The 230,686-nt window shown below is 63.7% G+C and carries 196 protein-coding genes, 1 tRNA gene, 1 pseudogene and 2 riboswitches (2 of these 200 running past the window's edge); of the genes and pseudogenes, 125 read left to right on the top strand and 73 right to left on the bottom strand.

Annotation, left to right across the window (positions count from 1 at the left end; all coding sequences use genetic code 11):
- The 10 genes from O0882_RS10705 to O0882_RS10660 form a co-directional block, all read right to left on the bottom strand.
- Positions 1 to 544, bottom strand: partial view of an RES family NAD+ phosphorylase gene (locus O0882_RS10705; protein ID WP_289947743.1) — the 5' portion only. 155 nt of this gene lie to the left of the window's left edge; the window shows 544 of its 699 coding nt (coding positions 1-544); the start codon lies at positions 542 to 544; the stop codon falls past the left edge of the window.
- Between the two features lie 2 nt (positions 545 to 546).
- A complete protein-coding gene (locus tag O0882_RS10700) occupies positions 547 to 984 on the bottom strand; it encodes an MbcA/ParS/Xre antitoxin family protein (protein WP_071076812.1) in 438 nt (145 codons plus the stop codon).
- A gap of 135 nt (positions 985 to 1,119) precedes the next feature.
- Positions 1,120 to 3,741, bottom strand: a complete 2,622-nt coding sequence (locus O0882_RS10695; RefSeq protein WP_289947740.1) for a S53 family peptidase — start codon at positions 3,739 to 3,741, stop codon at positions 1,120 to 1,122.
- Positions 3,742 to 3,824: 83 nt separating this feature from the next.
- A riboswitch (cyclic di-GMP riboswitch) is annotated at positions 3,825 to 3,911 on the bottom strand.
- A 266-nt stretch (positions 3,912 to 4,177) separates the two neighbouring features.
- A complete protein-coding gene (fos, locus tag O0882_RS10690; RefSeq protein WP_289947738.1) occupies positions 4,178 to 4,594 on the bottom strand; it encodes a fosfomycin resistance glutathione transferase in 417 nt (138 codons plus the stop codon).
- 231 nt (positions 4,595 to 4,825) lie between these two features.
- On the bottom strand, positions 4,826 to 6,526 hold the full coding sequence (gene recJ, locus O0882_RS10685; protein WP_289947736.1) for a single-stranded-DNA-specific exonuclease RecJ: 1,701 nt from the start codon (positions 6,524 to 6,526) through the stop codon (positions 4,826 to 4,828).
- A complete protein-coding gene (locus O0882_RS10680; protein WP_289947734.1) occupies positions 6,523 to 7,575 on the bottom strand; it encodes a hypothetical protein in 1,053 nt (350 codons plus the stop codon). Before O0882_RS10680 ends, recJ begins: the two co-directional genes overlap by 4 nt.
- 157 nt (positions 7,576 to 7,732) lie before the next feature.
- The gene (locus O0882_RS10675) at positions 7,733 to 8,827 is read right to left on the bottom strand and encodes a fimbrial protein (RefSeq protein WP_289947732.1); all 1,095 of its coding nucleotides are present in this window, start codon (positions 8,825 to 8,827) and stop codon (positions 7,733 to 7,735) included.
- Positions 8,824 to 11,451 (bottom strand): fimbria/pilus outer membrane usher protein, encoded by a 2,628-nt coding sequence (locus O0882_RS10670; protein WP_289947730.1) that lies wholly within the window; start codon positions 11,449 to 11,451, stop codon positions 8,824 to 8,826. Before O0882_RS10670 ends, O0882_RS10675 begins: the two co-directional genes overlap by 4 nt.
- 3 nt (positions 11,452 to 11,454) lie before the next feature.
- Positions 11,455 to 12,162, bottom strand: coding sequence for a fimbria/pilus periplasmic chaperone (locus O0882_RS10665; RefSeq protein ID WP_354670260.1), 708 nt, complete (start codon positions 12,160 to 12,162; stop codon positions 11,455 to 11,457).
- 166 nt (positions 12,163 to 12,328) lie between these two features.
- Complete coding sequence (locus O0882_RS10660; protein ID WP_289947727.1) at positions 12,329 to 12,877, bottom strand: fimbrial protein; 549 nt, start codon at positions 12,875 to 12,877, stop codon at positions 12,329 to 12,331.
- A 736-nt stretch (positions 12,878 to 13,613) separates the two neighbouring features.
- Here O0882_RS10660 and O0882_RS10655 point away from each other — a divergent pair.
- The 12 genes from O0882_RS10655 to O0882_RS10600 all read left to right on the top strand — a co-directional run bounded on the left by O0882_RS10655 (position 13,614) and on the right by O0882_RS10600 (position 29,429).
- A complete protein-coding gene (locus tag O0882_RS10655) occupies positions 13,614 to 17,126 on the top strand; it encodes an SdrD B-like domain-containing protein (protein ID WP_289947725.1) in 3,513 nt (1,170 codons plus the stop codon).
- Positions 17,127 to 17,192: 66 nt separating this feature from the next.
- Entirely contained in the window at positions 17,193 to 17,858 is a 666-nt protein-coding gene (locus O0882_RS10650; RefSeq protein ID WP_289947723.1) for a PEP-CTERM sorting domain-containing protein, read from the top strand.
- 196 nt (positions 17,859 to 18,054) lie between these two features.
- A complete protein-coding gene (locus O0882_RS10645) occupies positions 18,055 to 20,217 on the top strand; it encodes a type I secretion system permease/ATPase (RefSeq protein ID WP_289947719.1) in 2,163 nt (720 codons plus the stop codon).
- Positions 20,214 to 21,527 carry an HlyD family type I secretion periplasmic adaptor subunit gene (locus O0882_RS10640; RefSeq protein ID WP_289947718.1) on the top strand — a complete coding sequence of 438 codons (1,314 nt, stop codon included), beginning with the start codon at positions 20,214 to 20,216 and terminating at the stop codon, positions 21,525 to 21,527. Before O0882_RS10645 ends, O0882_RS10640 begins: the two co-directional genes overlap by 4 nt.
- A complete protein-coding gene (locus O0882_RS10635; protein WP_289947716.1) occupies positions 21,527 to 22,810 on the top strand; it encodes a TolC family protein in 1,284 nt (427 codons plus the stop codon). The genes O0882_RS10640 and O0882_RS10635 overlap by 1 nt, the downstream gene beginning before the upstream one ends.
- 103 nt (positions 22,811 to 22,913) lie before the next feature.
- Complete coding sequence (locus tag O0882_RS10630; protein ID WP_289947715.1) at positions 22,914 to 24,191, top strand: lipoprotein-releasing ABC transporter permease subunit; 1,278 nt, start codon at positions 22,914 to 22,916, stop codon at positions 24,189 to 24,191.
- Between the two features lie 117 nt (positions 24,192 to 24,308).
- Positions 24,309 to 25,568: a lipoprotein-releasing ABC transporter permease subunit gene (locus O0882_RS10625; protein WP_289947713.1), complete on the top strand. Its 1,260-nt coding sequence runs from the start codon at positions 24,309 to 24,311 to the stop codon at positions 25,566 to 25,568.
- A gap of 16 nt (positions 25,569 to 25,584) precedes the next feature.
- Complete coding sequence (lolD, locus tag O0882_RS10620) at positions 25,585 to 26,310, top strand: lipoprotein-releasing ABC transporter ATP-binding protein LolD (protein WP_035819561.1); 726 nt, start codon at positions 25,585 to 25,587, stop codon at positions 26,308 to 26,310.
- Positions 26,311 to 26,329: 19 nt separating this feature from the next.
- Positions 26,330 to 27,136, top strand: coding sequence for a TatD family hydrolase (locus O0882_RS10615; RefSeq protein ID WP_289947712.1), 807 nt, complete (start codon positions 26,330 to 26,332; stop codon positions 27,134 to 27,136).
- On the top strand, positions 27,133 to 28,374 hold the full coding sequence (locus tag O0882_RS10610) for a PQQ-dependent sugar dehydrogenase (RefSeq protein WP_289947711.1): 1,242 nt from the start codon (positions 27,133 to 27,135) through the stop codon (positions 28,372 to 28,374). The genes O0882_RS10615 and O0882_RS10610 overlap by 4 nt, the downstream gene beginning before the upstream one ends.
- Before the next feature lie 193 nt (positions 28,375 to 28,567).
- Positions 28,568 to 28,954, top strand: coding sequence for a Rap1a/Tai family immunity protein (locus tag O0882_RS10605; RefSeq protein ID WP_289947710.1), 387 nt, complete (start codon positions 28,568 to 28,570; stop codon positions 28,952 to 28,954).
- Position 28,955: 1 nt separating this feature from the next.
- On the top strand, positions 28,956 to 29,429 hold the full coding sequence (locus O0882_RS10600; protein WP_289947708.1) for a T6SS effector amidase Tae4 family protein: 474 nt from the start codon (positions 28,956 to 28,958) through the stop codon (positions 29,427 to 29,429).
- A gap of 3 nt (positions 29,430 to 29,432) precedes the next feature.
- On the opposite strand, the gene O0882_RS10595 is transcribed toward O0882_RS10600, so the two are convergent.
- A complete protein-coding gene (locus O0882_RS10595) occupies positions 29,433 to 31,421 on the bottom strand; it encodes a helicase-related protein (RefSeq protein ID WP_289947706.1) in 1,989 nt (662 codons plus the stop codon).
- An 87-nt stretch (positions 31,422 to 31,508) separates the two neighbouring features.
- Positions 31,509 to 32,342, bottom strand: coding sequence for a class I SAM-dependent methyltransferase (locus O0882_RS10590; RefSeq protein ID WP_289947705.1), 834 nt, complete (start codon positions 32,340 to 32,342; stop codon positions 31,509 to 31,511).
- Positions 32,343 to 32,557: 215 nt separating this feature from the next.
- Between O0882_RS10590 and O0882_RS10585 the strand changes: the two genes are divergently transcribed.
- Positions 32,558 to 34,981: a DNA internalization-related competence protein ComEC/Rec2 gene (locus O0882_RS10585; protein WP_289947702.1), complete on the top strand. Its 2,424-nt coding sequence runs from the start codon at positions 32,558 to 32,560 to the stop codon at positions 34,979 to 34,981.
- Positions 34,982 to 35,020: 39 nt separating this feature from the next.
- On the top strand, positions 35,021 to 35,785 hold the full coding sequence (locus tag O0882_RS10580) for a hypothetical protein (RefSeq protein WP_289947700.1): 765 nt from the start codon (positions 35,021 to 35,023) through the stop codon (positions 35,783 to 35,785).
- Between the two features lie 179 nt (positions 35,786 to 35,964).
- Here O0882_RS10580 and O0882_RS10575 read toward each other — a convergent pair whose 3' ends face one another.
- The gene (locus tag O0882_RS10575; protein ID WP_289947699.1) at positions 35,965 to 36,888 is read right to left on the bottom strand and encodes a LysR family transcriptional regulator; all 924 of its coding nucleotides are present in this window, start codon (positions 36,886 to 36,888) and stop codon (positions 35,965 to 35,967) included.
- Positions 36,889 to 37,110: 222 nt separating this feature from the next.
- Here O0882_RS10575 and O0882_RS10570 point away from each other — a divergent pair, with 222 nt between their 5' ends.
- The 7 genes from O0882_RS10570 (at position 37,111) to O0882_RS10540 (ending at position 41,508) form a co-directional block, all read left to right on the top strand.
- Positions 37,111 to 37,329 carry an antitoxin VbhA family protein gene (locus O0882_RS10570; protein WP_289947697.1) on the top strand — a complete coding sequence of 73 codons (219 nt, stop codon included), beginning with the start codon at positions 37,111 to 37,113 and terminating at the stop codon, positions 37,327 to 37,329.
- Positions 37,326 to 37,871 carry a Fic family protein gene (locus O0882_RS10565; RefSeq protein ID WP_289947695.1) on the top strand — a complete coding sequence of 182 codons (546 nt, stop codon included), beginning with the start codon at positions 37,326 to 37,328 and terminating at the stop codon, positions 37,869 to 37,871. Before O0882_RS10570 ends, O0882_RS10565 begins: the two co-directional genes overlap by 4 nt.
- A gap of 139 nt (positions 37,872 to 38,010) precedes the next feature.
- Positions 38,011 to 38,772 carry a TSUP family transporter gene (locus O0882_RS10560; protein WP_289947693.1) on the top strand — a complete coding sequence of 254 codons (762 nt, stop codon included), beginning with the start codon at positions 38,011 to 38,013 and terminating at the stop codon, positions 38,770 to 38,772.
- Between the two features lie 21 nt (positions 38,773 to 38,793).
- Entirely contained in the window at positions 38,794 to 39,489 is a 696-nt protein-coding gene (locus O0882_RS10555; RefSeq protein WP_289947692.1) for an HAD family phosphatase, read from the top strand.
- 58 nt (positions 39,490 to 39,547) lie between these two features.
- On the top strand, positions 39,548 to 40,348 hold the full coding sequence (locus tag O0882_RS10550; RefSeq protein ID WP_289947691.1) for an alpha/beta hydrolase: 801 nt from the start codon (positions 39,548 to 39,550) through the stop codon (positions 40,346 to 40,348).
- Positions 40,349 to 40,481: 133 nt separating this feature from the next.
- Positions 40,482 to 41,051, top strand: a complete 570-nt coding sequence (gene dcd / locus O0882_RS10545; protein WP_071076830.1) for a dCTP deaminase — start codon at positions 40,482 to 40,484, stop codon at positions 41,049 to 41,051.
- A 121-nt stretch (positions 41,052 to 41,172) separates the two neighbouring features.
- Positions 41,173 to 41,508 (top strand): FlxA-like family protein, encoded by a 336-nt coding sequence (locus O0882_RS10540; protein WP_289947688.1) that lies wholly within the window; start codon positions 41,173 to 41,175, stop codon positions 41,506 to 41,508.
- Between the two features lie 29 nt (positions 41,509 to 41,537).
- Here the strand turns inward: O0882_RS10540 and O0882_RS10535 are convergent, their stop codons facing one another.
- Positions 41,538 to 43,028 carry an ATP-binding protein gene (locus tag O0882_RS10535; protein ID WP_289947686.1) on the bottom strand — a complete coding sequence of 497 codons (1,491 nt, stop codon included), beginning with the start codon at positions 43,026 to 43,028 and terminating at the stop codon, positions 41,538 to 41,540.
- Positions 43,029 to 43,030: 2 nt separating this feature from the next.
- A complete protein-coding gene (locus O0882_RS10530; protein ID WP_289947684.1) occupies positions 43,031 to 43,720 on the bottom strand; it encodes a response regulator transcription factor in 690 nt (229 codons plus the stop codon).
- Positions 43,721 to 43,913: 193 nt separating this feature from the next.
- On the opposite strand from O0882_RS10530, the gene O0882_RS10525 reads away from it, so the two are divergent.
- The 12 genes and pseudogenes from O0882_RS10525 (at position 43,914) to O0882_RS10475 (ending at position 53,162) form a co-directional block, all read left to right on the top strand.
- A complete protein-coding gene (locus O0882_RS10525; RefSeq protein WP_289947683.1) occupies positions 43,914 to 44,402 on the top strand; it encodes a Spy/CpxP family protein refolding chaperone in 489 nt (162 codons plus the stop codon).
- Between the two features lie 30 nt (positions 44,403 to 44,432).
- Positions 44,433 to 44,603 carry a hypothetical protein gene (locus tag O0882_RS10520; protein ID WP_289947681.1) on the top strand — a complete coding sequence of 57 codons (171 nt, stop codon included), beginning with the start codon at positions 44,433 to 44,435 and terminating at the stop codon, positions 44,601 to 44,603.
- 79 nt (positions 44,604 to 44,682) lie between these two features.
- Positions 44,683 to 44,916: pseudogene (locus O0882_RS10515) on the top strand (intradiol ring-cleavage dioxygenase); the annotation flags it as partial.
- Positions 44,917 to 45,208: 292 nt separating this feature from the next.
- Complete coding sequence (locus tag O0882_RS10510) at positions 45,209 to 45,775, top strand: hypothetical protein (protein WP_289947679.1); 567 nt, start codon at positions 45,209 to 45,211, stop codon at positions 45,773 to 45,775.
- 75 nt (positions 45,776 to 45,850) lie between these two features.
- Positions 45,851 to 46,570: a hypothetical protein gene (locus O0882_RS10505; RefSeq protein ID WP_289947678.1), complete on the top strand. Its 720-nt coding sequence runs from the start codon at positions 45,851 to 45,853 to the stop codon at positions 46,568 to 46,570.
- On the top strand, positions 46,567 to 46,632 hold the full coding sequence (locus O0882_RS29080) for a GlyGly-CTERM sorting domain-containing protein (RefSeq protein WP_197678704.1): 66 nt from the start codon (positions 46,567 to 46,569) through the stop codon (positions 46,630 to 46,632). Before O0882_RS10505 ends, O0882_RS29080 begins: the two co-directional genes overlap by 4 nt.
- Positions 46,605 to 47,930 (top strand): hypothetical protein, encoded by a 1,326-nt coding sequence (locus tag O0882_RS10500; RefSeq protein ID WP_354670259.1) that lies wholly within the window; start codon positions 46,605 to 46,607, stop codon positions 47,928 to 47,930. Before O0882_RS29080 ends, O0882_RS10500 begins: the two co-directional genes overlap by 28 nt.
- A 10-nt stretch (positions 47,931 to 47,940) precedes the next feature.
- Positions 47,941 to 50,103, top strand: coding sequence for a hypothetical protein (locus O0882_RS10495; RefSeq protein ID WP_289947674.1), 2,163 nt, complete (start codon positions 47,941 to 47,943; stop codon positions 50,101 to 50,103).
- A gap of 20 nt (positions 50,104 to 50,123) precedes the next feature.
- The gene (locus O0882_RS10490) at positions 50,124 to 51,170 is read left to right on the top strand and encodes an aminotransferase class I/II-fold pyridoxal phosphate-dependent enzyme (protein ID WP_289947672.1); all 1,047 of its coding nucleotides are present in this window, start codon (positions 50,124 to 50,126) and stop codon (positions 51,168 to 51,170) included.
- Entirely contained in the window at positions 51,154 to 52,014 is an 861-nt protein-coding gene (locus O0882_RS10485) for a hypothetical protein (RefSeq protein ID WP_289947670.1), read from the top strand. The genes O0882_RS10490 and O0882_RS10485 overlap by 17 nt, the downstream gene beginning before the upstream one ends.
- 34 nt (positions 52,015 to 52,048) lie before the next feature.
- Positions 52,049 to 52,699, top strand: a complete 651-nt coding sequence (locus tag O0882_RS10480) for a hypothetical protein (protein ID WP_289947669.1) — start codon at positions 52,049 to 52,051, stop codon at positions 52,697 to 52,699.
- Between the two features lie 31 nt (positions 52,700 to 52,730).
- A complete protein-coding gene (locus tag O0882_RS10475; protein ID WP_289947667.1) occupies positions 52,731 to 53,162 on the top strand; it encodes an amidohydrolase family protein in 432 nt (143 codons plus the stop codon).
- Here O0882_RS10475 and O0882_RS10470 read toward each other — a convergent pair.
- The 4 genes from O0882_RS10470 to O0882_RS10455 all read right to left on the bottom strand — a co-directional run bounded on the left by O0882_RS10470 (position 53,122) and on the right by O0882_RS10455 (position 58,611).
- A complete protein-coding gene (locus tag O0882_RS10470; protein ID WP_289947664.1) occupies positions 53,122 to 54,510 on the bottom strand; it encodes a sigma 54-interacting transcriptional regulator in 1,389 nt (462 codons plus the stop codon). The genes O0882_RS10475 and O0882_RS10470 overlap by 41 nt on opposite strands.
- Before the next feature lie 294 nt (positions 54,511 to 54,804).
- A complete protein-coding gene (locus O0882_RS10465) occupies positions 54,805 to 57,063 on the bottom strand; it encodes an arginine/lysine/ornithine decarboxylase (RefSeq protein ID WP_099763488.1) in 2,259 nt (752 codons plus the stop codon).
- Between the two features lie 250 nt (positions 57,064 to 57,313).
- The gene (locus tag O0882_RS10460; RefSeq protein WP_289947662.1) at positions 57,314 to 57,799 is read right to left on the bottom strand and encodes a dihydrofolate reductase; all 486 of its coding nucleotides are present in this window, start codon (positions 57,797 to 57,799) and stop codon (positions 57,314 to 57,316) included.
- On the bottom strand, positions 57,796 to 58,611 hold the full coding sequence (locus O0882_RS10455) for an alpha/beta fold hydrolase (RefSeq protein WP_289947660.1): 816 nt from the start codon (positions 58,609 to 58,611) through the stop codon (positions 57,796 to 57,798). Before O0882_RS10455 ends, O0882_RS10460 begins: the two co-directional genes overlap by 4 nt.
- Before the next feature lie 176 nt (positions 58,612 to 58,787).
- Between O0882_RS10455 and O0882_RS10450 the strand changes: the two genes are divergently transcribed.
- From O0882_RS10450 to O0882_RS10435, 4 genes are all read left to right on the top strand, one after another.
- Complete coding sequence (locus O0882_RS10450; protein ID WP_289947659.1) at positions 58,788 to 59,363, top strand: TerD family protein; 576 nt, start codon at positions 58,788 to 58,790, stop codon at positions 59,361 to 59,363.
- A gap of 76 nt (positions 59,364 to 59,439) precedes the next feature.
- A complete protein-coding gene (locus O0882_RS10445) occupies positions 59,440 to 60,693 on the top strand; it encodes a TerD family protein (RefSeq protein WP_289947657.1) in 1,254 nt (417 codons plus the stop codon).
- Between the two features lie 9 nt (positions 60,694 to 60,702).
- A complete protein-coding gene (locus O0882_RS10440; RefSeq protein WP_289947656.1) occupies positions 60,703 to 62,043 on the top strand; it encodes a VWA domain-containing protein in 1,341 nt (446 codons plus the stop codon).
- Positions 62,044 to 62,229: 186 nt separating this feature from the next.
- Positions 62,230 to 64,500, top strand: coding sequence for a TonB-dependent receptor (locus O0882_RS10435; RefSeq protein WP_289947653.1), 2,271 nt, complete (start codon positions 62,230 to 62,232; stop codon positions 64,498 to 64,500).
- On the opposite strand, the gene O0882_RS10430 is transcribed toward O0882_RS10435, so the two are convergent.
- Entirely contained in the window at positions 64,497 to 65,540 is a 1,044-nt protein-coding gene (locus O0882_RS10430) for an SMI1/KNR4 family protein (protein WP_289947651.1), read from the bottom strand. The two genes, O0882_RS10435 and O0882_RS10430, sit on opposite strands and share 4 nt — an antisense overlap.
- Complete coding sequence (locus tag O0882_RS10425) at positions 65,540 to 66,514, bottom strand: thymidylate synthase (protein WP_289947649.1); 975 nt, start codon at positions 66,512 to 66,514, stop codon at positions 65,540 to 65,542. Before O0882_RS10425 ends, O0882_RS10430 begins: the two co-directional genes overlap by 1 nt.
- Before the next feature lie 175 nt (positions 66,515 to 66,689).
- Here O0882_RS10425 and O0882_RS10420 point away from each other — a divergent pair, with 175 nt between their 5' ends.
- Positions 66,690 to 69,464, top strand: coding sequence for an EAL domain-containing protein (locus O0882_RS10420; protein ID WP_289947646.1), 2,775 nt, complete (start codon positions 66,690 to 66,692; stop codon positions 69,462 to 69,464).
- A gap of 159 nt (positions 69,465 to 69,623) precedes the next feature.
- Positions 69,624 to 71,054 carry an OmpP1/FadL family transporter gene (locus tag O0882_RS10415; RefSeq protein ID WP_289947645.1) on the top strand — a complete coding sequence of 477 codons (1,431 nt, stop codon included), beginning with the start codon at positions 69,624 to 69,626 and terminating at the stop codon, positions 71,052 to 71,054.
- A 131-nt stretch (positions 71,055 to 71,185) separates the two neighbouring features.
- On the opposite strand, the gene O0882_RS10410 is transcribed toward O0882_RS10415, so the two are convergent.
- From O0882_RS10410 to wrbA, 9 genes are read right to left on the bottom strand one after another with little or no spacing between them, the layout of a single operon-like run.
- Positions 71,186 to 72,277, bottom strand: a complete 1,092-nt coding sequence (locus O0882_RS10410; protein WP_289947643.1) for a beta-eliminating lyase-related protein — start codon at positions 72,275 to 72,277, stop codon at positions 71,186 to 71,188.
- Positions 72,278 to 72,286: 9 nt separating this feature from the next.
- Positions 72,287 to 72,961, bottom strand: coding sequence for a leucine efflux protein LeuE (gene leuE / locus O0882_RS10405; RefSeq protein WP_289947641.1), 675 nt, complete (start codon positions 72,959 to 72,961; stop codon positions 72,287 to 72,289).
- 2 nt (positions 72,962 to 72,963) lie between these two features.
- Positions 72,964 to 74,826 (bottom strand): ABC transporter transmembrane domain-containing protein, encoded by a 1,863-nt coding sequence (locus O0882_RS10400; RefSeq protein ID WP_289947640.1) that lies wholly within the window; start codon positions 74,824 to 74,826, stop codon positions 72,964 to 72,966.
- Positions 74,827 to 74,865: 39 nt separating this feature from the next.
- Positions 74,866 to 75,942, bottom strand: coding sequence for a carotenoid 1,2-hydratase (locus O0882_RS10395; protein WP_289947639.1), 1,077 nt, complete (start codon positions 75,940 to 75,942; stop codon positions 74,866 to 74,868).
- Positions 75,942 to 78,539 carry an FtsX-like permease family protein gene (locus O0882_RS10390; RefSeq protein ID WP_289947637.1) on the bottom strand — a complete coding sequence of 866 codons (2,598 nt, stop codon included), beginning with the start codon at positions 78,537 to 78,539 and terminating at the stop codon, positions 75,942 to 75,944. The genes O0882_RS10395 and O0882_RS10390 overlap by 1 nt, the downstream gene beginning before the upstream one ends.
- On the bottom strand, positions 78,527 to 78,955 hold the full coding sequence (locus O0882_RS10385) for a DUF4124 domain-containing protein (RefSeq protein WP_289947635.1): 429 nt from the start codon (positions 78,953 to 78,955) through the stop codon (positions 78,527 to 78,529). The genes O0882_RS10390 and O0882_RS10385 overlap by 13 nt, the downstream gene beginning before the upstream one ends.
- Positions 78,952 to 80,382: an FAD-binding oxidoreductase gene (locus O0882_RS10380; protein WP_289947633.1), complete on the bottom strand. Its 1,431-nt coding sequence runs from the start codon at positions 80,380 to 80,382 to the stop codon at positions 78,952 to 78,954. Before O0882_RS10380 ends, O0882_RS10385 begins: the two co-directional genes overlap by 4 nt.
- Positions 80,379 to 80,792, bottom strand: a complete 414-nt coding sequence (locus O0882_RS10375) for a DUF2069 domain-containing protein (protein ID WP_289947631.1) — start codon at positions 80,790 to 80,792, stop codon at positions 80,379 to 80,381. Before O0882_RS10375 ends, O0882_RS10380 begins: the two co-directional genes overlap by 4 nt.
- Positions 80,789 to 81,397, bottom strand: coding sequence for an NAD(P)H:quinone oxidoreductase (gene wrbA, locus O0882_RS10370; protein ID WP_289947629.1), 609 nt, complete (start codon positions 81,395 to 81,397; stop codon positions 80,789 to 80,791). Before wrbA ends, O0882_RS10375 begins: the two co-directional genes overlap by 4 nt.
- A gap of 67 nt (positions 81,398 to 81,464) precedes the next feature.
- On the opposite strand from wrbA, the gene O0882_RS10365 reads away from it, so the two are divergent.
- The 3 genes from O0882_RS10365 (at position 81,465) to O0882_RS10355 (ending at position 87,003) form a co-directional block, all read left to right on the top strand.
- Entirely contained in the window at positions 81,465 to 82,841 is a 1,377-nt protein-coding gene (locus tag O0882_RS10365) for a YihY family inner membrane protein (protein WP_289947628.1), read from the top strand.
- A gap of 258 nt (positions 82,842 to 83,099) precedes the next feature.
- Positions 83,100 to 85,760, top strand: a complete 2,661-nt coding sequence (locus O0882_RS10360) for a DUF3857 domain-containing protein (RefSeq protein WP_289947626.1) — start codon at positions 83,100 to 83,102, stop codon at positions 85,758 to 85,760.
- Positions 85,761 to 85,785: 25 nt separating this feature from the next.
- Positions 85,786 to 87,003, top strand: a complete 1,218-nt coding sequence (locus tag O0882_RS10355; protein WP_289947624.1) for a hypothetical protein — start codon at positions 85,786 to 85,788, stop codon at positions 87,001 to 87,003.
- Between the two features lies 1 nt (position 87,004).
- Here O0882_RS10355 and O0882_RS10350 read toward each other — a convergent pair whose 3' ends face one another.
- The 4 genes from O0882_RS10350 to O0882_RS10335 are packed head-to-tail and all read right to left on the bottom strand — an operon-like array spanning position 87,005 to position 92,591.
- Positions 87,005 to 88,996, bottom strand: a complete 1,992-nt coding sequence (locus O0882_RS10350) for a WG repeat-containing protein (RefSeq protein WP_289947623.1) — start codon at positions 88,994 to 88,996, stop codon at positions 87,005 to 87,007.
- 29 nt (positions 88,997 to 89,025) lie between these two features.
- Positions 89,026 to 90,432: a PoNe immunity protein domain-containing protein gene (locus O0882_RS10345; protein WP_289947622.1), complete on the bottom strand. Its 1,407-nt coding sequence runs from the start codon at positions 90,430 to 90,432 to the stop codon at positions 89,026 to 89,028.
- 34 nt (positions 90,433 to 90,466) lie between these two features.
- A complete protein-coding gene (locus O0882_RS10340; RefSeq protein WP_289947620.1) occupies positions 90,467 to 91,279 on the bottom strand; it encodes an alpha/beta hydrolase in 813 nt (270 codons plus the stop codon).
- A gap of 1 nt (position 91,280) precedes the next feature.
- Entirely contained in the window at positions 91,281 to 92,591 is a 1,311-nt protein-coding gene (locus O0882_RS10335; RefSeq protein ID WP_289947619.1) for an O-acetylhomoserine aminocarboxypropyltransferase, read from the bottom strand.
- A 281-nt stretch (positions 92,592 to 92,872) separates the two neighbouring features.
- Between O0882_RS10335 and O0882_RS10330 the strand changes: the two genes are divergently transcribed.
- Complete coding sequence (locus O0882_RS10330) at positions 92,873 to 93,496, top strand: 2OG-Fe(II) oxygenase (protein WP_289947617.1); 624 nt, start codon at positions 92,873 to 92,875, stop codon at positions 93,494 to 93,496.
- Positions 93,497 to 93,671: 175 nt separating this feature from the next.
- Positions 93,672 to 94,118, top strand: a complete 447-nt coding sequence (locus O0882_RS10325) for a CBS domain-containing protein (RefSeq protein WP_010398828.1) — start codon at positions 93,672 to 93,674, stop codon at positions 94,116 to 94,118.
- 67 nt (positions 94,119 to 94,185) lie between these two features.
- Here the strand turns inward: O0882_RS10325 and O0882_RS10320 are convergent, their stop codons facing one another.
- Positions 94,186 to 96,447, bottom strand: coding sequence for an EAL domain-containing protein (locus tag O0882_RS10320; protein ID WP_289947616.1), 2,262 nt, complete (start codon positions 96,445 to 96,447; stop codon positions 94,186 to 94,188).
- Between the two features lie 428 nt (positions 96,448 to 96,875).
- On the opposite strand from O0882_RS10320, the gene aroC reads away from it, so the two are divergent.
- Complete coding sequence (aroC, locus tag O0882_RS10315; RefSeq protein ID WP_289947614.1) at positions 96,876 to 97,970, top strand: chorismate synthase; 1,095 nt, start codon at positions 96,876 to 96,878, stop codon at positions 97,968 to 97,970.
- Positions 97,971 to 98,045: 75 nt separating this feature from the next.
- On the opposite strand, the gene O0882_RS10310 is transcribed toward aroC, so the two are convergent.
- Together O0882_RS10310 and O0882_RS10305 are read right to left on the bottom strand one after the other, a co-directional pair.
- A complete protein-coding gene (locus O0882_RS10310; protein WP_289947613.1) occupies positions 98,046 to 99,542 on the bottom strand; it encodes an HDOD domain-containing protein in 1,497 nt (498 codons plus the stop codon).
- Positions 99,539 to 101,278 (bottom strand): EAL domain-containing protein, encoded by a 1,740-nt coding sequence (locus O0882_RS10305; protein WP_289947611.1) that lies wholly within the window; start codon positions 101,276 to 101,278, stop codon positions 99,539 to 99,541. The genes O0882_RS10310 and O0882_RS10305 overlap by 4 nt, the downstream gene beginning before the upstream one ends.
- Positions 101,279 to 101,674: 396 nt before the next feature.
- Between O0882_RS10305 and O0882_RS10300 the strand changes: the two genes are divergently transcribed.
- The 5 genes from O0882_RS10300 (at position 101,675) to O0882_RS10280 (ending at position 106,450) form a co-directional block, all read left to right on the top strand.
- Positions 101,675 to 103,357, top strand: a complete 1,683-nt coding sequence (locus O0882_RS10300) for an isovaleryl-CoA dehydrogenase (protein WP_289947609.1) — start codon at positions 101,675 to 101,677, stop codon at positions 103,355 to 103,357.
- 145 nt (positions 103,358 to 103,502) lie between these two features.
- Entirely contained in the window at positions 103,503 to 104,153 is a 651-nt protein-coding gene (gene upp / locus O0882_RS10295) for a uracil phosphoribosyltransferase (protein ID WP_219136729.1), read from the top strand.
- Positions 104,154 to 104,174: 21 nt separating this feature from the next.
- Positions 104,175 to 104,537: an Hpt domain-containing protein gene (locus O0882_RS10290; RefSeq protein ID WP_289947608.1), complete on the top strand. Its 363-nt coding sequence runs from the start codon at positions 104,175 to 104,177 to the stop codon at positions 104,535 to 104,537.
- A 298-nt stretch (positions 104,538 to 104,835) separates the two neighbouring features.
- Positions 104,836 to 105,039, top strand: coding sequence for a cold-shock protein (locus O0882_RS10285; RefSeq protein ID WP_010398811.1), 204 nt, complete (start codon positions 104,836 to 104,838; stop codon positions 105,037 to 105,039).
- A gap of 451 nt (positions 105,040 to 105,490) precedes the next feature.
- Positions 105,491 to 106,450 (top strand): IS110 family transposase, encoded by a 960-nt coding sequence (locus tag O0882_RS10280; protein ID WP_289947607.1) that lies wholly within the window; start codon positions 105,491 to 105,493, stop codon positions 106,448 to 106,450.
- A 56-nt stretch (positions 106,451 to 106,506) separates the two neighbouring features.
- On the opposite strand, the gene O0882_RS10275 is transcribed toward O0882_RS10280, so the two are convergent.
- Positions 106,507 to 107,418: a LysR family transcriptional regulator gene (locus O0882_RS10275; RefSeq protein WP_035819455.1), complete on the bottom strand. Its 912-nt coding sequence runs from the start codon at positions 107,416 to 107,418 to the stop codon at positions 106,507 to 106,509.
- Positions 107,419 to 107,634: 216 nt separating this feature from the next.
- Here O0882_RS10275 and aceB point away from each other — a divergent pair, with 216 nt between their 5' ends.
- Positions 107,635 to 109,233, top strand: a complete 1,599-nt coding sequence (gene aceB, locus O0882_RS10270; RefSeq protein ID WP_219136727.1) for a malate synthase A — start codon at positions 107,635 to 107,637, stop codon at positions 109,231 to 109,233.
- A gap of 79 nt (positions 109,234 to 109,312) precedes the next feature.
- Here aceB and gloB read toward each other — a convergent pair whose 3' ends face one another.
- On the bottom strand, positions 109,313 to 110,122 hold the full coding sequence (gloB, locus tag O0882_RS10265; RefSeq protein ID WP_289947605.1) for a hydroxyacylglutathione hydrolase: 810 nt from the start codon (positions 110,120 to 110,122) through the stop codon (positions 109,313 to 109,315).
- A 19-nt stretch (positions 110,123 to 110,141) separates the two neighbouring features.
- Between gloB and O0882_RS10260 the strand changes: the two genes are divergently transcribed.
- The 4 genes from O0882_RS10260 to O0882_RS10245 all read left to right on the top strand — a co-directional run bounded on the left by O0882_RS10260 (position 110,142) and on the right by O0882_RS10245 (position 112,424).
- A complete protein-coding gene (locus O0882_RS10260) occupies positions 110,142 to 110,918 on the top strand; it encodes a class I SAM-dependent methyltransferase (RefSeq protein ID WP_289947603.1) in 777 nt (258 codons plus the stop codon).
- Positions 110,911 to 111,348, top strand: a complete 438-nt coding sequence (rnhA, locus tag O0882_RS10255; protein ID WP_289947601.1) for a ribonuclease HI — start codon at positions 110,911 to 110,913, stop codon at positions 111,346 to 111,348. The genes O0882_RS10260 and rnhA overlap by 8 nt, the downstream gene beginning before the upstream one ends.
- A gap of 202 nt (positions 111,349 to 111,550) precedes the next feature.
- A complete protein-coding gene (gene dnaQ / locus O0882_RS10250; protein ID WP_071076882.1) occupies positions 111,551 to 112,267 on the top strand; it encodes a DNA polymerase III subunit epsilon in 717 nt (238 codons plus the stop codon).
- Between the two features lie 82 nt (positions 112,268 to 112,349).
- Positions 112,350 to 112,424, top strand: a tRNA-Val gene (locus O0882_RS10245).
- An 87-nt stretch (positions 112,425 to 112,511) separates the two neighbouring features.
- Here the strand turns inward: O0882_RS10245 and O0882_RS10240 are convergent.
- The 4 genes from O0882_RS10240 to O0882_RS10225 all read right to left on the bottom strand — a co-directional run bounded on the left by O0882_RS10240 (position 112,512) and on the right by O0882_RS10225 (position 115,233).
- Positions 112,512 to 113,081 (bottom strand): hypothetical protein, encoded by a 570-nt coding sequence (locus tag O0882_RS10240; RefSeq protein ID WP_289947599.1) that lies wholly within the window; start codon positions 113,079 to 113,081, stop codon positions 112,512 to 112,514.
- A complete protein-coding gene (locus O0882_RS10235) occupies positions 113,078 to 114,511 on the bottom strand; it encodes a DUF2235 domain-containing protein (RefSeq protein ID WP_289947597.1) in 1,434 nt (477 codons plus the stop codon). Before O0882_RS10235 ends, O0882_RS10240 begins: the two co-directional genes overlap by 4 nt.
- Before the next feature lie 85 nt (positions 114,512 to 114,596).
- Positions 114,597 to 114,929 carry a hypothetical protein gene (locus O0882_RS10230; protein ID WP_289947595.1) on the bottom strand — a complete coding sequence of 111 codons (333 nt, stop codon included), beginning with the start codon at positions 114,927 to 114,929 and terminating at the stop codon, positions 114,597 to 114,599.
- Positions 114,930 to 114,960: 31 nt separating this feature from the next.
- Positions 114,961 to 115,233 carry a pilus assembly protein gene (locus tag O0882_RS10225; RefSeq protein WP_289947592.1) on the bottom strand — a complete coding sequence of 91 codons (273 nt, stop codon included), beginning with the start codon at positions 115,231 to 115,233 and terminating at the stop codon, positions 114,961 to 114,963.
- A 534-nt stretch (positions 115,234 to 115,767) separates the two neighbouring features.
- Between O0882_RS10225 and O0882_RS10220 the strand changes: the two genes are divergently transcribed.
- Positions 115,768 to 117,999 carry an NADP-dependent isocitrate dehydrogenase gene (locus O0882_RS10220; RefSeq protein WP_289947591.1) on the top strand — a complete coding sequence of 744 codons (2,232 nt, stop codon included), beginning with the start codon at positions 115,768 to 115,770 and terminating at the stop codon, positions 117,997 to 117,999.
- Between the two features lie 91 nt (positions 118,000 to 118,090).
- On the opposite strand, the gene O0882_RS10215 is transcribed toward O0882_RS10220, so the two are convergent.
- The 6 genes from O0882_RS10215 to O0882_RS10190 all read right to left on the bottom strand — a co-directional run bounded on the left by O0882_RS10215 (position 118,091) and on the right by O0882_RS10190 (position 124,019).
- Positions 118,091 to 118,531 (bottom strand): DUF411 domain-containing protein, encoded by a 441-nt coding sequence (locus tag O0882_RS10215; protein ID WP_289947589.1) that lies wholly within the window; start codon positions 118,529 to 118,531, stop codon positions 118,091 to 118,093.
- Positions 118,532 to 118,599: 68 nt separating this feature from the next.
- On the bottom strand, positions 118,600 to 118,986 hold the full coding sequence (locus O0882_RS10210) for a hypothetical protein (protein ID WP_289947586.1): 387 nt from the start codon (positions 118,984 to 118,986) through the stop codon (positions 118,600 to 118,602).
- Between the two features lie 48 nt (positions 118,987 to 119,034).
- The gene (locus O0882_RS10205; protein ID WP_289947585.1) at positions 119,035 to 120,372 is read right to left on the bottom strand and encodes a diguanylate cyclase; all 1,338 of its coding nucleotides are present in this window, start codon (positions 120,370 to 120,372) and stop codon (positions 119,035 to 119,037) included.
- A gap of 137 nt (positions 120,373 to 120,509) precedes the next feature.
- Complete coding sequence (locus tag O0882_RS10200; RefSeq protein ID WP_289947583.1) at positions 120,510 to 121,628, bottom strand: sulfotransferase; 1,119 nt, start codon at positions 121,626 to 121,628, stop codon at positions 120,510 to 120,512.
- 33 nt (positions 121,629 to 121,661) lie between these two features.
- Entirely contained in the window at positions 121,662 to 122,288 is a 627-nt protein-coding gene (gene cysC / locus O0882_RS10195) for an adenylyl-sulfate kinase (RefSeq protein ID WP_289947581.1), read from the bottom strand.
- A 21-nt stretch (positions 122,289 to 122,309) separates the two neighbouring features.
- On the bottom strand, positions 122,310 to 124,019 hold the full coding sequence (locus O0882_RS10190; protein ID WP_289947580.1) for a methyl-accepting chemotaxis protein: 1,710 nt from the start codon (positions 124,017 to 124,019) through the stop codon (positions 122,310 to 122,312).
- A 423-nt stretch (positions 124,020 to 124,442) separates the two neighbouring features.
- On the opposite strand from O0882_RS10190, the gene O0882_RS10185 reads away from it, so the two are divergent.
- Positions 124,443 to 126,074: a hypothetical protein gene (locus O0882_RS10185; protein WP_289947578.1), complete on the top strand. Its 1,632-nt coding sequence runs from the start codon at positions 124,443 to 124,445 to the stop codon at positions 126,072 to 126,074.
- Between the two features lie 59 nt (positions 126,075 to 126,133).
- Here O0882_RS10185 and O0882_RS10180 read toward each other — a convergent pair whose 3' ends face one another.
- Entirely contained in the window at positions 126,134 to 127,498 is a 1,365-nt protein-coding gene (locus O0882_RS10180; protein WP_219136907.1) for an amino acid permease, read from the bottom strand.
- 190 nt (positions 127,499 to 127,688) lie between these two features.
- Here O0882_RS10180 and O0882_RS10175 point away from each other — a divergent pair, with 190 nt between their 5' ends.
- Positions 127,689 to 128,372 (top strand): YoaK family protein, encoded by a 684-nt coding sequence (locus tag O0882_RS10175; RefSeq protein ID WP_289947576.1) that lies wholly within the window; start codon positions 127,689 to 127,691, stop codon positions 128,370 to 128,372.
- A gap of 3 nt (positions 128,373 to 128,375) precedes the next feature.
- On the opposite strand, the gene O0882_RS10170 is transcribed toward O0882_RS10175, so the two are convergent.
- Positions 128,376 to 128,819: a thioesterase family protein gene (locus tag O0882_RS10170; RefSeq protein ID WP_289947574.1), complete on the bottom strand. Its 444-nt coding sequence runs from the start codon at positions 128,817 to 128,819 to the stop codon at positions 128,376 to 128,378.
- Positions 128,820 to 128,954: 135 nt separating this feature from the next.
- On the opposite strand from O0882_RS10170, the gene O0882_RS10165 reads away from it, so the two are divergent.
- Together O0882_RS10165 and O0882_RS10160 are read left to right on the top strand one after the other, a co-directional pair.
- Positions 128,955 to 129,677: a GntR family transcriptional regulator gene (locus O0882_RS10165; RefSeq protein WP_289947572.1), complete on the top strand. Its 723-nt coding sequence runs from the start codon at positions 128,955 to 128,957 to the stop codon at positions 129,675 to 129,677.
- Positions 129,674 to 130,411 carry an SDR family oxidoreductase gene (locus O0882_RS10160; protein WP_289947570.1) on the top strand — a complete coding sequence of 246 codons (738 nt, stop codon included), beginning with the start codon at positions 129,674 to 129,676 and terminating at the stop codon, positions 130,409 to 130,411. Before O0882_RS10165 ends, O0882_RS10160 begins: the two co-directional genes overlap by 4 nt.
- Positions 130,412 to 130,518: 107 nt before the next feature.
- Here O0882_RS10160 and O0882_RS10155 read toward each other — a convergent pair whose 3' ends face one another.
- Positions 130,519 to 131,001: a heme-degrading domain-containing protein gene (locus tag O0882_RS10155; RefSeq protein WP_289947568.1), complete on the bottom strand. Its 483-nt coding sequence runs from the start codon at positions 130,999 to 131,001 to the stop codon at positions 130,519 to 130,521.
- 93 nt (positions 131,002 to 131,094) lie between these two features.
- On the opposite strand from O0882_RS10155, the gene alkB reads away from it, so the two are divergent.
- The 5 genes from alkB (at position 131,095) to O0882_RS10130 (ending at position 134,267) form a co-directional block, all read left to right on the top strand.
- Positions 131,095 to 131,757, top strand: coding sequence for a DNA oxidative demethylase AlkB (alkB, locus tag O0882_RS10150; protein WP_289947566.1), 663 nt, complete (start codon positions 131,095 to 131,097; stop codon positions 131,755 to 131,757).
- An 85-nt stretch (positions 131,758 to 131,842) separates the two neighbouring features.
- On the top strand, positions 131,843 to 132,769 hold the full coding sequence (folE2, locus tag O0882_RS10145) for a GTP cyclohydrolase FolE2 (RefSeq protein WP_289947564.1): 927 nt from the start codon (positions 131,843 to 131,845) through the stop codon (positions 132,767 to 132,769).
- Between the two features lie 33 nt (positions 132,770 to 132,802).
- Positions 132,803 to 132,970: a hypothetical protein gene (locus O0882_RS10140; protein WP_289947562.1), complete on the top strand. Its 168-nt coding sequence runs from the start codon at positions 132,803 to 132,805 to the stop codon at positions 132,968 to 132,970.
- 86 nt (positions 132,971 to 133,056) lie between these two features.
- Complete coding sequence (blaOXA, locus tag O0882_RS10135) at positions 133,057 to 133,875, top strand: class D beta-lactamase (RefSeq protein WP_289947560.1); 819 nt, start codon at positions 133,057 to 133,059, stop codon at positions 133,873 to 133,875.
- Positions 133,872 to 134,267 carry a hypothetical protein gene (locus O0882_RS10130; RefSeq protein WP_289947559.1) on the top strand — a complete coding sequence of 132 codons (396 nt, stop codon included), beginning with the start codon at positions 133,872 to 133,874 and terminating at the stop codon, positions 134,265 to 134,267. The genes blaOXA and O0882_RS10130 overlap by 4 nt, the downstream gene beginning before the upstream one ends.
- On the opposite strand, the gene O0882_RS10125 is transcribed toward O0882_RS10130, so the two are convergent.
- The gene (locus tag O0882_RS10125) at positions 134,264 to 134,389 is read right to left on the bottom strand and encodes a hypothetical protein (RefSeq protein ID WP_279340928.1); all 126 of its coding nucleotides are present in this window, start codon (positions 134,387 to 134,389) and stop codon (positions 134,264 to 134,266) included. The genes O0882_RS10130 and O0882_RS10125 overlap by 4 nt on opposite strands.
- Positions 134,390 to 134,566: 177 nt before the next feature.
- On the opposite strand from O0882_RS10125, the gene O0882_RS10120 reads away from it, so the two are divergent.
- Together O0882_RS10120 and O0882_RS10115 are read left to right on the top strand one after the other, a co-directional pair.
- A complete protein-coding gene (locus tag O0882_RS10120) occupies positions 134,567 to 137,026 on the top strand; it encodes a PBP1A family penicillin-binding protein (protein ID WP_289947551.1) in 2,460 nt (819 codons plus the stop codon).
- A 53-nt stretch (positions 137,027 to 137,079) separates the two neighbouring features.
- Entirely contained in the window at positions 137,080 to 137,814 is a 735-nt protein-coding gene (locus tag O0882_RS10115) for a hypothetical protein (protein ID WP_289947549.1), read from the top strand.
- Positions 137,815 to 137,870: 56 nt separating this feature from the next.
- Here the strand turns inward: O0882_RS10115 and O0882_RS10110 are convergent, their stop codons facing one another.
- The 4 genes from O0882_RS10110 to O0882_RS10095 all read right to left on the bottom strand — a co-directional run bounded on the left by O0882_RS10110 (position 137,871) and on the right by O0882_RS10095 (position 140,228).
- Positions 137,871 to 138,602, bottom strand: coding sequence for a hypothetical protein (locus tag O0882_RS10110; protein WP_289947547.1), 732 nt, complete (start codon positions 138,600 to 138,602; stop codon positions 137,871 to 137,873).
- Positions 138,602 to 139,168: a hypothetical protein gene (locus tag O0882_RS10105; protein ID WP_289947544.1), complete on the bottom strand. Its 567-nt coding sequence runs from the start codon at positions 139,166 to 139,168 to the stop codon at positions 138,602 to 138,604. Before O0882_RS10105 ends, O0882_RS10110 begins: the two co-directional genes overlap by 1 nt.
- 78 nt (positions 139,169 to 139,246) lie before the next feature.
- Entirely contained in the window at positions 139,247 to 139,534 is a 288-nt protein-coding gene (locus O0882_RS10100; RefSeq protein ID WP_289947543.1) for a putative quinol monooxygenase, read from the bottom strand.
- 121 nt (positions 139,535 to 139,655) lie between these two features.
- Complete coding sequence (locus tag O0882_RS10095) at positions 139,656 to 140,228, bottom strand: NAD(P)H-dependent oxidoreductase (protein ID WP_289947542.1); 573 nt, start codon at positions 140,226 to 140,228, stop codon at positions 139,656 to 139,658.
- A gap of 162 nt (positions 140,229 to 140,390) precedes the next feature.
- Here O0882_RS10095 and O0882_RS10090 point away from each other — a divergent pair, with 162 nt between their 5' ends.
- Positions 140,391 to 140,810 (top strand): helix-turn-helix domain-containing protein, encoded by a 420-nt coding sequence (locus O0882_RS10090; RefSeq protein ID WP_289947764.1) that lies wholly within the window; start codon positions 140,391 to 140,393, stop codon positions 140,808 to 140,810.
- Here O0882_RS10090 and O0882_RS10085 read toward each other — a convergent pair.
- Complete coding sequence (locus O0882_RS10085) at positions 140,797 to 141,210, bottom strand: GNAT family N-acetyltransferase (protein WP_289947762.1); 414 nt, start codon at positions 141,208 to 141,210, stop codon at positions 140,797 to 140,799. The genes O0882_RS10090 and O0882_RS10085 overlap by 14 nt on opposite strands.
- Positions 141,131 to 142,051, bottom strand: a complete 921-nt coding sequence (locus O0882_RS10080) for a LysR family transcriptional regulator (RefSeq protein ID WP_289947541.1) — start codon at positions 142,049 to 142,051, stop codon at positions 141,131 to 141,133. Before O0882_RS10080 ends, O0882_RS10085 begins: the two co-directional genes overlap by 80 nt.
- 149 nt (positions 142,052 to 142,200) lie before the next feature.
- On the opposite strand from O0882_RS10080, the gene O0882_RS10075 reads away from it, so the two are divergent.
- The 6 genes from O0882_RS10075 to O0882_RS10050 all read left to right on the top strand — a co-directional run bounded on the left by O0882_RS10075 (position 142,201) and on the right by O0882_RS10050 (position 148,477).
- Positions 142,201 to 143,415 carry a 3-hydroxybenzoate 6-monooxygenase gene (locus O0882_RS10075; RefSeq protein WP_289947540.1) on the top strand — a complete coding sequence of 405 codons (1,215 nt, stop codon included), beginning with the start codon at positions 142,201 to 142,203 and terminating at the stop codon, positions 143,413 to 143,415.
- On the top strand, positions 143,412 to 144,464 hold the full coding sequence (gtdA, locus tag O0882_RS10070) for a gentisate 1,2-dioxygenase (RefSeq protein ID WP_289947539.1): 1,053 nt from the start codon (positions 143,412 to 143,414) through the stop codon (positions 144,462 to 144,464). Before O0882_RS10075 ends, gtdA begins: the two co-directional genes overlap by 4 nt.
- 99 nt (positions 144,465 to 144,563) lie before the next feature.
- Positions 144,564 to 145,271 (top strand): fumarylacetoacetate hydrolase family protein, encoded by a 708-nt coding sequence (locus O0882_RS10065; protein ID WP_289947537.1) that lies wholly within the window; start codon positions 144,564 to 144,566, stop codon positions 145,269 to 145,271.
- 66 nt (positions 145,272 to 145,337) lie between these two features.
- Positions 145,338 to 146,699 (top strand): aromatic acid/H+ symport family MFS transporter, encoded by a 1,362-nt coding sequence (locus tag O0882_RS10060; RefSeq protein WP_289947535.1) that lies wholly within the window; start codon positions 145,338 to 145,340, stop codon positions 146,697 to 146,699.
- Positions 146,696 to 147,340, top strand: coding sequence for a maleylacetoacetate isomerase (maiA, locus tag O0882_RS10055; RefSeq protein ID WP_289947533.1), 645 nt, complete (start codon positions 146,696 to 146,698; stop codon positions 147,338 to 147,340). Before O0882_RS10060 ends, maiA begins: the two co-directional genes overlap by 4 nt.
- 24 nt (positions 147,341 to 147,364) lie before the next feature.
- Complete coding sequence (locus O0882_RS10050; RefSeq protein ID WP_289947532.1) at positions 147,365 to 148,477, top strand: porin; 1,113 nt, start codon at positions 147,365 to 147,367, stop codon at positions 148,475 to 148,477.
- 14 nt (positions 148,478 to 148,491) lie between these two features.
- Here O0882_RS10050 and O0882_RS10045 read toward each other — a convergent pair whose 3' ends face one another.
- Positions 148,492 to 149,955 (bottom strand): efflux transporter outer membrane subunit, encoded by a 1,464-nt coding sequence (locus O0882_RS10045; protein WP_289947530.1) that lies wholly within the window; start codon positions 149,953 to 149,955, stop codon positions 148,492 to 148,494.
- 97 nt (positions 149,956 to 150,052) lie between these two features.
- Here O0882_RS10045 and O0882_RS10040 point away from each other — a divergent pair, with 97 nt between their 5' ends.
- The 3 genes from O0882_RS10040 to O0882_RS10030 all read left to right on the top strand — a co-directional run bounded on the left by O0882_RS10040 (position 150,053) and on the right by O0882_RS10030 (position 154,929).
- Complete coding sequence (locus tag O0882_RS10040) at positions 150,053 to 150,679, top strand: TetR/AcrR family transcriptional regulator (RefSeq protein ID WP_071077079.1); 627 nt, start codon at positions 150,053 to 150,055, stop codon at positions 150,677 to 150,679.
- An 84-nt stretch (positions 150,680 to 150,763) separates the two neighbouring features.
- Positions 150,764 to 151,873 (top strand): efflux RND transporter periplasmic adaptor subunit, encoded by a 1,110-nt coding sequence (locus tag O0882_RS10035; RefSeq protein ID WP_289947526.1) that lies wholly within the window; start codon positions 150,764 to 150,766, stop codon positions 151,871 to 151,873.
- Positions 151,870 to 154,929, top strand: a complete 3,060-nt coding sequence (locus O0882_RS10030) for an efflux RND transporter permease subunit (RefSeq protein ID WP_289947524.1) — start codon at positions 151,870 to 151,872, stop codon at positions 154,927 to 154,929. Before O0882_RS10035 ends, O0882_RS10030 begins: the two co-directional genes overlap by 4 nt.
- 149 nt (positions 154,930 to 155,078) lie before the next feature.
- Here the strand turns inward: O0882_RS10030 and O0882_RS10025 are convergent, their stop codons facing one another.
- On the bottom strand, positions 155,079 to 156,116 hold the full coding sequence (locus tag O0882_RS10025; protein WP_289947523.1) for an AraC family transcriptional regulator: 1,038 nt from the start codon (positions 156,114 to 156,116) through the stop codon (positions 155,079 to 155,081).
- A gap of 241 nt (positions 156,117 to 156,357) precedes the next feature.
- Here O0882_RS10025 and O0882_RS10020 point away from each other — a divergent pair, with 241 nt between their 5' ends.
- The 8 genes from O0882_RS10020 to O0882_RS09985 all read left to right on the top strand — a co-directional run bounded on the left by O0882_RS10020 (position 156,358) and on the right by O0882_RS09985 (position 166,932).
- Positions 156,358 to 158,352 (top strand): glycoside hydrolase family 3 N-terminal domain-containing protein, encoded by a 1,995-nt coding sequence (locus O0882_RS10020; RefSeq protein ID WP_289947522.1) that lies wholly within the window; start codon positions 156,358 to 156,360, stop codon positions 158,350 to 158,352.
- A gap of 124 nt (positions 158,353 to 158,476) precedes the next feature.
- Complete coding sequence (locus tag O0882_RS10015) at positions 158,477 to 160,294, top strand: DUF885 domain-containing protein (RefSeq protein ID WP_289947521.1); 1,818 nt, start codon at positions 158,477 to 158,479, stop codon at positions 160,292 to 160,294.
- A 72-nt stretch (positions 160,295 to 160,366) separates the two neighbouring features.
- Entirely contained in the window at positions 160,367 to 161,326 is a 960-nt protein-coding gene (locus O0882_RS10010) for a DMT family transporter (RefSeq protein WP_289947520.1), read from the top strand.
- An 85-nt stretch (positions 161,327 to 161,411) separates the two neighbouring features.
- Positions 161,412 to 161,867, top strand: coding sequence for a homoprotocatechuate degradation operon regulator HpaR (gene hpaR / locus O0882_RS10005; RefSeq protein WP_289947518.1), 456 nt, complete (start codon positions 161,412 to 161,414; stop codon positions 161,865 to 161,867).
- A 331-nt stretch (positions 161,868 to 162,198) separates the two neighbouring features.
- Positions 162,199 to 163,365, top strand: coding sequence for a porin (locus O0882_RS10000; protein WP_289947516.1), 1,167 nt, complete (start codon positions 162,199 to 162,201; stop codon positions 163,363 to 163,365).
- A 28-nt stretch (positions 163,366 to 163,393) separates the two neighbouring features.
- Positions 163,394 to 163,918 (top strand): sugar dehydrogenase complex small subunit, encoded by a 525-nt coding sequence (locus O0882_RS09995; RefSeq protein WP_289947513.1) that lies wholly within the window; start codon positions 163,394 to 163,396, stop codon positions 163,916 to 163,918.
- A 9-nt stretch (positions 163,919 to 163,927) separates the two neighbouring features.
- The gene (locus O0882_RS09990; RefSeq protein WP_289947512.1) at positions 163,928 to 165,535 is read left to right on the top strand and encodes a GMC family oxidoreductase; all 1,608 of its coding nucleotides are present in this window, start codon (positions 163,928 to 163,930) and stop codon (positions 165,533 to 165,535) included.
- The gene (locus O0882_RS09985; RefSeq protein ID WP_289947510.1) at positions 165,532 to 166,932 is read left to right on the top strand and encodes a c-type cytochrome; all 1,401 of its coding nucleotides are present in this window, start codon (positions 165,532 to 165,534) and stop codon (positions 166,930 to 166,932) included. The genes O0882_RS09990 and O0882_RS09985 overlap by 4 nt, the downstream gene beginning before the upstream one ends.
- Positions 166,933 to 166,981: 49 nt before the next feature.
- Here O0882_RS09985 and O0882_RS09980 read toward each other — a convergent pair whose 3' ends face one another.
- Entirely contained in the window at positions 166,982 to 167,749 is a 768-nt protein-coding gene (locus O0882_RS09980; protein ID WP_289947507.1) for an SDR family oxidoreductase, read from the bottom strand.
- A 123-nt stretch (positions 167,750 to 167,872) separates the two neighbouring features.
- Here O0882_RS09980 and O0882_RS09975 point away from each other — a divergent pair, with 123 nt between their 5' ends.
- Both O0882_RS09975 and O0882_RS09970 read left to right on the top strand, forming a co-directional pair.
- Positions 167,873 to 168,796 (top strand): LysR family transcriptional regulator, encoded by a 924-nt coding sequence (locus tag O0882_RS09975; RefSeq protein ID WP_289947504.1) that lies wholly within the window; start codon positions 167,873 to 167,875, stop codon positions 168,794 to 168,796.
- A 17-nt stretch (positions 168,797 to 168,813) separates the two neighbouring features.
- The gene (locus O0882_RS09970) at positions 168,814 to 169,566 is read left to right on the top strand and encodes a DUF4303 domain-containing protein (RefSeq protein ID WP_289947503.1); all 753 of its coding nucleotides are present in this window, start codon (positions 168,814 to 168,816) and stop codon (positions 169,564 to 169,566) included.
- A gap of 10 nt (positions 169,567 to 169,576) precedes the next feature.
- Here the strand turns inward: O0882_RS09970 and O0882_RS09965 are convergent, their stop codons facing one another.
- From O0882_RS09965 to O0882_RS09935, 7 genes are all read right to left on the bottom strand, one after another.
- The gene (locus O0882_RS09965; protein WP_289947502.1) at positions 169,577 to 170,698 is read right to left on the bottom strand and encodes a metallophosphoesterase; all 1,122 of its coding nucleotides are present in this window, start codon (positions 170,696 to 170,698) and stop codon (positions 169,577 to 169,579) included.
- A gap of 74 nt (positions 170,699 to 170,772) precedes the next feature.
- Positions 170,773 to 172,284, bottom strand: coding sequence for a response regulator (locus O0882_RS09960; RefSeq protein ID WP_289947500.1), 1,512 nt, complete (start codon positions 172,282 to 172,284; stop codon positions 170,773 to 170,775).
- On the bottom strand, positions 172,271 to 174,094 hold the full coding sequence (locus O0882_RS09955; protein ID WP_289947498.1) for an ATP-binding protein: 1,824 nt from the start codon (positions 174,092 to 174,094) through the stop codon (positions 172,271 to 172,273). Before O0882_RS09955 ends, O0882_RS09960 begins: the two co-directional genes overlap by 14 nt.
- Positions 174,091 to 175,176 carry an ATP-binding SpoIIE family protein phosphatase gene (locus O0882_RS09950; protein WP_289947494.1) on the bottom strand — a complete coding sequence of 362 codons (1,086 nt, stop codon included), beginning with the start codon at positions 175,174 to 175,176 and terminating at the stop codon, positions 174,091 to 174,093. Before O0882_RS09950 ends, O0882_RS09955 begins: the two co-directional genes overlap by 4 nt.
- Positions 175,173 to 175,619 (bottom strand): ATP-binding protein, encoded by a 447-nt coding sequence (locus O0882_RS09945; RefSeq protein WP_289947492.1) that lies wholly within the window; start codon positions 175,617 to 175,619, stop codon positions 175,173 to 175,175. Before O0882_RS09945 ends, O0882_RS09950 begins: the two co-directional genes overlap by 4 nt.
- A 10-nt stretch (positions 175,620 to 175,629) precedes the next feature.
- On the bottom strand, positions 175,630 to 175,992 hold the full coding sequence (locus O0882_RS09940; RefSeq protein ID WP_099667758.1) for an STAS domain-containing protein: 363 nt from the start codon (positions 175,990 to 175,992) through the stop codon (positions 175,630 to 175,632).
- 7 nt (positions 175,993 to 175,999) lie between these two features.
- Complete coding sequence (locus O0882_RS09935; protein WP_289947491.1) at positions 176,000 to 176,878, bottom strand: STAS domain-containing protein; 879 nt, start codon at positions 176,876 to 176,878, stop codon at positions 176,000 to 176,002.
- Between the two features lie 226 nt (positions 176,879 to 177,104).
- Here O0882_RS09935 and O0882_RS09930 point away from each other — a divergent pair, with 226 nt between their 5' ends.
- The 4 genes from O0882_RS09930 (at position 177,105) to O0882_RS09915 (ending at position 180,863) form a co-directional block, all read left to right on the top strand.
- Positions 177,105 to 177,518 (top strand): hemerythrin domain-containing protein, encoded by a 414-nt coding sequence (locus O0882_RS09930; RefSeq protein ID WP_289947490.1) that lies wholly within the window; start codon positions 177,105 to 177,107, stop codon positions 177,516 to 177,518.
- A gap of 47 nt (positions 177,519 to 177,565) precedes the next feature.
- Positions 177,566 to 178,747: an NO-inducible flavohemoprotein gene (gene hmpA / locus O0882_RS09925; RefSeq protein ID WP_289947489.1), complete on the top strand. Its 1,182-nt coding sequence runs from the start codon at positions 177,566 to 177,568 to the stop codon at positions 178,745 to 178,747.
- Between the two features lie 125 nt (positions 178,748 to 178,872).
- Positions 178,873 to 179,181, top strand: a complete 309-nt coding sequence (locus O0882_RS09920) for a DUF485 domain-containing protein (RefSeq protein WP_099763579.1) — start codon at positions 178,873 to 178,875, stop codon at positions 179,179 to 179,181.
- 14 nt (positions 179,182 to 179,195) lie between these two features.
- The gene (locus O0882_RS09915) at positions 179,196 to 180,863 is read left to right on the top strand and encodes a cation acetate symporter (RefSeq protein ID WP_289947761.1); all 1,668 of its coding nucleotides are present in this window, start codon (positions 179,196 to 179,198) and stop codon (positions 180,861 to 180,863) included.
- 66 nt (positions 180,864 to 180,929) lie between these two features.
- Here O0882_RS09915 and O0882_RS09910 read toward each other — a convergent pair whose 3' ends face one another.
- A complete protein-coding gene (locus tag O0882_RS09910) occupies positions 180,930 to 181,385 on the bottom strand; it encodes an Rrf2 family transcriptional regulator (RefSeq protein WP_070291511.1) in 456 nt (151 codons plus the stop codon).
- 356 nt (positions 181,386 to 181,741) lie between these two features.
- Here O0882_RS09910 and ppc point away from each other — a divergent pair, with 356 nt between their 5' ends.
- The 16 genes from ppc (at position 181,742) to O0882_RS09830 (ending at position 206,600) form a co-directional block, all read left to right on the top strand.
- Positions 181,742 to 184,495, top strand: coding sequence for a phosphoenolpyruvate carboxylase (gene ppc / locus O0882_RS09905; protein ID WP_289947486.1), 2,754 nt, complete (start codon positions 181,742 to 181,744; stop codon positions 184,493 to 184,495).
- A 99-nt stretch (positions 184,496 to 184,594) separates the two neighbouring features.
- Positions 184,595 to 185,605, top strand: a complete 1,011-nt coding sequence (gap, locus tag O0882_RS09900) for a type I glyceraldehyde-3-phosphate dehydrogenase (RefSeq protein WP_289947485.1) — start codon at positions 184,595 to 184,597, stop codon at positions 185,603 to 185,605.
- An 86-nt stretch (positions 185,606 to 185,691) separates the two neighbouring features.
- Entirely contained in the window at positions 185,692 to 187,152 is a 1,461-nt protein-coding gene (pyk, locus tag O0882_RS09895) for a pyruvate kinase (protein WP_282407629.1), read from the top strand.
- A gap of 183 nt (positions 187,153 to 187,335) precedes the next feature.
- Positions 187,336 to 187,512, top strand: a complete 177-nt coding sequence (locus O0882_RS09890) for a hypothetical protein (protein WP_289947482.1) — start codon at positions 187,336 to 187,338, stop codon at positions 187,510 to 187,512.
- A 359-nt stretch (positions 187,513 to 187,871) separates the two neighbouring features.
- Positions 187,872 to 188,183: a hypothetical protein gene (locus O0882_RS09885; RefSeq protein ID WP_289947480.1), complete on the top strand. Its 312-nt coding sequence runs from the start codon at positions 187,872 to 187,874 to the stop codon at positions 188,181 to 188,183.
- 200 nt (positions 188,184 to 188,383) lie between these two features.
- Positions 188,384 to 188,884 (top strand): sigma-70 family RNA polymerase sigma factor, encoded by a 501-nt coding sequence (locus O0882_RS09880; protein ID WP_289947759.1) that lies wholly within the window; start codon positions 188,384 to 188,386, stop codon positions 188,882 to 188,884.
- Entirely contained in the window at positions 188,881 to 189,849 is a 969-nt protein-coding gene (locus O0882_RS09875; protein ID WP_289947479.1) for a FecR family protein, read from the top strand. The genes O0882_RS09880 and O0882_RS09875 overlap by 4 nt, the downstream gene beginning before the upstream one ends.
- A gap of 221 nt (positions 189,850 to 190,070) precedes the next feature.
- Positions 190,071 to 192,533 (top strand): TonB-dependent receptor, encoded by a 2,463-nt coding sequence (locus O0882_RS09870; RefSeq protein WP_289947478.1) that lies wholly within the window; start codon positions 190,071 to 190,073, stop codon positions 192,531 to 192,533.
- A gap of 75 nt (positions 192,534 to 192,608) precedes the next feature.
- Positions 192,609 to 192,977, top strand: a complete 369-nt coding sequence (locus O0882_RS09865; protein ID WP_289947476.1) for a hypothetical protein — start codon at positions 192,609 to 192,611, stop codon at positions 192,975 to 192,977.
- Positions 192,974 to 193,630: a hypothetical protein gene (locus tag O0882_RS09860; protein WP_289947474.1), complete on the top strand. Its 657-nt coding sequence runs from the start codon at positions 192,974 to 192,976 to the stop codon at positions 193,628 to 193,630. Before O0882_RS09865 ends, O0882_RS09860 begins: the two co-directional genes overlap by 4 nt.
- A 356-nt stretch (positions 193,631 to 193,986) precedes the next feature.
- Positions 193,987 to 197,700 carry a PAS domain S-box protein gene (locus tag O0882_RS09855; RefSeq protein WP_289947473.1) on the top strand — a complete coding sequence of 1,238 codons (3,714 nt, stop codon included), beginning with the start codon at positions 193,987 to 193,989 and terminating at the stop codon, positions 197,698 to 197,700.
- Between the two features lie 13 nt (positions 197,701 to 197,713).
- The gene (locus tag O0882_RS09850) at positions 197,714 to 198,709 is read left to right on the top strand and encodes an HD domain-containing phosphohydrolase (protein WP_289947472.1); all 996 of its coding nucleotides are present in this window, start codon (positions 197,714 to 197,716) and stop codon (positions 198,707 to 198,709) included.
- Positions 198,710 to 199,110: 401 nt separating this feature from the next.
- Positions 199,111 to 201,501 (top strand): EcoAI/FtnUII family type I restriction enzme subunit R, encoded by a 2,391-nt coding sequence (hsdR, locus tag O0882_RS09845; RefSeq protein WP_289947470.1) that lies wholly within the window; start codon positions 199,111 to 199,113, stop codon positions 201,499 to 201,501.
- A 29-nt stretch (positions 201,502 to 201,530) separates the two neighbouring features.
- A complete protein-coding gene (locus O0882_RS09840) occupies positions 201,531 to 203,006 on the top strand; it encodes a class I SAM-dependent DNA methyltransferase (protein WP_289947467.1) in 1,476 nt (491 codons plus the stop codon).
- A complete protein-coding gene (locus tag O0882_RS09835) occupies positions 203,003 to 204,742 on the top strand; it encodes a restriction endonuclease subunit S (RefSeq protein ID WP_289947465.1) in 1,740 nt (579 codons plus the stop codon). The genes O0882_RS09840 and O0882_RS09835 overlap by 4 nt, the downstream gene beginning before the upstream one ends.
- Positions 204,743 to 204,761: 19 nt before the next feature.
- Positions 204,762 to 206,600: a hypothetical protein gene (locus tag O0882_RS09830; protein ID WP_289947464.1), complete on the top strand. Its 1,839-nt coding sequence runs from the start codon at positions 204,762 to 204,764 to the stop codon at positions 206,598 to 206,600.
- A 134-nt stretch (positions 206,601 to 206,734) separates the two neighbouring features.
- On the opposite strand, the gene O0882_RS09825 is transcribed toward O0882_RS09830, so the two are convergent.
- Positions 206,735 to 208,594 carry an alpha/beta fold hydrolase gene (locus tag O0882_RS09825; protein ID WP_289947462.1) on the bottom strand — a complete coding sequence of 620 codons (1,860 nt, stop codon included), beginning with the start codon at positions 208,592 to 208,594 and terminating at the stop codon, positions 206,735 to 206,737.
- A gap of 16 nt (positions 208,595 to 208,610) precedes the next feature.
- On the bottom strand, positions 208,611 to 209,387 hold the full coding sequence (locus tag O0882_RS09820) for a DUF481 domain-containing protein (RefSeq protein WP_289947460.1): 777 nt from the start codon (positions 209,385 to 209,387) through the stop codon (positions 208,611 to 208,613).
- A gap of 236 nt (positions 209,388 to 209,623) precedes the next feature.
- Here O0882_RS09820 and O0882_RS09815 point away from each other — a divergent pair, with 236 nt between their 5' ends.
- From O0882_RS09815 to hmgA, 12 genes are all read left to right on the top strand, one after another.
- Complete coding sequence (locus O0882_RS09815; protein ID WP_289947458.1) at positions 209,624 to 209,989, top strand: hypothetical protein; 366 nt, start codon at positions 209,624 to 209,626, stop codon at positions 209,987 to 209,989.
- Positions 209,990 to 210,092: 103 nt separating this feature from the next.
- Entirely contained in the window at positions 210,093 to 210,779 is a 687-nt protein-coding gene (locus O0882_RS09810; protein ID WP_071077124.1) for a winged helix-turn-helix domain-containing protein, read from the top strand.
- The gene (locus O0882_RS09805) at positions 210,769 to 212,124 is read left to right on the top strand and encodes a HAMP domain-containing sensor histidine kinase (protein ID WP_289947457.1); all 1,356 of its coding nucleotides are present in this window, start codon (positions 210,769 to 210,771) and stop codon (positions 212,122 to 212,124) included. The genes O0882_RS09810 and O0882_RS09805 overlap by 11 nt, the downstream gene beginning before the upstream one ends.
- A gap of 172 nt (positions 212,125 to 212,296) precedes the next feature.
- The gene (locus O0882_RS09800) at positions 212,297 to 213,199 is read left to right on the top strand and encodes a DUF535 family protein (protein ID WP_289947456.1); all 903 of its coding nucleotides are present in this window, start codon (positions 212,297 to 212,299) and stop codon (positions 213,197 to 213,199) included.
- Positions 213,200 to 213,311: 112 nt separating this feature from the next.
- Positions 213,312 to 214,286, top strand: coding sequence for a porphobilinogen synthase (hemB, locus tag O0882_RS09795; protein ID WP_100873238.1), 975 nt, complete (start codon positions 213,312 to 213,314; stop codon positions 214,284 to 214,286).
- 120 nt (positions 214,287 to 214,406) lie between these two features.
- A complete protein-coding gene (locus O0882_RS09790; RefSeq protein WP_289947453.1) occupies positions 214,407 to 215,750 on the top strand; it encodes an MBL fold metallo-hydrolase in 1,344 nt (447 codons plus the stop codon).
- A gap of 53 nt (positions 215,751 to 215,803) precedes the next feature.
- On the top strand, positions 215,804 to 216,313 hold the full coding sequence (gene msrA / locus O0882_RS09785; protein WP_289947452.1) for a peptide-methionine (S)-S-oxide reductase MsrA: 510 nt from the start codon (positions 215,804 to 215,806) through the stop codon (positions 216,311 to 216,313).
- Between the two features lie 18 nt (positions 216,314 to 216,331).
- Positions 216,332 to 217,147: a helix-turn-helix transcriptional regulator gene (locus O0882_RS09780; protein ID WP_289947451.1), complete on the top strand. Its 816-nt coding sequence runs from the start codon at positions 216,332 to 216,334 to the stop codon at positions 217,145 to 217,147.
- Positions 217,148 to 217,321: 174 nt separating this feature from the next.
- Positions 217,322 to 218,683: an MFS transporter gene (locus O0882_RS09775; protein ID WP_289947449.1), complete on the top strand. Its 1,362-nt coding sequence runs from the start codon at positions 217,322 to 217,324 to the stop codon at positions 218,681 to 218,683.
- Positions 218,680 to 220,350 (top strand): FAD-dependent oxidoreductase, encoded by a 1,671-nt coding sequence (locus O0882_RS09770; protein ID WP_289947447.1) that lies wholly within the window; start codon positions 218,680 to 218,682, stop codon positions 220,348 to 220,350. The genes O0882_RS09775 and O0882_RS09770 overlap by 4 nt, the downstream gene beginning before the upstream one ends.
- 143 nt (positions 220,351 to 220,493) lie before the next feature.
- The gene (locus O0882_RS09765; RefSeq protein WP_289947446.1) at positions 220,494 to 220,679 is read left to right on the top strand and encodes a hypothetical protein; all 186 of its coding nucleotides are present in this window, start codon (positions 220,494 to 220,496) and stop codon (positions 220,677 to 220,679) included.
- Positions 220,676 to 221,980, top strand: a complete 1,305-nt coding sequence (gene hmgA / locus O0882_RS09760; RefSeq protein ID WP_289947444.1) for a homogentisate 1,2-dioxygenase — start codon at positions 220,676 to 220,678, stop codon at positions 221,978 to 221,980. Before O0882_RS09765 ends, hmgA begins: the two co-directional genes overlap by 4 nt.
- An 11-nt stretch (positions 221,981 to 221,991) precedes the next feature.
- Here hmgA and O0882_RS09755 read toward each other — a convergent pair whose 3' ends face one another.
- A complete protein-coding gene (locus tag O0882_RS09755) occupies positions 221,992 to 223,329 on the bottom strand; it encodes an LLM class flavin-dependent oxidoreductase (RefSeq protein WP_289947439.1) in 1,338 nt (445 codons plus the stop codon).
- Positions 223,330 to 223,473: 144 nt separating this feature from the next.
- Here O0882_RS09755 and O0882_RS09750 point away from each other — a divergent pair, with 144 nt between their 5' ends.
- The 6 genes from O0882_RS09750 to O0882_RS09725 all read left to right on the top strand — a co-directional run.
- Entirely contained in the window at positions 223,474 to 224,673 is a 1,200-nt protein-coding gene (locus O0882_RS09750) for a sigma 54-interacting transcriptional regulator (protein WP_289947437.1), read from the top strand.
- A gap of 4 nt (positions 224,674 to 224,677) precedes the next feature.
- Positions 224,678 to 224,929 carry a hypothetical protein gene (locus O0882_RS09745; RefSeq protein WP_289947436.1) on the top strand — a complete coding sequence of 84 codons (252 nt, stop codon included), beginning with the start codon at positions 224,678 to 224,680 and terminating at the stop codon, positions 224,927 to 224,929.
- Positions 224,919 to 225,998 carry an LLM class flavin-dependent oxidoreductase gene (locus O0882_RS09740; RefSeq protein WP_289947433.1) on the top strand — a complete coding sequence of 360 codons (1,080 nt, stop codon included), beginning with the start codon at positions 224,919 to 224,921 and terminating at the stop codon, positions 225,996 to 225,998. The genes O0882_RS09745 and O0882_RS09740 overlap by 11 nt, the downstream gene beginning before the upstream one ends.
- Positions 225,999 to 226,032: 34 nt before the next feature.
- Positions 226,033 to 227,187, top strand: coding sequence for an LLM class flavin-dependent oxidoreductase (locus O0882_RS09735; RefSeq protein WP_289947431.1), 1,155 nt, complete (start codon positions 226,033 to 226,035; stop codon positions 227,185 to 227,187).
- Positions 227,188 to 227,407: 220 nt separating this feature from the next.
- On the top strand, positions 227,408 to 229,780 hold the full coding sequence (locus tag O0882_RS09730; RefSeq protein WP_289947430.1) for a TonB-dependent receptor: 2,373 nt from the start codon (positions 227,408 to 227,410) through the stop codon (positions 229,778 to 229,780).
- 74 nt (positions 229,781 to 229,854) lie between these two features.
- Positions 229,855 to 230,016: riboswitch (FMN riboswitch) on the top strand.
- A gap of 176 nt (positions 230,017 to 230,192) precedes the next feature.
- Positions 230,193 to 230,686 carry the 5' portion of a 6,7-dimethyl-8-ribityllumazine synthase gene (locus tag O0882_RS09725; protein ID WP_289947427.1) on the top strand. 10 nt of this gene lie beyond the right edge of the window, so only the first 494 of its 504 coding nucleotides appear in the window; the start codon lies at positions 230,193 to 230,195; the stop codon falls past the right edge of the window.

The following is a 230,686-nucleotide window of genomic DNA, read 5'->3' as shown; positions in this document are numbered from 1 at the left end:
CTTCGAGCAGGATGGCGGCCAGGTCTTGCGAGGCGATGTAGCTGGCCGGGTCCAGGCAAGCCTGGTAGCGCTGCTGGCCGCGCAGGTCGTGGAAGCTGGCGGAGAAATCGGCCAGCAGCGACTGGTAGCTGACGCTGTCGTCGAAATGGTCGATTTCCTGGTATTCCACGGTTTTATGGAAAATGATCTCGGCCAGCGCCGTCTGCATGTCGAAGGCGCAATACCAGGCGCCCCGCTCGCCATCGTTGAACCGTGCCCCTTCCGGGCGGGCATAGGTATAGGCGGCGTTGATGATGCGAAAGTTCGGCACGCCAAAAACCAGCTCGTCCACGCCAATTCCTGGCGCGCCGCCGTACTCGGCCACCAGGCGCGCATTGGTCGCGTTATCGAGCTCGAACAGCTCGCGCAGGTGCTCGTCGTCCTCGGCCAGCGGCGCCAGCACGGAGTCTTCCATGTCGGCGAAACGCGAGGGAATCAGGCGGCAAGTGTCGATCTGGCGCAGGGCGGCCAGCGGCGGCAGGTGGTCATGGGCGGTGGTGGGCAAGATTACAGCCCTCCGCGGCGCGCGTCGAGCAGCTTGCGCACCGTCTGCATGGCCAGCAAGCCGCCGGCCAGCATCTGCGACAGGGGCGTGCGGCCACCGAAGATAGGATTCTTGTTGGGCAGACTCACCCATTCGTCGGCCAGCTTGTCGCCGTACAGGATGTGCAAGGCCTTGTAGATGCCCAGCAAATAGGAAATGCGCGTGATGCGGTCCACTTCCAGCACGCGGTCCGGGTGCTTTTTCCACTCGTACCAGGCGCTGCTGGACAGGCCGCCCAGCAGTTCGCGCGCATCGTCGTCGCGCAGTTTCCAGGCGGCGGCCAGCTTGAAAAAACCTTTCAGGGCCGCCTGCGACAATCGCTCGCGCTCGGCTTTGGCATTCAGGTCGACGAGCACGGCCGGTTCGAAGCGGCTCTTGGGGTAGGCGTAGGCGAGATTCATGGCACTCCTTCAACAAAACTCTGTTTATGGACTATTTATACTCCTTTTAAGGATTCTTCGCAAGGTGCGCGCGCATGAAAAAGGGGCGCAGCAGGACAGGTGTCCCGCTGCGCCCCGTTGGCAAGCCGTGCTGGCTTATTTTGCCGTGACGGTGACCGGCACGTTCAGTTGCGCCGTCAAGCCGTTATTGTCCAGCGCCACGAGCTTCAGCGTATAGCTGCCGGTCACCGCTTGCGGCCAGTAGGCCGTGATGGTCAGGCCGCTCATGGAAAACTGCATGCCCAGCGGCGCGCCGTCGATCGAGATCCGCAGCGAGGTCGCCCCTGGCGCCGTCAGCACGATGCTGCCGCTCATGGCCTTGCCCGCCACGCCCGTCATGGCGGCGGCCGTGATGGTGGGACCGGCGGCGGCGATTTTCACCGTCGTCACGGCCTGGCCCGACAGGCCGGTCTTGCTGTCTTTGGCGATGACGGTCACGTTGTAGCTGCCCAGCACGGGGCTGGCCCAGCTGACGACGCCGGCGGCATTGACAGTCATGCCGGACGGCGCGCCCGACAGGCTGTAGGTGACGGCGTTGGGCGCCACCGTCGTGACGGTGAACGACAGTGCCACACCGGGCTTGCCAGTCACGCTGGCCGCCGTGACCACGGGCGGCAGCGGGGCGGCGATGGCCACCGTGTAGATGCCTTTGCCGCTCAAGCCGGTCTTGCTATCCTTGGCCGTGACGGTGACGGCATAGGTGCCCGCCAGCGGCGCGGCCCAGCTCACCAGGCCTGCGCTGCTGATGCTCATGCCGGCCGGCGCGCCGGCGAGCGTATAGCTGACGGGGTTCGGTGCGGTGACGCTGACAGTGAAGGCCAGCGCGGTGCCGACCTTGCCGGTGACGGCGCCGGCGACGACGACAGGCGCCGGTTGCGGCGCGATGACGATGTTGTACACGGCCTGGCCACTGAGGCCACTGACGGTGTCCTTGGCCACCATGGTCACGGCATACGTGCCGGCGATGGGGGCGGCCCAGCTGACGACGCCCGTGGCGGCGATACTCATGCCGGCCGGCGCGCCCAGCATGGTGTAGCTGAGGGCATTGGCCGCGCTGGCCGATACCGTAAACGAGAGTGGCGTGCCGACCATGCCGCTGATGCTGGCCCCCGTCACCACGGGCGCGACCGGGGCGATCTGCGTGCCGGACAGGCTGGCCAGCAGGTTTTTCACGTTGGGCGTGCCCAGGCCGCCCAGCGGGTCATAGCCGACCCTGGCCGTGCACACGCTGCAGGTGCCGTTACTGCCGCGCGTGATGTCGGCAAAGCTGCTGGCAAAGGTGCCGGGTACGGTGGCGATCTGGCCGTACAGTATGCTGTGCGGCAAGCCGAGCGCTGTCTTCGCTTGCAGCGCGCGGCTGGCGTTGGCGATGGCGACCAGGCCGGCCCACTGTGGCGTGGACAGGCTGGTGCCGCCGATGCTGAGCCAGCTGGCGGTGCTGCTGCCCTGTGCCATCACGGCCGTGTACTGGCCGGTGGCAGGGTCGGCATTGAAGGCCACGTCGGCCACATTGCGGCGCAGCAAGCCCGTCATGCCCGGTACGTTGCTGGCGCTCTGGTAAGAGGGCAGTGCCGTATAGGCGCTGATGCCGCCGCCCGTGCCGGACCAAGCCGCTTCGCTGCGCGTGCCCGTGCCGCTGTAGCTGAGCGTGGTGCCGCCCACGGCCAGCACGTTCGGTGACACGGACGGCCAGGACACGCCGCTGCCCGAGTCGCCCGTGGCTGCCAGGTAGCTCATGTTCTTGCCCGTGAAGGCGCTGTCGACGGAAGCCGTCCAGCTGCCCTCGGCGGCGCCAAAGCTCATCGACACGACACCAGGCCCCATCAGGTTGGCCAGGCGCACGGCGCCCAGCAGGCTGTTGATGGAAGCGTCGGGCGCCTCGATCAGCACGATGCGCGCCAGCGGCGCCGTGGCATGTGCCCACTGCACGTCGAGCGCGATTTCCATGGCCCAGCCCGAGTTATAGGCGGGCGCGGTGGTCGTCATGGTGCTCGATGGCGTGTTGTAGACGATGGACAATTCGCAGCCGCTGGCCGGCGCTGGCGGCAAGGGCAGGGTGGCATTCGTGGCGATGGCCTTGGTGGTGCAGCCGGGCAAGCCGAATTTCTGGTTGAAGATGGTCAGTTCGGCCGCCGCGTTCGGGTTGTGCATGGCGTCGACGATGTAGATCGTCTGCCCCGCGCCCAGTTGCGCCGCCTGGCTAGGCGTCAGCGCCGTGCCCGCTGCCGGCAGCGCGGGCAAGTCGTAGGCGGCACGGATTTGCGCGGGAGAGTAGGTTGCCACCACGCTGCTGCCGGCCATCGGCGCGACGGTGTCCGCCGCGCCGCCCGTTTGCAGCGGCGCGATGTCCTGCGCCGCCTGTTGCGCGGCGGCGATCTTTTGCGCCGTCAGGCGCCGCGTGGACATCTCCGTCATGGCGCCGGGTACCCGCTGCATGTGCGGGCGCCAGTGGGCCGAGCCGCTGCTGTTGGCGCTGTCGCGCCCGTCAGGCGCATCGAGCAGGGCGGGGGCGGCATGGAACATCGGCTGCGCCACCAGCGCACCGACGGCGGCGGGGATGACGGGCACTTCGACAGTGAATTGGGTTGCCGCCGTGGCAATGGCGGCGGGCGGCACCGATGTCTCTTGGCCCGGGCCGCAAGCGCCCAGCAGGATGGCGGCAGTGGCGCCCAGCAGCAGGTGCCCGTGACGGGGATGCAGGGGGGTGAATTTTTTCATGGCGAAACTCTCCGAGTTGGCGAGGGCCACATCTCGACAATGCATCCTGGCATGGTGCCGCGCGCTGGCGGTCCCGGCCCTGCATTGGCAGCCCCGCTGCCGTGGCGCTTGCGCGCGGTAGGCCGGTGGCTTTGCGTCCCCGCCTTTCGACGGGTTTGCCCTCAGAATTGATCATACATCGTTAAAACTTCCTGATGTGCTATCAATTCTAGTGAATTTGCCAAATAAGTGTTAACTATTTTCAATGAACATTTTCATTATTGCAATGAAATGTGGCGAATTTGCCTATTCTCGGGTGCAATATTGCCAGCTTGATTAAGCCTTATAGGCAAGGTTATCGGAGGGTTATCGATGCGTGACAGTGTTTTTTCACAGCAACGGTGCTTGTTCCTTCTATTGCATTAATGAATTTAATGAATTTATCGAATATGCTGTTTCAAGCATCCGCCTCGAAAACCATGCCAGGATATGGCGCTGCGCGGCAGGCCGCCAGCCGCTGCGCCAGGCTGCCCGCATGGGCTTCCAGTTGGTGGCCGTCCGGGTCGAGAAAATACAGGGAATCGCCGGCGCTGCGATTTTGCTGCCATTCCACTACCCCGGCCGTGCGCAGGCGGGCGGCAAAGGCGGCGAAGTCTTGCTGCGAGATGGAAAAGGCATAGTGTGTGTAGCTGCCGCCCTTGCCGTTGGCCGCTCCCGCATCCAGCGACAGGCACAGCCACAAATCCCCGGCCGACAGATAGGCGCCCCGGTCCCAATGCGCATGCAGGCGCAGGCCCAAGGTGTCGCGGTAAAAGACGACGCCGCGCGCCAGGTCGCGCACGGACAGGGTGAGGTGGTTTAGGCCGGTCAACATGGTGCTTGGCAACTTTTAGGCGGGGTAGGCCTGTGTCGGCCATCGCCATGATTTGATATGACTTTGTTCCACACAAGTTTGAGATACAGCAACAAGACCACAAACATCACGGCACCTGACCAAACCGTAGCGAGCGGCAGTGATTTGTGGCCGAGAAGCGCAACCGTGCCAGGGCACGGTGAGCATCGCCGGCCGCAAAGCGCGACGCGCAGTAGGTTTGGGCCGGTGCCATCAGATAGGTTCAGCATGCTCCACCATCAACTGTACTTTCGTCGTGCCATTGTATTCATTCGCATCGAGCCGGAAGGCGACCCGGCTGCGTTCGCCTAGGGAATCGGTATGGCCGAACCAGATGGCGTCGAAGCGCACGCCGTTCTTTTCCAGCAGCAGCTTCAAATGGCGCTCTTTTAAAATGCGCTGGCTGACGACGCGAAATTCGTCGCAGAAGACGGGCGGGGCGAAGCCCTGGCCCCACACTTGGCCATCCATCAGCTCGATGAAGGCCGTCGTGTAATACGCGTCTTCCAGCGGGCCGTCCGTTTCCACGACTCTTTCCAGCTGTTGCTGGCTGAGCCAGGCCTGGCCCACGGCTTCGAAGGCCTGGGAAAACGCCTCGAAGGCGTCGGCGCGGATGGTCAAGCCCGCCGCCATGGCGTGGCCGCCGAACTTGTCGATCAGGCTGGGCGCCCGTTTCGACACGAGGTCGAGCGCGTCGCGCAAATGAAAGCCGGGAATCGAGCGGCCCGAGCCCTTGATCCAGCCGTCCGCGCCGGGCGCGAACGTGATGGTCGGACGATAAAACTTTTCTTTCAGGCGCGAGGCGACGATGCCGATCACGCCCTGGTGCCAGGAGGCATCGAAGACGCTGATGGTGCTGCTGTTGGCCGGTTCGAAATCGTCGAGGTGCAGCAGGGCCGTATCCTGCATTTCCGCCTCGATTTCGCGCCGCTTCAGGTTGATGTCGTTCAATTGCTGGGCCAGCGCCCAGGCGCGGCCTTCGTCGTCCGTGATCAGGCATTCGATGCCCAGCGACATGTCCTGCAGGCGGCCGGCCGCATTCAGGCGCGGGCCCAGGGCAAAGCCCAGGTCGAACGGCGTGGCGCTGCGCGCTTCGCGGCCCGCCACGCGGAACAGGGCGGCCACGCCCGCGTGCATATTGCCCTTGCGCATGCGTTTGAGACCTTGCGCGACGAGGATGCGGTTGTTGCTATCGAGGCGCACCACGTCGGCCACCGTGCCCAGCGCCACCAGGTCGAGCAGGTTGTCGAGCTTGGGTTGCGTCTGCGCATCGAACACGCCGCGCCGGCGCAGTTCCGCGCGTAGGGCCAGCAGCACGTAGAACACGACGCCCACACCGGCCAGGTTCTTGCTGGGAAAACCGCAGGCGGGCTGGTTCGGGTTGACGATGACGGCCGCGTCGGGCAGGGTGTCGGCCGGCAAATGGTGGTCGGTGACGACCACCTGGATGCCGCGCCGGTTCGCTTCGGCCACGCCGTCGATGCTGGCGATGCCGTTGTCGACGGTGATGATGATGTCGGGCGACTTTTCGCGGGCCGTCAGTTCGACGATTTCCGGCGTCAGGCCGTAGCCGTATTCAAAACGGTTGGGCACGATGAAATCGACGTCGGCGCCCATGGCGCGCAAGCCGCGGATGGCCACGGCGCAGGCGGTGGCGCCGTCGCAATCGTAGTCGGCCACGATGACCATGCGTTTCTTGGCAGCAATGGCGTCGGCCAGGAAGACGCCGGCCGCGCCGATGTGCAGCAAGCCGGATGGCGGCATCAGGGCCGCCAGTTCACTCGACAGTTCTGCCGCGTCCGTCAAGCCGCGCGAAGCGTACAGGCGGGCCAGCACGGGGTGGATGCCGCCCTGGCGCAGCGATTCGGATTCGCGGTAAGGGCAGGGGCGGGTGGCGATGCGGGTACGGGTCATGATGCTTTCAACTTGTTCAGGGTAATCGCGCGCCAGAATTTGCGCTGCGCATGCTTGCTGGTGGTGACGTCGAGCCAGGCGTCGCGGTGGCTCAGCACCAGGCGCAACTGGCCCAGGCGGCCATCTTTGAGGGCCGCCAGCAGGGGGACGAACCAGTCCGCTTCCAGCGCTTGCAACTGTTGCAGCCACATGCCCCATTCCTGGGCCTGCGCCGCTTCGATCAGGCCGCCCAGCACGACGATCGCCTCCTGTTGGCTTGCCAGCACACTGTTTGGACTGGCATCGCGCCGTGCCGGTTCCGCCAGCGCGGCCAGCCAGCCCGGTGCGTCCCTGGTATGCAGGCTGGCGGCGCAGCGCGTAGCTTCAGCGTTGGCCAGGCTGGCGCCCCAGATCCAGAAGGAATTGATGGCTTTCAAGCCCCGTTCCTCGCGCGCCGCATTGACAGGGTGTTCATGCCACAGCATCTGCACTTCATTTTGCAGGCGGCGCGCGGCGCGCGCGTGCTCGCCTTCCGGCATCCAGACGGACAGGTCCTGTGTGGTGGCGGCGTCCGGCGAGGCGCATTGCAAGTCGCTCCAGGCATCGGCGCGCATGAACCAGGTGCCCGCATCGCCATACGCCAGCGGCTGGCCGATTTCGTCGAAATACGGGGCCGCAATGTCGAACAGGGCGCGCCCGTCATCCTCGCTCAGCTTGAGCTGGCGCAAGTCTTCCAGGCTGATATGGCTGCGGGCGATGGCCAGGTGGGCCGGATGCAGCAGGAAATAGCGGCCGCCCGGTTCCGGCGCGAGGCCGTAGCCGCGCATGGCCTGGGCGGCGAAGGCCGCCTGCGCCGCCTCGCCGTTGGGTGCGGGCGCCAGGGTCAGCGCATGCGCCAGCCACGCTTCGTGCGGCAGCAGGCGCTTGACGTTGTCAAAAGCTTCCAAATTGTAAGCGGAGGTGCGCGACAGCAGGGCCGCCAGCGCGGGTGCTTGCAAGACCTTGAGCAGGTCGGCAGCCAGTTCGGCATTGGGCAAGGCGAAGGGCAGGACGAGGGTAAGTTGATTCATCCCGAGATTGTAGGCGATTGTGGCACCGCGCGAGAAGGGCGCATGGGTTTTCGCCGTGGGCACCGTCCATTGCAGGCGCGGGAGGGTATGCCGGCATGCACATTGAAATTTTCATTAATGCAACAAAACTATCCGCACACAGCGGTGGTCATGAGGCTCACTGATAGCTCATCGTGAACTGCATTTGCCCCTTCACCGTGCCGGCCGCGACCGTTCCCGTCGAGATATATTGCACTTTCAATGGAATGGACATGGTGCTGGCCGACGCGCCGACCAGCCACTGGTTCGTATTGCCCGCGTCAGGCAAGGCCGGTCCATATTTCACGGGGCCGCCGCTGTTCGACACGCGCAGCTTCACGCTTTGCGCGGTGGAATCGGCCGTGAGGTTCAAGTTGCTGGTGGTGGTGTCGGAGCCATTCATGTCGGTCAAGGTGATGTAGACGTTCACGCCGGCCGGGCAGGACGCAAGATCGATGCTGAAGGCGGTGTCGCCCGCCGCCGTGCCTGCAGGGCTCAATGCGCTTGCTTTGACGGGTGGCAAGACCACGCTCGGTGGCGCGCTCAGCGTGCAAGTGGCGCCGTTCGCGACGATCGTCGTGCTACCCAGATAAATCTTCACATCGGTCGTCATGGTAGTCGAACCGCCACCCGTGCGATCATTGCTGCCCAAGGACGCCAGCTCAATCGTGGGAATCGAGCCGCCCACCGTCACCGGCGTGGCGGTCGTGATCAGTCTATACCTGAACCCGAAGGAGCCGCTCGCCAATGTGCTGGTATAGGTCAGGGCGGGATCGACGAAGGGGACATAATAATTAGTCCCGCCGCTGTAGCCCTGCGTGGAGATAAGCCCGTTGTAGTTGTCGGAACCAGGATAGCTCGTATCCCTCACTTCGATGCCGATCCCCGCGATGCCGGTATCCCATACCCACGTGGCGGGCACGGTGATTGCGGCCCGCGACGGGGTAATGCCCACGTTGTAGCCGTGTATGTTAGGGAGGTCGGGGTTTGTAGAAGGATTCGCCGGACACGTCCACGTTCCCGACGAAGTCTGCGTCGCACCGATCTGTGTGCCCACCGGCGCATTGCGCGGCACCGTCACCGTGCCGAAGGTGATCGTCGTGGCAGCGGGGGTGATCGTGCAATTCTTCGCCTGCGCCGGCGCGCTCAAGATCAGGCCGGTACAGCCGGCGGCCCACACGAGCAGCACGCCGGATAATTTCTTGATAAAGTGGCATGAAAGCAAGCTGTTCATTGTATTTTTCCTCCGCTGGACAGCCGTGCCATTGCCGGGCTTGCCATGATGCCCGTCGCACCGCACACGGCGTCGATATGCGCATACGCGCCCCTGTCTTCGCCCTTGGGCGGCAGGCGATACGCGAAGGCGCACTGGTCGTCGGCGGCCTCGCCCCATTTCGCCGTGAGCGTGCCCTCGTCGGCCACGCCGCGAACGAAGATGCGGCTGTTCTGACCGATCGCGCCCACGCCTTGCCCCTGCGCGTCATACACCGTCGCGCCGAAGGGCAGCGCTGCGCCGTCCGGCAAGCGGGCCGCGATCACCGCCGCCCGGCCGGCCACCGTGTCGAAGCGTATCACCACCACCGCATTCGCGCGCGGCGCCACCTGCTGGCTGGTGGACTTGAATTCGACGTCGAGCGGCATCCCGTTCGGATCGATGTCGACCGTGTTCAGGCTGTACGGCGATAAGTACGGAATCACCGCGTAGCCGAAGCGGTCGATGCGCACGCCGGACGCATTGGTGACGCGGGCGCCTTTCGCGTCTTTCGCCTCGACCACAGCTATCGTGTCACCCAGGCTGTTGGCCAGGGTCACGCCACCCGGGTGCGCGACGATGGCGCCCGTCACCCCCGCCGACATCTGCGAGTAAGCCGCGCCGCCGCTGGCGCTGGCGGCGAACGTCGCGTACGGGCTGCGATACTGGCCGTTCACGCCGGCCGTGCCTGAGCCTGGCGCACGATTCGCCGTGACGCCGTACGTGTAGGCGTTGTCCGCGCCGGCCGAGCCGTTCAGCATGGCCTGTGCGGAGGAGCCGTTTGTATTGTTGTGTGTGAGAAATGTCGACAAGCTTGGCGCGTGCTCGCCCGTGCCGAGCGCCATCGACACGCTGGCGAAGGCCTGGTTGTGCATTTGTCCCGTCAGGCCGTTGCGCTGGCGCGACAGCGACACGTTGTAGCTGAAGCTGGTGCCGAGCGCGCGCCGCGTATTGTTGTAGCCCAGTTGGAACTGCACGGTGGCGCCGCCCCGATTCCAGTAATCCTGCGTCGACGCCAGCACATAGGTATTACCCCAGTCGTTCACCAGGCCCTGGTTCAGGGTCAGCTGCAGCTGGTTGCGCCGGCGGTCGACGGCGCCCGGATCCCGCCCCGCGGCCGCTTCGCTGCGCGCCAGCATCGCGTCGCGCAAGGCCCAGAAGCCGCTCGACGAATAGCGATAGGCGGCCAGCGCGAAGTTGGTGCCGGTGGCGGGCAGCAGTTTGCTGTAGCTGAGCCGCACGCTCTGGCCCGTGGTGTTGTTCAGGCCGCGAATCTGCGCGCGCGCGCCCGTCACGTCGACGGCGACGGCGCCTGCAGGCGTGTTGAACGCCGTGCCCAGCAAGCCAGCCAGGTAGCCATCGGCAACGATCGTGCCCGCATAGGCGGTGAGGAAATTGTTGAAGCCGTGCTGCACCGTGCCCTGCACAAGATGGGGGCGCCCGTTCGACTGCGCGTCGCGCAACTGGCCGGCGGCGACATGGAAGCGCGTGGCGCCGGGGCGCAGCAATTGCGCCACCGACGCATATGGCACGGGGAAACTGTGCGCGCTGCCATCGGCTTCCGTCACCGTGACGAGCAGGTCGCCGCCATAGCCGGTGGCATACAGGTCGTTGATTTCAAAGGGGCCGGGCGCCACGGTGGCCTCGTACAGCTTGTTGCCGTTCTGCGTCACGCTTACGCGGGCATTGCTCACGGCCACGCCGCGTATCAGCGGCGCATAGCCGCGCAGCGAGCCGGGCAGCATGCGGTCGTCGCTGGCGAGCGCCATGCCGCGTACGCCGATGCTGTCGAACACGGCGCCGTCGGTGAAGGCATCGCCGAGCGTCAACTGGCTGCGCAGGGAGGGCAGTTCGTGCTGCAGGTAGGTGGCGATGTTCTGATAGGTGCGCTGCCCGCCCGTCTGCCACGTCAGCGCGGTATTTTGCCGCAGGTGCCAGCTGCCGAGATTGACCCCGCCGTTCAGGCCCAGGTATGTCTGCGTGCCCGCCGACCCGGCGCCGGCCACGTGAAAGGTATTCAGGCTGTAGCCGAGGGTGGCCGACGTGACGCCTTCGTCCCAGAATTCCGGACTCACGTAGCCTTGCGGCTTGCGCAGCAGGAAGGCTTGCGGAATGCCCAGGTCGAGCCGCAGCTCGGACAGCTCGAAGGCTTGCGTGGCGCCGTCGACCAGTCCGGCGAGATCCGGGCACGCGCCCGCCCGGGCTATCGCCAGTGTGGCGCGCGCCTGGGCGGACAGCTTCGCCACGTCGAGGCCCAGGCGCGCGATCACGGTTTTGTCCATGCATGGCACGGCACCTGCGGCACCGGCATGCGTGACGAAGCGCAGCGCATCGTGGCCGATCCAATTGCCGTTCAGGTAGAGGTCGACCGGGTATTCGCCGGGCTGCACCGGATTGCCGCGCGCGAAACGCGCCACGTCGACGCTTTGGCCTGGCGGCTTCATCAGGAAATCGCTGTTGAACTGCACCTCGGCCACTTCGGCCACTTCGGCGCAGGCGGGCGGGGCGACCCATGCAGCGAGCGCGCCCAGCAGGGCGGCATGGCTGCGCCTGCGCGCAAGCCACGTTCCGGCACGCGGCCGCGCAGACTGTTCCCGGGTACGCATGGCTTACTCGTTCGTGCCCTTGCGCAGGGTCTTGCCGCTCACGCCGGCGCCATAATCGTTGATGAAGGTGTAGTCGACCTGCGTGGGCATGGCGGCGCGCGGCGCGGCGTTGCCGAGGTCGAAGTCCGCGCTGGCGCCGGGGGCCAGCATGCCGCCCCTGTCATTGCTCCAGCTCGCCACGCCGTCCGCAGCGGTGATCTTGCTGAATGTCACGTGGTACGGCGTGGGGTTGCTGGCCGTCAGCACGTAGCGGCCATTGTCCTTGCGCTTGAATTGCCAGCGCACCAGGGCGGCCGCATCGTCGGCCTTGCCCGGCAGTCCCGAGGGACGGAAGAACAGCTTGATGCGCGTGCGGAATGCCAGTTGCAGGAAATTCGGACTGTCCGCGTTCGCGGCGGCGCCGGCGCGCGGCGGCACTTCAAGCACATTGAGCCAGAACAGGGATTCTTTGTCTTGCGGCAACGGCTCTTGCGTATAGATCAGGCGCAAGCTCTGTCCCTTCCTTGGATCGAGGCGGAACAGGGGCGGCAGCAGGGTGAACGGCACCTTCGATTCGTCCGGCAGGGCGTTCGGATTGCCCGTATCGAGCCACGCCTGCACCAGGGCCGGCGCATTGCCTTCATTGGCAAGCTTGATGGTGACTTCGCGGTCGCTGGCGAGATAGATCACGCGCGTCCCGCCAATTACGACAGACGCATGCGCGCCCGCCATCATGCATGACAAGGCGAAAATCGCGATCGTTCTGGATAATTTGTTGCGCACTGGCATTTTGCTATTTTGTAATTTTGATTACATGCTGAATTCGTATTTCGTTCTGTCACTCTGCCAACCGGTGCATTTTCGGGGCACCGCTTAACACCGCGTCAATTCCTGATCATTACTGGTAGGACATCGTGTACATGACGGACGTATTGACCGTGCCGACACCGGCCGCGCCGCCAGTCGCCACGTACTGGGCGAAGTAATTGAGGGTGGCCGCGTTGCTGGCGATCGCCACACTCTGCGAGTTCTGCGACGCCTCTGCCGCACCCAGCATGATCGCGGTGTCGGTGGCGTCGGAGTTGAGCAGGCCGATTTGTACTTTGGTCGCCGTACCCGCCGAATTTTTCAGTCGGCCCGTTGCCGTATCGATGGTCGTGCCCGCTTCGAAATAGGCCGAGACATTGCCCGTGGCCGACGTGCAGGCCGTCAGCACGATCTTGAACGGCGTGCGGCCCGCCGTGGCGCCGTCAACGGAGAGTGACGAGGCCGAGACCGGGGGCAGCGCGACGGTGAAGTCCTTGCCGGCGCCGCCGTTGATGGTGCAGGTCTGGGCCGTGACCTGGCCCGTGAACGTGATGGTGCCGTCGGCGGCGCGTGTGAGGGCCGGCATGGAGGTGGCAGCAACGATGAGCGTCGCCAAAGCGCCTGAGCGGGCAAATTTCATAGGTATCCTATTGAGAAGTGAAGTGTTGCATGAAAGGGCGTGTGCATGGCGGGCACGGTGATCGCTGTAGCTGGCTAAGCACGGAAAACGCTGACAGACCTGGCAATGGAGCCAGCGCCGTCGATAAGCAATTATATGGACGTAATTTGCACCGCGCATTTAACTAGTTGAAGTTGTTGTTGTAGCGCCTATATTTTTTGCCGTCAAAACTTAGTGACAATTAAGCTAGTTGATTGACGGAATAGTCATATTTCGCGAACCTGTGCAATTCCCCTCCGTAAAGCGCATGGCGCGTATCGAGCGCAACCGGACAAGGGCCAAATCTGAATCGCCGCTTCTTGGGTTGAAGTCGCTGCCGCGACGCATGCTGTTCCTCAATGATGAGGATCTCTGCCGCAGGGGGAAACTTTTTCCAGTGCACGAGGGTGTATAAAAAAGACAACGAAGTTGTGACAATACTTATACATTCACAAAAAATAAATTCTTTTTTGAAAACATTTGAAATATAATTAGATGCTGTAAAAACAACCACCGTTTCCGTCTGGTTGTGTCGTTTGGCTTTTGTGTCCCTCAAAACTGTATGCAAAATGCTGCCGGCTTCATTTTTTTAAACAAGTTTCTTTCTTGGAAGCCCACCCATGTATACATTCGCCGCTTTGCGCAGCCAGGTTGATCGCGCCCTGGTCTCTCACGTTTCCACTTCTGCCGCCACCGCTGCGCGTCGCCAGGAGGCCGCATGACTACCTATAATTTGTCGACCACGGTTCACGTGTGCGAAGACATCAACAAGAACTTTGATATCCGCGACTTGCTGGTACAGGCCGGCTACACGGCGCAAGGCGAGCTGAACATCAAGAACTTTACCGTCCTGTTGCCGGATGATACGGAATCGACCAGCAACACGCCTCTGTTCGGCATGCTCGACGCGGACACCGTGTATGTGCGTCCCGGCGACTGGGCAGCCAACTACAACGGCAATTTCTCGACCATCCAGGTGACGATCGACAAGGGCAATGGCGATATCGTCCAGCTGGAACTGCAAGTGATCATCGATCCCGTCAACGACGCGCCCGACGCGGCAGACAAGACCTTCAACCTGGTCGATGGCGCCAGCGTCGTGCTCAGCGAAAGCGATTTCGGCTTCCACGACGACGTCGAGCACGACGGCTTCAAGTCCATCGTCATCACCAATACCACCACTGCCGGTCAGGTCTTGCTCAATGGCGTGGCCGTCGCGGTCGGCACGGAAGTCTCGATCGATGACATCCGCGCGGGCCACCTGGTCTTCGTGCCGAGCCAAACCGTGGCCGGCAATTTCGACCTGGGCTTCAAGGTGCGCGATGACGGCGGCACCGCCGGTTGCAACGCGCAAGACCTGAGCCTGGTGCCGCATCACCTGACCTTCAACGTACCGATGGCCCATTTGGGCGACTTCGTCTGGGAAGACAAGAACGCCAACGGCGTGCAGGATGCGGGCGAGGCGGGCATCGCCAATGTCGTGGTGCAATTGAAAGACGGCGCGGGCGCCGTGGTGGCATCGACCACTACCGACGCCAATGGCGGCTACCACTTCGATGTCGATCCCGGCACGTATTCCGTCACCGTCGTCACGCCGAATGGCTACACGGCGACGGCGGCCAACCAGGGCGGCGACGCGGCCAAGGATAGCAATATCGATGCGGCCGGCAACATGGCGCCCGTCACCCTGGCGCCGGGCGCGACCAATTCGAGCCTGGACGCGGGCCTGTACCGCGCCGCCGAACTGGGCGACCGCGTGTGGTTCGATGCCAACAAGAATGGCGTGCAAGATGCGGGTGAAGCGGGCGTGGCTGGCGTGAAAGTGACTTTGCTCGATGCGTCCGGCAACGCCGTCGGCAGCCCGCTCGTCACGGATGCGAATGGCAACTACCTGTTCACGAATCTGAAGCCGGGCGCCTACAGCGTCCAGTTCGACAAGACCAGCCTGCCTGCCGGCTATGCCTTTACGGGCCAGGACCAGGGCGGCGATGACCTGCGCGATTCCGACGCTGGCGCCATCGACGGCAAGACGGCGCAAGTGCTGCTCGCTTCCGGCGACAGCAACCATAGCCTGGATGCGGGCATCGTGGCCTTGCCGGCCTCCTTGGGCGACCGCGTCTGGCATGATGCCAACTTGAACGGCGTGCAGGATGCGGGCGAAGCCGGCATCAGCGGCGTCACGGTGCAGCTGAAAAATGCGGCCGGCAGCGTGATCGGCTCGACCGTCACGGATGCCACCGGCTATTACAATTTCAGCGTCGATGCCGGCACGTATTCCGTCGCCGTCGTCGCGCCGCCAGGCTATTTGAGCACGGTCAAGGATGCGGGTGGCAACGATGCGCTCGACAGCGACATCAATGCCGCAGGCCAGAGCGCCCTGGTGACGGTTGCAGCCGGCCAGAACTACAAGGACCTCGATGCCGGCCTGTATAAAACAGCCAGCATTGGCGACCGCGTGTGGTTTGACGCCAACGGCAACGGCACGCAGGATGCGGGCGAAGCGGGCGTCGGCGGCGTGAAAGTCAATCTGTACAACGCCTCGGGTGCCGTGGTGGCCAGCGCCACCACGGATGCCAGCGGTCATTATCTGTTCAGCAACCTGGTGCCAGGCAATTACTACCTGGGCTTCGTGCCGCCGGCCGGCTACAATTTCACCAAGGCCGACGTGGGCGGCTACGCCACCGATTCGGATGTCAATCCGGCCACGGGTCTGACCACCACCATGATCGCGCTGAAATCGGGTGACGTCCAGCTCGATTGGGATGCGGGCCTGGTCAAATGCGCGCCTGTTACCGGCAGCATCGGCAATCGCGTGTGGGAAGACAATAACTACAATGGCGTGCAGGATGCGGGCGAACTGGGCGTGGCGGGGGTGAAAGTCAACCTGCTCAATGCCAGCAACCAGATCATTGCCACGACAACGACAAATGCCAGCGGCAATTATCTGTTCGATAATCTCGTCGCCGGCAGCTACAAGGTGGCAGTCGTGCGTCCATCGGGGTTCTATTACACCAAGGCCAACCTGGGCAGCGATACGACCGATTCCGACGTCGATACGAGCACGGGGCGCTCCGGCCTGATCAACCTGGCTGCCGGCCAGAACGACATGAGCTGGGATGCGGGCATCTACCGCAAAGCCAGCCTGGGCGACAAGGTGTGGCGCGACGCCGACCATGACGGCGTGCAGGATAGCAATGAGGCGGGTATCGCCAACATCAAGGTGCAACTGTTTTCGGGCAGTGGCGCGCTGTTGGCTACCACCTACACCAACTCCAACGGCAACTACAAGTTTGCCGACCTCGATCCGGGCAGCTACTCGCTCAAGTTCGATAAGTCGGGCGTGTATCACGCCGGCTACGCCATGGATAGCTGGCGCTGGGGCGTGAAGAACGTGGGCTCGAACGACAACATCGATTCCGACGTCAACAGCAATGGCTCGTATGCCAACGTGGTCTACACGGATATCCTGAAACTGGCCTCGGGCCAGAACGACATGAGCTGGGATGCCGCCATCACGCCTATCGTGATCGACCTGAACGGTGATGGCGTGCATACCATCGCCCGCGCCGATTTCCATGGCAGCTTCGACTTGCTGGGCACGGGCAGCGCCATCCAGTCGGGCTGGGTCTCGGCCCATGACGGCTTGCTGGCCATCGACAGCAATGGCAATGGCAAGATCGACAATATTTCCGAACTGTTTGGCGGCAACGAGAAGGGCACGGGCTTTGCCAAGCTGTCCAGCTATGACTCGAACGGCGACGGCGTGGTCGACGCGAAAGATGACAAGTTTGCCGAACTGCGCATCTGGCGCGACGCCAACAGCAATGGCGTGACGGACGACGGCGAACTGATGTCGTTGCATGACGCGGGCGTCGCCAGCCTGACGGTATCCTACACGGCACTGCCTTTCCTCGACGCCAACGACAACCTGCACCTGGAGCGCAGCAGCGCCACCCTGGCCAACGGCAAGACGGTCGACATGACGGACGTGTACTTCAACGTCGATGCCAAGGATGCGGCCAAGGCCGGCGTATCGCTGCCAAGCATGGCCGACCTGCTGCGCGACGACCATGCGCTCGACACGGCGCTGGGGCAGGATGCGAGCGTCGCCACGGTGGCTGCAGCCCCGGCTGCTCCCGCTGTCGAAGCCCAGGCCCAGTGCGAGATGGCGGAGGTCTTGCGCCGCGCCATGGCACACACCACTGCACAGCCCCAGGAAATGGCTGCCTGATGTCTCTTGCCGGGCCGTAATCCTGCCCGGCGCTCTCCACATTGAATAAATCATAGGGAATACACCATGAAACAATCCATGCACCTGATCGTCCGCGCCGCCATCACAGCCGCTGTTTTCACCCTCGCCAGCGGCAGCGCCCTGGCCGCCTCCAATCTGCAAGTGATCGACTCGCATAGCGTCAGTGTGTTTACGGCCAGCGGCGGTGCCTTCGGCGCCGGCAACGCCATCTCGCCTACCTTGTGGCAGGTCAAGTACGACAGCAATACCTTCCTGGCCTTTTGCCTCGATCCCCATGTTGGGCTGAGCAACGTCTCGAACAACTACAGCAGTGGCGTCTTTGCCGCCAGCGACGCCGTCAAGCGCCTGTACGAGGGCTATTACGCCTCGTCCATCGCGAATGTGTCGACCAATGCCAACAGTGCCGCCGCCTTCCAGGTGGCCCTGTGGGAATTGAACAATGACAACAGCAATGTGTTGACGGGTGAGCTGCGCTTCAGGAACCTGAGCAATGCAGTCGTCAGCGAAGCGAACGCCATGCTGGGCGTGGCGACAGGCGACGGCAGCATCAAGAACCTGTACAACTACACCAGCCTGAGCAGCGTCAACCCTGCTTCGCAAACCCTGCTGAGCGTGTCGCCGGTGCCGGAAGCGCAAACCTGGGCCATGCTGGTAGCGGGCCTGGGCTTGCTGGGCTTCATGGCGCGCCGCCGCAAAGCCGGTCAACTCTGAAGCAGTAGTCGCTAGCTTGAAGTAACTGCTGCTGCGGCGCGTCTGTCACGACGCGCCGCAGTTTTTATTTTTACAACACCTATCTGAATAGCCGATATTACTATGGCACAATGTTTTTGCAGGCCATCGCCGCGCGACCTTGACAATAGTTTCTCACTGTTCATTGCAACTGTCTGAGATCGGACTTGAGCTCATCATGACGCCACCTTCTGCCGCGCACGCCGCCGACGCTTCTCCCTCCATTTCCTCCGCCGACAGCATCGCCGAGGCGGTGGTGTTCCTGGCGCGCTTTTTCGGCACGGCCGTGCAGGCCGAACGCCTGCGCGCCAGCGTGCTCGCGCATGGCGACCCGGCCGCCGCCGACTTCCTCGACCAGGCGCTGGCGCATGGCAGCCTGGCCGGCACGCCGCTGCCTGTGGATCAGCCGCGCCGCCCCACGGAAATGCCGGCCCTGCTGTTGAATGGCGCGGGGCAGGCGCTGGTGGTGCTGACGATCGCCGACGGCAAGTATGAATGCCATGTGCCCGGCATCGAAGGCAGTTCCTGGCTGGACGCGGCCATGCTGGCGCAGGAAGTGCCCGCTGGACGCTGGGTGGCCGTGCGTCCGGTGATGTTCTTCGACCAGCGCAGCTTGCTCTACAGCATGCCGGTGGCGGGGCGCTGGTTCTGGGATGTCTTCAACCGCAACCGCTGGGTCTTTCGCTGGGCCTTGCTGGGCACTTTGGTGCTCAATATCATCAGCGCGCTGGTGCCGTTCTACGCGATGGCCGTGTATGACCGCGTGATCCCGAACAACGCCACCTCCAGCCTGTGGGTGCTGACGATCGCCGTGGTGGCGCTGACCGGTTTTGAACTGGCCATGCGATTGCTGCGCGGCGAACTGGTGGAAACGGCGTCGCGGCGCATGGATGTGGCCCTCTCGTCGAGCATCTTCGCCCAGTGCCTGCGCCTGCGCGCGGCCAGCCGCCCCGCCTCGGGCGGCACGCTGGCCAATACCGTGCGCGATTTCGAATCGGTGCGCGAATTCTTCGCCTCGACCACCCTGACCACCCTGGGTGACTTGCCCTTCCTGCTGCTGTTCCTGCTGGTCATTGCACTGGTGGGCGGCTGGCTGGTGCTGGTGCCGCTGGCGGCCATTCCCATCCTGCTGCTGGTCGCCTTCGCCTCGCGCGCGGCGCTGGCGCGCCATGTGGCCGCCTCGATGCAGGAAAGTGGCCAGCGCACGGCGCACCTGTTTGAAACCATGAATGGCCTCGACACCATCAAGGCGCTGGGCGCCGAGGCGTGGAGCCGCCGCAAATGGGAAAGCCTGACCGTGGCAATCGCCGCCAACAGCGTCGAGACGCGCGAAATCGTCAGCCGCGTCAATTACATCAACACGGCCGTGCTGGCCCTGTCCGGCACGGCCGTGGTGGCCGTCGGCGCCTTGCTGATGGGCGAACGCCTGCTGACGCTGGGCCAGATCATCGCCGTGAGCATGCTGACGGGCCGCGCGCTGGCGCCCGTGAGCCAGATCGCGGGCCTGATCATGCGCTGGGAGCAGACCAAGCTGTCCTATCACGCACTCAATAAAATCATGGAAGCGCCCACCGACGACGATGCGGCCAGCCTGCAGGCGCCGCCCCTGTCCGGACGCATCGAATTTCGCGACGTGGGGTTTGCGTATCCGCACTCGCCGCCGCTGCTCGATAAACTCAATCTGCATATCCGCGCCGGCGAAAGAGTGGGCGTGATCGGCAAGCTCGGTTCCGGCAAGAGCACCTTGCTGCGCTTGCTGCTCAACCAGTACGGTCCGCAAAGCGGCAGCGTGCTGTTCGACGACCTGGCCAGCACCCAGCTCGAACCCTTGAGCTTGCGCCGCCAGATCGGCTATGTGCCGCAGGACGTGACCCTGTTCCATGGCACGCTGCGCGAAAACATCGAATTGGGCCGCAGCCAGCCCGATGACGCCAGGCTGCTCGATGCCATCCGCCTGGCTTGCCTGGACGACATCATCACCCAGTTGCCCAACGGTGTGGCGACGGAAGTGGGCGAGCGGGGCGAGCGCCTGTCCGGCGGCCAGCGGCAAGCCGTGGCCATGGCGCGCGCGCTGCTGGTCAAGCCGCCCATCCTGCTGCTCGATGAACCGAGCAGCATGTTTGATCCGGCCACGGAACAACGCCTGATCGCGCGCCTGCGCACCTTGCAGGACACCACCATCGTGCTCGTCACGCACCGCATGGCCATGCTGGCGCTGGTGGACCGGCTGATCGTCTTCGACCGTGGCCGCATCGTGGCCGACGGCCCGCGCGACGAGGTGCTGCGCGTGCTGAACAGCCAGGCGGCCAAGCCTGCGGTGGAACAGGGAGTTACTGCATGAGCGCGCTGAACGCCCGCCCGCTGCCGGCGGCCCACCCGGACCCGGAACGCGAGCCGCGGCGCCTCGTCATCCGCATGCTGGCGCTGATCGCCGTGCTGGTGGTGCTGACGCTGGCCTGGGCCACGTTGGCCCAGCTCGACGTGTCCGTGAATGGCCGCGGCGCCATCACGCCGCCATCGCATTTGCAGGAAGTGCAAAGCCTGGAAGGCGGCATCGTGCGCGAGATGCTGGTGCAGCCTGGCCAGCAGGTGCATCGCGGCGATTTGCTGCTGCGCCTGGACACCGCCCAGTATGAAGCCAACCTGGGCGCCAGCGTGCAGAACCGCCTGGCCGCGCTGGCGGGCAGGGCGCGCCTGGACGCGCTGCTGACGGGCGGCACGCCCCGCTTCGAGCCGGCATGGCAGCAAGAAGCGCCGGAACTGATCGCCAAGGAAACGCAGTTGTGGCGCGACGGCCAGCGCGAGTTCGCTTCGGCCACGGCGGCCGCGCGCGAAGGCGTGACGCGCCGGCGCGGCGAACTGGCCGAGGCGCACGGCCGCATCGTCCAGCTCGAGACGGGTCTCAAGATCGGCATGGAAAGCCTGGCGATCGAGGAGCGGCTGTTCAAAGAGGGCGCCGGTTCGCGCGGCGATTATCTGAATGCGCAGCAGCGCGTGCAGCAGCAGCGCACGGAACTCGACGGCCTGCGCAGCTCCGTGCCGCGTTTGCTGGCTACCCTGGCCGAAGCGCAGGCGCAGGCCGGCGAAGTCGAAGCGCGCATGCGCGGCCAATGGGGCGCGCAGCGCAGCGAATACGAAACCAAGGCGGGTGCCCTGGCCAGCACGGTCAAGGGCCAGCAGGATCAAGTGAGCCGGCGCGACATCACGGCGCCCGTCGACGGCGTCGTCAACCGCGTGCTGGTGGCCACCGTCGGCGGCGTCGCGCAGCCCGGCAAGCCTATCCTGGAAATCGTGCCGGCCGACTCCGAGGTGCTCATCTCCGTACGTGTGAAACCGTCCGATATCGGCTTTATCCATGTGGGGCAGAGCGCCTCGGCCAATGTGCTGGCGTATGACGCCACCACCTATGGCCGCATGAAGGCGCAGGTGGTGCGCGTGGGTGCCGACGCCATCCCCGACGAGCGCAACGAGCCGTATTTCGAGGTGCAGCTCAGCACCGACCGCCGCCAGTTGACGGCGCATGGCAAGGTGCTGCCGGTCACGCCCGGCATGCCGGTCGACGTGGGCATCCTGACGGGACGCCGCTCGGTGATGCAATATGTGTTCAAGCCCGTGCTGCGCGGCTTGCAGTCTTCCCTGCAGGAGCGTTGATGCGTGTCTTATTATTCTGCATGGCATTCGCCTGCGCGAACGCGGCGGCGCAATCCGCGCCGCCGGCCACTTTCCAGGCGCAGTCCATGCGCGGCTTGCCGGCCCTGCTGGCGCGCGCCGTGCCGCGCGATCCGCAAGTAATCGCCGCGCAGGCGGCACTGGCCACCACCGAGGCGCGCTACAAACAGGCCCGTTCGCGCCTGTTTCCGAATGCGGCGCTGCAGGCCACGCGCGGGCGCAGCAACGACCTCGATGGCACGCTGGAGGTGCAACGGCGCACGCACCAGGTGGAGGCCAGCCTGCGCTGGAATGTGTACAACGGCGGCGCCGACGGCGCCGAAATGGATGCGGCCGGGCGCGAGGTGGCGGGCGCCGCCTTCGACGTGCAGCGGGCCAGGGCGGAAAGCGCGGAAAAGCTGGCCGAAGCCTACTTCGACATGCAGCGCCTGGAACGCGGCCTGCTGCAATCGCGGGAGCGGTTGCGCGACGTGACGCAACTGGTGCGGCAGGTGATGCGCCAGGCGGAACTGGGCAAGGCATCGGAAGTGGACCGCGAGCTGGCGCAAAGCTCGCAGCTCGATGCGGAACTGGTACACGACGGCTTGCTGACGGACCGTCTGGCCGCGCAGATCAAGCTTGAAGCGCTGGCTTTCGAGCCGGTGACGCAGTTTGCCGACTTCACGTTTGCGCCGCTGCCGGCGCAGGCATTGGAAAACGCCGACATGCAGCATGCGCAATTGCGCGCCGCGCGCGAACGCGCCGCCGCCGCCCAGCTGCGCGTGCGCAGCGTGGCGGCCACCCTGGCGCCGAAAGTGGACCTCGATGTCAGCCATCTGTTGAATAACAAGACCACGCCGCCGCCATCGACCATTCAGCAGCGCGGCTGGTCGGTGGGCGTGAGCTGGGAGTTTCCGCTGGGCGGCGGCAGCCTGGCGCAGCGCGACGAGAGCATCAGCCGCGCCCAGGCGGCCGACGCGGACGTGGTCCGCGCCGAGCAGGGCACGCGCGCCGACCTGGCCAGCATGCTGCCCCGTATCGCCAATGCGCAGCGCACCCTGGCCTTGCTGGAAGAGCAGGAAAAGAAGATGGCCTTTGTCGTGCGAGGCGGGACCATCCAGTACGAGGCGGGCCGGCGCAACCTGCAGCAAATCATCCAGACGCGCGACAGCTATTTCACGATACAGCAGCGGCGCATCGACCAGATGCACCGTTTGACCCTGGCGCAGATGCGTCAGTACGCCCTGTCCGGGCAGCTGTTGCAGGTGTTCGGCCTGGCGCAATAGGAAAATTGCTGCGGGGGTGCGGCGCTGCACACATAGTTTCATGCATAAAAAGCCCATTGTGTGGCACACTGCGCGCTCGCATATTACGTTGTCGCGGGAGCGCATGAGCATCATCAAACAATTTCCTTTTGAGTGGCAGGTCGGCGTGCGCTATACGCGCGCCGGGAAGCGCAGTGGCCGCAACAGCTTCATTTCCTTCATCTCCCTCATTTCCGTGGCCGGCATCGGCCTGGGCGTGGCCGCCCTGATCGTCGTGCTCTCCGTCATGAACGGCTTCCAGAAGGAAGTCACCGACCGTTTGATGTCGGTGCTGGCCCACGTCGAGGTGTTCGACACCAGCGGCTCCATGCCGAACTGGCAGGCGCAGGAGCGCGCCGCCTACGCCAACCCGCAAGTGAAAGCCGTGTCGCCGTTCGTGGAAACCCAGGGCATGCTGCTGAACGACGAAACCATGCGCCCGTCCGTCGTGCGCGGCGTGCTGCCGCAGCAGGAAGCGACTGTCTCCAGCGTGGCTTCCCAGATGAAGCAGGGCAGTTTCAAGGATCTCACGCCAGGCTCGTACAACATCGTGCTGGGCATCGACCTGGCCAAGGCGCTGGGCGTGCAGGTGGGGCAGAACGTGACCCTGATGCTGGAGCGCGAGCCAAGGGCGGGCGACCCGGCCACTGGCATCGTCATGCCGCGCATGCGGGCGCTGAAAGTCGCCGGCATCTTCGAGGCCGGTCACAATGAACTCGACGGCAGCCTGGCGTTTGTCAACATGCAGGATGCGCAGCAGCTGCTGCAGCTCGACGGCCCGTCCGGCCTGCGTCTGCGCCTGCACGACATGAACCAGGCGCCGCAGGTGGCGCGCGAACTCAAAGCCTCGATGCCGGGCCAGCTGTGGATGCGCGACTGGTCGCGCGCCAGCGCCAGCTGGTATGCGCTGGTGCAAAGCCAGAAGAACATGATGTTCATCATCCTCAGCATGATCATCGCCGTGGCCGCGTTCAACCTCGTCTCGACGCTGGTGATGTCGGTCACCGACAAGCAGGCCGACATCGCCATTTTGCGCACCCTGGGCGCCTCGCCGTTCTCCATCATGAAGATCTTCATGATCCAGGGCGCGCTGGTGGGCTTGCTGGGCAGTGCGCTGGGCGTGATCGGCGGCGTCGTGCTGGCGCTGAACGTGGGCGTCATCGTGCCCTTCATCGAAGGCATCTTCGGCCTGCACTTCATCTCCAAGGAAATCTACCAGATCAGCGCCGTGCCGTCCGACGTGCATTGGCTGGACGTGGCGCAGATCGGCCTGATCGCCTTTGGCCTGGCGCTGGTGGCGACCATCTACCCGAGCTGGCGCGCCGCCAGAGTCAAGCCGGCCGAGGCGCTGCGCTATGAATGAGAAAATTACCCCTAAGGCAGAACCTGGGGTCGGACCCTCAGGGTCCGACCCCGGCACTTCGCCGTTGGGTCAGCACGTTGGCATGTCGCTTACACAAGAATCAATCACATCACAAGCATGTTAAAAAATATTCCTTTCGAATGGCTGGTCGGCCTGCGCTACACGCGGGCCGGCAAGCGCAGTGGCCGCAACAGTTTTATCTCCTTCATTTCCCTCATTTCCATGGCCGGCATCGGCCTGGGCGTGGCGGCGCTGATCGTCGTGCTGTCCGTGATGAACGGCTTCCAGAAGGAAGTGACGGACCGCATGCTGTCCGTGCTGGCTCACGTGGAAGTGTTCGACAACAGCGGCAGCATGCCGGACTGGCGCGCCGAAGCGGCCCAGGCGTTCAAGAATCCGGCCGTCAAAGGCGCGGCGCCGTTTGTGGAAACGCAGGGCATGCTGCTGCGCGACGACGCGCTGCGTCCCGCCATCGTGCGCGGCGTGCTGCCCGAGGAAGAGCCGAACGTGTCCGATGTGGCCGGCCAGACGCGCATGGGCAGCTTCAAGGCGCTGCAGCCGGGCACCTTCAATATCGTGCTGGGCATCGAGCTGGCGCGCGCCTTGCGCGTCAACCTCGGTGAAAAAGTGACGTTGATGCTGGCGCAGGGCCAGGTCACGCCGGCCGGCGTGCTGCCGCGCATGCGCAGCTTCACCGTCAGCGGCATCTTCCAGGCAGGCCACAATGAATTCGACGCCGGCCTGGCCTTCATCAATATCGAAGACGGCCAACGCCTGCTGCGCCTCGACGGCCCGTCCGGCCTGCGTTTGCGCCTGGTCGACATGAACCAGGCGCCGCAAGTGGCAGCCGAATTGAAAAAATCCATGCCGGGCGACCTGTGGCTGCGCGACTGGTCCAAGCTGAACGCCAACTGGTTCGCCGCCGTGCAGACGGAAAAGCGCATGATGTTCATCATTTTGACCCTGATCATCGCCGTGGCCGCGTTCAACCTCGTGTCGACCCTGGTGATGACGGTGACGGACAAACAGGCCGATATCGCCATTTTGCGCACGCTGGGCGCCTCGCCCCGCTCCATCATGAAGATCTTCATGATCCAGGGCGCGCTGGTGGGCATCCTGGGCACCTTGCTGGGCGTGGGCGGCGGCGTACTGGTGGCGATGAATATCGACATCATCGTGCCCTTCATCGAGCATTTGCTGGGCGTGCAGTTCCTCTCCAAGGACATCTATTTCATCAGCACCGTGCCGTCCGACCTGCGCTGGCCCGACGTCAGCAAGATCGGCGTGCTGGCCGTGATCCTCGCCTTCCTGGCGACCCTGTACCCAAGCTGGTGGGCTGCCCGCGTCAAACCTGCGGAAGCCCTGCGCTATGAATAAACCACTGACGACTACCATGACCGATCTGAACAAACCTGCCTCCAACGGCGCTTCCGCCGATTCCGCCGTCCTGTCCTGTCGCGGCCTGGGCAAGACTTTTACGCAGGGCAGCTACAAGGTACAGGTGCTGGCCGGCATCGACATCGACGTCCACCGCGGCGAGCGGGTCGCCATCGTCGGCGCTTCCGGCTCCGGCAAGTCGACCCTGCTGCACCTGCTGGGCGGCCTCGATACGCCCACCAGCGGCAAGGTGACCCTGCTGGGCAAGGATTTCGCCACCCTCAGCGAAAAGGCGCGCGGCGACTTGCGCAATGCCTCGCTGGGCTTTGTCTACCAGTTCCACCACTTGTTGCCCGAGTTTTCCGCGCTCGACAACGTCGCCATGCCTTTGATGATACGGCGCATGAAGCGCGCGCCCGCCACCGAGCTGGCGCAGCAGATTCTCACGCGCGTGAACCTGGCCAAGCGCGTCACGCACACGCCGGGCGAATTGTCGGGCGGCGAGCGCCAGCGCGTGGCCCTGGCCCGTGCCCTCGTCACGCAGCCGGCCTGCGTGCTGGCCGATGAACCGACGGGCAACCTCGATCACGCCACGGCAGAACAGATTTTCGACCTGATGCTGGAATTGTCGCGCACCCTGGGCACGGCCTTCGTCATCGTCACGCACGATATCGAACTGGCCAAGCGCTGCGACCGCGTGCTGCGCCTGACGGACGAAGGGCTGCAGCCTTATCAATACTGAGCAATACTAGGAGTCCGCCATGTGGATCGACACGCACTGCCACCTCGACGCGCACGAATTCGGCGGCGAATCGCTGCAGGTGGCGGCGCGCGCGCAGCAGCAGGGTGTGGGCATGATCGTCATTCCCGCCGTCGAACGGGCCAATTTCAGCATCGTGCGCGACATGGCGGCAGCTGCGCCCAATGCCTGCTATGCGCTGGGCATCCACCCGATCTACGTGCCGCACGCCACCGACGACGATTTGATCGCCCTGCGCGAAGCCGTGGCGCAGGCCATGCATGACCCGCGTTTCGTCGCCATCGGCGAGATCGGCCTCGATTTCTTCATCCCCATGCTGTGCGAACCGGCCATGCGCGCCAGGCAGGAGCATTTTTTGCGCGAACAGCTGAAAATCGCCCGCGACTTTGATTTGCCCGTGCTGACCCACGTGCGCCGCTCGCAGGACATCGTGCTCAAGCACGCGCGCCAGATCCGTCCGAACGGTGGCATCGCGCATGCGTTCAATGGCAGCTTCCAGCAGGCGCAGGCTTATATCGACCTGGGTTTCAAGCTCGGTTTCGGCGGCGCCATGACGTTTACCCGCGCGCTGCAGATACGCCGCATGGCCACGGACTTGCCCCTGGACGCCATCGTGCTGGAGACGGATGCGCCCGACATTTCCCCCAGCTGGGTCCACCCGGGCCGCAACAGTCCCGAAGAATTGCCGCGCATCGGCGCCGTGCTGGCCGAATTGCGCGGCTTGGCATTGGCCGACGTGGCCGTTGCCACCAGCGTCAACGCGCGCGCCGTGCTGCCCCGATTACCCTTGATGGAAATACCCTCATGAACAAGAAGATCATCACCGGCGCGCTGGCGGCCTGCCTGTCCACCGTGTTGGCGCCCGCCATGGCGGCGCCAAACGCCCAGTGCGACGGCATGCCGCGTCTCGACGTCACTACGCCGGCCGGCTTTTGCGTGGCCGTGCTGGCCGACGGCCTGAAATTCCCCCGTGGCGTGCTGCCGCTGACGAATGGCGACATCCTCGTCACGGACATGGCGGGATGGGCGCCGAAGCAGGGTAAGTTGTGGCTGTTGCAGCGCAAGGCGGCCGGCGCCGGTTACGAGCGCAAGCTGCTGCTCGACAAGCTAGATCGCCCGAACGGCATCGTGCAGGGACCGGACGGCATGGTCTACGTGGGCGAGGTGGGACGCATTTTCCGCTTCGACTTGCGCGATCCATCGCGTGCCCTCACCGACATCATCGGCGGCACGGCGAAAACGCCGCGCCTGCCGGGCCTCGGTTTGCACCTGCTGACGAACATGCGTTTCAGCCCCAAGGGCGACCTGTATGTGAACGTGGGCTCGAGCACCGACCATTGCGAGAACGATGGCAAGGCGCCCGACCCGGCCAAGCCATGCGCCTCGGCGGAAGGTCCGGAAGCGCTGGGCGCCATCCGCGAATACAAGATGGACTGGCCAGCTGGCACGGTGACGGGCTGGCGCACGCATGCGCGCGGTTTGCGCAATTCGATGGCGCTGGCTTTTCATCCTGCGACGGGCGAATTATGGCAGGCGGAAAACGCGCGCGACGCCATCCAGGCCGCCATGCCGCAGCTGAAAAATGACGAGAACCTGCCGCACGAAGAACTGAACCTGATCAAGGCCGACCGGCATTACGGCTGGCCGTACTGCTACGACGACAACGTCGCCAGTCCGGAATATCCGAAGACGGCTTGCGCCGCCCAATACGTGGCGCCGCAGCGCCTGCTGCCCGGCCATGCCGCGCCGCTGGGCATGACGTTCTACACGGCCAGCCGCTTCCCCGAGCTGTACAAGAATAGCCTGATCATCGGCTACCACGGCTACCGCAGCAACGGCCACCGCCTGGTGGCGCTGCTGCCCGACAAGGCGGGGGCGCCGCTGGGCAAGTCCGTCGAGTTGATCAGCAACTGGGAGCGCAAGGGCAAGCAGGGCAGGGGCGCGCCCGTCGACGTGAAGCAGGGGCAGGATGGCGACATCTATATGGCCGATGACCATAATGGGCTGGTGCTCAAGCTGCATTACGCGGGGCCGGGCACGCCGTAACGTTCACCGGCCTCGCAGACGTAGGTCGGGTTAGGCCAAAGGCCGTAACCCGACACCCGTAGCGCCAACAATGTCGTCGGATTACGCGCGCCCTTCGGACGCGCTAATCCGACCTACGCTTGACCTCGCTCAGTGCGGGACAGCCGCATCGTTCTACAATCGGCCAGACCTTCCCCACTGACCATGGATGGCCATGCATGTCTCCTCCCTTCTCATTGTATTGAGCCTGGGCCTCCCCGGTGCACGCGGGCAGGGCGTGGCCTATCCTCCGGCGCCGCGCCTGAGTGCCGACCAGCTGATCGCGTATTACCAGGAAGGGCCGGCCAAGGGAGCGATGGCCGATGCTGTCTTCCTGCTCGATCAGCGCTACGCCAAAGGCTACCTGGCCGGCGTGGCCGATGCGGCGCAGGGCCGCCTGTGGTGTGATACGGGCCGCGTGAAGTCGCTGGAAATCGATGCGCAGGTCGTTGCTGACTTGAAGAAATTGCCTGCCAGAGCGCGTCAGGGTGACGCTTCCACCCTGATCGTCGCCATCCTGGCGCGGCGTTTCCCCTGTTCCACCCCACCACCAGGAGGCTGACGTGAAACCTGCATTCATCAAGCTGCGTGAGAATTATTCGAGCGTGGCCGCCGTCGACCAGGCGGCCCTGTTCGGCGAAATCGGCTGGGAAGACTTGATCGGCAAGGACAGCTTTGCCAACACCTGCGCCATCCGCGTCAGCCTGGCCCTGATCAAGGTCGGCGTCAAGGTCAAGGGCCGCATGGCCATCCGCAAGGGGCCGTTCAAGGGCGCGCTGATCGAACCGGGACAGGCCAAGCTGGCGCATATGCTGGCCAGCCCCTCGATGTTTGGCGCACCCGAGAAATTCAGCCGCGATGCGGCCATCGCCGGCATCGGCCAGCGCAAGGGCCTCGTCGCCTTCTTCCGCATTCCCGGTTACCTGGGTGGCGCGGGCGGGCATATCGACATCCTGCTGCCATCCATCGGCGTGAAGGTGTGCGGTTCCGAGTGCTACTGGGATTGCGCGGAAGTGTGGTTCTGGGAAATCCGTTGACCCCTATTTGAACTTTTTGCCCGCGCGTCCACGCGATGCCGCATTGTGCGCGCGCAGGATGGAGTCGACCCGTTCCGACGCGTCGCGCGACAGGTTCTGCGCCACGGCGATATCGGGGAAGAATTCGGGCAGGCGGTAGCTGAGCCAGGCATACGCCGAGTAGTAGCGGCAAGTGTCTTCCACTTGCTGCAGATTCTGCGTGCCGCCGCCATACGCGTGCTGGCGCAAGGTGCTGGTTTTTCCCTGCGACAGATTCTTCGACCAGTGCTCCCACGCCGTTTGCAAGGACGGCACCTTGCTCGATATCGGCACCAGCGACAGGGTGAACTTGTCGGCCACGGACAGGGGTAATGTGTCGAGCCAGATGGCACGATCTTGCTGGTCTTGCGTGATGCGCGGGAAGAAGAATCCGTCCGGCACGTCGATATTGTGGATGAAGCGGCGCAGTAGTTTTGACAGCGACAGCTCGCCCGTCACCGACGAAATGCGGTGCAAATGTTCGAGCGAGGGCGCCACGGCAAAGCCGCTGGTGTTCAGCGGGTGCAGCTTTTCCTTGAGCAGCGCGCGCATCACTTCATGCGTCTCGTTGTCGTAGCCGGCCACGAGGCCCTCTTCATGCACGCCATAGCGGCCCGCGCGCCCGGCGATCTGACGCGCCAGCGCGGCGGAAATCTCTTCCTCTTCGCGGCCATTGTATTTGACGCAGGTGGTCATGACGATGCGCGCGATCGGCATGTTCAGGCCCATCGCCAGCGCGTCCGTGCCGACGACGATATCGGCCGTGCCGTCGCGGAAGCGCTGCGCCTGCGCGCGCCGCACTTCGGGCGACAGGTTGCCGTACACAGTCGCCACGGACAGGCCCGTTTCCGTGATCATGTCGCGCCACATCAGCACTTCGCGCCGCGAAAAGGCGATGACGGCGTCGCCGCGGCGCAGGTTGCGCACCTTGCGCACGGCGGTCGGCTCCATCGACAGTGGCGCCATGCGCTTCAATACGTGCACTTCCAGCGGGCAGTCCAGGCGCTCGGCCAGCGCTTCGATGGCGCGCCGTGCTTCCGGCGCCCCCACCAGGTACACGGTGTGGGCGGGCGCGCCGCAGACGGCCGCCGTCCACGCGGCGCCCCGGTCCGGGTCGGCCAGCATCTGGATTTCATCGATGACAGCCACCTCGACGACGGTTTTCGTGTCCAGCATTTCCACCGTGCTGGCCACGTGCGTGGCGCCGTCGATGACCCTGCGCTCCTCGCCCGTGATCAGGCTCACGGCCAAGGGTTTTCCGTGCGGCGCGGCTTCCTGCAGGCGTTCGTAGTTTTCCAGGGCCAGCAAGCGCAATGGCGCCAGGTAGATGCCGCTCTTTGCTTTCACTAGCGCCTCCATGGCGCGGTGCGTCTTGCCGGAATTCGTCGGCCCCAATAGGGCGACGAAGCGGCGCGGCAGGCGGCGCGCCATCTCGAATGAGGCCGGATACTCGGCCAGGTTGATGCTCTGGCGCGTGCGCGCCGCGTGCTGTTCTTCCTGCTGGCGCTCGATGGCGTGATTGAAGCGCTGGCGGATGCGGTCAAAGACCATGCCTGCCGGCTCCGACGTCTGCATGTCGGCCAAGGTGTGCAGGAAGACCATCGGGTCCGTATCCACGTCCTCGCTCAGGCCCGCGATATCGGCGACGAAATCGATCACATGCTGGCGCAGCTCTTCGAAGACGGCCGCGCTGGCCCGTTCGCGCACCAGGGCCAGTTTGGCCTCGCGGTCCATCTTGCGCCACTTGGCGGGCCGCGCCAGCACGCCCTGTGCCGGCACCAGCGCATACGGCACCAGCAGATGGCCGGCCTTGACCGTGCCGGAAAAGCGCACGAAGACGCGGCCTTCCATCTTGACCAGGCGGATATGCTCGGCCAGTTCCCCCAGTTCCGCGACCAGGGTGGCGTCGCTATTGTCTTCGGTGCTGTCGGAAATGTCGATGGAAGTGTCGGGAGGAAGTGCGGAGGAAGTCATGTCGTGCCTGGGTGTTGAAGTAAGCGAGGCCGATTATACCGTCGATGGGGACGGGCGGTGGTGGCGCCAGCCTTGGCATTTGCATGTTCAGGCGGCACGCGCACGCACCAGGCGCAGGCCCCAGCCGGTAGCGATTGTCCCGTCACCGGCTTGCAGCGGCGTCACGGCATCCAGGAACGCGCTGCGCAGGCGCCGCCTGGCGTCATCGTCCAGACGGTCGATATCGTAGGTGTCCAGCAGTGCGGTCCACAGTGCGCCCGGCGTGGGCGCCCATGGCACGTCGATGTCGTCGAACTCGACGTCTGCGAAATCGGCATCGAGCAGTTCGCGCCAGCCCGCTTCAGACCCCGTGCGCCGGTCGCCGAAGCGCAGCGGTGGCAGCGCGTCGCTGGCGATGGGCTTGAACACGCGCATGAAAACGTCGTTGACTTCGCCCAACAGGAAGGTGCGGCCGACGATGGCTCCGAACTGGCCGCCTGGGCGCAGCACGCGGCGCATTTCCCGCATGACCTGTTCGATGTCGTCCATCAGCATCAGCGCCATGTGCGAGACGAGATAATCGACGCTGGCCGATGGCACGTCCAGCGCCTGGGCGCGGCCTTGCAGCAGTCGTACTGACGGGGGCAGGGCGGCGCGCGCCACGGCCAGTTCGGCCTCGCTCATGTCGATGCCGAGCAGTTGCAGCTGCGCCTGTTGCCGGGCGGCCAGCAATCCCAGCAGATGGCCATTGCCGCAACCAAGGTCGAGCACGCTCAACGGCCTATTGCCGATCGGTACGAGGTCGCTCAGTGCGGCATAGGACGAGGCATAGCTGGTGGACGCAGAGCGGGCTGGCAGGTGTGCAAACGCGGCGCTCGTCACGCCGACTTGCCGTTGATGAAAATCCTGCAAATAGGTTTCGGCCGCTGTCAGTGGGGGCATGCAATATCCGCAAAGTCGTGGCGCCCTGGCGCCGGGTGGTCATCTTAGCATGAGGAAAGTGTCGCCAGCGGTGGCGGCGCATTGCGTGCATGAGCGTGTTCTTCACGTTACCCTTGCGCCAGATCAGACGGCAAGGAGTGGAAAACGATCAGAGTATCTGAGTCCCTTTCCAGCGAGCGGATTTTTCCTTGATCCTGCCTTGATTCTGCCTTCTTATGCGCACCCTGATACTCGGCTTTGCCGCTGGCGCCGCCTGGCTGCAGACGCAGGCCAGCTTGCCGCTCCATGCCGGCGTGCTGCTGTGGTTGATCGCTGGCGCAGGGTTCACGGTTAGTCTGGCGCTGCGCCGCCACGCGCGCTGGCGCTGCGTTGGCACGCTTGCCGCTGGCGTGGGATTGGGCTTCTATTGGGCCGCCTGGCTGGCCCAAGCCGCCATGGCGCCGCAGCTGGCGCTGGCTGATGAAGGCCAGGACATCACCGTCACGGGGACCATCGCCAGCCTGCCGTACCGCTTCGAGCAGGGCGTGCGCTTCAATTTTGCGGTGGAAAAAGCGGTAGGGGCCAAGGTTCCTCCCTTGATCGCCCTGTCCTGGTACGCGGGTTTTCGCGATGAGGTGACGAACGAGGTGGGCGATGTGCAGCCGGGCGAACGCTGGCGCCTGACGGTGCGATTGCAGCGTCCGCACGGCAACGCGAATCCCATGGGTTTCGACTACGAGGCGTGGCTGCTGGAGCAGGGTGTGCGCGCCACGGGCTATGTGCGGCCGCAGCCGCGCGCCGATACGCCGAACGTGCGCCTGGCGGCCTTCGTGCCAGGCTTCGGCAATGTGGTGGAAGCCAGCCGTGCGGCGCTGCGCGCGCGTATCGTGCGCAGCCTGGAAGGTAAGCAATATGCGGGCGTGATCGTGGCGCTGGTGGTGGGCGATCAGCGCGCCATCCCGCAGTCGGACTGGCAAGTGTTCAACCGCACGGGCGTGAGTCATTTGATTTCGATTTCTGGCTTGCACATCACCATGATCGCTGGACTGTTCGCCTTGGGTGCAGGTGCGCTGTGGCGGCGCTCGTTTTTCACGGAGCGGCAACTGCCTTTGCTGCTGCCGGCGCAAAAAGTGGCGGCCTTGGCCGGCGCGCTGGCGGCATTTGCCTATGTGCTGCTGGCAGGCTTCGGCGTGCCCGCGCAGCGCACTTTATATATGTTGCTGGTGGTGGTGCTGGCCTTGTGGCTGGGGCGCATCACCAGCATCGGCCATATCCTGTGCCTGGCGCTGGGCGTGGTGGTGCTGCTCGACCCGTGGGCCGTGCTGTGGCCTGGTTTCTGGCTGTCGTTCGGTGCCGTCGCCACCATGCTGTACGCGACGGCGGGCCGCACCACGGCGCCCTTGCCGGAGAGCGCCGGCCGCTGGCGCCGTTTGCGCGCGGCCGTGGCGCTGGGCGCGCACACGCAGTATGTGGTGACGGTGGGGCTGGTACCGTTGACGATGCTGCTTTTCTCGCAAGTGTCGCTGGTCAGCCCTGTGGCCAATGCGCTGGCCATTCCCGTCATCAGCCTGCTCGTCACGCCCTTGTCCCTGGCCGGCAGCCTGCTGCCCGCGCCCTTGTGCGACTGGCTGTTGCTGCTGGCACACGCCATCGTGCAGATGCTGGCGCAGGTACTGGACTGGCTGGGGGCGCGCCGTTTTGCCGTGTGGACGGCGCCCGCGCCGCCAATGTGGAGTTTTTGCTGGGCATTGTTTGGCACGGCATGGCTGCTGGCGCCACGCGGATGGCCGCATCGCTGGGCGGGCATGCTGGGCTGGCTGCCGCTGCTGACGGCCTTGCCGTCCAGCCCGCCACCTGGCCAGATGTGGATCACGGCCTTTGACGTGGGACAAGGCATGGCCGTGCTGGTGGAAACCCATGGGCATCGTCTTTTGTACGACACGGGACCCGCCTACAGCCTCGACTCCGATGGCGCCAGCCGGGTCATCGTGCCTTACTTGCGCGCGCGTGGCATCGCCAGGCTCGACGGCGTGATCATTTCCCACAGCGACCTCGATCACGCGGGCGGCGCCGTGTCCTTGCTGGAAACTATAGACGTGGGCTGGCTGGCGTCGTCGCTGTTCGACGGCCACCCGGCCGTCGAGGCCCGGCGGCAAGCCCGGCGTCCGTATCTGCACTGCGTGGCGGGCCAGCGCTGGAGCTGGGAAAGCGTGCATTTCACCATGCTGCACCCATTGCCCGCCAGCCACGACGATATATCTCTGAAACCGAACGCCCGCAGCTGCACCGTGAAAATCACGGCGGGCAAGCATGCAATTTTGCTGGCCGGCGATATCGAGGCGGTGCAGGAAGCGCAATTGCTGGCGCGCTCGGCGGAGGGCGAACTGGCGGCCGACGTGCTGCTGGCGCCGCACCACGGCAGCGGAACGTCTTCCACGCCAGCGTTCTTGAACGCCGTCCATCCGGCCCTGGCGATTTTCCAGGTCGGACACAGGAATCGTTACAAACATCCGAAGGCGCAGGTGTATGCGCGCTATGGTGACATGGGGATTACGCGGCTGCGCACGGATGTGGAAGGCGCGGTGGTGCTGGAGTTTGGGGACGCTGTTGAGGTGACCCGGTATCGCGCCAGCCGGCCACGTTACTGGCATGGGCGATAAGGTAATACGGCTCACCGGATGCCGGACAGGAGATTTATTATGTGCGATGAATGTAATCCCTTCGAGCGCTTGGTGGCGAAAGCCGACGCTGCTTACCGGCGCCTGCGTTCGATTCGGTGGGATCAATGGTTACGTTATGTGGAGGACGTTTCGCCAGCGTTGGCGAAGGCGATGCGGCATACGGGTATTGGCATTGCGAGTGGCTTGTTTACAGGCTTGATCTTATTTGGGTTGCAATTTACGAGTGATCAGCCTGTCAATGCCATGGCCAAGTCGCTACAGTGCAAATTTATTGTGCATTACCAGGATATTCCAGGGCCCTTGTTCAATCTTGTCCTATTTCTGGTGGCATGCACGATGTTGTTGACTGCCGAGTGGGGGCATTTTTTTAGGCAGAAAGTGCTGGTGCCTGTCATACATGGCATTTCGCATACAGTGTCCATTACCACCGGAATGTTATTGTCGCTCGTCTTTTCGGAGGTGCTGACGAAGAGTTTTCTACCGAATATCAGGCCATGGTTAGGCAGCCTCCTTATTATTTTGGCAGTGTGGCTACTCGCAGTGACGATGAACGCAGTTATTTATTTGTGTCGCTACGGCATGGTGGGGCTATGGCGAAAGAAGAACTGCGCTGAAGAAGAGTGTCCTGCACCGCAAAAAAAGTATGAGGTCCTGCACTTTATTTTTCCACTGGTGGGAATTTTTCTCATCTTTTACCTGTGGGGAGATGTCAAGCGAAGCGCCGTACAGGTGGCGGATGGCGCCAAGGCCAGCGAGGTGGCGGCTTGTGAGGTTGCACATTAAGCACCCCCCCAATAAATTATTGTGATTTCTGACTTCCATAACCGGTGCTCTGCGGTGTTGCCCACGGCTAGCAGTGCTTGCACTGCGTCGAACGGCTGGGCATGCGCGAGGTGGCCGGTTTTGTTTTCGATGATGCTGACTTTGCTGTGTATAGCGATGTCATCGTCGCGACATAGGCGCTAACTTATGCGTTCATCGGGTATCTCCAGCCCCCGCTGCCGCACATATTCCAGAAACAGCCTTGCCCCCTTGGCCATCCTCGACGTGCCATACACGGCATGGATGCTGGGGTCCAGCTCCTTGGATGACGTCAGCCGGTACGCCGTGCAGACCCGGCACAAGGTGCCGGCAGCCACGGCGGGTTCCGCCAGCCAGCTGGCCAGGCGCACGATGCCGGCGCCTTCCAGGGCCGCCTGGAAAGTGGCGATGCCGGAAGTGAAGCGGAAGCGCGGTTGCACCTGGTAGCGCACGTTGCGTTCGGTGGAAACGAAATGCCAGTCGCGCAGGATGCGGGGGGCCGAGTGCATGATGATGTCGTGGCCGGCCAGCTCTTCCGGTTCGTCCGGCGCGCCCATGCGGTCGATGTAGCCGGGCGAGGCATACATGTAGCGGCGGTAATTCCACAGGGGATAGCCGATCAGCTCGCTCGACTGGGGGAAGGCGCCGCGGATGGCGAAGTCCAGCTTTTCCTGGATGGGGTCGATCGATTTGTCCGAGAAATGGATGTCCACCGAGACGTTCGGATAATCGCGCGAAAATTGCGCCACCACTTTTGGCAAGAAGCCCAAGGACAGGATTTCCGGCGCCGAGAGGCGCACCCAGCCTTGCGGCGAGTTGCTCAATTCCGCCAATTGGTCTTCCGCCTCGGCCTGCGTTTCCAGCAAGTGCTTGGCCGACGCGTAATACGTTTCGCCGGCCGTCGTCAGGGTGAATTGCTTTTGCGTGCGCAAGATCAGCTCGGCGCCGATGGCGTCTTCGAGGAACTGGATGGCGCGCGTGACGGCCGACGGCGAGCGTCCCAGCATGCGCGCAGCGTGGATGAAGCTGCGCTTTTCTACCACGGTGCAGAAGGCGCGGATCTCCCACATCAGTTTCATCGACATCGCGTGACTCCCGGCAAAAAAGGCCAGTAGACCGCAGTGTCAGGTATTTCGTCAAGTGCGATGCCACATGGCGTTTTTTGCAATGCGCACGAATGATCGCGTGGCGGTGCAGGGAGCGGCTATTCCCATGAGTAACTTCGGGCAGTGCCGCATGGCTGCCAAGTCAATCATTGCGTAGCATGCTAAAATCTGCTTTGATATATCGTTCTACGGGAGAAATTGATGGCCAAATTTACCCAGCAAGATCGTCAACGTTCCGTCAATCAAACACTGGCAAGTTGGGCAATTGAAGGCTTTGAGCCAGATCCGCAATACTTGGCGTTGCTTGACCGCTATATTCAAGGTGAACTTACGCTTGCCCAGGTGCGCGCAATGACCGATGCCCAATTCGTTGTCAGCGCGGATGACCAGGAAAAAACGCCAGTGCTGCATGCCGCGTGACTTTCAATGACCCCTATTGTTATCCTGGTACGGATATCCGTGACAAGGAACGATTGAGGCAGTTCGAATTTCGTAAAACTGCCGAGCGCTCCATGGAGCTTCAGGAAAGCCCAGTCGTTGGACGATTCGATTTGGCACACTTGCAAGCAATACATTCCTACCTTTTTCAAGATTTGTATGCCTGGGCCGGAAATATTCGGACCGTGGACATTTCCAAGGGTTCCACGTTTTTCGCGCATCACGCTGTGATCCAGAACTATGCAGACAAGCAGGTCTTTCCAGCCATCGCACGGGACAAGCTGATTGTCGGGCTCGATAAGCCGATATTCGTCAAGCGCCTCGCCTATCACTATGCCGAAATCAATGCCCTGCATCCGTTCAGAGAGGGCAACGGACGCAGCGCACGGCAATTCATCGAGCAACTGGCACGGCATGCGGGCTTCGATCTCGACTACACCAAAGTGGCTCAAAAAACCTGGATAGATGCAGCTGCTGTGAGTTTTCCGGCAACTTGGGGCCGATGGAAAACGTGTTCACAATGATAACCAGTCAGCAGTAGTCAGGCCTCCTGGCGCATTCCGTCAAGCGTTACGCCTGATTGCGGTTTCCGCAATATGAAGTTGCATCCGGAAAAATCCACGGCGCCTATACTGCCGCTGTCGCCCATTCTCATTGCCTATCATGCTGACCATTTCGCTGCTGTGTTTATTTGCCTTCTTTGCCGGCCTGATCGATGCCGCCGTGGGCGGGGGCGGGCTGATACAGCTGCCGGCCTTGTTCAACCTGATGCCGAACATGGCATCGACATCCTTGCTGGGCACGAATAAACTGGCGTCCGCCTGCGGCACCACGTTTGCCGCCCGCTCGTTTGTCGGCAAGGTCAACATTCCCTGGCTGCTGGTGCTGCCCGCCGTGGCCAGCGCCTTCGTCATGTCCTTCATCGGCGCCGCCGCCGTGTCGTATGTGCCGCAGCAGGTGGTGCGCCCCATGGTGCTGGTGTTGATCATCATCATGGCTATCTACACCTTCATCAAGAAAGATTTCGGCAGCACGCGCGAAGCGCGCCCCATCGGCCCGCGTGAACGCATCCTCGCCATCGTCATCGGCGGCGCCATCGGCTTTTATGACGGCCTGTTCGGGCCGGGCACGGGCAGCTTTTTGATTTTCCTGTTCATCCGCGTCTTCGGCTTCGATTTCATCCTCGCCTCGGCCTGCTCGAAACTGGTGAATATCGCCACCAACGTGGCCGCGCTGGCCTTTTTCATTCCCGCCGGCCACGTGGTGTACGCGGTGGCCGCACCGATGGCTGTGTGCAATATCCTGGGCGCCCTGACGGGTACCTGGATCGCCGTGCGCCGCGGCGCCGCCTTCGTGCGCATTCTCTTCCTCGTGCTGCTGGTGCTGCTGATCTTGAAATTGTCCTACGACATCTTCTTCAAGTAAGTTTTTGAGCCTAGCCTAGTCATGAAAACCATCCGGGGCGTGCTGTGGGACAACGATGGCGTGCTGGTCGACACCGAGCAGCTGTTTTACGAATGCAACCGCGATTTGCTCTTGCCCTACGGCATAGACCTGACGCCAAAGCAATTCTTTGACTGGTTCCTGGACAATAACTACGGCGCCTGGCATGTGCTGCTGGGGCAGGGCCACGCCATCGAGCTGGTCGAGCGCTTGCGCGCCGAGCGCACCGTGCTGTTTGCGCAACGCTTGCGCCAGGCGCACCGGCTGGCCATACCCGGCATAGCACCGGTGCTGGCGGCGCTGCGTCCGCACGTGGCCATGGGCGTGGTCACCAGTGCCTACGCACAGCATTTCCGGATCAGCCATGCGGTCACGGGCTTGTTGCGCCACTTCGACTTCGTGCTGACGCGTGAAATGTATGGCGAGAGCAAGCCGGCGCCCGACGGCTACCAGCTGGGCCTGCAGCGCCTGGGCCTGGCCGCCGCAGACTGCGTGGCGGTGGAAGACTCGCCGCGCGGCTTGCGCGCCGCCAGGGCCGCCGGGCTGGAATGCATCGTCGTGCGCAATCAGATGAACCGTCATCACGCGTTCGACGACGCCTTTTGCGTGGTGGATTCAAACGCCGAGCTGGGCGAGGTACTGGCTTCGTTCGTGCCCGGCATGGCCCAGGCGCGGGGGCAATTAGAGGCCTTCCTCTGATACGGCTTGCCGGCATGCCATTACAATTGTTTATCGCATTCACCGGCACAGCCCCACGATGACACTCCCGCAACTGCACTTTGCCCACGCCAACAGTTATCCTGCCGGCACCTACCGCAAGCTGTTCGGCTTGCTGGGCCAGCATTACAGCGTGCAGGCGCTCGACATGCACGCGCACGACCCGGATTATCCCGTCAGCACGGGCTGGCCCGAGCTGGTGCGCGAGTATATCGACGACCTCGAGCGCCGCTACAGCGCGCCCGTGATCCTCGTCGGCCATTCGCTGGGCGGCATGCTCAGCGTGATGGTGGCCAAGCAGCGGCCGGATCTCGTGCGCTGCGTGGTCTTGCTCGATTCGCCCGTGGTGGCGGGCTGGCGCGCCTTGCTGGTGCGCTTGGCGCGCAACACGGCGCTGGGCGAGCGGTTTTCTCCGTCGCGGTTTTCCGCCCGGCGGCGCAAGCTGTGGCCCGACGCGCAAGCCGCGTATGCACACTTTGCCGCCAAGGACATGTTCGCCATGTGGGCGCCGCAAGTGTTGCGCGACTACATAGACAGCGGCCTGGTCCCCCATCCGGACGGAGTGCAGCTGCGCTTTACGCGCGAAGTGGAAACGGATGTTTATCGCAGCTTGCCGCACCATATCGGCGGCCTCGTCAAGGATGGTTTGCCGGTGCCCATCGGCTTTATCGGCGGCACGGAATCGGTGGAATGCCGGCAGGCGGGCTTGAAGGCCACGCGCAAGCTGGTCGGCAAGTTTTTCCGCCAGGTGCCGGGTGGCCATCTGTTTCCCATGGAAAACCCTGAACTGACGGCGCAAGTCGTGCGCGAGATGATCACTTCCTTGCTGGCGAAACAGTAGCCTGAGACCAACGATTTTCATCTTGCAAGGGCCAACAGTGGCGGATTTTCGCGTAAAATCCTGCCATTCGGGCCGTGCCTGCAGCAGGCGTGCGGCCCCCGCCATTCCGATATTCTAGAAAGATACCCCTGCGATGACGATTAAAAGCGATAAATGGATACGCCGCATGGCCGAATCAACGGGCATGATCGAGCCGTTCGAACCGGGCCAGGTCAAGGAACGCGACGGCAACCGCATCGTTTCCTATGGCACCTCCAGCTATGGCTATGACATCCGCTGCGCCGACGAGTTCAAGTTGTTTACCAACATCAACACCACCATCGTCGACCCGAAGGATTTTGACGCGAATAACTTCGTCGATGTGTCTGGCAAGGGTTATTGCATCATCCCGCCGAATTCGTTCGCGCTGGCCCGTACGGTCGAGTATTTCCGCATTCCCCGCAACGTATTGACGATTTGCCTGGGCAAGAGCACCTATGCCCGTTGCGGCATCATCGTCAACGTCACCCCGTTCGAACCGGAATGGGAAGGTTTCGTGACCCTGGAGTTTTCCAACACGACACCGTTGCCGGCGAAAATCTACGCCAACGAAGGCGTGGCGCAAGTGTTGTTCTTCGAGTCCGATGAAGTGTGCGAAACATCGTACAAGGACCGTGGCGGCAAATACCAGGGCCAGGTGGGCGTGACCTTGCCGAAGACCTGATCGCCGGAAGGGCGGGGCGCCAGCCGCCTCTCCCTGTCTTTACCTGCCTTTACACCTGCCGCCCTACATCCGCGCCCCATGCTTGCCGTTAACCTTGGTATTGAAACACTGAGGAGGCATCATGGTAGCGGCAATCGGTTCAGGCGGCGCAGTCAGCGCGGCCAGTAGTGCCAGTTCGGGCAGCAGTTCGCAGATCGCGGCGCTGCAAAAGCAGATCACGGCGGCGCAAAAAGAATTGACGGAATCGCAGAAGGGCACGCAGACGGAGGCGTCGCAAAAGCTGCAGCAGCAGCTGGCACAGCAAATCCAGGCCTTGCAGGCGCAAATTGCGCAACTGCAAGCGGCCGCTGCGCAGGCGCAGCAAGCTCCCCAGACGGCCAGCAGCGCCGATACGGCGACGAGCCCGGGCAAGTCGGCCTCGTCGACCCTGGGCAGCATCATCGATACCCAGGCGTAAGCAAGTTTCGGGCAGTACTCGCTGCCAGCTCAGCCTGGCGTGTTGACGGGCAGCAGCATTTCCACGCACAGCCCGCCACCACTGCGCAAGCTGGCCCCGATGCGGCCCCCATGGGCGCTGATGACGTGCTGGGCGATGGCCAGGCCCAGGCCATGGCCGTCCGTGTTGTGCTGGGTATGGCTGGCGCGGAAGAACGGTTCAAAAATGCGGGCCAGGTCGGCGCTGGCCACGCCGGGGCCCCGGTCCAGCACCGCAATGCGCAGCAGATCCTGCTTGCCGTCATGCAAGCGCGACAAATTCACTTCCACCGTGCCGCCGTCGGGGCTGTGCTTGACGGCATTGCGCACCACGTTTTCCACGGCGCGCGCCAGCAGTTCCGGCCGGCCCGTGACAGCGGCGTCGGCAATGGCTGCGTCGCCCGCCAGGGCGATGCCCACCTGGCGCGCCTTCGCTTCGTAGCGGGCGTCTTCCATAATGTCGTGCAACAGCTCGGCGATGTCGATGTCTTCGCTGAGGGGAGAAGTGGCGCCCGCTTCCAGCCGCGACAGGGTCAGCAGTTCGCCGATCAGCTTATCCATGCGTTCGCTTTCGCGTTCGATGCGCTGCAGCGAGGCGTCTATCTTGTCCGGCTGCTGGTGCGCCAGGCCGATGGCCGCTTGCAAGCGCGCCAGCGGCGAGCGCAGTTCGTGCGAGACGTCATGCAGCAAGCGCGTCTGGCTTTCCATGAGATTGCGTAAACGGCCCGTCATGCGGTCGAAATCGCGGCCCAGGTCCGTCAATTCATCGCCGCGCTTGCCGCTGGCGTGAAAACGCGGTGCCAGGTCGCCGTGCGAGGCGGCCTCGAACGCTTGCCGCAGGTCGCGGATGGGACGCGCAAAATACCAGGCCAGCAAGAATGAGAACAGCAGGCTGGCGGCGATGGCGGCGGCCAGGGGAATGAAGGTGCGGTAGGGGCTGTCCATGCGGGAGCCCGGCGGCATGCCGCGGCCGAATTCGCCGCGTGGCGGCGGGGCGCCCGCTTCGTGGGGCCGTGGAGCGGGTCCCATGGCGCGCGGGCCGCTCATGGCGACGGCGTTGAGCGTGTCGCGCGCGGCGCCCGCCTCGGCATTGCGGAAGCGTTCGGACGAGGGCAGGAACAGCAGATAGCGCTGGCCGTCGCTGCCGGTGACTGTACGCACAACGGGATGGGGCTGGCTTTGCTCCAGCATGGCGCGCGCCTTGGCCAGCATGGCGGGATGCACCGTGCGACCCATCAGTTCTTGCCCTTTGGCATCGACGGCAAACACGCGCATGCGTTCGAGCTTGCCCAGGAATTGCCGCAAGGCCTGGCTGCCGCCCGCTTCCACGGTGGCGCTGGCGGCCTCGATGATCATTTGCGCGGGCGGGCTGGTATCGATGTCGAGGGCCCGCTCCTGCTGGGCCGCCCGGTTTTTCAGCCAGAAGGTGCCGCCGATGCCGATGGTGGCCGTCACTTGCGCCAGCATGATGCACAGAAAAAACTTCCAGAACAGACGGCCCACGCTTACTCCTTGATCAGCTGGTAGCCGAGACGGTAGACGGTCTGCAGGCAGGAGCGGCCGTCGGCCAGGCTGCCCAGCTTGCGGCGCAGGCTGCTCAAGTGCACGTCGATATTGCGGTCGAAGCGCGCCATGGGCCGGCCCAGGCCCAGTTCCGACAATTGATTCTTGCTCACGGGCTTGCCCGCATGGCGCACCAGCACTTCCAGCAGGTTGAATTCCGTGCTCGTCAGCTCCAGATGCGCGCCGGCCCAGGCAACGCGGCGCTGTTCCGGCCACATCGTCAGTTGCCCCACGGCCAGTGGCGCCAGGCCCGACGTGTCGTGCGGCGCCGCTTGCGAACGGCGCAGGATGGCGCGGATGCGCGCCGTCAGCTCGCGCGGCGTGCACGGTTTGGTGACGTAATCGTCGGCGCCCAGCTCCAGGCCGACGATGCGGTCGGTGTCATCGCCGCGCGCCGTCAGCATCAGGATGGGCAGGTTGCTGCCGGCGCGGATGCGGCGCAGGGTTTCCAGGCCATTCATGCGCGGCATCATGACGTCGAGGACGGCGATGGCGTACAGGCCCGTCAGCGCTTCGGCCGCGCCGCTTTCGCCGTCATGCACGGCGCGGGTGTCAAAACCTTCCTGCGTCAGGTATTCCTGGAACATGCCGACCAGTTCCACGTCGTCATCGATTAACAAAACCTTGCTCATGCCTGTGCTTTTTTCGGGTGAATATCGCCCGATGATAGCAGTCAACAGGGGCGGTTCAGCGCCGTTTTACCCGCTTTTACATACGTCTGCTTACATTTGCGCAGCTTCCTTTACACGCTTTTACGCCGCCCTAACGTTGCTTTACACGCCAGACGCCGACAATCAGGGCTGATCGCCACGAAAGGAAAGCCCGATGAAATACCTGAGTATCGCCGTATCCTTGTTGCTGCTGTCCGCCAGCAGCATGCCACTGCTGGCGCTGGCCCAGCAAGAATCTGCGGCGGACGGCCCGCTAGCGCGCGCCATGCCGGGGCCACCGCCCAGCCTGGGCCATGGTTCCGGACGCTTGCCGCCCTTCCTGCGCGGCATCGAGTTGAGCGAAGCGCAGCTGGACAAGGTCTTCGCCGCCACCTACGCCCAGGCGCCCCTGCTGCGCGAACAGAAAAAGATCGCTTTCAAGGCACATGCGCAACTGCGCGCCCTGGCCGGGTCCAGTGCCTACGACGATGCGAAGGCCAGCGCGCTGGCGAACACGGCGGCGCAAGCCATGGCGCAGATCAGCTTGCTGCATGCGCGGCTGGAGCAGCAATTGCTGGCCGTGCTGACGCCGGAACAGCGAAAGCAGGCGCAGCAGCGGCGTGACAGGCGCCAGGGCTTGCCCGGTTCCCAGCGCCCGCGGTAAGCGGCAGGCGCGAGCACAGGGAGAGGCAGCATGCGCATCCAAGCCCCGCGTCCGGAGCGCAGCTTGCAGGCGTTTTCGCGCCATGCGACACAGGCGCTGTACCTGTGCGCCAGCCTGAGTCCCGCCTTGGCGGGCTTGCCCCATTTGTTGGAGTATGTGTGGAATTACATGATCACGGTCTGGCATCCGGCCTCGAAATGATGCTGCAGGCGGCCGAGCGGCGGCAGGCGGGGCTGCCAGCACGGGTACGTCCGGCAGCGCCGTCACGCTAAATCTCGGTTTTACGACGATCTTTGCCGGCTGCTACGCGGGGCGCATGCCGCACGTGCATGTCGAGGTGTATCCCAGCCTGGACAAGGCGGCCAGCGGTGCGAACCGCCTCAAGACGTCGCAGTAAACCTTCCCGATGGCGACCTTGAACGAATCCTACGCGGCCAGCGTGCGCAAGCTGGCACAGATCAGCTATGCCACGCCGGGCCATGTCGTCACCCTGAGCATCGCCGTGATCGGTTAAGTGACTGTCATGAAACCCAGGCCACGCCGAACCACTAGGTCAGGCGAGCGCGTGCGCCTGGCGTGGTGCCGGGGGCATAGGCGACGTCATCATTCCTGCCAGTCCAGCCTGTTCGAAAGCTCCTCACGATAACGAAACCCGCTTCGCCGGAAACGATGGTTTTTACGCTATCGGCGAAACACCGTTCGCCGTGCCATGCCGTTCTTCCCCCGCGTCCTTTCCCCGCATGGCTGGCATGACCCTTGCGTCAGGGAGGCATGGGCCATACGCCTGTCTTTCACCGGAGCCTGCCATGACCAGCCGCCTGCTTGCCTATCGTCCCGAAATGGAGTTGCCTGACGCGCCGGCTATGCCGCCCCTGCAGCAGGAAGATGAGCTGGCCCTGGCGGCGCACTTGCTGGAATTGCAGGGGCCTGCCCAGTTCGATGCTTTCCTGATGCGCCAGCTGGGCGCCACTGTGGCGGGCCGGCAAGTGCGCGGCACGCCGCTGGAAGGGCCGCTGCGCAAGCTGCTGGGCAAGGTGGTGGCGCCCTTGCTGCCCCTGCATGGCGGTTCGCCGCAGGCGCTCAAGCGGCGCGCCGCGGGCATCTTCGGCATGGAATTGGAAGGATTGAGCCCGGAAGACAAGGAATTCGAACTGGCGCGCCAGGTCGTGCATCTGATCGATGCCGTCAATACGGAACTGGCGCAGGACGGCGGCATGGACGCGCGCGCCCCCGGGGCGCGGGTGGAAACTGCCCTGCTGCAGGTGGCGCGCAGCGTGGCGCCAGGCTTGCTCAGGCAGGCGGCGCAAACTCCGGGAGGGGACGCTGGCCGCTGGCGCCGCGAGGGCGGGCACATCGTCGTGCTCGATTGTTAGCCGGATGGCCAGGCTGTCCGGCAAGGTAATCCGAACTGAGGTGTCAACCGAGGTGTTAACTTTGAGGAGCTCATCATGCATGACATGGATCGTACGACCCTGGAATACGGGCAGGAGATGTCCGGCTTTGAAGCGGAACAGTTCGAGTTTGGCCAGGGCGAGTGGAGCGGCGAGGGCGGCGTGAACGCCATGTTTTCCGAGGCCGAGGAAATGGAACTGGCGAATGAATTGCTGTCGGTGAGCAATGAAGCCGAGCTGGAACAGTTTCTCGGCAATTTCCTGCGCAAGGCCGCGTCCGTGGCGGGCGGCATCATCAAGTCGCCCGTCGGGCAAGCCATCGGCGGCGTGCTCAAGGGTGTGGCGAAGAAGGCGATTCCCCTGGCCGGCGGCGCCATCGGCGGCTATTTCGGGGGCCCGCTGGGAGCCAAGATCGGCAGCGGCCTGGCTTCGGCGGCCGGTAGCGCGCTGGGGCTGGAAGGGGAAGCGTCATCGAATGAGGACCGCGAATTCGAGGGCGCCAAGCAATTCGTGCGCCTGGCCGCCGACACCGTCAACCGCGCCGCGCAAGCGCGCGGCAATGGCGACCCGCGCGCCATCGCCCAGGCGGCGGCCAGCGCGGCGGCGCGCCAGTTTGCCCCGGGCCTGCTGGGACGCGCGGCCAGCCAGGTCGCCACCCAGAACGGCAGCGGCGCGGGCGCCATGGCGCCTGCCGGCGCGCGTCCGGCATCGGGCATGCGCCCGGCCAGCGGGCGCTGGGCGCGCCAGGGCCATAAAATCGTCCTGTACGGCGTCTGACATCATGGCCATCGGCGCTTACGCTGCCTGGATGCTGGCGCAGGAGGCGCGCTCGCTGCTGACGCGGCTGGCGCGGCTGGAGCCGTTCGCGCTGATCGAGCCGACGGTGCTGGCGGCCGCCCTGATGCCCAGCGCCCAGTCGGCCATCGAAAGCCAGCTGGTGCAGGGCCGGCGCGCATTGCGGCGCATGGTGGCCCAGTTCCAGTGGTGGCTGCGGCGCGAACACGCCGACGGCGCCAGCATGGCCACGGCCGCCGAGGCGCAGCGCCGCTTTACCTTCCTGCGCCTGAAATTCAACGCCGCACTGACCCAGTTCGACCTGTTCAACGAAGTCATCACGCAGCGCAGCGAGCACAAGACGGGCGTGTGGCTGGCCGGCCTGGACATCGTTGCCGCCGACGCGCTGGCGCTGCCCGGCAATGTCTACCAGGCGCCGCCCGTGATCTGCTACCTGGATCGGGGGCCGGGCGCCGCCATCCGCCGCGCCCGCACGCGCCTGCCGGGCGGCGGCGACAATCCCGTGGCCATCATCCGCCTGCCGCGCGAACGCATGATCGGTAGCAGCATCGCCTCGTCCCTGGTGCATGAAGTGGGGCACCAGGGCGCGGCCCTGCTGGACCTGGTGGCGTCCTTGCGGCCCGTGCTGCAAGCGATGCAGCACGGCGGCAGCGGCCTGGTGCACGTATGGCAGTTGTGGGAACGGTGGATCTCCGAGATCGTGGCCGATTTCTGGTCGCTGGCGCGCGTCGGCGTGGCCGCCACCCTGGGCCTGATCGGCGTCGTCAGCCTGCCGCGCGTGTTTGTCTTCCGTCTCAATATCGACGATCCCCATCCGGTGCCATGGCTGCGGGTGCGCCTGAGCTGCGCCATGGGACGGGCCCTGTATCCGCATCCGCAGTGGGACCGGATCGAGCAGCTGTGGCTGTCGTACTACCCGCTGGCGGGCCTGCCCCTGGGGCAGCAGCGACTGCTGGAACAGTTGCAGGCCAGCATGGCGGCCCTGGTGGGCTTGCTGGTGCAGCACCGGCCGCCGGCCTTGCGCGGCAGTTCTCTGGTCGAAGCCATGGCCGTGCAGACGCGCCAGCCGGCCATGCTGGCGCGGCTGTTTCGCAGCTGGACGCTGGCGCCGGCGCAGATGTACGAGGCCACGCCCACCCTGGTGTTCGCCGTGCTGGGCCAGGCGCGCGCCAGCGGCACCTTGAGCCCGGAAGACGAAAGCGAGCTGCTGGGGCGTTTGCTGACCCACTGGGCCCTGCGCAGCACTCTGGACACGTCGGAGCTGTGCGCCGATGTCGTGCGGCATGGCCGCCAGTCCGGCAGGCCGTTGCCGCCCCTGGCATCGCGTTTGATTATCCATTGAGGAGAATGACATGAGCAGCAAGATGAGCAGCAACAGGAGTAGCAAAAGCGGGGCGGCGGGCCAGGCGGGTCCGCAACAGCACGGCGGCAGCATCGCGGTCACCGTGCACGAGCACGATAGCGGGATCATGGTCGTCAATGCCGCCATCAGCCTGTACCGGGGAGCCGAGGCCGATTGCCATAATTTCAATCCCGCCACCTGGGTAACCGATCCCGCCATGCTGGTGGGCGTGCGCTGGACGGATGGGCATGGCAGCACCGTGTTTGCCGACCTGGCGACGGGCAGCTACGTGGGCGTGTATGGCAATTTCCCCGCCACCGCGCCCCAGTGCGTGACGGTGCAGGCCGGTTGCAGCGCTGTGCTGTGCTTCAAGCCCCAGCTCAACCCGCAGGTGGCGCTGGTGTTTGAAACGGCCGATTGCCATCCCAGCGACTGCAATTTCGGCAGGGTGGGCGACCGCGCCGTCGCCACCGTCTCGTTTGACGGCGATCAAAGCGCCGACGGGCGCGACCAGGTGCAGGTGCTGGCCGCCTCGCCATGGGTGCCCATGCGCGGTGTCGTGAATACCTTTTCCACGCCCGTGCGGCGCGCCGGCATGCACCGTTTCATGGGCCAGATGATGCTGTCGCAGCGGCCCGAACTGCGCAACGCCTTGCCCGTGCCGGAGGGCCTCAGCCCGAACGCCATGCTGGCCGTGGATGCGGAATACGAGACGGAAGAGCGCCAGCCGCAGCCCATCTCCGGCAATGTGGGCGTGTCGCTGACGCGCACGGAAACGGAGCCGACGGAAGACTTGCCGCTGTGGACCTTGATACGCAACAGCACCGAAGCGATGTCGTTTACGAATTACCTGCATTTCATGGACAGCCTGTTTTGCGGCGACCTGGCCAATGTACGCGGCTTCGAACAGGAACGCTTCGTCAAGAAGGCCGACATGTTCCAGCAGCTCAAGCAGCGCCGCGCGCTGCCGTTTTCCGATGCCGATTCCTACCGCGTGCTGAAAGTGGCCACGGAAGCGTTCGTGATGGTCAATTGCGGCGTGCTGAACCAGCCGCTGGCCTTCAATCCGGCCGAGGACAATGCCTACCTGGACCGGCGCGACATTCCCCAGGGACGCGACCTGGAAACCGTGCTGCGCAACGATTACCTGGAAAACATCGATGGCTTCCAGACCTTGCCGTATTTGGCCGTGATCCGCCGCAAGCTGCCCGACATCCCCATCAGTATCCCGCGCGGCCAGGAGGGCGAGGTGGACCTGTGCTTTGGCATCATCCAGGAAAAGCTGGCGAACCCTTGCCTGCTGGAACTGATCTGGTCGTACTGGCATGAAGAGGGCATGCTGGTGCAGACCATGAATGCCATCACGCAGCGCTTCCAGAACTTGCGCGCGCCGGGCAGCGGCCTCGATCCCTTGTCGAACACGGAAATCGACATGCTGCGCCCGCTGAACAACTTGCTGTGGGGATACACCCAGGATGAGCAGCACCGGCTGACCGTGGTGCGCCGCAATTACGAGTACGACCACCACTACGGCGTGCGTCTCGATGGCAAGGCGGTCCAGCACTTCCGGCCGGCCGATAGCCGCTCGAAATTCCTCGAAGCGTTCCATCATTTGCTGCGCCTGCTCACCTCGTTCTACAAGCAGGACGACGACACCACGGTAAAAGCGGACGCCTTTCCCGTGCTGAATGCATTGAAAGAGATACACCTGATCCTGTCGCAGGGCGCGCACAACCAGTTCGGCGATTTGCCGTCGACGGCGCGCATCGAGATGCTGATGCAGCAATGGATGCTGGCACGGCCCGAGTTCCGCGAATTTTTGCCCACGCGCGTGATGGTGGCGTATCCGGAACCGTGGATGGACCGGGTCGATGCCATGAAGAAACTGCAGGGCTGGACGGATACGAGCGTGATGCATTTCCGTAACCTGGCCATCTTTGGCGAGCAACTGCTGCTGTCTGTGCGCTATGGCAACTGGAGTGATATCTATGAGCCCACGCAGGCCTTCAACTGGGCACGTTTCTGGCGCCCGCAAGTGCAGGGCTATATCCACGGCTACCGCGCCGCCACGGGGGTGGATTTGTCCGTCGACAGCAGCGACCCGGTGGTCGAAGCGACCATGCCCTCGGTGTTGCTGCGCCAGCGCCTGAGCCAGCAGCTGCGCAGCGTCTAGGGCGGGAGCGGGGCGCGTGCATGCTCGACTTTACCAGTGCCCTGTACCTGGGCATGCGCCATCCGGCGGCCTCGCTGGCGCCATGGAGCAGCCTGACTCTGGGGCAGCCAGCGGCGCTGCGCGAGCCACCGGGCGCACTGGCGCTGGCGACCAGCCTGGCCGCGCTGCAAGGCTGCGAAGCGGCTTGCGTGCTGCCGTCGACCCTGCATTTGTTCTGGGACCTGTTCGGCATGCTGGCTGCCGAGCGGCTGGTGATCCTCGTCGATGGCGGCAGTTACGCCATCGCGCGCTGGGGCGCCGAGCGGGCGCAGGCGCTGGGCTTGCCGCTGCGTTTGTTTCCCAGCGGCGAGATGGCGACGCTGCGGCGCCTGGTGGCGGCCTGGGGCAGGCAGGGACGGCGCCCGTTGATTCTGGCCGACGGCTATGTGCCGGGCAGTGAGCAGGTCTTGCCGTTGGCCGGCTATGCGGCCCTGGCGCGGCAGGGCGGCGGTTATCTGCTGCTGGACGACACGCAGGTGCTGGGCGTGATGGGTACACAGGGCGGCGGCTCGGCGCGGCTGCATGGCTTGCCGGGCGGCTACGACAAGGCGGGCGGCCATTTGATCGTCGGCGCTTCGCTGGCCAAGGGATTCGGTGTGCCGCTGGCCGTGCTGGCCGGCAGCGACGGCCTGCTGCGGCGCTTCGCGGCGCACAGCCAGACGCGCGTGCATGCCAGTCCGCCTTCGGCCGCCGTGCTGGCGGCGGCGCGGCGCGCGCTGACGCTCAATGCGCAGCATGGCGATGCCCTGCGCGCCAGGCTGGCGGACCGGGTGGCGCAATGGAGGGCGGGGATGGCGGCGGCCGGCATCGCTTGCCGGGGCGGCAGCTTCCCCGTGCAGCGCCTGCCAGGGTGCGCCCATTTGCAGCCAGCCTTGCACGCAGCGGGCGTGCTGGCGCTGGCGCAAGCGGGGGATGGTCCCGGGGCGCTGACTTTTATGCTGCGGGCCGACCAGACGTCCCGGCAATTGGAGCAGGCGATGGATTTGCTTGAACATCACATCAGGAGGCGATATGCACGACGCGTTTGAAGTGTTGCCCTTTGCGGGGCAGCCAGGAGTGGCCGGCGAACAGGAATGGCAGGGGGAATGGTCACAGGAATGGTCGCAGGAGTGGCAGGGAGAGGACGAGGCCGAATGGGAGGGCGAGCGCCCGCGTCCCGGTAGCGCTCGCGGCGGCATGCGCGGTGGCGGGCTGCGCGCGCGCCCACCGTTGCGCGGACAGCGCCGTTCCACGCCGCCGCGCTATCAGGGGCAGGGCCGCCGGCCGCCCCGTTTTGCTGCCCAGCCCTTGCCCTATTTGCCGCCGCGCTACGGGGGCTGGGGCGGCTACCCGGCCATCTATCCCACGCTGTATCCGGCGCCCTATCCCGTGGCCGACCCCGCGTTTGGCGACGGGCAGGAGCCGGATGCTGGCCAGGACCAGGGACAGGACCAGGGACCAGACCAGGGACAGGACGATGGCCAGATGCAGGGCGAAATCCCGCCGACCCTGGCCGGCACCATGGGCCGGGTGCCGGAAGCAGCAGCCTTGACCTACCAGGCGCTGGGCACGCTCGCCAATGCCCTGCGCGACCCGAATGGCCGTGGCCCGGGCCTGTATGTGATCGAATTCGATGCGGGCGGACGGCGCCGCGCCTACAGCGGCCAGACGGACGACCTGCACCGGCGTTTGCTGCAGCACCGCCTGTGCGGCCAGATGATGGGCGTCGACGTGAGCGGGCACCAGGTGTACGTGGCGCCCCTGTCCTCGGCGGCGCAGCGGCGCCGCATCGAGCAGCGCATCCACGACGACATGTTCGCCAACCAGCGCGGCGTGCTGACCAACCAGCGACGCGAACTGGAACTGGCCGTGCTCGGTGAAATGTGGAGCTGACGATAGCACCTTGATCATTGCGAAGGAGAGCATCATGCACCAACTCGAATGCGCATGCGCGCAATGCCGGCAACGGGCCGGCGCCGCGTTTGAAGTGCTGGAATTCGGCCACGACTGGCCCGGCAAGGACACGGCGCCGGCCGTCTTCGGCGAAGAGGAAGAATTGCAGCTGGCCATGGAATTGCTGGAAGTGGCCAGCGAGGAAGAACTCGAGCAGTTTCTCGGCAATGTCTTCAAGAGCGTGTGGAAGGGCGTCAAGAAGGTGGGATCGACCCTTGCCAAGGTGGCCAAGCCCTTGGGCGGCGCCTTGAAGGCCGTGGCCAAGACGGCCTTGCCCTTTGTCGGCGGCGCCCTCGGCTCGATGATCCCCATACCGGGCGTGGGCACGGCGCTCGGCTCGGCCCTGGGGCGCGCGGCCAGCAATGCGCTGGAGCTGGAAATGGCCGCCGAGGCGCCGGCCGACCGCGAGCTGGCGCTGGCGCGCCGCTTCGTGCGCATCGCGGGGCAGGCGGCGCGCCTGGCGGCCGACGGCGACGGCAGTGCGCGCGCCGTGGAAAGCGCGCTGACGCGGGCCTTGCACCAGCAATTGCCGCAGTTCCGCTCGCCTGCGCCGCAACAGGAAGAGGAAAGCGGGCGCTGGCGTCGGCGCGGCAACCGTATCGTCGTCATGGGCGACTGGCAATAGCGCGGCAAGATGATCATCGATTGTCACTGCCATGCGGGACCGGCTCGACGCGCGCATCAGCGGCGAACTGTGCGACGCGGCCCGCTTCTTTGGCCTGCCCGTGCTGTACGACCCGGCCGGCGAGGTGGCCGTGGCTGAACTGCTGGCGCAGCAATATCCCGACGTCAACTTCATCCTGCCCCACCTGGGCAGCTTCGGCGACGACTGGGCGGCGCAGCTGGCGTTGATCGACCACCTTGTTCGTCACGCGAACATTTACACGGACAGTTCCGGCGTGCGCCGTTTCGACTTGCTGCAGCAGGCCGTGCGCCGCGCGGGGCCGCACAAGGTCTTGTTCGGCTCGGATGATCCCTGGCTGCATCCGGGGCTGGAATTGCACAAGATTGAGTTGCTGGGCTTGCCGTCGCTGGATGCGTCGTTGATTATGGGGGGCAATTTTTTGCGGCTGGCGGGGCTGGCGTGAGGCTGCTTGCCGCGCAGGCGGCCGCCTTGCGGCGTATCTGCAGGGCGCGGTCAGTCACGCCCAGGCGGGCGGCGGCGCGCTGGTTGTTGCCGTGTTCCTCGGCCAGCACCAGGCGGATGGCCATGTCGGTGGCGCAGCGCGTGATATGCGACAGCTTGCAGCCCTGTGCCAGGGCGCGCCGCACGGCCACCTCGAAATGCGGGTCGGGCCAGAGCGGCGCCAGCAGCCGTTCTTCCGGGGGCAGGGCGCCGATGGTGATGGGGCCGGGGCCGCAATGGCGGTGCCAGATGCGCGTGACGGTCTGGCGCAGCTCGCGCACATTGCCCGGATAGTCGCGCAGCAGCAGGTATTCGCGCACGGCGGCGTCCAGCGGGGGCGGCGGCTGTTGCGCCAGCTCGGCGAGGAAATGCCGGGCCAGCGGCAGGATGTCGTCCTGGCGCTCGCGCAGGGGCGGGGTTTGGCAACGCCAGCCGGCGATGCGGTAATACAGGTCGGCGCGAAAGGCGCCGCGCGCCACTTCGTGCTCCAGTTCGCGGTTGGTGGCGCACACGAGTCTGAATTGTGTGGGTTGCCAGGTATTGCCGCCCACGCGCTTGTATTTGCGTTCCTGGATGGCGCGCAGCAGTTGGGCTTGCAGCGGTAGCGGCAGTTCGCCCACTTCGTCGAGGAACAGCACGCCGCCGTCCGCCAGGGCGAAAGCGCCGTCGCGCGCACCAGACGCGCCCGTAAACGCGCCCCGTTCATGGCCGAACAGTTCGCTGCCAGCCAGTTCCGGCGACAGGGTAGTGCAGTCGAGAATGGTGAAGTCGCCACGGCAGTTGCCGAGGCGGTGGACCAGTTGCGCCAACAAGTCCTTGCCCGTGCCCGTTTCGCCCGTGATCAGCACCGAGGCCTGGCTGAAGACGGCCATTTCCACTACCTGGTGCAGCAAGGCCGTCCAGGCCGCGCTGTCGCCTACCAGGTGCTGGCGCACGGCGTTTGATGCCAGCAGCTGCGCCACGGCTTGCCAGTGCTGCAGGCGCGCCAGCACCGGGCCCGCGTCAATGGCGCCGTCCGGCCACAGCAGCACATCGAGCGCGCCTGCCGCTATCAGGGCGCGCTGTTGGGCGCAGCTGGGGGGCTGGCTGCAGGCGGCAATGGCCAGCACGGAGGCGTGCCGGCACAGGGCCGGCAGCGCTTGCAGCAGCGCGCTATCGGCCTCGGCAAACAGCACGATGCCCGCGCCGTCCTCCTCTCCATCGTGCCGCCGGGCTATAGTTACCTGAGCCTGCTTCAAGGCCGTCATCAGCAAGGCACCACTGCCAGCCGCCGCCTGCTGCACGATTTCCAGCCACACCTTGAGCGTCATATGCCAGCCATCACGAGGGCACGAGTCGCCCATCTTAGAAGCCCGATACCCCAGCCGTTTGATCTGGCGCAAGCGTGCGCGGTAGTCATCAAATGAAAAACGCCACCTGAAAGGTGGCGCTAATGAATGACATTCAACAAACGTCAGAATTAACCGTTTTTAACGAACGTCACGACGGTTCATCCAATCGTAGCGAGCGGCAGTGATTTGTGGCCGAGAAGCGCAACCGTACTCTAGTACGGTGAGCATCGCCGGCCGCAAAGCGCGCCGCGCAGTAGATTGGATGAGCCGTCACTAATCGTCCAATTTGACACAATCAACAAAATAGCCACGCTTGCCATCGACTTCGCGTTTCACGAGACCATGCACATCCGTCTCGAAGCCGGGGAAGCGCTCGTTGAAGTCGCGCGCGAAGCGCAGGTAGTCGACGATGGTCTTGTTGAAGCGCTCGCCCGGGATCAAGAGCGGGATGCCCGGTGGATACGGCGTCAGCAGGATGGACGTGATGCGGCCTTCCAGTTCGTCGATGGCCACGCGCTCGATTTCGCGGTGCGCCATTTTGGCGAACGCGTCCGACGGCTTCATGGCGGGGATCATGTCCGACAGATACATTTCCGTCGTCAGACGCGCCACATCGTAAGCCTTGTAGAAATCGTGGATTTGCTGGCACAGGTCGCGCAAGCCCATTTTTTCGTAGCGCGGGTTGGCGGCCGCAAATTCCGGCAGGATGCGCCACATCGGCTGGTTCTTGTCGTAGTCGTCCTTGAACTGTTGCAAGGCCGTCAGCAAGGTATTCCAGCGGCCCTTGGTGATGCCGATGGTAAACATGATGAAGAACGAGTACAGGCCGCATTTTTCAATGATGACGCCGTGCTCGGCCAGGTATTTGGTGACGATGGACGCGGGTATGCCCGTCTCGCCGAACTGGCCGTCCAGCGACAGGCCCGGGTTGACGATGGTCGCCTTGATCGGGTCGAGCATGTTGAAGCCGGGAGCGAGGTCGCCGAAACCGTGCCAGTCATCCTCGGCGCGTATCATCCAGTCTTCCTGCTGGCCCATGCCTTCGTCGTTGAAGCTGTCCGGCCCCCACACCTGGAACCACCAGTCCTGGCCCCATTCCTGGTCGATTTTTTTCATGGCGCGGCGGAAATCGAGCGCTTCCATGATCGATTCTTCCACCAGGGCCGTGCCGCCCGGCGCTTCCATCATGGCCGCGGCCACGTCGCACGAGGCGATGATGGAATACTGCGGCGAGGTCGAGGTGTGCATCAGGTAAGCCTCGTTGAAGGCGTCCTGGTCCAGCTTGACCGTATCCGATTCGCGCACGAGGATTTGCGAGGCCTGCGACAGGCCGGCCAGCAATTTGTGCGTGGACTGGGTCGAGAAGATCATCGATTCCTTGGCGCGTGGACGGTCCTTGCCGATGGCGTGCATATTTTTGTAGAAATCGTGGAAGGTGGCGTGCGGCAGCCATGCTTCATCGAAGTGCAGGGTGTCGATCTTGCCGTCCAGCATTTCGCGCAGGGTTTCCACGTTGTAGATCACGCCATCGTAGGTCGATTGCGTGATGGTCAGAATGCGCGGCTTCTTGTTCTTCGCTTCACGCGCGAACGGATTCGCCTCGATCTTGCGGGCGATGCTTTCCGGCGTGAATTCATGCAGCGGGATGGGACCGATGATGCCCAGGTGATTGCGCGTCGGCATCAGGAACACGGGAATCGCGCCGCACATGATGATCGAATGCAAGATCGACTTGTGGCAATTGCGGTCGACGACGACGATGTCGCCCGGCGCCACGGTCGAGTGCCACACCATCTTGTTCGAGGTGGACGTACCATTGGTGACAAAATAGCAATGGTCGGCATTGAAGATGCGCGCCGCATTGCGTTCCGACGCGGCGACCGGACCCGTATGGTCGAGCAGTTGGCCCAGTTCTTCGACGGCGTTGCAGACGTCGGCGCGCAGCATGTTTTCACCGAAGAACTGGTGGAACATCTGGCCGATAGGCGACTTCAGGAACGCCACGCCGCCCGAGTGGCCGGGGCAGTGCCACGAGTAGGAACCGTCGTTGGCATAGTGCACCAGGGCGCGGAAGAACGGCGGCGACAGGCCGTCCAGGTAGGATTTCGCTTCGCGGATGATGTGGCGCGCGACGAATTCCGGCGTATCTTCGAACATGTGGATGAAACCATGCAGTTCGCGCAGGATATCGTTCGGAATGTGACGCGAGGTACGCGTTTCGCCATACAGATAAATCGGGATATCGGCGTTCTTGTAGCGGATTTCCTCGACAAAGGCGCGCAGCGATTTCAAGGCGTGGTCGGTTTCCTCGACGGAGCCGGCGCCGAACTCTTCATCGTCGATCGACAGCACGAAGGCCGATGCGCGCGATTGTTGTTGGGCAAATTGCGACAAATCGCCGTAGCTGGTCACGCCCAGCACTTCCATGCCTTCTTTTTCCATTGCGGCGGCAAGGGCGCGAATGCCCAGGCCGGACGTATTTTCAGAACGGAAATCCTCGTCAATGATGACGATGGGGAAACGAAATTTCATGCATGTCTCCAAAAAAGCAAGCCGCCCCTGACCTATGTGGAGGGGCGGACTAGGGCGCGACGGTCAGGCGGTCGTACAACCCGGCAGCCGCAGAAAAAAAATAAGAACGGGATTCTCGCAGAAATGCGGCGTCTGCGGGAAAAAAATATCGTAGCAAAGCGTCACCAGCATGCGCTAGCGTGACGCAACGGTGTGACAGGGGTATTACAGCAACATTCTGGCGATCTCTATCTCTATCTTTATCACCTTATCAGGCTTTGCGTTCCAGCGTGACAAAGGCGTATGGCAGGCCGGATTTCTCCGAGACATGCGCCTCGCGCGCGGTTTCTTGCCACACGGCATGGTCCACGGCGGGGAAAAAGGCGTCGCAGTCAAACGTGCGGCCGATTTCCGTGATGATCAAACGCTGAGTCAGCGGCAATGCCTGCTGGTAGATTTCGGCGCCGCCGATGACATAGCCTTCCGCGCCGTCCAGCAGGGCGATGGCCGCTTGCACCGACGACACCGCTTCCACGCCCTCGTGGCGCCAGTCCGGATTGCGCGTGATGACGATGTTGCGGCGGTTCGGCAGCGGACGGCCGATGGAGTCGAAGGTCTTGCGGCCCATGAGGATGGGGTGGCCCGTCGTCAAACGCTTGAAGTGCGCCAGGTCTTCCGGCAATTTCCACGGCAGGGTGTTGTCGATGCCGATGCCGCCTTGCTGGTCGGTGGCGACGATGATGGTCAAATGGCTCATGGGTTCGGTGAAAAAGGTTGGGGCATGGCCCGATGCCCGTCATTATCGTTGAAATTGCCGGCGGCCTCCAGATGCGCACGCATGGCGTCGGCCAGCGGCCCCGGTGCTTCCAAGGGAATCATGTGGCCGGTATTGTCTTTCAGTATGTGCAGTGTGGCTTGCGGCAGGCGGGCTGCCATGGCGCGCAGGTCGTCGGGATGGACGAGCTTGTCGTCTTCGGCACCCACGATCAGCACGGGGAAATCGAGTTCCGGCAAGCGCGCCATCAGGTCGGGGCGGGCGATGGTGGTGATGAATTGCGCCAGCAGCACGTCCTTGCCCAGGTCCAGTCCCATTTGCTGGATCAGGCCCGTGATGGACGCATCGTCCAGGTGCGATGGGTGCAGCAGTTCGCGCAGGCGCTGGCGCGTGATGCCCGTATAGGCATTGCGCTCAAGCATGGTGACGATGCGCTGGCGCGTTTCGATTTCCGCCGGCAGCAAACCTTGGGCCGAATTGGCGATCAAAGTGAGGGACTTCACGCGCTGCGGGTGCGCCAGCGCGTGTTCGAGCGCCAGGTAGGCGCCCAGCGAAAATCCCACCAGGTGGGCTTGCGGAGCGCTGTCGCTGGCAATCATCTGCTGCATCTGCGCGCGCGTGCGCGCCTGGTGCAGGGGCACGTGCTGCAAATGAAAGGCGTCACCCAGCGCAGGCGCCAGGCGCGACCACAGGCGTTCATCGCACAAGGTGCCGGGGATGCAGTCGAGCCGTATCGTTGTATTGTTCAAGGACAAGCCTGGTACAGGATGGTGAAAATTTTTGTCGAGCAGCATTATCCGTCATTTTGCGCATGCGGACAGCGGCGTGGTATTTTCCGTATGGCATTATTTTCAATAGTGCGCGGCTGGCAAGCAGGAACTTTATGGTAGGCTCATGGTTCATCAAGCCGGGGACCCGGCGACGTGACCTGAAACACCGAATGCAACCCCCACATTAAAGAGGAAACACCATGGCGATCAGTTTGCAAAAAGGCGGCAATGTCAACCTGAGCAAGGAAGCACCTGGCTTGAAGAAAATCGTGATTGGCCTGGGCTGGGACCCGCGCGCCACCGATGGCGCCGCATTCGACCTGGACGGCAGCGCCTTCCTGCTGAAAACGGATGGCAAGGCCCGTTCCGATGCCGATTTCATTTTTTATAACAACCTGAAGTCGGTTGACGGCTCCATCGTCCATGCGGGCGACAACACGACCGGTGGCGGCGATGGCGACGACGAGAAAATCGCCGTCGACCTGGCCAACGTGCCCGCCGACATCGACAAGATCGCCGTGGCCGTCACCATTCACGATGCGGAAGCTCGCAAGCAAAACTTCGGCATGGTGGGCAAGGCCTACATCCGCTGCCTGAACGGCGACAACGGCGCGGAAATCGCCCGCTATGACCTGTCGGAAGACGGCTCGACGGAAGCGGCCATGATCTTCGGCGAAATCTACCGCGCCGGCAGCGAATGGAAATTCAAGGCCATCGGCCAGGGCTTTAAAGGCGGCCTGGGCCCTCTGGCTCGCTCCTTTGGTATTAATGCATAAAAACCAGTTGTTTGCGTAAATGTACCGGGTGGCACCGCTGCCCGGTTCTGTCTTTCTTCTCTCTCTCCCTGACTCCATGGAAAACCTGATCAAGGGGCAGCGTCTGGCGCTGTCCGGCCTCGTCACGGGCAACGTCGTGCAACTGGGTTTGTCCAGCGCGGGCGTGGCGCTGGACTTTGCCTGTTTTGGCCTCGATGCCGCCGGTAAATTGTCCGATGACCGCTACATGACTTTCTTCAACCAGCCGCGCACGCCGTGCGGCGGCGTGGAAACCTCGGCGCCGTGCGGCGATGCGGCCGGCTTCAGTTACCAGCTGGAGCGCTTGCCTGCGTCCATCGAACGCCTGGTCGTCACGGCCGCCATCGATGGCGCGGCCAGCATGGCGCAGCTGGGCAGCGGCTACCTGCGCCTGCTCGACGGCGGGCGCGAACTGGCCCGCTACGCGTATGCGGGTACTGATTTTGCGCAAGAAAAAGCCGTCATGCTGGGCGAGTTTTACCGCAAGGACGGCGGCTGGCGCTTCATGGCCGTGGGCCAGGGTTTCAATGGCGGGCTCGATGCGCTGGTCGCCCATTTCGGCGGTGTAGTGGCGCAGGCGGTAGCGGAACCGGTGCCGCCATCAAAAATTTCCCTGTCGAAAATCTCGCTGACCAAGGCGGGCCAGACCCACAAGGTCTCGCTGGAAAAGGGGGCGGGCGCGCCGAGCAAACTCACCGTCAAGGCCACCTGGGTCGATAACGGCGATGGCGACGACGATAACGACGACCTCGACTTAAGAGTCGGGATTCTCTTGCCGAACGGCCAGATGCGCTTCATCCAGGCGCCGGACACAGCGGGCAGCTTTGACGTCATGCCGTATGTGCGCCACCTGGGCGACGTGGCCGGTGCGGCGGGCAAGGAGCCGGCCACGGAAACGGTGGAAGTCAATCCTGCGCTGGCGCAACATTACGGCGGCACGGTGGGCCTGGTCTTCAGCGTGTATTCGGCGCTGGCCAATGGCGCCGTCCCGGTGGCGTCCATGCGGCCGAAAATGGTCATGCAATACGGCCAGCAGATCGTCGAGTGCGACTTCGACTTCCGCCTGTCCAAGGCGGCCGAAGACGATACGGTCTACACCTATGTGATCGGCATGGCGCGCGTCACGCCCGACAGCATCATCCTGGAGCCGTCCGGCAAGACGTCGGAACCGGGCAGCGAAGCGACGCCGTGGCTGAGCTGGCAGGGCGAGAACCTGCAGCTGGCCTTCAACGGTCCCGTCGTCTTCAAGGGCGAGGACAAGGAAGATGAAGATGATTGCAATGCTGATAATCCACGCCGCTATATCGCCTAGGAGGCACTGATGGAAACCTTGTCCAAGGGACAGCGCTTGCCGCTGGCCAATCTCGTTCCCGATGGCGTGCTGCAGGTCGGCGTGGCCGCGCAGGGCCTGGCGCTCGACGTGGCCTGTTTCGGCCTCGATGCGGCGGCCAAATTGTCCGACGAGCGCTACATGACTTTTTTCAACCAGCCGCGCACGCCGTGCGGCGGCGTGGAAGCGCGCGCCGGCGGTGGCGGCGACATGGCCGAGTTTGCCTTGCAACTGGCGCGCTTGCCGGCTGGCATAGACCGCCTCGTCGTGACGGCCTCCATCGATGGCGGCGGTGTGATGTCGCAGCTGCAATCCGGCCATGTGCGCCTGCAGGCGGGCGGACGCGAGCTGGCCCGCTTCGCGTTTGCCGGTTCGGATTTCGCGCAAGAAAAAGCCGTCATGCTGGCAGAAATTTACCGCAAGGATGGCGGCTGGCGCTGCATGGCCGTGGGCCAGGGTTTCAATGGCGGCCTCGATGCGCTGGTGCGCCACTTCGGCGGCGAAGTCGACCAGGCCGCGCCTGCCGCAGCCACCCCTGCGGCGGCGTCGGCTGTCATGCAGGCGAAGATCAACCTGGAAAAGAGAGTCGAACGGGAAGCGCCGCAGCTGGTCAGCCTGGTCAAGCAGGCGGGCGTGTCGTTGCAAAAAGTGGGCCTATCCGAGCACCGCGCCAAGGTGTGTTTATGCCTGGATATTTCCGGTTCCATGGGACGGCTATATAAAGAGGGGCTGGTGCAGCGCTTTGCCGAGCGCATCCTGGCCCTGGGCTGCAAGTTCGACGACGATGGCGAAATCGACGTTTTTCTGTTCGGCAAGAACGTCCACCATCCGGCGCCGATGGCATTGAGTAATTGCAACACTTATGTGGGGCAGGCGATCACCCGTCACCCGTTGGAAGGCGACACGCGCTATGGCGCCGCCATGCAGGCGATCCGCGCGTTTTATTTCCCAGACAAGGCCGGCGGCGAGCGCACGCGGCCCGTCGCCGCCGAGTTGCCCGTCTACGTGATGTTCGTCACCGATGGCGGCACCAGCGACCAGGCGACAACGGAGAAGCAATTGCGCTGGGCCAGCAATGAACCCATCTTCTGGCAATTCATGGGCATCGGCAAGGGGCGCAAGTCGAAAAGCAAGTTTCTCGCCGCCTTTGCCGATTCCGACTTCCCCTTCCTGGAAAAACTCGACGAATTGCAGGGACGCCTGGTCGACAATGCCAATTACTTTTCCGTCAGCTCGCCAGACGAGCACAGCGATGCGGAACTGTACGATTTGCTGATGACGGAGTATCCGGGCTGGCTGAAACTGGCGCGGGGGCAGGGCTTGCTGAGGTAGCGCAAAGGTCATCGGATGAGGCTATGCGACCACAAGTGGAAGAGATTTGTAAATTGAAGTAAATAACAATGGTTCGCATTTGCTTTGCTCAAGGGAGTCGTGGCATGCTTTCGCTGTGCCCACACCTGTGCCCTCACGCTGCGGCGTAGCGCCTCATCCGTAGCGTCTCCTTTATTTTTGAGCCAAATGCATAAACTCTTTTTTCATTGCCTGGCGGGTAGCAGCCTGCTCGTCGCCAGCGCCGCTGTCCAGGCGCAAACCGTCACCGGCGATACCGTCGTCAAGCCCGCACCGGCCAAGGCGCCCGCCGTCGATGCTCCCCCTTCCGTCAGCGTGACGGCCGAACGTCCCACGGGCCGCATCGACCGGCAAGTCTACGACGTCAAGTCCGATGTGGGCAGCAGCAATGGCACGGCGGCCGATGCCTTGAACAATGTGCCATCCGTGGCCGTCGATCCCGACGGTTCCGTCTCCTTGCGCGGCAGCAGCAATGTGCAGATATTGATCGATGGCAAGCCGTCGGCCATGCTGCAGGGCGATGCGCGCGGCGCCACCCTGAACGCCATGGCGGCCGACGATATCGAATCGGTGGAAGTGATCAATAATCCCGGCGCCCAGTTCGGCAACGAGGCCGGCGGCGGCCCGATTCTGAACCTGGTGATGCGGCGCAACCGCAAGCCGGGCGGCTTTGCCACCGTCAACGCGAATGCCGGCATCGCCGGACGCTACAACAGCTCCGTCTCCGGCAGCTACAATGAAGGGCCGTGGGGCTACCAGGGCGGCATCAATGTGCGCCACGACGGCCGCAATTCCGTCGGCGAGGTCAGCCGTGAACGCCTGGAGCGTGGCACGGGTGCCTTTGCCCCCAGCAGCCAGAGCTCCACCAACAATGGCTTGAATGACTCGCTGGGCTTGCACGGCACCGTGAATTACAACCTGAACACAAATGACACCCTGGCCGCCAGCGTGTCGTATAACGGTCGTAGCAATGACCAGCGCTCGCTCGACCGCTACCTCAATGGCGACACCACGGGCAGCACCGTCGGCGACTATGTGCGCAGCACCGTGCGCAACGGCGACAGCCGCAACACCAGCTGGGGCGCGCGTTACGACCACAAGGGAGAATTGCCGGGCGAAACCCTGAAAATCGACTTGCGCGTGTCGTCTTCCACCAATGAAAGCGACAGCGATTACGCGAATACTTATGCGGTCGCACCCGACCATGCCTACAACAGCCGCGCGCGCCAGCACAGCGAGACGGGCAACCGCATCGTCGACTTCAGCGGCGACTACGAGCGTCCGCTGGCGGGCGGCACGGCCAAGCTCGGCTACAAGGTGGCCGACAACCAGAGCAGTTTCGACACCCTGTACACGGACATCAACCGGGCCAGCCTGGCGGAAACCGTCAACCCCATGCGCAGCAACCGTTTCGAGCTCGACGAGCGCACCATCGCGCTGTACGGCTCCTACCAGATGCGCCTGAGCGAGCGCTGGGGCGCGCTGGCCGGCTTGCGCGCCGAGTACACGGATTTGAACGTGCGCCAGATCACGGGCGGCGTCGAGGCGAGCAACAATTACGTCAACTACATTCCCAGCCTGTTTGCCACGTACAAAGTCAGCGACGAGAGCAATGTGCGCTTCAGCTATGCGCACCGCCTGCGCCGCCCGAGCGCGGGCGACCTGAACCCGTACGTGATCTACCGCGACGAGTTCAATGTGTCGGCCGGCAACCCGAAGCTGAAACCCACGCAGACGGACTCGTTCGAGATCGGCTATGAAACGAAGATCGCGGGCCTGGAAAGCAGCTTGCGCGCCTACCACCGGCGCGACACGGACGCCATCGTCGATTACCGCTACTTCATTAGCGATAACGTGCTCTTGACCACGCGCGAAAACGGCGCAGGCAGCCATTCGAGCGGCCTGGAGTTCAGCGTCAGCGGCAAGCTGACCCCATCCTTGACCCTGAATACGAGCGGCAACCTGGCGCGCAGCCAGCAGAGCAGTTCCGACGACCTGGGCAACCGCAGCACGCGCACCGCGAATGCCCTGAGCGGCCGCGCGCGCCTCAATTACCAGTTCGATGCGGCGAACCAGCTGCAGCTGGCCCTGCAAATGCAAGGCAAGATGCTGTCGGGGCAGGGTTACCGCTCGCCAAATAACACTTTGAATGTGAGCTGGCGCCATACGGTGACGCCGCAACTGAGCCTGGTCATGAACGTGACCGATGTGTTCAGCAGCAACAAGATGGAAACCGTCATCAACAGCGCTTCCCTGCGCGAGACGAGCACGCGGCGCTTCGATGGACGCATGATTTATGTGGGGCTGTCGTATCGCCTCGGCGGCGTGGGATCGGCGAAAGAGGGCGAACGCGAACCGCGCTTCGGTCCGCAGGGCGGACGCGGGTCGGGTGGCCCTGGCGGTCCCGGCCCGGGTGGGCCGGGAGGCGAAGCAGGCTAGGCCGCCAGCGCGATCTCGTGCAGGAAGTAGATGAAATCGTCCGTATGGAGCTCGAAGCGCCATCCGCCCGTGCCATGTTCGGCGCGGTACACGGGCAAGTCGCCGTCGATGCTTCTTTCTTCCAGGTCCACGCAGTACGGGTCGCCGCCCGCATCGGCAATCACCACCAGCTTCGGCGGCCAGGCCGCGATTTTGCGAAGGCTCACGGCATCGACGGAGTAGCCGTGCTGGGCCTTGACCAGATCGGCCGCGCCGTACAGGTGCAGGCCCTGGGGGAAGCGCTTGCCGTCGACATGCACGCGCAGCGGCGAATACCAGGCCAGGAAGCGGCGGTAGATCTCCGGCAAGACCCAGTGCGCGTCGATCTCGGCCATGTCCGCGGCACTGGCGACCGTCAGCCAGTTCGACGGTTGCGCCAGATCCTGTTCGCACTGGCGCCGCAGCGCCAGTTTTCGCTCCAGGAAGGCGGCAGCCATTTCCAGGCGCGACAGCGGCCGGGTCAGCGCCTCATGCGTGACGGGCGCCTTGTAGCCGGCACCGTCAGGATAGCCGTCCGCTTGCCAGGCCAGCACGGCATCGAGCCGCAGCTGCTCCGCCTTCCAGTGGCCGGGATCGGTCGGCAAGCCCTGGTCAAACGGCTGGCGGCTGAACACGGCCAGGCTCTTGATCGCCTTGGCGCGCACTTCCAGGCGCGTGGCGCCGGACGCTGCCAGCGCCACCAGTGGCGCATACGCCTCCACGCCTATACTTTTCAGCAAGCCATCGACGCCCCAGTACGCCAGTGTGGGCTGCTCCAGTGCCCAGGCGAAAAAGGCCGCGTGTTGACTGCCTTCCACCAGATGCACGATATCCGTCATCAAAAAGCTGCGCCAGTGCAGCAGTTGCCCATCGCGCGCATACGCCGTCAAAATGTCCAGCACGGCCAGCCGGTCGTCGGGCGCATGCTTTTTCAGCAGGCGCTCCTTCAGCCGGGCGAACTTGCTGCCATCCGTTTCGTCAAACAGCTTGCGGTACAGGGCGGCCAGCGGTGCGGCCGCCATCAGACGGCCATCGCCGCCTTGATGGGCGCATGGTGCTCATAGCCTTCCAGCGAGAAATCCGACGGTTCGATCTTTTCCAGCCACTCCGGCTCGAACTTGCCCGTCTTCGCGTAGTCGGGCACGCGCTCGGAAATGACGAAACGGGGCGCCGGGAACGGTGTGCGCTTCAATTGTTCTTCCACCATGTCGAGGTGGTTTTCATAGATGTGCGCGTCGCCGATGAAATACGTGAACCAGCGCGGCGTGTAGCCCGTCAGGCGCGCCACCAGGTGCAGCAGGGCCGCGCCTTCGGCGATGTTGAACGGCGTGCCCAGGCCGATATCGTTGCTGCGAACATATAAACACAGCGAGATTTCGCGCGTGCTGGCATTCGGGATGAACTGGTACAGCAAGTGGCAGGCGGGCAGGGCGACGGCGTCCAGCACGGCCGGGTTCCAGCCGTGGAACAGGATGCGCCGGCTGCCCGGGTTCGTCATGATGGTATCGAGGCACTCGCGCAACTGGTCGACGGCCTTGTACAGCAGCACTTTTTGCACGCCATCCTCGACGAGCGGGGCGATCAAGGTAAAACCGTTCGCTTGCGCGTCGGCGATTTGCGCGGGCTGGTCGGCGGCCAGCAGCTTGTACGCGGGCCATTGTCGCCATTGCACGCCGTACACGGGGCCCAGGTCATCCTCGCCTTCGCGGTAGGGGTTGGCCAGCCATTGCGCGTTTTCATTGGCGTTCTGGTCCCATACCTTGCAGCCCAGCGCGCGGAATTCGGCTGCGTTGCGCGAGGCGCGCAGGAAGGCGCACAATTCGCCGATCACGGATTTGAAAGCCAGTTTCTTGGTCGTCACGGCAGGGAAGTTGCCGTTGGCCAAGTCGAAACGCATCATGGCGCCCGGCACGCTCAGGGTGCGGATGCCCGTGCGGTTGTCTTGCCAGCTGCCCGTTTCGAGCACGGTCTTGATCAAATCTTGATATTGCTGCATGTATTTCTCCAACGGTAAGGATGGTGATTGTAACGCAGGCGCGACAGGCGGTCTGCCGTCCGCACACATAAATGCGCTGCCGTTTCACCTGCAAACATGACTTTGTGGTAATTTGTGTGTCCTTCAAGAAATACACAGAAACGGCAGATGCGGCACCATGTTCTTGCGACAATTTGTGAATAATAATAACGCCGCCGTGGTGGAGATGAGCAGGGCCGATTTTCTCAAGGCCAACCTGCGCCTGATCCTGGCCTGGCCCTTGCTGGGACTGGTCCTGTGCGCGGTACTGTGGACGGCCACCTTGCTGCAGCTGGAGGCGGAGAAGAAGGTGGCGCAGCAGCAGGCGCTCGACAGTGTGTCTTCCTTGTCGAAAGCGTATGGCCAGTACCTGCTGCGCACCCTGGAGCAGATGGACCAGCTGACCTTGCAGCTCAAGTATGAGTGGGAAAACTCGCGCGGCCAGCTGCGGCTCGATCAATTGAAGACGCAGGGCATGTATGCCTTGCCGCAATTTGCCATCGTCGCCATCCTCGACCGCAAGGGCCACCCCGTGACGGCCACGGCGCCGCTGCAGCGCCTGCGGGTCAACGAACGCAGCGATTTCCTGCTGCGCCACTGGCGCAGCAATTCCAGCGCGCTGCGCATCGCGCTGGGGAAGGCCAATGCAGCCAGCGAGGCCGCGCTGCCCGGCGCGGACGAAAGCCTCGTGCATTTCACGCGCCGGCTGGAAGACGAGGATGGCAATTTTGACGGCGTGCTGCTCATTTCCATTCACTCCAGCTATTTTTGCGAATTCTATAACAGTGTTAATTTCGGCAAGTTCGGCATGTCCGCCATGGTGGGCGAAGAGGGCGAGCTGTTCAGCACGCGCCTCGGTTCGCGCGTGCTGCCGACACAGAGCGGTGAAGGCACGCCGTTTCTCGATACCAGCTTCCTGGAAACGGAGAGCGGCGCCATGCATTCTGGCGGCAGGATCGCTTTTTCCGACAAGCAAAGCCGCTATGTAGGCTGGCAGGCGCTGAAAGCCTATCCGTTTACGGCCGTGGTCGGCCTGTCGGACGGCGAAATGCTGCACCCCTACGAAGAGACGCGCACCATTTACATCGGCATCGCGCTGGCCGTCACCGTGCTGCTGCTGGCCTTTGCCGCCGTCGCCACCGTGCTGTCGCTGCGCCTGGCATGGCGCCACCACCAGTCCGAAGGCGTGCGCAACGCTTACCGCATGGCCACCGAAGGCACGAGCGACGGCTTCTATATCATCGCCGCCCTGCGTGGCACGGATGGCAGCATCCTCGACTTCGAGATCGTCGACTGCAACGAGCCGGGCGCCGGCTACTTCGGCGTGCGCCGCGAACAATTGCTGGGCATGCGCCTGCAGTCGCGTGCCCACGAGCCGTATTTCCGCGACCTGATCCATAACTACCGGGCCGCCATGCAGTCCGGCTTTTCCGAGGAAGAGATCGAGTTGCCGGAAGGTAACCCCTTCAAGCTGCGCTGGATCCGCCGGCGCCTGGTGCGCAGCGGCGACCGCCTGGCCGTCACCCTGCAAGACATCAGCACGGCCAAGGAGCACGAGCGCGACTTGCGCCGCCTGGCCAATGAAGACGGCTTGACGGGCTTGCCCAACCGCTACTGGCTGCAGCAATTCCTGCCCGGCGCCCTGGGGCGCGCCGCCATTGCGGGGCAGATGCTGGCGCTGTTGTTCATCGACCTCGACGGTTTCAAGGATATCAACGACACGCAGGGCCATGCCGAGGGCGATAAAGTGCTGCGCGCCGCCTCCTTGCGCCTGAAGGCCGTGCTGCGGCCGGGCGATCATGTGGTACGCCTGGGCGGCGATGAATTCGTCGTCGTGCTCGACCCGGTGGAAGACGACAGCCGTGCCGAGCAGGTGGCGCAGCGCATCGCCATCGCCTTCGACGAACCGTTTTATTTGGGCAGCGAACGCCACAAGATGGGCGCCTCGATCGGCATCAGCCTGTATCCGCGCGATGGCGCCGAAACGGAAGTGCTGCTGAAGAATGCCGATATCGCCATGTACGCCGTGAAAGTGGCGGGCAAGGGCCATCACCGCTTCTTCCAGCCGGAATTGTTCGAAACCATCCGCAACCGCCGCGAACTGGAGCAAAGCCTGGTGACGGCGCTGGAGCAGGACCAGTTCCTCGTCGTCTACCAGCCGCGGGTCGACGCGATGAGCGGCCAGTTGTGCAGCATGGAGGCGCTGGTGCGCTGGCACCATCCGCAGCACGGCATGGTGCCGCCGCTGGAATTCATTCCCGTGGCCGAGAGCAGCGGCCTGATTTCGCAACTGGGCGAGGTCGTCATCGAGAAGGTATGCCTGCAAATGGCGCGCTGGCAAGCCAGCGGGCTGGAAATGGTACCCGTATCGATCAACGTCTCGGCGCGCCAGTTCGGCCGTGGCGACGTGCACCAGGTGCTGGCGTCCGCGCTGACGCGCCATCGCATCGATGCGCGGCTGATCGAGGTGGAAATCACGGAATCGGCCATGATGGATGAGCAGAACCGCGCCGTGGAGCAGCTGTCGGCCATCCGCGCGCTGGGCGTGCGCCTGCTGGTCGACGATTTCGGCACCGGCTATTCTTCGCTGTCGCAGCTGCAGAAGTTCGCCATGGATGGCTTGAAGATCGACCGCGCCTTCACCATGGAGCTGGGTCGTTCGGAGCAGGGCGAGGTCTTCGTGCGCGCCATCCTGTCGATGGCGCATGCGCTGGGCATGAGCGTGGTGGCCGAAGGGGTGGAAACGCGCGAGCAGCTCGACATCCTGCGCGCGCTGCAATGCAACGAAGTGCAAGGCTATTTCATTTCGCGCCCCGTGCCGGCCGAACAGATGCTGGCGCTGATGCAGCAGCGCTTTCTGATACCGCTTCCAGCGCCCGTGCTGCCTCCCTACAGCCCCGTGATTTGTGAGGAAAACAACGCTGTTTCATAAAAAGAGCGAACGTTCGCTTTTTTTTAAAAAATATTATATGCTTCGCTCATGCCGTCAGTGAATTGGAGTTCACGGCGGCAAGAACAGTGCAGGACGGGTGAGGTTGAGCTACCCGAGACAATGTGACGAAGACACTTCATATAATAAAGAGAGACTAACTTGAAACATAAATATCTGCCCCTCCTCATCGCCGTCGCATGCGCCGGCTTCGCTTCCACCGCCCAGGCATCGGGCTACCGTTTTGGTTCGCAAAGCGTGTCCGCCCAGGGCACGGCCGATGCCAGCGGCGCCGAAGCGGCCGACGCCTCGACCATTTTCTACAACCCGGCCGGCCTGTCGCGCCTGGAAGGCACGCAGTTCGTGGGCGGCGGCACTTTGGTGGTACCGCATTCGACGTTCCAGGACAAGGGTTCCTTCAATTTCCTGCGCACGCCGACGGGCGGCACGACCAAGGACTACGCGCCGGATGCGGTCTTCGCGCCAGCCGTGTACGCCAGCAAGAAGGTCAATGACCAATGGACCGTCGGCATGGGCCTGTTCGTGCCATACGGCGCCAAGCTCGACTATGGCAACAACTGGAGCGGCCGCTATGCGATCACCAACATCAAGCTGGAAGCCATCGCCCTGAATCCTTCCGTGTCGTTCAAGCTGGACCAGCACCACTCGTTCGGTTTCGGCATCACGGCCGAGTACATGAAGGCGGAACTGGGCCAGGCGGTGGACGTGCCGGGTACAGTCAAGGCCTTGAGCGCGAATCCGGTTGCCTCGGGGGCCTTCCTGGCGAGTGTTGCTAAGGCACAAGGTATGGCTGCCGCGCTGGCTGCCCGTACTGCACTGGAAGGCGCCAAGGATGGCCACGCCTCGATGGATGGCGACGACTGGGGCTTCGGCTTCAACCTGGGCTATTTGTACCAGATGAATGAAGGCACGCGCTTCGGTATTTCCTACCGCTCGTCGATTTCGCACAAGCTGAAAGGCGACACGATTTGGGACTTCTCGCAAGTATCGAATAATGCGGCCGTGAATGGCTTCATTAGCGCCGCATCGGGCAAGGTCAACTCCAAGGCGCTGGTCGAACTGCGTACGCCGGAAACCGTATCGATCAATGCTTTCCACCAGATGGACGATAAATGGGCCTTGATGGGCGACGTCACCTGGACCCGCACTTCGCGCCTGGAGAACCTGGATATCCAGTTCCCGCCAACGGCCGAAGGCGCCGAGCGCATTCGCCAGAACTGGAAAGACACTTACCGCGTCTCGCTGGGCACCAACTACAAGTACAGCGAGAGTCTGATGCTGCGCGCCGGTATTGCGCATGACCAGGCACCCGTACGCAGCGCGGAACTGCGCCACCCGGCCTTGCCGGACAGCGATCGCATGCAGTACTCGATCGGCGCGAACTGGAAGCTGAACGCCAATTCCTCGCTCGACCTGGCCTACAGCTATATCGACTTCAAGGATGCTGACGTCAACTACAAGAATCTCTGCTCGCCGGTGATGACTGGCTGCACCGGCAACGGTGAAACCACCAAGGGCCTGTTCAAGACCCGCATGCAGTTGATCGGTCTCGCTTATAACTACAAGTTCTAAGCAGGTAGTGGCGGCCAACCCGGCCGCCATGAAAGGAAAAAAGCGCCTTCGGGCGCTTTTTTTTTGGGCACGACGGTGGTGGTGTCGGGTTACGCGCTGCGCGCTAACCCGACCTACCCGACCTACCATGATCATTCCCTGGCGCGCATCGCCTGATCCAGCAAGGTCAAGGCCAGCCGCACGGTATCGTCCGGCAGGTCCAGCAACTGATCTCCCACATACCATTCCACCACGCTGTGCCCGGGCAGGGCCGCGTGGCTGGCGCGGCTGAACAGCCAGATGCCGTGGTCTTGCGCCACCTGGTTGCGGATGGCGATGGCCCGCTCGCGCGCGACGGGCAAATGCAGGTGCAGCATGTTGGCCTGCGGCTGCGCAGGGTTGACGGCGATGCTCGGAAAGTCGCGCAGCAGCGCGTACAGCCACTGCGTGCGTTCAAAATAGCGGGGCATGGCGGCGAGGCGCGCGTCGAACTGCATGGCGGCGGCCACCACGTAGGGTGTGCGGTGCACGATGTTGCCGCCCTGGCGGCGGAACCACTCGCGCGCCCGTTCGACGAACGGGCGGCTGCCGGCCAGCATGGCGCCACCGAGACCGCCGATGCCCTTGTACAGCGACACGTAGACGGAATCGAAGCCGTCACAGATGGCGGGCAGGGGCTGGTCAAAACCCGCTTGCGCTTCCCACAGGCGCGCGCCATCCATGTGCAGGTGAATATTGTGCTCGCGGCAATGCCGCTTGATCTCGTTTAACTCATCCCAGGAAGGGCACTGGCCGCCGATTTCGCGCATCGGCAGTTCGACCTGCGCGGCGCCCAGCGCATCGGGCACGGCGCGCAAGTCATCCACCGTCCACGGACGGTGCGGGTCGCCGATCATCAAACCCTTGAAGTGTTCGAGCAACTCATGGTTGCCCCGCTCGTGGCGCAGGATGTGCGAGGTGGGATGCAGCGCCACCAGCGAGGAACCCCGGTCCTGGCAGGCCAGGCGCAGGGCCGTCACCTGCGTCATGGTGCCCGTGATGCAGAACACGGCCGCCTCGAAGCCAAGCAGATTGGCGATCTTGTTTTCGAACTGTTCGATCAGCGCGCCTTCGCCATAGGTGTCGTGCGCGATGTCGTTGGCCTCGCACCAGGCGGCCATGGCGGCGAAGGTGGCCGCTGGCGTGGGCTGGCGGTGGCCCGGCAGGATGGTATGGCAGCGCTGGCGCAGCTCAAGCTCGTTCACGGTAGTTCCTTACAGGGTAGCCGTGGCGAGCTTCGCGCCGAAGCCGATGAACATGGCGCCCACGCCGCCGCCCATGCCGGCCGACAGGCGGCGACGGCGGCGGAAGGTCTCGGCCAGGCGCGCGCCGACAAAGATGATGGCCGTCAGGTAGCTGAAACTGATCACCTGGCAGATCAGGCCCAGGCCGATGAAGGACAGCACGGGCTTTGAAAAGGCCGGGTCGACGAACTGGATGAAAAACGAGATGAAGAACAGGATCGCCTTCGGATTCATCAGGCTGATGATCAGGGCCTTGCGGAACGGGTCGCTTTCCTTGACGGGGGCCGTTACCGCCACCGCTTCGCCTTCAGCCGGTGCGGGCGCGCGCAGCTTGCGCCAGCAGCCTATCAGCATCTGCAGGCCAATCCAGCCCAGGTAGGCCGCGCCGATGTATTTCACGACATAGAACAGGGCCGGGCTGGCTTTGAGCAGCGAGGCCACGCCGCAGGCCGACAGCACCATCAAAATCAGGTCGCCGGCGAAGATGCCGAAGGCGCCCTGGTAGGCGGGCCGCACGCCGCGCTGGGCGGCGACCGACAGCACATACATGGAATTGGGGCCGGGCAGGATGACGATGAAGATGGTCCCCAGTAAAAAGGTCCAGAAATCGGTGATGCCCAGGTTGGCGTGAAAAAGTGCGTTCATGATTATTCCGCTGGATTGAGCTGTACGTGATGGAATTGCAGGGCCGCCAAATTGGCGTAAATGCCGCCGAGCGCAACCAACGACGCATGCGTGCCCGTCTCGACGATCTTGCCGTCTTCCATGACGATGATGCGGTCGGCCCGCTGCACGGTGGCCAGGCGGTGCGCGATGATGACGGTGGTGCGGCCCACCATGGCCGCCTCCAGCGCCTTTTGCACCAGGCGTTCCGATTCCGCGTCCAGCGCGCTGGTCGCTTCGTCGAGCAGCAGCAGCGGCGGGTTTTTCAGCAGGGCGCGGGCGATGGCGATGCGCTGGCGCTGGCCGCCGGACAGGCGCACGCCCCGTTCGCCGAGGAAGGATTTGTAGCCGTTCGGCAGGCGCTCGATGAATTCGTGGGCGGCCGCCATTTTTGCGGCGGCGATGACTTCCTCGTCGCTGGCGCCGGCGCGGCCATAGCGGATGTTTTCCATGGCGTCGGCCGAGAAGATCACGGTATCTTGCGGCACGATGCCGATGGCGTCGCGCAGGGTGTGCAGGTCGAGCTGCTTGATGTCCACGCCATCGAGGCGGATGCTGCCGCTTTGCGGGTCATAAAAACGTAAAAATAGCTGGAACAGCGTGGTCTTGCCGGCGCCCGACGGACCCACGACGGCTACCGTTTCGCCGGCGCGGATATCGAGGCTGACGTGGTCGAGCGCGTGGGTGTCCGGACGCGAGGGATACGAGAACATGACATCGTCCAGCGACAGCGAAGCGCCGTTCGCCGCGCGCGCGGGCAGCGGCAGGGGCGTGACAGGCGACTCGATTTCCGATTTGACGGCCATCAATTCCAGCAGGCGCTCGGTGGCGCCAGCGGCGCGCTGCGCTTCGCCCATCACTTCGGACAGGGCGCCGATGGCGCCGGCCACGATGGAGGCGTACAGGATGAACTGACCCAGATCGCCGCCCGTCATCGAGCCTTCCAGCACGGCGCGCGCGCCCAGCCACAGCACGAAGACGATGGTGCCGAAGACCAGCAAAATCGCGATCATGGTCAGCAGGGCGCGGGCGCGGATGCGGCGCATGGCCGTCATGAAGGCGCCTTCGACGGAGTCGCCAAAGCGTTTCGATTCGATTTTTTCGTGCGTAAACGCTTGCACGGTGGGCATGGCGTTGAGGATTTCGCCCGCCATGGCCGACGCATCGGCGATGCGGTCCTGCGAATCGCGCGACAGCTTGCGCACGCGGCGGCCAAACACGATGATGGGCACGACGACGAGGATCAGCAAGCCGATGATGATGCCGGCCAGCTTGGCGCTGGTGACGAACAGCATCACCAGGCCGCCCAGGAACAGCAGCACGTTGCGCAGCGCCATGGAGATACTGGTGCCGACCACGGCCTGTATCAAAGTCGTGTCGGTGGTGATGCGGGACAGGACTTCGCCCGTCTGCGTGGTTTCAAAGAATGCCGGGCTTTGCGTGACGACGTGGCGGTACACGGCGCTGCGGATGTCGGCCGTGACGCGCTCGCCCAGCCACGACACCGTATAAAAGCGCGCCGCCGTGGCAAGCGCCAGGATGGACGCCACGCCGAACAGGGCGAGGAAGACCAGGTCGACATGCTGGATGCTCTTGGAACCGGCCGCGCCGCCGAAACCGAGGTCGATCATCTGCTTGAAGGCGGCAGGAATGGCCAGGGTGGAGGCGGCAGCCACCACCAGCGCGATACCGGCCAGGAAGAACTGCTTGCGGTACGGCGTCAAAAAGGGCATCAAGCCCTTGAAGGCGGCCAGGCTGCCTTTCTTCAGTTCGCGGCTGGTGCCGGTGTCGGGAGTTGCTGTGGCGGTTGTGGTACTCGTGCTGCCTGTTTCTGTGCTGGTTGTCATTGTTTTTCGCTTTGATTTACTTTTTGCTTGCGGTACTGTTTATAACTTCATCGGCTGCACGTAGCCCGTCATTTCCAGGTAGGCGCGGCCCACGGGCTGGCCATCGCGCTCCACCGTCACGGCGCCTTCCCAGTACACGGCGCCTGTCGAACGGCGCGAATCGAGTTCCTGGTCGGCTTGCAGCGGCTTGATTTGCCAGCGCGTGGGGCCCGTACGAATTTCGGTGGCGACCGGGTATTCGGCTTGCGTGCGGGGCGAGCGCCACAGCTGCGTGGGCGTGAAATCGACGTCGCCGGGGGCGAACTGCGTTGTCTTGCCGGACGCATCGCGCCATGTCGCGTGCGCCCATAGTTTAGCACCTGTCTTGCTGCGGATCTGGAAGGCCATCAGCGCGCCGCCATCATCGAGGTTGGCGCCTATCCAGTTCCAGCCGCTGGCGTCCGCATCGAGCACCTGGCTGGACCACTCGTGATCGAGCCAGGTGGTGCCCGTCACGGCTTCGGGCTTGCCGCCCGCGCGCGCGATCGTGCCACGGGTAGCAAGCTGCGGCTCGCTGTAATAGTAACTGCTTTGCGCGGGCCGCGCGCCCTTGCGCGAGTAGCCGCCAACGCCTTGCAGCAGCACGGGCTGCGTGGGGGTCAGGGTCAGCTGCAATGTAAAGTCGCGCGCGGCCAGGCTGACCTGATAGCTGCCGTCCGCTTGCCGCTGCATGCGCCAGTCGTCCAGTTTCACATCCGTGTCGCCCACCTTGGCGTAGGCCAGGCCGAAGCCTTCGCGCGCGCTTTTCTCGTCGTGCAGCAGCTTGCCCACCTTGGGATCGGACAGGGCCGCATGGCCGATGATCAGCTGTTTCGGCGCAAACGCGCTGGGATTATCCGCATCGGTCGCCGTGGCGCTGCGAAAGAAGGTTACCTGGTAGCCCAGCTGCTCGCCGCCGGCGGTTTTGACCCAGCCCGTGGCGTACCACCATTCCGTCTTGTACGCGGGATGGGCGCCGAAATCGTGCGGCAGGCGCAGGCTTTGGCCGGCCGGCAGCGGCGTGACGGGGGCGAAGGCGGGCGGCGCGGCGATGGCGGCGGCGCTGCAGAACAACAATAAACAAGTCACATGGCGCATTACCAGTCCTCCCTGACGGCGCGGATGGGGCCAGCGGACAGGGCTTGCCGGCCCGCGATGAGGGCAGTGAGGGCGGCTGCCGTCAGCAGGGCGGCGGCCACGGTGGCGATCAAGGGCCACGGCAAGTGCAGTTGCATGGTCCAGTGGAACGATTGCGGATTGACGATGAAGACCAGCACAAAGCTGATCAACAGACCCAAAACAAAGCCGGTGGCGATGCCCAGCGCTGTCAGCGCGCCGCCTTCCAGCGCCAGGATGGCTAAAATCTGCCCGCGCGTCACGCCCACGTGGCGCAGCATGCCAAATTCGCGGGCGCGCGCCAGGGTCTGCGCGGAGAACGTGGCGGCCACGCCGAACAGGCCGATGACGATGGCGATGGCTTCCAATAAATACGTGACGGCGAAGCTGCGGTCGAAAATCTGCAGGCTCAGGGCGCGGATGGCCGACGGGTTCGATACTTCCAGGCTGGCGCCGAAGGGCAGCGCTTTCAGGCGCTGCTGCAGCGCGTCGCCCGTGGCATCCTTGGCCAGCCACAGGGCCGCATCGCTGACATCGAGGTCGCCCGTCAGCGCGCGGTAGTCGTCCAGCGGCATCTGGATGGCGCCGGACGAGCGCGCATAGTCGCGCCAGATGCCGGCGATGAAGAACCGGTGCAAGCCGCCCGCCAGCGGCAGCTTGATGCTGTCACCCGGCTTGTGGTTGTACAGGTCGGCCGCCGCCTCGGACAGCCAGACGGGCAGGCTACCTGCTGGCACGGGCAGGGTATCGCCCACCAGCACCATGCTTTTTCCCGGATCGGCCAGGTTGACGGGGCGCGCCAGCAGCATCACATTCGGGCGGTCGGACGCCAGCGACAGCGAGCGCAGGCGCTGGAAATCCACCCTGGCCACGCCGGGCAGGGCGCTGATGGCGGCTTGTTCGCGCGGGTTCAGGCCCGCCGTGCCGCCGCTGGCGGCCGTGCGCGTATACACATCGGCCGGCAAGATCTGCAGCAGCCAGTCGTCGACGGAAACGCGGAAACTTGACACCATGATGGCCATCGCCACCATCAGGCTGAAACTCGACAGCACGCCACCGAGCGCGATGCCAGCCTGGCCCGAGGCGTTCGCCAGGCGGGACAGGGTCAGGCTGCGCACGGGCGCGTGGCTGCTCGTGTCCGTGCGCAGCCAGGCGCGCTGCAGGAAGCGGAAGACGACGGCCGCCAGCTGCGGCATCAGGGCGATGGCGCCGATCAGCAGCAGGGCGATGGACAGATAGCCGAACAGGGGCAGCTCGAACACGGGTGGCAAGAACGTCAGGGCACCGGCCAGCAGCAAACAAGCCAGCGCGGGCCAGGTTTTTGCCAGGCGCGTCGTCACCACTTCTTCGCTGCCTGATTTCAGGGCGATGGCGGGTGCCGCGCGCGCCGCTTCCAGCGCGGGCGCGGCGCAGCCCAGCAAGGCGACACCGAGGCCGAGCGCAAAATACACGAAGGCGGCGACGGGCGTGAACTGCACCTGCGGCTGCACGCCCGCGAAATAGCCGGCGCCCAGGTCGCCGCCGAAGAAGCGCAGGGCCACGGCGGCCATGGCATAACCGCCGGCGATGCCCAGCGCGGCGCCGACCACGCCCAGGCTGGCGCCTTCCAGCAGCACCTGGCGCAGCAATTGTCCCCGCTCCATGCCCAGCACGCGCAGCAGCGCGAACTGGCCGCGGCGGCGGATGACGGACAGCGCCTGCGTGGAAAACACCAAAAAGGCGCCCGTAAACAGGGCCACCAGGGCCAGCACCGTCAGGTTGACCCGGTAGGCGCGGCTGAGGTTATTGTTGCGGCTATTCTGGTTTTCGTCATTCGGCTGGCCCACCTGGAAGCGCCCCGGGTATTGCGCTTCCAGTGCGCGCGCGAGATCCGACTGGAAGGCATCGCGGTTGACGCCCTGGCGCAGTTTCAGATCGATGCGCGACAGCTTGCCCAGTTTGTTGAAACGCCACTGCGCCGCGCCGATATCCATTACGGCGATGCGCTGGCCGGCGCGCGCGCGCTGCAGCGAACCGGCCACGCGCAGCGGCACCTGGCCCGTACCCGATTGCAGGGCAATCGTGTCGCCCTGCGCCACAGCTAGCCAGCGCAAGGCGGCCGGCGATAAAAAGATGGCGTCGTCGGCCAGGGTGTCGAAAGGCTGGCCCTCGGCGGACGCGCCGATCAGGTCGGGCGAGATGAAGCCGGCGCGGAAGACGTCGAGCGCCAGGATGTGCAGCGGACCGCCGTCCTTGCCGGCACCGTCTGCCACCGCGGCGTGCAGGTCCAGCACGGGCGAGGCCACGGCCACGCCGTCGCGCTGCGCCAGCCATGGGTAGATGCTTTCATCGAACAGCGCTTCGCGCCCGGCCACCTGCACGTCGGCCTGGCCGGACAGGCTTTTGACGGCCGTGGAAAATTCGTTGAAGGCGGCCGCGTTGATCAAATGGATGGCAAAGCCCAAGGACACGCCGATGGCGATGGCGAGTATGGCGACGAGGGCGCGCACGGGATGCGCGCGCCATTCGCCCAGCAGCAGCCAGCGCGACAGCAGGCGCGTCGTCGCCGGGCTGGCCAGCGGCGCACTCAATTGCCGCATTCGACGGCCAGGCGTTCGCCGGCGCGCCGCGCTTTCAGTTGCGCCGCGTCGCGGTTCTTGTCGCCCGCGCCGACGGCGTCTTGCTCCGCCCATTTTTGCTCCAGGCGCAGCTGGGCGCAATGCTTGTCATGCGTTTCCTTCTGCCTGGCGGCCCGTTCGCGCGCCTGGTCTGCCAGATTTTCCTGCTTCTTGCGCGCCGCTTCCATCTGGCTGGCCACCCGTTGCTGGCGCGTGGCCGCGCCCTTGTCGACGGCAGGCGGGGGAGGCGGGATTTCCAGGATCTGCAACTGGCCGCCCGTGCAGGGCGCGGTGCTGTAGCTGGTCTGTCCATCCTGCACGCATTTGTAGACGTCCTGCGCGCCAGCATGGCCGGCCATGCTGGCGCAGATGGCGAACAGGAAGAATGGTGTTCTCACAGGATCTTCCCCGGATTCATGATGTTCTGCGGGTCCAGCGCCTGCTTCACGGCGCGCATCAGCTGCAGTTCCAGCGGCGATTTGTAGCGCGCCAGGTCGTCCTTTTTGAGGGTGCCGATGCCGTGTTCGGCCGAGATGGAACCACCAAAAGCGTGGACCTTGTCGTGCACGATGCGGTTGATGGCATCCTGGTTGGACAGGAAAACCGTGTCCGTCATGCCGGGCGGCGGCGCCACGTTGTAATGCAGGTTGCCGTCGCCCAGGTGGCCGAAGCATACGAGCTGGCAACCGGGGAAGGCCGCTTCCAGGGCCACGTCAGTGACGGCGATGAAATCGGCGATGCGGGAAATGGGCAGCGAGATATCGTGCTTGATGTTCTTGCCCGCCTGCGCCTGCGCCAGCGGAATGTGCTCGCGCAGCTGCCACAGGCCTTCGGACTGGGCCACGGAACTGGCGACGACGGCGTCTTCTATCAACTCGTCTTCCAGCGCCGCGCCGATGCTCGCTTCGAGCAATTCCACGGCGTGCGCCTCGGACTGGCTGCTGGATAGCTCCAGCAACACGTACTGGCCATGCGGGGAGGTAAATGGGCGCGGCAGCTGGGGGAACTGCTGCGCCACCAGTTGCAAGCAATACTGCGACATCAGTTCAAAACCCGTCAGGCTGGCGCCGCAATGGTCCTGCATCAGGCTTAACAAACGCAGGGCGTGGGCGGGCGAGGGCATGGCAGCCAGCGCCGTGATGCAGGCTTTCGGCTGCGGGTACAGTTTCATCACCGCACCCGTGATCACGCCCAGGGTGCCCTCAGCACCGATGTACAGGTCGCGCAAGTCGTAGCCGGTATTGTCCTTGCGCAAACCGCGCAAGCCGCTCCAGATCTCGCCCTGCGGCGTGACCACTTCCAGGCCCAGACACAACTCGCGCGTATTGCCGTAGCGCAGCACGGCCGTACCGCCCGCGTTGGTGGCCAGGTTGCCGCCGATGGTGCAACTGCCTTCGGCCGCCAGCGACAGGGGGAACAGGCAGCCGGCGGCGGCCGCCGCTTCCTGGATGGTTTGCAGGATGCAGCCCGCGTCGACGGTGATGGTGCGGTTGACGGGGTCGAGCGCGCGGATGCTGTTCAGGCGCGCCAGCGACAGCACGATGGCCGTGCCAGCAGCGTCCGGGATGCTGCCCAGGACCAGCCCTGTATTGCCGCCTTGCGGCACGACGGGGACTTGCCATTGCGCGCACGCGCGCAGCACGCCAGCCACTTCGTCGACCGTGGCGGGGCGCAGCACGGCCAGGGCCTTGCCTGTAAAACGGTCGCGCCAGTCGGTGAGGAAGGGCGCCATGTCGGCGTCCAGGGTAAGGACATAGGTGTCGCCCAGCAGGTTGCGGCAGGCGGCGAGGAAGTCGGCTTGGTCATGCACTGCTTGTTCGATCATTTTTTGATGCTCACTTTATTCACTTTTTCCAGCAGTTCCCTGGCCATGCGCTTGGCGGCCTTCTTATATGGACGCAGATACAGCACGGCGCAGGCAAAATAGATGCAGACGATGGCCGCCTCGCCCCAGGCCATCATGGCCGAGGTGGCGTTCGTGTCGCTGTAGCCGCGCACCACGCCCTCTGTAAAATACAGCAGGATCACCATCGACGACCATTGCAGTGTATAGACGTCGCGCTTGATCACGCCGTACAGGGGAATGAGCAGGGGCGCCGCCTTCAGGACGACCCAGGAGCCGCCCGGCTGCAGCGGCGCGACGATGGTTTCCCACAGCAGGCACCAGATGATCAGGGTGACGAGGCTGGCGATGGCGCCCCAGTGAAAATACTTGTGCAGTATGCCGTGCATCATGCGCCCGCCAGTTTCGCGGCGTTTTCCGCCAGGCGCCGGCCCAGGGCGATGGCCAGGCGTTTTTCATCGTCGCTGAGCGCCTTGTCGCCAGCGATGCCCGACCAGTGCGTGGCGCCATATGGCGAGCCGCCCGTGGATGTCGTCATCAGCTCGGGATGCGTGTAGGGCAGGCCCATGACCAGCATGCCATGGTGGAAAAGGGGGATCATCATCGACAGCAGGGTCGATTCCTGGCCGCCGTGCAGGCTGCCCGTGGACGTGAACACGCAGGCGGGCTTGCCGGACAGGCTGCCAGCCAGCCAGTCGCTGGCCGTGCCATCCCAGAAGTACTTCATGGCGGCGGCCATGTTGCCGAAGCGCGTGGGCGACCCCAGGGCCAGGCCCGCGCAGTCCTGCAAGTCTTCCAGTTCCACATAAGGAGCGCCATCAGGCGGGACTTCCGGCGCGGTGGCCTCGGCCACCGTGGAGACGGCGGGCACGGTGCGCAGGCGCGCGTCGCAGCCAGGCACGCTTTCCACTCCCTGGGCTATCAGCTCGGCCAACTGGCGCGTGGCGCCATGGCGTGAATAAAACAATACGAGAATAATCAGATTGGTTGGCTTCATCATTGGTATTATAGGGCGCTTTACAGCCTGATACGACTGCTGTCATGGCGCCGTTCTGATTTTGCACATGTTTTCAAAATATATACTCCCCATCTTTCAATACCTGTGGCGCGCCCTGAGCATGGGCCTGGCCATCGTGCGCGGCCTGACGTGGTCCGAAACGCGCGACCTGCTGCAGTTCGCACGCCGCCGCGTGCGCGAGGAAAGCTTGCCGCAAGTGGCCGGCAGCCTGACCTTCGCCACCGTGTTCGCGCTGGTGCCGCTGCTCACCCTGGCCCTGGCCATCTTCACCACTTTCCCCCTGTTTAATACCTTCCGCCACGCGCTGGAAGACTATTTTGTGCAAAGCGTGATGCCCAAGGGCATTTCGAACACCATCCTCGATTATTTGACCACGTTTGCCTCGAAAGCCACGCGCCTGTCGGCCATCGGCGCGGGTGCCCTGATCGTCACTTCGGTGGGCATGATGGGCTTGATCGAGCGCGTCTTCAACCGCATCTGGCGCGTGCGCCAGGAGCGCCGCTGGACCAAGCGCCTGCTCGTCTACTGGGCCATCGTCACCCTGGGGCCGCTGCTGGTGGGTGTCTCGCTGACGGTGACGTCGCGCCTCTTCATGGCCACCAGCGGCGTGGTGGGCGCCGTGCCTTTCCTCGGCGCCGTGTTTTACACGCTGGTGTCGATCGGCCTGACCATGCTGGCGTTTACCTTGCTGTACATCGCCGTGCCGAACCGCGACGTGGACTGGCGCGACGCGGCCTGGGGCGGCTTGCTGGCGGCGCTGGCGTTCGAGGTGGCCAAGCGGGGCTTCGGTGAATTCATCCAGGAGTTCCCCACCTATTCGCGCATCTATGGCGCGCTGGCCGCCTTGCCGCTGTTCCTCGTGTGGATATACCTGAGCTGGATGATCACTCTGGTGGGCGCCTTGCTGGTGGCCGCCTTGCCCGTCGTGAAATACGAACGCTGGTGGTACGAGGCGGCGCCGGGCAGCGAATTCGTCGATGCCGTCGCCATCTTGAAAGTGCTGCACCGGGCCTGTCACTGCGCCGATTCGGCCCTGGTGGGCGCGGCCGAGATACGCCGCAGCACGCGCCTGGGCTTCGAAGAGATGGAAACCCTGCTCGACAAGATGGTGCAGCAGGGCTGGGTGGGACGAGTCAATGTGGATGGCGCCGTGCGCGTGCAGTGGGGCAAGCGCGTGGCCGACAGTTCCGACCATTGGGTTTTGCTGGGCAATGTCAACCGCATCAGCCTGGCCGACGTCTACCGCTTGTTCGTCTTCGGCGGCATGCGCGTCAATTCCGGCTATCCGGCAGGTTCCACCAATGAGCGCGACATCAAGGCGGCCGAAGAAGCGGCCGCGCTGGCGGCACAGGTGGAAAACGCCGTGGAGCAGGGACTGGGCCTGACTTTGGCCCAGCATTTCGGCGAAGTGCGCTGCGCCTGAGGGATTGGCCCGGCGCCGATACGCCAGCTTCTGGCGCAATGCTTTGCTAATCAAGAAGTTTTTCCTTTCAGCAATACAATGAGGTTAATTAATCTATAATTGATAATTTCCTTACTTAAATTGTCAATGTTCGCATTACATTTGTCAGCGCTGTTGCCGCGTGCATGGCCAGTCCTGTTGCTGTCTATTCTTGTCTCCCATGGAGCGCTTTCCTTCGCTTCCGCCGCCACCGAAGCTCCCTTCACGCCGGTTGCCGGCATGCGCAGTGTGCAACTGGCCGAGGCCGCCTTTACGCGCGCCGTTCCGTTCCCCGCTTGGGTCGATAGCATCAGCCAGCTGCCCCCCGCCGCCAAGGACAGTCCGCTGGCAATCCGCTTGTCCGACGTGCAATTTCATGTGGGCGAACAGAGCGCCTACTATATCCACCGGGCATTGATTGCCAATGAGGCGTCCAGCGTATCGGCGCTGGGTCAGTACGAAATCGCGTTCCAGCCCGATTATCAGCGTGTGCAGCTGCACCGCCTGCGCATCGTGCGTGGCGATCAGGTGATCGACAAGCTGGCGTCGGCCGATATCCGTTTCCTGCAGCGCGAAACGGGGTTGTCGCAAGGCGTGTATTCGGGTGCGATCACGGCCGCCATCGTCACCGATGACGTGCGCGTGGGCGATACATTGGAAGTGGCGTACACGGTGCTGGGCCAGAATCCTGTGTTTGACGGCAAGTTCTTCGACGCCGCCGCGTGGGACAGTCCTGTGCCCGTGGGCTTGCGGCGCATCACGCTTGACATGCCCGAGCAGCGCGGCATCGCCTACCGCATGCAGGGTGGCAACCTCGCCATTGCACCCAAAGAACAGCGACGCAATGGCCGCCGCATCCTGCGCTTCGAGGCACGCGACCTGCCGGCGGTGGTGGCCGAGCCATATGTGCCGGCCGATGTGTCGACTTACCGCTGGATCCAGTTTTCCGAACTGGGCAGCTGGAAGGAAGTCAATCAGTGGGCGCAGGGACTGTTCGATACGCCAGCGGGCGGCGCCGCCGTGAAGGACGCACTACGCGCCGCGGGCGCCACGGGCGCGCCCTCGCAGCAGGTGGTCAAGGTGCTGGAATTTGTGCAGAACGAGATCCGCTATCTGTCGCTGTCGATGGGCGAGAGTTCGCACCGGCCGTTTCCACCTGCCCAGGTGCTGCAGCGCCGCTATGGCGATTGCAAGGACAAGTCGTTGCTGATGGTGGCCATGCTGCGGGAACTGGGCATCGTCGCCGAACCCGTGCTGGTGTCGACCGAAATGCGCAAGGGCCTGGACCGCATGCTGCCCAGTCCCTTGTTGTTCGACCACGCCATCGTGCGCGTACACGTTGATGGCAAGACATACTTCCTCGATCCCACCCGCCTGGGGCAGCACGGTTTGCTCGATAACATGGGCCAGGCGCATGGCGGCGCGCAAGTGCTGGTGGTCAATGCCACGGGCAAGGCGCTGGACACGATTGCGCCACAGACGGATCCGGCATTGATCACGGACAAGCGCAGCGAACGCGTGACAGTCAGCGCCTTCGACCAGCCTGCCGACATGCAGGTGCGCATTTCCATGGCGGGCACGGGCGCCGAACGCATGCGCGTGCAACTGGCAGGCCTGAGCGCGCAGCAGTTGCGCCAGGCCTATGAAGGCTCGATGGGGCGCCGCTACGCGGACTTCAGCATGCTGGCCGAGCCGCTCGTCAGCGATGACCGCGTGAACAACCGCATGACGGTCGATTTACGCTACCGCATCAGCAAGTTCATGGAAAAGAATGACCAGGGCTGGCTGATGCGCTACAAGCCCGTCAATCTGACGGAGCAGTTCTATGTGCCGGATATCGTCAAGCGCAGCCATCCGCTGCTGGTGCCCATGTATCCTTCGATCTCCACCTATGATTTTGAGGTTGTGCTGCCGGAACAGGCGGACGCCCGGTACCAGCCGGCGCAGAACAGTATCGACAACAGCGCCTTCAGGCTGACCGAGGCGCTGGCCTTTACGGGCCGCGTGGCGCAGGCCAGCCTGCGCCTGGACGTGACGAGCGACCGCGTGCCTGCGGACGGGGTGCCGGCGTTTGTCGAGGCCAGCCGCAAGGTGAACGAAATGTTACAAGGAAGCATGTTACTGCCGACAAGAATGTTGAAGGTAGCGGCAGCGCCCGACTACAAGGAGGCTCTCAAGGCACGCCTGGAGGCCAGCCTGAAGGCCAGCGATCAGCTGCTCGCCGATGCGACGCTGACGGGGCAGGACACCGGCGCCATCCTCTGCGAACGGGCGCGCACCTCCAGCTGGCTGGGGCAGCACGCGGCGGCGCTCAAGGATGCCGCGCAGGCAGTACAGCAGCAGCCCCAGTCGGCCGATTATCTGTCCTGCCAGGCCGATGTCAGTTTTGCCGCTGGCAAGTTCAAGGAAAGCGCCGCCAGCTTTGCGCGCGCTGTGGCGTTGGGCAACAACGATGGCGAGACTTACCAGCGCAAGGCCCTGGCGAATATCTATCTGGGCAACCAGCGCGAGATGATCGTCGATCTGGCGCGGGCCGGCAGCAAGCTCGACGAGCCCCTGGCGCACGTGCGCGGGCAGATATGGCAAGCCATCGTGGGCGCGGTGCCGGCGGCCATGGACGCCGGCGGGCCGCCGGAGCTGCTGACGGAGCAGTGGTTGGGCGAGGCATTGAGGATGTTCCAGCAACAGACCGGTCCCGAGACGATGCTGCGCGTGGCCAGCCGCGACGGCGGCAATGGCCAGGCGCCGCGCCTCGCGGAGGTGTATTTCTATGCCGGCAAATATTATCTGCTGCAAGACGACAAGATTCGCGCCCGCGTGTATTTCCAGCGTGCGCTCGACAAGGGCGTCCTGCACAGCCCCTTCCACACGCTGTCCCGCCTCGAGCTGGAACGGCTTTGATACACCTTTTGCTGATTTACACTCCATGAAACGATTGAATCCTGTCTTCCTGGCTGCGTTGCTGGCCCTGTTTTCCACCACGGGCGCCGTCCACGCGTCCGATGCCGCCGTGCCCGTGCCGCTGGCCGCACCCGGCGCATCCGATGCCGCTCACGTTGCCGCCGTGCGCGAGATGATCGAGGCGATGCAGATGCAGCGGATCATGCGTCGTCTGTTCCAGGTCATGGGCGAGATGGAGGACCAGCAGGGTGAGGTGATGCGGCACATGGCCCTGCATGTGAGCGATGAGGAAATCCTTGCGCGGCTGGCGCCTGTGTATGTGCCGTACATTTCGGCAGAAGACGCCAGGCAGGTGGCGCGCAATTTCCGCAGCAGCCTGGCGCAGCGCGACGTCGCTGCCACGCTGGCGCGCGCCCGCATCACGCAGGGGGATACCGATCCGCATTTTACGGCCAGCGAACGGGTGGAAGCGCAACGTCTCACGGCCATGCCAGCAGCGTTCGGCAAGGATGGTCGGCGGGCACAGATACACGGCGCCAACAGGGCGATGTACATGCAGTGGAGCCGCGAGTATCACGACCGGCTGCTGGCCCAGGCCATGCAGGCGGTGCGCGCGTACATCACTGCGGCGCTGGACCTGCAGCCGGGCCAGGCGGCTCCCAAGCTGGTGCTGCAACCGACCGGCTTGCCCAGTCTCGACAAGGTGCTGCTTATCGTTGCCGATGTGACGCTGGCCACGACTACTGCCAACCTCACCTATGCCGCCGACATTGACAGCTACCACCTGGACCTGGTGCTTGCTCCCGAGCGGCTGGTCAGCGCGCCAGGCATCGCCACGTCGAAGGCGACGGTAATCAAGGCCGGCGACCGGATCGAGGCGTATCTGGCGCAGATCGACCGGCTGCAGCAGAGTGCCTGGGGGCGCCTGCAGGCCAGCAAGTCGGGCAGCGATGCCAGGCAGATCATCGAGGCGGGCATGGCTGCACGCTACGATTTCATGCTGCGGTTCGGGGAAAACCAGCGTAGCCTGATGGATCTGTTTACCCGCGTGCTGCAGTTTGCCGAGTCGCGCCTGGGCGCCATCGAGCTGCGCGGCGAGTCCCTGGCATTCCGCGACGAGGCCGACCAGGTAATGTACCGGTCGCTGATAGCCCAGCTGAAAAAGGCGAGTGAGGAAGAGAGCGCGCTGGTCGACGAAGCACAGCAAACCGCGCAGCGCAGCCTGAAGAAGCTGGGAGGCTAGGCTATTCGATGAGTACCGGCCGCAAGGCCGCCTGCAGCGCCACGGCGCTGAACGCGGCCGCATCGGACGCGCGCACGATGCCCAGATAGTATGTGTCTTCGCCACCGTGCAGGTTGACCAGGCGCAGCTGATGCGGCGCCAGGTGTGCGGCAATGGCGGCCAGGCCCTCGGCCATGGCGTCGCCATCCTCGCGCTGCGCCCACGAAAAATCGCGCAGCGCGGGCAGGCCGATATGCTGGCCGATGCGCGGCACTTCATCGACGGCTTTCCAGTCCAGCGTGGTGCCGTGGCCCTGCACATGGGCGGCCGTGGACCAGAGCAGGAAGAAGCACGCCGCCTCGGGCGAGTCGCCTTCGTATTCCTCCTCCGGGTCGTCTTCCGCCAGCTCCTCCAGGGTGATGTCCACGCAGCGCGCGGCCAGTGCCGCATCGCCCAGCAAGAGCAGGGCGGCCATGGTGCGCAACTGCTCGCGGTCGGCCTTGGCCAGGATTTGCGCCGGCGTAAAGCTGCGGCGCCTGACGGGCTTCTTTTTACCCAGTCCCATGGCTTCGCTCAGTTGCGCCGTGATGGCCGCCTTGAAGTTGTCCACGGTGTCGAACTGCGCCAGCAACTGGCCCGTGAAATCCATGCTCCAGGCCATGCCCTCCTTGACCACATATAAAAAGTCGCTTTGCACGGCGACGCCGCGCAAATGGTGGGCGGGCGGATACAGCGGCGTGAAGGCCTGCTTGCCATCCAGGGTCAGCATGCAGGCCAGTCCCTGCGCATCGATGGCGAAGATCAGGTTCTTGCGCAGCTTGGGCGGCGACGAGGTGGTGGCGCTATCGATAGCTTCGTACTGGCATGGCGCCGGCAGCTCGCCCTGGCTGTTCGCCAGGCCAAACAGGAAGCGGCCATCGATGCGCTGGCTGACGATGGCGATTTTCTTCTTCGTGCCGAAATCCTGCACGGAGCTGTAGGCAGTCGGTAGCACCACCTTGCCTGTGGCATCGAGCACGCCGCAGACATTGCGCTCGTCATCGTGCGCCTGGCGCTCGATGTCGATATAGCCATCGTCGCGCTGGCCGATGTGGTCTACTCCGTCCATCAGCAGCGCACCATCGGGCAGGCGCAGCAAGCGGCTGGCGCCGTCCGGATCGATTTGCTGCAGCAGGTGGGGGCTGATCACATACAGGGCGCCGGGGGCGGGCGGCAACACGACCGTACCGTTGAGGTCCAGCACGCCGTGCGCATCAGGGGCGTCCGCCGTGGCAAAGGTGATCCAGCCATCGTCCGCGTAGTAAACGCCCAGGTCGACATAGCGCCGCGACAGCGGCACGATCCAGCGGCCATAAGGCGTGACCAGGCCGGTGACCTTCGGTTCGCCAGCGGCGCTCACTTCATAGCACAGCGCATCTTCCTCCCATCCCACCACTTCCAGGCCTTGCAGGAAAGGCAGCGCATTCGCATCCAGTTCCTCGACATCGGCCAGCTGCGCATCGGCCGTGGCCGACCAGTAGCCGGTGGCCGGCGCTGCCGAGCCGGCGGCCAGCAGGGGCGCCAGCGCTTCCCGGTCGCCGCGCAGCAGGGCAGCGTGCAAGGCTTGCGCCTCGGCGCGCACGGCCTCGAGCGCGGCCGCGTATTCCGGCGTGTCGATATCGTGGGGGACCAGCTGCACGCAATCGAGGATCAGCCACGCCTGGCCGCCCGCCAGCAAGGTGCTGATGCCGGCGCGCGTGACGATGGCGGCCGCGTCGCGTGGCTGGTCCATCAGCGCGGATAACGCTTGCCAGCTGGCCTGCGCCTGCGCCATTGGCGCGGCCAGCACGCAGGCGCAGTCTTCGCCATCACCGTAGATGGGCCAGGCGACGGCTTGCGTGCCGGCGCCGATGAGCAGCTTGAACAGCGTAGGTACGTCCAGCCGCCATTCGGCCAGGCCGGTAATCGTGTCGGTGTCGAAGCCGGCCTGGCCGGGTAAAAATGCTGTGCTGAACAGGGCTGCGGTGTTGATCATTGATATTTGTCTAAAAGTGAACGGGGGATTCAGGGCGCTGGCGGCATGGCCCAGTGGGCCAGCGCGCTGCGCTCCAGGCCCAGGTGCTTGGCCGCGGCGGCCGCTTCGAAGGCCCACAGGCCGTAGTAGCCACCCAGGCCGTGTGCGCGCAAATGGCCGTTGAACCAGTCTTCGCGCACCAGCGCCGTGTGCCAGCTGGCCAGGTAGTGCCGCAGGTGTTCCAGCTGCTGTGCGCGATCGTCCGTATCCAGGCATTCGAACAGGGCCGAGTAGGGTTCGGCGAAATACCATTCGTCGACGGCGGGACGCTGAGGATCGATGGTCGACAGCAGTGCCTCGTACACCCCATCTTCGCCATCGAAGGCCGTTTGCAGGGCGGCCAGGCGGGCAGCCAGGTCGCGGCGGCCGAACAGCAGGGCGGCACCCAGCAACTGCAGGGTGCGCGCGTAATCCGTCAATTGTTCGAAATCAAAGGCGGGCAAGGCATCGTCATCGTAGGCTGTGGCCAGGGCCGCGCGCGCCGTTTCGCAGGCGGCGATGGCCGCTTCCAGCGCCGTTTCCACGTCAGGCATGGGCAAGCCTGCCGTGTAGCGCAGCGCGAATACCTGGTACGCCGTGCTGGCGGCCGCGCACGCCCAGTAGGCGTCATCGCCGCCGTCGATTTCCGCCTGCGTCTGCGCGCGTCCGTAGGCAGCCAGCAGCGCATCGAGGTAGGCGAGGTTGCGGGCAAAGTCGAACGCAGTGCCGAACGTCTCGGGCGGCGTCTGGCGCGGTGCGTGGGGCCAGGGCGCGGACGAAGGCGGGCAGGTGGCGGCGCAATCGCGCTGGATGGCCCAGTCGGCGAAGATTTGCTGCAAATATTGCGCCGTCTCGTCGTCGTGGGCGATGGCGCCCGCGCCCACCATGGTCGTGCCCAGCAGGGTGTAGCCAGGGAAGCGGCTGCTCTCGTAGGCGATGGTGGTCACGCTCTGGATGGTCCCGCCGTCGCTCAGGTCGCGCACGCGGAAGTACACGTCGTCCCAGCCGGACAGCGGTGGCGCTGGCGCTGCATTCGGCAAGGTGGCCCAGCTGCCGTCCTCCTGCTCTTCGTAGGCGTCGAGCAGTTCGTCGAGGCCGCCGGGGCGGTCGATGCGGTTGTTGGCGTCGTATTGCAGGCCCAGTTCGGCCGCGAAGGCTGCCGCGTGGCGGCCCTCGAAGACCAGGTACTGGGAGCTCGTGGTGCCGACCAGCAGATCCGTGTGCTGGCCCGCCACGACGAGCACCTGCGGCAGCCGGCACCATTGGTAGTACGGAATGCCGGCCATGGGGCCGCCTTCGTCCGCCAGCGGGTTAGTGAAACGCAGCTGTTCCAGCCATTTATAGCGTTCGTGCCGCTCCGCTTCCGTGCCGCTGCCGCGGCCAGTCAATTCTTCAAACAGGGAATTCAACAACATCATTCATCGATCCTAAAAAAGTGTGCATGGCATGGCGTCATGCCGGGGTGCTTTGCGCAAACGCAAACAGCGCGTCGAGCACGGCGTCCGGTTGCTCGGCCATCAATTCGTGCCCGCTGTCGACCTGCACCACGGTGCCATGCGCGATGGTGGACGTGAGCAGCCTGGTCGATTTGGGCGGCGTCATCATGTCGCGCGCGCCGAAAATGAATAAAGTGGGGCAGTGTATCGAAGCGGCGGCGATTTCGCCGTTCGCATAGGCATTGCAGGCGAAAAAATCCGTGTAAAACACGTGATCGGGGTTGATGGCGGCAATGCGCTGTTTCAAGCGCCGCGCGCCGCCCATGGCGTAGAAGCCGGGGCCGGGAAACGACGGCTTTTGTGCGATCGACGAGTGCGACCAGATATTGACCATGTCGATGGCCGCCAGTTCATCCTTGAGCGCCGTTTCCAGCAGCGCCGGCGAGACTTTCATCGGGTAGGTGGAACCGAGCATGGCCAGGTGGCTGATGCGATCCGGTGCCAGGTACGCCGCTTCCAGTGCGATCAATGAGCCCATGCTGTGGCCGATCAGCATGGCCTTGTCCGCACCAGCTGCGTCCAACACGGCGAGGATCCAGCGTGCCAGTTCCGCGACATTATCCTTGGCCGCACCCAGGCTGCGCCCGTGGCCCGGCAAGTCCACGGCCAGCACGTTCCAGCCGTGGTGGGCGAAATAGCGCGTTTGCAGGGCCCACACGGAATGGTCGTTCTGCGCGCCGTGGATGAAGACGGCCGTGGGTTGATCCGGGTTGTATGGTTTGCCACCCGTGTAGCAGTAGGCCGTGGTGTCTTCGATGGTGAATAACATGTCAGGCGCCTTTCTGCGACAGTTTCAGGCCACGGGCCAGGTCTTCGATCAAGTCGTCCGCGTCTTCCAGGCCCACCGATAAGCGCATAGTGCCTTGCGTGATGCCGGCCTGCGCCAGTTGATCGTCGGGCACGCGGAAATGCGTGGTGGAGGCGGGGTGGATGACGAGCGACTTGGCGTCGCCCACGTTGGCCAGGTGCGAGAAGATTTTCAGGCTGTCGACGAAGCGCTGTCCCGCCGCGCGGTCGCCGCGCAGGCGGAACGTGAAGACGCCGCCCGCGCCTTTCGGCAGCAGGGTTTTCGCCAGTGCGTAGTCGGGGTGCGACGGCAGTTCAGGGTAGGACACGGATTCGACTGCCGGATTGGCCAGCAGGAAGTCGATGATTTTGCGCGTGTTGGCCACGTGGCGGTCCATGCGCAAGCCCAGGGTTTCGATGCCCTGCAGGATGGCGAAGGCGTTGTGCGGGCTCATGACGGCGCCGAAATCGCGCAAGCCTTCGCGCCGCGCGCGCAGGGCGAATGGCGCCACCGTCGATTCCTCGGCGAAGACCATGCCGTGAAAACCGTCATACGGTTCGCACAGTTCGGCAAAACGGCCCGTCTTGTCGTACGCGGCTTGCCAGTCGAAGGTGCCGCCATCGACCAGCAAGCCGCCGATGGCCGTGCCGTGCCCGCATAAAAACTTGGTGGCCGAGTGGAACACCAGGTCGGCGCCATGCTCGAAGGGGCGCAGCAAGTACGGCGTGGTAAACGTCGAATCTAGCATCAGCGGCAACTGGTGCTCGTGCGCCAGGGCGGCAATTTGCGGGATGTCCAGCACGTCGAGGCCTGGATTGCCCAGCGTTTCGCCGAACAGCACTTTCGTATTCGGGCGGATGGCGGCGCGCCAGGCGTCCACGTCGCGCGGGTCGACAAACGTCGTCTCGATGCCGAAGCGTTTTAATGTGTAGGCCAGCAGGTTGTGCGAACCGCCGTACAGGGCGCGCGAGGCGACGATGTGCGAGCCGGCGCCGGCGATGGTACATAGACCAAGGTGCATGGCGGCCTGGCCGCTGGCCGTGGCGATGCCGGCCACGCCCCCTTCGAGGGCGGCGATGCGCTCTTCCAGCACGGCGTTGGTGGGATTCGAAATGCGCGAGTACACGTGGCCGGCCCGCTCCATGTTGAACAGCGAGGCCGCATGCTCCGAACTCTTGAAGGCAAACGAGGACGTGAAATGGATGGGCGTGGCGCGCGCGCCCGTGGCCGGGTCGGGCGCCGCGCCCGCATGCAGGGATAAAGTATCGAAACCGGGGTATTTCGGGCCGCTCATGGTGTCTCCGCCAAGTTTTATAGTGGCAAGATCGTAACCTGATTTGCCGCTGAGTAAAAGGGCTCGCGTGCAGGGCGCATGGCGCCGTGCTGGCGGGCGGCGCGTGTAACTTGAAGTCGAAAAAAGTAACCGGCTGCGCGTGGCGGTGGTACGATGCCGTGTCAGTGATATTCGGGCTGTTCCACCTTCGCGCGTGCGCCGCACCGCCAGGAAGCAGCTGCACACGAACGAAATCCTGGGCTTCAGGCGCACTCACATGCATGTCCACCAGGAAAAATTCTATGCCCGCAATATCGTTCGATGGCACCCTTGCCGTGCCCGGACCGTCTATCGTTGACGGCCTGTGCCGCGCAGGCTGGCTGATGCTAGAGCAATTCATTTCCCCTCAACTCAGCCGCCAGCTGGCCGCCGAATGCGTGCAATCCATGCTCAGCGGCAAGATGAAGGGCGCTGGAGTGGGCAGCGGCCATGCGCCGCTGCTGCAGCCGGATATCCGTGGCGACCATATCGCATGGCTGGAAGCGGGCCGCTCAAGCGCCTGCGATAGCTATCTGCAGCATATGGAAGCGTTGCGCCAGACCCTCAATCGCGAGCTGTTCCTGGGGCTGGAAGAGTACGAAAGCCATTTCTCCCTGTATGCGCCGGGTGCCTTTTACCGGGCTCATCTGGACCGTTTCCGCGACGATGACAAACGCACCGTGTCCGTCGTGCTGTACCTGAACGACGACTGGCTGCCCGAACACGGCGGCGCGCTGCGTTTGCACCCGCAGGATGGCGGGCATGTGGATATCGCACCGCAAGCGGGCCGCATGGCCATGTTTCTGTCGGGCGAGATGCTGCACGAGGTGCTGCCGACGGCGCGCCAGCGTCTCTCGATAGCGGGCTGGTTCCGCCGCAGAGGTTGAAAACGTCTAACCAAAACTACTGCGCGCCGCGCATCCGCTCGCTACGTTTTTCTTGTCCGACAATCCCCCCTCGATTTGATTGCGCGCAAGGCTGGATTTTTCCGCAGGCATAGGCTACAGTCGCAGTAAGGGCTAGAATAACTAAAATACCAATCACGCGGACAGGACGGCCAATATGAAAGTATCTGAAATTCTCCAAGTCAAGGGCAACATCCTCTACACGGTCACGCCTGACCAGCCCCTGCTTGACGCGGCCAATACCATGGCCGAAAAAGACATCGGTTCGCTGGTGGTCATGGAATTTGGCGACCTGGTCGGCATGCTGACCTTCCGCGAAGTGCTCAACGCGTTGCACGAGAACGCGGGCCAGATCGGCGGCGGCACCGTGCGCAAGCACATGGATGACCATCCGATCACTGTCACGCCCGACACGGAAGTGAACGAAGTGCGCCGTATCATGCTGGAAAAGCACGCGCGCTACCTGCCCGTCATGAACGCCAAGACTTTGCTGGGCGTCATCTCCTTCTACGACGTGGCACGCGCCGTGCTCGAAGCGCAAAGCTTTGAAAACCAGATGCTGAAAGCGTATATTCGCGACTGGCCAGCCGAAACCACCGATTAAACGATCGCATGCAGTAAAAACAACGCCGGCACTGCCGGCGTTTTGCATGGTCAGTGCAAGCTGGCGTCTACGCCGCCCCTTGCAGCGCCTCGTTGTTCAGCCAGGTGCCCAGCGCCGTGGCCGTCATCGGGCGGGCGAACAGGAAACCCTGCGCCATGGGGCAGCCCAGCGCCTGCAGGATTTGCGCTTGCCGCTCGTCTTCCACGCCTTCGGCGATGACGGCCAGGCCCAGATTGCGGCCCAGCTGGATGACCATCTCGGCGATGCTGCTGCCGCGCGCGGAACCCGTGATCTCGGTGACGAAGGCGCGGTCGATTTTCAGTCGGTCGACCTGCAGCCGCTGCAAATAGGATAGCGACGAGAAGCCCGTGCCGAAGTCGTCGATGGCGATGCTCACGCCCGTCTGCTTGATCTGCCACAGCATCTTGATCAGCAGGTCCGGCTCTTCCATGGCCATCGATTCCGTGATTTCCAGCTCGATGAACTCAGGTGGCGCCTGCGTCTCTTCCAGCGCCGCGCGCAGCATTTCCAGGAACAGCGGGTGGCGGAACTGCACTTGCGACACGTTGACGGACATGACGAAGTTGCGGTGGCCCTGTTCGCGCAGCAGCACCAGTTCGCGGCACGCCGTGCGCAGCACCCATTCGCCCAGTTCGATGATGATGCCCGAATACTCGGCAATGGGGATGAAGCGGTCGGGCGAGATGAACTTGCCGTCCGGCGTCTGCCAGCGCAGCAGCGCTTCGGCGCCCACGGGGCGGCGCGTGGTCAGGTCGATCTGCGGCTGGTAGACGACAAACAGCTGGTCCTGGCTGAAGGCCGTGCGCAGCGCGTGCATCATACGGACTCTTTCGCGGATTTCGATGCCCATGCTGCGCGAAAAATAGAAGTGCCCGGCGCGCTGCTGGCTTTTCGCCCGTTTCAGGGCGATATCGGCATCTTTCAGCGCATCGGCACCCGTGCCCGCATGTTCTCCCAGCCGTACGAGGCCCAGGGTGGCCGACAGCTGCACATCTTGCCCGTCGATGCAGAACGGCGCCTGGAACAGGGCCAGGATCTTGCTCGGGTTGACTTGCGACGAGTCGCCCAGCACGCAAAAGATGTCGCCGCCCAGGCGCGCCACCGTCAGATGGGGACCCAGCTGGGTTTGCAATCGGCCGGCCACAGCGATCAGCAGGGTGTCGCCGAACTGGTGCCCCAGCGCGTCGTTGGTCTCGGCAAAGTGGTCGAGGTCGACCAGCGCCAGGGTGGCGTCGTCGCGCGCGGGCCCGGCCAGGGCGGCGTCAAGGATTTCCACCAGGCGCGTGCGGTTCGGCAGCTTCGACAATTGGTCATAGAAGGCGGCATTGTGCAGGTGCGATACCAGTTCGACATTGTCCAGGCCCACGGCGACGTTGCTGCAAAATACTTCCAGCAGGCTTTCATCGATGGCCGAGAGGGGGCGCGGCAGGACCAGGTAGGCGGCCGCATCACGGCTGGCCTTGCCCGCGAAGTACAGGGTGGCATAGTCGTGCGCGTAGACGTTGCGCCGCTGCGCCAGCGTGTGCTCGATGGCCGCCATTACGCGGGGGTTTTGCAGGCCGCACAGGGCGCTGTGCGGCAAGCCGGAAAAGCTGCCCGTGCAGGCCGACACGAGCAGCTCCCTGGCGCCGCTGTCCTGCAAGTCCTGCACGCACAGCAGGCCATCGGCGCGGATGCCCAGCAGGTCGGCGATCTGCGCCAGCACGCCGGCCGAGAAGTTTTGTACGCCGTGCAGCGCCATCAGCTGCGTGCTGGCGTGGACGATCTGGTCCAGGCCGCGCCGGCTGTTGCTGATCGAGCGTATCTGTTCGTACGAGCGGATGGCGGCCGTCACCGTGGTAAACAGCTTGATGCGCGTCAGTTCGGACTTGGTCTTGTAGTCGTTGATGTCGAAATCACGGATGGCGTCGATTTCCGGCGCATAGCCGGGCTGGCCCGTGCGCAGGATGATGCGCACGTCCGTCATTTTGAGGGTTTCGCGGATGTAGCGCACCAGGTGCAGGCCCGCGTCATCCTGTTCCATCACCACGTCGAGCAGGATGACGGCGATGTCGTCTTCATGCTTGAGCAGTTCGCGCGCCTGGCCGGCCGAATACGCATGCACGAATTCCAGCGGGCGGTGCTGCATTTCCAGGTTGCCCAGGGCGAAAGTGGTGGTGGAGTGGACGTCTTCATCGTCGTCGATGATCATCACCCGCCAGACGCTGCGCGGTGCGACGGCCAGCGGCGGCGCTGGTTGCTCATCGAGGAATACCAGGTCGTCGTGATCGTCCTTGTTAGCGTCAAGGGGCATGATCGGTGCGGGCATGTATAGCTTCTCCAGGATGACTCGATATTTTTTACGAGCGCGTCGCAAAAGCCCATGGCGTTGTTGCGTTGCCCTTACCGTACTTGTACTTGCGTACTGTCTTCGGCAACGACGCCTAGCCCTGGGCATTTGTGACGTGCTCTCGGCGCAGGCCAAATGTGGATTGGTACCCTGTATTGTGTAGCGCGCTTTGATCCAAGTATATAGCTATTTAATAAGCAAAATGTTTTTTTAAGCCTATTCCGTAGAGCAATATTTCTTGTATTGCATGATTGCAACTCATAGTTGGTGTTTTTTGTATGAAAAAAAACACGGGATTTAAAAATGGTGATCACGGGCGGGAATATCGGGCCTTGCTGCGGCATTAGCGGCATGGCATGCCCCGCAGGCTGGTAGAATTGAGTTTTCCAGTCCTCACACTTCCTACTATGTCCGGCAATTCTTTTGGCAAGCTGTTTACTGTTACCACTTTCGGCGAATCGCATGGCCCGGCCATCGGCTGCGTGATCGATGGCTGTCCGCCAGGATTGATCCTGTCGGAAGCCGATATCCAGCCCGAGCTGGACCGCCGCAAGCCGGGCACCTCGCGCCACGTGACGCAGCGCCAGGAGTCCGATACGGTGGAAATTCTCTCGGGCGTGTACCAGGGCGTGACGACGGGCACGCCCATCGCGCTGCTGATCCGCAATGAAGACCAGCGCAGCAAGGATTACGGCAATATCGCGGAAAGCTTCCGCCCCGGCCATGCCGACTACACCTACTGGCATAAATACGGCGTGCGCGACCCGCGCGGCGGCGGGCGTTCCTCGGCACGCCTGACGGCGCCCGTGGTGGGCGCGGCGGCGATTGCCAAGAAATGGCTGCTGCAGCAGTATGGCACCACCTTCAAGGGCTGCATGAGTCAGCTGGGCGACATTGCCGTGCCATTCCAGTCCTGGGAACACGTGCATGCGAACCCCTTCTTTGCCGCCAGCGGCGACGCGGACCTGATCGCGCGCATGGAAGAGGCCATGGATCAATTGCGCCGCGATGGCGATTCCATCGGCGCGCGCATCGACGTGATCGCGCAAAACGTGCCGGTCGGCCTGGGCCAGCCCATCTACGACAAGCTCGACGCCGACATCGCCTACGCCATGATGGGCATCAATGCCGTCAAGGGCGTGGAAATCGGCGCCGGTTTCGATTCGGTGGCGCAAAAGGGTTCCGAACACGGCGACGAACTGACGCCGGAAGGCTTTATCGGCAATAACGCCGGCGGCGTACTCGGTGGTATCTCGACGGGACAGGATGTCAAAGTCTCGATCGCCATCAAGCCAACGTCGTCGATCCGCACGCCGCGCCGCTCGATCGACAAAGAGGGCAATCCCGTGATGGTGGAAACCTTCGGCCGCCACGACCCCTGCGTGGGCATCCGCGCCACGCCGATCGCCGAAGCCATGCTGGCGCTGGTCCTGATCGACCACGCCCTGATGCACCGCGCGCAATGCGGCGATGTCAGCGTGAATACGCCGAAGTTGAAGTAATTGACCCGAGAGGCAAGATCTGGGGTCGGACCTTTAAGGTCCGACCCCGGCAGTTCTGCCGTTGGGTTGTCAATTTCACGCCACTTTATTTGCCACCAGCTCGAGCTGGTGCCGCATCTCCACCGACTGCACCAATAGCGCCCGAATATCGTTGATCAGGTTGAATTCCGTCTGGTTCAATTGAATCGGCGGGAAGCTGTCGTCCCAGTCGCCGTACAGGAAGCCCGTGGGATGGCCGTTGGCCGACAGGGGCAGCACGACGAAGCTGCGCGCTTCCGATAACGTCGCTTTCCACCATTGCGGCAGCTTGGCGGCAAATTTCGGGTCGCGCGCATTGTCGATGAAGATCACGCGGTCGCTGTTGAGGGCCGCGTGGAAGACGTTCGGCTCATATGCGTCGCCAAATGCCATCAGGTCCTGCAGGTCGGCCATGCCTTCGCCCATGCTGATGCGCGCCGAGTACAAATGATCCCGGTGGTTGCGCACGAACGCCACCGAGCGCGAAAAATCAAAGCCCTGGTGCAGCGTTTCGAGCGCCATCGAGACCATCTGGCCCGGACTGGCGCTGCCGATGGCGCCGCGCAGGTCGGCCAGGCCGCCGATCAGGATGCGGTTGCCTTCGGCGCGCATGCGCGTCGAGGCCAGCTGGCGCGCGCGCCGTTCGGCCGGTTTCGACAGGGGGGCGATCGACAGGTCGGCCGCCGCCATCATCTTCGCCTTGTCCACCGCCACCACCAGGTCCGTGGCAGCGATGCCCAGGGTGCCCGCATAGTCGTCGATCAGCGCGTGCACCTGCGCCGCGCCGGCCGCATCGTCATGCCACAGCGAGTCGGCGCAGCGCGCCGCCATGGTCGACAGGCCTGCCATCCAGTCGGCGCCGCTGACGGTTGAGTTGTCGGGCGACGGATCCATCGGACGCATGCCGTTGATCAGGTGCTGCGGCAAGCCCCAGTGGGCGGCCGTGGCATAGCCCACTTCCGGCAGCGACAGGCCGAGAATTTCGCGCGCGGCGGCCGCCTCGTTGCCGGGACCCGCATGCGCCTGCATGCGCGCCCAGAAGTCCGTCATGTAGAACGTCACCATCATGCGGCCCAGTGTGTGCAGCATGGAGCAGACGACGGCTTGCTCCGCCTGCAGGCTGCCGGCGCTGGTGGCCACTTGCTGCGCCACCATCCCGGCCAGCACGGCCTTTTCCATTTCCACGTGCGCACTGACGGAGTCGGGCGAGGCCTGCGACAGCTCCTCGATCAGCTTCAGTCCCAGCGCCAGGTGGCCGATGGCGTCGATGCCCAGCACCAGCACGGCCTTCGAGACCGTGTTGACCCGCTGGCCGAAGGCCGAATACATGCCGCTGTTGGCCAGTCTGAGTACCTTGTGCGTGAGGACAGGGTCGGACAGCACCGTTTGCGTGATGTCGAATTCGTGGTCATCCTCGCCGCGCATGGCGCCCAGGATGGCGCTGATGGCTTTCGCGAAGCCGGGCATGTCGCCCTGCTGGCGCGTGCGCGCCCACAGCAGGTCCAGGGTGTTTTTGCCGAGCTGTGTCGGTACCGCGAAATGACCTGGATTCATTGCACCCCTCCGCGCTGTTCATTGGCAGACGGCGTGGGCACCAGCGCCGCATAGGTTTTTTCGCTCAAGGCCGATAGCGCGGCATGGGCCGGCATCGGTTTGCCCGTCAAATAGCCTTGCACATACTGGCAGCCGCGCGACTCCATGAAGTGCATCTGCTCCTCCGTTTCCACGCCTTCGGCCACCACGGACAAATTCAAATGCTTGGCCAGGTCGAGAATGGTGTTGCAGATGGCCGCGTCCTTGCTCGATTCGGGCAAGTCCTTGATGAAGGTACGGTCGATCTTCAGTACGGAAATGGGGAAGCGCTTCAGGTATGCGAGCGAAGAGTAGCCGGTGCCGAAATCGTCGATGGCGATGCGCGCGCGGCGCTCCGTCATCTTGACGAGGATGGTTTCCGCATGCACGGGGTCGATCATCAGGGTGCCTTCCGTAATTTCCAGCACCAGGTGTTCGCCCGAGAGTCCAGAAAAGGCGATGGCGTCATCGAGCACGTCGAGGAATTTGTCGTTGCGGAACTGGCGCGGGCTGATGTTGACGGAAATGTACAGCGGCCGCCTGGCCACGTCCTGGAACTGCTTGAGCTGCACGCAGGCCGCCTTCAGCGCCCAGGCGCCCAGCAGATTGATCAGGCCATTGGCTTCGGCAATCGGGATGAAACGCACGGGCGGCACCAGGCCCAGAGTCGGGTGCTTCCAGCGCATCAGGGTTTCGAAACCCTGGATCTGCCGCGTGTGCGCATCGACGATGGGCTGGTAAAAGAGTAAAAACTCGCCTTCGCGCACGGCTTGGAACATGGCCGCTTCCAGCGAAATATCGTGTTCCGACGGACCATTCAGGCGCGGGCTGTAGACCAGGCAGCGGGCCTTGCCCGTTTCCTTGGCGCGCGACATGGCCGCATCGGCCAGCGCCACCAGGCGCACTTCATCTTCCGCGTGCAGCGGATAGATCGATACGCCGACGGACGCCCCCACGTAAATCGTATGGCCATCGACTTCGAACGGCGCCTGCAGGGTGGCCAGCAGGCGGCCCGTCACCAGCTTGATTTGCGCATCGGTGGCGCTGCCCGGCAGCACGGCGACGAATTCATCGCCGCCCACGCGCGCCAGGGTGTCGCTGTCGCGCAAGGTCTTGCGCAGGCGCGCGGCTGCCAGGCGCAGCACGGCGTCGCCGACGGGGTGGCCCAGGCCATCGTTGACCTTTTTAAAACCATCGAGGCCGATGGTGGCGACCGAAAACCCCTGGCCCGAACGGGCCGCCTGGGCGATCACCATGCGGATGCGGTCCGACAGCAGCAGGCGGTTCGGCAGCCCGGTCAGCGCATCGTGCGTGGCCATGTGGCGCAAGCGTTCTTCCGTGTTGTGCTGGGCCGAGGTGTCGCGCCCGACCACCAGCAATTCGGTCACGCCCGCTGCGTTCATATAAGAAGACAGGCGCAGCTCGAACCAGATTTCCTGGTCCGGCGTTTGCAGGCGCACTTCCAGACGACCCGGTTCCTCCAGGGAGTCTTCCAGCGCTGCCTGCAGCGCCGCGCGCGATGCTTCGGCGGCCAGCGGCAGCAGCAAGTGGCCGGACAGGCCCGAGGGCGCGCCGAACAGGGTGGCCGCGCGCTTGCTGGCGAACAGGATCAGGCCGTCCGTATCGAGCCGGAACACGACGTCGCCTGCCTCTTCCATGAGGTTGTCCAACTCGTGGCGTGCCTCGCGGTGGGCGGCGGATGGGGTACTGGAAAACATCGTGCGGGCTTTTACCTTTTTGTGATCAGTGCCGGCGCACGCTGCAGGGCAGGGCGCCAACGGAAAGAGTGCATCGTGCGCTACGCGCGCCATAGCGGGCCGGAGGGCAACTATCGGAACGCGATCCACACGAAATGTATCATTGAAAAGCATTCGATTACATGAAATAGAGCAACATTGCTTCAGGTTTTGTAAATATTCCTGCCTTCCATGAAAAAAATCATGCTGCGCGACATACGCTGGCATTTTCGTTTCACATGGAAACATTTATCTGTACTTGCTTCCACTGGCGCGCTTGCCCCGCCATGCGCTTTACGCTAGTCTGGCTGGCAGACGGTGTTGACGGTGCGCCAGCGACAGCAAGGGCGCCATGATAACAAATCGCGGGAGACTCCCATGAATGCTTTTGACACGCATGAAGTTTTCAATCAGGCCACGCCGTTTGAAAACGTCAATCTGTTCGCCTGTGACCCGGCGCTGATCGAAGCGCTGCTGCGCGAGGGCGGCGGCGCGGCGCGGCAGGAGCTCGACGCGCTGGGCGAGAAGCTGGGGCGCGCAGAGACGTATGCGCTGGCGCGCCTGGCCAATATCCACACGCCCGAGCTGCAGCAGTTCGACCGGGCCGGGCGCCGCATCGACGAGGTGCTGTTCCATCCGGCCTGGCATGAGCTGATGGCCATCCTCGTAGGCGCTGGCGCGCACGCTGCGCCCTGGGCGTCGCCAGGCCCCGGTGCCCAGGTGGCGCGCGCGGCCGCCTATCTATTAGTGGGACAGGTGGAAAACGGCACGCAGTGTCCCGTGACGATGACGTATGCCTCGGTGCCGGCCTTGCGCCAGGCCATTGATCTGCCGCACATCGCTGCGCGCTGGCTGCCGAAAATCCTCTCGCGCGAGTACGATCCCCGCTCCCTGCCCGTGGAACAGAAGCGCGGCGCCCTGGTCGGCATGGGCATGACGGAAAAGCAGGGCGGCTCGGATGTGCGCAGCAACACCACGCGCGCCGTGCCCGTGCCGCCGGCCGAGGCGCTGGCCCTGTTCGGCGACGAGGCCGGCGGCGCCTGGCGCATCGTCGGCCACAAATGGTTTTTTTCGGCGCCGCAATGCGATGCGCATCTGATCCTGGCGCAGGCGGAGGAGGGCGGATTGTCGTGCTTCTTCTTGCCGCGCTACCTGCCCGACGGCAGCCGCAATGCCATCCGCGTGCAGCGCCTGAAAGATAAGCTGGGCAACCGCTCGAATGCCTCGTCGGAAGTGGAATTTACCAACGCCTACGGCTGGCTCGTGGGGCAGCCGGGGCGGGGCATTCCCACCATCCTGGAAATGGCCAGCCACACGCGCCTCGATTGCGTGCTGGGCAGCACCGGCATCATGCGCGCCGCCCTGACGCAGGCGCTGCACCATGCGCGCCAGCGGGCCGTGTTCGGCAAGCCGCTGGCCGAGCAGCCCTTGATGCAGAACGTGCTGGCCGACCTGGCGCTCGAATCGGAAGCCGCCACGGCCTTTGCCCTGCGCCTGGCCCGCTGCTTCGATGAAAAGGACGATGCAGGGCAAGCGATGCTGGCGCGCGTGTTCACGCCGGCCGGCAAGTACTGGATATGCAAGCGCGGTCCCGGCTTCGGCGCGGAAGCCATGGAAGTGCTGGGCGGTACCGGCTATGTGGAAGACGCGCCGCTGGCGCGCCTGTACCGTGAGCTGCCCGTCAACTCGATCTGGGAAGGTTCTGGCAACGTCATGTGTCTCGACGTCTTGCGTGCCTTCGGCAAGTCGCCGGCTGCGCGCGACGCCCTGGCGGCCGAGCTGGCGCTGGCCGGCGATGCCGATGCCGCCTTTGCCGAGTACCGGACGCGCCTGCTGGCCGACCTGGACGGGCCGCAGACGGATGAATTTGGCGCCAGGCAATTATCTGAGCGCATCGTGCTGGCCGTGCAGGCCGCCTTGCTGCTGCGCCATGCGCCGCCCTTTGTTGCGCAGGCCTTCCTGCAGTCGCGGCTGGTGCAAGCGCCGGGCGGCGCGTATGGCCGCTTGCCGGCGGGCACCGATTGCGCGGCCATCCTGGCGCGCGCACTGCGCGAGTATTGATCCCGCTAAATCCGATTATTTCGAAAATTCAGGCCACAGGCGGGCTGCGGGCTGGGATAATGCGGCAATCCTTCATTTTATCGACACACAGCGCGCTTGCGGCCATGCTTGCCGCCGCGCCAGAGAGCAAAGAAAGAACAACAATATGAAACAAGATCCACGCTTCCCGAATTTGTTCATTACCGATCACCCTTTGATCCAGCACAAACTGAGCCACATGCGCGAGCACGACACGTCCACGCGCACCTTCCGCGAATTGCTCAAGGAAATCACTTTGCTGATGGGCTATGAAATCACGCGCGACCTGCCGCTGACCACGCGCGAAATCAAGACCCCGCTGGTGACCATCGACGCTCCCGTGATTGCCGGCAAGAAACTGGCCATCGTGCCCATCCTGCGCGCCGGCATCGGCATGAGCGATGGCTTGCTGAACCTGGTGCCATCGGCCCGCGTGGGCCACATTGGCGTGTACCGCGATCCCACCACCCACATGCCCGTGGAATACCTGGTGCGCCTGCCCGACCTGAACGAGCGCACCTTCATCCTGTGCGACCCGATGGTAGCCACCGGCAACTCGGCCGTGTACGCCGTCGACGTGCTGAAGAAACGGGGCGTGACGGACGAGCAGATCATCTTCCTGGCGCTGGTGGCCGCACCGGAAGGCGTGACGGTTTTCCAGAACGCGCATCCGAAGGTCAAGATGTACTGCGCTTCGCTCGATTCGCACCTGGATGAGCATGCCTACATCGTACCGGGCCTGGGCGACGCCGGCGACCGCATCTTTGGCACCAAGTAAGCCATTCAGGCGAGTATCGCGATGGCAACCTTGATCGACCCGGATTTTCGCGCGCGTTTGCGCGCCCTGAACGAAAAATATGCGGCTGGCGTGCCGGCCCTGATGCAAGCGATCACGCAGGCCAGCGGCCGCTGCGATAGTGCAGGCCCCCGTCTGGAGCCGTTGACGGAGTTGCACCGTGCGCTGCATGCGGTGGCCGGCTCGGCCGCCACCTTCGGCTTTGCCGCGCTGGGCCAGGAATGCCGGCGCATTGAACAGCAGGTGCGCGCCATGCTCAACACGCCTGCGCAGGCGGTGGCGGAATGGCCCGCTGTGCGGGCGCAAGTGGAGGCGCTGCTGCACTGGGCCGCGCGCGATGCGGGCTCCACCCATTTCAGCGTGTAAATGACAGCACCATAGAGATGTGGTTGCAATGATTCATTTGATGCAACGCAAAGCATCGGCGTCGCAGATTAGGATATAGTGTCTCCATGCCGCTTGTACAGGGCGCCGCAAGACGGGGATTTGGCTATTAAAGTAGTGTTCGCAAGTTTATTTTGCGAAAGAATGGTTTTTCTCAGTTTTGTTGGTATAATTGGGCATCGTTGGATTCGAGGTAGTAGTGCAGTTTGTCTGTCATTTCTTTCTTGCTTCAAACGATATAACGGGCGCAAGCCCAACTTAACTGAAATAGGAAATTGTAATGGCAACTGGCATCGTAAAATGGTTCAATGATTCGAAGGGCTTCGGCTTTATTACCCCTGACGAAGGCGGCGAAGATCTGTTCGCTCACTTCTCGGCTATCCAGTCGAACGGCTTCAAGTCCCTGCAAGAGAACCAACGCGTTTCTTTTGAAGTGACCGCTGGCCCTAAAGGCAAGCAAGCTTCGAACATTCAGCCAATCTAATACGCTGGATCAAACGAAATAAAGAAATCCTCGGTCTCCGAGGATTTTTTTTCGCCTGAATTTTCGTGAGGTATGGGTTTTGCGTGAACTAAGTGGCTCTTTTGCCATGCTTTGCGTCGCCGCGTAGGTGGGCTTAGCGCTTGCGCGTAAGCCGACAATGGTGGTGTTGGGAAGGTGTATGGGCTGGTGTCGGATTACGCTACGCTAATCCGACCTTGTATTATTCCCTTCATGCCGTTCGTGATATTGCGAACGGTATCGACCGCTGTCAAAATCTTGGTAGGCATATCAAGACCGGGTAACTGGATGCCGTATCCGCCCTTAGGCTTCGAGCCAGTTTCGTAGATCTCGCACCAGTTACCCATCCTCAATGTCAAGATCGGACAGTATCTTTGGCACCGGCATGCCGGTTAGCCCGCATTCACAAGGTAGATCGCAAGAGGACCACAGCATGTTTAATTTAGGAATCGACGTTGCCAAGGCGAAGCTCGACTGCGCGCTGCGCCTGCCTAATGGAAAACACCGTAACAAAGTAGTAGAAAACAATGACAAAGGATTCGTTGCACTCAGCGAATGGCTGCTCAAGCAGGATGCCGGCAGCCCGCGCGTGTGTATGGAAGCGACCGGCACCTACTGGGAAAGAGTGGCCGAATATCTGGCGGGACGGGGCATGCTGGTCAGTGTCATCAATCCGGCGCAGATCAAGGCCTTCGGCGCTTCGCGCCTGGTGCGCACCAAAACGGACAAAGTCGACGCGCAGCTGATCGCCGACTTCGCCCATGAACGCCAGCCCGAGCCGTGGCTGGCGCCGTCGCCCGCCGAACAGGCACTACGCGCCATGGTGCTGCGCCTGGAAGCCTTGCAGACCATGCGTCAGCAGGAATGCAACCGGCTCGATGTGGCACGCGAAGCCGTGCGCCAGGGCATCGCCGATCACATTGCCTGGCTCGATGGCCAGATCAAGGAGCTGATCCAAGCAATCAAACGGCATATCGATGACGACCCGGATTTACGCGGCAAGAGTGAGCTGCTCGACACCATTCCTGGCCTGGGCGAGCGGTCGATTCCGGTGCTGCTATCCTACTATGCCAATCCAGAACGCTTCGACAGCGCCAAGCAAGCCGTGGCGTTTGCGGGACTCGACCCGCGGCAACACGAGTCAGGCTCCAGCATACGTGGCAAGCCACGCATGTCGAAGGTCGGCCACAGCTTCCTGCGCAAGGCGCTGTACATGCCCGCCATGGTGACGGTGTATCGGACGGCTTGGGGCAAGCGCTTCGGCAAGCGACTCAGCGCTGCAGGCAAGGCACCCAAACTGATCATCGGCGCCATGATGCGCAAGCTGGTGCACGTGGCATTCGGCGTGCTCAGGTCGGGGAAAATATTTGATCCAGCCCTGCACGCCGCTTGACGGGGATAACAGTACCTACGCCGATCTGCGCACCCACGTCTAGGCTTGGGCGCTATCTAGATTGCTCTTTCACGCCAGTAATCTGGTTGCGAATAGCTATGCCTTAAAAAATCTACAAACGCCCGTATGCGCAGTGGCAAGTGGCGGCGCTGGGCGAACACGGCATAAATATCATTGCCCGGTGCGGCGAACTGGTCCAGCACCGTCACCAGCTGGCCCGAGGCGATTTCCGCACCGACCTCCCACATCGAGCGCCACGCCAGCCCCTTGCCGGCCAGCGCCCAGTCGTGCAGCACTTCGCCATCGTTGCACACCATATTGCCGGCCACCTTCAAAATGACATTCTTGCCGTTTTCGCGGAAGGTCCAGCCGCGCTGGCTGCCTTCGCTGCTGATCGCCAGGCAATTATGTTTCGCCAGGTCGGCCGGGATGCGCGGTGTGCCCGCCCGTTTCAAGTAGGCGGGCGAACCGACCAGCACGCGCTGGTTGTCGGCCAGTTTCGTACTCACCAGCGAGGAATCGGACAGGCTGGCGATGCGGATGGCCACGTCGATGCCTTCGCCGATCAGGTCGACGAGGCGGTCGTTCAGGTTCAGCGACACCGTCACGTCGCGGTGCTCGGCGACAAACGAGGGGATCAGGGGCGCCACGTGCTGGCGCCCGAAGCCGGCTGGTGCGGAAATGAGCAAATGGCCGCTGGCCTTCACGCTGCGTTCGGCCACGGCCGCTTCCGCCTCTTCCAATTCTCCCAGGATGCGCTGGCAATCTTCCAGGAAGGCGGCGCCTTCATTCGTCAAGGCCAGCTTGCGCGTCGTGCGCTGCAGTAATTTGACGCCCAGGCGCTGCTCCAGCGCATCGAGGCGCCGGCCTATCATGGCCGGGGCGATACCTTCCGCGCGCGCGGCCGCCGACAGGCTGCCCTTGGCGACCACTTCCACGAAGGTCGATATTTGTCTGAACTGGCCCATATGCTGTGCTCGCTATCTTGTCACTTGTGATAAAAACGCATAGATGAAGTGATTTTTAATCTCGTTTCCATGCCTTATAGTGCAATACTATAGAACAAATGCGCCGCCCGGCAGAGTGTTTTTACGCCTTTGTCCCGCTTGTCCGCGCAGTCATTCAGCTTATACTTGGATCATCAGATTACCTTTGCTTATATTTATTAAAAACCGGAGAACTTCATGACGCAGAACACGATCACACTTCCCGAAGGCATGCAAATCACGGGTGAAATCCAGCCCGGCTACGAACAGATCCTGACGCCGGCAGCGCTGGCGCTGGTGGCCAAGCTGACGCGTGCATTCGAGCCGCGCCGCCAGGAGTTGCTGGCCGTGCGCGTGGAACGCGCCAAGCGCCTCGACGCGGGCGAGCGTCCTGATTTCCTGCCAGAAACCGCGCATATCCGCGATGGCGACTGGAAGATCGCGCCGATTCCGAAGGCGCTGGAATGCCGCCGCGTGGAAATCACCGGCCCCGTCGAGCGCAAGATGGTCATCAACGCCTTCAATTCCGGCGCGGACAGCTACATGACTGACTTCGAAGATTCGAACACGCCGAACTGGGATAACCAGCTGACGGGCCAGATCAATATGTTCGACGCCGTGCGCAAGACGATTTCGCTGGAGCAAAATGGCAAGTCGTACAAGCTGAACGACAAGATCGCCACCTTGGTTGTGCGCCCGCGCGGCTGGCACCTCGATGAAAAGCACGTGCTGGTCGACGGCAAGCGCATTTCCGGCGGCATTTTCGATTTCGCCCTGTTCATGTTCCATAACGCCAAGGAACAGCTGGCACGCGGCGCCGGTCCCTACTTTTACCTGCCGAAGATGGAATCGCACCTGGAAGCGCGCCTGTGGAACGATATCTTCGTCATGACGCAAAACGAGCTGGGCTTGCCACAAGGCACGATCAAGGCCACCGTGCTGATCGAAACCATCCTGGCCGCGTTTGAAATGGATGAAATCCTGTACGAACTGAAAGAACACAGCTCGGGCTTGAACGCGGGCCGCTGGGATTACATCTTCTCGTGCATCAAGAAATTCAAGCTGGACAAGGATTTTTGCCTGGCCGACCGCGCGAAGGTCACCATGACGGCGCCGTTCATGCGCGCCTACGCCTTGCTGCTGCTGAAAACCTGCCACAAGCGGGGCGCACCCGCCATTGGCGGCATGGCAGCCTTGATCCCGATCAAGAACGATCCGGAAAAGAACGACATCGCCATGGGCGGCGTGCGCAACGACAAGGCGCGCGACGCCACCGATGGCTACGATGGCGGCTGGGTTGCCCATCCTGGCCTGGTGGAACTGGCCATGGGCGAGTTCACGAAAGTGCTGGGCGACAAACCGAACCAGATCGAGAAGCAGCGTCCCGACATCGACGTGAAAGCGTCGGATTTGCTGAACTTCCAGCCGGAAGCGCCGATCACGGAAGCGGGCTTGCGCTACAACATCAACGTGGGTATCCATTACCTGGGCAGCTGGCTGGCTGGCAACGGTTGCGTGCCTATCCATAACCTGATGGAAGATGCGGCCACGGCCGAGATCAGCCGCTCGCAAGTGTGGCAATGGATTCGTTCCAGCAAGGGCGTGCTGGAAGATGGCCGCAAGGTCACGGCCGACATGGTGCGCGCCATGATTCCGGAAGAACTGGCCAAGGTGCAGCGCGATGCGCCAGGTGGCAACGGTCCGACCTATGTGCGCGCGGGCCAGATTTTCGAGGAAATGTCGACGTCGGAATCGTTCGCCGAGTTCCTGACCTTGCCGCTGTACGAAGAAATCTGATCCTGATCAAATAGATCGATAAAAAAATCCCGGCGATGCCTGATGGTGTCGCCGGGATTTTCTTTTTAGAAACAGAAGCTTAAAAGTTGTTTTTCCACATACGTAGTGCGGCAAATGCTTCCACGGGCGAAGCGTCGCTGGCCAGTTTGCCTTCCACCTTCAGGCTGGTCAAGATGGCCGGTTCGCGGTAGCGCAGGAAGGGGTTCGTGGCCTTCTCAAGGGCAATGGTCGACGGCACGGTGGACAAACCCTGCTGGCGCTTTTCCGTGTCGATGGCGATGCGTTCCTGCAAGGTCGCGTTGCCCGGTTCGACGGCGTTGGCGAAGCGCAGATTGGACAAGGTATACTCATGCGCGCAAAATACCTCGGTATCGTCGGGCAGGGCGGCCAGCTTGCCCAGCGAGTCGGCCATCTGGCCCGGCGTGCCTTCGAACAGGCGGCCGCAGCCGCCGGCAAACAGGGTGTCGCCGGAGAACAGCCATGGTGCATCGCCTTGCTCCGAGCGCTGGCGCACATAGGCGATATGCCCCTTGGTATGGCCGGGCACGTCGATGACTGTCATCTGTAAACCGAGCTCCGGCACATAGGCGACATCGCCTTCACCAAGCGCTTGCGTGATGGTTGTGATAGCCTCATTGCGCGGGCCGAAGACGGGCACGGCGAAATGCTGCAACAATTCAGGTACGCCCCCCGTGTGGTCGGCGTGGTGGTGCGTGAGTAAAATGGCGGACAGGGTCAGCTGATGTGCTTGCAGCGCATCGAGGATGGCCATGGCATCGCCAGGGTCGACCACGGCGGCGTGGCGGCCGTCATGGATCAGCCACAGGTAGTTGTCGGCAAAGGCGGGCACGGCAAGTACCGATAAAGCGTGTTCAGGGGAATGTGTCATGAGCAAAAGAGAAAACTGAATGGACAGTGTGGCATCCGAAAAATCCATTATAGCGCTTGACGGCTGGCTGCAGACGCCGGCCGGTCTCTACGTGCGCGCCTGGGAGCAGCAATGCCTCGACAGCCTGACCGTCGACATCTTCGGTTACAACGCCGTGCAGATCGGCTTGCCCCAGCTTGACGCGCTGGCGGCCAGCCGCATGCCGAACAAATGGCTGCTCGATGCGCGCCTGCCGTCGCGCCCGCCGCAAGAGAACCGTTTGACCCTGGTGTCAGCCTTCGACGAGCTGCCGTTCGACTCGCAAAGCCTGGACCTGGTGGTCTTGCCGCACGTACTCGAATTTGCCGCCGAGCCGCACCAGGTCTTGCGCGAAGTCGAGCGCGTGCTGATCCCCGAGGGGCGCGTGATCGTCTGCGGCTTCAATCCGGCCAGCCTGTGGGGCATGCGCCAGGGCATCGGAAGAGTCACGGGACGCCACTACCTGCCGCGGGCGGGCGAGCTGATCTCTATGCCGCGCATGAAAGACTGGTTAAAATTGCTGAACATGGGCGTCAGCCAAAGCCACTTCGGCTGCTACGCACCTGCTTGCAAGACAGAAAAATGGCTGCGTCGCAACGCCTTCATGGACAAGGCCGGTGCGCGCTGGTGGCCATATCTGGGCGCAGTGTATATAGTGCAGGCGATCAAGCGCGTCAAAGGGATGCGTTTGATCGGTCCGGCGTGGACCAAGAAACCGGCGACGGCGCCCGCAGGCGCACCGGTCACGAATAAAAGGCGGGAACAGCAAGATGGATAAGGTTGAGATTTACGCCGATGGCGCATGCAAGGGCAATCCCGGCACGGGCGGCTGGGGCGCACTGATGGTGGCCGATGGCGCCAAGAAAGAAATTTACGGCGGGGAACTCAATACGACGAATAATCGCATGGAATTGAAGGCCGTGATCGAAGCCTTGACGGCGCTCAAACGTCCGTGCCAGGTGGTGTTGTATACCGATAGCCAGTACGTGCAGAAGGGCATCAGCGAATGGATCCACGGCTGGAAGGCGCGCGGCTGGAAAACGGCGGCCAAGGCACCCGTGAAAAACGTCGACCTGTGGCAGGCCCTCGATACGGCCCAGGCCGTCCATGAAGTGGAATGGCGCTGGGTGCGTGGCCACAATGGCCATCCGGGCAACGAGCGGGCTGATGAACTGGCAAACCTGGGCGTGGAAACCGTGCGCGTCTAAGAACACCCAACCAAACCTACTGCGCGTCGCGCTTTGCGGCCTGTGATGCTCATCGTACTAGAGTACGGTTGCGCTTCTCGGCCACAAATCACTGCCGCTCGCTACGGTTTTGTTGGGCGTTCGAACATGTCTGGGTGCGATTGCAGCACACAGGTTTGCTATACTGTGCCCTTCGCTTTTTGCTTTTACGAATGAATCCGCCATGCGTCAAATTGTTCTCGATACTGAAACCACCGGCCTGAACCCGCGCACGGGCGACCGCATCCTGGAGATCGGGGCGGTCGAATTGAACAACCGCATGTTGACGGGGAATAATTTCCACCATTACATCAATCCCGAGCGCGACTCGGAAGAGGGCGCGCTGGCCGTCCACGGATTGACGACGGAATTCCTTAGCGATAAGCCGAAATTCGCGGAAATCGCGGAAGAATTCCGCACGTTTATCGCCGGCGCCGAATTGATTATCCACAACGCCCCGTTCGATATCGGCTTCCTCAACGCGGAATTCAAGCGCCTGAACCTGCCGCCCGTGCATGAGCAAGTGCATGGCGTGATCGACACCCTGGTGCAGGCGAAGGAAATGCATCCGGGTAAACGCAACTCGCTCGACGCCCTGTGCGACCGCTACGGCGTCTCGAACGCCCACCGCAAGCTGCACGGCGCGCTGCTCGACTCGGAATTGCTGGCCGACGTCTACCTGGCCATGACGCGTGGCCAGAACAGCCTGAGCATGGAAGAAGAAGTGGAAGTGGCTGCCGATGGCGCCGCCCTGGAAATCGTCCCTCTGGCCGAAGTCATCTTCCAGAGTGCCACGGCCGACGAGCTCGCCGCCCACGAAGCCACCATCGCCGGCCTCGACAAGGCCGCCAAAGGCCAGTGCATCTGGACCGCCGTCCTGGCGCCACCAGCGGCCGCCTGAGAAAAAAAGCGTGGCATGCTAAATTTCCTGTCGCCAGCCCTTGCAGATGCCGCAACACCTATGCGATAATTCGCCTCGCTTCGGGAGGTTAGCTCAGGGGTAGAGCACTGCATTCACACTGCAGGGGTCGCAAGTTCGAAACTTGCACTTCCCACCAAGAATTCGCAATGCAATCAAGTATTTATATTAAAGCCGACTCATCATGACGTCGGCTTTTTTATTGCTGGTCGTATCGCAATCTCATTTACTGATCCGCAGGCTTGCGGTCACTGAGCTCTTGCTGGCAGAGGCGTTGCCTGACTTCGGTGCTGCTTGTCCTGAGTATGCCGTATTCTATCTCGAAGTATTTCTTGTAGATCTCGGTCTTGCGGATGCAGTCTATGTCTTGCAACTTCTCCTTGCTCATGACCGATTCCAGCAGGAATTGGGCCATTTTTACTCTGGCTGGTTCCAGTTCGCTGCAGGCGGCAACATGAGCATCCAGCGCGGCAATGATTTCTTCATAATCGCGCTCGAAATCAGCCGATACCTGCCATTCGAATTCCACCCATTCAGGCAGTTCGCGGCCATCCGGCGCGGCGCCCATGGTGGCTCCGCCGGTCATCGGATTTTTGTCGGGAGCAAGTGAGTCAGGGGTCGGAAAAAATATGCTGTTCGCGGTTCGCGCGCGCAGCACGTCGACCTCTTTTCCTTTGAGGCCGTTGCTGAACGTCACGATCATGCCGGGGCCTTGCTGTGAGCGAGGTGCGGCACAGGCTGTGCAGAGGGCGATGGCCGCCAGGAAGCAAATTGCCTGGAGCAGATATGTTTTCATGATGGCGCCTTGCAGGAAGTGTTGATGATAGGGGCGGTGGTCATGCTTAAGCCATAACCGGCCAGCCAGAGCTTGTACTTGTTCATGTCCACCAGGCCGATATCGGGATTGGTCATCGTGCCGCACTTGTAAGCATCGGGGAATAAGTTGATAACTCCAGTGGTGTCGGAGGTCCGCTTGCCATCGAAGACCGCGTTCGTCTGCAGAACTTCCTGGCCATTTTCGTAAGTAACGTATCGTGTGAAAGTGGCATCGCCGTCAGAGAATCTGTTGCCGCTCCGGTCATGCAAGATGGGGTTGGTGATGATGTCCCATCCATTTTTTTCTAGCTTTGTTTCGTCAATCGCGATTCCCTGTCCCTTGGCCTGTTCAACCATCCACATCAGCGCCACATCGGACAGGTCGCCGGTGCCGAAGCCGCCGCCGATGTCGGAATGGCTGCCGATGAACGCCTTTTCGAGGCGGTTCGCCGAACTGGTCTGGCCGGGCCTGTCCATGATGGAGCGCAGATCGAAGTCATCCCCGCCGCCCCGGTGTTCGTTCAGCGCCACGGCGTGCACCGCGTATTTGACGGCGGCCGGTACTGAAAAGAAGTATTGTTTTTCATCTTCATGGAGTATGCCGAGATGCGGCACGGTATCCCACAAGCCTTCGAAGCGCAGGTTCAGGCAGCGGCTCTTGCCATTGATGACATAGGCGCCGTCATTTTTCTTGAGGTTGTCGGCAACGACATTGAGAAAAAAGCGTGCCTCGGCTGCACCACGGCTAAAACCCACCACGTCAATATCCAGTAGCCCGGTGTTCGCGCGTTCTTTGATGTAGTCGTTGAGAAATTTCAATCCCAGGCTCACGCGCTGGTCGAAGCCTTCGCCTGTAATGGCGCTGCCGGCGTAGGGCATATCCTGGTTGGTGGTGCCGATGCCGGTGATATAGAATTTCTTTCCATTTTGAATTTCGTCATAGACCTCGTAGAACTTCAGCACATTGGAAATCGAACTGTCCGGCTTCGGATGTTCGCTATTGCCCGTCCCATCAAACGCAAACAGGATCAGCCCGTTCGGATCGACATACTTGAGCGGATTGCCCGCGACATAGGCATAGCTGTTGGTGCCGGCGCGCAGGCCCAGCGGGTCGGGCGTCAGGTAACGGCCCTGGGCCGGGTCGTAATAGCGCTGGTCGTTGTAGTACAAGCCCGTTTCCTGGTCGGCATACTGGCTTGGCAGCCGTCCCTGTGCCTCATGGCTGTAGCGCTCGGCTTGTTGCGGATGATCGATGGCGACCAGGTGCGTGCCCGCGTAGCGCCAGGTGGTGACGGTCTGGCGCACGATGCTGCCGGCGACATCATAGGTGAATGCGCGCTTGAGATTGCCAGGTGTGATGCTGGAACAAGTGTAGTCGGTGGCGCCGTTGGCCAGCGGGGCCAGTGTCATACGGCCATGCGCCGACAATTCCGTGCTGGATACGCTTGGCCTGCTCGATAGTCTGAAGCGCGCGCGGAGACTCATGATGCAGGCCTCAATTCTCAGGCCACGTGCCGAACCGCTTGCGGTTGTTGCGCGCATGCACCGAAGTCTGCGCGTCGAGTGTCGTGTAGAGCTTGTCGGCGCCGGTGACCTCGTTGTTGTCGATAATGACGTTGGGGCTGTTGATGAGCATAATCGCCTCTTTGGCGTTGAACAGCCCCTCGATGGTGATTTTGTTGCCCCGGATGATTAAACCTGGCGCATCGCGTATCCATATGGCAGCGTATTGCGGGTAGTAAGAGCCGATATTCAGGTGGGCCGGTGGCTGGCGGGGTGGGGCAGGGATTGGCCTTGCGCGCTTGATGATAATGGTATTGTCGACCAACTGGTTGTTTGCGCCAAACAGCGCGACCGCCTCATGCCCCTCCACTTCGATGTGGCAATGACGAATGATTGGCCTGGTCGCCGTAGGTGGACAGGCTGTTCTTCGCCGTGTCCTTGGCGGCCGTGCCGTTCTTGCCCGAGACCTCCATGGCGATGCCTGCCGTCTGGTTGCGTATGGTGGCGCCGAACAGCTGGTAGACGCCGATGGCGGCAACGGCAATCAGCGCCACGATGACGATATATTCCGTCATGCCCTGTCCCAATTGTTGCCGCATTGACTTGATTTTCCGCATAACAGGTTTCATTTGAAATACCTTTCAGTTGAGAAAAGACAAACAATGGATGAATAAAAAGAGAAAGCCTGCTCATCGTATGGCCGTTTTAATCAGCGGGTTTAATCGATATCAAGCCGGTTGAAGATTTGCGGGGAAGTGGGGAGAGGCCCGGCAGGCATGCGCGCGCACCGTCGCGCCGGGTGCCGGGTTTTGTGGATCAGCAGTGCGCAGCATCGCCAGGAACGGGCGGACGTGACGTCGCTCCCACTTGGATATTGTCAATATCGAATGATTCTCCGTGGCCGCATACATGCCGCGCTATTCTCCAGCGCCCATTTCAAGGCGGAAAATGGCCGTTCGGGCCCGGCGCCATCAGATATTTGCTGTCTTATATAAGATTCGTCGCCATCGGATACACAAACAGCGGCAGGACAGTCTAAAATACGTGGTGGGCAAGCACGGCGTCACCGCCGGCACACTAGCCGTCCAAAGCAAGGCTAACCGTCCTGTGTTTGGAATGAAGAAAGTTAACCACCAGGCATCACCGCATACAAGGGAATGAACATGGCAACACAAAAATCCAAAATCATCTACACGCTGACTGACGAGGCGCCGCTGCTCGCGACGTATTCCCTGCTGCCAATTATCAAAAAATTCACCGCGCCGGCTGGCGTGGATATCGTCGCCACGGATATTTCGGTGGCGTCGCGTGTACTGGCCGAATTTCCCGAATTCCTGACGGACGCGCAAAAAGTCCCGAATACCCTGGCTGAACTGGGCAAATTGACCCAGAGTCCAGACACCAACATCATCAAATTGCCGAACGTCAGCGCTTCCCAAGGTCAATTGATCGCTTGCGTGCGCGAATTGCAAGGCCGTGGCTACAAGCTGCCGGACTATCCGGAAGACGCGAAGACGGAAGAAGAAAAAGCCTTGAAGGCCCGTTACGGCAAGTGCATCGGCAGCTCGGTCAATCCGGTCCTGCGTGAAGGCAATTCCGACCGCCGCGCACCGAAGGCTGTCAAAGAGTATGCACGCAAGCACCCGCACTCGATGGGCGAGTGGAGCCAGGCGTCGCAAACCCACGTCTCGCACATGCATCATGGCGACTTCTACCATGGCGAAAAATCGCTGACCCTGGAAAAGGCGCGCGATGTCAAAATGGAACTGGTCACCGCCTCGGGCAAGACCATCGTGCTGAAACCGAAGGTTGCGCTGAAAGCGGGCGAAATCATCGACAGCATGTTCATGAGCAAGAAAGCGCTGCTGGAGTTCTACGAGAAGGAAATCGACGACGCCTTCAAGACGGGTGTGATGTTCTCGCTGCACGTCAAGGCGACCATGATGAAGGTCTCGCACCCGATCGTCTTCGGCCACTGCGTGCGCATTTTCTACAAGGACGCGTTCGCCAAGCACGCCGAACTGTTCGACAAGCTGGGCGTGAATGTCAACAATGGCATGAGCAACCTGTATGACAAGATCGAAACCCTGCCAGCGTCGCAAAAAGATGAAGTGCTGAAAGATTTGCACGCCTGCCACGCGAATCGTCCGGAACTGGCCATGGTCGATTCGGCCAAGGGCATCACCAACTTCCATTCGCCGAACGACATCATCGTCGACGCGTCCATGCCCGCCATGATCCGTATCGGCGGCAAGATGTGGGGCGCCGACGGCCGTCCGAAAGACGTCAAGGCAGTCATGCCGGAATCGACTTTCGCGCGTATCTACCAGGAAATGATCGGTTTCTGCAAATGGCATGGCAACTTCGATCCGAAGACCATGGGCACCGTGCCGAACGTGGGCCTGATGGCGCAGCAAGCGGAAGAATACGGTTCGCACGACAAGACCTTTGAAGTGCCTGAAGGCGGTACCGCCAACATCACCGACCTGGAAACGGGCGAAGTGCTGCTGACGCAAACGGTCGAAGAGGGCGATATCTGGCGCATGTGCCAGGTCAAGGACGCGCCGATCCGCGACTGGGTCAAGCTGGCCGTGACGCGTGCGCGCAACTCGGGCATGCCTGCCGTGTTCTGGCTCGATTCCTACCGTCCGCACGAGAACGAAGTCATCAAGAAGGTACAGGTTTACCTGAAGGAGCACGACACGAGCGGCCTGGAAATCCAGATCATGTCGCAGACGCGCGCCATGCGCTACACGCTGGAACGCGCCTTCCGCGGCCTGGACACCATCTCGGTGACCGGCAACATCCTGCGCGACTACCTGACCGATTTGTTCCCGATCCTGGAACTGGGCACGTCCGCCAAGATGCTGTCGATCGTGCCGTTGATGGCCGGTGGCGGCATGTACGAAACGGGCGCCGGCGGTTCGGCACCGAAACACGTCAAGCAACTGGTGGAAGAAAACCATTTGCGCTGGGATTCGCTGGGTGAATTCCTGGCCCTGGCCGTGTCGCTGGAAGACATGGGCATCAAGACGGGCAATGCGAAGGCCAAAATCCTCGCGAAAACCCTGGATGAAGCCACCGGCAAGCTGCTGGACAACAACAAGTCGCCATCGCCACGTACCGGTGAGCTCGACAACCGCGGCAGCCATTTCTACCTGGCCATGTACTGGGCGCAAGCCCTGGCAGTGCAAAAGGACGATGCGGAACTGGCGGCGCACTTCGCGCCAGTGGCCAAAGCCCTGGCCGACAACGAAGAAAAGATCGTTGCCGAGCTGAAAGCAGTACAAGGCAAGGAAACGGATATCGGCGGCTACTACCTGCCTGATCCGGCGAAGACGGAAGCGGTGATGCGTCCTAGCGCCAGCCTGAATGCGGTGCTCGACAGCATCTGATGCAGTCTTGAGAGGCAGTAAGTTCTTTACTGCCTGACAAAAAAACGCCGCCGGGAGCAATCCCGGCGGCGTTTTTTATTGTTCCGTGCCTTTATTTGTAGTGCTGGTAGACCGTAGTGCCATTGGTTTTCACCAGGAACACGTCGTAGGGATCGTTGCGCGGTCCTTCCATGCCTGGCGAGCCCATGGGCATGGCCGGCACGGCCAGGCCTTTCGCCTGGGGTTTCTCACGCAGCAGGCGCTTGATGTCGCTGGCGGGCACGTGGCCTTCGATGGCGTAGCCGTTGACGATGCCCGTGTGGCAGGAGCCGAACTGGTCGGGTATGCCGGCGCGCTGGCGATATTGCGCCGGCATCTCGACGTTCCTGGCGCGCACGGTAAAACCGTTCGCTTCCAGGTGCTTGACCCATGCGGTGCAGCAGCCGCACGAAGCGCTTTTGTAGACGTCGATGACGGGGCCGGCGGCCGTGGCGAGCAGGGGCAGGCCCAGCATGGCGGCGCAGGCGCCGCGCAATAAGAAATGTTTGATCATGTGTTGCTTTCAGACGGAGTAGGGCTATCGTGGCCACACGGGTGGCCTGCTTGGGACGAGCTTGGACTTTAAGCGGAAAGCGGCCGCGGCGGCCGGCGCGGGCCGTCAGGAATGAATCCTGTCAGCATGGTGGCCGTTGCGATGGTGACTTGTTGCGCGCCGGTGCAGGCTGCGGCAGGCAGGGAAAGGCAGGGCGGCATCAGTGCGCCCAGGCAAAAGCTGGAACAGGCGCCGCACGCCGGGTGCTTGGCAGGGGTCTTGTTTTCTTCTTGCGTGCCGGCACTGTGGTGGACGGCGGATGACTGCGCATCGTGATGCTGGCAGTTCGCTGCCATCATGGCGTCAGGCAAGGCAGCGAGCGGCGCGCACGCTCGCGTGGCACCCGCAGCGCCCGCTTGCAGCGGCATCGCCGTGATCAACAGCAGGATCAGCCATGTTTTGAAGAGTCTTAGCATCGCCGGAAAGTATAGCATAGGGGCATTGTCGCCAGAAGCAGGCACCTGCTAGCGCTCGGTGGCGCCCGCCTTCGATGCGTACATGGCCCGGTCCGCATGGCGTAGCAGCAGCTGCATGGTATCGCCGTCGTCCGGGTAGTGCGCGACGCCGATGCTGACGCTGATGCGCAGGCGGCGGCCATCGCCAAGCCGTAGCGGGGTGGCCAGCGCCGCGTGGATTTTCCGTTCGATCAGCATCACATCGACCGACAGCGGATTGTTTTCCAATAGCACGACGAATTCATCGCCGCCCAGGCGGGCCAGGGTATCGGTCTCGCGCAGGCAAGCCCTGATCCGGCCCGCCACGGCCTGCAGCAGCAGGTCGCCGCAGGCATGGCCGTAGTGGTCATTGATTAATTTGAAGCGGTTCAGGTCAAGAAACAGCAGCGACAGCCGGCCATCATGGCGTTGGGCACGCGCAAACGCCGTCTGCAGGCGGTCATGGAACAGGCGCCGATTCGGCAGGCGGGTCAGTTCATCGTGCATGGCCATGAAGTGCATGCGGCTCTGCAGTTGCTTGCGCTCGATGGCGATGGCAAGTTGCTTGGCGACGAATTGCAGCAAATCGAGCTCGTGTTCGTTGCCTGTGGCAGCTCCCTGGCCGCTTTGCAATACCAGCACGCCGATGATGCCGCGCGACGACTGCAGCGGGACGGCGAGCCAGTACTCCAGCAGGTCGGCAGCGGCAGCCTGCAAGGCGGGCGGCAAGCCGGCCAGCTGGTCCGGCTCGATCAGCAAGGCGCGGCCGCTGTGCTGTACTTCTTCGCACAGCAGGCCCGCCAGCGCGGCGTGCGTTGCCGGCGTGCCGTCCAGCCCCTGCTGCGCATGGTGCAAGTGCTGGCCGTGCTCGTCGCGCAGGGAGACTGTCAAGCCGCAGGCGGGCAGCAGTTCGCGCACGATCTGGTGGATGCGCTGGAGCAGGGCCGGCAGTTCCTCGGTCGCATGCGCCGCCTCGGAGATGGCGTACAGCGCCGCCTGCTTCGCCTGCGTCTGTTTCAGCGTCGTGATATCGCGCGCCACCGCCACGCGCAGCTGGTCGGTGGCGGACCAGCGGGCCGACCACATGATGTGCGCGAGTCGCCCGTCTTTCCTGGTGTAGCGGTTCTCAAAGTGGACCTGGGCATGGCCGTTCATGATGGCCTGCGCCGCCGCGATGGTGCGCTGACGGTCGGCGGGCGCGACCAGGTCGAGCATGACCATGCCGATCATTTCTTCCTGGGTGTAGCCGAAGATACGTTCGCAGGCGGCGCTGACAAAGACAAAGCGCCCGTTCACATCGACCATGCACACGGCGTCGAGCAGCAAATCGGTGAAGCTGGCGACCGGCGCACTAATCAGATGTTTCATATGTCCACTATTCTAGTGGACATTGCCGATCGATATTGAAATTGTTGTTTTTAGAAAACAAAGAGCGTTGATCGCGGCTTGCCGGGCCGGCAGCGACGGCGGCATGCCGCTGCGGAGCAGGTGTCGGCGCCAGCCTGTCAATCATCAACGACAAACGCGTCCGGGTCGAGTGGATCCAGCGTGACGATGGCGCCGCTGTCCGGCGCGCCGCCGCTCTGGCTGAGCCGTGCATGCAGCTGGGCCAGGTAGTCGGCCCGGCAGCGGCGCAGCGCGTAATCGCGGAAGTTATCCTGTTCCAGGGCGCGCCAGGCGCGTTCGCGTCCTTGCGCCGAGCGCCTGCCCGCCAGCTCGATGAGCGCGGGCGTGATGTCGGCGTCGCCGCGGCAGAGGCGCGTGTAGCCGTAGCGGTCCATGTACGGTCCGGTAAGTGTTTCGATGATGTTGATCTCATCGTCCGACAGTTGCTGCCTGAATTTGTCGATGTTGGCCGCGATCGGCGCATGGCAGTTGGCCGACCACAGCGACGACATCTGTGCGATGTGCCGCGCTTCCGCCGACGCGGCCACGTCCAGCATCTGCGGCAGGAAGGCGATGCCGAGAAAGTCACATACCGTTTCCAGCGTTTCTTGTTGCCGCGCCAGGAAGTCTTCATAGCGTATCGTCAGCACGCGCTGAGGATAGCGTTGCACGACATGGTCGGCAGCCGTGTGGGCGGCCAGCCAGGTCCTGGCATTGAGCAGCGTGTCGAAATCGTGGATGATGGCGCGGTTCATCGACGCCACTTGCGCGCGCGGATCGCGCACCACGTTCAGGAACAGCATGTCCGGATACAGCTTCACGATGTCGTCGGCGTAGTGCACGCTGTCGAGCGACTTGTCCATCACCACCTGCGCCTGGCGGCGTTCGCCCGCGCGCAGCAGCAGCTCCCATGCCACGCGGTGGATGCTGCGCGGCTGGCCGCGCAGCGTTTCGAACACTTCCACCGGATCGAAGACGACTCCCGGCCACTTGACCATGCTGACCGCCGCCAGGCCCACCACATCGACCACCAGGCGAAAGTAGGCGCGGTCGTCGCGCAAGTCGCCGTACAGGGGCAGCAGCGGCATCATATCGACCAGGTGCAGCGGATACGGTGAATAAAACTGGGGAGACAGGTTCAGGCGCAGGCGCAGGGCATGGCTGCCGCAGCGGCGCAGGGGGATCATCATGACAGGGCGCGGGCGCGCGCCGTGGCCGGGGTGGTGGTGGCTGCTCATCGCATCATTCCTCGAACAGGTGGGTGCGCGGCATCAGAGGAAGCGCGGGCACAGCTGCTGGAACAGCCGTTCGCAAGCCTGTTCCAGCGACAGCGTGCCGGTATCGAGCGTCAGTGCCGGCGCCAGCGGTGCTTCGTAGGGCGCCGAGACGCCCGTAAATGCCGGGATCAGTCCGGCCCGCGCTTTCTGGTACAGTCCCTTGGGATCGCGTTCCTCGCACAGCGCGCATGGCGTGCTGATATAGGCTTCGATAAAGTCGTCACCGCCGATGATCTGGCGCGCCATCTCGCGGTCGCTGCGCAGCGGCGAGATGAAGGCGCAGATGACCATCATGCCGGCGTCGTTCATCAGCCTGGCCACGACGGCAGCGCGGCGGATGTTTTCCTGGCGGTCGCGCGGAGAAAAGCCCAGGTCGCCATTCAGGTGCTGCCGCATATTGTCGCCGTCGAGCACGCAGCTCAGGCGGCCCGCCGCCAGCAGCCGCCTTTCCAGCGCGTACGCCAGCGTCGACTTGCCTGCGCCGCTCAGGCCGGTCAGCCACAGCGTCGCAGCCCGCTGGCCGGCCAGCGGCCCCCGCTGTTCCTTGCCGATATGGCCCGTATGCGGGAAGATGTGCGTCGCCACGTGGCCCGCGGCGGCGATCTGTTCCAGTTTACCCATGTGCCACTCCCCGTTGCCGGCTCAAAACTGTTCCCACTCGATTTCGCTGGGCTTGGCGGCGGCCGGACGGGACGGCTTTGGCGTGGCGGGCGGGCGTCGTGCCGCCAGCGGCGGTGGCGGACGGCTGACCACGCGCAGTCCCGCCTCGCGGCCACCGGCGATGTTGCCCACGCGGAAGACGCTGACCACGTCGTTCAGGCTGTTGACCTGTTCCTGCATCGCTTGCGCGGCGGCGGCGGCTTCTTCGACCAGCGCCGCATTTTGCTGTGTCACATTGTCCATTTGCGTCACGGCCATATTGATTTGCTCGATGCCGGCCGATTGTTCCTGGCTGGCGGACATCATTTCGGACATGATGCCGGTGACGCGCCGCACGCTGGCGACCACCTCGTGCATGGTCGATCCGGCCTGTTCCACCAGCCGGTTGCCGGCCTGGACCTTGTCGACCGAGTCGCCGATCAAGTCCTTGATTTCCTTGGCGGCCGCGGCCGAGCGCTGTGCCAGATTGCGCACCTCGGTGGCCACCACGGCAAAGCCGCGCCCCTGTTCCCCGGCGCGGGCCGCCTCGACCGCCGCGTTCAGTGCCAGGATATTCGTCTGGAAGGCGATGCCGTCGATGACGGCGATGATGTCGACGATCTTGCGCGCCGAGACATCGATGGCCGCCATGGTGTCGACCACCTGCGCCACCACGGCGCCGCCCTTGGTGGCGACATCGGAAGCCGATTCGGCCAGCCCGTTGGCCTGGCGCGCATGGTCGGTGTTGATGCGCACGGTGCTGGTCAGTTCTTCCATGGACGAAGCGGTTTGCTCCAGCGTGCTGGCCTGCTGCTCCGTGCGCGAAGACAAGTCCAGGTTGCCCATGGCGATTTGTCCCGCCGCCGTGGCGATGGTCTCGGTGCTGGCGTGCACTTGCTGGACGATTTGCGCCAGGCTGTCGCGCATCGACTGCATGGCGTACAGCAGGCTGTGCGTGTCGCCGGGGCGGGTATGGATGGCCACGGCCAGGTTGCCGCTGGCGATCTGTCCGGCGATCGCCGCCGCTTCGTCGGGTTCGCAACCGAGTTGGCGCGTCACGCCGCGCGTGATCAGCACGGCGGCCAGCAGGCTGGTGACGAGGGCCAGCGAGCCGATGCTCAGCATCACCAGGCGCGCCTGGCTGTAGGCCGCCTCGGCCATGCTGGAGGCCTCGTTATTCTGCTTTTCCTCGACGGCGATCAAGGTGCGCAGCAATTCCCACCAGCGCTTTTGCACGGGGCGGAATTCATAACGCAGCAGCTTGTAGGCATCATCCTGCTTCTGGTTCAGCGCCAGCGCGGCGGCCCGCTGAATGAAGGGGGCCGCCAGCTCGCTTTGTGTACGGATCTGTTCGAGCAGGCTTTTTTCTTCGTTCGAGGTGCCTTCCAGCGTGGCGAACATCGCCCCCAGCTTTTGCTGGGCGGAGGCGTATTTTTTTTCCTGCTCCGCGATGCGCGCGACCTCGATCTGGATTTCCTTGTCCTCTTTCAGCAAAATCAGATTGCGCAGCGCCAGCGCCCGCTCGGTTACTGTCAAGTCCATAGTCTGGGCTAGCCTGGTTTCGACGTTGTTGACCTTGGTCGCTTCATCCATGCGGTCCTGGATTTGCCGCATGCTGGTCAGTCCCAGCGCGATGACCAGCAACAGGAACAGGGCGACCAGGCCAAAGCCCAGGCCGAGCCGCTTGGCTATGGTTAAGTTCAGAAATCTCATGCTGCCTCCTTAAGGCCGTGCTTGCCGTTTCGCATAAGCTCATGCGGATTTATCGTGAAGCACTCAGCGATCATAGTGATTGCGGGCAGGCGGAATATCACACAAAGTCACTTTCAGCATTTGAGCAACAGTAGAATTTTACTTGAGGCAACAGTTCAGATTGAGTTAGATGGCGAACACGTGCGGGCGCGGGCGTGGCGGCGGAGGGTGATTTGTAGTGAGAATGAAAAATTTTCATCCTGTTTTTCGCTCATGATTTCACCTTTCACGTCGTTATAGTAGTGTCTGCTTAGCGTTTGCGATGCGCCCCATCCCTTTTTTCGTGACAGCCTGGGTGCGCTCGAAGGTAAATAGTTATCAAAAACTGAAAGTTATGCATCTTTTATCCAATCACCGATTCTCGTTTAGCAAGGCATAAGACCCATGACCTCCGTCTCCTCGATCCCGAGCTGGAATCCAAGTCCGTCCCGCGCGCTCAGTGCCGCGGCCAACAAGGCCGATGCCGCGCCGTCTCCGGCGCCAAGCCCGTCTTCCATCGTTGCCATCGGGGCGACGCAAGTCGTCGCGTATCTGACGCCTTCGCCGAAGATATGGGAAAGCCCGTCGCGCGATGGCGTCAGCGAGCAAATGACGAAAAACTTCTCTTCGCGCACGTTTGGCGGCCGTTTCGGCGGCCTGGGCGCGAGCTTGCTGGAGCAGATCAAGGGGGGCGTGCGCAATGTGTCGCAGGCAGTGCAGCAAGCGCCGCCGCGCATGGAGCCCAATACCTATAGCGAAATCGGGGCCTTGCCGCCGGCCAGCCTGCACGGCAATGGCGAAGACCGGGTCACTCTCAGTATCACCACCAAGAGCGGCGTGGAGGTCAAGTTGTCGCTCGACAGCCAGGACGATGGCCTGGCCGTGCGCATGAGCACGAGCGGCGAACTCAGCGAGGCCGAGGCCGACGCGCTGGGCGGCCTGGCCGACGCGTTCCAGGAAGCCATCGATGGCATGGCGAAAGGGCAGCCGAAGATCAAGTTGAACGGCCTGATGCAATTCGACCAGGACGTGCTGGCGTCGGTGAACTTGCATGCGGAAGTGAAAGTGCGCACCGAACCGCAAAGCACGCAGACGCTGGATTTCCAGGCCGACAGCGCGCAGCGCAAGGTCAGCTTCAGCGGCGTGGCCGGATCGCTGGACGTAAAGGTGGACGCCAGCAAACTCAATACCCTGGGCAGCAAGGAACAGCAGGCCAAGGCCATGAGCAGTTATATGAAGCAGATCGGCCAGGCCGCGTCGCGCGGCCATGCCGATGCCGGACTGATGTCCATGTTCAAGGATGCGTTTGGCGCCTTGCACAGCAACGCCGCCGCGCCGCAGGGCGCGCCCGGCGTGCCGGAAGCGGGCAAGTGGCGCCTGGCGGCCGAGGACAAGGCGATCTTGACGGGCATGGCGGACTTCAGCGCTTCGGTATCGCAAACGCCGCAATTCATCAATCCCATGCGCCCGGTGGAAAAAGATGGCTTCAGCTATGAGCTGTCGCAAAAGACGACTCTGGGCGGCGCCAGCGAGGACGAGCGCTCGATCCGCCAGCAGCAGCAATCGAAGCTGAGCGCCAGCTACCACCAGACTTTGATCCCCGGCTTGCCGCTGCGCTTGACGGAAGCGAAGGAATCGCAGAACTACACTTTCCACCAGATCGAAGACACGGCCAGCAGCGATGCGCAACTGGCTTACAAGGAAGGCAAGCTGGTGAAGGCCAGCCTGCGGCAGGCGGCCAACCAGTCCACGCAGGTCATGAAGTATGTGATGGGCAAGCTGGAGTCGGACACGACCACGCCGACCCAGCATTCGGTGCAGCGCGACCTGTTGACGCTGCTGGGGCCTTACAAGACGGGCGCCACGGACCAGACTGCCGAGGAAAAGGCCGAGCAGCGCAAAAAGGATTTGCTGGCACTGAACGACGACATCATGCTGCAATCCTATCCCGGCCAGCTGATCAGCCTGTGGCAGGCGGACGCCATGCCCGAGGCGCAGGAACTCGATGGGGCGGCCGGCGCATCAGTCGGCGCGTAGCGGACATGAAAAAGCCGCCTTCTTGCGAAGGCGGCTTTTTCTTTGGTGAAGGTGTCGCGTCAGGCCTTGGCCTTGCTTTGCTTGATCCAGTAACCGACGCCCAGCGCAGCGAGCCACACGGGAATCAGGTAGACGGAGATGCGCAGGCCTGGCGTCAGGTACATGATCACCAGGATGCCCGCCAGGAAGACCAGGCACAGGTAGTTGGTGAACGGGTAGCCCAGGCTCTGGAACAAGGTCGTCTTGCCCTCGGCCTTCTTTTGTGCGCGGAAGCGCAAATGGATCCAGCTGATCATGGCCCAGTTGATGATCAGCGCCGAGACCACCAGTCCCATCAGCACTTCGAACGCTTCGCCTGGCATGAAGTAATTGACCACCACGCAGGCGCCCGTGGCCAGGGCGGACACGCCCAGCGCCGCCAGCGGCACGCCGCGGCGGTTCAGGTGCAGCAGCGCACGCGGCGCATTGCCCTGCTTGGCCAGGCCGAACAGCATGCGCGTGTTGCAGTACACGCCGCTGTTGTAGACGGACAGGGCGGCCGTCAGCACCACCACGTTCAGGGCCGTGGCCACCAGGTTGCTGTCGAGCGCATGGAAGATCAGCACGAAGGGGCTGCCGCCGGTGACGACGTTTTGCCACGGGTACAGCGACAACAAAATGCCCAGCGCGCCGATGTAAAAGATCAGGATGCGGTAGATGGCCTGGTTGGTGGCGCGCGGAATCGTCGTGCTCGGGTCATCTGCCTCGGCGGCCGTGATGCCCACCAGTTCCAGGCCGCCGAACGAGAACATGATGACGGCCATGGCCATCACCAGGCCCTGCCAGCCATTCGGGAAGAAGCCGCCGTGCTGCCACAGGTTGGCCACCGACGCTTGCGGACCCGCGTCGCCGGACGCGAGCAGGTAAGCGCCGAAGACGATCATGCCGATGATGGCGACCACCTTGATGATGGCGAACCAGAATTCCATTTCGCCAAAGGCTTTCACGTTCAGCAAACTGATGGCGTTGATGGCGCAAAAGAAGATGAGCGCCGAGACCCAGGTGGGCACGCCCGGCCACCAGTACTGCACATAGATGCCGACGGCCGTCAGTTCGGCCATGCTGACGAGTACATACAGTACCCAGTAATTCCAGCCCGACAGGAAGCCGGGCAGGTGGCCGCAGTATTTGTCGGCGAAATAGCTGAAGGAGCCGGCGACGGGTTCGTCGACCACCATCTCGCCCAGCTGGCGCATGATCAGGAAGGCGATCACGCCGGCGATGCCATAGCCCAGCAGCACGGAAGGGCCTGCCATCTTGATGGTTTGCGCGATACCCAGAAACAGGCCGGTGCCGATGGCGCCGCCCAGGGCGATGAGCTGGATGTGGCGGCTTTTCAGGCCGCGCTTGAGCTCTTGTGGTTCGGTATTCCCGACTGCCGTCATATGTTTTATCCTGTTTTTACGGGGCTGAGGTCGCTGATTCTAAAGCATGGACGCGCAAAGCAGGAGCGAAATGCATGTTGCACTGCGGGGGCGCAAGAAAAGCCATGCATCTTCGCCGAACGGCGCGCAAAACCGCTGCCGCCCGCGACGGGCGCACGGTATCATGATGGCCAATTTTTGAGGAGCGTGTATGAATCTGGCGCAGCGCAGCCGTTTGCAGGGCATCAGCCTGGGCTTCTTGGCCGGCTATGTCGATACCTTGGGCTTTGTCGCCCTGTTTGGACTATTTACCGCCCACGTGACGGGCAACTTCGTGCTGATCGGCGCGGCGCTGGCCAACGCCACGCATGCCTCGATTGCCCTCAAGCTGCTGGCGTTCCCCGCGTTTATCCTGGGTGTGGCGGCGGCGCGGCTGTTGACGGTGGCGGTCGAGCGTCGCGGCGGACCGGCGCTGCGCCTGGCGCTGCTGCTGGAGCTGGCGCTGCTGCTCGGTTTCATGGTGTCTGGCGTGCTGGCCGAACCGTTGGCGGCGGAGCCGGGCGCGCTGGCGATGGCGGCCGGCCTGTTCGGCGCGGCCGCCATGGGCGCGCACAGCGCCATCAGCCGCCTGCTGCTGGCGCACCTGGCGCCCACGTCCATGATGACGGGCAACGTCACACAGTTGGTGATCGACACGGTCGACGTGCTGCGCGGCGCGGCCGATGGCGCCACGCGCGAACGCTGCGTCAAATGCTTCTGGCCCCTGCTGGGCTTTGCCGTGGGCGCCATCCTGGCCGCCTTTGCCTACCTGACCGTGGGTTTCGCCGCGCTGGCCGTGCCGCTGGCCATTTTGCTGGTGCTGATTGCGCTGGAGCCGGCGCGCCTTCCGGCCTGATTCTTAATCGTGCTGCGTCGCCACGATGGCCGGTTCGTACACGGCCAGGAATTCGGGCGGCAGGCGGCGTGCGCGGCCGCTGCTCAATTCGATGCAGATCAATTCCCAGCGTCCGCGCACGACGGTGGCGCCGTCGCTGTCGCGGATCAGCTGGAAGCGCCGTTCCATGCTGGAGCGGCCGTCGCTGGCGCACAGCCAGGTGGCCAGGGTCAGCGCTTCGCCGGCCCGCGTCGGCAGCAGGTAATCGTATTCGCCGCGACGTATCGCCATGGCCCGGTCGAGGCGCCGGTAATCTTCCAGGTCCAGCCCCAGGATGGCCGAGTGGTGCCAGGCGATATGCTCGCACCAGCGCACATACACGGCGTTGTTCGTATGCTGCAAGCCGTCGATGTCGCCCGCTTCGGGCGTGACGGGCAGGGTGTGGGCGTGCGGATAATCCCAGTTCAAGTGCGCTCCTTTCGATACGGTGGCGGCTGATTGTACGTGCTGGCGATGTTTCCTGCCTGCGGCGCACGCCTGGAAAAACGCAGTTTTATGTGTTGATGTATGATGCATCATAATCTGAAAAATTTGAAAATGCCTATGAACCATTCCCTGGACAGCCTGGTGCACGTCAACCTGGGCAAGTCCGTGTACGCGATGCTGCGCGACGCGCTGGCGGCCGGGCGCTTCCAGCCGAATGACCGGCTGCGCATCCGCGAGCTGGCGCTGCAGCTGGGCACCAGCGTCACGCCCGTGCGCGACGCCATGCTGCAACTGGTGCAGGAAGAGGCGCTGGTGCTGCGCTCGCCGCGCGACTTCCGCGTGCCTGTGCTCAGCGTGGCGCGCTACCTGGAAATCCGTGCGCTGCGCCTGGAACTGGAAGGGCTGGGCGCGTTCGAGGCGGCGCAGCGCATCGACGCCGCCACGCTGGCCGACCTGGAACGCCTGCTGCAGGCGAATGAAGAGGCCATCGCGCGGCATGACCTGGCGGCGGCCCTGCAATGCAACCAGGCGTTTCACCTGGCCTTGGCGCAGGCGGCCGGCATGCCGACATTAAAACGCTTCGTCGACCACCTGTGGATGCAGACGGCACCCCTGATCGCCGCCGGCTACGCCAGCTTTTCGCCCGACATGCGGGTGGGCCACCACCACGCCATCATCAGCGCGCTGCGCCAGCGCGACAGCGCGGCCGCGCGGCGCGCCATCGAACAGGACATCCTCGACGGCGGCACGCAGATGCTGGCCTATGTCATGCGCCAGGAGCGCATCCACGCCGGCACAACCGAACAAGAACAGGACAAGGAAGAACAAGGAAGAACATGAGTGAACAAAAAACCGCCATCGTCACGGGCGCCAGCCGCGGCATCGGGCACGCCGTGGCCGAACGCTTTCGCAGCCTGGGCTGGAGGGTCATCACCGTCTCGCGCAGCCCGATTCCCGGCGGCTGCCCGCGCAGCCAGGAACACAACACGCATGTGTGCATGGATTTGTCTGACCTGAGCCAGATCGGGCAGATGGTCGACACCCTGCGTCCCATGCTGGGCGACTCCAAATTGCACGCGCTGGTGAACAATGCGGGCGTGTCGCCGAAGGGGCCGGGCGGCTCGCGCGTCAATTCGCTGACCACCGACATGCAGACGTGGCAAGCCATGTACAACACGAATTTCTTTGCGCCGCTGGCGCTCACGCGGGGCTTTGCACAGGAATTGTCGAATGCGCACGGCGCCGTCGTGAACCTCTGCTCGATCGCCGGCTACCGCGTGCACCCGTTCGCCGGTTCCGCCTACGCCAGTTCGAAGGCGGCGCTGGCGTCGCTGACGCGCGAAATGGCCAACGACATGGCGCCGCTGAACGTGCGCGTGAATGCCATCGCACCGGGCGAGATTGACACGGCGATTTTATCGCCGGGCACCTCGCACATCGTCGACACGCAAATTCCCCTGCGCCGCCTGGGCACGACGGCCGAAGTGGCGGATTTGGTGGAGTTCTTGTGCAGCGAGCGCGCCTCGTATATCACGGGCGCGGAAATACCCATCGACGGCGGCCAGCGCATCTAAGGCAGAGCGTGACCAGACATGTAGGCATCGTCGGCTGTTCGTCCGAAGGGGCGGCCCTGTGCCAGCGCACGATAGGCGAAGAGGGCGCGCACGCGCTGGCCGCCCGACTATTTGCCCGGCTGTGCGTCCAGCTGCGCTTGCAGCGCCGCCACCACCAGCGCGTGGTCGTCGGCCTGCGCCAGGCCGGAGACGCTTACCGTGCCGACCAGGCCCACGCCGCGTATCAGCAACGGGAAGGCGCCGCCGTGGCCCGCGTACTCGATGTCATCGAGGTATTTCACGTCTTCGAAAGTGCTGCCGCGGCTTTTATACGAGATGCCCATGTAGTAGGAGCTGTGGCAAAAGCGCTGCACCGTCTGGTTCTTGCGGCGTATCCAGTCCGCCTGGTCCGCCGTGGCGCCCGTCATGGCGTGGTGGAACAGGATTTGACCGTTGCGCGTGATGTTGACGGTGACGGCCTTGCCCCGCTTGCGCACTTCTTCGACGATCCACAGGCCCACGGCCAGCGCGGCATCGTTGTCGAAGCGTTCGAATTGCAGGGTTTCTTCCTGCTGTGCCAGGGTTTGCAGCAAATCGGCGTAATGATCCATCGTGGAGGTGGGGGTAGTGGCTGGAAACGCTACTGTAGCGCACCATGGACCAGCCGCGCGCGCTTTTTCCGCGCCGCGCCTACAATAGACGGCATGAACCTGTCCCTGTTTGCCGATGAAGACCTTGCCCCGGCCGGCCCCGCGCCGCTGGTGCCGGGCTCGTCCGCGTCGGTCCTGCTGCGCGCTTTTGCGCTGCCGTATCTGCATGAGCTGCTGCCGGCGCTGGACGCCATCGTGCTGGCGGCACCCCTGCGCCACATGGCCACGCCGGGCGGCTTGCGCATGTCCGTTGCCATGAGCAATTGCGGCGCCCAGGGCTGGATCACGGATGGACGCGGCTACCGCTATGCGCGTCTCGATCCGGCCAGCGGCCGCCCCTGGCCGCCGATGCCGCCCGTGTTCCTGCGCCTGGCGCAGCAGGCGGCGCTGGCGGCCGGCTATGCGGGCTTCACGCCCGACGCTTGCCTGGTCAACCGCTATGCGCCCGGCGCGCGCATGGCCTTGCACCAGGACCGCGATGAATGCGATTTCACCGCGCCCATCGTTTCCGTCTCGCTGGGCCTGCCCGCCACCTTCCTGTTCGGCGGCGCCGAGCGGGCAGACAAGGCGGCCCGCATTCCTTTGCTGCACGGCGACGTGGTGGTGTGGGGCGGCGCCGACCGCCTGCGTTTCCACGGCGTGGCGCCCCTGAAGGACGGCGAACACGCGTTGTTGGGCGCGCAGCGCATCAATTTGACGTTTCGCAAGGCTGGCTAAGCTGTCATTAACGCCCATTAATGCAAGATACTTGCAAATACCACTGTTTTTCTCCATGATATGCAACTTGTTTGCATATGGAGCCATGACCATGAAGCGCGATTCCCTTTCTTCTCCCCTGCCGGATGTGGCTGCCGGCCCCCACTTGGGCCACCCCTTGCCACTGGACTGGGTCGGCATGCAGGGCATCGCCTTGCCCGTGTGGCTGGAAGAGGGTGGTCAGGCCCAGCAAGTGCATGCCTGGGCCGATGTGCAGGTGGACTTGCCCGATCCGCACGTGAAGGGCATCCACATGTCGCGGCTGTATCTGCTGCTCGACGCGTTTGCCGCCGCACAGCCGCTCGATGCGGGCGCGCTGGCCGTCGTGCTGCGGCGCATGGTGGACAGCCACGCCGATTGCGGCAGCACGCAGGCGCGCCTCGCGCTGGCGTTCCCCGTGCTGCGGCGCCAGCCGGCGCTGCTGACGGCGGGGCTGGCGGGCTGGAAATCGTATCCCGTGCGCCTGCAGGCGCATGTTTCTCCGCAGGGCTTTGCCCTGACCCTGACGGTGGAGATCGGCTACTCGTCGACCTGTCCCTGTTCGGCGGCGCTGGCGCGTCAATTGCTTGCCGAGGCGTTTGCGGCGCAATTCGGCGCGGGCGGCATCGATGGCATCGCCGCGCGCGACTGGCTGCAGGAACACGCCAGCCTGGCCACGCCGCACAGCCAGCGCAGCACGGCGACGGTCACCGTGGCATTGACGGAACAGGCGGAGCTGGACCTGTTTCCCCTGATCGACCTGGTGGAAGCGGCGCTGGCGACGCCGCTGCAAACGGCCGTGAAACGGGCCGACGAGCAGGCGTTCGCGCGCTTGAATGGTGCTAACCTGATGTATGTGGAAGACGCGGCCCGCCGCGTGCAGGCCGCGCTGGCGTCACTGGCGCCACATCATGCGCAGGCGCGTGTTACCGTACGGCATATGGAAAGCCTGCATCCGCACGATGCCGTGGCGCAGGCGGGCCAGCTTGCCTGAGTTTTTCACTCAACCACCGTGAAGGAAGACAGCATGCCGGAGAAAATCGAGCGGGAAGTGGGCGATGACAGCCTGGAAGCGGAACTGGAGCGCGAACGGCGCGAACGTGCGCTGATCGACGAGGAAAAGCTGGGCATGGACGAGCTGGAAGAGGAACATTTGAAGCGGCAACGCCAGCCGGGCGCGCCAGCGGGGCGCTAGTGGTGTATGTGCTGCATCAGCGCTGGCATCGCGCCGCGCTGCCCGGTACAATTTCGCTTTGTCCTTCTCCCCAGCCCCGGAGGCCCATGAAATACCGCGCATTCTTCCCGTTCATCCTCGGCCTGGCAGGCGCCACGCTGGCCGCCTCGCCAGCCCAGGCCGGCACCATCTGCACCGCCATGGCCGACGCCAGAACCGGCGCCGTCTTGTTGCAAGAGGGTAATTGCATCGACAGAGTCACGCCCGCCTCCACCTTCAAGATCGCGCTCAGCCTGATGGGCTACGACGCCGGTTTCCTCAAGGATGAGCATAAGCCGATCCTGCCATACCGCCAGGGCTATGTGGACTGGGGCGGCGAAGCGTGGCGCCAGGATACGGACCCGTCGCGCTGGATGCAGTATTCCGTCGTCTGGTATTCGCAGCAGATCACGCAGGCGCTGGGCGCCGAGCGCTTCCAGAAGTACGCCAAGGCTTTGCGCTATGGCAATGCGGATGTGTCGGGCGATCCGGGCAAGGACAATAGCCTGGAGCGCTCGTGGATCAGCTCTTCGCTGAAGATCTCTCCGCTGGAACAGCTGGGTTTCTTGCGCAAACTGGTCAATTACCAGTTGCCCGTGACGAAACAGGCGATGCAGGAAACGCAGCGCTTGACGCGCCTGGCGGACGTGGATGGCTGGCAAGTGCACGGCAAGACGGGCGCGGCCTTCCCGCGCAAGGCCGACGGCAGCTTTGATGAGGCGCATGGCTACGGCTGGTTCGTGGGCTGGGCCAGCAAGGGCGAGCGCAGCGTCGTGTTTGCGCGCCTGGTGCAGGACGAGCAGAAGGGCTTGCCATCAGCCGGCCTGCGTACGCGCGACGCGATGCTGAAAGAATTGCCGGCCCTGCTGGAGCAGGCGCAGAAGTGACGGCCAGCATCGTCGCCGCTACCTTCATCGCATCCGAGGGAGAGTACCTGGAAGCCGTCATCGAAGTGGATGGCCAGCGCCTGCATGTGATGGACGAGTTCGGCGGCGCGCAGATGGCCACCGGCACGCAAGTTCAGCTCGAACTGTCGCCCATGCCCAGCGAGATGGACGACTGGGACGCCATCTTCCGCGCCAATCCGGGCCAGGAGCAGGGGCTGCGCCGGCTTGACGGCTGGCGCTACCTGGCGCTCGGCGTCGTGACCCAGGTTGACCCCGTCATCTGCGACTGCGGCCTGCTGCTAGTGGAAGACGCTTTTTATACGCGAGACGCACGCTGCGTGGGCGAGTACGTCGGCATCACCGTGGCGCGGCTCGATGCCTGTCTCGCTTAGGCCCCCAACAAAAGCCGATGAACCAGTTGATAACCCAGCCGGATACCAAAACAAAACACGGCAAAGCCGCAGGCGGCAAGGAAGGTGGCTTGCAGTTGCTGGCGTGCAGACAGGGCGGGCATGGCGGCGTCCATCAGTGAGTGTGGCGGGAGTGCCAGCCGATATTAACTGATTGTTTTACGTATTGGCAATAATCCGGTCATCTTCCGTACTTCCGCTTACTTATTTCCATCCCGCCACATTGCCCGCCCTATATACTTGCTGAAACGGATCATCCGGCATCAGACAAGGTTACAAGCATGGCATCAGGCATGGAGCAGTTTCAGGAAAAAGCACGGCAGGCGTGGATACAGGCGCGCGCGCAGGTCGTTCGTATGACGGGGCTGGCGTGGGTAAAAGCAGTGGCGCTGTACCGGCGCGGCCATGCGCACTTGATGACCTTGCCGCCCGTGCGGCGCGCGCTGGTGCTGGGCCTGTGGTCCTTTCTGGCTTTGCTGGCCTTGTTGACGCTATACCTGCTGCTGCTGATACCCTTGACGCCCAGCATCCACGATTTGCGCCAGGCGCGCGCGGCCGCACCGAGCACCATGGTCAGCACCGACGGCAAGGAACTGGTGCGTTTCGACCAGGGCTTGCAGGAACGGGTCACGTTAAAACAGATTTCGCCAAACGTGATCAGCGCCTTGATCTCGACGGAAGACCACCGTTTCTACGAACACCACGGCATCGACTTCACGCGCACGGCCGGCGCCATCTTGCACACGGCGGGTGGCAACCCCCAGGGCGGCTCCACCATCACGCAGCAGTTGGCGCGCAATATGTTCCCCGAGGAAATAGGCCGCTCGCGCAACCTGAACCGCAAGCTGAAGGAGCTGATCACGGCCCTCAAAATCGAGGCCACCTACAGCAAGACGGAAATCCTGGAAGCGTATTTGAACACGGTGCCTTTCCTGTACAACACCTATGGCATCGAGATGGCGGCCCGCACCTACTTCGACAAGCCCGCGTCGCGCCTCGATATCCTGGAAAGCGCCACCCTGGTCGGCATGCTCAAGGGCACGAATTACTACAATCCCGTGGGCAATCCCGAACGCTCCCTGCAGCGGCGCAACGTGGTGCTGGGGCAAATGCGCAAGCACGACGTCATCGACGAGGCGCGCTATAAACAGTTGATCAAGCGTCCGCTGCGCCTGCATTTCGAGCGCCAGAGCGAGCGGGCGCAATCGGACAGCCATTTCACGGCCTATGTGCGCAAGTGGCTGATCGACTGGGCTGACGAAAACGATTACAACCTGGAGCGCGACGGCTTAATCGTGCATACCACGCTGGACCACGATTTGCAGCAGGCGGCCGAGCGCGCCGTCGAACGCCAGGCGAATGCCTTGCAAGCGATTGCCGACGTGGAATGGAGCCGCGCGGGTGTGCCGTCGTCCACTTCGACGGGCATGTACGCGGGCATGCAGGCTGGCAGCGTGGCGTTCGAGTATTTCTGGAAATCGCATCCGGCCCTGCTCGATTCCTTCGTGCGCGAGTCGGGCGACTACCGCAAGCTGACGGCGGCCGGCGCCACGCCCGAGGCGGCGCTGGCGCAGCTGAAGGGCGACCGCGCCTTCATGGCGGCCCTGCGCAAGTCGAAGACGCGGCTGGAAGCGGGTTTTGCGGCCATGGACCCGGCCACAGGCGCCGTGCGCGCCTGGGTGGGCAGCCGCGACTTTGCGCGCGAGCAATTTGACCACGTGTCGCAGGCGGCGCGCCAGCCCGGCTCCACCTTCAAACCCATTGTGTATGGCGCGGCGCTGGAAAAGGGCCTGAGCCCCGACCACGTCTACCGCGATGAAGTGATGGATATCAAGGCGGCCGACGGCACCAAATGGCGCCCGACCGACATGAGCGGTACCACGGGACGCGACATGACCATGCGCGACGGCCTTGTTTACTCGAAAAACACCATCACGGCGCAAGTGATGCAGGATGTCGGCTTGCCGCCGATCATCAAACTGGCGCGCGCGCTCGGCATCCGCGACAGCAAGCTGGAAAAAGTGCCGTCGCTGGCGCTGGGCACCAGTCCCGTCACCTTATTGGAAATGGTCAACGCCTACGCCAGCATCGCGGCTCAGGGCGAAGCGCGCCTGCCGTTCGTCGTCACGCACATCACCGACCGCGAAGGCAAGGTCATCGCCCGTTTTGGCGAAGACAAGCCCCAGCGCGCCATGAAAGAAGAATCGGCGGCCACGCTGACGGACATGATGCGCGGCGTCATCGACCGCGGCACGGGCACGGCCATCCGCAGCCGCTTCGGCATCCGTTCCGACGTGGCCGGCAAGAGCGGCACCACGCAAAACAATGCGGACGGCTGGTTCATTTTGATGCACCCGGAACTGGTGGGCGGCGCCTGGGTGGGCTTCAATGACGCGCGCGTCACCATGCGCAGCAACTACTGGGGCCAGGGCGGCCACAACGCCGTGCTGGTGGTGGGCGACTTCTTCAAGACGGCGCTGGACACGGGCAAGCTGTCGCGCGACGCCATTTTCCCCGGCGGCAAGCCACCGCCACCGCTGCGCCATGTGGAACCGGTGGATGAGCCGCAGGACGAACCGGTGGAAGAGCCGGGAGACTTGCTGCAGGAAGGCGTGCCGCCAGCGCCGCTGGCCGTGCCGGCCGAAGGCGAGCAGGAGACGCATGGCAAGGCGGTGCCGGAGCCGGCGCCCGCACCTGCGCCGAATCCGCAGCCGGCGCCTGCGCCTGCGCCGCAAGGTTAATCCGCTGTGTCGATGGGGTTGGGGACGCAGTACTTCTGGAAAGCCGCTAACGCGTGAAACCATATATTCAACTTACCATACGCACGAAGGCGCCCACGGAGTCATGGGCGGTTGGCGAACAGTTCATCGGCACGCTGGAGGGGCACGCCGGACTGCTCTTGCCGGAGCAGATATCGCATAATCCGGATAAATTCACCGAATCTTACGCCGGAAAAATGGCGATGGAAGAGCGCTGGGCAGCACCTTCTACCTTGCGTTATGAGGGCGGCATGTTTGAAGTGGCGGAAGAATTCGCATGGCGACGAAGAAAAGCCATCAAGTCCACCGGCTATGTGAGCCACACAAAGCGTAATATCCGCGGCCAGATCGTGCCTGGTGGCGTGAGTTTCACGTCAGCGTATAGCCAGAATGTCGATTTCTACATGCTCTTCAAGCAGTGGTGTCATATCTTTCCGCCTCAGATCGCGATGCTGCATCCCTTCGTTCCGCTTGAATTGGCAAGCCTCGGCCTCTACGATAGTTTTCGCCTGGGATCGTTCAATGCGTCCCTCAGGCCGGACATTCCGGAAGTAGCGTGGGCCATGTTCTATGGGCCGGACTTTTGTCCGCGCATCGATGTGGAGCGGCTGCTGGCCGCTGGATTTTTCGTGGAACAGATGGGTGAGGGTATCCTGGTCAGGGTAACGGAAAGTATCGAGGATGTTGAAAATGACTTCCCAATGTTTTTACGACGGCGCGCGGAGCTCAAGTGCCTGTTTCCTGTCGGATTTTTCCTGAATAAGGAGTGAGCGGCAAGAGCCTGGAGCGATAACTGCGATGCTTGTGGCCTTGATGCTCGCCGACTTCATAGTGTATTACGCCGCAAGCCCGCTTCCCGCACGAACACTTGCAACGCAGGCATGGTCTGCTGGTGCAGCGCTTTCATTTCCGATCTCAGCGCGGGCGTGATGGCCAGGCTGCCGTCCGCCTGCTGGCGCACGGGCAGGCCCAGCACTTGCGCCATTTCCACCGGGTAATTCGTGAAGTCGCCATACGGGCGCTTGCCATCGACGGACGGGGTGGGCCAGTAGCCTTCGGCCAGGTAGTCTTCCGCACCCATGCCCAGCATTTCCGGCGTCATCCACGACTGTTGCCGCAGCAGCGCCAGATGCCGGGCGGTCAAGGTAAACGGCGCCTTGCCATTGGCATAGCTGCCCGGTTTCAGGTCGGCCATCTGCACGAAGTGGGGCAGCAGCAGCGACGCTTCCATCAGGCGCTGGGCGGCCAGTGCCGCATCCTTGCTGGCGATGGCTTGCATGGCCAGTGCCACGGTATCTCCCTTGCCCAGCGGGTAGGCCGGATTGAGCATGGGCGCGCCGCTTTCCACGGGCGACCAGCCGATGTTGAAGCGCCGTATCAGCGCCAGGTGCTGCACATTGAGTATCTTGGGCAGCGGTGCGTCGAGGGTGGCGACGATGCGCTGGCGCACGGCGCGGGGCAGGTCGTTGTCGGCCGCGCGCGCAAGCACGGGCGAGCACAGCACGGCGCCGGCGAGGCGCAGCAACTGGCGCCGCATGGGCTGGATCAGGCGCGCCATCACGGTGCCGTCAAGTCCTGGCGCTGGAATTCGATGCGGTTTTCCTGGTAGTCCCACTTGGTGTAGGGGCCGAACACGCGCCGGTTTTCCTTGCTGTCGGCATTCGATTGCTCGCGCTTCATGCGCCGCACGAGGGCGGTATCGACCAGCGGCGCGGTCGTCGTGCCGAACACTTCGTGCCGCACGCTCTGCCTGGCGTCGGCGCCGCGCGAAATGATGGTGAGCTTGCGCGTGGCGGGATCGAAGTACAGGCGCATGGCAAACGTGTTCATGTCCTGCAGATACAGGCCGTCATCGCGCCACTGGGCATAGAAATAGTCGCCGCAGACGGCCTTCGGTTCGCGCTTCCATTCGCAGGCGAGCAGGATCAGCAAGTGATGGTCATCGAGTTGCTTGATCGACACGCGGGCCTTGGAATAGCCCCAGGTACTGGGCGGCACGGTCGTCGACGAGAGCAGATTGTATTCGCCCACGAGCTTGGGCATGGGCGCTTGCGCGGCGGTGCCGGCACAAACGGTGAAGGCGGCCGCCGCGAGGGCGCCGTGTATGCGGGAGAATGGAATCATGATGGCCATAAAAAAAAGTTGCCATATTATAAGTGGCAACTTTCTTTGGGGAACGCGCGATTGAACGCTGCCGTGCGGTTACTTCAGCTTGCTCAACTCGGCCACGTCGATCTTGACGGTCTTGTCGCCCACGGCGGCCACCAGCGCCTTGAAGTGGGGCGTCGCGTAATGCGCCGTCAGCGCGTCCTGGTCGGTCCATTCTTCCAGCATGATGAAGCGCGTGGGAATCTTGTTGTCGAGGTGTAATTCGTAGCGCAGGCAGGCGCTTTCCGCGCGGCTGGGCGGTACGACGGCTTCCAATGCGGCGCGCACGGCGTCGATATGGTCAGCTTGGGCATCGATGGTGGCGACGACGATCAGGGTCATGGTGGTCCTTGTAGAGTGGTGGGGCGGGTGCAGCTTAGCGTAGTTTGATCATTCTTGCCCGCCATGCCCAGCCTGGCTGCGCCGAAACAGTTTCCGCCGCAGCCAGATAATCAAGCTGAACCTACGCCGCCTGCAACGCGCCGATCTGCTCAAAGGCGCCCGCTAATGCTTGCGCCCTGGCGGCGTCGCTGACCTTGACGCCTTCGGCGCGCACGATCTCGATCTGCGTGATGCCGAGGAAGCCGAGGAAGGCGCGCAGATGGCTTTCCTGGTGTTCCAGGGCGGCCATCGGCGTGTCGGCGCCGTAATAGCCGCCACGCGTCGAGGCGATGATCACGCGTTTGCTGCCCAGCAAACCTTCCGGGCCATTGGCGCCATATTGGAACGTCTTGCCGGGCACGGCCAGCGCGTCGAGCCACGATTTGAGCTGGCTGGGGATGGCGAAGTTGTACATGGGCGCGCCGATGACGATGACGTCGGCGGCCAGCACTTGCTCCAGCGCGGCGGATAGTGCTACGCCCTCGGTGGCGCTGGGGGCGGCAGTGAATTGCGGCAAGGGCTGGGCGGCCAGGTCGCGGTAGTGGACGGTGGCGCCAGGCGCGGCCGCTTGCAGGCGGGCCACGATGGCGGCGGACAACTGGCGGCTGACGGAATGCTCGCCGAGGATGCTGGAATCGATATGCAGGATGTTCATGTGAGCCTTCTTGGATGGTATGATCGGGTGGTATGTTTTTGTAACCGAGGTAAATATAGTGACTATCAAATGAACGCACAAGAAGGCACTTTTTCCACACTGGGGCACACGGATGTGACTATGGGCGAGGTGGCCGCGCGCGGCGCCGAGCTGGAACGGCGCATGCGCGACCATGGCGGCCATGCGGGCGTGGCCGACTCGTGCCGGCCGATCACGGATATCCTCACGCGCGTGGGCGACAAATGGAGCGTGATGGTGGTGATGTTGCTGGGCAATGGCACCAAGCGCTTCAACGAGATGCGCCGCCTGATCGGCGGCATCTCGCAGCGCATGCTGACCCTGACCTTGCGGGGTCTGGAGCGCGACGGTCTCGTGACGCGCACGGTGTTTCCCACCGTGCCGCCACGCGTCGATTACGCCTTGACGGACCTGGGCCGCTCGCTCTTGATCCCCATCAGCGCCCTGGGCGCCTGGGCCTACGGCCACCGCGACGCCATCGATGCGGCGCGGCTGGCGTTCGATGCCAGGGCCGATGCGGGCGCGACGCCGGACAGTCAGGCCAGCTCAGTTAAGCTAGATTAATGACGGCCAGCATGTCATGGCCATCCGCATCCAAGCCTTTTTCCACGAAACCCATGCTGGCATAGAACTGTTTCGCATTGGCATTGCTGGGCTTGTAGCAAATTTCGATGCTGCGCGCGTCCGGGCGGGCGCGGATTTCCGCCAGCGCCAGGGCGAGGGCGGCGCGGCCATGGCCTTGCCCCTGGCGCCGGTGATCGATCATGAAGCGCCAGATCTGGTAGTAGCCGGGCGCATCATCGGCGTCGGGCGAGACGAACATCAGGAAGCCGATCACTTCCTCAATGGAATGTAAGGACAAGGCTTGCCAGCATGGGGGAAAATTACTCAATAGGCAACGTTGTCGCGTCGCCAGCCCCAAACAGCTGCGCCATCGTCTGGCGCAGCCAGCGGTTCGACGCATCTTCATGGTAGCGCTCGTGCCAGTGCTGCTTGACTGAAAAGCTGGGCAGCGCCACGGGCAGGGGCAGGATGCGGAACGCTTCGTGGTCCCGCATTTGCAGCGCGTAGCGGTACGGTACCGTGACGATGTACTCGGTTTCGGCGACGATGCGCGACACGCCGAGGAAGCTGGGCAGTTTCAGCACGATGCGCCGCTGCACGCCGGCCCCCGCCAGTACCTTCTCCACGATGGAATGGCCCGTGCCCGAGCTTTTCACTTCGATATGCCCTTCCTGCAGGAACTCTTCCACAGTAATCGTGTCGCGGATGCGCGGGTGGCTGCTGGCCGCCAGGCAGACAAAATGCTGGTCGAACAGTTTCTGCTGATAAAACCCCGATTCCAGGTGCGGCATGAAGCCCACGGCCAGGTCCACTTCGCCCCCCTCCAGGCGCGCCGGCGTGTCGGTGGCGATCTTCGACACGTCCAGCGTGATGTGTGGGCCGATCTGCTGCAGGTGGTTGAGCAGCGTGGGCAGCAGCACGATTTCACTGATGTCCGTCATGCAGATGGCAAATTCGCGCGTACTGGCGGCCGGGTCGAACACGGGCTGGTCGGCCAGCGCATGCTGCCAGGCGGCAATCGCGGCGCGCACGTCCTGCACCGCGTTCTGCGCGCGCGGCGTCGGCTCCATGCCTTTCGAGGTGCGCGCGAACAGGCGGTCGCCGAAATGCGTGCGTAATTTCCCCAGGCCGATGCTCACCGTCGATTGCGGCAAGCCCAGGTTTTCCGCCGCGCGCGTCACATTGCGGCTTTTATAGATCTCGTCAAAGATGAACAGCAGTTCGATATCGAAGCGCGACATAAGAGGATTCCACCATTATTTAAAAATGTGATTGTTGTTATTGTATTCCATCGCTTTACCAAATATTGACCTGTCGGCACACTGCTTGCCATACCAAGAGCACGGCAAACGTGCATCGCGCAAGCACACAGATCAATTGGAGGAAAGAAATGGAAGCTACCCACAAACCGTCGGTCTTGATCGTCGGCGGCGGTATCGGCGGCATGGCCGCCGCCCTGTCCCTGTCGCGCCTGGGGCTGGCCGTCACCGTGCTGGAACAGGCCTCGACCCTGGGCGAGATCGGCGCCGGCATCCAGCTGGCGCCCAACGCCTTCGCCGCGCTCGATGCCTTGGGCGTGGGCGAACGCACGCGCGCCAAGGCTGTCTTCACGGAACGCCTGGTGATGATGGACGCCGTCGACGCGACCGAGGTAGGCACTTTCGTCGTCGATGCGGCCTTCCGCCAGCGCTTCAGCAATCCCTACGCCGTCATCCACCGCGCCGATATCCATGGCGCCATCCTCGACGCCGTGCGCACTTCGCCGCTGATTACCTTTGTGACGTCCTCGCTGGTGACGGACGTCGTGGAAGATGCGGACGGCGTCACCGTGGTCGATGCGGCGGGGCGCAGCTTCCGCGCCGATGTGCTGATCGGCTGCGATGGCGTCAAATCCGTCATTCGCGAGCGCATCGTGGGCGACAAGGTGCGCGTCTCCGGCCACGTGGTGTACCGCGCCGTGGTGCCGGCCGCCGACATGCCGGCCGACCTGCGCTGGAACGCGCCCGTCGTTTGGGCCGGGCCGAACTGCCACCTCGTGCACTACCCGCTGCGCAATGGCGAGCAATACAACCTGGTGGTGACCTTCCACAGCCGCGAGCAGGAAGCGTGGAGCGTCACGGACGGCAGCAAGGAAGAAGTGCTGTCCTACTTCGACGGCGTCCACGCGCAGCCGCGCCAGCTGCTGCACAAGCCGACCAGCTGGAAACGCTGGAGCACAGCCGACCGCGACCCCGTCGCCAACTGGAGCACGCAGCGCATGACCTTGCTGGGCGACGCGGCCCACCCGATGCTGCAATACCTGGCGCAGGGCGCCTGCATGGCGCTGGAAGATGCCGTCACCCTGGGCGAAGCCGTGCGCGCCTGCGATTTCGACATGGCCGCCGCCTTCCAGCTGTATCAAACCTCGCGCATCGCCCGCACGGCCAGGGTCGTGCTGTCGGCGCGCGAAATGGGTCGCTTGTACCACGCCAAAGGCGTCGAACGCCTGGTGCGCAACGATTTGTGGCGCGGACGCACGCCCGCGCAATTCCATGAAGCGCTGGCCTGGCTGTATGGCTGGACGGCGCAAACCTGCCTGGCCACCACCGAGAAGGAGGCAGCATGACTTCCCATCAAACGCCCGAACGCGAAGCTTTATATGCAGCCCTGAGCGGCATGCATCTGTCGCCGCTGTGGCAATCCCTGCACACCCTGGTGCCGCCGCATCCGACGGCGCCGTATGCGGCGGCCCTGTGGCGTTATGCGGACATCGCGCCGCAACTGGCGCGCGCCGGCGAAGTCATCTCCGCCCACGAAGCCGTGCGCAGAGTGCTGGTGCTGGAAAATCCCGCCCTGCCGGGCCGCTCGTCGATTACGCAATCGCTGTACGCGGGCTTGCAACTGATCTTGCCCGGCGAAGTGGCACCCTCGCACCGCCACAGCCAGTCCGCGCTGCGCTTTGTCGTGAGCGGGCAGGGCGCCTATACGACGGTGGCGGGCGAGCGCACCACCATGCACCCGGGCGACTTCATCATCACCCCGTCGTGGACCTGGCATGACCATGGCAACCTGGGCGTCGACGGCGTCTGCGAGCCGGTCGTGTGGCTCGATGGCCTCGACATTCCCATGCTGCGCTATTTCGATTCCGGTTTCGCGGAAAACGATACGCAGGACAGCCAGACGGTCAGCCGCCCGGAAGGCCAGAGCTTCGCCCGCTACGGCTACAACATGGCGCCCGTCAAGTCGCTGCACCAGGGCGCTACCTCGCCCATCTTCAACTACCCGTATGTCCGTTCGCGCGAAGCGCTGGACCTGTTGTCGCGCACCGACGCCATCGACGACTGGCACGGCTACAAGCTGCGCTACACGAACCCGCTGACGGGCGGCTCGCCCATGCCCACCATGGCGACCTTCATGCAGCTGCTGCCCAAGGGTTTCAAGGGCAAGCGCGCGCGCAGCACCGATGGCACCGTCTACAGCGTGGTCGAAGGCCACGGCAAGGTGACGATCGGTGTGCAGGTATTCGACTTCGCCCCGCGCGACACCTTCGTCGTGCCGTCGTGGGCCCTTGTCTCCTTTGACTGCCCGCAGGACGACGTCGTGCTGTTCAGTTTTTCCGACCGCCCCGTGCAGCAAGCGATGGGCGTGCTGCGCGAGCAGTTTTTGATTGACTAACTCTATTTTTTTGCCAACCCCGTAAAGAGCCGGGGTCGGACCCTGAGGGTCCGACCCCAGTCCTTGCCTTGGGGTTAAGACCATTAACAGGAACCCATCATGACCAACTTCATTTTTGAACCCCAAGCCATCGCCGGCCTGCCCATCCTTGGTACGGACAGCCAGTTTCCCGTGCGCCGCATCTACTGCGTGGGCCGCAACTACGCAGCCCATGCGCGTGAAATGGGGTTTGACCCTGACCGCGAACCGCCATTCTTCTTTTGCAAGCCGAATGACGACCAATCCGTCGTGCCCGTGCCACCCGGCGTGACGGCCACCGTGCCGTATCCGGCGCAGACGTCGAACTACCACCACGAAATCGAGCTGGTGGTCGCCATCGGCAAGGGCGGCAGCAATATCGCCCTGGAGGACGCGGCGTCGCACATCTTCGGCTACGGCGTGGGCCTGGACATGACGCGGCGCGACCTGCAGATGCGCATGCGCGAACAGGGCCGCCCGTGGGAGATCGGCAAGGCTTTCGACTATTCGGCCCCCATCGGCGCGCTCACGCCCATCGCGGTATCCGGCGAGATCAGCACGGGCGCCATCGTGCTGGAAGTGGATGGAAAAATCGTGCAGACGAGCGACCTCACGCACCTGATCTGGTCCGTCAATGAAGTCATCGCCAATCTGTCGACCCTGTTCGAGCTGCAGCCGGGCGACATCATCATGACGGGCACGCCTGAAGGCGTGGGCGCCGTCACCCGCGGGCAAACCATGGAGGCGCGCATCGCCGGGCTGACGCCGATCACCGTCGCCGTGCAGTAAACACCATCGGGCCAGCGCGGCACAGATCGCGCAGCCCCAGCGAACAATAACAACGGAGACAAGACCATGACTACCCACGCCGGCACCGACGTCCAGCACTTCCTCGACAGCCACCCGTTTTCCCGCTACCAGAAGCTGATCCTCTGGCTATGCTTTTTGATCGTCGCCATCGACGGCTTCGACACGGCCTCGATCGGCTTCATCGCGCCCGCCATCCGCGCCGAATGGGGCTTGACGCCCGCCGCGCTGGCGCCCCTGTTCGGCGCCGGACTGTTTGGCCTGATGGCCGGCTCGTTCCTGTTCGGCCCCCTGGCGGACCGCTACGGCCGGCGTCCCGTGCTGATCGTTTCCGTGGCGTTTTTCGGCGCGGCCAGCCTGCTGTCGGCCTGGTCGACGGATCTGACGATGCTGCTGGTGCTGCGCTTTTTGACGGGGCTGGGCCTGGGCGGCGCCATGCCCACTTCCGTGACCATGACGTCCGAATACTGCCCGCAGCAGCGCCGTTCCGGCCTGGTGACCATGATGTTCTGCGGCTTTACCATCGGTTCCGCGCTGGGCGGCCTGGCCTCGGCGCAGCTGCTGCACCTGATCGGCTGGCGCGGCGTGCTGATGCTTGGCGGCGCCTTGCCGCTGCTGCTGGTGCCCGTGCTGCTGCTGGCGCTGCCCGAATCGCTGCGCTGGCTGGTGCTGAAAGGCCGCGACGGCAACCAGGTGCTGAACATCGTGCGCCGCATTGCGCCCACCCTGGCCGCCTTGCCGCGCCTCGTCGTCAGCGATAAAAAACTCGCCGGCTCGCCCATGGCCGAATTGTTCCGCCCGGGCGTGATTGGCGGCACCTTGCTGCTGTGGTCCACGTTTTTCATGAGTCTATTGATCATCTATCTGCTGTCGAGCTGGATGCCGACCCTGTTGAGTGGCAATGGCCTGTCCCTGTCGAACGCCTCGCTGGTGACGATGATGTTCCAGGTGGGCGGCACCGTCGGCGCCATCATGCTGGGGCGCTGGATGGACCGCCACAGCCCGCATAAAGTGCTGAGCATCGCCTACCTGGCCGCCGCCGGCTGCATCGTCGTCGTGGCCCTGTCGGGCAGCAGCCTGGCTGTGCTGGTGCTGGCCGTGTTCGGCGTGGGTTTCGGCGTGAGCGGCTCGCAAGTGGGCGCCAATGCGCTGGCCGCCGCCTTCTATCCCACGTCGAGCCGCGCCACGGGTGTCAGCTGGGCGGCCGCCGTGGGACGCAGCGGTTCCGTGCTCGGTTCCATGGCCGGCGGCCTGATGCTGACCTTAAAACTCGATAACGAAACCATCTTCTTCCTGCTGGCCATTCCGGCCGTGCTGGCGTCCCTGGCCTTGCTGGCCATGGGGCGTTTGATGCGCACCCGGACTGCCGCCAGCGCCGTTCCCGCTACCTTGAAAGAGAGCACCGTATGAAACTGCATGGCTATTACCGCAGCTCCGCATCCTACCGCGTGCGCATCGCGCTGAACCTGAAGCAGCTGCACGCCGACACGGCCTATGTGCATCTGAGCCGCCATGGCGGCGAGCAGTTCACGCCCGCGTTTTCCAGCCTGAACCCGCAGCACCTGCTGCCCGTGCTGGAGGACGGCGGCGCCGTGCTGACGCAATCCTTGGCCATCATCGAATACCTGGACGAGACGCAGACGGGGCAAAAACTGCTGCCGGCCGACGCCCTGGGGCGCGCCCGCGTGCGCCAGCTGGCCATGGTCTGCGCCTGCGACATCCACCCGCTGAACAACCTGCGCGTCCTCAATTACCTGACGGGACCCCTGGACCTGTCGCAGGAGCAGAAGAACGCGTGGTACCAGCACTGGACGCACCTGGGGCTGGCCGCGCTGGAAGCGCAGCTGACGAGCAGCGCACATACGGGCATGTTCTGCCATGGGGACACGCCGACCCTGGCCGATTGCTGCCTGGTGCCGCAGGTGTATAACGCGCGGCGCTTCCAGTGCGACCTGGCTTTGTATCCCACGATCCTGCGCATCGTCGCGCACTGCGAGGCGCTGCCGGCGTTCCAGCACGCGCACCCGGATGCACAGCCAGACGCAGAATAAAAACCACCATAAACGGAGACAAGCATGAGAAAAATCAACGCCACACGCAAGCTGACTGCGCTGGCGCTGCTGGGCGCGTGCGCCTGCAGCGTGACCACAGGCGCTTACGCGCAAAGCGGCGTCACCCTGTACGGAGTGCTCGACAGCTCCGTGGCTTACACAAGCAATGTCAATGCGGCCGGCGACAGCATGGTCAAAGTGCCCACCTTGACGGGTTCACTGCCGTCGCGCTTCGGTTTCAAGGGCGTGGAAGACCTGGGCGGCGGCTTGCAGGCGATCTTTGCGCTGGAATCGGGCTTCGGCGTCGACACGGGCATCGCGGGGCAGGGCGGGAGACTGTTCGGCCGCCAGTCGTACGTGGGCTTGAAGGGGCGTTATGGCAGCGTGATGCTGGGACGGCAAATGAATATGTCGTTCTGGGCCACGCAAAAGTCCGACATCATGGGCCCGGCCCTGTTTTCCATCAGCAGCCTCGATCTGTACCTGCCGAATGCGCGCAGCGACAACGCCATCGGCTACCTGGGCACGTTTTCCAACGTGACCGTGGGCGCCACCTACAGCCTGGGGCGCGACGCCTCGGCGGCGGGCGGGCCGGCGGCCACGGGCTGCGCGGGCGAAGTGGCGGGCAATGCCAAGGCTTGCCGCCAGATCACCGCCTTGCTGGGCTACGACACGGGCCGCTATGGCGCCACGGCGTCGTACGACATCATGTACGGCAACGCGGGCGCGGCCAACGGCCTCACGTCGAGCCGCAACTTCGACCGCCGCGTGATCGCCAGCGCCTATGCCATGGTTGATAAGCTGAAAATCGGCGGCGGCATCATCGAGCGCAGCATCCGCGCCGCCACGGGGCCAGTTGATTCGCAGCTGCTGTATGTGGGCGCGGCCTGGCCGGTCGCTCCCACGCTGGTCCTCGATGGACAGCTCGCCAGGCTGGCCGTGAAGCACAGCCCGAACGATGCCACCCTGGCCACCGCGCGCCTGACGTATCATTTATCCAAACGCACGGCCGTCTACAGCGCCATCGGCCGCATGGATAACGATGGCGCGGCTGCCGTGGCGCTGGACGCGGGCGGCACCGTGGGCGCGGGGCGCACGCAGAATGGCGTGATGGCGGGCGTGCGCCACTTTTTCTGAGCGCTGTCCCGGCTTTACCGCGCAGCAAGGGCCACAGGCGCCGGTGCCTGCCAGCCGCCGCCCAGCGCCTTGTAGGTGGCGACCGCCGCGCGCGCGGCCGCCGTTTGCGCCTGCGCGCGCGCATCCTCGGCCCGCAACAGCTGGGCGTCGGCCTGCAGCACATCGTGGCGGCCGACCACGCCCTTGTGGAAGGCCGCCAGCGCAGCGGCGCGCGCGCGCTCCAGCGCTTCGACGCTTTGCGCCTGCAGGCCTGCCTGCTGTTCGTATCCGAGCAGTGCCGAACAGGCATTCTCCACGTCTTCCGTGGCATGCAGCACGGCCAGCCGGTAAGCCGCCAGCAACTCGGCTTCCTGGCCCCGGGCGGCGTCGATCTGTGCAGCGATGCGGCCGAAATCGAACAGGCGCCAGCGCATGCCGAGTACGCCCGCGGCCTGGCCGGAGCCGCTGGCAAACAGGGAGCCGCCGGCGGTGGTGCTGCCGAGCAGGGCGCCCAGGCTCAGTTTGGGATAATACTCGGCCACTTGCGCGCCGGTGCGCGCGCTCGCCGCGGCCAGGCGCCGCTCGGCCACGATCAGGTCGGGCCGGCGCCGCAGCAGGTCGCCTGGCGTACCGCCGGCCGTGATGCGCGGCGCGACCGCGATGATGCCGCTGGCGGGCAGTTCGTGGCCATGGGTGCCGGGCACCGCGCCCAGCATCACGTCGAGCGCATGCAGTGCCACGTCGCGCGCCGTTTCCAGGCCCGGCATGGCCGCGCGCGCCTGCGCCAGTGCCGCCTCGGCCTGCCGCAGCGCCGGCTCGTTCACCAGCCCCTTGCCATACAACAGCGCCGCGATGTCCAGCGCCGCCGCCTGGGTGTCGACCTGCCTGCGTGCCAGATCGCGCCGCGTTTGCAGGCCCTGGATGGTCAGGTACAAGTCGGCCGTCTGCGCCGCCACGGCCAGCCGCGCCGCCGCCCATCCCGCTGCCGTTGCCTCGTAGTCGGCGCGCGCCGCTTCGCGTTCGCGGCGCAGGCCTCCGAACAGGTCGATTTCCCACGACGCTTCCAGGTTGACTTCATGCGCGCTGCCGGCGCGCGCAAATCCCGGCGCGGCATTGAGCACCTTGCCCAGCGGCGTTTGCACCGATTGATAGGCGCGCGCGGTCTGGCCATCGAGATTGGCGGAAGGCAGCAAGGCGGCGTCGGCCGCGCCCAGCGCTGCGCGCGCCTGCCGCACCCTGGCCGCCGCCTGCGCCAGGTCGAGGTTTTGCGCCAGTGCCAGCGTCACCAGGCGGGTCAGGTGCGGATCGCCAAACGCCGTCCACCACTGCCGCAGATCGGCTGCATCGGCGTCCTGGCGCAAGCCGACTGCCGACTGGTGCAGATACTGCGCCGCTTGCGGCAGTGCGGGCCGCTGGTAATCGGCACCGGCGGTGCAGCCGGCGGCCAGGCCGGCTGCAAGCAGCAGGAGGGGGAGGCGCAGAAGGGGCGGGATGGGCATGGGGATCGTCCTGTTCGTCAAAAAGGGAATGATTTGTGACTATAATACATTTTGGTCACTGATTGTACATTTTGGCGTGGCGCGTTAAGCTGTTGCCATGAACCACACCACACTGCATCCAACAATGCCGTCGCCCGCGCGCGGCCCGGCCGGCCACGACGTGCGCGAGCAGATCGTCGTCGCCGCCACCGAATATTTCAGCCTGTATGGCTACGAAAAGACCACCGTGTCCGACCTGGCCAAGGCCATCGGCTTTTCCAAGGCGTATATCTACAAGTTCTTCGAGTCCAAGCAAGCCATCGGCGAGCATATCTGCGGCAACTGCCTGCGCCAGATCGAAACCGAGGTCAGGGCGGCGGTGGATGCCGCCGCCCAGCCGCCAGAGAAGCTGCGGCGCATGTTCAAGGCCAGCGTCGAGGCCAGCCTGCGGCTGTTCTTCCAGGACCGCAAGCTGTACGACATCGCCGCCTCGGCCGCCACCGGGCGCTGGCCGACGGTGCAGGCCTATGAGCTGGCCATGGGCGCCTTGCTGCAGGATATCTTGCAGCAGGGCCGCAAGACTGGTGACTTCGAGCGCAAGACGCCGCTCGACGAAACAGCCAGCGCGATCTACCTGGTGATGCGCCCCTACATCAATCCCTTGCTGCTGCAGCACAGCCTGGAGACGAGCGAGACGGCGCCGGCACAATTGTCCAGCCTGGTGTTGCGCAGCTTGTCACCCTAGTCACAACGCCGGTTTGTGACTGTTGACTTATTTGGTCACTAGTACCAAAATGAGAACCCTGTTCAATTCGTTCATGGGATTCTTATGCGCTGGCGCCGTCTTGCCTCATCTGCTGTCATCTCCGCCTTGCCCCTGGCCTTGTCCCTGGGCCTGACCGCCTGCGGCGAGAAGGCGCAAGCCGATCCGCGTACCGCCATGCCGCTGGTGCGCGCCGTCACGGTGCAGGGTGCCGAGTCGGGTGCGCGCAGCTTTACCGGCGTGGTCGCGCCACGCGTGCAAAGCGAACTGGGTTTTCGGGTCGCCGGCAAGGTGCAGGAGCGCCTGGTCGATGCCGGCCAGGCCGTGCGGCGGGGCCAGGCCTTGATGCGCCTCGATGCGCAGGACTTGCAACTGCTGGCCCAGGCACGCCAGGACGCGGTCACGGCCGAGCGCGCCCGCGCGCGCCAGACGGCCGACGAGGAAGCCCGTTACCGCGACTTGCGCGGCACCGGCGCCATCTCGGCATCAGCCTACGACCAGGTCAGGGCGCTGGCCGACGCCGCTGCGGCCCAGCTCAAGGCAGCCGAAGCCCAGGCCGAAGTGGCGCGCAATGCGCTGCGCTACGCGGTGCTGCTGGCCGATGCCGATGGCATCGTGACCGATACGCTGGCCGAACCGGGCCAGGTGCTCGCTGCCGGCCAGCCGGCGGTGCGTCTGGCCCATGACGGGCGGCGCGAAGCGGCGATCCAGCTGCCGGAAACCTTGCGCCCGGCGCTTGGTTCGACCGCCCAGGCCACGCTGTTTGGCAGGCCGGGCGCCAGCGTGCCGGCCACGCTGCGGCAGTTGTCGCAGAACGCGGACCGGCAAACGCGCACCTTCGAGGCGCGCTATGTGCTCGATGCAGCGCTGTCGGGCGCGCCGCTGGGCGCCACCGTCACGGTGCGCATTGCCGGTAGCGCCGATGCCGGCGATGCCGTACGGGTACCGCTCGCGGCCCTGCACGACGGGGGCAAGGGGCCGGGCGTGTGGCTGATCCAGGGCGAGCCGGCGCGGCTGGCCTGGCGGCCCGTCAAGGTGCGCCGCCTGCACGATGATGGCGCCGACGTCAGCGGCCAGCTCAAAAGCGGCGAACGCATCGTCGCGCTGGGCGCCCACCTGCTGCGCGACGGCGAGCAGGTCGCACTTGAGCAAGCGGGCGCGGGAGCGCGGCCATGAGCGGGGGCTTCAACCTGTCGGCGCTGGCCGTGCGCGAGCGTTCCGTCACGCTGTTCCTGATCTGCCTGATATCGCTGGCCGGCCTGTTGTCCTTCTTCAAGCTGGGACGGGCGGAAGACCCGGCCTTCACGGTCAAGGTGATGACCATCGTCACCGCCTGGCCAGGCGCCAGCGCGCGCGAAATGCAGGACCAGGTGGCCGAAAAGATCGAAAAGCGCCTGCAGGAGCTGCGCTGGTACGAGCGCGCCGAAACCTATACCACGCCCGGCCTGGCGTTCACTACCCTTACCCTGCTCGACAGCACGCCGCCCGACCAGGTGCAGGCCGAGTTTTACCAGGCGCGCAAGAAGGCGGGCGACGAGGCGGCCAACCTGCCGTCCGGCGTCATCGGCCCCATGATCAACGACGAATACGCGGACGTCACCTTTGCCTTGTTTGCGCTCAAGGCGCGGGGCGAGCCGCAGCGCCTGCTGGTGCGCGAGGCTGAAACCTTGCGTCAGCGCCTGCTGCACGTGCCGGGCGTGAAGAAGGTCAATATCATCGGCGAGCAGGCCGAACGCATCTATGTCGAGTTTTCCCAGGAGCGCCTGGCCACCCTGGGCATCAGGGCGCAGGACGTGTTTGCGGCGCTGCATGGCCAGAATGCGCTCACGCCAGCCGGTTCGGTGCAGACGCGGGGGCCGCAAGTGTTCATCCGCCTCGACGGCGCGCTCGACGCGCTGCAAAAGATCCGCGACACGCCGGTGGTGGCGCAGGGCCGCACCTTGGCCCTGTCCGATATCGCCACCGTACGTCGCGGCCACGAGGACCCGGCCAGCTTCATGGTGCGCAATGGCGGCGAGCCGGCGTTGCTGCTGGGCGTGGTCATGCGCGATGGCTGGAATGGCCTGGACCTGGGTAAGGCGCTGGAGCGGGAAGTGACGGCCATCGGCACTGAAATGCCGCTGGGTATGAGCCTGACCAGGGTCACCGACCAGGCAGTCAATATCGGCGCGGCCGTGGATGAATTCATGCTCAAGTTCCTCGCCGCGCTGCTGGTGGTGATGCTGGTATGTTTTGTCAGCATGGGCTGGCGCGTCGGCATCGTCGTTGCCGCCGCCGTGCCGCTGACCCTTGCCGTCGTGTTCATCGTGATGGCCGCGACAGGCAAGAATTTCGATCGCATCACCCTCGGTTCCCTGATCCTGGGCCTGGGCCTGCTGGTGGACGACGCCATCATCGCCATCGAGATGATGGTGGTCAAGATGGAAGAGGGCTACAGCCGCATTGCCGCTTCCGCCTATGCCTGGAGCCATACGGCCGCGCCCATGCTGGCGGGCACCCTGGTCACGGCCGTCGGCTTCATGCCCACCGGCTTTGCCCGCTCCAGCGCCGGCGAGTACACCAGCAATATGTTCTGGATCGTCGGCATCGCCCTGATCGCCTCGTGGGTGGTGGCTGTGTTGTTTACACCTTACCTGGGCGTGAAGCTCCTGCCCGAGCTGAAAAAGGTCGCCGGCGGCCATGATGCCTTGTACGACACGCCGCGCTACCACCGCTTTCGCCGCCTGCTGGGACGCGTGATCGCCAGCAAATGGCTGGTGTTCGCCACCGTGATCGGCCTGTTCGTGCTGGCCGTGCTGGGCATGGCCGTCGTCAAGAAGCAGTTTTTCCCCATCTCCGACCGTCCTGAAGTGCTGATCGAAGTGCAACTGCCTTACGGCAGCGCGATCGGGCAGACCAGCGGCGCGGCGGCGAAAGTGGAAGCCTGGCTGGCGCGCCAGCCCGAGGCGAAGATCGTCACGGCCTATGTCGGCCAGGGCGCACCGCGCTTTTACCTGGCGATGGGACCGGAATTGCCCGATCCTTCGTTTGCCAAGATCGTCGTGCGCACCGACAGCCAGCAAGCGCGCGACACCCTCAAGCGGCGTTTGCGCGTGGCCGTAGCCGCCGGCCTGGCGCCGGAGGCGCGCGTGCGGGTCACGCAACTGGTGTTCGGCCCGTATTCGCCGTTTCCCGTCGCCTACCGCGTCAGCGGCCCGGACCCCGAGGTGCTGCGCACCATCGCCGGCCAGGTGCAGCGCGTGATGCAGGCCAGTCCCATGATGCGCACCGTCAATACCGACTGGGGCACGCGCACGCCCACCCTGCATTTCAGCCTGCAACAGGACCGCTTGCAAGCCATGGGGCTGAGCTCAGGCGCCGTGGCGCAGCAGCTGCAGTTCCTGCTCAGCGGCGTACCCGTCACCGCCGTGCGTGAAGATATCCGCACGGTGCAGGTGGTGGCGCGCGCGGCTGGCGACATGCGCCTGGACCCGGCCCGTATCGCCGACCTGACCTTGGCTGGCGCCAACGGCGAGCGCATCGCGCTGTCGCAGGTGGGGGCCGTGGAGGTACGCTGGGAAGAACCGGTGCTGCGCCGGAGAGATCGCCAGCCGACGATCACCGTGCGTGGCGACATCGCCGACGGCATGCAGCCGCCCGACGTGTCGGGCGCCATCACGGCGCAGCTGCGCTCCATCATCGATACGCTGCCAGGCGGCTACCGCATCGAGCAGGCCGGCTCGATCGAGGAATCGGCGAAGGCGACGCAGGCCATGCTGCCCCTGTTCCCCATCATGCTGGCGTTGACCCTGCTGATGATCATTCTGCAGGTGCGCTCGATTTCGGCCATGGTCATGGTCTTCCTGACCAGTCCACTGGGCTTGATCGGCGTCGTGCCCACCCTGATCCTGTTCCAGCAGCCGTTCGGCATCAATGCGCTGGTCGGCCTGATCGCACTGTCGGGCATTTTGATGCGCAACACGCTGATCCTGATCGGCCAGATCCACCATAACGAGGCGGCCGGGCTGGCGCCTTTCGATGCCGTCGTCGAAGCGACCGTGCAGCGCGCCAGGCCGGTGATCCTTACCGCCCTGGCGGCCATCCTGGCCTTCATTCCGCTGACCCATTCGGTCTTCTGGGGAACGCTGGCCTACACCTTGATCGGCGGTACGTTTGCCGGCACGGTGCTGACCCTGGTGTTTCTGCCGGCGATGTATGCGATCTGGTTCAGAATACGGCCACAGAAGGCTTGAAAACAGCGGGCCGGGGACGCGGGCCTGAGAAAATGCCGATGGCGGCGTTGCAGCTTCCTTGCCGTACTGGCGTACTGTCTGCGTCGCTGCGCCTTGCCCTCGGCATTTTTCAGGCTCGCTTGGCCCGGGGAGCCTGGGTTTCGGACTTGTTAAACTCCAGCCGCATCCTGCCGGTAGCGCGCTGGCGGCAGTTCGAACTGGTTCTTGAAAAAGCGGGTAAACGCGCTTTGCGAGGAAAAGCCCAGGCGCTCGCCAATTTCCACCACGCTCAGGTTCGTTTCGCGCAGCAGGCGGCGCGATTCGCGGCTCTTGGCGCGCAATTCCAGCGCGCGGAACGAGGTCTGCTCCTGCTGCAGCTGGCGCTGCAAGGTCCAGCGGTTCATCGCCAGGCCGTCGCACAGGGCCGGCAGCAGCGAGGCGCCGTCGGCGTCCCCCGCACCTTGCCGGCCCAGCAAATCGATGATGGCTTGCTCCACGCGGGCCGAAAACAGCTGCGCGCCCTGCAACTGCTGCAATTGTCCCTGCGCGTGCCGCAGCGCGTGCGGCGCCAGCATGGCGTTGAACTGGGCAAAGGGCCGGTCCAGCGCCGGCGCGTCAAATGTCAGCGTGTTGCGCGCCTGGCCGAAGGTGGCGGCGGCGCCGAAGCACTCGGCAATGGCGGGCGCGAACCACGGCGCCTTGCCCCGGAAGCTGGCGTGGAAGGCGGTGGCCGTGCCTTCGTCGTAGGCGCGCGCGACCAGCGACAGCATGCGGAAATTGGCCAGCGCCTGCATGGCGCCCCCCAGCTGGCAGAACTCGGACAGGTATTCGATCTCGATGCGCGTGCCATTCTCGCTCATCAGCATGAAGTCGAATTCGCCGATCAGGCCCCGCAAGTGCAGCAGCTCGTGCAGCGCGCTGCGCAGGGTGGGGCGGTTGAAGCAGACGTGGGCGATGCCCGAGTAATGCGCGAACCAGTGCGTCACGTCGAGATCAAGCAGGCCGCGGTGCTGTGGCAATTGCTGGGCGTAGGCCGTCATGCGGCGGTGCCGCTCGGCGTTGATGCGCCCGCCAGGTTCCGTGAGCTGCGCCGGCGTGATGCCCGTGTGGCGGAAAAAGTCGGCGGGGTCGTGTCCATCGGCCTGCATGGCGCGCGCGCATTGCTGCGCGATGCGGTTCGAAACCGTGCGCGTATCGGGTTTGTGCAAGGGTGCCTCCTGCTTATTCTGCGTATTCTGCTTGTTGTAGTAATTTTTCACAAATGTTAGCACTTTGTAGGAGATTGTTGCTTGTCGTGCCGTCTAACCAAAAATTGTTCTCGCGGGTATAAAACGCGTGCTGTGCGGTCAAGAAACTCACGCATTCTCACGCTATATTGTTTTCGGCCGGCCTTGCCGCCGCGCCTTGATACCTACAAAAACAGTCTTGGAGATAATGATGAATTGCACTATGAAACCGATGGCCCGCATGGTCGCCGGCTGCGTCGCCACGCTTGCCCTGGCCGCCTGCGGCAACGACACCGGCAGCGAGGGATACACGCAGCCCGTGTTCGGCGCCACCACTTACACCCAGTTGAAAGTCGACGGCTATGCGTTCAAGGATATGAACCGCAACGGCAAGATCGATCCGTACGAAGACTGGCGCCTGCCAGCCGAGGCGCGCGCCGACGACCTGCTGGCGCGCATGAGCCTTGATGAAAAAGCGGGCCTGATGATGCACGGCACGGCACCCACCGTGGCCGACCCTTCCGGCATCGGCCTGGGCGGCGCGTATGACTTGACGGCTCTGCAGGACTTGATCGTCAAGCAGTACGTCAACACGTTTATTACGCGCATGGCGGGCGACACGGCCAACATGGCGGCGCAGTACAACAAGGTGCAGGCAATCAGCGAAACGTCGCGCCACGGCATTCCCGTGTCCATCAGCACGGACCCGCGCCACCATTTCCAGTACACGGTGGGCGCCAGCGCGGCTACCTCCGGCTTTTCGCAGTGGCCTGAAACCCTGGGCTTGGCCGCCATCGGCGACGATGCGCTGGTGCGCCGCTTCGGCGACATCGCGCGCCAGGAATACCTGGCCGTCGGCATCACGCAAGCCCTGTCGCCGCAAGCCGATCTGGCCACCGAGCCGCGCTGGTCGCGCATCAACGGCACCTTTGGCGAAGACGCCGACCTGGCCAAGCGCATGGTGCAGCACTATATCGAGGGCTTCCAGGATGGCAATACGGGTTTGCATGACGGCAGCGTGGTGGCTGTCGTCAAGCACTGGGTCGGCTACGGCGCCACGAAAGAGGGCTTCGACGGCCACAATTACTATGGCCGCTACATGACCTACCCGGGCAACAACTTCGCCTACCACGTGAAACCGTTCGAGGGCGCCTTCACGGCCAAGGCGGCCTCCGTCATGCCCACCTACGCTTTGCCGGACGGCAATATCACCATCGATGGCATCACCCTGGAACAAGTGGCGGCCGGCTTCAGCAAGACCATGCTGACGGATTTGCTGCGCGGCAAATACGGTTTTGAAGGCGTGATCCTGTCCGACTGGGGCATCACCTCCGACTGCGACGCCAATTGCCGCAACGGCACGGCGCCGGGCGTGGCGCCTTCCTTCATCGGCTTCGGCACGCCGTGGGGCATGGAAGACGCCACCAAGGCGGAGCGTTACGTCAAAGCTGTCACGGCGGGGATGGACCAGTTTGGCGGCGTGACGGAAGCGCCGTATCTGACGCAGGCCGTGCAGCGGGGCCAGCTGACGGAAGCGCGCATCAACGCGTCGGCGCGGCGCATCCTGATCCAGAAATTCAAGCAGGGCCTGTTCGAGCATCCGTTTGTCGATGCGGCGAAGGCGGCGGCCACGGTTGGCAAGGCGGACTTTGTCGAAGCAGGCCTGGAGGCCCAGCGCCGCTCGCTGGTCCTGCTGGAAAACAAGGACAAGGTCTTGCCGCTGGCGGCCAGTGTCAAGAAGGTCTATTTGTATGGCATCGATGCGGCCGTGGCGCAAAAGTATGGCTACACGGTGGTGGCCACGCCACAGGAAGCGGACGTGGCCCTGCTGCGCGTGGCCGCGCCGTATGAAACCCTGCACCCGAACTACATCTTCGGCAGCATGCAGCACGAGGGCCGCCTGAACTATGTCGATGGCGACGCCGACTACGAGGCGATCAAGAACGCGGCGAAATATGCGCCGAAGACGGTGGTGACGGTGTATCTGGACCGTCCGGCCATCCTCGGCAACGTGCAGGACAAGGCCAGCGCCATCCTCGCCAACTTTGGCGTCAGCGACGGCGCGCTGTTCGATGTCCTGACGGGCAAGGCCAAGCCGCAAGGCAAATTGCCGTTCGAACTGCCCTCGTCGATGGCCGAAGTGCAGGCGCAGAAATCGGACGTGCCGTATGACACGGCCCATCCGCTGTACAAGTTCGGCTACGGCTTGGGGTACTGACAGGAGCGGGACGGGCCGCCCTGTGCGGCCTGTCCCCGCCCGATTGACAGTCCCCTGGCGCTCGCCGATACTGGCCGCTTCGTTCGCCGTTTTGTTCGCCGATTCTGCCAGGAAGGAAACCCCGATGTCCGTCACTCCGCAATTGTGCAAGACCGTGCTCGCCGCCGCGCTTGCAGCCGCGCTGGCCATGCCCGCCATGGCCGCCATGGCCGCCGCCCCTGCAACTGCCAGCGCTGCATCGGCCTGGGTCGAGGCCAGCAACCGCAATGCGGCCATCGTGCTGGCGGCGCAGGCGCAGTTCTCGCCCGAAAACGCTTCCGACACGGGCCTGGCGCAGTACGACGGCCTGGCCGCCGACCTGGGACCCAATATTGTCGAACGCCAGGTGGCGGCCATGCGGCAGGCGCGCGCGCAATTGCAGCAAAAGCTGACGGTAGAAAAAGATGAACGCGTCCGCCAGGATCTGCAGATCCTGACGCAGGCCGTCGACCAGGAAATCATGGGTGCCCAGCTGGACGCCAAGTACACCTTGCCGTGGGTCGATGTACCGCAAATGGTCTTCGGCAGCATGCAAAGCCTGCTGCAGGAACAGCGCCCGGCCGCGCGCCGCGCCAAGGCGCTCGAGCGCCTGCAGCGCTACGTGGGCCAGTATCCGGGCAGCACGCCGATCACGCAGCAGGCCAAGGCGCGCTTCACGGAAAAAATCGGCAAGCCTGGCCTGGCGGGACCCGTGCGCCTGCAGGTGGAGCAGTCGCTGGAAAACGTGCCCACGTATGTCGCCGGCATACGCAAGCTGTTTGCCGACATGAAAATCACGGGCGCCGAACCTGCGCTGGCGGCCATGGAGCAGCAGTTGAACGCGTATGCGGCGTGGGAAAAGCAGGTGGTGCTGCCCCTGTCGCGCACGGATTTCCGCATGGCGCCCGAGCTGTATGCGTTCCGCCTGAAACAGGTGGGCATCGACATCGAGCCGCGTGCGCTGGTCGAACGGGCGCAGGTGGCCTACCTGGAAACGCGCGCCGCCATGCAGGCGCTGGCGCCCGTGGTGGCGGCGAAAATGTCGCTCAAGGGTGTCGATGGCATTGATTATCGCCAGGTGCTGCGCGCGCTGAAAAGCGATTCCATCCCCAACGAGCAGCTCGAGGCGCACTACAAGGGCGTCAATACGCAGCTCGAAGAACGCATCGCCCGGCAGCGCGTGGTCGATATCCCTGCGCGCGCCATGACCATGCGCCTGGCGTCCGCCGCCGAATCGGCGGCCCAGCCGGCGCCGCATATGCGTCCGCCTCCGCTGATCGGCAATACGGGAGAGCACGGCCAGTTCGTCCTCCCCGTCAGCAATCCGGCCGCCAGCGGCAAGGGCGAGGCGTATGACGATTTCAATTTCGCGGGCGCCGCATGGACCCTGAGCGCGCACGAAGGCCGTCCCGGCCACGAGCTGCAGTTCAGCGCCATGGTGGAGCGGGGCGTGTCGCAGGCGCGCAGCCTGTACGCGTTCAACAGCGTCAACGTGGAAGGCTGGGCGCTGTACGCGGAAGCGGAGATGATCCCGTACGAACCGGCCGAAGGCCAGTTCATCGCGCTGCAGTTCCGCATGCTGCGCGCGGCGCGCGCCATGCTCGACCCGATGCTGAACCTGGGGCAGGTCACGCGCGAAGAGGCGGGCCGCATCCTGACGGATGAAGTGATGCTGTCGAAGGCGATGGCGCGCCAGGAGCTGGACCGCTACACCTTCAACATGCCGGGCCAGGCGGGCAGCTACTTCTATGGCTACACGCGCATCCTGCAGCTGCGCGCGGAAACGGAGCTGGCGCTGGGCGAGAAATTCGACCGCCTGGCCTTCAATAACTTCTTGCTGGGCCAGGGTTTGCTGCCGCCGGACTTGCTGGCCAAGGCTGTGCGCGAACACTTCATTCCCGAGCAACGCATGGCGAAGGGCTGACGACGGGACACTGCGCGCTGTGCCGCATACCCTATACTGGCGTCCTTGAAATAATGACGCGGGTGTGGCTGCATGTGGCGTGGAATCGTATGTGGTTTGCTGGCCGGCGCCTTCTGGGGCGCCGTTTTCATTGTGCCGGTCTTGCTGCCGGATTTTTCTCCGCTCGAGCTGATGGTGGGCCGCTACGTCTGCTATGGCGCGCTGGCGGCCGGCCTGATGCTGCCGCGCCTCCTGCCCCTGCTGCGGCGCTTGCGGCGCAGCGACTGGCTGGCCATGCTGCGCCAGGCGCTGGCCGGCAATGTCGTGTATTACCTGCTGCTGGCGTATGGCGTCAAGCTGGCGGGCGTGGCGGCCACTTCGCTGATCATTGGCCTGCTGCCCCTGAGCGTGACGATTTTTGGCCGCAAGGACCATGGCGCGCTGCCCCTGCGCCAACTGGCCTTGCCGCTGCTGGTGGTAGCGCTGGGCATCGCCTGCATCAATTGCGATATTTTCAGCCATGCCGGTGGTGCAAACGGTGCCAGCCTGGCGCACAAGCTGGCCGGCGTGCTGTGCGCCATCGGCGCGCTCGCCTGCTGGAGCTGGTATGCGCTCGATAATGCCCGCTTCCTCAAGCGCCACGCGCATTTCAGTTCGGTGGAATGGGCCATGCTGTATGGCCTGGCCAGCGGCGTCATCGCCCTGGTCGTTGGGGCCGTGGCGCTGGCGCTGCAGCAGGCAAGTGGTGCCGATGACGCGCCGGCGCGCGACTGGCACCGGTACTGGCTGGTGTGCCTGCTGCTGGCGCTGGGCGCTTCCGTAGTTGGCAACTACCTGTGGAACCTGGCGTCGCGTCTGGTGCCTGTCACCCTGTCGGGTCAGCTGATCCTGTCGGAGACCCTGTTCGCGCTGCTGTACGGCTTCGTCTACGCGCAGCGCATGCCGCGCCCCCTGGAATGGGCGGCGATGCTCTTGCTGACGGCGGGCGTGCTGTGGTCCGTGCAGCGGCACGCGCAGGAGGAGGGAGAAGGGCGTGGGGTAGGGCGGACGTAGCGAAAAATACATCGTTGCGGGCCTGCCGTTTGCACTGGGCGGGCCGTATAATGACGCTCATTTGCCGGCCACCCAGGAGTTCCGCTTGCAGCTACCGATCCGTTATCCGAACATGCCGCAACTGCTGCTGAAGGCCCGCGACAGCCTGCTCCAGCATTTCCGCCCCATCCTCAATCACTTCGGCGTGACGGAGCAGCAGTGGCGCATCATGCGCGCGCTGAACGAAAGCCCCACCCTGGAACCGCGCGAGCTGTGCAATATCTGCCAGATATCCAGTCCCAGCATGAGCGGCATCCTGGCGCGCATGGAAGAAATCGGCTTGATCGGGCGCAGCAAGTTCGAAGGCGACCAGCGCCGCCGCAAGGTGCACCTGTCGGAAGCGGGCGCCAGCTTGCTAATGCAAATGGGCAAGTTAATTGACTTGCAATATGAACACCTCGAAGCGGCGTACGGCAAGCAAGTGTTCGAAGACATGCGGCGTACCCTGGAAGCCTTCATTGCCCTCGAAACCCTGCCGGTGGCGCCCGCCATCCTGCGCTGAACCCCAAACTTCTCCTTGCCTGAGCATTCATCGGGCGCGTGTTTTTCGACACGCGCCGCCGCTGCTTTTGCCATGCCCGTTCCACGCATTGCCGCATCCTGCCGGGCTTGTGCCCGCGCGTCTGTCAGTTTTGCTATAAGACTACGCCCTATAGTCAATTACTTACATGTTAGTAAATAAGCGTATAATTTGCCCCACTTGATCCAGATCAAGAAGAACAGCGGATTCCCGTTCGCTGGATGGGGCGGCAACGCGGCGCCACAGCCGGTATTGCGCCATCGCGGCGGCAATGCTTGTCTGGCGTACAACAAAACAGGAAAGTCAGGAAAAAATGAACACACCATGCATGCGCGCTGCGGCGCTGGCCGTCTCCGCGCTCGTCGGCGCAAACGTTTGCGCCCAAAGCAATGTCACCATTTACGGCGTGGTCGATGCGGCTACCGCCTACGCGAGCAACCAGGGCGGCAATTCGAACACTTACATGCGCAGCGGCAGCTTGTCCGCCAGCAAGATCGGTTTCCAGGGCGTGGAAGACCTGGGCGGTGACCTGAAGGCGCTGTTCCTGCTGGAAAACGGCTTTGAAAGCGATACGGGCGCGCAAAGTTCGGCCAGCTCCCTGTTCAACCGCCAGGCTTACGTGGGCCTGCAATCGAACGCCTACGGCACCCTGACGGCCGGGCGGCAGTATACGCCTTACTACCTGCTGGTTGGCTCCCTGGCATCGAGCAACGTTTTGACGGGCGCCACCGGAGCTCACCCTGGCGATATCGACGGCCTCGATACGACCGTGCGCATCAGCAATTCCGTCACCTACAGCATGCCCGCCTGGCGCGGCCTGCAAGCGAGCGCGCAATACGGCTTCGGCGAAGCGGCCGACGGCAATGCCGTGGGCAGCAGCTTCAGCGCCGCCGTCAAGTACAGCACCTCGCCGGCCGAATTCGCGCTCGGCTACCTGAAACTGAAAAATGGACAGAATGGCGCCGGCTGGAGCGACAACGCATCTGGCAGCTTCGGCATCTCGGCCATCAACAAGGGCTACGCCTCGGCGGAAAGCATAGCATTCATCGCCGCCAGCGCGCGCTACACCATGGGCAAGTGGATGGTGGGCGCCAATGCCAGCAACGTGCAGTACCAGGCGGGCAGCCGCTCGGCCTTCCGCGACACGGCCATCTTCAACACGGCCGGCCTGATCTCGAGCTACCAGCTGACGCCGCAGTGGTTCCTGTCCGCCGGCTACAGCGATACTTTCGCCAGCCGCGCCAACGGTGTGTCGGACCGCGCGCGCTACCGCCAGCTGTCGTTCGAACAGAATTACGCGCTGTCGAAGCGCACGGCGATCTACCTGATCGAAGCGCGCCAGCTGGCGCGCGGCCAGACCCTGGGCCAGGGCGGCGCCATCGTCGATGCCGTCGCCTCGGTCGGCGATTCGCAAAACGGCACACCATCGTCGAACGGTGGCCAGACGGTGGTGATGGTCGGTCTCAAGCATTCTTTCTGAACGGTTGCTGAACTCACGGGAGCATCAATTGGACGCTACACACAATAAGGAGGGCCGCGGCCCTTTCAATCCTGGCCGCCGCATGGTGCTGGCCGGCTTGCTGTCGGCTTCGGCCGCGGCGCTGATTCCCTGGGCGCTGGCCGAGCCGGTTGCCAATGCGGAGCAGGGCGCCTTCCTGGGCGTGTCGGCCATGCTGGTCGGGCGCCCGGTGCTCGACCCCGTGCTGGCCCGACGTCTGTATGACGCGCTGGTGGCGCAGGACGCGGCCTTTCCCGCCAAGGTGCGCGCGCTGCTGACATTGATCAATGCGCAGGGCTTGCAAGCTGCCGGCCTGCAGGAAGCGCTCGATGCGCTCGACCCGGCGCAGTCGCCGCTGGCGGCCTTGCCGCGCCAGATCGCCAGCGCCTGGTACCTGGGCATCGTCGGCACGGGTGAGGCGGCCGTCTGCGTCGCCTACGAGCAGGCCTTGAACGCCGCCGTCGTGGCCGACGTGCTCAAGCCCCCCACGTATTCCTACGGCGCCTACGGCAGCTGGGCCAGAAAACCAATTTAAGGAGCCATCATGGCTGAAGAACTCTCCGCCGATTACCTCGTGATCGGCTCCGGCATCATCGGCTCCCTGGCCGCGCGCAAGCTGGCGCTGGCGGGTACCTCGGTGCTGATCCTGGAAGCGGGCCCGCGCGTGTCGCGCGGCGAAATCGTCGCCCGTTTTCGCAACACGACGCGCCGCAGCGACTGGATGTCGCCGTATCCGTCGGTGGCCACGGCGCCGCACCCGATCTACCAGCCGAAGGATAACGGCCACCTGGTGCAGGCCGGCCCGTATCCGTACCCGGCCGAATACATCCGCCAGTTCGGCGGTACTTCGTGGCACTGGGCCGCGCAAGCATGGCGCAACGTGCCGAACGACTTCCGCATCCATACGCTGTACGGCGTGGGCGTCGACTGGCCCATCAGCTATGAAGACCTGGAGCCGTTCTACCAGGAGGCGGAAGACATCATGGGCGTTTCCGGGGCCGACAACACGGGTTCGCCGCGCAAGCAGCCATTCCCGATGGAGCCCGTGACGGAACCGTACGCGATGCGCCGCATCCGCGAGCGCCTCGACCCGTCGTTCAAGGTCGTCGGCAACACGGTGGCGCGCAACAGCGTCAGCTACGATGGCCGCCCGGCCTGCTGCGGCAACAACAGCTGCCAGCCTATCTGCCCCATCGATGCACAATACCATGGCGGCATCGCCGCGCAGCAGGCGGAAGAAGCGGGCGTCAAGATCCTGTGCAATGCCAACGTCTACAAGCTGGAACACGACGCGCAGGGCCGCATCACGGCCGCGCTGTACTACGACGTCGACAAGAACAGCCACCGGGTCACGGCCAAGACCTTCATCCTGGCCGCCAACGGCATCGAAAGCCCCCGTTTGCTGCTCGTTTCCGCCTCGGACAAATACCCGAACGGCCTGGCCAACAGCAGCGACATGGTGGGCCGCAACCTGATGGACCACCCGAGCACCTCGATCACCTTCGATGCCGATGAAGACCTGTGGCTGGGCCGGGGCCCGCAAAGCCCCAATTCCATCAACACCATGCGCGACGGCGATTTCCGCAGCCGGCATTCGCCGTACCGCCTGGACTTCACGAACATTTCAAGAGTCGATGGCGCCACCAGGGAGTTGATCGGCAAGGGCGTCTTTGGCTCCGAATTCGAACAGCAGCTGCGTTTCCGTTCGGCGCGCGAAATGAGCCTGAAAAACGTGCTGGAAGTGCTGCCGAACCCGGAAAACCGCATTGCCCTCAGCAGCGAGAAAGACGCCATGGGTATCCCCAAGCCGCAGGCGCATTATGCGATCGACGAGTACACCAAGCGCGGCCACGAGCGCTCGAAGCAGGACTTCGAGCACATCGCCAAGCTGATGGGCGGCACCAATCTGCGCCACAGCAAGGAAGGCGTGTTTGCCAACAACCAGCACATCTGCGGCACCCTGTCGATGGGTTCCGATCCGGCCAAGGCCGTGTGCGACCAGTGGGGCCGCACCTTCGATCACGCCAACCTGTTCCTGTGCAGCACGGGCGTGCTGCCCACGTCCGGCACCTGCAATTCGACGGAAAACGGCCTGGCCGTGGCCTTGCGCACCGTCAAGCATATCCTCGACGAACAGGGAGCGACAGCATGATGGCGACCTTCAAAATGGCGGCCGGTGCCGCCTTGCTGGCCCTGGCCTTGCCCGTGCTGGCGGAGCAAGCTCCTGGCGCGGACGTGCAGGCGATCGAACGTGGCCGCTACCTGGCGACGGCGGGCGACTGCATCGCCTGCCACAGCGTGCCGGGCGGTAAACCGATGGCGGGCGGCCTGGCGCTGGCCACGCCGCTGGGCGCCATCATCGCCACCAACATCACGCCATCGACAACGCATGGCATCGGCAACTACACGCTGGCGCAGTTCTCCGACGCCGTGCGCCACGGCGTGCGGGCCGACGGCGCGCACCTGTATCCGGCCATGCCCTACACGGCCTATGCCAAGGTAACGGATGACGACACGGCCTCCCTGTACGCCTACTTCATGCATGGCGTGACGGCGGTGGACACGGCGCCGGCAACACAGACGGACTTGCCGTTCCCGTTCAACATCCGCCTGTCGATGGCGCTCTGGAATATGCTCTTCCTCGATAAAAAACCGTTCGTGACCGATGCGGCCAAGAGCATGGAGTGGAACCGCGGCGCCTACCTGGCGCAAGGGCTGGCCCATTGCACCACCTGCCACACGCCACGCAATGCGCTGATGGCCGAGCAACTGTCGAAAGAGCTGGGCGGCGCCGACCTGGGCACGTGGTACGCGCCGAACATCACCTCGGACGTCAACAGCGGCGTGGGGGGCTGGAGCCAGCAGGAGCTGGCCAGCTACCTGCGCACGGGCCGTGCCGCGCATCGGGGCCAGGCTGCAGGTCCCATGGCCGAAGCCATCGACCATAGCCTGAAGCACCTGAGCGACGCGGACTTGAACGCCATCGCGCACTACGTCAAGAGCGTGCCTGCCATCCGCGACAAGGCGGATACGAAAGCGGTGACGCAATGGGGCCAGGCGGTCGACGAGTTGAGTAGCATCCGCGGCGTGCCGCTGCCGCAAAACCTGAACCAGATGTCAGGTGCGCAGCTGTACGATGCGCAGTGCGCCAGCTGCCACCAGGCCAGGGGCGAGGGCAGTTTCGACGGCTCCTTGCCGCCGCTGTTCCATAACTCGGTGACGGGCCGCAGCAACAGCAACAACCTGGTGATGGCGATACTCGATGGGGTGGAGCGGCAGGACGGCAAGGGTAATCATACTGCGGGACATCTGATGCCCGCCTTCCGCCAGACCCTGTCGGACGAGCAGATCGTCACCCTCGGTAATTACGTGCAGAAGATGTACGGCAATCCCGCTGTCAAGGTGACGGCGGAACAGGTGACGACCCTGCGCAATGGCGGCGTGCCGTCGAACCTGATCGGCCTGGCACGCGCGGGCATCATCGTTGGCGTGCTGGTGCTGCTGGGCTTGCTGGTGTGGTGGCGGGGACGGCGGCGCAAGGCGGTGTAAGCCCTGAAGCGGAGGCTGGGGTCAGACCCAAAGGGTCTGACCCCTTTTTTTACGCCGCAAAACCACCATCGATCTTCAGCCCGGCGCCCGTGACGAACGCCGCTTCCGCGCTGGCCAGGTAAGCCACCATGCCGGCGATTTCATCGGCCGTGCCGTGGCGGGGCAGCGCCATCAGGCCGTGCATCAGGTCGGCGAAGTCGCCCGTCGGCGGGTTCATGTCGGTGGCGACTGGGCCAGGTTCCACATTGTTGATGGTGATGCCGCGCGGGCCCAGGTCGCGCGACAGGCCTTGCGTCAGGCCGATCAGCGCCGATTTGCTCATGGCGTAGGCGGCCGCGCCGCCGAACGGCATGCGGTGCGCATTCGTGCTGCCGATATTGATGATGCGCCCGCCCGCCTGCATGTGCGCCACGGCCGCCTTGATGGCGACGAACACGGCGCGCACGTTGACGGCAATCGTCTTGTCGAAATCTGCCAGCGAAAAATCATCGATGGCGCCGGCCAGGAACACGCCCGCGTTGTTGACGAGGATATCGATGCGGCCAAACTGCGCCGCCACCTTGGCTATGGCGGCTGTCAGGGCGGTGACGTCGGCCGCATCGGCTTTCACGCCCAGCGCCTTGCCGCCGGCCGCTTCCACCGTGGCGGCCAGCGCCTGCGCTTCGGCGGCCGAGCTTTGATACGTGAAGACGACGTTGGCGCCCTGGCTGGCAAGGCGCCGAACGATGGCCGCGCCGATGCCGCGCGAGCCGCCCGTGACAAACGCGATCTTGTCTTGCAGTGGCAAAGAGGTGCTGGTGGTGGCTTGGGTTTGCATGATGGGCTTTCTGTGTGAGGAGTCGAGGAAGCCAGTATCTGCTTTCCATTGCCTGCGCGCTAGCCATAAATCGCTACAATCACTTTCAACCATCAGTATCAAATGAGCGGGTAGAATAGGCGCATGGACGCCCTCAATCACTTGCAATCGTTTGTGCTGTCTGCCGAGCTGGGCAGCTTTTCGGCGGCCGCGCGCCGCCTGGGGCTGACGCCGGCGGCCGTCAGCAAGAACGTGGCGCGGCTGGAAGCGAGCCTGGGGCTGCGGCTGTTCCAGCGCAGCACGCGCCGCCTGACCCTGACGGAAGGGGGCGAACGTTTCCTGCAGCAGATCGGCGGCGCTCTGTCCACTTTGCGCGAAGCGATCGCCGGCGTGGCCGAAGAGGGTGGTCAGCCGGGCGGCGTGCTGAAAATCAGCATGGCGCCATCGTTCGGGCGCAGCTACGTGGTGCCCCTGCTGGGCGAGTTCATCGCCCGCTATCCTGGCGTCATCCCCGACTGCCATTTCGACAACCGGCAAGTGGACTTGATCGGCGAAGGGTTCGATGTCGCCATCGGCGGCGGCATCGAACTGACGCCGGGCGTGGTGGCGCGCGAACTGGGCCACGCCCACATCGTCGCCACGGCGTCGCCCGCCTTCATGCAGGGGAAACGCATGCCCATGCACCCGTCGGATCTGGCGCACTTCGACGGGGTGGCACGCCGCTCGGCCGGCAGCGGCAGATTGCGCAGCTGGATACTGTGCGACGGGCAGGGAGGCGAAGGCGTGGCCGAATCCCGCCCGCGCGCCATCTTCGACGACCCGGACGCGATGGCGCAGGCGGCCGTCATGGGGGTCGGCGTGGCGCTGCTGCCCATGCCGCACGCGCTGGCCCACTTGCGCAGCGGAGCGTTGATTCGCTTGCTGCCCGGCTGGTGTGCCGATTCCGGCCCCCTGTCCGTGTACTATCCCAGCAAGAAGCTGCTGCCCGCGAAGACGCGCGTCTTCGTCGATTTTTTACTGGAGCAGTTCCGCCAGCGCGATTTCGCCGCGCAGATACGCCCCGATTAATGAGCGAGAAAGTCAGAATGTCCAGCAATTACAGCCTGTTTTACACCTTTGACGGCGATCAAGCGGACCGTTTCCGGGAAGCGCGTGTGTTTGGCACGACCGTGTGGACGGCCGCCGGCGGTGCCATGACCTGGGGCGAGGAGACGCGCAACGACTACGCCAGCGAGGCCGAAGCGCACGCCGCCTGGCTGGCCCATTGCCGTGCCGCCCTGGCCGACGGCTACACGCTGGCGCGCGAAAGCACCATCGACCCGGCCATATTTGATTTCACGCTGCTGCAAACCCTGGTGGCGCACGCCGCGCGCCGGGCTTTTGATGGCGTACGGCGTGCGCATCCGGACCAGCACATCGACGCGTTCGCGCTGGTCAGCGACGACAGCGCCATGACGATAGGCTGCATGGTGAATAGCCGCGAAGCGCTGGCCGCCTCGGAATACGGCGAAGAGATGCTGTGGAATCCGGCCGAGTGGGCCTTCGACGAGGGCGGCGCCTACTTCGACAGCGCTTACCGTTTGCTGCTGCAGGCGCACCGCGAGCTGCCGTTCGACGTCGATTTCGACGCCTTCCGCCGCGGTGCGTTCGACGCCTGCATCGGGGCGCTGGCGCAGCTCGATGCCGAAGGGGTATTCGGCACGGGCGCGCGGCGCGACGATTGCGTGCTGCTGTTCGAGGTCAGCGACAGCGAACCGCTGGAAGGCGCGATGGCGCGGCTGAATCCGCCGGCCGTGGTGGCGCGTTACGAGGCGTGGATGGCCAGCTGGGCGGAGTGATGAGTGATGCTTACGCCGCCACCAGCCTGAGCCGCGTAATCTCGGCCGGCGCGCCGATGCGTTTCGGCGGGCCCCAGTAGCCGGTGCCGCAGCTCACGTAAATCCACAGGCGGCCGCGCCGGTGCAGGCCCGCCACATACGGCTGCTGCAGCGGCACGAACAGATTCCACGGCCAGAACTGGCCGCCGTGCGTGTGGCCCGACAATTGCAGGTCGTAGCTGGCCGCTTCGGCCTCGGGCGCGCTGCGCGGCTGGTGCGCCAGCAGGATGCGCGGGATATCGGCCGGTGCGCCGGCGATGGCCGCTTGCGGGTCGCTCTTCTGCGCCGGATCGAAGGCGGCGGCGTTGAAATCGGTGACGCCGGCCAGCGCGAGGTGCGCGCCGTCGTGCTCCAGCAGCATGTGCTCGTTCATCAGCACGCGCAAGCCCAGGCGGCGAAATTCCGCCACCCACGGCGTCGCGCCCGAATAGTATTCGTGGTTGCCCGTGACGAGGAAGACGCCGTGGCGCGCGCGCAGCTCACCCAGCGGCGCCGTATGGCTGCCCAGTTGCGCCACCGTGCCATCGACCACGTCGCCCGTGATGGCGATGAGGTCCGCCTGCAGGCCGTTGGCGCGCGCGACGATGGCCTCCACGTAGGCGCGCTTGATGGTGGCGCCCACATGGATGTCGCTCAGTTGCACGATGCTAAAACCGTGCAGGGCGGCCGGCAGGCCGGCAATCGGTACGTCGACCTCGCGCACGCGCGCCACCCTGCGCGCGTTGATGAAACCGACGACGGTGGCCAGCAGTGCCAGGGCCAGGACGGCGACGGCGGACGCCTGCGCGTGCGGGCGGGTGGCGGGAATCAGCATCAGCAGCTCGCGCAGCATGGTCAGCACGAACAGCGAGGAAAAAAAGCCCATGCACAGCGAGCCGGCCCAGATCAAGCGGTCGGCCAGGCGCGCATCGTTGGTGACGGCGCGCGCGAAGATGGTCATCGGCATGAGCATGGTTGAGGCCAGCAAGACCAGGCCGCCCAGCAGCCAGCCGGCCAGGCCGACGGGCAGCGCAGGCAGCAGCAGCCAGCCCAGCAGGGCGTGCAGGGCGCCCAGTATCATGGTGATGCGCAGCAGCGGCGCGCGAGTTGTCATGTCATGCTTCCAGAGGTGAGGCGGCCGCCGATTATAGCCGACGCCTGGTCAACCGGCAGCCGCCACCCCGCTCATCAGGCGATATGCAGACCCAGCATGGCCAGCTTGCCGAAATCGACGGGCTTGGCGAAGTGCTCGTTGAAACCCGCTTGCAGGGCCGCCTGGCGGTCGTGCTCCTGGCCATAGCCGGTCAGCGCGACGAGCAGGAATTGCTGCGGGATCGGCAACTGGCGCAGTTTGACGGCCACCTCGTAGCCGCTCATGTCGGGCAGGCCGATGTCGAGGAAGACGATGTCGGGCTTGAATTCCAGCGTGCGCTCGGTCGCTTGCGCGCCCGTGTAGGCGGTGCGCACCGTGTGGCCGTACATTTCCAGCAGTTCGGCCAGGGTGTCGGCGGCATCGCAGTTGTCGTCGACGACGAGGATACGCTGGCTGCCGCCACTGGCCGCCTGCGGCGCTGGCGTGGCCGGCAACGGCACGTTGGCGTCGAGCGGCAGGATGACTTCGAAGGTGCTGCCCAGCCCTACGCCAGGACTGTGCACGCTGACCTGGCCACCGTGCAAAGTTACCAGGTTGCGCACCAGCGACAGGCCGATGCCCAGGCCGTCCTGTACCCGGTCCGGCGAGTGGCCGCTCTGCTCGAACAGGCCGAAGATGCTGTCGATGCTGGCGGCGGCGATGCCGATGCCGTTGTCGCTCAGGCGTATGCGCACGTTGTCGTCTTCGCGCACGGCGGAAATGGCGATGCGTCCGCCCGGCGCCGTGAACTTGGCCGCGTTGAGCAGCAGGTTGGCGACGATCTGCGACAGGCGCACGGCGTCGCCGCAGACCCACAATTCTTCCTTCGGCAGATGCACGTCGAGCGCGTGACCGCGCGCCTCGATGCTGTGCGAACTCGTTTCCAGCGCGCTGCGGATGACGCTGGCCAGGCTCACGCTTTCCCATTGCAGCGAGATTTTGCCTTGTGAAATGCGCGACACGTCGAGCAGGTCGTCCACCAGGCGTACCAGGTGGTCCGTGTGGCGGCCGATGGTGCGGCGCGCATTGTCCTGCATGGCCGGCACGACGGGATCGAGCTTGCACAGCAGCGCCAGCGCCGTGCGGATGGGGCCCAGCGGGTTGCGCAATTCGTGCGCCAGGGTGGCCAGGAATTCATCCTTGCGGCGGTCCACGTCGCGCAGCGCCCGCTCGACCCTTCCCAGGCGCAGCAGCGCCTTGACGTTGGCAATCAGTTCATCGGCCTCGATCGGCTCGACCAGGTAATTGTCGGCGCCGCCGTCCAGGGCGCGGATCTTGTCGGCCGTGCCGATGCAGGAAGCGGACGTCTGCAGCACCAGGATGGTGCTCGTTTCGGCGCCGCCTTTCAACTGGCGGCACACTTCCAGGCCGTTGATGTCGGGCAGCTTGACGTCGAGCAGGATCAGGTTGGGGCGGTCCTGGCGGGCGCGCAGCAGCGCGTCGCCCCCGTTCGACGCTTCGATGACCTTGAAGCCGGCGCGTTGGAGGATGCGCGACTTGGCGTAGCGGGCGCCGTCGCTGTCATCGACGTTGAGGATCAGAGCATCGCTGTTGTTATCCGGTAGCATGCGCATTGTCCCAGGTGGTTGTGCCTTGCGGCGGAACCGGCTCTTGCCGGTGGTGTGGATTGCCGATCAGCGCGCGCAGGGTCGCCAGCAATTGCTGGCGCGACAGCGGCTTGACGTAGTAGGCGTCGGCGCCCAGGGCCAGGCCCTTGCGCACGTCGTCGATCTCGGTGGCGACGATGACGGGCACCTGGCGCCGCAGCGGGTCGTTTTTCAGCTCGGCCAGCCAGTGCCATGCCGTTTCGCCGTGCAGCAGGATGTCGAGGATGACGGCGGCGGGGCGCTGCTGTTCCCAGCGTTCCTGCGCCTCGCGCACGCTGCGCGCGGGGACGACTCGAAATTCGCTGCCAGCCAGGAATTTTTCATACAGCAGGCGGATGGGCGGATTGTCTTCCACCACCAGCACGCCGATGCGCTGGTCGTTGCCATTGTCGTTGGCCGGCGCGCACGGCGGCAGGCTGCCTTCGGGCGCATGGTAGCTGGTGGGCAGGATGACGGAAAACAACGAACCCTGGCCCGGCGTGCTTTCCACGGACACGGTGCCATTGAGCAGGGTGGCCAGGTTGCGGCACAGGGGCAGGCCCAGACCCGTGCCCTTGACCTTGCCCTGCATGTGGTTTTCCACCTGGCTGAATTCCTCGAAAATCAGCTGCACGTCTTCGGCGGCGATGCCCAGGCCCGTGTCGGAGACGGAAAAGCGGATGGCGTCCTGCTGCGGCAAGGACGTGGCGCTGACGACGATGGCGCCTGCTTCCGTGAACTTGAGGGCGTTGGAAATGAAATTGCGCAGGATTTGCGACAGCTTGCCTTCATCCGTATGGATCTGCAGGGCCGGATCGGGGACGATGAAGGTCAAGGTGAGCGACTCGGACACCAGCAGCGGGCGCAGCATGCCGCGCAGGGCGCTGAACAGGTCGGCCACCTGGAAACTGTTGGCGTGCACGTCGACCTTGCCCGCCTCGATCTTGGCCAGGTCCAGCAAGTCATTCACCAGGTCGCTCAGGCTGACGGCGCTTTGCAGGATGAACAGCACCTGCTTTTCCTGCTCCTCGGACAGCTCGCCGTCGATGCGATCGAGCAGCAGCTTGGACAGCGCACGGATGGAGCTGAGCGGCGTGCGGAATTCATGGCTCATGTTCGACAGGAAGCGCGACTTCATCTGGTCGGCGCGGCGCAGGTGGTCGGCTTTTTCATCGAGTTCCGCGAACAGCGCCACCACGCCCCGGTTGGTGTCTTCCAGTTCGCGCGTCAGCTGTAGTAAATCGTCCTGGCGCGTCTTCAGTTCGGCCAGGGTGGCGAGCAGCTCACGGTTCTGCTGCTGCACTTCGGACAGCGTGATATCCGATGGCAGCGCCTGCAGGCTGCCGGACAGCGCGCCGATCATGCTGCCGTCGAGCAAGGGAGAGTCGCGCGGGAACAGTTTTTGCAGCGTGATGTGCGTGCCGGCGCCCGGCGTGCTGTGGATATGGCAGCGGTCCATCAGGCGCTGCGCGCCCAGGATGCCCAGGCCCATGCCCGTGGGTGAACGGTAGGTGCCGGCCAGTATCTGGTCGAGCTGCGCGATGCCGGGGCCCTGGTCCTCGATGCGGATGCTGAGCACCTGCGGTGCCGTCTGGCCATCGATGGCGAAATGCACCTTGCCGCTGCCGGCATAGTTGTAGACGTTGCGCGCCAGTTCAGACACGGCCGTGGCGATGCGCACCTGGTCCTGCACGCCGAAGCCGCACAGGGCGGCGATCTGCCGCGCGCGCTGGCGTGCGCCCACCACATCGAGTTCGCTGCCGATATGCGCCGTCAATATGCGTTGTGTCATGGCGTGTCGTTCCTTTCCGCACCGGCATGCCGGTGCTCCTCATGTTCGCGCAGCACCACCAACGTGACGTCGTCGCGCCCGCGCGCAAAATCGCGGTACAGTACGGCGGCGACCAGGCTGGGGTGGCATTGCGCCAGGCCCGGATACTGTTCCAGGTCCCAGCGCGTATGCAGGCCGTCGCTATGCATGATCAAGGTCGTGCCCGGCTGCCACGCATAGCAGAATTCCTGCACCTTGCGCAGATTGCTGCCGACGATGCCGTTATGCGACAGCAGATGCCGGCGCTGCTGCGTGTCGAAGGCGCAGGCGGCGATATTGCCCACGCCTGCATAGCGCAGTTCGCGGCGCGCGCTGTCGATGTGCGCCACCGCCATGGCTGCGCCGCGCGTGGTGCGCAGGGCGCCGTGGGCCAGTTCGATGAAGGAGGCGGGCAGGGGCGGCAGGCCGGGCGTGTCGTGTTCCAGCAGGGTGCTGGCGCGTTCCGACGCGCGCGCCGCCAGCGGGCCGTGGCCCAGGCCATCGGCCACCAGCAAGCTCAGTTCATGGCCTTCGCAGACCACGTTCCAGGCGTCGCCGCACACCTGTTCCGACGCCAGCGGCAGGCACACGGCGCCGATGCGCCAGTTTGGATGGGCGGGAACGGCGCTGCTGGCGTTCGGCCCCCACACCACCGTCATCAGCACTGTGCCCTTGCCGGGCGCCGTGTACAGGTCGAATTCCTGGCTCAATCGGCGTATCGCGCCCAGGCCCACGCCGTACGTGCCCGTGGTGGAGTGGCCGTCCTGCATGTGCTGGCGCACATTGGCCATGCCGGGGCCGTTGTCGATGGCCAGTACTTCGATGCCGCTGGTGCCGCCGCGCAGCACCTTGCGCAGCAGGATTTCGCCGCGCTGCGCGTGCTTGACGATGTTGGTGGCCGCTTCGCTGATGATGATGGCCAGCTGGCCCGTGCGCACGTCGTCGAAGCCGATGCGGCGCGCCAGTTCGTTGCCGGCGCGGCGGGCCGCGGCGATCTCGCTCGGTTCGCCGATGGGAAAACTGCGTTGCCTGGCAATGTCAGGGGCTTGCTCGATGTGGTTCAAAACAGCTTCCATTTCGCGATGGTGACAGTGGTGCCCGCGCCGGGCGCCGTGTCGATGTGAAAGGCGTCGGCCAGGCGCTTGGCGCCGCCCAGCCCCAGTCCCAGCCCGCCGCCGCTGGTATAGCCATCGGTCAGCGCCAGGGCAATATCGTCGATGCCCGGTCCCGCGTCGACAAAGCGCAGTTCCAGGCCCTGGCGCGCGCCATCGCTGACGCGCGCGATGCGCGCTTCGCCGCCGCCGCCGTAGCGCAGCGTGTTGCGCGCCAGTTCGCTGGCCGCCGTGATGATCTTGGTCTGTTCGATCAGGCCAAAACCCATGGCGACCATGCTGTCGCGCACCTGCTTGCGCAGCCGCACGACGTCTTCGTCGCTGTACAGGGGCAGGATCTGCTGCACATGCTGCACGGCGGCCTGCGCCCGCTCCTGTGCCTGCGCGCCTAGCACGGCGCCCCCGTCATGCGCATGCGCCGCCCCGTTCCAGCAGCTTGATGCCCCGTTCCACGTTGAGCGCCGTGCTCACGCCTTCCAGGGTCAGCCCCAGTTCCACCAGGGTGATGGCGACAGCCGGCTGCATGCCGACGACCACCGTGCGCGCATCGAGGATTTTCGCCATCGCAGCCGTGTTGCTGATCATGCGGCCGATGAAGGAGTCGACGATGTCGAGCGCGGAAATGTCGATCAGCACGCCCGTGGCGCGGTCCGTCACGATGCGCGTGGTCAGGTCGTCCTGCAAGGTCATCGCCAGGCGGTCATGCATGTCCACCTGGATCGTCACCAGCAGCAGTCGGCCCATGCGTAAAATGGGGATTCTTTCCATAGGCGCCTCAGTGTTGCTGCTGCTGGTAAGTGATGCTGGAACCCGTGCGTTTCAGGGCCACGACGAAGGCGTCGGCCAGGGTGGCCTTGGTCATCACGTCTTCCAGGTTGACGCCCAGGTGCACGATGGTTTGCGCGATCTGCGGGCGGATGCCGCTGATGATGCAGTCGGCGCCCATCAGGCGCGCGGCCGCGATGGTTTTCAGCAGGTGCTGCGCCACCAGCGTGTCGACGGTGGGCACGCCCGTGATGTCGATGATGGCGATCAGGGCGCCCGTGTCGACGATCTTTTGCAGCAGGCTTTCCATCACCACCTGCGTGCGGGCGCTGTCGAGAGTGCCGATCAGGGGCAGGGCCAGCACGTTTTGCCACAGCTGCACCACGGGCGTGGACAGTTCCAGCAATTCCTGCTGCTGGCGCAATATCACCTGTTCGCGCGCCTTCTGGTAGATGGCGATGGTCAGCAGGCCCAGTTCGTCGAACAGCTTGCTGGTGCTGATGATGGCGTCGCCCAGCTGCTCCGGCTGCGCCGTGATTTGCTGGCGCAGGTAAGCGAACAGCGGTTCCTTGAGGGCGAACATGAAGCTGGCCGTGTCGATCGGCGAATAGCCCTGGCGCACGCGCGACTGCGATATTTCAGCGATCAGCTGGCGCGTATCGTCCCAGGCGCCGCCTTCGATGTCGAACGAGTCGCCGCTGTCCAGGGCGCCTGCCAGCAGCGGGAGCAATTGCGCTGCCTGCTGGCGCAGCTCGTTTTCGGCGATCTTGTCGCGCCGCACCAGGCGGGCGATCAGGCCGGCCATCCAGCCGTCCAGCAGTGCCGTGTGGTGCTCGTTGATGATGCCGGCCAGTTGCTGCGCCTGGCCCGTGCCCGCTTTGATTTTCATGCTCATCCTTGGCTGAAGTGGAGGGTGCGGCGCGGCCGTGAATGGACACGCGCTGTGATGAATAAAGTATAGGCAAGCGTGGCCTTGGCTTGTGTTCTATGCCGCACATAGTGGAGCATCTCGATCTACATTCCTACTGGAAATATTCGCATCTTAAAGATGCATGTAGTTTGCATGTTTAAGCGAATTCCGCTACACTGGCCACACTCAAGCAGAGAAGAACGCCATGAATATCGACAAATTCAAACAGCAGCACCTGGCCATCCTGGCCTCCATCGATGACTTGCGCCAGCTGGCGCGCGGCGGTGTGGCCGCGCAGGCGCAGGCCATTGCCGAACAGATCATCGCCATGAGCGGCTTGATCAAGCTGCACCTGGCCGTCGAGCAGCGCTATCTGTATCCGGCCGCGCAAGCATCTGGCGTGGCCAGGGTGGCCCAGCTGGGCCGCCAGTACGAAAACGAAATGCATGGCATCGCCGGCGCCTACCTCGATTTCGCCGGCCGCTGGAATACGCCCGTGCGCCTGGCGGCCGAGCCGGATGCCTTCCGCAGCGAAGCCAATACCGTGCTGCACGCGCTGTTCCAGCGCATGCGGCGCGAAGACCACGAGTTGTATCCAGCCGTTGAAACGCTGGCTTGAGACCGCTTACTAATCAATAGACATTAATAGACATACAGGAGTTTTACATGCTGACCCAAGAACAACGCGCCATCATCACGGCCACCGTCCCCATCCTCGAACAGGGCGGCGAAGCGCTGACGCGCCACTTCTACAAGAATCTGTTCCGCGACCATCCCGAAGTGCTGCCGTACTTTAACCAGGCGCACCAGCACAGCGGAGACCAGCAGCGCGCGCTGGCCAATGGCGTGCTGATGTATGCCAAGCACATCGACCAGCTTGCCGCGCTGGGCGACCTGGTGGCCACCATCGTCAACAAGCACGTGGCCTTGCAGATCCGCGCCGAGCACTATCCGCTGGTGGGCGCCAGCCTGCTGCAAGCGATCCGCGAAGTGCTGGGTGACGAAGTCGCCAGCGACGCCGTCATCGATGCCTGGGGCGCGGCCTACGGCCAGCTGGCCGACATCCTGGCCGGTGAGGAAGGGCGTATCTACAAGGCGCAGGCCGCCGCACCGGGCGGCTGGAGCGGCGCGCGCGATTTTCTGGTGCGCAGCAAGACGGTGGAAAGCGGCGAGATCACATCCTTCCTGATGGCGCCCGCCGATGGCCAACCCGTGCTCGACTTTGCGCCAGGCCAGTATATCGGCGTGCTGGCCAGCGTCGATGGCGTGCCCATGCGCCGCCAGTATTCTTTGTCGGCTGCCAGCAATGGCCAGACCTACCGCATCAGCGTCAAGCGCGAAGAGGGCGGCAAGGTGTCGAATTTCTTCCACGACCACGTGCAGGCGGGCGATACCGTGCAGCTGACGCCGCCATCGGGCGACTTCGTGCTGACGCAGAGCGACAAGCCGCTGGTGCTGATCAGCGGCGGCGTGGGCATCACGCCGACCCTGGCCATGCTGACGGCGGCCCTGCGCGGCAAGCGTCCCGTGCATTTCATCCACGCGGCGCGCAACCAGGGCGTGCATGCGTTCCGCGCGCAGATCGACGCACTGGCCGCGCAGTACCCGCAGCTGCAGCGCTATTACTGCTACGCGGAACATGACGGTGAACAAGGTGCACCGGACGCCGTCGGCTTGCTGAATAAAAAACAGCTCGGTCACTGGCTGCCAGCCTCGCGCGACGTCGATGCCTACTTCCTGGGGCCGCAGCCGTTCATGCGGGCCATCAAGCAGTATCTGCGCGAGCTGGGCGTGCCGGAACGGCAGACGCACCATGAATTCTTCGGACCGGCAGCCGCGCTGAACTGACCTTGTCTGCATTGTGTTGCTTCTGCGAGAAAAAACCGCTGCCGTAAGGGGCGGGTAAGCCTCGCGCTGTACTGTGAACCCAAGCTCGCATAAAAGAGCAGGCTCACATAACAGGAGGCAACACCATGCATGACGATCTGGTTCAAAAAATCAAGGGCGACCCCAATTATCATCGGCTGGTCAGGGTGCGTTCCAGCTTCGGCTGGGCGCTGACGGGCCTGATGATGCTGGTGTATTACGGCTACATTCTGCTCATCGCCTTCAACAAGGAATTCCTTGCCACTAAAACGGGCACCGGCGTGATGACCTGGGGCATGCCGATCGGCCTGTTCGTCATCGTGTTTACCGTGGTGATCACCGGCATTTATGTGCGCCGCGCCAACAAGCAATTCGACGAACTGACCAGCGCCATCCAGGCACGGGTGCAAGCATGAACCGCGCCCCATCGATGCAACGCACATTTTCCTGCCTGGCAGCCCTGACCTTGCTGGCGGGCGCCAGCAGCAGCGTGCTGGCGGCCGGCGCCGACCTGGGCCAGGCAGTCAAGCAACCGACCAACTGGACGGCGATCACCATGTTCGCCGCCTTCGTCATTTTTACATTGTTCGTCACCAAGTGGGCGGCCGCGAAGACCAAGTCGGCCTCCGATTTCTACACGGCCGGCGGCGGCATCACGGGCTTCCAGAATGGCCTGGCCATTGCGGGCGACTATATGTCGGCGGCATCGTTCCTCGGTATTTCCGCCGCCGTCTTCCTCAACGGCTATGACGGCCTGATCTACGCCATCGGCTTTCTCGTCGGCTGGCCCATCATCACCTTCCTGATGGCCGAGCGCTTGCGCAACCTGGGCCGCTACACCTTTGCCGACGTGGCCGCCTACCGCTTCAAGCAGGCGCCAATCCGCATTTTCTCGGCGTCCGGCACCCTGGTCGTCGTGGCGTTTTACCTGATCGCGCAGATGGTGGGCGCGGGCCAGCTGATCAAGCTGCTGTTCGGCCTGGAATACTGGATCGCCGTCGTCCTGGTCGGTACATTGATGATGATTTACGTGCTGTTTGGCGGCATGACGGCCACCACCTGGGTGCAGATCATCAAGGCCGTCATGCTGCTGGGCGGCGCCACCTTCATGGCCGTGGCCGTGCTGGCGCAATTCAACTTCAGCCCGGAAGCGCTGTTCGCCAAGTCGGTGGACGTGCACGCCGCCAAGGAAGCCATCATGGGTCCCGGTTCCTTCATCAAGGACCCGATCTCGGCCATCTCCTTCGGCATGGCGCTGATGTTCGGTACGGCAGGCTTGCCGCACATCCTGATGCGTTTCTTCACGGTGCCGAGCGCCAAGGAAGCGCGCAAATCCGTGTTCTGGGCTACAACCTGGATCGCCTACTTCTACATCCTGACCTTCATCATCGGTTTTGGCGCCATCGTGTTGGTAAGCACCAATCCCGAGTTCAAGGATGCGGCCGGCAAGCTGCTGGGCGGTAACAACATGGCGGCCGTGCATCTGGCCAAGGCTGTGGGCGGCAATGTGTTCCTGGGCTTCATGTCGGCTGTCGCGTTTGCCACCATCCTGGCTGTCGTGGCTGGCTTGACCCTGTCGGGCGCGTCGGCCGTGTCGCACGATCTGTATGCCACCGTCATCAAGAAGGGCAAGGCCACGGGCGCCAACGAATTGAAAGTGTCGCGCGTGACCACCATCGTGCTGGGCATCATCGCTGTGGTGCTGGGCATCGCCTTCGAGAAGCAGAACATCGCCTTCATGGTCTCGCTGGCTTTCGCGATTGCCGCCTCGGCCAACTTCCCCGTGCTGTTCATGTCGGTGCTGTGGAAAGACTGCACCACGCGGGGCGCCACCATCGGCGGCTTCCTGGGCTTGATCACGGCCGTCGCGCTGACGGTGGTGTCGAAGTCCGTGTGGGTCGACGTGCTGGGCCATGGCGAAGCGCTGTTCCCGTATGCCTCGCCGGCGCTGTTCTCGATGACGGCAGGCTTTGTCGGCATCTGGCTGTTCTCGGTGCTCGACAAGAGCCCCCGCGCGCGCATCGACCGTGCCGGCTACGAAGCGCAGCAAATGCGTTCGGAAACGGGCATCGGCGCCTCAGGTGCCAGCGCGCATTGATGTTTTAGATAGTTACTGCAGGAAACAATGCCCGGCTTGCCGGGCATTGTTGTTTTTGGCGCGCGCTTACTTCGCCACGCGCAGGGGGATCACGCCCGCCGCCAGCGCCGGCGCACCCGGCGTCGCTTCGAGTATCGATGCCAGGGTCACCGTGTCGAGCACGGCCAGGAAGGCGGCCGTGGCCTGGCCCAGCTTGGCTTTCAGCAGGCAATCGGGCGTCAGCGGGCAAGTGTTGTTTTCTTTGTTAAAACATTCCGCCATGAAAAAATCGTTTTCCGTCTCGCGTACCACCGTGCCGATATTGATTTCGGCCGGGTCGCGCGCCAGGCGCAGGCCGCCATTCCTCCCACGCACCGTTTCCACGATGCCTGACAGGCCCAGCTGGTGCACCACCTTCATCAGGTGATTCTTGGAAATCGCATGCAGGTCGGCGATGTCCTGGATGGTCACGAGGCGGTCGCGGTGCACGCCCAGGTACATCAGGGTGCGCAGGGTGTAGTCGGTATAGGCAGTCAGTCGCATGGGGTTCACTTAAAAAGATGTGGATTACATCCTTGTTTCAAGCCGCCAGCATACAGGAGAGTGCCTGGCCATCGCCACCGCCATGTGACTGGCGCCGTCACTTTTCAGCCTGCAAAGACAAATGTTGGTTGCCTTTCGCTTAAATGCGTAGTAAATTTTCATATTGTTGCCCTGGCAAACAGCTCGCAAGCCCTTAACGGGCGTTTTGACGTGGATTTTATTGATGGAAATCAAGAGGATGGTGAGACAGTAAGGTAAATTTGCTACAAAATGGATGATGGGCGTTTCCCGGGCCGGGAAGCGCGTACTACGCAATCTGTGCGGTGCCGCCGTTGCCGCCCCAGGAAATGAATACCATGCAAATGAATGAAGTGAAAGACGAGCTGCTGAGCAGCGATATCCGCCAGTTGGGCCGTCTGCTGGGCGACGCCATCCGCAACCACCTGGGCGACCCCGCCTTCGAGCGCATCGAGCATGTGCGTCAGCTGGCCATCCGTTTCCGCCGCGACAATGACGAAGCGGCGCGCGCGCAGCTGTCGGACGCGCTGCAAGCGCTGTCGCAGGAAGAGACCACCCAATTGACGCGCGCTTTCAGCTATTTCTCGCTGCTGGCTAACATTGCAGAAGATCAACACCACATCCGCCGCACGCGCGCCCATTTGATCGCCGGTTCGCCGCCGCGCCAGGGTAGCCTCAGCCATGCCGTCGGCAACGTGTTTGACGCGGGCAAGGCCGATGCGCTGGAAACCTTCTTTGAAGATGCGTTCGTCAGCCCCGTGTTCACGGCGCATCCGACGGAAGTGCAGCGCAAGAGCATCCAGAATTGCCAGATGGCCATCGCCCGCCTGTTGAGCGAGCGCGACCGCGTGCAAATGACGCCGGAAGAGGCGGAGCAAAACGAAGAAGCGCTGGGACGTGGCATCGTCACCCTGTGGCAGACGCGTTTGCTGCGCACCAGCAAACTGTCCGTCATGGATGAAGTGGCCAATGGCCTGTCGTTCTACGACCACACCATCTTGCGCGAATTGCCGAAATTGTATTCCTCGCTGGAAACCATGCTGGCCCAGCGCGATGCCCGCTGGGAAGATGCGGAATTGCCCAATTTCATGAAGGTGGGCAGCTGGATAGGCGGCGACCGCGACGGCAACCCGTTTGTCACGGCCGACGTCCTGCGCAGCACCCTGCAGACGCAAGCCGACAAGGTGCTCGACTTTTATCTGGGCGAATTGCGCAAGCTCGCTTCGCAACTGTCGCTGGCGCAAATCTTGAACGCGTGCAGCGAGCCGTTGCGCGCGTTGGCCGAACGCTCGGCCGATGCCTCGCCGCACCGGGTCGACGAGCCGTACCGCCGCGCCTTGCACGGTATCCATGCGCGCCTGGAAGCGACGCGCGTCGCCTTGTGCGGCAAGGGCAAGCCAGCCGACGGCGTGCAACCCTACGCGGCGGCTGCCGAATTGCTGGCCGACCTGGACGTGGTCCAGCATTCGCTCGTCAGCAATGGCTTGCGCGCGCTGGCGCGTGGCCGGCTGCGTCAGCTGCGCCGCGCCGTCAAGGTCTTCGGTTTTTCGCTGGCGCCGCTCGATTTGCGCCAGAATTCCGACGTGCATGAGCGCGTCGTCGGCGAACTGTTCGCCGGTGCCCAGCCGGGCCTGGTCTACCTGGACCTCGATGAAGAGCAGCGCATCGCCGTGCTGCTGGCCGAGCTGGAGTCGCCACGCCTGCTGGCGTCGCCGTATGCGCAGTATTCGGAAGAAACGACGTCCGAACTCGACATCTTCCGCGCCGTGCGCGAGGCCCACGTCAAATATGGCAAGGAATCAGTACCGAACTGCATCATTTCGAAGGCGGCCAGCGTCTCGGACTTGCTGGAAGTGGCGCTGCTGCTGAAAGAAGTGGGCTTGCTGCGCCAGGACAGCCGCGAAGTGGACGTCAACATCATTCCCCTGTTCGAAACCATTGACGACTTGCGCGCCGGTCCCGCCATCATGGCACGTGCCTTCGGCTTGCCGTTCTATCGGGGCTTGCTGGCGTCGCGCGCGGACCAGCAGGAAGTCATGCTCGGCTATTCGGACAGCAACAAGGACGGCGGTTTCCTCACCTCCGGCTGGGAACTCTACAAGGTCGAAATCGAGCTGGTGACGGTATTTAAAGAATATCAAATCAAGCTGCGATTGTTCCACGGCCGCGGCGGTTCCGTCGGACGTGGCGGCGGCCCCAGCTATGAAGCCATCCTGGCCCAGCCGGCCGGCGCCGTGCAGGGACAGATCCGCCTGACGGAGCAGGGCGAGGTCATCACGGCCAAGTATGCGAACCCGGAAGTAGGGCGCCGCAACCTGGAAGTGCTGGTGGCCGCCACCATCCAGTCGACCCTGCTGCCGCAGGCGCAGCTGCAGCCGAAGGCCTCGGCCGGCGCGGGCCACCTGGCCGCCATGGAAGAATTGTCCGGCACGGCCCTGAACGCTTACCGCGACCTGGTGTACGGCACGGAGGGCTTCGAACAGTACTTCTGGGAATCGACGGTGATCGCGGAAATTGCCGCGCTGAATATCGGCAGCCGTCCCGCCTCGCGCAAGAAATCCACGTCGATCGAGGATTTGCGCGCCATTCCCTGGGTCTTGAGCTGGGCGCAATGCCGCTTGATGCTGCCGGGCTGGTTCGGCTTCGGTTCCGCCGTGCAAGCTTACCTGGCCGCCCATCCGGCCGATGGCGCGGACGTGCTGCGCGGCATGTACACGGATTGGCCCTTCTTCACGTCCTTGCTGTCGAACATGGATATGGTCCTGGCCAAGAGCGACATCGCCATTGCCGGCAAGTATGCGGAACTGGTCAAGGACAAGGCCTTGCGCGAGGCCATCTTTACGCGCATCCGCGCCGAATACGCGGCCACGCTGGACGCCTTGAAACTGATCACGGGCCAGGAAGAATTGCAGCAGGCCAATCCGTTGATGCAGCGCTCGATACGCAACCGTTTCCCGTATATCGACCCGCTCAACCACGTGCAGGTGGAGCTGTTGAAACGCTTCCGCGAGGGTAAACAGGATGCGGCGGCGCGCACGGGCATTCATTTGTCGATCAATGGGATTGCGGCGGGGTTGCGCAATAGTGGTTAATTCTTTTTAACCCAATGGCAAATGCTGGGGTCGGACCTTAAGGTCCGACCCCGGTTTTGGCACCTGGGTTGGTTTTCAGTAAAACAACAAGGAGACAGCATGACCATCAAAGTTGCCATCAATGGCTATGGCCGCATCGGCCGCAATGTCTTGCGCGCGTTTTATGAAGGCGGCAAGCAGCAGGATATCGAGATCGTCGCCATCAACGACCTGGGTGATGCCAAGTCGAATGCGCACCTGACGCGCTACGACACGGTGCACGGCAAGTTTCCCGGCGTCGTCACCATCGATGGCGACAACATGCTCGTCAACGGCGACCGCATCCGCGTCTTCGCGCAGCGCGATCCGGCCCTGATCCCCTGGGGCGAACTGGGTGTCGACGTGGTGCTCGAATGCACGGGCTTCTTCACCACCAAGGAAAAAGCCTCGGCCCACCTGAAGGGCGGGGCGAAGAAAGTCATCATTTCCGCGCCAGGCGGCAAGGACGTGGACGCCACCATCGTGTTTGGCGTCAACCAGCACGTGCTGAAAGGCACGGACACGGTCATCTCGAATGCCTCATGCACGACGAATTGCCTGGCGCCATTGGTGAAACCCCTCAACGACGCCATCGGCATCGAATCGGGCCTGATGACCACCGTGCATGCCTACACGAACGACCAGGTACTGTCCGACGTGATGCATGAAGACTTGCGCCGGGCCCGTTCTGCCACGCATTCGATGATCCCCACCAAAACGGGTGCGGCGGCCGCTGTCGGCCTGGTCTTGCCGGAACTGAATGGCAAGCTGGACGGTTTCGCCATCCGCGTGCCGACGATTAACGTCTCGCTGGTCGACCTGTCTTTCATTGCCAAGCGCGATACGACGGTCGAGGAAGTCAACGCCTTGCTGAAAGCGGCGTCGGAAGGCGCGCTGAAGGGTATTTTGACGTACCAGACGGAACCGCTCGTTTCCATCGATTTCAACCACAACCCGGCGTCGTCGAACTTCGATTCGACGCTGACCAAGGTCTCGGGCCGCCTCGTGAAAGTGTCGTCGTGGTACGACAACGAGTGGGGCTTCTCGAACCGCATGTTGGACACCACGGTCGCCCTGATGGCGGCCAAGTAACAAGAACCACCGCTGATCCAGCGCACCAGGACGGCTGGCCCACAAGGCCGGCCCTTGTAGCAACTCATTATAGAAAGCAGCACACCATGACCATGCAAGTACAGCAACGCGCCACCAAGATCGTTTCCACCATCGGCCCCGCTTCGAACGATATCGATACCCTGGTCCGCATGTTCAAGGCCGGCGTCGACGTCGTGCGCCTGAACTTTTCGCATGGCAAGGCGCAAGACCATATCGACCGCGCCCGCATGGTGCGCGAAGCGGCGGCCCTGTGCGGCCGCGAAGTGGCCATCATGGCCGACTTGCAAGGCCCGAAGATTCGCGTCGGCAAGTTCGAAGAAGGCAAGATTTTCCTGGAAAACGGCATGAAGTTCATCCTTGACGCGAAATGGGGCGAAAACGGTGAACTGGGTAACATCGAACGCTGCGGCCTCGACTACAAGGAATTGCCACGCGACTTGCGCACCGCCGACGTGCTGCTGCTGAACGACGGTCTCATCGTGTTGACGGTCGACAAAGTCGTCGGCAGCGAAATCCACACCACCGTCAAAATCGGCGGCGAGTTGTCGAATAACAAGGGCATCAACCGCCAGGGCGGCGGCCTGTCCGCGCCGGCGCTGACGGCGAAAGACATGGAAGACGTGAAAACGGCGATGAGTTTCCAGGCCGATTACGTGGCCGTATCGTTCCCGAAAAACGCCACCGACATGGTGATGGCGCGCCAGCTGGCCAATATCGCCGGCGAAGCGTGGGACCACAAGCCGATGATGATCGCCAAGATCGAACGGGCGGAAGCCATCCCCGCGCTGCAAGAGATTCTCGACGCCTCCGACGGCATCATGGTGGCGCGCGGCGACCTGGCGGTCGAGGTGGGCAATGCGGCCGTGCCGGCCTTGCAAAAGCGCATGATCAAGATGGCGCGCGCGTCGAACAAACTGGCGATCACGGCCACGCAGATGATGGAATCGATGATCGTCAACGCGGTGCCGACGCGCGCGGAAGTGTCCGACGTGGCCAATGCCGTGCTCGATGGCACGGACGCCGTCATGACGTCGGCGGAAACGGCCTCGGGCCGCTACCCGATCGAGACGGTGGAAGCGATGGCCGCCATCTGCCTGGACGCGGAAAAATGGGATACCTGCAAGCTGGACGCCGATTTCCTCAACGCCACGTTCTCGCGCATCGACCAGTCGATCGCCTATGGCGCCCTGTTTACGGCCCATCACCTGCGCGTGAAAGCCATCGCCACCCTGACGGAATCGGGTTCCACGGCCTTGTGGATGAGCCGTTGCAACATCGACATTCCCATCGTCGCGCTGACCCCCAGCGTGGGCACGCGCCGCAAGCTGGCCCTGTACCGCAACGTCAGCACCCTGGAATTGACCTCCGGCACCGACCGCGACAAGGTCTTGCAGCAGGCGGAAGAGCTGCTGCTGGAACATAAGGTCGTGACCAAGGGCGACACGGTCGTACTGACCTGGGGCGAGCCGATGGGCAAGGTGGGCGGCACGAATGCGCTGAAAATCATGAAGATCGGCCAGCACTGATCGTATTACTGGCCACATTACCGCCCTCATCACTGGCCGACAGCCGCTTGCAGCCTTAAGAATGGCTGAAAGCGGGGCGCTTGGCCTCCCACTGCAATGGCAGATGCCCAATCTGCCATTGCGGTGACCACATTTTCGTGTCAGCATGGTTTCCTGCCTTCCAAGGCGCATCCGGAGTTCACGATGACTACATACTTGCCTGCCTTGATCTGGTCGCTGTCGGCCTTTGCCTGCCTCTTCATTGCCAAACGCCGCTCCTTACGAATAACGGCCATCCGTGCCGTCCTGGTGGTGTTTCTGGGGCCGTTTGCCATTCCCTTCGTGCTGGCGGCAAGGCCAGAGACACGCCATCGGGCATAATCGCCCGCGACCAGCTGATCGAATACGACAGTATATAAAGCACTGGCAGCCACGTTGAAGCAACCGTTTCCAGGCATCAGTGGCCACCGGCATTGACGCCGGACGTTCGCCCCGTTGGCCGAGGTGGCCGGACGCGGCCGGCCCTGATCCTGCCCGTCCCGGGCGCCTTTGCCACGTCCCGTGGCCGGGCAACTGGTGCTATCGGCTCGCGCGTGAGAAGATAGATACTTTCCCATTTGGCAATTGAAAGAACCGTCAAGATGAAACCCGGATATGCTGCTGTATTGATGCTCATGCTCGCTTGCACGGCCCAGTCCCGGGCGCAGGACGCATCATGCGATGCGGACGACAGAGCGGCCGTGACATCGCTCGATGCACTCCCTGCCCAGGTTCAGGACTTGCTGGGGCGCGCCAGGCCGGGCATCGAGGGGATCGCGGACATCGGTGGTAAATTCAATCCGAGCGACGTTATCCTCGATCAAACCGTGCCGATGCGCAGGCTGATTGGCGGTGTCGCAGGCCAGCGTTGCATCTGGCTGACCGTCGAATACGGCGGCGTGGGTCACTATGAAAAAAAACTGGAGTACCGGCTTATCGTGGATAAGTGGGTGCAGACACGCGGAGCCAGTCCGGAAAGGGCGCCTGCCGTCTGGCCCGTGATAACTCGCTGAATTTGCTGTTGCAACGCCTGTATATCAAGCGCCAGGCGCCACGCTGAAACAACAGTTTGCCTGGCTGGACGGGCGCCAGCATTGACGCGGGCGCGCAGTGTTTGCGATAATGAGAATTATTCTCAGTTGGGTGGCGTGTTCCACCCGGCTATCGCAAACCCTCCACCTTGCCGCTTGCAGCGCAGGAGTCCCTAGTGAACATGGCGCAATCCGGCGAATCGATCGCCGTCATTTACAGCAATCACCACGGCTGGCTGATGCGCTGGCTGCGCGCCAAGCTGCAGTGCGCCGACCATGCGGCCGACCTGGCGCAGGATACCTTCGTACGGCTGCTGACGGCGCCGCCGGAAGGCCGGCAGACCTTGCGCGAACCGCGCGCCTACCTGACCACCGTGGCGCAGCGCTTGCTGATTGACCATTACCGGCGCCTGTCGCTGGAGCAGGCGTGGCTGGAAACCCTGGCGCAGCAGCCCGATCTGCTGATGCAGTCTCCTGAAGAGCGCTTGCTGGTACTGGAGGCCTTGCAGCGTATCGATGCCATGCTCGACGGCTTGCCGCCGCTGGTGCGCAACGCCTTCCTGCTGGCGCATGTCGACGGCCTTGCTTACGGGGAAATTGCGCGGTGCCTGGCCGTGAGCGAGCGCAGCATCAAGCGCTACATGGTGCAGGCGTTCGAGCGCTGCATCCTCTTGATCTTGTGAATGCCGCGATCGACCCACGCGCCGCCCGCGCGGCGGCGCAATGGCTGGTGCGCCTGCACGGCGGCGCCTTGACCCCTGGCGAGCAGCAAGCGTTCCAGGCCTGGCGCGCCAGCGATCCCGCGCACGCAGCGGCCTGGCAGCGAGCCGAGCTGGTGTGCGGCACCCTGGCCAGCGTGCCGCCCGCGCTGCGCCAGACGGCGGACGCGGCGCCGCAGTCGCCGCAGCGGCGTGCCGTGCTCTACGGTCTGGCCGGGCTGATCGCGGCCGGACCGGCGCTGTGGCTGGCCAGCCAGTCGGCCCCATGGCAGGTCTGGCGCGCCGCGATCCGCACGGCGCGCGGTGAGATCCGCCACATGACCTTGCCGGATGGCACGCAACTGGTGCTCAACACGGACACGGCCATCGACGTGCACTTTGACGACGCGGCCCGGCTGGTGGTCTTGCATGGGGGCGAACTTCATGTTGCCACGGCGCACGACGGGGCTGTGCCCGCGCGCCCATTCCTCGTACGCAGCAGCAATGGCAGCATGCGCGCGCTGGGCACGCACTTCAGCGTGCGCCAGGGCAGCAGCGTGCTGGCGCCGCGCACGCAGGTGGCTGTCAGCGAAGGTGCCGTCGAGATCCGACCAGCGCAAGCGCCCGATACCGTGCGCAGGGTCAATGCGGGCCGGCAAGGCAGTTTCGATGATCGTGCCGTTTCCTCCCTGTCGCCGCTGACGCCGCATGCTGCCGGCTGGCTGCAGGGCGTGCTGATCGCCGAGCACATGCCGCTGGGCGAGGTGCTGGCCCAAGTGGCGCGCTATCGCTACGGTGTGCTGCACTGCGATCCGGCGCTGGCCGCCATGCCCGTGGACGGCATCTTCCAGCTGAACGACCCGGACAACATCCTGCTCTTGCTGCAGCGTTCCTTGCCGATCCGGCTGGCGCGCCGCACGCGCTACTGGATCAGTGTTGAGGCGGCTTGAGATTGTCGGCTTACGCGTGGCCTTGCCACGCCAAGCCGACCTACGCCTGTCGGGTATGGTAGGTCGGCTTAGCCCGCAGGGCGTAAGCCGACGTGCTCCAATTTACTTCTTGCCTGTCCCTTTTTGCGGATTGCTTCGTCATACAAGGTAGAGAACGAATAATCCGAACCATCGAAAGGGTCCACATGGCTTTGCAGTACCGCAGCTTGACAACAGCACGCATGACGCTCCATCCCACCACCAGCGCCGTGCGCGCCGCGCTGGTCCTGCTCCTCGCCGTGGGCGCGGCGGCCGGCGCCGGTTTGCCGCAAATGGCGCTGGCCGCCGAGTCCAGCCCGGCCGCCAACCTGCGCGACTATCATATCCCCGCCGGCAACCTGCGCGATGCGCTGTCCACGTTTGCCATCGCCGCCGGCGTCAACCTGTCCACCCAGGACGTGGTGCTCGACGGCCTGGCGACGCCGGGCTTGCAAGGCCGCCATGGCGTCTCCGCCGGCCTGCAAAAACTGCTGCAAGGCAGTGGCCTCGAAGTGATTGAAAGCGGCAATGGCAATTACTTGTTGCGTAAAATCAGTAGCAGTACGGCCGATGGCGGTCTGGACAGCATGCCCGCCGTGGTCGTCAGCGCCGAGGCCGACCGCGCCACGGAAGGCACGGGACTCTATACGTCGAGGAATCTGTCGACGGCCACGGGCTTGAACCTGTCGCAGCGCCACACGCCGCAAACGGTCAGCGTGATTTCGCGCCAGCAAATGGAAGATTTCGACCTGACCACCTTGCAAGACGTGGCGCGCGCCACGCCCGGCCTGTATGGCAAGACGCAGGGCGTGTCCGACCAGGAAACCACGTATTTTGCGCGCGGTTTTGCCTTGAGCCACGTGAGTGTCGATGGCTTGCCGCTGGATGTGACGGGTTTCAATGAGCGCAATGTCTCGGCCGACATGCTGATGTACGACCGCGTGGAAGTGGTGCGCGGCGCCACCGGGCTGATGGAAGGGGCGGGCGCGCCGTCGGGCAGCATCAACATGATACGCAAGCGCCCCACGGCCACGCCCTTGCTGAACGCGTCTGCCCACCTGGGCAGCTGGAAGGACCGGCAACTGACGGTGGACGCCAGCAATGCGCTGAACGACTCGGGCGGCCTGCGCGGGCGCGTGGCGGCCAGCTGGCGCGACAGCGACAGCTTTGTCGATGTGGTCAACAATACCAATGGCACCGTGTATGCGATCGTCGAGGCGGACCTGACGCCGTCGACCACGGCAGGCATCGGTTTTTCGCGCCAGCACAGCCGCACCGACGGCGTGTTCGTCGGCTTGCCGACCTTGCCCGACGGCCGCCACATGGACTTGCCCCGCTCGACTTTCCTGAACAATGCCGACTCTTTCCAGAAGCGCGACAACAACGTCGTCTTCGCCGACCTGGAAACGCAGCTGGAGCAGGGCTGGCGCAGCCGCTTCGCCATCACGCATATCGATGCTTCGTCGAGCACGCGCAATACCACCAACAGCCGTGTCGAGGGCGAAACGTATCTGCTGGAACAGTCTGAAACGGGCTGGAAGTACAATACGCAACAAGTGGTGGCCGACTGGCGCTTGAGCGGCCCCGTCACCTGGTTCGGCCGCCAGCATGACGTCATCGTCGGCGCCAGCTACCGCCATGACGATTCGGACGCGCGCCAGAGCTGGGAAGGTGCGGAAAAGCGCGTGTTCGATCTGCGCCAGTGGAATCCCCGTGCCTACCCGATGCGCGGCGCGCCGTTCGAGCCCTACAACTGGGGCCGCAAGACGGATGAGAAGGGTATTTATGCGGCCGGCAACTTCAGCCTGGCCGATCCGCTGCGCATGGTGCTGGGCGGGCGCTTCGGCTGGTATGCGCAGGATGTCACGGGCTGGTATGCCACCAACCCGACGTGGCGCCGCGACCTGACGGAAAACGCCAAGTTTACGCCATACGCGGGTCTGGTCTACGACCTGGACGCGCATCATTCCGTGTATGCGAGCGGCACGCAGATCTTCCAGCCGCAAAGCGTGCTCGATGTCAAGGGCAATACCTTGCCGCCGTTGAGCGGCACCAACCTGGAAGTGGGCGTCAAGGGAGAATATTTTGGCGGCAGGCTCAATGCCAGCGGCGCCCTGTTCCGCATCAAGCAGAATAACCGCGCCATGGCCGACGAGCTCAATTGCCCCACGGGCGGCGCCATCTATTGCGCCCGCGCGGCCGGGCAGGTCAAAAGCGAAGGCGTCGACTTGCAGTTGTCGGGTTCGCCTCTGCCGGGCTGGCAGGTCGCGGGCGGCTACACCTATGTGCTGGCCAAGTACACGAAAGACAGCGTGGCGGCGAATATCGGCCAGCGCATCGCCACCGATGAGCCGAAGCAATTGTTCAAGCTGTACACGACTGTGCAACTGGGGGGCAGCCTGGCGCGGTGGAACCTGGGCGCCTCCGTGACTGCGCAGGACAAGATCTACCGCCGCGACAAGGCTTACCTGACGCAGCAGGGCGGCTACGCCATCGTCGGGCTGACGGCCGGCTACCGCCTGAGCGAGCAGGTGCAACTGCGCGTGAGTGTCGACAACGTGCTCGATCGCCGCTACTACCAGGGCCTCGGCTATGCCTGGTCGGGCGGGCTGGAGCGCTACGGCGCGCCGCGCAGCGTGCTGCTGTCCTTGAATTACAAGCTGTAGCCGTGGCGCCAGCGGAGCGCGCCCGGGCGGGCGCCTCTGCTACACTGCCGCCGTCTTCACTTTCACACTGCTCCCATGTCCGCCACGCCTGTCCTGACGCCCCTGAAAAGCGCTTTCCAGCAATCGCGCACCGAGAATAACATCGAGCTGATCCTGCCCGAACTGCTGGCCGCGCAATTGCACGTCGTCATCGGCGGACAAAGCGAGCGGATCGACCTGTTCCTCGTACCGTCGCCGAACCCGGAGCGCCAGTGCGTGACGGTGGCGGAAGACCCGGCTTTCCTGGCCGGCATCGCGTTTCCCAAGATTCCCGTCACGGGCGCGCAGCTGATCGCGTCGATTCCGCCCGGGATCGAGATCGTCCTCCTGCATGGCGATGGCGCCAATTACCTGACGCGCGAGCAACTGGCGTGGTTCCGCGGCATGCTGGCATCCAACGCGTGAGCGGCATTCCCGCCAGGCCTTGCAAGCCGGCGCGCGCCGAATGGATACGCTTTGCGCCGGCCGACGATACCAGCTCGCATGCGGCGATGATGGCCAATATGCGTCCCGTGCTGTGGCGCAGCGTGCTGCTGGGTGGCTGCGCCTTGTTCCTTGCCTTCATCGTGCAAGCCGTCTGGCGTGATGTGTCGTACGCGGGCGAGGCGGTGCTGCTGGGCCTGCCGGCGATGACCGCCTGGATCGTCGGCGTGCTTTTTCTGCCGGGCCCCGATCTGTCTTTTCATGTCGAGATCAATGACTCGGGCCTGTTGCTGCGCCGGCTGGCGCGGGGCTTGCCCGGCCATGACAAGGTGCTGCAACTGGCGCCGCAGCAGATACGCGCGTTCGAGGTGCTGACCTACGCGGGCCCGGTGGATGTCTACCGCGGCGGGCCGCCGATGGCGCGCGTGGAGCTGCTGCTGCACACGACCCTCAAGGACTGCCCGCTGATCCGCGTGGTAGGCCTGGATTTGCCCGTGCCGCAGCGCTGGTCGTTGCGGCAGATCAAGGACGAGCTGAGCCGCCGTTGTACGCTGGCCGGTATTCCCGTGGCCGTGCGGGCCGGTCCCTCCCATCAGTCATCTGCCGCGATACGCGCGCAGTGGCCGCCCGCCTGAGCGGCGGGCCGCTGTCGCATCAGGGCCGCAGAACATTGCCTTTCTTGCCATGATATTGTTGAAGTCCTATGAATATTTTCTCAAAGCAACTATACTCATGGCTCTCTAAAAAATCATCGTCACGCTGGCGGCCAGCTATCCGCGCCAGAGTTCGTACGTATTCCGCTTGTTCTCTCTGAACGGGCACCTTTCCCCCGCGCGGCAGGCGTGGGCGTGATGACCGAGCCTTGCCCTGGTCGATTGCTGCCGTTGTCATTTTCGCTGTGTTGCCGCTTTACCAAAAAGCCTGGCACCGGCGTGCGGTGCGCCGTCATGTTTTGCGACGTCACGTTTCACTCTATGTAGTTCACGACAGTATGCTGAGTTCCATCTTTGCCGTATCGACCGATACCGTGCCGTATATCTACGGCACGCACGATGCCTGGCTGGTATTGTTTTCCATCGGCATCGCCATCTTTGCCTCGTTCATGGCCCTGCAGATCGCCGGCATGGCGCGCAGCAGCGAGCGGGGCTTCCAGCGCCAGACGGCCATCATCACGGGCGCCATCGCGCTGGGCGGCGGCATCTGGTCGATGCACTTCATCGGCATGCTGGCTTTTGATATCTGCACGCGCGTGTCCTTCGAACCCGGTCTGACGCTACTGTCGATGCTGCCCGGCGTGGCCGCGTCGTGGGTGGCGTTGCACTTGCTGGCGCGTCCGCGCATCAGCTGGCGCCAACTGGTGGTGGGCGGCGTGCTGGTGGGGCTGGGCATCGGCTCCATGCATTACAGCGGCATGGCCGCCATGCAAACTTCGCTGACCCTGCACTACCAGCCGTGGCTGTTTGCCTTGTCGCTGCTGGTGGCCGTCACCATGGCCATGCTGGCGCTGTGGATACGCTTCGGCCTGAGCGCCATGCGCCAGCGCCTCAGTCCGCTGACGGCGCTGCTGGTCAGCAGCGTGGTGATGGGCCTGGCCATTTCAGGCATGCATTACACGGGCATGCTGGCGGCGCGCTTTTCCGGCACGCCCACGGCAGGCGAGAACACGATCACGGTGCAAGCCTCGTTCGTGGCCCTGGCCGTGGCCCTGATCACCGTCACCCTGACCGTCTTCGTGGCCGCCGCGAACGGCTTGCTGCGCTACCGCCAGTTGCTGCGCCATGCCAGCGCCAGCGAGTCGCGCCTGCGCGCCATCGTCGATACGGCGGCCGATGGCCTGATCACCATCGATGGCCAGGGCAAAGTGCGCTCCTTCAATCCCGCCGCGGAAAGCCTGTTTGGCTGGTCCGAAGCGCAGATCGTGGGGCGCGACGCCAGCGTGCTGCTGCAAGCAGCCGATGCGGCCGCGTACGAGGGCTATTTGCGCGACTACCTGGAAACGGGCGCCTCGCGCATCCTCGACAGCGGGCGCGAACTCGATGGCTGCCACAAGGATGGCGCCGTGCTGCCCATGCGCGTGGCGATCGGCAAGATCGACACGCCGGGCCAGCCCCTGTTCGTGGCGTTTGTCACGGACATGCGCTCGTCGCGCAGCATGGAGCAGGCGCTGAAGGACAGCGAGCGCCAGTACCGCACCCTGATCCGCAACATCCCCGGCGTGTCCTTCCACTGCAGCTTCGCGCCCGAATGGAAGATGATCTTCATCAGCGACGCCGTCTTCAACCTGACGGGCTGGATGCCGCAGGACTTCATCGAAGGGCGGGTCAGGCTGTTCGAGCTCGTGCATCCGGACGACCGCCAGCGCGTCAACGACACCTGCGTGCAGGCGGCCGGCGAACGGCGCGACTTCGAGAACGTCTACCGCGTGATTCACCGCGACGGGCGCGAGCGCTGGGTGCGCGAAAGCAGCGGCCCCGTGCTCGACAACGATGGCGTGGTGCGCTGGATCGACGGCGTCATCCTCGACATCACGGAAAGCGAATTGCGCAACGCCGAATACGAAGGCAAGGTGACAGCCATCTCGCGCGCGACGGCCGTCATCGAGTTCGACCTGCAGGGACGCATCCTGGAAGCGAACCAGAACTTCCTCGACCTGGTCGGCTACCGGCTCGAAGACGTGCTGGGTCTGCACCACAGCATCTTCTGCGAACCGGCGTATGTCACTTCGCCCGACTACATCGCGTTCTGGCAGCAGCTGGCGCAGGGCGAATTCAATACGGGCGAGTACAAGCGCATCGACAAGCATGGCCGGGAAGTGTGGATACAGGCTTCGTACAACCCGATCTTCAACGCGGACGGCAAGCCGTTCAAGGTGGTCAAGCTGGCCACCGACGTGAGCGAGCGGCGCGCCATGCAGGAAAACCTGCGCGCGGCAAAAGACCGCGCCGAGCTGGCCGCCGAATCGAAAACCAGCTTCCTGGCCAACATGAGCCATGAAATCCGCACGCCGATGAACGCCATCATCGGCTTTACGGAAGTGCTGCTGGGGACCGCCCTGGACAGCCTGCAGCGCCGCCACCTGGGCACGGTGCGCCAGTCGGCCCGTTCGCTGCTCGAGCTGCTCAACGACATCCTCGACACGGCCAAGCTGGAAAAAGGCGCCACCGAGCTGGAACTGGTGGACTTTTCGCTGCCGGACCTGGTCGACCATGTGGCGGCCTCCCTGCGCATCACGGCGCAGGCGCGCGACCTGGTGCTGCACGTCGACGTCGATCCTGGCATGGGCCAGTTCTTCCTGGGCGACGCGCGCCGGCTGCAGCAGGTGCTGACGAATTTGATCGGCAACGCCGTCAAGTTCACGGAAGTGGGCCACGTGCGCGTGGCCGTCGCCATGCAGGGCGAGCAGGTGCATATCGCCGTGCACGACACGGGCATCGGCATCCCCGCCGACCGCCTGGACAAGATCTTTGCCCCGTTTACGCAAGCCGATTCTTCCATGAGTCGCCGCTTTGGCGGCACGGGCCTGGGCACGACGATTTCGCTGCAGCTGGTCGAACTGATGGGGGGCACCATCACGGTGGAAAGCACCCTGGGCGTGGGCAGCGTGTTCCATGTATTGCTGCCACTGGCGCCGGGCAAGGCCGTGGCGCGCCGCAGCGAACAGCCCGTGGTGGCCTTGCCGCCGCTGCGCATCCTGGTGGCCGACGACGTGCCGCAGAACGTGGAACTGCTGCAGATCAGCCTGGGCGCTGCCGGCCACCAGGTGATCGCCGCCAGCGATGGCGAGAGCGCCGTGCGCGAGTTCAGCCGTGGCAGCTTCGACATCGTCCTGATGGACGTGCAGATGCCGCGCATGGATGGCCTGGAAGCGACACGCCTGATCCGCGTGTACGAGCGCGAACAGGGCTTGAAGGCGACGCCCATCATCGCCCTGACGGCCAGCGTACTGGAGCAGGACCGGCGCGCCGCGCAGACGGCGGGCATGAACGGTTTTGCCTCGAAGCCGCTGGAAATGCACAAGCTGACGGCGGAAATCGCCCGCCTGCTCGATATCGCCGTGGCCATGCCGCCGCCGGCGGCCGGCTCGGCGGCGCGTGCGGCCGCAGGTCAGGTGGACTGGCAGCGCGGCATCGCCCTGTGGGGCGGTCGCGAGACCCTGCATCGGGCCATCGCGCGCTTCGTGCAGGCCAATGGCGATTGCGCCGCCATGCTGGCGGCGGAACTGGAACGTGGCGATGGCAGCGTGGCGGGCCACCTGCTGCACCGTATCAAGGGCGCGGCGGGCAACCTGTGCCTGGTGCAGGTCGAAAGTCTGCTGGGACGCATCGAGCAAGCCATCGCGCGCCAGTTGCCGGCCACCGAATTGCTGGTACAACTGGCGGCCGCCTTCATGGCGCTCGCCGGCGAGCTGGAGGAGGGTGCGATGGCGACCCCGGCGCATGCCAATGCAACGCCTGATGCCGCCGCACCCCTCGATGCATCCGCCGCTGGCGCCTTGCTGCGGCAAGCCATCGTCAGCCTGGACGGCGGACAGCTGGACGACGCCCTGATGGCGCGGATCGCCGCCATGCTGGCGCCGCACGGCCAGCAGCAGCGCCTGCAGGCGCTGGCCAGCGCCATCGACGATTTTGAATTTGCGCGCGCCGCGGACGTGCTGCGCCAGTTGCTGGCGTGGCTTGAGGCTCCCGCGCCGGCCGACCTTTCCTGATATTGGGCTAACGATGACCTTACACGAAGACAAACCGATCCTGCTGCTGGTGGACGACGAAGCGACGAATCTGCAGGTGCTGCGGCAAATTTTGCAGGATGATTATCGCCTGCTGTATGCCAAGGATGGCGAGAAGGCGCTGGAACTGGCGCAGAACAATCCCGTCGAACTGATCCTGCTCGACATCATGATGCCCGCCATGACGGGCTACGAAGTGTGCCGCCAGCTGAAAGCCATGCCGGCCACCGCGTCCATCCCCGTGATCTTCGTCACAGCCCTGTGCGACGTGAAGGACGAGGCGGACGGCTTTGACGCCGGCGCCGTCGACTACATCACCAAGCCCGTCAGCCCGTCCATCGTGCGCGCCCGCGTGCGCACGCATTTGTCGCTGGTCGATGCCGAGGAATTGCGCCGCTCGCGCCTGCAGGTGATCCAGACCCTGGGCCAGGCCGCCGAATACAAGGACAACGAGACGGGCATGCACGTCATCCGCATGAGCTATTACGCGCGCCAGTTGGCGCTGGCGGCCGGCTACAGCGCGGCCAGGGCGGAAGATTTATTGAATGCGGCGCCCATGCACGACGTGGGCAAGATCGGCATCCCCGACGCCATCCTGCAAAAGCCGGGCAAGCTCGATGCGGACGAATGGAGCGTCATGCGCCGCCATGCGGAAATCGGCGCGGCCATCATCGGCGAGCATGCGGGAGGCCTGCTGAAAATGGCGCGCATCATCGCCCTGACGCACCACGAGAAATGGGATGGCAGCGGCTATCCGCAAGGCTTGCAAGGCGAGGAAATCCCCCACGAAGGCCGCATCGTCGCCATCGCCGACGTCTTCGACGCGCTCACCAGCGAGCGCCCCTACAAGCGCGCCTGGACGGTCGAAGAAGCCATCGCCACCATGCAGCGCGACAGCGGCACGCACTTCGATCCGACCCTGCTGGCGCTGTTCATCGAACAGCTGCCAGCCATGCTGGAGATCAAGGACAAGTGGCGCGAGCCGGTGTGATGCTGGGAGTGCGCCAGATACCCTGAGAATGTCGGCCAAACTGACGGAGACGGTGTCCGTAGAACTTCGAAGGTAGATAGCAAGGAAAATGCCTTCTTGCCATCTACCTTTTTGCATCGTGCCTTTGAATTTCTCTGAAATCATACCGGGCACAATTACATTTCCTGCGCCAGTCGGCCCTACATGCCCCGGCAGGAGTGTCTTATCCATTAGAAAAAATTGGCAATCACTTAACTGACTGTTAAAGTGTTGCGTGCTTGCCCTATGCCGGACGCGGCGGGCCATTCCGCCAACGATATTGGCCGCTTGCACAAGGCACCTACGCCCGCATATGAGCTTTCCACTACCCTGCATGCGTGCCAGCGCCGGGTACCAGCAATGAGATGAAGGATAAGGCCAAAATGGAAAAGAAACAGCTTTCGGAACGCGACATCTGCAGCAAGTACATCACGCCGGCCATCATTGATGCAGGCTGGGATTTGCATAGCCAGATTCGCGAAGAAGTGTTTTTCACCAAAGGCCGCGTCATCGTGCGAGGCAAGCTGCACACCCGTGGCGAGCGCAAGTTCGCCGACTACGTGTTGTATTACAAGCCAAATATTGCGCTGGCGGTGATCGAAGCGAAGGAAAATGGCCACAGCGTCGGCGCCGGCATGCAGCAGGCATTGAACTATGCCGAATCACTGGGTGCGCCGTTTGTGTTCAGTTCCAACGGCGATGCTTTTTTGATGCACGACCGTACCGGGCTGCCTGGCAAAATCGAGCAAGAACTGGCGCTGGATGCTTTCCCGTCGCCAGATCAACTGTGGCAGCGTTATTGCCAGTGGAAGGGGCTGGAATCCGAGGCCGCGCGCCATGTCGTCGAGATGCCGTACTACGACGATGGCACCGGCCGCGCGCCGCGCTACTATCAGGCCAATGCGATCAATAACACGGTAGAGGCGGTTGCCAAGGGCCAGCAGCGTATCTTGCTGGTGATGGCGACCGGCACCGGCAAGACCTATACCGCGTTCCAGATTATCTGGCGTCTGTGGAAGTCTGGCGCAAAGAAGCGCATCCTGTTCCTGGCTGACCGAAATATCTTGGTGGACCAGACCAAGAACAACGATTTCAAGCCGTTCGGCGGCAAGATGACCAAGATCAGCAAGCGCAAGATCGACCCCAGTTATGAAATCTATCTTTCGCTCTATCAGGCGGTCACCGGCAGCGATGACGAGCAGGATATCTACAAGCAGTTTTCTCCCGAGTTTTTCGACCTGATCGTGATCGACGAATGCCATCGCGGCAGTGCTGCGGAAGACTCCGCGTGGCGCGAAATTCTGGCCTATTTTTCTTCCGCCACGCATGTCGGCTTGACCGCTACGCCGAAGGAAACGAAGGATGTTTCCAGCATCTATTATTTTGGTGATCCGGTCTACACCTACACGCTCAGGCAAGGCATCGAGGATGGTTTCCTGGCGCCATACAAGGTCGTGCGCATCGACATCGACAAGGACGTGCAGGGCTGGCGTCCCAGCAAGGGCCAGACAGACAAGACCGGTCAGCTGATTGAAGACCGCGTGTACAACCAGATCGACATGGACCGCACCTTGGTGCTGGAAAAGCGCACGGAGCTGGTGGCCAAAAAGATCACCGAATTCTTGGTCGCTACCGACCCGTATGCCAAAACCATTGTGTTTTGTGATGATATTGACCATGCCGAGCGCATGCGCCAGGCGCTGGTCAATCTGAATCCCGAACGCGTTTTGCAAAACCGTAAGTATGTGATGCGCATTACCGGGGATGAGCAGGAGGGCAAAGCTGAGCTGGACAACTTCATCAACCCGGAACAGCCTTACCCGGTGATTGCCACCACCTCCAAGCTGATGACGACGGGTGTGGATGCGCAGACCTGCAAGTTGATTGTCCTCGACCAGCACATCAAGTCGATTACCGAGTTCAAGCAGATCATCGGACGGGGCACCCGCATCAACGAGGACTACGACAAATACTGGTTCACCATCATGGATTTCAAAAAAGCGACCGAGTTGTTTGCCGACCCGGCGTTCGATGGCGACCCGGTCATGATTTATGCGCCGAAAGGCGACGAATCGCCGGTGCCGCCAGACGAAGTGCCAGAAGTCATCTTCGACGAGGACGGTAATCCCATTCCAGCCGGTGATCCGCTTGGCGATGACAGCGGCGACTTTGGCGGTGACAGTGACAGCCTTGGTGGTGACCGCCCCGGTCCCGGGCGTGTAAAATACGTGCTCGGCGATGTGACGGTGTATGTCGTTGCCGAACGCATCCAGTATTACGGGCCAGAAGGCAAGCTGATTACTGAATCTCTGAAGGATTACACGCGAAACACGGTGCTCAAGGATTATGCCTCGCTTGACCAATTCCTGCTGCGTTGGACGGGCAGCGAGCGCAAGGCCGCCATCCTCGCTGAACTGGAGCAGCACGGTGTGTTTTTCGAGGCACTGGCTGACGAAGTGGGCAAGGATTTCGACGCCTTCGATCTGATCTGCCACGTCGCTTTCGACCAGCCGCCGCTGACCCGCCGCGAGCGCGCCGACAACGTAAAAAAACGCAATTACTTCGCCAATTACGGTGAACAGGCGCGCCGCGTTCTCGAAACGTTGCTGGAAAAATATGCCGACACCGGCATCAGGAATATCGAAGACATCAAGATATTGACGCTGGACCCGTTCAAGAACATGGGCACGGCCAGCGAACTGGTGTCAGCCTTCGGCGGCAAGACAGGCTACATTGCCGCCCTTGATGAATTAAAAACCCGGCTCTATGCCTGAAACAAACTAATAGAAAAGCATCACGAATTATGAGTATTTCTTCCACCATCAAATCGATCCAGGACACCATGCGCAAGGATGTCGGCGTCGATGGTGATGCGCAGCGCCTGAGCCAGCTGGTCTGGATGCTGTTCCTGAAAATCTTCGATGACCGCGAAAGCGAATGGGAGTTGCTGCAAGATAATTACAAGTCGCCATTGCCGGAGCGATATCGCTGGCGCAACTGGGCTGCCGATGCCGAGGGCATGACGGGCGACGAGTTGAAGCAGTTTCTCGACAATGAGCTGTTCCCGAACCTGCAACAACTTCAAGCCAAGGGCAACGACCAGCGCGCTCATGTGGTCCGCTCGGTATTCGAGGACGCCTACAATTACATGAAGTCGGGCCAGCTGATCCGGCAAGTGATCAACAAGATCCAGGAAGGCATCGACTTCAACAAGGCGCAGGAGCGCCACTTGTTTGGCGACATGTACGAGCAATTGCTGCGCGATCTGCAGGCAGCGGGCAATGCCGGCGAGTTCTACACACCGCGCGCCGTGACAGAATTCATGGTACGCATGGTCAACCCGCGCCTGGGTGAAAAAGTGATGGACCCGGCCTGCGGCACCGGCGGCTTCCTGACTTGCTCCATCGAGCACATCCGCAAGCACGATGTGAAGACAGTCGATGACGAAGCGCAACTGCAAGCGGCCATATTCGGTATCGAAAAAAAGCCGATGCCGCATTTGCTGTGCACCACCAACATGATCTTGCATGGCATCGACGTGCCCAGCAATATCCGCCACGACAACACCTTGGCGCGCCCGCTGATCAGCTGGGGGCCAAAGGAGCGGGTCGATGTCGTCGTCACCAATCCACCATTTGGCGGCATGGAAGAAGATGGCATCGAAACCAACTTTCCGGCGACTTTCCGCACCCGCGAGACGGCCGACCTGTTCCTGGTGCTGATCATGCAGATGCTCAAAAACGGCGGACGTGCGGCACTGGTGCTGCCGGACGGCTTCCTGTTCGGCGAAGGCATCAAGACCCGCATCAAGGAAAAGCTGCTCGAAGAATGCAACCTGCACACCATCGTGCGCCTGCCCAATGGCGTGTTCGCGCCGTACACCGGCATCAAGACCAATCTGCTATTTTTTAGCAAGGGCACGCCGACGACCGATATCTGGTTCTACGAACACCCGTACCCGCCGGGCGTCAAAAGCTACAACAAGACCAAGCCGATGCGTATCGAAGAATTCGACGTCGAAGCCGCATGGTGGGGCAGCGAAGCCGACCGTTTTGCCACCCGGGTCGAAAACGAACAGGCGTGGAAAATCAGCGTAGCTGACATCAAGGCACGCAACTACAACCTCGACTGCAAGAACCCGCACGTCGGCGAGCAGGAAATCCACGACCCCGAGGTGTTGCTGGCCCAGTATAGCGCGATGCAAGCCCACATCGCCGCGCTACGCGCAACATTGAAAGACGTGCTGGCCGAAGCGCTGCAGCGCGGTGAGCCGGCATGAATCAGATCCAGCAACTATTGACCGAGAACATCGGCTTGTGGACCGGCGCCGACACTGCCAAGAAAACGGGACGCGGTCGCGCTTCCGGTAGTGCTGGCACCGTGTATGGCGTCAAGAAACTGCGCGAACTGATACTGGAACTGGCCGTTCGCGGCAAGCTGGTGGCGCAAAATTTTCACGATGAATCTGCCAGTGAATTGCTGAAGAAAATACGGATTGAAAAAGCCAGACTGATAGCCGAAGGAAAGATCAAGAAAGATAAAGCAGCGGCATCAATCACAGAGGAAGAGTCTCCGTTCCCTTTGCCCCATGGATGGGAATGGGCAAGAATCAATGATTTCGTTTTAAGTATTATCAGTGGTGGTACGCCAAGTAAAAATAATTCAGAATTTTGGAACGGTGAAATTCCTTGGGCGAGTGTTAAAGATTTAAACGTGGAAAAATTTCTTGAATCAACTCAAGATTTCATTACAAAAAAAGGACTGGACGCCGGAAGTAAACTTGCCGAAAAGGGAAGTTTGTTAATATGCACAAGAATGGGATTGGGGAAAATAGCAATAGCAGCTGTTGACGTGGCAATAAATCAAGACCTTAAAGCTCTAAAACTCACTTCATTTTTCAATGTTGATTATTTTGTAAATTTTTATAGAACGTTAAAAATCACTGGTAGTGGAATGACGGTTGCAGGTATTCGACAAGATGAATTATTGGGCTATTACGTGCCAACTCCGCCATTTGCCGAACAACATCGCATCGTCGCCAAGATTGATGAATTGATGGCGCTGTGTGACCAACTGGAAGCCGGCTATACGGATGCCGCAGTTGCCCACGAGAAGCTCGTCAGTCACCTGCTGGCCACGCTGACCGCATCACAAGACAGCGTTGACTTCAGTGCAGCCTGGCAACGCATCGCCGCACATTTCGACATGTTGTTCACGAGCGAAGCCAGCATCGATGCGTTGAAGCAAACGCTGCTGCAACTGGCGGTGATGGGCAGGCTGGTGCCGCAAGACCCAAGCGACGAACCGGCTAGCGCTTTGCTTGAGCGCATACAGGTTGAAAAGGCCAGGCTGGTTCTTGAAGGTAAGATCAAGAAGGAAAAACCACTGGCAGCGATAATCGATAATGAGAAACCATTTTCCTTGCCGCAGGGATGGGAGTGGGTAAGACTTCAATCTGTAATTGATCTTCGAGACGGAACTCATAGTTCACCAAAGGAGTCGGATGGATTTGATACATATCCTTTAGTTACGAGTAAAGATTTTATTAATGGCGGTATAAATTTCCATACTGCAAAAAAAATATCAAAATTAGATCATTTTGAAATTTCTAAAAGATCGTATGTTGAGAAATATGATATTTTGTTTTCCATGATTGGTGGGAATATCGGGAATCAAGTAATGGTTAACGATGATCGCCAATTTAGCATTAAAAATGTTGCACTATTTAAGTTTTATAATAAAAACCTTACTTTTCCATTTTTTATTAAAAAATATACCGAAAATCTTGCGTTAAATTTGCAGTCTACTGCTGTTGGTGGGGCGCAACCATTTATCGCATTAGGTATATTAAGAAATCTTGTAATGGCTTTGCCTTCGTTTGCGGAACAACATCGAATCGTTACCAAGGTCGATGAACTGATGGCGCTGTGCGATCAGATGAAAGCCCGGATCGCGGACGCCAGCGCCTTGCAGCGCAAGCTGGCCGACGTGATTGTGGCGCAAGCCGTCGCGTGACCGAAGAAGGGCGAGCGCGATGAAAAAGGAATTGTCATGGATGCGCCGCGTCCAGAAGCGAGCCATCGAAACCGGCGCAGCATGGTCTGACAAGGCGTCGCTCGCCCTGGGTGACGCGAAAAGCGGACTGAAGAAACTCGATGACAAGCACGCCATCACCGGCGAGTTGAAGAAGACGGGCGACACCATTGCCGCGCTGGCGCAACAAGTCGATAAGCGGCATGACATTTCCGGCAAGGCCGGCGTCGCGGTGCAAGCGGTCGCCGCCGCCACGCTACAGACAAAGGAAGCCACTCAGCGCATCGCGGAAGAGTCCGGCTTGAAGCGGCACCTGGGCACGCTCGGCGATGCAATCAGGACTCATGTGGCAGACCCTGCGGCGCAGTTGGTCAGGCAACATGAACTGGACAGGCATTTGCAATCAGTGGGCAAGCTGCTGGAGCAAAGCTACGGCGCGACCCGCAGTATCATCAAGCCATATTTTTCTGCCGCCAATGTCGATGAGCTGCTGCGCAATACCAGGAACGAACTCAATCATATTTCCGCCTGCATCATGCAAATCAGCGCGGGCGAAGCGGAAAAGGCGGCAGGGCAATTTGGCGCCGCCATCGTGTCGAAAATCACCGGCGTAGCGACGACGGGCGCCTTGCTGGCGCTGGTTGGCACTTTCGGCACGGCGGGTACCGGTACGGCGATCGCCAGCCTGTCGGGCGCGGCGGCGACTAATGCCACGTTGGCCTGGGTTGGCAGCCTGTTGGGTGGTGGCATGGCGGCAGGTGCGCTACTGACCGGAGGCCTGGGCATTATCGCCGGGCTAGGTGCCTACAAATTGCTCGGTTCCGAACGACGCACCTTTGAGAGCTTGCCTGATGTCGAGCAGCGCGTCGTGCAATCCTGCTGGTTCCTGATCGCCATGATCGATGATCTGTTGGCGGATGAAACGGGCCGCGTCGATGCCGATGTCGCAACCGGACTACTGAACAATACCTTGCTGCCCTTGCAAGCCCTGCTGATCGAGCATGCCGATGCCATTTGCGGCAATCTCGATGTCAAGCATGCCCTCGCGTTCAGGCAGCATGTGCTGGTGGACTACCAGCGCGTGGTGATCGACGGTTTCAGTCAATTTATCGAGCCTGGCAGCGCGGCCAAATCGCGTTCCTACGAATACGTGATCGGCGGCGTGTTCTATGCGCTGCTGACGCGCACCGCCGTCGATGGCAGCGTTGAAAGCGCGTTGGTGCTCGATGCGCTGCGGCGTTCCAGCGCAAGCCTGGACGGCGCTTCCGAAGCCGAACTGAGCGACTATCTCGACGGTTATGATGCCGACCAGTTGAAAGGCATCGCCAACAACATCAAGGGCATCTATCATGAGGTGCTGTGGGTTCGTCAGTACAACGATAAACACGAAGACAACTACGCCGCATTGTTTGGCGCGACCAATCATGCCGGCGCCGATATCGAGATAAAGTCGTTCGGCACGGATGAAGTTGTCGATACCATCCAGTTGAAAGCGACCGATAGCGCAGCCTATGTGAGGGAGCACGTGGAACGCTACCCGGATATCGACGTATTGGTCACCAATGAAACCGCCGAGCGCATGAGTGGAGTGCACTCCAGCGGCATAGACAACGTTGAAATTACAGGACAGGTCAATCATGACCTTGAAGCAGTCGCTGCCAACACTGTGGATGACCGTGTGCTCAATTCTGCCGAGTTGTCAGCCGCGATCAGTACCGGATATGAGTTGATCTCTATGCTGAATGGTAAAAAGGACTTTCCGCAAGCGGTGAGCGATACAGTGAAAAGGATCGGTACTGCGAGCGCTGCCACGGCCATTACTGCGTATCTGTTCAGCTAATTCTCACGATTGCGCTGCTCGATAAACACGGTATCTTGGAATGAAGCGAAGATGCTGCGCTAAATTTCCGTCGACTTCCTTCCTGGAGCATCAAAATGCTTTTTGCCCGGTGAGGCATCCGCCGCGACGGGTAGCTAATCCGGCAGACGCAAAATCCGCCGTATCTCCAGGATCGCCTGCGGGCTTTCCTGCACGCTGTGCCACGAAGGGATGACTTTTTCCGACAGCGCGCCGTCGAGGTGGGCGCTGGCGTAGGGCACCACGCCGTCGCTGGACTCGGCCAGGGGCAGGTCCGGCGTGTCGTTGCCCATGATGGAGTAGTAGCGCACTGTCGGGCTGATGGGCAGGTCCGCCACCAGGCGCACGAACGGGTCCTTGTCACTGAGGTTATCGATGCTGTTGGGGATGCGCAGCGGCTCGCTGCTGCCCGTGTCGAGCTGCGCCAGGCTGCCGGCGGCGTCCGACAGCTGCTCGAGCATGTTGATGGGCAGGGTGACGAGATTGGCGATCCAGCGCGCCACCTTGTGGTTGGCGAACGAGGTGCCGCGGTGCGGTGCGGCGATGAAGATGGCGCGGTTTACCTGCGGCATGGCCGTGAAATTGAGGTAGGGCGCCAGTCCGGCGCGTACTTTTTCCGCCTTCTTGCCCTTCAAATGGTATTCTTCCGTGATGGCGTCGAGCAGGGTGTTGCTGGCATCCGATACCATCAGGCGCGCCAGCACGCCGCCCATGCTGTGACCGATCAAGACCATGTCGTTCGCCGCGTCCGCCTTGGCCGAAGGGTCGAAATGCGCCAGGGTGGCGGCCAGCGCCTGGCGGATGGCCACGTTGTTGGCCGCCAGCGGCGCATTGCTGGGGTAGTACACCTGCCAGATCTGGTAGCGCCGGCGCAGCTGCTCGTCGCCCATCAGTTCATTCGCCACATTGATCCACGCTTCGGGACTGCTGGCCAGGCCGTGCAGCATGACGATGGTACGCTTGTTCGGGTCGTAGGGCTGCATCAGGTGCACCTGCGGGCGCGAGATGCCGTCGGCGCGGCCGAACAGGGTGCGCAGCGCCTGCACGCCGAAGCCGGAACGGGCCAGCCACAGGCCATAGCCGGCCGTGAAGTTGGCCGCCACGGGCAATTCCTGGCCCGCCATGCGCGTCGATTCGCTGCGCGTCGGGTCGACCAGCATCACCATCAACTGCTGTGTGGCCAATACCTCTTGCAGGCTGTTGCCGTCGAAGCGGATCAGCGCCGTGACGACGGGGAAGCGGGTTTCCTGGTAGGGCACATACTCGCCTTGCGATGCGCCTGGCCTGGGCATCACGGCAACCAGGTCGGCGCCGAAGCCGTCGCGCCGGTACACATTGCGCAGGCCGGAAAACGACAGCGAGGTGGCCGGCAGCAGTTCTTCGGGCAGGGTGCCGTCTTCGGGCAGGCGCAGGGCCGACAATTCGCTGTCGATCTGCCAGCCGGCGACGCGGATCACATGGCCGTCAGGGCGGTATTCGCCGCGGTGGCGGAACAGGTTGCCGACGGCCTTTTGCACGGCATAGTTATAGTAGTCGCGGATTTGCGTCTGGCGTTCCTCGAAGGCGCGCTGGCCCGGCGTGCGCGTCGTGTAGAACAGGTAGGCGTAGGCGTAGCGGGCCGATTCCAGCCAGGCGGCCAGCCGCTCGGCGCTGGCACGGCCGTCCTGTTTTTCTTCCGCCAGGGCGCTTTCCAGCCACAATTCGGACAGCGTCGCCAGGCGCTGCTCGTCGCTGAGCAGCTCGGAGCGGGCCAGGTCGGCGCGGCAGCTGCCCGTATTGGTTTCGCAGGCGGCGATGTCGCTGCCGATAATGCGCAGCACTTCGCTGGCCGCGGCGCTGAGTTTGCCCGTGGTGAGGATGTCGCCGCGCCGCTGCTGCAGGTAGTCGGCCGGGGAGATCGCGCTGACGGTGACGGCGGCGCAGCCGCTCAGCAGCGCCGCCGCGCACAGCAGGGCGCCCAGGCGCAGTCGCCGCATCAGCGTGGCCGGCATCTCAGAACGAATAGACCAGGGTCAGCGACGTTTGCGTATCCGTGTTCTTCTTGTCGTCCGGTACGCGCGTGTCGTTGCGGGCACTGAAGGCGGCCTTCATTTGCATGGTGCCGTTGATTTTCGTGCTGAGGGACGTTTCGGCGATGGAGTGGGTGTTCGAGGTACCTCGTTCGACGCTGAGCGTCTGTGAAAACATCGCCGACTGGCTGATTTTCCACTTCATGGCGGCCGCGCCGCGCACCGTCAGGCCGTGCTCCGATTCCCCCGTGTCGTTGGTGCCGCTGAAATAGCCAGGACCGAATTCCACGTCGACGCTCTTGTCGTTCGACTGGTACCAGCGCGAGCCATGACCGACGGCCAGGGTCGAGTACTTGGTATAGGCGCCGAACTTGTCGTTCACGTGCGAAGCCAGCACGAACAGTTTTTCATGGTCGGCCATCAGCTTGTAGGCGGCCTTGGCGGAAGCGGAAAAGCGTTCGGCCGAACGTTCGCGCACTTTCTGTCCGTCGTCGCTGGTGATCTCGTCTTCCTTGAAGTAGCCGCTGAAGATGTACTGGTTGCTCCAGTCATCGAGTTCCTGGCGCGCGTCGATCTTGCCCGTCACCGAGGTGCCGACCGTATTGCCCGAGGTGGTGATGGCGCCCAGTTCGGCGGAGGTGCTCCAGCTGCCGATTGGAATTTCATCGAACAGCATGGTTTGTTTTACGTCTGCGGCGGCGGCGCTGCCGCAGGTGATGGCCATGGCCAGCGCCAGTGCGAGAGAGTGGGTCGATTTCATGGCTGTATTTGTCTATGGCGCGCGCCGGGCGTGCCTGCTGTTCGTTAGTGGCGGTGGTGTCGATGCAGGCCGCGGCAATCCGGAAGGCGCCACAAACAGCTGCGCGCGGGCGCGGCCAAACATTGTCGAGGCTGTATTGTACCCGACACTTGCATCGCCCGCCGCACGCGGGGGCATGCCTGAAAACTGCTATAGTCAGGGCAATCTTGCCAACCTGCCATGTGCCCGCATCGACCATGAAAACTATCTGGAATCTTGCTGTGTTGCTATGTTCATGCGTGGCCGCGCAGACCTTGGCGCAGCCGCCCGCACCCGTGCCGCCGCTGACGCAAGCGACGATACGCGAGGCCGTGCGCGCCGTGCTGGCCGAAGAGGCGCAGGTGCGCGACGCTCTGCCGCAGCCGGCCATGCAGCAGGTGACGATACGCGCCGACAGAAAGTACGAGCAGTTTGCCGCCGCCTTTGCCGAAGCGAAGGTGCCCGACTGCCTGCACCCCGATGGCTTGCAGCGCCAGCCGACGAATATTGGCCCGATCGGCGTCGTCGGCATGTATGCCTTGCCCTTCGTGGCGATTGCCAAGCTGCGCGGAAAATGCAACTAGGCGGCTAGCCGCGGGGCGGCACCTGCGCGACGGGGCTGGCAAGTGGCGCGCGCCTGGCGTATGCTGCGCCTGTTTGCTGCCTGATTTTTACAAGGAATTCCCCGTGCGCTGCCTGGTCATCGAAGACGAAGCCGAAACTTCCCGCTATATTTGTGCTGGCCTGCGCGAGGCGGGCCACGACGTCACCGCCTGCGACAATGGCATCGACGGCATGCGCCTGGCCTGCGGCGAAGACTGGGATGCGCTGGTGCTCGACCGCCTGCTGCCCGGCGAGATCGACGGCCTGGCCATCGTCGCGCGCCTGCGCGGCATGGGCCGCAACACGCCCGTGCTGGTGCTGTCGGCCCTGTCCAGCGTCGACGAGCGCGTGCGCGGCCTGCGCAGCGGCGGCGACGATTACCTGTCGAAACCGTTCGCCATCGCCGAACTGCTGGCGCGCATCGAAGCGCTGCTGCGCCGCGCCGCGCCCGTGCCGGAATCGACGCAGCTGCAGGTGGCCGACCTGGTGCTCGACATGCGTACCATGCGCGTGACGCGCGCCAACCGGCAAATCGCCCTGCAACCGCGCGAATTTCGCTTGCTGGAATACCTGATGCGCCACCAGGGCCAGTCCGTCACGCGCGCCATGTTGCTCGAAGCCGTGTGGGACTACCATTTCGACCCGCAGACGAACGTCATCGACGTGCAGGTGAGCCGCTTGCGCACCAAGGTGGACAAGGAATTTTCGCCACCGCTGATCCACACGGTGCGCGGCGTCGGCTACACCCTGGGCGTGCTCGATGGTGCGTAACTGGCACCGTTCCATTGCGGCCCGCCTGGCGCTCGGCTATGGCGTGCTGGTGGTCGTGTCGATCAGCATCGTCTGCGCCGTATTCTATTTCGGCACCATCGGCGTGCTCGATCGCAGTGTGGACCGCAAGCTGACCCTGCTCTCGGAGCGCCTCGCCACGCTGTACCAGCAGGGGGGCAGCAGCCGCACGACGGCGGAAATCGCCCATCTGCTCACCGACCGTACCGACAGCGACACGGAGATCTTCTTGCTGGTGGACGCCGCAGGCCGCCGCGTGGCGGGCAATCTGTCATCCTGGCCCGACCTTGCCAGTCCCGTGGGCCGCCTGCTGCACCGTGACGTCACGCGCGAAGGGCGCAGGGTGCCCGCGCGCATGCTGATCCGCGACCTGGCGGGCGGCGCGCGCCTGTTCGTCGGACGCGACATGGAAGAGGGCAAGTCCATCCGTACCCTGGTGCTGCGCTCGCTGGCCTATGGCGGCGGGGTGGCCATCTTGCTGGTGGTGGCGGGCGCCTGGCTGTTCCGCCGCCAGCTCGAGGCGCGCATCGGGCAAATCCGCCGCACGGCGGGGGAAATCGAGGCAGGCGACCTGAGCCGGCGCATTCCCGTCGCCAGCGAGGATGAATTCGGCTTGCTGAGCCGCGATATCAACCGCATGCTCGACCGCATCGAACACCTGATGGAAGGCGTGCGCCACGTCTCGAACGCCATTGCGCACGACCTGCGTACGCCGCTGGGCCGCATCCGCAACAAGCTCGATGGCGCCTTGCGCCAGCAGCAGGGCGTGGCCGGCTACGAGAGCGCGGCGCAGGCGGCCATCGACGATATCGATGACCTGACGCGCGTGTTCGACAAGCTGCTGCAGATCGCGGCGGCCGAATCGGGCATGCGTCCCGAGAATTTCGACGACATCGACCTGCAGCTGATCGGCGCCGACATCGTGGAAATGTATGAAGCCACGGCTGACGAGCAGGGCGTGCTGCTGGTGCAGATGTATGGCGACAGCGTGCCGGCGCGCGGCGACCGCAACCTGCTGGGCAGCGCCCTGGCCAGCCTGGTCGACAACGCCATCAAGTACGCTGGGCCGGGCGCCACGGTGGAAGTGTCGGCCGGCAGCGATGAGCAGGGCAGTTGGCTGGCCGTGCGCGACAACGGCCCCGGCGTGCCCAAGGAAGAATTGCCGAAGCTGACGCAGCGTTTTTACCGGCTCGACAAGAGTCGCCATTTGCCCGGCAATGGACTGGGCCTGTCCATCGTCGCGGCCATCGCCGCCCTGCACGGCGGCAGCCTGGAGATCGAGGATGCGGCGCCGGGCTTGCGCCTGCGCCTGCGGCTGCTGCGCTAAGTAGTGTGGCCAAACAGCACATTACCAACTTGTAACCCCCTTCGTTTTCACCTCCCCCTATCATCCGCTCTACCCGGCATAGAGTGGCTGCGCACGCGCAGCCGCTTTGCGCCGGGCTGCTTGCGGCCGTCGCCGCGTCCCGTTGATCCAGACCCGTCGTAGAGCCGTTCGCATGCATACTTTTACCGCCATTGGCGACAACGCCGCACCGCAGCAGCCGGCACTGCGCCAGCATGGCCACCGCATCAAGGCCGCCCTGGGCGCGCTGGTCTTTCCCGTGCAGCGCGCGCGCTGGCAAGCCTTCATCGCCGGCACGCCGGGCCTGGCGGCGCTGGCGCAAGCCCATCCCAGCCTGCTGTATAAAATCTACCGTCCCTACGCCAGCCGCCAGTTTGCTTGCGCGGCGAGGGTGGCGCTGTTGCACGGGCATTACCGCTTCCTGTGGCAGGCGGGCGCGCGGCCGCTGGTGGAGTACGCGGCGCGCCGCGCGCTGGTGCTGGCCACCATCGAGGGCAAGGATGGCGCCACCTACCGCTTGCAGCTGACCGCCATCCATGACAGCCACCGCGAAGGGGAGCTATGCCTGCGCCTGACGCGCGACGGCGTCTCGCTGTACCTGGCCAGTTTCCTGTTCCGGCCCCAGCCTGGCGGCGCCGTCATCCAGCTGGGCGCCTTGCAGGGCTTGCGCTCGCCCGCCGGTGCGCTGGCGGTGAAAGAGGCCACGCGGGCACTGCATGGCTGCCGGCCGAAAAATCTGATGGTGGCCGCCTTGCGCGACCTGGGCGACTTTTTCGGCTGCGGCCATCTGCACCTGGTCAGCAACGCCAACCGCATCGCGCTGAACTGGCGCCGGCGCCGCCACATCTCGTGCGACTACGACCTGGCGTGGCAGGAACTGCATGCGTTGCCCACCAGCGACGGCAATTACCGCCTGCCGTGCGGCCCTTGCCGGATGCCGGACATCGAACTGGTGCCGTCGAAAAAGCGTGCCGAGGCGCGCCGCCGCGGCGCCATGCTGCTGCAGCTGGCCGCGGACATGCGCTGGCAAGTGTCGGCCCTGCTGCAGCAGCAATGAAAGCTCAGGGTCGCATTTTTTGACCTGCGCGGCTTTTTTGCCGGGCGGCCCGGCGCAAGCGGCGTGATCGGCGTATACTTATCGGCGTTCTTAACCTGAAGCCAGTCACCCCATGCCAGCACAATTCCCCACTTCGCGCATGCGCCGCCTGCGCGCGACCCCGCAACTGCGCGAGCTGTTCCGCGAGACCGAGATCAATCCGCGCGACCTGGTCCTGCCGATCTTCGTCGACGAAGGTTCCAGCGATTTCATCGACATCAAGTCCATGCCTGGCGTGCGCCGCATTCCCGAAGCGAAGCTGGCGCAGGAAGTCGAACGCTACGCGCGCGCCGGTTTGCGCTCCGTCATGACCTTCGGCATCTCGCACCACAAGGACAGCCACGGCACGGACACCCTGAACCCGGACGGCCTGGTGGCGCGCATGTCGCGCATCATCAAGGACGCCGTGCCGGAAATGGTGGTCATGTCCGATACCTGCTTCTGCGAGTACACGGACCACGGCCATTGCGGCATCCTGCATGGCGACACGGTCGACAATGACAGCACGGTGCTGAACCTGGGCAAGCAGGCCGTCATCGCGGCCCAGGCGGGCGCCGACATCATCGCGCCATCGGCGGCCATGGATGGTCAGGTGGCGGCGATCCGCAGCGCGCTCGATGCGGCCGGCTTCCACGACACGCCCGTGATGGCGTATTCGACCAAGTTTGCCTCCGGCCTGTACGGCCCGTTCCGCGACGCGGCCGGCAGCACCCTGAAGGGCGATCGCAAAACGTACCAGATGGACCCGATGAACCGCCGCGAAGCGATCCGCGAGTCGCTGATCGACGAAGCCGAAGGCGCGGACGCGCTGATGGTGAAACCGGCCGGCGCCTACCTGGACATCATCCGCGACCTGCGTGAAGTGACGCGCCTGCCGATCGGCGCCTACCAGGTCAGCGGCGAATACGCCATGATCAAGTTCGCCGCCCAGGCGGGCGCCATCGACGAGCGCCGTGTAGTGCAGGAAACCCTGGGCGCCATCAAGCGCGCGGGCGCGGACATGATCTTTACGTATTTCGCGATGGATGTGCTGAATAATCCGTATTGAGCATTTCCGTCAAGTTGGTGCTTATTTTTACCCCAAAAGCAAGAGCTGGGGTCAGACCCGCCGGAACTCGGCGTCCCCGTCTGACCCCGGAATTTGCCGTTGGGTTTTTTTTATTTCCCCATGCCCCTGAAAATCTCCCGCATCCTGCACGCCGGCTATGTCTTCGAATGCGAAGGCACGGCCATCGCCTTCGACCCCATCGTCGAAAATCCGTTCAGCCGTAACTGCCACGCGTTTCCGTCCGTGCGCTTCGACCTCGATGCCGTGCGCCGGCTGCGCTGGGATGCCGTCTTCATCTCGCACTTCCACGATGACCACTGCTCGCTCGACAGCCTCGATGCGCTCGACCGTGCCACGCCCATCTACCTGTACTGCGTCTTCGACGAGCTGTTCGTCATGCTGCGCGCGCTGGGTTTTACCACCGTCGAGCGCCTGCACGTCGACGTGCCCGTGCGCGTGGGCGCCATCGAGGTGATTCCGCGCCGCGCGCTGGACGACGATGTCGACTCGCTGTTCCAGGTGCGCGCCGCCGGCCTGAATGTGCTCAACGTCGTCGATTCATGGATCGGCCCCGAGACGCTTGAACAGCTGGCCGCCTTCGCGCCCTGGGACATGGTGCTGTGGCCATTCCAGACCATGCGCGAGATCGCCGTCATCGCGCCGTCGCAGGCAGTGCGGGGGCCAGTGGAGCTTCCCGACGACTGGATTGCCCAGCTGCGCGCGCTGGCGCCCCGCTACATCGTGCCCAGCTCCTGCCAGTTCGTGCAGGAAGACTGGTCCTGGTACAACCACGCGATGTTCCCGATCACTTACCGCCGCTTTGCCGATGAAATCGGCGCCGCACTGCCGGAGGCACACATTTTTCGTCTCGATCCGTCGACGGCCGTGCTGCTCGACGCGCACGGAGTGAGCAGCGCCGAACCCTTGCCCTGGGTCATTCCCGTTGGCCCGCAGGACGTCGATTTCGACTATCGCCCCGAGGCGCCTCCACCCGCCACGGCGGACATCGCGCGCCGTTTCGAGCCCTTGAGCGACGCCGATGCGGCGCTGGTGCGCGATTTTTGCCAGGACGGCTTGCTCGAACGCTACCGCGACATGGAACTGCCCGAGGATAGTTACTTCCAAAGCCCGCGCCTGTGGCGCCTGGCCCTGTACGGCCACGACGGCGCAGCCACCGTCTTGCATTACCGCACGCACGGCGACTTGATCGACCTCGTGCCGGAGACGAACGAGGCGCCCAGCTGGACGACGGAAGTGCCGCTGGTGAAGTGCCATGCGGCGCTGGTGCTCGGTGAATCGCTGACCTCGATGTACATGCGCATCAACGATGGCCCTTTCGATGCGGCCACGCGGGCCGAACTGGAAGAGGCCGACATCGTCGACGACCCCTTGATCCGTTGCCTGTTCAACGACGCCATCGGCGCCTACCAGGCGGCGCAGCTGAAACGCTTGCTGGCCCGCTGAAGAAAACGCCGCGACAGGGTAAGATAAGGTCCTCAGATCAAGGAAAGAACGACATGACACAAGACAAGGAAACCGCGATCCTGGCCGGCGGCTGCTTCTGGGGCGTGCAAGACTTGCTGCGCCGCTATCCGGGCGTGCTTGCCACGCGCGTGGGCTACAGCGGCGGCGACGTGGCCAACGCCACCTACCGCAACCATGGCACGCATGCGGAAGCCATCGAGATCATCTTCGACCCGAATACCATCAGCTACCGCAAGATCCTGGAATTCTTTTTCCAGATCCACGACCCCAGCACGCAAGACCGCCAGGGCAACGACCGCGGCACCAGCTACCGCTCGGCCATCTTTTACACCAGCGACGAGCAAAAAAAGGTGGCCGAAGACACCATCGGCGACGTCGACGCCTCCGGCCTGTGGCCTGGCAAGGTGGTGACGCAAGTGGCGCCGGCCGGCCCGTTCTGGGAAGCGGAAGCGGAGCACCAGGATTATCTGCTGCGCTTGCCGCACGGCTATACCTGCCACTACATCCGGCCGGACTGGGTCTTGCCGCAGCGTCAACAATAAGCGTTACGGGAGGCGGCCATGCGCTATTGGCAGGTGGAGCGGCGGCAGGCGGAGGGCCAGCTGGATCTGGGGCGCGCCCTCGACCTGGTGGCCGCCATCGGCCATGCCGACGTGAATGCCATGGCGGGCGCCATCCTGAAAACGGCCGGCACGGCCGCCTCCATCGCCCAGTGCACGATCTTTGCTTATGAATTCGGCAACCGGCCCCGCACGGTGGCCGTGGCCGACCGGCGCGGCGGGCGTTTCTTGCAGGATATCGCCGACAGCTACGCGCGCCACTACTATGCGCTTGACGGCAACCAGAGCGTCATCGCGCCTGCCCGCCAGCCGAAGCTGGACCCCGCCATCGTGCTGCACCAGCAGGCCAGCGACGAGATCTGCCACCCTGGCTACCGCGCCGTCTGCTATCAAAGACCGAATGTGTCGGACCGGCTGTCCCTGCTGGTGCAGCCGGCCGGTGACATCTGGCTGTCCGTCAATTTTTACCGCGACAGCAGCCAGGGCCAGTTCCAGCCCGGCGAAATCGCCGCCATCGAAACCTTGTCGCCGCTGTTCGCGTATGCGGCCAAACACCACTACAGCGTCAATGGCCAGCCCGCGCAAGGCGTCTCGCCCATGATGCTGGCCCGGCTGCGCCAGCATGGCCCGCAATTGAGCAAGCGCGAACACGACGTGCTGCGCGGCGTGCTGGAAGGGCTGACCGCCGTGGAAATAGCGGAGACCATGGGCGTGCAGCCATCGAGCGTCATCACGTATCAAAAGCGCGCGTATAAACGCCTGGGCATTTCCAGCCAGCGCCAGTTGTTTGCGCTATGCATGGCCCCCGCGCCTTAGTCCTTCTGGCCTAGGGATGGCTCCCCCTTTTTGACTGTTTTCGCCGCGAAACGTCCCCAAAATGGGGACAGCCATCGGCGTAGTCGTCTGCATACTGTGTTGCAAGCCGGAGCATCCGGCCGCTCTCACCCAAAAAAATCAACAAGGGGAGGGCGACACCTTATGGAGACAAGCATGACCCCCGCCACACAAGCCACCAACGCGCCCGTTCTCGACGCGGCCGCCACTCAACTGGAACAGCAGGTGATGCGCAAGGTATCGCGCCATTTGCTGGGATTCCTGTTCCTGCTGTTCGTGTTTTCCTTTCTGGACCGCATCAACATCGGCTTCGCCGGCCTGACCATGATGCAAGACCTGGGCCTGTCCGGCACCCAGTTCGGCTTTGCCACCACCCTGTTTTACATTGCCTACATCGCGTGCAGCATCCCCAGCAACATCGTGCTGGCCCGCATCGGCGCCCGTAAATGGATAGGCAGCATGATGATCGCCTGGGGCCTGGCCTCGACGGCGACCCTGTTCGCCAGCGGCCCGGCCAGCCTGTATGCGCTGCGCTTTTTAGTGGGCGTGACGGAGGCGGGCTTCCTGCCCGGTATGCTGCTGTACCTGACGTACTGGTTTCCCAGCGCCTACCGGGCGCGCGCCAACGCCCTGTTCATGATCGCCATGCCCGTCACGGCCGCCATCGGCTCGGCCCTGTCGGGGCTGATCCTGGGCCTCGATGGCCACTGGGGTCTGAAGGGCTGGCAATGGCTGTTCTTGCTCGAAGGCATGCCTTCCGTCCTGCTGGGCCTGGCCGTGTACGGCTACCTCGATGATTCGCCCAACAAGGCGCACTGGCTGGGCAAGCTGGAACAGCAAGTGCTGGCGCGCATGCTGGCGGCCGAGCACAAGCCTGCCGTCGTACACCTCGCGCAGCAGCAGAAGACCTCCGTGCTGGCGGAAATGCTGTCGCCCACCGTGCTGAAATTCGGCATCGCCTATTTTTGCCTGGTCAACACCCTGGCGATGGTGGCCGTGTGGACGCCCTTGATCGTGAAAAGTTTCAGCGGCAACGCCAGCAACACGCAGATCGGTCTGCTGGCCGCGATTCCGCAAGTATGCACCGTCATCGGCATGATCCTGTGGGGCCGCCGCTCGGACCGCCTGCAGGAGCGCCGCTGGCACATCGTCTGGCCCATGCTGCTGTCGGCCTTGGGCTGGCTGCTGACCGCGTATGCCGGCAATCCCGTGCTGCAACTGCTGGGCGTGTGCATGGCCTCGACGGGCGCGTATACCGCCATGTCCGTCTTCTGGACCACGCCGGACCGGGCCCTGAGCCTGGGCGCGCGCGCCATCGGCATCGCCGTCATCAATGCCACGGGCAATATCGGCTCGGCCCTGAACCCCGTCGTCGTGGGCTGGCTGAAGGATGTCACGCACAGCTTTGCCACGGGCTTGCTGTACGCCAGCGTGCTGCTGGTGGCGGGCGCGGCCATCGTGCTGACACTGCCCATCGCGCGCGGCGGCAAAACAATTATTAAAAAGGAAGCATCATGAGCGATACATTCCACCCTTATCCCCATGTGCCGAAGGTGTATCCACCCGGCAAACCTGCCTGTGCCGGCATCGAGCACGTCCCGGTGCTGATCGTCGGCGGCGGGCCCGTTGGCCTGGCCACGGCCCTGGGCCTGGCCCGTCACGGCGTGCGCTCTGTGCTGATCGAAGCGGACGATGGCGTCTGCACGGGCAGCCGCGCCATCTGCATTTCGCGGCGCAGCCTGGAAATCATCGAACGCCTGGGCGCGCTCGACGGTTTTATGAGTAAAGGCTTGCCGTGGGCGGGCGGCCGCAGCTTTTACCGCGACGAGGAAGTGCTGCACTTCACGATGCCGCAAGACGCGCAGCAGAAATTGCCGCCCATGCTCAACCTGGCGCAATACCATATCGAGCAATTCCTGCTCGACGCGGCTGAGCGCTTGCCGGAGCTGATCGATATCCGCTGGCAAACGCGGGTCACTGGCGTGGAGCAGCGCGCCGATGGCGCCACGGTGACGGTCGCTACGCCCGATGCAAGCTACAAAATCGAGGCGGACTGGCTGGTGGCGGCCGATGGCGGGCGCAGCGCCGTGCGCGAGGCGCTGGGCCTCAAATTGCAAGGCACCAGCTATGAAGGGCGCTATGTGATCGTCGATATCCACCTGAAGAGCGAGCGCCCGACGGAGCGCCTCGCGTATTTCGACCCGCCATCGAATCCCGGCTCGACCGTGCTGGTGCACAAGCAGCCCGACGATATCTGGCGCATCGATTACCAACTGCGCGACGACGAGGATGCGCAGGCGGCCGTGCTGCTGGAAAACGTGGCGCCCCGCGTGGACAGCCTGCTGGCCATGATGGGCGAAACGGCGCCATGGCATCCCGTGTGGATCACCATCTATAAGGCCAACGCGCTGACACTGGAAAAATACCGGCATGGCCCCGTGCTGTTCGCGGGCGACGCCGCCCACCTGGTGCCCATCTTCGGCGTGCGCGGCGCCAATTCCGGCATCGACGACGCGGATAACCTGGCCTGGAAGCTCGCGTATGTGGTCAAGGGCCAGGCGCCGCAGGTCTTGCTGGACAGCTATTCGGACGAACGCGTGTTCGCCGCCCGTGAAAACCTGCGCCACGGCACCAAAAGCACGGAATTCATGGCGCCGCCCACGTTTGCCTTCGAGTTGATGCGCACGGCCGTGCTGGGCCTGGCGGGCAAGCATGCGCATGTGCGCTCGCTGATCAACCCGCGCCAGACCAGCGCCATCGCGTATGCGCAGTCGCCCCTGAATGCGGTTGACGCGGACGTGTTTGCAACTGGTCCCGCGCCGGGCACGGTCTTGCCCGAATGCCCGCTGGCGCTGCCGCACAACGGCGGACAAAAAGCGGGGTATATTACCGATCTGGTGCAACGCGCCGCTGGCGCTTTTACTGGCCTGTATTTCAGCGAGGATGGGGCCGTGCCAGCCGAACTGCTGGCGCTGGGCGACACATTGCCGTTGACGACGGTGGCGATCAGCCGCAGCGGAGCGCAAGAGTGCGCCTGGGACCACACGGCGCGGGTATTCTCGCTATTCGACGCGCAGCCCGGCACGTTTTACCTCGTGCGTCCGGACGGCCACGTGCTAGGGCGCTGGCGACAGGTGCGGGCGGGGCAGGTGGCGCAGGCGCTGGCGAGGATATTAGCGAGTTAAGCCCAACGGCAAATTTGGGGGTCGGTCCCTTCGGGAGCGGTACGCGCCCCATTGGGGCGTGCACCCCCGCAGGGTCCGACCCCAGCTGTTCCGCCTTTCGGGTTGAAATGGGCGAATGTAATACATCAAGATCAGGAGATAATATGACCGACATCGAACTCGATAATTTATATACCGAGCTGTGCCACACCATGGGCGGCCTGGGCGAACAGCGCTCGCCGCTGTTCCTGGCCCGCTTTGCCTTGCTAGCCATGGGCGCCATCGGCCAGGCCGACGTGGTGCAGGGCTTGCTGCACGACGCGGCCGACGGCCTGGCGGAGAACGCATGACAGGCGCCGTCTACCAAAGCGGCTTCGGCAACGAATTTGCCACGGAAGCCGTGCCCGGCGCCTTGCCACAGGGGCAGAATTCGCCGCAGCAGGCACCGTTAGGCCTGTATGCGGAACAATTGTCGGGCACGGCCTTCACGGCGCCGCGCGCGCAGAACCGGCGCTCGTGGCTGTACCGCATCCGTCCCGCCAGCCAGCATCCGCCATTCACTTTGCTTGCCAGCACCCGCATCGTCAGCGATTTCCACGCCATGCCCCCCACGCCGCCGAACCAGCTGCGCTGGGACCCGCTGCCGCTGCCCGACCGCAGTACGCCGGTCGACTTCATCGACGGCTGGCAAACGATGGCTGGCAATGGCAGCGCCGAAGCGATGAGTGGCTGCGCCATCCACGTGTACGCTGCCAACTGTTCCATGCAGCGCTTCTTTTACTCGGCCGACGGCGAATTGCTGGTCGTGCCGCAGGAAGGCAGGCTGGCGATTGCCACGGAACTGGGCTTGATCGAACTGGAACCGCAGGAAATCGCCGTGATTCCCCGTGGCGTGCGCTTCCGCGTGACCCTGCCGGACGGCCAGGCGCGCGGCTATGTGTGCGAAAACTTCGGCACGGCTTTCCGTTTGCCTGACATGGGGCCCATCGGCTCGAACGGCCTGGCCAACAGCCGCGATTTCCTCACGCCGCACGCGGCCTACGAGGATATCGATGGCGAGTGCGAACTGCTGGCCAAGTTCGGCGGCCATCTGTGGCGCACGACGCTCGACCATTCGCCGCTGGACGTGGTGGCCTGGCATGGCAATTACGCGCCCTATAAATACGATTTGCGCCGCTTCAACACCATCGGCTCGATCAGCTACGACCATCCGGACCCGTCGATCTTCCTCGTGCTGCAGGCGCCCAGCGAAAACCCGCTATTCGGCGCCATCGACTTCGCCATCTTCCCGCCGCGCTGGCTGGCCGCCGAGCATACTTTCCGCCCACCCTGGTTCCACCGCAACGTGGCCAGCGAATTCATGGGACTGATCCACGGCGTGTACGACGCCAAGGCGGCCGGCTTCGTGCCGGGCGGTGCCAGCCTGCACAACTGCATGTCCGGCCACGGCCCCGATGCGCAAACGTTCGAGCGCGCTTCGCACAGCGACACGTCCGTGCCTGCGAAGGTGGCGGACACCATGGCCTTCATGTTCGAGACGCGCACCATCCTCAAGCCCACGCCGTTCGCCTTGAACAGCGAACTGCTGCAAAACGACTATTTCGAGTGCTGGCAAGGCTTGCGCAAGCATTTTGATCCTGATCAAGCCTAGTCAAGCCGTGGTCAGGCGGCCCGCGCGCCCGCCACCGTATGCGGGTTGGCGGGCCGCGCCAGTCCCAAATGGCCGCGCAGGGTGCTGGCCGCATACTCGGTGCGGAACAGGCCGCGCCGCTGCAGTTCCGGCACCACCAGCCGGGTAAATGCCTCGAAGCCTTGCGGCAGCAGCGGTGGCACGACGTTAAAACCGTCCGCGCCCCGCTCCGCGAACCACTGCTCCATCACGTCGGCCACCGTCTTGACCGAGCCGATCGCTTGCAGATGGCCACGCGCCACGCGAAAGCGCAGCACCAACTGGCGCAAAGTCAGGTTCTCGCGGCGGGCCAGTTCCAGCTGCTGCAGGAAGCGCCCCTTGCCATTCTCGCCCGCCTCGTAGGGCAGGTCGGGCAGGGGGCCGTCGAGCGGATAGCCGGACAAGTCGAAACCGCCAAATTCCAGATTGCTGAAGTCGACCAGTGATTGTAGTTCGCCGAACTGGTCCTGTGCCTGCTGGTCCGATTCGGCTACCACCACCGACAGGCCCGGCGTCACTTTCAATTGATCTTCGGCGCGCCCGTATTTCGCCATGCGGCCCTTGAGGTCCGCATAATACGCTTGCGCGACGGGCAGCGAGGTGGCCGAGCAGTACACCATCTCGGCCTGGCGCGCGGCAAATTCGCGCCCTGTCTCGGAATTGCCCGCCTGGACCAGCACCGGGTGGCCCTGCACGGGGCGGGGCAAGTCCAGTAAGCCGTGCGAGGCAAAATACTCGCCCTGGAAGTCGAGCGCATGGCCTTGTGCGGGCGCGTAAAACTGGCCGCCGGCGCGGTCTGGCCGGTCGAAGGCGTCGTCATCCCAGCTATCCCACAGGGCCTTGGACAAGGCGACGAATTCGTCGGCGCGCGCATAACGCTGCGCATGGCTGCGCGGTGCATCGATGCCGAAATTGCCCGCCGTGTGTTCGGCAAACGACGAGACGACATTCCAGCCCGCGCGTCCGCCGCTCAGGTGGTCGAGCGAACTGAATTTGCGCGCCACGTGATACGGGTGCTCGTAATTGGTGTTGACGGTGGCGATCAGGCCGATATGGCTGGTGACGGCGGCAATCGCCGACAGCAGGGTGAAGGGTTCGAAGGGCAGGCCGATGGCGGCGCGGCCCGTGTCGGGCGTGATTTCGCCTGCGCGACCGATGAAGTCGGCGATGAAGAAGCTGTCGAACCTGGCCGCCTCGGCCAGTTTGGCGGCGCGCAGCCACCAGGCCAGGTCGGGCCGTCCGCTGGCGCTGGCAGACGGATGGCGCCAGGCGGCCGGATGGTGGCCGTGGCGTTGCAAGAAGACATTCAGGACGAGCTGGCGTGCTGGCATGGGGACTCCGTGGTAGGCAGGCGACATTGCCTGCTCCTTTGCTGCAGCAAGGTTCGGGCCAACGCCCCGCATATGCAAAATCCGGATAAGCTAGCGCGGCACCATTCGTTCACGCCTGGAGATGGCGCGCGGTATAGTCGGCCCATGGAACTCTTAGCCCACAATTTCAGCAGCGATTTCGCGCGCAGCGCCCACCTTGCCCGCGGCGCCGGCGATGACGGCGATAGCGAGGCGCTGGTCGCCTTCCGCGACCCGCAGCAAATGAGCTTGCTTGTGCGCGCCACGGCCTTTGTCTTTGCCGACCCCCGTTCGCGCCAGTTGCACGAACTGATCGAACGCATCGCCCCCAGCGAGGCGACAGTGCTGATCACGGGCGAAACAGGGACGGGCAAGGAGCTGATCGCGCGCCACGTGCACGGCTTGAGCGGGCGCGCCGAGCAGACCTTTGTGGCGATTAACTGCGGCGCCTTTTCCGAAACCCTGGTCGAGAGCGAACTGTTTGGCTACGAAAAAGGCGCGTTTACGGGCGCGCAGCAGGGCAAGCCTGGCTGGTTCGAGACGGCCAGCGGCGGCACCCTGTTCCTCGACGAAATCGGCGACTTGCCGCTGGCGATGCAGGTCAAGCTGCTGCGCGTGCTGCAGGAGCGCGAAGTGGTGCGACTGGGAGCGCGGCGCGCCATCCCCATCGACGTGCGCCTGATCGCCGCCACCAATGTGGACCTGGCCGAAGCCGTGCGGGCCGGGCGCTTCCGCGAAGACCTGTATTACCGGCTGCAGGTGATCGGCCTGCCGCTGCGCCCCCTGCGCGAACGCCCGGGCGACATCATGCCGCTGACGCGCCACTTCATGGCCATCTATGCGCAGCGGCTGCATCTGGGCGAGGTGGAGCTGGGCCCTGACGCGCAGCAAGCCTTGCTGGCGTATCCGTGGCCGGGCAATATCCGCGAACTGGAAAACGTCATCCACCGCGCGCTGCTGGTCTGCCGCAGCGGCGTGGTGCGTACCGAAGACCTGAGTTTATCGGGCTGGCACCGCGCACCCGCGCCAGCGCCCGTATCTGCCCCTGTCCCCGTTCTGGACACCTGGGCTGGCGGAGCCGATATCGCCTACGCGGCCCACGGCGCGGCCGGGCAGGATGACTTGCTGGCCGCCGAACGCTTCGCCCGCGCCTGGCAAGCCTTGCTCGACTCGGGCGAGGCCGTGGAATTCGAGGCTATACAGCAAGAACTGGTGCGCGCCGCGTGGGAGCGCAATGAGCGCAACCAGGTGCGCACGGCCAAGCACCTGAATCTCAGCCGTAACATCCTGCGCACCTTCCTGAAAAAGGCGGGCGCCATCGACTAGGCGCATGACTGATCTCCTGGAGCCGGACCCGCAGCGATGCGGTTCCGGCTTTTTTCATGCCTGCTGCGCGCGCAGCACGCTGCTGCCGTGGGTGCAGCGGATTGCTGCCAAATCAGCAGCGAAGGGCGCTGGCGGGCGCACGCGGCATGGCATGTTTTCTGCGTGGAGGGAAGGGCAGGCCAGTGCGCGCATTGATCAAAACGCGCGTACAGGCTCTTTCTTCGACCCACGACAGGAGTCCATGCATGACCATTGAATTCATCTGGCAATTGCCCACCAGCGGCGATGGCCGCTATGCGGCGCCCGGCATCACGCGCCGCGGCGAGCGAAACGCTGGCGCGCCCAGTCCCCTGCAGCCGGGCGTGAGCGACCCGCGCGGTGCGCGTCCGCCGTTCAATTATTTCGATTACCTGCACCAGATCGCCCGCGCGGCCGACCTTTCCGGCTTCGACGGTATCCAGATACGCCACGATACGCAGGGCGATGAAAGCTGGATCGTCGCCGGCTACCTGGCGCGCAGCACGCGCCATCTGAAATTGATCGCCGAATTCGACGCCGCCTGGGGTTCTGCCGTGTACGCGGCAAAGAACGCCGTCAGCTTCCAGCGTTTCACGGGCGGGCGCTTCGCCTGGCAAATCGGGCAGGGCGGCGATGCGGCAGCGCGCCGGCGCCAGGGCGATGCGGCGCCGGACGCCGATATCGTGCCGCGCATCGATGAATTCATCACGGTGGCGCGCGGCGTGCAGAACACGTCGCCGTTCAGCTTCAAGGGCAAGTTCTTCGAAGTGCAGGACGGCGGCTTCAAGGGGCCGCTGGCGAACCATCCTGTGAATAGTATTTACCTGACGGGGGAGACGCCCGAGGCGCTGGCCCTGTCGGCGCGCCAGGCCGACGTGCACGTGTTTGACGCGGCGCCGCTGGCGGACTTGCAGCCTTCCATCGACAGCCTGCAAGCGCAGGCGCGCCACTTGGGCCGCGCCGTGGCGGCGGGCTTGCGCATCGACGTGCTGGCCCGTGAAACCTTCGACGAAGCCTTGCGCGACGCGCGCCGCTACCGCAGCGGCGCAGGTCTGCCCGACGATGCACCATTCGACGGCAGTGCCGCGGCCTTCTGGCCCGGCTTTGCGCAAGCGCAAACGGGCGCACACGGCGCCCTGGTCGGCAGCTATGAACAGGTCAGCGCGGCGTTGCAAGTCTACGCGCAGGCCGGCGTGTCCAGCTTCGTGCTGGCGGCCATCCCCCATTTCGAGGAAGCCTACCGCATCGGCGAGCACGTGCTGCCACGCGTACGTGCAGCGTTGAGCGCGCAGCTGCAAGCGGCTTGAGTTCCTGTATCCAACCTACTGAAGGAGTACCTTGATGGCAATCGATTTTTTCTGGCGCATCCCTACGCATGGCGAGCCGAGTTCGCACCGCGCCCGCACGCCGTTTCGCGGCGACTGGTTTCCCGGCAATGACAACCTGCGCCAGGCGGGCCTCGGTGGCGGCGGCGCCGACGGTTTTACCTACATCGACTACCTGGCCGAAATCGCCCGTGCGGCCGAGCTATCGGGCTTCCAGGGCGGCTTGATACCGTCCTTTCCCATGACGGATGAACCGTGGGCCATTTCCGCGCTGCTGGCGCGCGAGACGAGCACCTTCCGCTTCATGATCCCGTTCCAGCCCGGCTTCTTGAACCCCGTGGTGGCCGCGCGCATGACGGCCAGCCTGCAGCGGGCCACGGGCGGCCGCGCCCTGTACAACGTGATCACGGGCGGCGGCGGCCCGGCGCAGCTGTGGTGGGGCGATTCGGCCGGCCACGACGACCGCTACACGCGCACGACGGAATTTCTCGATGTGGTGCGCGGCGTGTGGCGCGGCGGGCCGTTTTCCTACCAGGGCAAGTTCTACCAGGTGGAAGACGCGGGCCTGGCCACGCCCCTGTCCGAGCAGGATTTCCCCGAAATTTACTTTTCCGGCTCGTCCGACGCGGCCCTCGGTTCCGCCTCGAAGCATGCCGATTACTATCTGACGTGGCTGGAACCGTTCGAGCAGCTGCGCGAGAAATTCGCCCGCGTGCATGAAAAGACGGCGCTCCTGGGGCGCAAGATCAAGTGCGCCGTGCGCGTCGACATCGTGGCCCGCGCCACGGAAGAAGAGGCGTGGGACGAGGTGCGCAAGGGCTTTGACGCCGTGGATGCCACCACCCTGCGCCAGTTCCTCGGCGCCGATGGCGGCGATTCCGTGGGCGCGGCGCGTCAGCGCGGCAACCGTCCGACCACCCTGAACAGTTACAAGGACTTGATCACGGCGCCGAATATCTGGTCCGGCTTCAACCTGCTGCGCGGCGGGCAGACGCAGGGCATCGTCGGCAGCTACCAGCAGGTGGCCGAACGCCTCGACGAACTGGTGCAACTGGGCGCCGACGCTTTCATCCTCGCCAGCACGCCGCACCTGGAAGAAGCGTACCGGGTGGGCGAGGAAGTGCTGCCGCTGGTGCGTGGCCATGGTGCTGCCTTGCTGCGCGCCGCCTGAGTATCCCCTGTTGCCGCGACAGCAGCGCCACCGCCTGCTGTCGCGCAGGCAGCACGCGGCGGCGCCGCTGCTGCCAAATCAACAGCACTATCATCATGATAGTCTTCCTTTTAAATCAAGCACTTAGCGTATATATTGCTGCACTGCGGCAGCGGGCATGCGCCTTGCAATAACAGTCATCACCATCTCGCGTTTTGACTTTACTCAAGGATAATCACCCATGCGCCGTTCGACTTCCCCCGCCGCCTTTTCTTCCTTTCCCTTTCATCTGACCCCGCTGCGCCGCGCGCTGCGTTCGGCCTTCGCCATCGGCGGCTTGATGCTCGTCCATGGCATGCTCCACGCGGAAACGCCTGGCGCCGATGTCATTGCCGCTGCCGACGCCAACGGCGCCGGCGAGGGCGCCTCCTTACAATCGGTGACGGTGACGGCGCAAAAGCGCGAGGAATCCGCGCAAAAAGTGCCGAGCGCGATCACGGTCCTCGGCGGCAAGGAGCTGCTTGACACGGGCATCGGCCGTTCGGCCAGCGAAATCCTCAATTACGTGCCGAACGCCTCGGCCGGCACGCAGCAGCATGGCCGTCCGCGCTGGTGGATACGCGGCGTGGGTGCGGGCCAGCAGCAGATCGATTTCCCGAACCCCGTCGGCTTTTACCTCGACGATGTCTACATCAGCAATTCCAGCGCCACGGGCTTTCCCCTGTTCGACCTGGACCGGGTGGAAGTGCTGCGCGGCCCGCAAGGCACTTTGTGGGGCAAGAACACGACGGGCGGCGCCATCAATGTGATTTCGCGCAAGCCCTCGTTCAAGTCCAGCGGCTATGCCAAGCTCGATTACGGCAGCTACGACACCACCCTGGCCGAAGGCGCCATCGGCGGCGCGCTGGTCGACGAGGTGCTGGCGGGGCGCTTGTCCTTCCACACGGAGCAGCAGGACAAGGGCCGCTTCCACAACCAGTTTACGGGCGAGCGCGATGGAAAGCTCAAGGATAGCGCCATCCGCGGCCAGCTCAAGGCCCTGATCGGGCGCGACCTGACGGCCAACCTGAACCTGCATTACCGCGATTACACCACCAAGGGCGCTACCACCACGGTGGCCAGTTACGGCGCGAATGGCGTGTACCGCAACGGCTACGTCCCCAGCACCAATCCCGACGATGTCAGCACGAATGCGCCGGCCGACAGCGACGTGAAACAGGGCGGCGCGCAGCTGAACCTGGAATATGCGCTTGGCGAGCTGACCCTGACGTCGATCACCGGCTATGAAAACTTCCGCAACGAAGCGACGGGCGACAGCGACAACACACCGCTGGAAGTGGGGCGCAGCCGCTCGAAGGCCAGCAGCAGGCAAGTGTCGCAGGAGCTGCGCCTGACGTCGCCGCAAAACGGCGCGGTGAGCTGGGTGGCGGGCCTGTTCTATTTCAATGAAAAGATCGATTCCGATTCGGCCGGCGCGCGCCTGCCCAACGGCAGCGTGCCGGCGCTGGCGGGCAGCACGCAGCCTGTCGGCTACAACCGCACCATCTACCAGCACAAGGCGCGCAGCGCGGCCATCTTCGGCAGCACGACCGTCAACTTCAGCGAGCGGTTCCTGTCCACATTCGGCTTGCGCTGGACGACGGAAACCAAGGACCTGGACTTGCAACGGGTGCAGGCAGCATCGAACACGGTGACGTTTGGCGATGCGTCGAACTGGTGGAACACGGTCCGGGGCGGCAATTACACGGCCGCCTCGGTCGCCAACAACAACTTCACGTCGAATCCGTCCACCACGTGGAATGCGCTGACCTATGACGTCACGCCCGAATACCGCTTCAGCCGTACCCTGCGCGGCTATCTGAAATACGCGCATGGCATCAAGTCGGGCGGCTACAACACGAGCGCCACGGACGTGCGGGCCCTGAATACGGTGAAGCCGGAAACCCTGAACTCGTTCGAGGCGGGCATCAAGTCCGAATGGCTGGATGGGCGCCTTAATTTCAACGCCAACGTCTTCCATTACGATTACAAGAACGTGCAGGTGAATATCACGGGCGTGTACAACGGCGACCCCACGCAGAGCGTGAATTACCTGCAGAACGTGCGCAAGGCTCATGTGAATGGCGCGGAATTCGAGATCGAGGCGCAGCCGACGGACAACCTGCACATCAATGCCAATCTGGGCCTGCTGCGCACGGAATTCGACGATTTCGCCATCCAGAACAATGGCGGCGACCGCTCCGGCAATGAATTCGTGCGCTCGCCCCACGTGACGGCCTTGCTGGCGGCCGACTACCGCTACCCGCTGGGCAATGGCGCGCAGCTGGTCTTCAGCGGCGACGTGCGCTACACCTCGAAGCAGTACTATTATGTAGACCCGCAAAGCGCCGCGCGCGACTTGCTGAACCAGGGCGGCTTCGCGCTGGCCAATGCGCGCCTGTCGTATGTACTCCCGGGCGGCAAGCAGCGGATCACGGTGTATGCGAACAACCTGGCCGACAAGGTCTACCGCAACCATACCTTGACGAGCTTCGTGCCCGGTGCCGTCAATGGCGACACGGTGATCATCGGCCAGGGCCGCACGGTGGGCGCGTCGTACACGGTGCAGTTCTGATCGCGCAGGGCAGGGGCAGGGGCGATATGCTATAGTCGCCGGGCGTGGCTGCCGCACCCGGTGCGCTGGCCACGCAACGTTCTCAGGGCGGGGTGCGATTCCCCACCGGCGGTAATGGCATGCGTGCCTAGCCCGCGAGCGCTTGCCGGCATGGTCTTCGGGCCATGACGGCAAGGTCAGCAGACCTGGTGTGATTCCGGGGCCGACGGTATAGTCCGGATAAAGAGAGAGCGGGATGGAATCATTGTGTCTGTGCTGGCATACGCCCGGCGCATGGACGGTCCGCGTTTGCCGTCGGTGCGTGGGCGCGCGTGCCTGCATGCGCAGTTGGGCGTGGCTTTCTTGCGCCTGTCATATCCCCTTCGATTTTATGCCCTGTTTTTTGTCATTCTTGAAAACAGGAGTCTTTTATATGTCACAACCGTCACGCGCAACACCAGCCAAACGCATCGCCTTCATCCAGGCGGGCTGGCACCGCGACATCGTCGCGCAATGCCGATTGTCCTTCATCTCCGAAATGGCGACCCTGGGTTTCACGCAGGACGACATTGATGTCATCGACGTCGCTGGCGCCTTTGAAATCCCCCTGCATGCGCAAGTGCTGGCCAGGAGCGGCCGGTACGCGGCGATTGCCGCTTCCGCCCTGGTGGTGGACGGCGGCATCTACCGCCATGACTTCGTGGCCGATGCCGTCATTTCCGGCATGATGCAGGTGCAGTTGGCGACGGGCGTGCCCGTGCTGTCGGCCGTGCTGACCCCGCACCACTTCCATGCGGGCCACGAGCACCAGGAATTCTATTTCCAGCACTTCAAGGTCAAGGGCGTCGAACTGGCCACGGCTTGCGCCGCCACCATCCACTCGCTGCAGCGGCTGGCGCAACCGGCCACCGCGCCGCACGAGGCCTT

The sequence above is a fragment of the Janthinobacterium sp. SUN073 genome (assembly GCF_030397665.1).
In the GTDB taxonomy this organism is placed as follows: domain Bacteria; phylum Pseudomonadota; class Gammaproteobacteria; order Burkholderiales; family Burkholderiaceae_D; genus Janthinobacterium.
The sequence above is the reverse complement of the archived record's forward strand: the minus strand, read 5'-3'. Positions and strand labels throughout refer to the sequence as shown.

Excerpts from the sequence above, each read along its gene's own strand:
- O0882_RS10700 (WP_071076812.1), bottom strand. The coding sequence starts at position 984 with ATGAATCTCGCCTACGCCTACCCCAAGAGCCGCTTCGAACCGGCCGTG.
- O0882_RS10695 (WP_289947740.1), bottom strand. The coding sequence starts at position 3,741 with ATGAAAAAATTCACCCCCCTGCATCCCCGTCACGGGCACCTGCTGCTG.
- fos (WP_289947738.1), bottom strand. The coding sequence starts at position 4,594 with ATGTTGACCGGCCTAAACCACCTCACCCTGTCCGTGCGCGACCTGGCG.
- recJ (WP_289947736.1), bottom strand. The coding sequence starts at position 6,526 with ATGACCCGTACCCGCATCGCCACCCGCCCCTGCCCTTACCGCGAATCC.
- O0882_RS10680 (WP_289947734.1), bottom strand. The coding sequence starts at position 7,575 with ATGAATCAACTTACCCTCGTCCTGCCCTTCGCCTTGCCCAATGCCGAA.
- O0882_RS10675 (WP_289947732.1), bottom strand. The coding sequence starts at position 8,827 with ATGAACAGCTTGCTTTCATGCCACTTTATCAAGAAATTATCCGGCGTG.
- O0882_RS10670 (WP_289947730.1), bottom strand. The coding sequence starts at position 11,451 with ATGCGTACCCGGGAACAGTCTGCGCGGCCGCGTGCCGGAACGTGGCTT.
- O0882_RS10665 (WP_354670260.1), bottom strand. The coding sequence starts at position 12,162 with ATGGCGGGCGCGCATGCGTCTGTCGTAATTGGCGGGACGCGCGTGATC.
- O0882_RS10660 (WP_289947727.1), bottom strand. The coding sequence starts at position 12,877 with ATGAAATTTGCCCGCTCAGGCGCTTTGGCGACGCTCATCGTTGCTGCC.
- O0882_RS10655 (WP_289947725.1), top strand. The coding sequence starts at position 13,614 with ATGACTACCTATAATTTGTCGACCACGGTTCACGTGTGCGAAGACATC.
- O0882_RS10650 (WP_289947723.1), top strand. The coding sequence starts at position 17,193 with ATGAAACAATCCATGCACCTGATCGTCCGCGCCGCCATCACAGCCGCT.
- O0882_RS10645 (WP_289947719.1), top strand. The coding sequence starts at position 18,055 with ATGACGCCACCTTCTGCCGCGCACGCCGCCGACGCTTCTCCCTCCATT.
- O0882_RS10640 (WP_289947718.1), top strand. The coding sequence starts at position 20,214 with ATGAGCGCGCTGAACGCCCGCCCGCTGCCGGCGGCCCACCCGGACCCG.
- O0882_RS10635 (WP_289947716.1), top strand. The coding sequence starts at position 21,527 with ATGCGTGTCTTATTATTCTGCATGGCATTCGCCTGCGCGAACGCGGCG.
- O0882_RS10630 (WP_289947715.1), top strand. The coding sequence starts at position 22,914 with ATGAGCATCATCAAACAATTTCCTTTTGAGTGGCAGGTCGGCGTGCGC.
- O0882_RS10625 (WP_289947713.1), top strand. The coding sequence starts at position 24,309 with ATGTTAAAAAATATTCCTTTCGAATGGCTGGTCGGCCTGCGCTACACG.
- lolD (WP_035819561.1), top strand. The coding sequence starts at position 25,585 with ATGACCGATCTGAACAAACCTGCCTCCAACGGCGCTTCCGCCGATTCC.
- O0882_RS10615 (WP_289947712.1), top strand. The coding sequence starts at position 26,330 with ATGTGGATCGACACGCACTGCCACCTCGACGCGCACGAATTCGGCGGC.
- O0882_RS10610 (WP_289947711.1), top strand. The coding sequence starts at position 27,133 with ATGAACAAGAAGATCATCACCGGCGCGCTGGCGGCCTGCCTGTCCACC.
- O0882_RS10605 (WP_289947710.1), top strand. The coding sequence starts at position 28,568 with ATGCATGTCTCCTCCCTTCTCATTGTATTGAGCCTGGGCCTCCCCGGT.
- O0882_RS10595 (WP_289947706.1), bottom strand. The coding sequence starts at position 31,421 with ATGACTTCCTCCGCACTTCCTCCCGACACTTCCATCGACATTTCCGAC.
- O0882_RS10590 (WP_289947705.1), bottom strand. The coding sequence starts at position 32,342 with ATGCCCCCACTGACAGCGGCCGAAACCTATTTGCAGGATTTTCATCAA.
- O0882_RS10585 (WP_289947702.1), top strand. The coding sequence starts at position 32,558 with ATGCGCACCCTGATACTCGGCTTTGCCGCTGGCGCCGCCTGGCTGCAG.
- O0882_RS10580 (WP_289947700.1), top strand. The coding sequence starts at position 35,021 with ATGTGCGATGAATGTAATCCCTTCGAGCGCTTGGTGGCGAAAGCCGAC.
- O0882_RS10575 (WP_289947699.1), bottom strand. The coding sequence starts at position 36,888 with ATGTCGATGAAACTGATGTGGGAGATCCGCGCCTTCTGCACCGTGGTA.
- O0882_RS10570 (WP_289947697.1), top strand. The coding sequence starts at position 37,111 with ATGGCCAAATTTACCCAGCAAGATCGTCAACGTTCCGTCAATCAAACA.
- O0882_RS10560 (WP_289947693.1), top strand. The coding sequence starts at position 38,011 with ATGCTGACCATTTCGCTGCTGTGTTTATTTGCCTTCTTTGCCGGCCTG.
- O0882_RS10555 (WP_289947692.1), top strand. The coding sequence starts at position 38,794 with ATGAAAACCATCCGGGGCGTGCTGTGGGACAACGATGGCGTGCTGGTC.
- O0882_RS10550 (WP_289947691.1), top strand. The coding sequence starts at position 39,548 with ATGACACTCCCGCAACTGCACTTTGCCCACGCCAACAGTTATCCTGCC.
- dcd (WP_071076830.1), top strand. The coding sequence starts at position 40,482 with ATGACGATTAAAAGCGATAAATGGATACGCCGCATGGCCGAATCAACG.
- O0882_RS10540 (WP_289947688.1), top strand. The coding sequence starts at position 41,173 with ATGGTAGCGGCAATCGGTTCAGGCGGCGCAGTCAGCGCGGCCAGTAGT.
- O0882_RS10530 (WP_289947684.1), bottom strand. The coding sequence starts at position 43,720 with ATGAGCAAGGTTTTGTTAATCGATGACGACGTGGAACTGGTCGGCATG.
- O0882_RS10525 (WP_289947683.1), top strand. The coding sequence starts at position 43,914 with ATGAAATACCTGAGTATCGCCGTATCCTTGTTGCTGCTGTCCGCCAGC.
- O0882_RS10520 (WP_289947681.1), top strand. The coding sequence starts at position 44,433 with ATGCGCATCCAAGCCCCGCGTCCGGAGCGCAGCTTGCAGGCGTTTTCG.
- O0882_RS10510 (WP_289947679.1), top strand. The coding sequence starts at position 45,209 with ATGACCAGCCGCCTGCTTGCCTATCGTCCCGAAATGGAGTTGCCTGAC.
- O0882_RS10505 (WP_289947678.1), top strand. The coding sequence starts at position 45,851 with ATGCATGACATGGATCGTACGACCCTGGAATACGGGCAGGAGATGTCC.
- O0882_RS10495 (WP_289947674.1), top strand. The coding sequence starts at position 47,941 with ATGAGCAGCAAGATGAGCAGCAACAGGAGTAGCAAAAGCGGGGCGGCG.
- O0882_RS10490 (WP_289947672.1), top strand. The coding sequence starts at position 50,124 with ATGCTCGACTTTACCAGTGCCCTGTACCTGGGCATGCGCCATCCGGCG.
- O0882_RS10485 (WP_289947670.1), top strand. The coding sequence starts at position 51,154 with ATGCACGACGCGTTTGAAGTGTTGCCCTTTGCGGGGCAGCCAGGAGTG.
- O0882_RS10480 (WP_289947669.1), top strand. The coding sequence starts at position 52,049 with ATGCACCAACTCGAATGCGCATGCGCGCAATGCCGGCAACGGGCCGGC.
- O0882_RS10475 (WP_289947667.1), top strand. The coding sequence starts at position 52,731 with ATGCGGGACCGGCTCGACGCGCGCATCAGCGGCGAACTGTGCGACGCG.
- O0882_RS10470 (WP_289947664.1), bottom strand. The coding sequence starts at position 54,510 with ATGACGCTCAAGGTGTGGCTGGAAATCGTGCAGCAGGCGGCGGCTGGC.
- O0882_RS10465 (WP_099763488.1), bottom strand. The coding sequence starts at position 57,063 with ATGAAATTTCGTTTCCCCATCGTCATCATTGACGAGGATTTCCGTTCT.
- O0882_RS10460 (WP_289947662.1), bottom strand. The coding sequence starts at position 57,799 with ATGAGCCATTTGACCATCATCGTCGCCACCGACCAGCAAGGCGGCATC.
- O0882_RS10455 (WP_289947660.1), bottom strand. The coding sequence starts at position 58,611 with ATGCTGCTCGACAAAAATTTTCACCATCCTGTACCAGGCTTGTCCTTG.
- O0882_RS10450 (WP_289947659.1), top strand. The coding sequence starts at position 58,788 with ATGGCGATCAGTTTGCAAAAAGGCGGCAATGTCAACCTGAGCAAGGAA.
- O0882_RS10445 (WP_289947657.1), top strand. The coding sequence starts at position 59,440 with ATGGAAAACCTGATCAAGGGGCAGCGTCTGGCGCTGTCCGGCCTCGTC.
- O0882_RS10440 (WP_289947656.1), top strand. The coding sequence starts at position 60,703 with ATGGAAACCTTGTCCAAGGGACAGCGCTTGCCGCTGGCCAATCTCGTT.
- O0882_RS10435 (WP_289947653.1), top strand. The coding sequence starts at position 62,230 with ATGCATAAACTCTTTTTTCATTGCCTGGCGGGTAGCAGCCTGCTCGTC.
- O0882_RS10430 (WP_289947651.1), bottom strand. The coding sequence starts at position 65,540 with ATGGCGGCCGCACCGCTGGCCGCCCTGTACCGCAAGCTGTTTGACGAA.
- O0882_RS10425 (WP_289947649.1), bottom strand. The coding sequence starts at position 66,514 with ATGCAGCAATATCAAGATTTGATCAAGACCGTGCTCGAAACGGGCAGC.
- leuE (WP_289947641.1), bottom strand. The coding sequence starts at position 72,961 with ATGAACGCACTTTTTCACGCCAACCTGGGCATCACCGATTTCTGGACC.
- O0882_RS10400 (WP_289947640.1), bottom strand. The coding sequence starts at position 74,826 with ATGACAACCAGCACAGAAACAGGCAGCACGAGTACCACAACCGCCACA.
- O0882_RS10395 (WP_289947639.1), bottom strand. The coding sequence starts at position 75,942 with ATGCGCCATGTGACTTGTTTATTGTTGTTCTGCAGCGCCGCCGCCATC.
- O0882_RS10390 (WP_289947637.1), bottom strand. The coding sequence starts at position 78,539 with ATGCGGCAATTGAGTGCGCCGCTGGCCAGCCCGGCGACGACGCGCCTG.
- O0882_RS10380 (WP_289947633.1), bottom strand. The coding sequence starts at position 80,382 with ATGATCGAACAAGCAGTGCATGACCAAGCCGACTTCCTCGCCGCCTGC.
- O0882_RS10375 (WP_289947631.1), bottom strand. The coding sequence starts at position 80,792 with ATGATGCACGGCATACTGCACAAGTATTTTCACTGGGGCGCCATCGCC.
- wrbA (WP_289947629.1), bottom strand. The coding sequence starts at position 81,397 with ATGAAGCCAACCAATCTGATTATTCTCGTATTGTTTTATTCACGCCAT.
- O0882_RS10365 (WP_289947628.1), top strand. The coding sequence starts at position 81,465 with ATGTTTTCAAAATATATACTCCCCATCTTTCAATACCTGTGGCGCGCC.
- O0882_RS10360 (WP_289947626.1), top strand. The coding sequence starts at position 83,100 with ATGCGCAGTGTGCAACTGGCCGAGGCCGCCTTTACGCGCGCCGTTCCG.
- O0882_RS10355 (WP_289947624.1), top strand. The coding sequence starts at position 85,786 with ATGAAACGATTGAATCCTGTCTTCCTGGCTGCGTTGCTGGCCCTGTTT.
- O0882_RS10350 (WP_289947623.1), bottom strand. The coding sequence starts at position 88,996 with ATGATCAACACCGCAGCCCTGTTCAGCACAGCATTTTTACCCGGCCAG.
- O0882_RS10345 (WP_289947622.1), bottom strand. The coding sequence starts at position 90,432 with ATGATGTTGTTGAATTCCCTGTTTGAAGAATTGACTGGCCGCGGCAGC.
- O0882_RS10340 (WP_289947620.1), bottom strand. The coding sequence starts at position 91,279 with ATGTTATTCACCATCGAAGACACCACGGCCTACTGCTACACGGGTGGC.
- O0882_RS10335 (WP_289947619.1), bottom strand. The coding sequence starts at position 92,591 with ATGAGCGGCCCGAAATACCCCGGTTTCGATACTTTATCCCTGCATGCG.
- O0882_RS10330 (WP_289947617.1), top strand. The coding sequence starts at position 92,873 with ATGCCCGCAATATCGTTCGATGGCACCCTTGCCGTGCCCGGACCGTCT.
- O0882_RS10325 (WP_010398828.1), top strand. The coding sequence starts at position 93,672 with ATGAAAGTATCTGAAATTCTCCAAGTCAAGGGCAACATCCTCTACACG.
- O0882_RS10320 (WP_289947616.1), bottom strand. The coding sequence starts at position 96,447 with ATGCCCGCACCGATCATGCCCCTTGACGCTAACAAGGACGATCACGAC.
- aroC (WP_289947614.1), top strand. The coding sequence starts at position 96,876 with ATGTCCGGCAATTCTTTTGGCAAGCTGTTTACTGTTACCACTTTCGGC.
- O0882_RS10310 (WP_289947613.1), bottom strand. The coding sequence starts at position 99,542 with ATGAATCCAGGTCATTTCGCGGTACCGACACAGCTCGGCAAAAACACC.
- O0882_RS10305 (WP_289947611.1), bottom strand. The coding sequence starts at position 101,278 with ATGTTTTCCAGTACCCCATCCGCCGCCCACCGCGAGGCACGCCACGAG.
- O0882_RS10300 (WP_289947609.1), top strand. The coding sequence starts at position 101,675 with ATGAATGCTTTTGACACGCATGAAGTTTTCAATCAGGCCACGCCGTTT.
- upp (WP_219136729.1), top strand. The coding sequence starts at position 103,503 with ATGAAACAAGATCCACGCTTCCCGAATTTGTTCATTACCGATCACCCT.
- O0882_RS10290 (WP_289947608.1), top strand. The coding sequence starts at position 104,175 with ATGGCAACCTTGATCGACCCGGATTTTCGCGCGCGTTTGCGCGCCCTG.
- O0882_RS10285 (WP_010398811.1), top strand. The coding sequence starts at position 104,836 with ATGGCAACTGGCATCGTAAAATGGTTCAATGATTCGAAGGGCTTCGGC.
- O0882_RS10280 (WP_289947607.1), top strand. The coding sequence starts at position 105,491 with ATGTTTAATTTAGGAATCGACGTTGCCAAGGCGAAGCTCGACTGCGCG.
- O0882_RS10275 (WP_035819455.1), bottom strand. The coding sequence starts at position 107,418 with ATGGGCCAGTTCAGACAAATATCGACCTTCGTGGAAGTGGTCGCCAAG.
- aceB (WP_219136727.1), top strand. The coding sequence starts at position 107,635 with ATGACGCAGAACACGATCACACTTCCCGAAGGCATGCAAATCACGGGT.
- gloB (WP_289947605.1), bottom strand. The coding sequence starts at position 110,122 with ATGACACATTCCCCTGAACACGCTTTATCGGTACTTGCCGTGCCCGCC.
- O0882_RS10260 (WP_289947603.1), top strand. The coding sequence starts at position 110,142 with ATGGACAGTGTGGCATCCGAAAAATCCATTATAGCGCTTGACGGCTGG.
- rnhA (WP_289947601.1), top strand. The coding sequence starts at position 110,911 with ATGGATAAGGTTGAGATTTACGCCGATGGCGCATGCAAGGGCAATCCC.
- dnaQ (WP_071076882.1), top strand. The coding sequence starts at position 111,551 with ATGCGTCAAATTGTTCTCGATACTGAAACCACCGGCCTGAACCCGCGC.
- O0882_RS10240 (WP_289947599.1), bottom strand. The coding sequence starts at position 113,081 with ATGAAAACATATCTGCTCCAGGCAATTTGCTTCCTGGCGGCCATCGCC.
- O0882_RS10235 (WP_289947597.1), bottom strand. The coding sequence starts at position 114,511 with ATGACACTGGCCCCGCTGGCCAACGGCGCCACCGACTACACTTGTTCC.
- O0882_RS10225 (WP_289947592.1), bottom strand. The coding sequence starts at position 115,233 with ATGAAACCTGTTATGCGGAAAATCAAGTCAATGCGGCAACAATTGGGA.
- O0882_RS10220 (WP_289947591.1), top strand. The coding sequence starts at position 115,768 with ATGGCAACACAAAAATCCAAAATCATCTACACGCTGACTGACGAGGCG.
- O0882_RS10215 (WP_289947589.1), bottom strand. The coding sequence starts at position 118,531 with ATGATCAAACATTTCTTATTGCGCGGCGCCTGCGCCGCCATGCTGGGC.
- O0882_RS10210 (WP_289947586.1), bottom strand. The coding sequence starts at position 118,986 with ATGCTAAGACTCTTCAAAACATGGCTGATCCTGCTGTTGATCACGGCG.
- O0882_RS10205 (WP_289947585.1), bottom strand. The coding sequence starts at position 120,372 with ATGAAACATCTGATTAGTGCGCCGGTCGCCAGCTTCACCGATTTGCTG.
- O0882_RS10200 (WP_289947583.1), bottom strand. The coding sequence starts at position 121,628 with ATGAGCAGCCACCACCACCCCGGCCACGGCGCGCGCCCGCGCCCTGTC.
- cysC (WP_289947581.1), bottom strand. The coding sequence starts at position 122,288 with ATGGGTAAACTGGAACAGATCGCCGCCGCGGGCCACGTGGCGACGCAC.
- O0882_RS10190 (WP_289947580.1), bottom strand. The coding sequence starts at position 124,019 with ATGAGATTTCTGAACTTAACCATAGCCAAGCGGCTCGGCCTGGGCTTT.
- O0882_RS10185 (WP_289947578.1), top strand. The coding sequence starts at position 124,443 with ATGACCTCCGTCTCCTCGATCCCGAGCTGGAATCCAAGTCCGTCCCGC.
- O0882_RS10180 (WP_219136907.1), bottom strand. The coding sequence starts at position 127,498 with ATGACGGCAGTCGGGAATACCGAACCACAAGAGCTCAAGCGCGGCCTG.
- O0882_RS10175 (WP_289947576.1), top strand. The coding sequence starts at position 127,689 with ATGAATCTGGCGCAGCGCAGCCGTTTGCAGGGCATCAGCCTGGGCTTC.
- O0882_RS10165 (WP_289947572.1), top strand. The coding sequence starts at position 128,955 with ATGAACCATTCCCTGGACAGCCTGGTGCACGTCAACCTGGGCAAGTCC.
- O0882_RS10160 (WP_289947570.1), top strand. The coding sequence starts at position 129,674 with ATGAGTGAACAAAAAACCGCCATCGTCACGGGCGCCAGCCGCGGCATC.
- O0882_RS10155 (WP_289947568.1), bottom strand. The coding sequence starts at position 131,001 with ATGGATCATTACGCCGATTTGCTGCAAACCCTGGCACAGCAGGAAGAA.
- alkB (WP_289947566.1), top strand. The coding sequence starts at position 131,095 with ATGAACCTGTCCCTGTTTGCCGATGAAGACCTTGCCCCGGCCGGCCCC.
- folE2 (WP_289947564.1), top strand. The coding sequence starts at position 131,843 with ATGACCATGAAGCGCGATTCCCTTTCTTCTCCCCTGCCGGATGTGGCT.
- O0882_RS10140 (WP_289947562.1), top strand. The coding sequence starts at position 132,803 with ATGCCGGAGAAAATCGAGCGGGAAGTGGGCGATGACAGCCTGGAAGCG.
- blaOXA (WP_289947560.1), top strand. The coding sequence starts at position 133,057 with ATGAAATACCGCGCATTCTTCCCGTTCATCCTCGGCCTGGCAGGCGCC.
- O0882_RS10125 (WP_279340928.1), bottom strand. The coding sequence starts at position 134,389 with ATGCCCGCCCTGTCTGCACGCCAGCAACTGCAAGCCACCTTCCTTGCC.
- O0882_RS10120 (WP_289947551.1), top strand. The coding sequence starts at position 134,567 with ATGGCATCAGGCATGGAGCAGTTTCAGGAAAAAGCACGGCAGGCGTGG.
- O0882_RS10110 (WP_289947547.1), bottom strand. The coding sequence starts at position 138,602 with ATGGCGCGCCTGATCCAGCCCATGCGGCGCCAGTTGCTGCGCCTCGCC.
- O0882_RS10105 (WP_289947544.1), bottom strand. The coding sequence starts at position 139,168 with ATGATTCCATTCTCCCGCATACACGGCGCCCTCGCGGCGGCCGCCTTC.
- O0882_RS10100 (WP_289947543.1), bottom strand. The coding sequence starts at position 139,534 with ATGACCCTGATCGTCGTCGCCACCATCGATGCCCAAGCTGACCATATC.
- O0882_RS10095 (WP_289947542.1), bottom strand. The coding sequence starts at position 140,228 with ATGAACATCCTGCATATCGATTCCAGCATCCTCGGCGAGCATTCCGTC.
- O0882_RS10090 (WP_289947764.1), top strand. The coding sequence starts at position 140,391 with ATGCGCGACCATGGCGGCCATGCGGGCGTGGCCGACTCGTGCCGGCCG.
- O0882_RS10085 (WP_289947762.1), bottom strand. The coding sequence starts at position 141,210 with ATGCGTCGAACCGCTGGCTGCGCCAGACGATGGCGCAGCTGTTTGGGG.
- O0882_RS10080 (WP_289947541.1), bottom strand. The coding sequence starts at position 142,051 with ATGTCGCGCTTCGATATCGAACTGCTGTTCATCTTTGACGAGATCTAT.
- O0882_RS10075 (WP_289947540.1), top strand. The coding sequence starts at position 142,201 with ATGGAAGCTACCCACAAACCGTCGGTCTTGATCGTCGGCGGCGGTATC.
- gtdA (WP_289947539.1), top strand. The coding sequence starts at position 143,412 with ATGACTTCCCATCAAACGCCCGAACGCGAAGCTTTATATGCAGCCCTG.
- O0882_RS10065 (WP_289947537.1), top strand. The coding sequence starts at position 144,564 with ATGACCAACTTCATTTTTGAACCCCAAGCCATCGCCGGCCTGCCCATC.
- O0882_RS10060 (WP_289947535.1), top strand. The coding sequence starts at position 145,338 with ATGACTACCCACGCCGGCACCGACGTCCAGCACTTCCTCGACAGCCAC.
- maiA (WP_289947533.1), top strand. The coding sequence starts at position 146,696 with ATGAAACTGCATGGCTATTACCGCAGCTCCGCATCCTACCGCGTGCGC.
- O0882_RS10050 (WP_289947532.1), top strand. The coding sequence starts at position 147,365 with ATGAGAAAAATCAACGCCACACGCAAGCTGACTGCGCTGGCGCTGCTG.
- O0882_RS10045 (WP_289947530.1), bottom strand. The coding sequence starts at position 149,955 with ATGCCCATCCCGCCCCTTCTGCGCCTCCCCCTCCTGCTGCTTGCAGCC.
- O0882_RS10040 (WP_071077079.1), top strand. The coding sequence starts at position 150,053 with ATGAACCACACCACACTGCATCCAACAATGCCGTCGCCCGCGCGCGGC.
- O0882_RS10035 (WP_289947526.1), top strand. The coding sequence starts at position 150,764 with ATGCGCTGGCGCCGTCTTGCCTCATCTGCTGTCATCTCCGCCTTGCCC.
- O0882_RS10030 (WP_289947524.1), top strand. The coding sequence starts at position 151,870 with ATGAGCGGGGGCTTCAACCTGTCGGCGCTGGCCGTGCGCGAGCGTTCC.
- O0882_RS10020 (WP_289947522.1), top strand. The coding sequence starts at position 156,358 with ATGAAACCGATGGCCCGCATGGTCGCCGGCTGCGTCGCCACGCTTGCC.
- O0882_RS10015 (WP_289947521.1), top strand. The coding sequence starts at position 158,477 with ATGTCCGTCACTCCGCAATTGTGCAAGACCGTGCTCGCCGCCGCGCTT.
- O0882_RS10010 (WP_289947520.1), top strand. The coding sequence starts at position 160,367 with ATGTGGCGTGGAATCGTATGTGGTTTGCTGGCCGGCGCCTTCTGGGGC.
- O0882_RS10000 (WP_289947516.1), top strand. The coding sequence starts at position 162,199 with ATGAACACACCATGCATGCGCGCTGCGGCGCTGGCCGTCTCCGCGCTC.
- O0882_RS09990 (WP_289947512.1), top strand. The coding sequence starts at position 163,928 with ATGGCTGAAGAACTCTCCGCCGATTACCTCGTGATCGGCTCCGGCATC.
- O0882_RS09985 (WP_289947510.1), top strand. The coding sequence starts at position 165,532 with ATGATGGCGACCTTCAAAATGGCGGCCGGTGCCGCCTTGCTGGCCCTG.
- O0882_RS09980 (WP_289947507.1), bottom strand. The coding sequence starts at position 167,749 with ATGCAAACCCAAGCCACCACCAGCACCTCTTTGCCACTGCAAGACAAG.
- O0882_RS09975 (WP_289947504.1), top strand. The coding sequence starts at position 167,873 with ATGGACGCCCTCAATCACTTGCAATCGTTTGTGCTGTCTGCCGAGCTG.
- O0882_RS09970 (WP_289947503.1), top strand. The coding sequence starts at position 168,814 with ATGTCCAGCAATTACAGCCTGTTTTACACCTTTGACGGCGATCAAGCG.
- O0882_RS09965 (WP_289947502.1), bottom strand. The coding sequence starts at position 170,698 with ATGACAACTCGCGCGCCGCTGCTGCGCATCACCATGATACTGGGCGCC.
- O0882_RS09960 (WP_289947500.1), bottom strand. The coding sequence starts at position 172,284 with ATGCTACCGGATAACAACAGCGATGCTCTGATCCTCAACGTCGATGAC.
- O0882_RS09955 (WP_289947498.1), bottom strand. The coding sequence starts at position 174,094 with ATGACACAACGCATATTGACGGCGCATATCGGCAGCGAACTCGATGTG.
- O0882_RS09940 (WP_099667758.1), bottom strand. The coding sequence starts at position 175,992 with ATGGAAAGAATCCCCATTTTACGCATGGGCCGACTGCTGCTGGTGACG.
- O0882_RS09935 (WP_289947491.1), bottom strand. The coding sequence starts at position 176,878 with ATGAAAATCAAAGCGGGCACGGGCCAGGCGCAGCAACTGGCCGGCATC.
- O0882_RS09930 (WP_289947490.1), top strand. The coding sequence starts at position 177,105 with ATGAATATCGACAAATTCAAACAGCAGCACCTGGCCATCCTGGCCTCC.
- hmpA (WP_289947489.1), top strand. The coding sequence starts at position 177,566 with ATGCTGACCCAAGAACAACGCGCCATCATCACGGCCACCGTCCCCATC.
- O0882_RS09920 (WP_099763579.1), top strand. The coding sequence starts at position 178,873 with ATGCATGACGATCTGGTTCAAAAAATCAAGGGCGACCCCAATTATCAT.
- O0882_RS09915 (WP_289947761.1), top strand. The coding sequence starts at position 179,196 with ATGCAACGCACATTTTCCTGCCTGGCAGCCCTGACCTTGCTGGCGGGC.
- O0882_RS09910 (WP_070291511.1), bottom strand. The coding sequence starts at position 181,385 with ATGCGACTGACTGCCTATACCGACTACACCCTGCGCACCCTGATGTAC.
- ppc (WP_289947486.1), top strand. The coding sequence starts at position 181,742 with ATGCAAATGAATGAAGTGAAAGACGAGCTGCTGAGCAGCGATATCCGC.
- gap (WP_289947485.1), top strand. The coding sequence starts at position 184,595 with ATGACCATCAAAGTTGCCATCAATGGCTATGGCCGCATCGGCCGCAAT.
- pyk (WP_282407629.1), top strand. The coding sequence starts at position 185,692 with ATGACCATGCAAGTACAGCAACGCGCCACCAAGATCGTTTCCACCATC.
- O0882_RS09890 (WP_289947482.1), top strand. The coding sequence starts at position 187,336 with ATGACTACATACTTGCCTGCCTTGATCTGGTCGCTGTCGGCCTTTGCC.
- O0882_RS09880 (WP_289947759.1), top strand. The coding sequence starts at position 188,384 with ATGGCGCAATCCGGCGAATCGATCGCCGTCATTTACAGCAATCACCAC.
- O0882_RS09870 (WP_289947478.1), top strand. The coding sequence starts at position 190,071 with ATGACGCTCCATCCCACCACCAGCGCCGTGCGCGCCGCGCTGGTCCTG.
- O0882_RS09865 (WP_289947476.1), top strand. The coding sequence starts at position 192,609 with ATGTCCGCCACGCCTGTCCTGACGCCCCTGAAAAGCGCTTTCCAGCAA.
- O0882_RS09855 (WP_289947473.1), top strand. The coding sequence starts at position 193,987 with ATGCTGAGTTCCATCTTTGCCGTATCGACCGATACCGTGCCGTATATC.
- O0882_RS09850 (WP_289947472.1), top strand. The coding sequence starts at position 197,714 with ATGACCTTACACGAAGACAAACCGATCCTGCTGCTGGTGGACGACGAA.
- hsdR (WP_289947470.1), top strand. The coding sequence starts at position 199,111 with ATGGAAAAGAAACAGCTTTCGGAACGCGACATCTGCAGCAAGTACATC.
- O0882_RS09840 (WP_289947467.1), top strand. The coding sequence starts at position 201,531 with ATGAGTATTTCTTCCACCATCAAATCGATCCAGGACACCATGCGCAAG.
- O0882_RS09835 (WP_289947465.1), top strand. The coding sequence starts at position 203,003 with ATGAATCAGATCCAGCAACTATTGACCGAGAACATCGGCTTGTGGACC.
- O0882_RS09830 (WP_289947464.1), top strand. The coding sequence starts at position 204,762 with ATGAAAAAGGAATTGTCATGGATGCGCCGCGTCCAGAAGCGAGCCATC.
- O0882_RS09825 (WP_289947462.1), bottom strand. The coding sequence starts at position 208,594 with ATGCGGCGACTGCGCCTGGGCGCCCTGCTGTGCGCGGCGGCGCTGCTG.
- O0882_RS09820 (WP_289947460.1), bottom strand. The coding sequence starts at position 209,387 with ATGAAATCGACCCACTCTCTCGCACTGGCGCTGGCCATGGCCATCACC.
- O0882_RS09815 (WP_289947458.1), top strand. The coding sequence starts at position 209,624 with ATGAAAACTATCTGGAATCTTGCTGTGTTGCTATGTTCATGCGTGGCC.
- O0882_RS09805 (WP_289947457.1), top strand. The coding sequence starts at position 210,769 with ATGGTGCGTAACTGGCACCGTTCCATTGCGGCCCGCCTGGCGCTCGGC.
- O0882_RS09800 (WP_289947456.1), top strand. The coding sequence starts at position 212,297 with ATGCATACTTTTACCGCCATTGGCGACAACGCCGCACCGCAGCAGCCG.
- hemB (WP_100873238.1), top strand. The coding sequence starts at position 213,312 with ATGCCAGCACAATTCCCCACTTCGCGCATGCGCCGCCTGCGCGCGACC.
- O0882_RS09790 (WP_289947453.1), top strand. The coding sequence starts at position 214,407 with ATGCCCCTGAAAATCTCCCGCATCCTGCACGCCGGCTATGTCTTCGAA.
- msrA (WP_289947452.1), top strand. The coding sequence starts at position 215,804 with ATGACACAAGACAAGGAAACCGCGATCCTGGCCGGCGGCTGCTTCTGG.
- O0882_RS09780 (WP_289947451.1), top strand. The coding sequence starts at position 216,332 with ATGCGCTATTGGCAGGTGGAGCGGCGGCAGGCGGAGGGCCAGCTGGAT.
- O0882_RS09775 (WP_289947449.1), top strand. The coding sequence starts at position 217,322 with ATGACCCCCGCCACACAAGCCACCAACGCGCCCGTTCTCGACGCGGCC.
- O0882_RS09770 (WP_289947447.1), top strand. The coding sequence starts at position 218,680 with ATGAGCGATACATTCCACCCTTATCCCCATGTGCCGAAGGTGTATCCA.
- O0882_RS09765 (WP_289947446.1), top strand. The coding sequence starts at position 220,494 with ATGACCGACATCGAACTCGATAATTTATATACCGAGCTGTGCCACACC.
- hmgA (WP_289947444.1), top strand. The coding sequence starts at position 220,676 with ATGACAGGCGCCGTCTACCAAAGCGGCTTCGGCAACGAATTTGCCACG.
- O0882_RS09755 (WP_289947439.1), bottom strand. The coding sequence starts at position 223,329 with ATGCCAGCACGCCAGCTCGTCCTGAATGTCTTCTTGCAACGCCACGGC.
- O0882_RS09750 (WP_289947437.1), top strand. The coding sequence starts at position 223,474 with ATGGAACTCTTAGCCCACAATTTCAGCAGCGATTTCGCGCGCAGCGCC.
- O0882_RS09745 (WP_289947436.1), top strand. The coding sequence starts at position 224,678 with ATGACTGATCTCCTGGAGCCGGACCCGCAGCGATGCGGTTCCGGCTTT.
- O0882_RS09740 (WP_289947433.1), top strand. The coding sequence starts at position 224,919 with ATGACCATTGAATTCATCTGGCAATTGCCCACCAGCGGCGATGGCCGC.
- O0882_RS09735 (WP_289947431.1), top strand. The coding sequence starts at position 226,033 with ATGGCAATCGATTTTTTCTGGCGCATCCCTACGCATGGCGAGCCGAGT.
- O0882_RS09730 (WP_289947430.1), top strand. The coding sequence starts at position 227,408 with ATGCGCCGTTCGACTTCCCCCGCCGCCTTTTCTTCCTTTCCCTTTCAT.